Raw genomic sequence first — 229,311 nt, 5'->3', positions numbered from 1 at the left:
TTGCCGCGGCCGACGTGATCCACGAGGGCACCTATTTCACGCCCCGCGTCCAGCACGCCCACCTCGAAACGCATGGTTCGATCGCCTGGATGGAGGAGGGGCGGTTGCATGTGCGCACCAGTTCGCAGTCGCCGTCGGTCGCGAAACTCAAACTCTCCCATCTGTTCAACCTCCGCCCCGACGAACTGAGGGTGTTCTGCAAGAGGGTCGGCGGTGGGTTCGGCGGCAAGCAGGAAGTGATCTCCGAAGACCTGGTCGCCCTGGCGGCGCTGGACACCGCCCGACCCGTCTGCTGGGAGTACACCCGGGAAGAGGCGTTCACCACGGCCTCACCGCGTCACCCGATGAAGGTCACCGTGAAACTCGGCGCGAAGGCCGACGGCACGCTGACCGCGCTCCAATTCCGGAACGTCTCCAATACCGGAGCATACGGAAACCACGGCGGCGAGACGCTGTTCGCCGGCGGCGCCGCCGTGATGCAATACCGCTGCCCTAACAAGAGATTCGACGGCTACTCGGTGTACACGAACACCGTGCCCAGCGGTGCGCTGCGCGGGTACGGTATGACCCAGCCGTCGTTCGCGGTCGAGTCCGCGATGACCGAGTTGGCGCTGGCGCTCGGTATGGATCCGCTGGAGTTGCGCCGCCGCAACGTGATTGTGCCCGGCGATGCACTGGTGGCGGTCGGTGAGCACCCCGAAGATGTGACTTTCACCGAGGACGGGCTGACCGCCTGCATCGACCTGGTGGACGACGCGTTGCGCCGCATGCCTCCCGAGCCGAACCTCGAACCGGATTGGCTGGTCGGCACCGGCACCGCGAGCTCCATCCACGAGACCGCCCCGCCGACCGACCATGTTTCCAACGCGTGGGCCACCCTGCGCGACGATGCCGTCTACGAGATCGCGGTGGGAACAGTTGAATTCGGTGAGGGCACCTCGACGGCGCATGTGCAGATCGCGGCGAGCGTGCTCGGCACCACGACGTCTCGAATCCACCTCGTGCAGGCCGACACCGACAGCACGGGTTTCGACACCGGCGCGTTCGCGAGCGCGGGCCTGTTCGTCTCGGGCAACGCCGTCCAGAAGGCGACGACTGCTCTCCGGGACAGCATTCTGCACTTCGCCGCCGGACACGTCGGCGTCGATGTCGGTGCATGCGTGATGGACGACGACGGGGTGCTGTGTGCCGACACCAGATTGACCCTGGCCGAGGTATTGGTGGCCGCCCGTGAGCGCGGTAGGCGGTTCACCGTGGCGCGCAAGGCCTATGGCTCGCCGCGCAGCGTGACGTCCAATGCGCACGGCTTCCGCATCGCCGTCCACCGGATCACCGGCGAAGTCCGCATTCTCTACAGCGTGCACGCCGCCGATCCCGGCGTCGTGATCAATCCGCAGCAGGTCCGCGGACAGATCGAAGGTGGGGTCGCACAGGCCATCGGCTTCGCGCTCACCGAGAACTTCCGTGTCGACGGCAACGGAGTGATGGTCAATCCCAACCTGCGCAACTATCGCATCCCCACCTACGCCGATGTGCCACGCACCGAAGTCCTTCTCGTCGAGACCCAGGACTCGGTGGGACCCATGAAGGCGAAGGGCATCGCCGAGTCGAACGTCAACCCAGTGGCACCGGCGCTGGCCAACGCACTGCACGACGCCACGGGCGTCCGGTATCGCGAGCTGCCGTTCACCCCCGAGCGTATCTATCGACGTCTGATCGAGCAGCGCCTCTCTCCCGCAACCTGATTGGCAGGACATGGACACGACAGGCGCCACCGACACCACCGCGACGGTGATCATCAGTCAGCGCATTCGGCCCGGTCACGAGCAGGCGTTCGAGGCGTGGCAGCTCAACATGAACCGCGAAGCCGGCAAGTACCCCGGCTTCATCGCCGCCGAGATCAACCAGCCCACCGGGGTCCAAAGCGATTGGGTGATCGTCTATCGCTTCGACTCGGTCGCGCATGTCCAGACGTGGCTCAACAGCGCCACCCGTCAGGAGATGCTACTCAAGGCCGAGCCGTACTTCGAAGGGCCGGGCACCCAGCAGGTCATCGGCGGCGGTGGCCGAAAGTCGGATCCACTGGTGACCGTGATGGTGACGCACCGGGTCGATCCGGCCGACGTCGACGAGTTCCTCGCCTGGCAGGAGCGACTTCGGCTGGCGGAGAGCAACTTTCCAGGGTTCCGCGGAACCGAGCTGTTCCGTCCGGTGGAGGGCGTGCAGGAGGAGTGGACCGCGCTGTATCGCTACAGCACCGCCGACGACCTCGATCGCTGGCTGGTTTCGGACGAACGCAAGCAGCTGCTCGCCCAGGGAGCAAAGTTCAAGGACTACCAATCCAGAACGGTCGACAACTCCTTCGGCAACTGGTTCGCCTTCGACGACACGGGCGCCGAAGCCCCACCCCCGTCGAACTTCAAGACCGCCGTCGCGGTGTGGGTCGGCGTCTACCCCACCGTGGTGCTGATTGCCTTGGCGCTGTGGCCGCTGAAGTTGCACCTGTGGCTGAACCTGCTGATCGGAAACCTGTTGTCCAGCTTGGCACTCAGTTACTTCGTGATGCCGTACTTCGTCAACAAGCTACTCAAGAACTGGCTGCGGCCGCCACCCGATGTCTCCGTCACCAAGACCAACTGGCGTGGGTTCGCCACCGTCTTCGTCGTCATGACGATCTTCAGTGCGATCTTCTACCTCGTCACGATCTCGTTCTTGCACATGCCCTAACGGCCGCCGAGCGGCGTCGGTCCCGTCGGCATCTTCGGCAGCGTGGTGAGTAGCTTCGGTGCCAACGTCGTCGCATCCGGGGCTGGACGCTGCAGGGTGTACTTGCGGACCTCCTGGCCACCGGCAGAAGTTCCCGCCACGACGACATCAGCTCCGTAGACGGTGCTGCTCGTCGCAACGGTCGCCCCGCCGGGGAACGGTGCGAACGACGCGATCTCGGTGTACTCGATGTTCTCCTCATGGTGATTGGGGCTGTCGAGGTACATGCCGGGCTGCCCGTCGAGCTTTGAGCCCGTTGACCACACCCGCACGGTGCCCGGCCCGGCGAGTTGGCTGGTGATGATGCTCATGGCGCCGCCCTCGCCGCCGGCCACCCATCCGGTCGACAGCGCGACCCCGTCCCTGTAGTCCTCGTCGTAGGCGAGGAAATTCGACGTCATCCTGGGCTCATTGGGCTTGGCGGCGTGCTCGGTCGCCGTGCCGTTGGCCTGCGCCCGCGCGGTCGGTGTGTAGAGGTCCCACCGGAACGACTTGACGAGCGGCGCATCACCGGGACCCGGTGCGGTCACGATGCTCTCACGACCCGAACCGAATTCGACCATTCCGGTGGCCAGCGTGACCCCGGACTGCGATCCGGGATAGGGCGTGAACGCGGAGAACACGTCGGGCTCTTTGCCCGACTCGGACGGCAGCTCCGAGGAGTACACCTTCACCTGCGATTCTGTCCCCGCACCGGTGCCGACGATGATGTTGTCGGCCAACGAGTTTCCGTCGATGTCCGCCCCGGCAACGGTCACACCGCCGGTGAAGCCGGAGTCGAACGGGACGAACCGGGTGATCTCGGTCTTGAACAGGCCCAGGTCGGTGTCGTTGCCGTCGTACGCGACGACCTCCGGCGTGGCCCCCTTACCGGTTCCGACGAGCAGATCGAGAATCATGTCGCCGTTCACGTCGGCCATCGCCACCGACGGCGTGCCCTCGAAATCCGGGAACGGGACGACGGTCTGCAGCACCTTGTCGCCGCTGCCATCCCGGACCTGGACCGAGGCCGGCTTACCGTCTGAGCCGGGATTCGCCACGGCGTACGTCGACACCTCGGGGATGACGTTGATGGTGGCCATCAGTCCGTTGTCCTCGTGGTTGAGGCGGTGGCAGTGGATCACGTACGTGCCCGCGAACTCCGAGAACTCCTGGCGCAGGGTCAGGCTCGCGGGCGTGCTCACGACGTGCATGTCGTTGAATATCGGTGCGGGCACGTTGACATTGTCGAGCCCCCAGGGTTGTACACCGGTCTTGCCCCGGTGGGGATCGTCAATGGCCATCACTTGAAAGTCGTTGACGTGGATGTGCATTGGATGCGCATCGTTGTTCTGATTGATGATCGTCCACTCCTCAACGGAGTTGAGCCGCGGCTGGATCAGCGAGACATTCGGGAACCCGGCGGGTTCGAACTGGTAGATGACGGCCTTGGGATCGTTGTTGCTGGCGATGTTGCCACCGATGGTGTCGGTGATCGTCATGGTCCGTTTGACGGCAGGGGTCATCACCGACGTGTCCACGAACGACGTGTAGGCGTCGAGGTTCTGCCCTGGTTCGAACGCGGTGGTCTGTCCTTCTCCGCTGGTGTCGGGCGTGGCACGGATCAGGGTCTGCGTCGGGAACACGAAGAAACCGTCGGCGAACGCCATGTACTTGGGATCGACCGTGAGAGTGCCCAGCACCGCGGGTGTGTTCTTGGTCCCGTTGTTGGTATAGAGCACACCGGGATTCACGAGCGGCTTGGCATCGGGATCCGGCGGGAACTCCAGGACCAGATCCCCCTTCTTGGGCATCGTGACCGCGATCGCATACCGTGACCCGGGCGGCACGCTGAGCGTCGTTCCATCCCCGTAGACCGGGCGGCCGACCTGCGTATAGGGGTTACCGTCCTGCCCGACTATCGAGAACTTCGGATGCTCTCCGGTGGCGGTCTCGGTCAATCGCAGAGTCATATAGGCGATGTCGCTGATATTGGCCACCGCCCAGATTTCCGTCTGGCCCGGCTTGATCTTCAGTTCCGGCTGGAACTGGCCGTTCACCGTGAACTGCACATCGCGCTGATTGTCAGGCAGACCCGGGTTCTCGGCGACCTTCGTCGTCGGACTGTCGAAGCTCATCAGATTCGAGGGGATGAACTGAGTTTGACCGCGATTGTTACGCGGCGACAGCGGCCCGGCCCACCACGGCGTCAGATATTGGGCGCCGACGGTGGTTTCGGCGATGTTCACCGGCGCCAGGCTCGGCTGATAGGTACCGTCGGCGAGTTGCGACCCCTCGGGCGGCTTGAGCGTGCTCGCCCACTGCGGCCAGCTGTAGTTGTTGAGCTGGTGGCCATTGCCCTTGCGATCGAACACGTAGTTGTACTGAATCGCCATGTTGCGGATGGGAATATCGTTCTGAGTGACCAGCGGCAGATTGCCGTCGGGGCGGCCGATCTCCAGCAGGCCCGCCAAGCCGGCATACGTCTGCTGCGCCGTCATCGTGTGCCGGTGGCTGTGATACCAGTACAACCCGTTGGGCATGTTCTTGGGCACGTCGTAGGTGAAGGTGTTGCCCATGCCGGCCGGGATGGACAGCAGGACGTTGTCGGCGTTGCCCGACGGGCTGATGTGCAAGCCGTGGGTGTGCAGATTCAGCGGCGACTCGGTGAGCGCGGGCGGGTATATCGGCACCTCACCGCCCTTGGGGGTCATGGCGGGGTCGTAGAAGTCCGGGATCGTCAGATTCTGAAGATCGTTGTCGTAGTGGACGATCAGCTTCTCGCCGGGTTCCACCCGCAGCGTGGGCGCGGGATAGACGTTGTCGCCCTTCGTCGATCCGTCCGAGCTCGTACCTTTGACAAGGTCGTAGGAGAAGATCAGGAAACTGGTGACCGGGTCCTTTACCGTGTCGAGGTTGACGGTGCCCTGGTGCGCCGACAGTCGCACCTCGAGTACGCCGTCCTTGCTCGAGAGTCGCACGGGCTCCCTGAACGGGGCGGGCCTGCCGTCGGGCCCGGCGTTCACTCCGGCCTGCGGGGCGGGCGCTTCTTTGTCACGCGAGCATGCCGTCATCGCCGCGATCAACGTGACGATCAACATCAGGGTGGTCACTACTACGCGTGAACCGGGGCGCCGCATTCGCAGATGCTATCGGCAAACTTGCTGGATATCGGGCCATCGCGTCATACGAACAGTTCCGGGCGTCAATGATTGCTACGTTGCGTATCGAATGATGCGACGGAAGGGGGAGCATTGTCGGGCAGTTGGGGATCGGTGCTGATCGAGCTCATCCCGCTCGCGCTGGTCGTGGCACTCTCGCCGTTGTCGGTCATCCCGGCGGTGCTGGTGCTGCACACGCCCCGGCCACGGCCGACGAGCCTGGCATTCCTGGTCGGCTGGCTGATCGGCCTGGCGGCGTTGACGAGCGTCTTCCTCGCGGTATCGGGCCTCATCGGCGGACTCGGTGGCAAGCCGCCCGGCTGGGCGTCCTGGTTACGCATCGTGGTGGGTGCAGCGCTGATCGTGTTCGGCATCTACCGATGGCTCAACCGCAAAAAGTCGGAACACACCCCGAAGTGGATGCAGAGCCTGTCGAAACTCACACCCGCTCGCGCCGGTGCCACGGGGTTCGTGCTCACCATCCTCAACCCTAAGGTGCTGTTCATCTGTGCCGCAGCGGGTTTGGCGATCGGCACTGCCGGACTCGGGTCGTCACAGATCTGGCTCGCCGAGCTGTGGTACGTCCTGGTCGCCGCTTCGACTGTGGCGCTGCCGATCCTGGCCTACGCCGTGTCCGGGGACCGGCTCGACGCCCCGCTGGTGAGGCTCAAAGACTGGATGGAGGCCCAGCATGCCGTCCTCGTCGCGATAATCCTGGTCGTAATCGGTCTCATGGTGCTGTACAAGGGAATTCACGCCCTGGCCCTTTGAGGTTCAGGGTAGCCCGAGCTCCCTGGCGTCCGCTGTCAGATAGCGTGTCACCGTGGGTGCGAGCAGCCCCACCAACTCATCGCCCGACAACGTCGCGAGCGGCGCCACCTTCATGACGTAGCGCAGCACCGCCGCCCCGACGAGCTGGCTCGCGGCGAGCGTTGCCCGCAGGCGGGCCTGTTCATCCCCACCCAGCACGCCGGACACCGCTGTCAGAACGTAGTTCTGCATGAAGCTGCGGAAGGCCTCATGCGCGTCGGGGTTCGAGGTGGCCGACTGCAGCATCACCACCATGGTCGGACCCGACTCGGGGGCCTCCCAGATGCGCAGGTAGGTCCGCACCATCCGGGTGCCGATATCTGGTTCGTCGTCCGCAGTTCCCCTGAGAGCGGCGACCAATAGGTCGGGGTCGAGGAGCAGTCGCAGCGCCTCTCTGAACAGGTCGGCCTTCGAGCCGAACAGGTACAGCACCATCGACGGATCCACCTTGGCGTCGTCCGCGATCGACCGCAGCGTGGTCTTCTCGTAACCCTCTGCCGCGAACCGCGCCTTGGCCGCAGCCAGAACGGCCTCCCGCGACACCGGATCTCCCTGGCGTCGCCCCCGCCGCTTCGTCGTTTTCGCTGGTGAAGGCATCTATCGACACTATCATTTCACTGACTGTTGAAATGATGCCCGGCGCGCGATACGCTCGCCGGGAAATAATTCAACGACGAATGAAAAGAGGTCGGCTGATGGTGACGGAAACCGCGCCCCGGCACACTCGCGCGATACCCGCGCCCGAACCCCCCGCGGCGATCCGGGCAACCGGCATCGTCGCGGTGCTCACTGTCGCGCTCGCCCTCCTCGCGATCGCGTTCGCGCTGCCCGCCGCGCGCACCGCGCCGCGCGACGTGCCCATCGGCGTGGCCGGCCCGCAGGCGGCGAGCGGACAAGTCGCCGCAACCCTGGAGGAGCAGGCACCGGGTGCCTTCGCCATCACCTACTACCCCGGCGAGGCCGCACTTCGCGAAGCGATCCGCCAGCGCGATGTCTACGGCGGCATCTCATTCGGCCCCGACGGGCAAAGCATGTTGATCGCGACTGGCGGAAGTCCGATGATCGCGCAGATGCTGACCCAGATCGGCAACGGCATCGCCCAGCACGCTGGGGTGCCGATCGCCACCGAGGACCTGGCACCGCCGACCGCGGATGATCCGCGCGGCGTCGGGCTCGCCGCCTCCGCGCTGCCGATCACACTGGCCGGACTGCTACCGGCGATCGCATTGATGTTCGCGCTCAAGCATGAGGTGTGGACCCGGTTCATCGCGACGGTGGTGTTCGCCGGGGCGGCAGGCGTGTCGGTGGCCGCACTGCTGAAGTACGTGTTTGGTTCGATCGACGCGAACTTCTGGGGTGTGGCCGGTGGTTTGACGCTGGGAGTGCTGGCCATGGCCTTGTTCGTCCTCGGGCTCGGATCACTGTTCGGTCGGGCCGGGCTGATCGGCGGGGCGGTGGTGGCGATGCTGCTGGGCAATCCGCTATCGGGCCTCAACAGCGCACCGGAGATGCTGCCCAGCGGCTGGGGTCAACTGGGGCAATGGCTGCCGCAGGGTGCGAACGCCACATTGCTGCGGTCGACGGCGTTCTTCGGCGGAGCCGGCGGAACGCTGCCGGTCGTGGTGCTGATCTGCTGGTCGCTGCTCGGTCTGGCACTGATCGTCGCGGCGGCGCTTACTATCGAACGACGTGGGACTCGACGATCGTGACGCGCTGCGCATACTGCGCGACACCGTCGACCCCGCGTTCGGCTCCGACGAACTGATCCGTCGCTTCTACACCCGCTGGTTCGCCATCGACATGTCGGTCCGCGACCTGTTCCCCCCGGACATGACGGCTCAGCGAAAAGCCTTTGCCAAGGCGTTGACCTGGCTGTTCGGCGAACTCGTCGACCAGCGGGCCCAGGAGCCGGTGGCCTTTCTGGCGCAGCTGGGCCGTGACCATCGCAAATATGGTGTGACACAACGGCATTACGACAGCCTGCAGGACGCGCTGCTGACGACGCTTCGCACCCAGCTGATCGAAGAGTGGGACGACAGGCTCGCCGAGGCCACCCACGACGCGGTCGCACTGCTCGTCGGGGTGATGCGAGGGGCCGCGGACGCCGAGAAGGGTCCGCCCTTCTGCGACGGAACGGTGATCGAACTGATCCGCGCCACCCGGGACGTCTCGGTGATCCGGTTGCAACTGGACCGTCCGCTCTATTACCACCCCGGCCAGTACGTCACCGTCCAGGTCCCGCAGTGGCCGCGGCGGTGGCGCTACCTGAGTCCGTCCATCCCCGCCGACCGCGGCGGGGGCATCGAGTTCCACGTCCGTTCCGTGCCCGGCGGCATGGTGAGCCCGGCGATCGTCGCCGAGACGAGGCCGGGCGACCGGTGGCGGGTGTCGAACCCGCACGGCGGAATGCACATCGACCGCGACGGCGGCGACGTGTTGATGGTCGCGGGCGGCACCGGTCTGGCGCCGCTGCGGACGCTGATCATGGATCTCACCCGCAAGGCCGTCAACCCGCGTGTGCATCTGTTCTTCGGCGCCCGCTATCCGTGCGAGCTCTACGACCTGCAGACACTGTGGCAGGTCGCCTCGCACAACCCCTGGCTGTCCGTGACGCCGGTATCGGAGTACAACACCGATCCGCCGTGGGCGGCCGACTTCCCCGACGTGCAGCCACCGCGCGGCCTGCACGTCCGCCAGACCGGGACGCTGCCGGCGGTCGTCACGCGGTACGGCAGTTGGGGCGACCGGCAGATCCTGATCTGTGGAAGCCCAGAGATGGTCGAGGCCACCAAGGCCGCGTTACTCGCCAAAGGCGCTCCAGCCGAACGTATCCAGCACGATCCACTCGCGTGAGACGGGTACCCGTTGCCGCATGTGAAACCACTGCGACATTTGGCTCCGATTTTCGCAGTGACTTCACACTCGTCGCGACTGATTAGAGAGGTGGCATGCGTGGGAGGATCTCATCCATGGCCGACCTCGAGCCCGTCACGCTTCGCGATCCATCCTCATCGATGACAGCCACCTTCGTGCCGACCGCGGGCATGATCGGGACGTCGCTCGCCGACGGCGATGACGAGTTCCTCGGCCAGCGCCGCGGACTGGACGCCTACGTGACCGCAGGTAAGACGATGGGCATCCCGATCCTGTATCCGTGGGCGAATCGGTTGAGCGCCAGCGACTATCAGAGCAACGGTGCCGTCGTCTCCCTGACTCCCGGTCAGGGCGGCGTCCGCGCCGACGAACACGGTCTGCCCATCCACGGCGTACTCGCCGCCTATCCGGGCTGGCAGGTCACCGCGCAGTCGGAGAACACGCTGACCGCAACCGTCGATTTCGGGGCGATGCCGGAGTTGCTCGCGGCGTTCCCCTTTCCTCACGTGCTCACGCAACGCGTCGCGTTGGCCGGCCGCAGGCTCACGATCGAGACCACCGTGACGCCGACGGCGTCGGCCGCGGTCCCACTGTGCTTCGGGTACCACCCGTACTTCACGATTCCCGGGGTGCCGCGCGACGAATGGCAGCTCACGACACCGACAATGCGGCATCTGCCGGTGGACGGGCGCGGCATTCCGACCGGAGCGCACGACGATTGGGAGGGCGGCACCAGGTCCTTGCAGTCCGTGACGTACGACGACGGCTTCGACGAGGTACCCGAGGGTGCGGTGTTCTCACTGGCCGGTGGCGACCGTCGTGTCGACGTCGTGTTCGAGACCGGTTACCCGGCGGCACAATTGTTCGCCCCCGGTACGGACGGTTTCATCGCCATCGAGCCGATGGCCGCACCGACCGACGCGCTGCGCCGCGGCGACTACCGCAGTGCGATGCCCGAAAAGCCTTCCACGGCTCGCTTTTCGATCACGGTGACCTAGCGTTTGTTATTCGGCCGTACGTCGCCGCCGAGCGGCTCCGGGCTGCCAGACCACCAGGGCCGTGCTCTTGGACCTGGGTTGGGAACGCAGCTGCTCGATCTCGCGCGCCATCTCCTGCAGGCGGCTCTGCAGCGCCTCGACCTGATTGGTCAACTCGATGATCCGCTTGATACCCGCGAGGTTGACGCCCTCGTCCTGCGACAGCCGCTGCACCTCACGGAGCAGATCGACGTCGTGCTGCGAGTAGCGCCTACCACCACCGGACGTCCGCTGCGGGCTGACCAGCCCGAGCCGGTCGTACGTGCGCAGTGTCTGCGCGTGCATACCGGCCAACTCCGCAGCGACCGAAATCAGAAAGGTCCGCGCTTCGTCATTGGCTCGCTTGGGCATCATGCACCGGCCCAGTTCGCTCTCGGGTCGAAACCGCTGGCCCGTTCGGCTTTCGCGTAGGCCTCCAACGCTTCGGCGGCCTCACCCTCGACGTCCGGCGGCACCGCCACCTTGACGGTGACGAGCAGATCGCCATGTCCGCCGGATCGTTTTGGCACGCCTCGGCCACGGACCCGCAGGATCCGGCCGTCGGAGGTACCCTTCGGCACCCTCACGCCGACCTTGCCTTCCAGCGTAGGCACCGAAAGCGTTGTCCCGAGGGCCAACTCGTGGAAGCTGACCGGCACGCTCACCGTGAGGTCGTCGCCGTTGCGGCCGAAGACCTTGTCCGGCTTGACGTGCACGGTCACATACAGGTCGCCTGACGGTGCGCCACGCAGCCCGGCTTCACCCTGGCCTGCCAGCCTGATGCGCTGGCCGTCCTCGACACCCGGCGGGATCCGCACGTTGATCGTGCGTGTCCTCGTGGTCACGCCGGTGCCCTTACATTCGTCGCACGGGTGCTCGATGATCGAACCGCTGCCGCGGCATTCAGTGCACGGCTCGGAGAACCCGAACGCGCCCTGGTTGCGGTTGATGACACCGGATCCATTGCAGTTGGGGCACACCTTCGGGCTGGTGCCCGGCCGTGCGCCACTGCCGTGGCAGTTCGTGCACGGTGCGGGGCTGGTGAGCCGCAACGGCATCATCACGCCCTTGGTGGCCTCCAGAAAGGACAACTCGGTCTCTGTCTCGAGGTCGTTGCCGCGCCGTGGCCGACTGGCCCTCGGCTGTTGCGCTCCACGCCCGAACAATCCGCCGAACAGATCGCCGATGTTGGCTCCGCCGGTCTGGCCGGCCGCATCGAACAGATCGTTCAGATTGAACTCGCCGCCGTCGGAACTGAAACCGCCGAAATTCCCGCCACCTCCGCCGCCGAAACGACCACGACCGAACCCGCCGTTCGCGAAAAGCCTTCGCGTTTCGTCGTATTCCTTGCGCTTGGCCGGATCCGAGAGCACTTCCTTGGCCTCCGACACGGCTTTGTACCGGTCTTCGGCCGCCTGGTTTCCTGGGTTGCGGTCGGGATGGTTCTCCGCGAGCAGCTTTCGGGCCGCCCGCTTGATCTCCTGCTCGCTGGCATCGGAGGCGACGCCGAGCTCCTTGTAGAAGTCCTTTTCGACCCATTCACGCTGGGCCATACCGCGTCACCTCCTTACGGTGTCTAGTTGTCGTCTGATTGTGGGGCCTCTGGCGAGACGGGGTTGGGGTTATCGGCATCGGGCACGGTGTCGACGACGCCCACCAGGGCGTGTCGCACGACCAAGTCGCCGACCTTGTATCCACGACGCATGACGGTTCCCACCACGGGGTGGGTACCGTCGCCCTCGTGCTGCACGGCCTCGTGCAGGGCGGGGTCGAAATCGTCGCCTTCGTCACCGAAACCCGATAGGCCAAGTCCCTCAAGGGCGGTCGCGAGTTTGTCGGCGACCGACTTCAGCGGACCGGACTCCAGGTCCCCGTGGCTGCGAGCGCGGTCGAGATCGTCGAGTACGGGCAGCAGTTGGGTGATCACTGACGCCTTGGCCCGGTCTGCGGTGAGCTGCTGGTCGCGGAGGGCGCGCTTGCGATAGTTGGCGAAGTCGGCCTGCACCCGTTGCAGATCACTGAGCAGTTCGGCGGCTTTACCGGCCTCCTCGGGGCTCTCGCCCTCGAACTCCCCCGGCGCCGGCCCACTGGGGGCCGGGCCGGCGGATTGTTCACGGATTTCGCCGGTGTCAGGATCGATGCGCCGCTTGTCGGTGACTGTCACCGGCTCGTGCGAATCGTTCTGGCTCACTTGCGCTCCTGGTCATCCTCATCGACGACCTCGGCGTCCACGACGTTGTCGTCGGCCGGTCCGGCCGCCGACTCACCGCCGCCGGGACCCGCGGCCTGCTCGGCCTGGGTGGCCTCGTAGAGCGCCTGACCCAGTCCCTGGGCCTCGACACCGAGCTTTTCCATCGCCGCCTTGATGGCTGCGATGTCGCTGCCCTCGAGCGTCGACTTGGCTTCGGCGACCGCGGAATCGACCTTGTCCAGCGTCTCCGCAGGGATCTTCGATCCGCCTTCGGCTTCGCGCTGTTCCTTGACGATCTTCTCCGTCTGGTAGACCAGCGACTCCGCCTGGTTGCGGACGTCGGCCTCCTCGCGACGCTTACGGTCCTCCTCGGCGTGCGCCTCGGCGTCCTTGATCATCTGGTCGATCTCGTCCTTGGAAAGGCCGGAGCCCTCCTGGATTCGGATCGTGTTCTCCTTGCCGGTGCCCTTGTCCTTGGCGGTCACGTGCACGATGCCGTTGGCGTCGATGTCGAACGTGACCTCGATCTGGGGCACACCGCGCGGGGCCGGCGGGATGCCGGTCAGCTCGAAGCTGCCGAGCAGCTTGTTGTGCGCGGCGATCTCGCGTTCGCCCTGGAAGACCTGGATCTGCACCGACGGCTGATTGTCGTCGGCCGTGGTGAAGGTCTCCGAGCGCTTGGTCGGGATGGTGGTGTTGCGCTCGATCAGCTTGGTCATCACGCCACCCTTGGTTTCGATACCGAGGGACAGCGGCGTGACGTCAAGCAGCAGAACGTCTTTCACCTCACCCTTGAGCACGCCGGCCTGCAGCGCGGCGCCAACGGCGACAACCTCGTCCGGGTTGACACCCTTGTTGGGCTCCTTGCCGCCGGTCATTTCCTTGACCAGCTCGGACACCGCGGGCATACGGGTGGAGCCGCCGACCAGAACCACGTGGTCGATGTCGGCCACCGAGATGCTGGCGTCGGCGATCACCGACTGGAACGGCTTGCGGGTGCGATCCAGCAGATCCTGTGTGATCCGCTGGAATTCGGCGCGGGTCAGCTGCTCGTCGAGGAACAGCGGGTTCTTGTCCGCGTCGACGGTGATGTAGGGCAGGTTGATCGACGTGCCCTGCGAACTCGAGAGCTCGATCTTGGCCTTTTCGGCCGCCTCACGCAGCCGCTGCATCGCCATCTTGTCCTTGGTCAGGTCGATGCCCGAGGTGCCCTTGAACTTGTCGACGAGCCATTCGACGATGCGGTCGTCCCAGTCGTCGCCGCCCAGGTGGTTGTCACCGGAGGTGGCGCGGACCTCGACCACACCCTCGCCGATCTCCAGCAGCGACACGTCGAACGTGCCACCACCGAGGTCGAAGACCAGGATGGTCTGTTCCTTCTCGCCCTTGTCCAGCCCGTAGGCCAGCGCCGCGGCGGTCGGCTCGTTGACGATGCGCAGCACGTTGAGACCGGCGATCTGGCCGGATTCCTTGGTGGCCTGGCGCTGGGCGTCGTTGAAGTACGCGGGCACGGTGATCACCGCATCGGTGATGTCCTCGCCCAGGTAAGCCTCGGCGTCGCGCTTGAGCTTCATCAGCACCCGAGCGCTGATCTCCTGGGGGGTGTACTTTTTGCCGTCGATCTCGACGTTCCAGTCGCTGCCCATTTCACGCTTGACCGAACGGATCGTCCGGTCGACGTTGGTCACCGCCTGGTTCTTGGCGGGCTGACCGACCAGCACCTCGCCGTTACGCGCGAACGCGACGACGGACGGCGTGGTGCGGGAACCCTCGGAGTTGGCGACGACGACGGGGTCGCCACCCTCCAGTACCGCGACGACCGAGTTCGTGGTCCCGAGGTCGATTCCGACCGCACGAGCCATGGTTGTTCCTCCTGAATTAGTCCAACTTTGGGGTCTGAGTGCACCGCACTCAAGACTGCTCGGGTCAACCCTATCCTGTCAACCCAGACTTGAGTCAAGCACGCTCAACTGTCGATGGGTCCAACGGGAGGATGTCCGAGTTTGTTCCCGCGTCTTTCGAGAGGCGTGGCGGGCGGCGACGGTGGCGACGGCTGATAGGGCCTTTTGCCCTGTCCGTCGAGGACTTTCACCGAGCGGAAAGTGGCCCACGCCGCTACCCCGTCGACGTCGACGCGAGGACAGTTCCCGGTGTGGAGCAGACACGTGTGGTTGACGCGCGCTGGCGATCGCTGCGCGAGCCCGTCCTGGTGGTGGTGACCGTCTGCGCGTTGGCCGTCGGCGGCATCCTCTGGCTGATCGGTCTGCGTGAGGCGGCCGACGTCTGCTGGATCGTCGGGACGGCGATCGCACTGGTACCTGCTGTGTGGTGGGTGATCTCGACGTTGCGTCACGGACGCCTCGGCGTCGACGTCATCGCGGTGCTGGCGCTGGTCGGCACTCTGCTCGTCGGCGAGTATCTGGCCGGCGCCCTGATCGCGGTGATGCTCGCCGGTGGGCGCGCTCTCGAAGCCGCCGCGGAGCGCCGGGCCACTCATGACCTGCGCGCGTTGCTCGAGCATGCGCCGCGATTCGCTCGCCGACGGTTCGGCTCGGAGGTCCGGGTCGTCCCCATCGCCGACGTCGTGGTCGACGACCTGTTGATCGTCGGCCCGGGCGAGACCGTGCCGGTCGACGGACGCGTCGCCGACGCGTTGGCCGTGTTGGACGAATCCGTACTGACCGGTGAGTCCGAGCAGGTGGAGCGGCGTGCCGGTGAGCCGGTCCGCAGCGGCGTGGTGAACGCCGGCGGTCCATTCGAGCTTCGTGCCACCGCCGTCGCCAAAGACAGCACCTACGCCGGCATCGTGCGGCTGGCGGAAGCCGCGGGTGCGGAGACTGCGCCGATCGTCCGGCTGGCCGACCGCTACGCGGCCTGGTTCCTGCCGTTGACGCTCGTCATCGCCGGTGGGGCCTGGCTCGCGACCGGATCAGCGGTGCGAGCGGTCGCCGTCTTGGTGGTGGCCACGCCCTGCCCGCTGCTACTCGCGGCACCGGTGGCGATCGTGTCCGGCCTGTCGCGTGCGTCACGCCACGGTGTGGTGATCCGCAGCGGCGGCGCGCTGGAGTCTCTGGGAAGTGCGACGACCTTGGTGATGGACAAGACCGGGACGCTGACGATGGGCCGCCCCATGGTTGTGGGTGTGCTCACCGCGCCGGGCCGAGACGCCGCAGAGATCCTTCAGTGGGCGGCGTCCGTGGACCAGATGTCGCCGCACGTGCTCGCCGAGGCGATCGTCACCGAAGCGCTGGCCCGTGGCCTGCAACCGTCACTGCCCACTGAAGTCGGCGAGCAGGCCGGCCGCGGTGTCACCGGCACCGTCGACGGTCACCACGTTGAAGTCGGGAAGCTGTCCGGCCAAGCCGGCGACGCAGATTGGGCACGGGCCGCGGTGAACCGGGCGAGCCTGGATTCGGCGGCGATCGCTTGGGTGTGCGTCGATGGCGAACTGGCAGGTGCCGTCTTGTTACGAGACCCGTTGCGTCGGAACGCCCCTCGCACGGTTCGCCGGCTGCGAGCGGCTGGCCTCAACCGCCTGGTGATGCTGACCGGCGACCGCGCCGAACCCGCCCGCGAAGTCGCCACGGTGCTGGGACTCGACGAGGTCTACGCCCAGCAGACCCCGCAAGACAAGGTGGCCGCGGTCCGAGAGGAGAAACAGCGGGCCGGCACCGTGATGGTGGGCGACGGCGTCAACGACGCGCCCGCGCTCGCGGCGGCCACGGTGGGCGTCGCGATGGGAGCGCGCGGCGCGACCGCGTCCTCGGAAGCCGCCGACATCGTGTTGACGACGGATCGCCTGGACCGCCTCGCCGATGCGATGGACATTGCCAGGTGGTCACGGCGAATCGCCGTGCAGAGCGCGGTGGTCGGCATGGCACTGTCGTTGGCGGCCATGGTGATCGCCGCCCTGGGCTGGTTACCTCCCGCCGCCGGCGCGCTGCTGCAGGAGGGCATCGATGTGGCCGTCATCCTCAACGCGCTTCGCGCCCTGCGCGGCAACCCCGACGTCGAGGTGGATCTGCCCGCCGAAACGGAGAACATGTTGCGGCGCTTCGCAACCGAGCACGACGAACTGCGCGACACCGTCGATCTACTTCGCGACGCGGCCGACCGCTTGGTCACCGGCGCTGACCGGGGCGCACTGGAGTCGGTGATCCGCGCGAACACCTTTCTCGAGGAGCGGATCCTGCCGCACGAGCAGGCCGAGGAGTCCGGGCTGTACCCGGCGCTGGCCCGTCCGCTCGGAAGCGGTGAAGCGACGGCCACCATGAGCAGGACGCACGCCGAAATCCGCCGCTTGTCCGACCGCATCGCGGCACACGTCGAACTCGCCCGAGCCAGCAACGGCATCCAACCCGACCAAGTCGATGACCTACTCGCGTGTCTGTACGGGCTGCACGCGGTGCTGCGATTGCACTTCCTACAAGAGGAGGAGAACTACTTCACCCTCGCCGACGACGCCGCGGCGACCGGCCTTGACCCCGGTGATGGCTGACGGAGGCACACCCCAGGGTCCTTCACCGCGCCCGCGAACCCCGGGGAGAGGCCAACCGGAGGGGCAGTGCGTACGTTGTGCAGGTTCAGGGCATCCTGCGCGGCAGCCTCGCTCTCAGCGACCCGGAGTAGCGGACCATCGAATCCTCGCGCCGGGCTGTAGTCAAACCTGGGTGTCGTCCTAGGGTTAGGCATGACTGCAGCCCGGCGCGAGCGCGCCGCCCTGGTGGCGACCATGAGCGAGATCGGGCCTGACGCGCCCACCCTGTGCGAGGGATGGACCACCCGCGATCTCGCGGCGCACCTCGTGGTCCGGGAGCGCAGACTCGACGCCGCGCCCGGTATCGCGATCCCGTTCCTCGCCGGCTACACCGACAAGGTTCAGCGCAAAACCGCATCGTCCACCGGCTGGGACGAGTTGGTGGACAAGGTCTCGTCGGGCCCGCCACTACTGTCTCCGTTCAAGCTTCTCGATTCGGTGGCCAACATGGATGAGATGTTCATCCATCACGAAGACGTCCGCAGGGCCCAACCCGGTTGGGAGCCAAGGTCTCTCGATGCCGAGACCATCGCGGCGCTCCGGCGCCCCGTCGGCATGATGGCCAGGCTGACCATGGGGAAAGTGCCCGCCCGGGTCACTCTGAAGACGGCCGAAGGCGAAACAGTCGCCGTCGTCGGCAGCGGTCCCGGCTTGACTGTCACCGGAGACATCGGCGAGCTCACGCTGTTCGTCGCCGGTCGCGATGAAGCCCGGCTCACCTTCTCCGATGCCCAAGCCGCTCAAGCCGTGCGCGCCGCACGACGAGGCCTGTGAAAGGCGGCGTCGCCGCCGGGCTTCTGCTGTCCGCGGCCGTGCTGGCCGGTTGCTCCACAACCGTCGAGGGCAATCCCGTCGCGTCCAGTGCCTCACCGACCGAACCGAGCTTTCCGACATCCAGGCCGACGCGAACGCCGTCGCCGAGCAGCACACCGCCGTCCACACCACCGTCCACGCCTCCGCCGACGGGGCTGCCCGGCGCGACGACACTGCCACCCGATGAGTCCGGTTACGTGTTCATCGAAACCAAATCCGGTCTGACGCGCTGCCAGATCTCCGAGGCCGAGGTCGGCTGCGAATCGCAGTTCACCAACTCCGTCGAAGTGAACGGCATGCCCGCCAACGGGGTGAACGTCACCGCCGACGGCAGCATGCGGTGGGTCGTCGGCAACCTCGGCGCCATCCCGGCCGTCACCCTGGATTACCAGACCTACCGTGCGCTCGGCTGGACGATCGCCGCGACCGCAGACGGCACCCGGTTCACCAACGACGCCACCGGTCATGGCATGTTCGTCAACACCTCGGGCGTCGAGGTCTTCTGAACCGCCTATGGTGGTGCGCGTGGATTCACCACTGGACTTCCGGGTCTTCGTCGAACCTCAACAGGGCGCCACCTACAGCGACCAACTGGCGGTCGCCCGCACGGCCGAAGCCGCCGGCTACTCGGCGTTCTTCCGCTCCGACCACTTCACCGCCATGAGCGGTGACGGCCTACCGGGACCCACGGATTCCTGGGTCACGTTGGGCGGCATCGCCCGCGAGACCACCTCGATACGGCTCGGCACCTTGGTCACCTCGGCCACCTTCCGCTATCCGGGCCCCCTGGCGATCGCTGTCGCGCAGGTCGACGAAATGAGCGGCGGCCGTGTGGAGTTAGGCATCGGCGCAGGCTGGTTCGAAGCCGAGCACAAGGCCTACGCCATTCCGTTCCCTCCGCTGGGCGAACGCTTCGACCGGCTGACCGAACAGCTGAACATCATCACGGGCCTCTGGACGACCCCGAGCGGCGAGACGTTCGATTACGCCGGCGCCCACTACGCCGTCGCGGAATCTCCCGCCCTACCCAAGCCGGTCCAGTCGCCGCATCCACCGATCATCATCGGTGGTGCCGGCGCCAAGCGGACACCGGCGCTCGCCGCGCAGTTCGCCGCCGAGTTCAACATCCCGTTCGCCCCGCTCAAAACGGCTCAGACTCAATTCGAGCGGGTCGCCTCGGCGGTGGCCGACGCCGGACGCGCAGCCGAGTCGATGACGTACTCCGCGGCCTTCGTGATCTGCGCGGGTCGAAATGAGCAAGAGATCTCCCGGCGGGCCGCCGCGATCGGTCGCGCGGTCGACGAACTGCGCAGCAACTCTCCACTGGTGGGGACCCCCACCGAGATCGCCGACAAGCTCGGCGCCTACCTGAAGATCGGCATGCAGCGAATTTACCTGCAGGTTCTCGATATGTCAGATCTCGACCACGTGGACTTCTTCGCCGCAGAGGTAATCCCGCAGCTCCGCTGAACACGCGCTCACCTGCATGTCGCCACTACTATCAGCGCCGTGGCCCGCCGGGAGATCGACGACGACGAGGGGCAGCCCTGGCACAATCGCACCTCCACTCTCCTCGGGGCCAGCCTTCTCGCGATCCTGGTGATCGGCATATTGATCGTCGCGGCGACCGCCGTGGCCCGACAGTTCGGCGAAACCGAGGAAGCCCCTCTCGACTTCGTCACGCCGTCGTTCTCGGCAACGGCGTCACTGTCAACGGACACGACCACTACTCAGACGATTACCAGCACGAGTCCGCCGGAGACCACCGACATCGACGGCCCTTCGACATCTCCATCCTCATCGTCAGAGACGACGTCGAGCAGCGAGAGTTCGACCAGACGGCCTACGACCCGCAACGATGACGACGAGGACGAAGGCCCCACCACCCGAACGACACGGCGTACGCCACGCACCAACATCACGCGTACGTTCAATCCTTATCCCTGAGCGCCTACTATCGGTCCCCGTGGCGCGATACGGATCTCCTGACGACCAGAACCATCCGGACGACGACCCGACCGTTTACGCCGACTACGGCGGCGGTGGATATGACGAGCCGCCTGGCCCGCCGCCCGGTGACGAGGTCCCGTGGTTCCGTAAGCCGGGCGCGCTCGTCGGGTTCGGGGCTCTCGGCGCGGTGATCGTCGCGTTGATCGTGTTCGGCCTGGCCAAGCTCATCACCGGTGGTGACGCACCGTCCGAGCAGACGACGTTGACTCCGCTCACCACCACCTCTCGGTCGGTCACGCCGACGACCACGCCGGCGCCCGAGACCGTGACGGAGACGTACACGCCGACGACGACCACCGAGTCGCCGACGACCACCACGACACCGCCGACCACGACCACCACGACGCCGAGCGTCAGCACCAGCATCAGCATCAGCACGGAAACCAGCACGGTCACCGAAACGGTGACCCCGGCTCCCTAGCGGCCCCTGGCGGCGTACTCGGCGACCAGTGCCTCGGCGCTACGCACGGCGGCCCGGCAGGCGCGCGTCGTGAACGGATCGTTGAGCGGGTGTTCGGCGCGACGGCGCCAGCGCTGGGCGGCGGCGAACGCGGAGCGGGGCCCGTCGTAGGGGGCATCGGGTTGCAGGCCGAGTCTGCTGGCGGCGTCGGTGCCGGAACCGCCGATGATGCGCCGCAGCGACGCCATCTCGTCCTCATTCAATGTGGTTGGCCGCGAACGTAATTGACTGAGCAGTCGCAACTCTTCGAACGCGTGGGTGTCGGCCAGCAGCGGGTCGATGTCGGCGATGATGGCGCGGCTCGCGTAGATCGGGTTGTTCTCCACGAAGCGCCGCAGCGACAGCAGCGCGGTGTGCGCCTTGAGCAGATCCGACCGCTGCGCGAACTGCTGGTCGATCACGTCGCGCAGGGCGATCAGCCCGCTGCGCTCGAGCAGTTCGTCGGCCAGGGCCACCGAATCGGTGACGCCGGCACGCAGCACGGCGATCGAGATCCTGATCCCGAACATGCCGAACCGGTCGAGCAGCGCGGCCCGGGTGGCGGCGTCGACCGGCAACGAACTGTCCTCGCGCACGAATCGGTCCACCGACAGCATCGCCTTGGTCAGCTCTACTGCGTCGACCCCGGCCAGCTTCTCCAACGCGACGAACTCGCTCTGCCGCAGGGTTCGCGCGGTGAGCGCCAGCAGCCCCGACACCGGCACCACCGCCTGGCAGATACCGGTCTTGTCCATCTCGCTGGTGAACCGGGCCGCCACGTCCTTGGCGGACAACATCGCGTCGATCCGGCCGGCACCGATCTCGTCGGCGCGCGACGCGACACCGATGACTCCGAGCGCCCCCGCCGATCCCCCGACCAGCTCGCCGATCTGCATGAGCAGCGCGATGTCGGCGGCGTTGAGGGTGCGCAGCAGGAACACCACGGCGTCGATGCGTGGAACGCCGTCGTCGGGGACCAGCAGGCGCAACGTGCGCTGGGAGACGTCCTTGGACAGCGAAGACGTGCCGGGGGTGTCGATGATCGTGGTGTCGATCAGTTCGGATGCGGGCCACTCGACGTCCAGGTCGACCACGTCCTCGGGATCGAGGGTGGCGAAGTCGAAGGTGAGACCACCCTCGACGGCGTCGCGGCCGATCGGGACGTTTGAGCGCCGTCCACCCCGATGGTTGGCGGTGACCTTCGGTGTCGGACCGTGCCGGAACCAGGTGACGATGCGGGTGGCCTCGGTGGCGTCGGTGGGTGCAATGTCCTCGCCCACAAGCGCATTCACCAGGGTCGACTTGCCCGCCTTGAGCGTTCCCGCCAGTGCGATGCGGATGGGCTGGTTGAGCCGGCGGCCGATGCGGTCCAGTTCGTTGTGCACGTCGGGACGCTGCGCGTAGGCGGGATCGGAGCGGTAGGCCTGGATGGTTCCGCCCAGGATCGCGCGCACCTGGTCACTCGTGCTCATCGACAGACCAGCTTAAAGCCTGTCAGCTGGGCGCCGACTGAGCCTCCGACAGCAGCTTCTCCGCGTGGTCGGTCACCTGCTTGAGGATGTTGAGCTGGCGCTCGAGTTCCTTCACGCGCGTGTTGCGTTCGTTCTCCTCGAGTTTGGCCGCGGCGATCGTCGCCTGCAGCGATTCATTCAGCGATCGCGTCGTCTGGTTGGCGATACCACGGTAATGATCCCGCAGTTGGCGCTGGACACCCTTGAGCCGATCCCGCGACTCCTTGTTGACGACGAAAGAAACGTCGTCGATGAACCGGCGCGTGCTCAGCTTCGCCTCGTTGCGCACCCGCATCATGCGGTTGTCCATGTTCTCGCGGTACGCGCTGCGGCCCATCAGCAGACCGGCACCGAGGGACAGCGGATTGAACATGCCCAGACCTGCGAACGACGTCAACATGCCGAACATCAGGACACCGCCGTACGAGCCCTGCATACCGATCCCGACCTTGCGTGCCTTGCCGACCGGTTTGGCTTCGAGATTGGCCAGCGACTTGATCTCGCCGAGGCTGGCGCCCATCTCGCGCGCATCGATCTGCGGCATCTTGACGGCCTCCAGGCCGGCCTCGGTGAAGGTGCGGGCCACCTCTTCGGCCAACACCGTTGCACGCTGGTACGCCCAGACGAAGTTGTCTCCGACCGCGGTGGCTATCGCGTTCTCCAGCTCGGTCCCGATCTCGGCCCAGTGCTGCGTCGGGTCGCAGTTGTCGATCTCCTTCTCGATGTGCTGGCCGATGATCCGGAAGCGGCCGCGCAGATCGTGATCGATATCGGCTGTGAGATCGGCGATTCCGTCGTTGAGCACCTGCTGCCACAGCGCTGTCTGCTGCAGCGCCTCCTGTGCTTCCTCCTTGCGCCGCTCCAGATCCTCGGTGAGCCGGGCCCGCACATCCGCATCGTTGTGCGACGCCAGCTCGGTGCTGACCTTGAGCGTCAGATGTTCAGCAGCCGACCGTATCTCGGCAACCACCTGGTCCCGGATGTGATCCCGCTGCCGCGACAGCACCTGCTCGGTGAGGAACTTCACGATGGCCGGAAAGTTCGACTCCGCGTTGAGTTCCTTGTCGTTGAGCTGGATGGCGTGACTACGCAACAGCGACGACGCCGGAATCATCGGTATCGACAGGCCCGCCCGGTCGAGATGGGCCTTGTTCGCCTCGACGATCGCGCGCCAGTGGGGATACAGGTCGGTCTTGGTGGCAATGATCGTCGAGACCGGGCAGATACCGAAAGCCTGCCGCATGAAGGTCATTTCGGGTTCGGTGAACTCCTGGCTGGTGTCACTGCACATCAACACCGCGTCGGCGTCGGGCAACAACCCCAACGTCGCCGACAGGTGCGGCTGGCCGTGCCCACCGACGCCGGGCGTGTCCACGAACGCCAATCCGTTCTTCAACAGCGGGCCCGTCGCGGTGACCTCGACCCGCAACACCTCGCGGCCGCCGGCCTGCGGGGCGCGGCGCAGATCGGTCTTGATGTCGGCCATTTCGATCTCGATGGCTTCCGGCTCCGCACCGTCGGGGCGTGCGACGATCAGCCGGGCCGAGGTGTTCTCGGCGTAGGACACCACCGTCGGCAGCACGGTGCTCTCGTCGTCGCCGACCCGCGCGACCGGAGCGTTGAGTAGCGAGTTGAGCAGCAGGCTCTTGCCCTGTTTGAGCTGTCCGGCCACGACCACCCGGATCTGCGGATCGGTGATCCGCGCCTTGGCCCTGGCCAGGCGTTCGACCAAGTCGCCGCGCTCGTTGACGTCGGCGATCCTGCTGGTGTGGTCGATCAACTCGACGATGACCTTGGTATTGCGGGGGTCACTCGGTTGCGTCATGAAGTCCTTCTGGTGCCCGGAGACGGCTCAGCACTAACGGTAGATGCGCGAACTGGCGGGGATCGGCTTTCGATCCCCGCCAGTGGCGTTGGTGCTCGACGTCAGAACAGACCGGCGTCGACCGAGTTGTCCACATCGACGCTGGTGTCGATGCTGCTGTTGACCTGACCCGAGTTGTCCACCGAGCTGTCGACCGAGTTGTCCTGGCCGGAGTTGTCGACCGAGCTGTCGACCGAGTTGTCCTGACCTGAGTTGTCGACCGAGTCGTCGACCGTGGTCTGGTTTCCGCCGACAGTGGTCGTGTCGTTGTCGACGATCACGATGCCGCCGCCGGAGCCACCGGCCCCGCCGGACGCGCTGCCGCCGTCGTTGCCGATGCCGATCAGGCCACCGCCACCGTCGCCGCCGGCCGCGCCGCCGCCGCTGCCACCACTCATGTCGTTGTCGTTGATGACGGGTCCCTCGTTGTCGGAGATGATGTCGCCGCCGGCGGTCTGGTCGCCGCTGTCGTCGATGTCGTTGTCCTCACCGATGTTGACGTTGGAATCGTCGATGTCGCCGGTGCTGACGTTCTCGTTGTCGTCACCGACCACATTGCCGTCACCGTCGACATGGGTCGCGTCGATATCGCCCGCGGTGCCGGTGTTGACCACACCACCATTGGTGGCGGTGTTGCTGGTCTTGTCACCCAAGGTGATGTCACCGAATTCCAGGTCGAAGTTGCCGACGCCCTGCTGCGAGTCCTGACCCGTCGTGTTGGACATGTTGGTCTCGGGGCTCATGAAACTGGTGTCGTTGTTCGACAGCAGGTCGGTCTGGCGCTGCGGGGCGAAGGCGATGCCGTGGGTCTGGGCAACGGCCTGCTGCAGCCCGAATACGGGATCGCCGCCGCCGTGCAGGACTGCAGCGGGTGCGACCGTCGCGGCAACCGCCTGCACCTGAGCGGCGGTCACGTTGGACACGTTGGCCGCGGCCATCGAGCGGGCCGGGTCCGCGATGAATTCCTGGGCCCGGATCGGATCACGGAAGAGGTCCAGGAGCCAGTCGATTACGTTCGTCATTTCTGTCGTCCTTCGGTCGTGTTGTCGGAAGCTGGTCACCGGGCTGTCCGGCGAACTGATGACCACGTTAGGGACCAGCCGACTCCCCTGAAACGGGGTCGAAACCCCTGCCTGCGGCGAGGCACCTCGGGATGGGTCATCGACCCACGTTAGGGGATTAGGGGGTTGTTAGGGGGTCGTGATCGCAGCGGGCGGAAAACAAAACTGCGCGGCCGGTTGCGGCCGCGCAGTCGTGGTGGTGAGGGGTTAGAAGATGTCGTATCCCGACGGGTCGGAATCCATGTCGGCGACCTCGATCACGGTATCGCTGAGATGGCCGTCGGCCGGCAGGTCGAACACCGGCAGGTCGTCGATGATCGGCTGGTCGAATTGCAGTGACCCGTCGTCGGCGCCGACCACCCCGGGGATATTCGAGTCGTGCAGCGCATCCAGTCCGGAGTCCAGCACGTCATCCGAAGAATCGGCATACTCGGTGATGGTCGGGTGCATATCGTCGACCGCCTGAACAGGCACTTGGTCGTCGAACGCGTCGAACGCCGCCGTCGCGGCGCCGCTCGCCCACACGTTGTCGGCCATGTCGACGATGCCCTCGGCCCCCGTGCTGGGCACGGCCGCGCCCAGTGACTCCGTGACAACCGGAATCAGGTTGCTGACGTCGGCAGTGGTCACGTTGGTGAGGTTGGCGTCGAGAATGGCTTGGTCCGGGTTTTCTGCGTAGCGCGTGGCGGCGTCGGGATCTCGCACGAGGGACATCACGAAGTCGAGCAGCGAGTTGGCCATGAAACACCCTCCTTCCCAATACAGATATAGATGACAGACAGATGGCACCAGCCAAATGGCTTGTCACGATGCTATCCACCGCGGACGCCGCAGAGATCGGTGCGAAACCCACCTCTACACCTGGGGCATTAGGGGGCCCGACGTTAGGGGTTTTCGCGGCATAGGGGGATGTGCCGGGTTTCGGGCTGCAGAGCCGCTATCGTGATGGTCGGCCGAAATGCAGAGGAAAAGATGAGCGACTCTCTCGGGTTGTCCATTGGGATGACCAATTTGGTGGCGGCTCGCATGGGCCGTCCCCCGGTGATGCGACGTTCCGTGCTCACGGTGTTCGAGGACCGAGCAGCCGAAGTCGGCGTGCCGTCCGAATACTCAGGGGACCCTTCGGTCCAGCCGTCGGGGATGGTGCTGACGGGATTCGTGGAGCGCGTGGGCGATCCGGTGCCGTTGGTCGCGGCCGACGGTTCGGCCCACCGCGGTGAGCAGGTGCTCGTCGAAGCCCTCGACGCAATGGCACGAACCGTCGGCGGCGGCGCACCCATCGCGATCGCGGTGCCCGCACACTGGGGTGCCGCGACGGTCGGCGCATTGCGCGGCGCGTTGCGCGGCGCCCCGAGCCTGGCTCCCAACGGTGTCGCGCCGGCGCTGGTCCCGGATTCGGTCGCCGCACTTTCGGCGTTGCAGTCGGCGCCGGGTCTGCCGTCCAGCGGCGTCGTGGTGCTGTGCGATTTCGGCGGCAGCGGTACCAGCGTCACGCTGGCCGACGCGGGCGCCAACTACGACACCATCGGTCAGACGGTGCGGTACGCCGACTTCTCCGGCGATCAGATCGATCAGGCGCTGCTGAACCACGTCGTCGCCGGCATCGCGGAGGCGAGCGACGCCGATCCCGCGAACACGGCGGCCGTCGGATCGTTGGCCAAGTTGCGCAACGACTGCAGGCTGGCCAAGGAGCGGTTGTCCGCCGAGACCGCCGCGGCCGTCCACGCCGAACTACCGGGCTTCGCATCCGATGTCCGCGTGACGCGCACCGAGTTGGAACAACTCATCGCCGCGCCGCTGACCGGCTTCCTCAATACCGTTGAAGAAACATTGCAGCGCAACAACATTGCCGCTGCCGATGTCTCGGCCGTTGCGACCGTCGGCGGCGGTGCGAACATCCCGTTGGTGACTCAGCAGCTCTCGACGCGGCTGCGCGCGCCCGTCGTCACAACCCCGCAATCGCAGGTGAACGTGGCCGCAGGCGCTGCGGTGCTGGCCGAAGGTGCTGACGCGGCAACCGGAATGGCCACCGCTGCGGATGCTCCCACGGGGATGGCCCCGACCGCGGGCTGGGTCGCGGGGGCGGCCGGTGCGGGTGCAGCAGGCGCGGCCGCAGCGGGCATGGCCGGCGACGCGACGGATTCCTCGACGTTCCGTGCGCTCGCATGGTCGCAGGACGACATCCCTGCCGGCGACGGCGAGCCCGTGCCGTACACCGGCGACGACTACACCTTCGACCCAGCTGCCACCGGGTCGGCGGCCAGGCCGCCGATGGAGTTCAGTCACGAAGAAGAAGGCTTCACCCCCGAACCGGGACCGCTGCCCTGGTACAAGCGTCCGACGATCCTGTTCGGTGCCGCCGCCGCGGCCGTGCTCTTGGCCATCGGCGGTCTCGCGGTCACGTTGACCGGCACATCCAGCAACACCGGTCCGGTTACCGAGACGGCGACGACCTTCGAAACCGGCCCGTCGCCCGCGGGACCACCCACCTCGCAGACCATCACCGTCACGGGATCCGACGGCCAGCCGAGCACCACCGTTGTGCCGCCTCCCTCGACGACGACCACGACGACCACGACTCCGTCGACGACCTCGACAACGACCACGACGACGACAACGACGACCACCACCACGACGACCACACAGCCGACGACGACGCAGCCGACCACCACCCAACCGACAACTACCCAGCCTCCGACCACCACCGAAGATCCGATCATCACGACAACAGTGGTGGTTCCCGACGTGGTGGTTCCCGACGACGGCACGTGATCCATGCCCAAACCGGCGCCGGAGCACGTCACCGAGATCCCGCCGCCCGCGCGTGACACCATCGCGGCGCTGACGTCAGCGCCGGGCGAACCGGTGAAGCTCCTGGTAGCAGGCGGCATCGGCAGCGGTAAGACGTCGATCCTCGCCGCGGTGCGAAACACATTGCGTACGGCCGGGATTCCGTTACTCACCCGGCCGCCGCGCAGCGGTGACGATCCCGCAGCGGCCATCGTGATCGACGACGCGCATCTGCTCGACGATGTCGAACTCGAACAGCTCGTCGACCGCGTGGCCGATCCCGCTTCGACGGTCGTCGTCGCGACGGAACCCCTCGCGCACCGGCCCGCGCTGCGCGCCTTGGCCACCGCGATCGAACGCGAGAACCCCGTCGTGACGATAGGCGCATTGAGTCCACCTGACGTGACGCGTGCCGCGGCCGAAATCCTCGGCGCCACACCGACACCCGAGTTCATCCGTGCGCTCATGGTGTCCACGGCCGGGCTGCCGTTCCTGTTGGGGCCGGCGATCACCGCCGCCTCCTCCCGCGAGGGCGAGGCGCCGACGTCGGCAATCGCGCAGGCGGCGAGCTTCGCGCTGATCGAACGGTTACGCCGACTCGACGAGCCGGTGCTGGACACCCTGCTGGTGACCTCGCTGAGTCCCGGCCTGGGCCCAGACGACGTCGCGGCGACGCTGCGCATCGGAGCCCAGGACGCCCAACGACTTGTCGACCGTGCCCGCGCGACCGGATTGATCGAGCCGTCGCACAGTCACACCTTCCTGCGTTCCGCGCACCACTGCATCGCACAGATCATCGGTACCGCGCGCCACCACGACACCGAGATCGCATTGCTCGTCTCTCAGATCGAATCATCCACGCTGTCAGCCGATCTCGCGTTGCGGCTGGCCGAACACGGGCTTCGCGACGATCGGCTGGCGAGCGCACTGGCCAAGCTCGCGGCCGAAAGTCATGGCCAACCCGCAAGGGCGGCAAGACTTTATCGCGCGGCATCCGACGCAGGGGCGACGAAGCTCAACGCGAGATTGGCGGACGCGCTCGCCCTGACGGGCGACTGTGCCACCGCGGGCCGGATAGCCGACGAGCTGCTCGGGTCCGACGACGCGGCTGAACGCGCGGCCGCGGTCCGCATCGCGGCCAGCATCGCTGCGCACGATGGCAGCTCCGCGCAGGCCGCCGACATCTTCCGCTGGCTCGGACCCTATCCGGACGCGTTCGTCGGCTCGGCGGGCGCCATCGTGTCACTTGCGGTTGGGGATCTGCCCGCAGCGCGGATGGCGCTCAGCGCCGAGAGCGCGGGCCCGCCGACGTCGACCTCGCGCGCCGCCCGCAGCCTCGCCGAGGGGCTCCTGATGTCCCTCGATGCTCCTTACCCGTCGGCGGTCGCACGGCTGGGCCAGTCGATCACCGCCGATCAGTCGCCGACGGGCGTCGCCCCCGACACCCCCGCTGCGCTGGTGACGCTCGCCGCCCTGCACGGCGGCGACCCCGTACGGGCCCGCAGCGTGATCGGCCGTGCCGTGCGGACATCACTGGACGAAAGCCCCGAGAACACCACGTTCGCCGCACGCAGACACCGGCTGTTGTTGGGCTGGGTGCGGATGCTCGACGGCCAGTTACAGGCCGCGACGGCCGACGTCGCCGCCGTTGCCGCAGACGCTGATGCGCTGCACCGCCGCGACGCGCTGTGGGCGTCGGCGCTGCAGACGGCGATCGCGCGCCGTAGCGGCGACAGCGGCGCGGTACAGAAGCATTGGTATGCGGCGGCCGAAGTGCTCGCCGAGTACTCGATGGACCTGTTCTCCCTGCTGCCGTTGGGTGAGCTATGGGTGGCCGCGGCCCGGCTGCGTCAGATCGACCGGCTGCAGCACACCCTCGACGAGGCGTTCGCCCTGCTGGATTCGCTCGGCAACCCGCTGTTGTGGTCGGTGCCGTTGCGCTGGGCCGGTGTGCACGCGGGGATCCTCACCAATTCACCGGAGGCGGTGGCGCCGCACGGTCAGGCGTTGACCGCCGCCGCCGCACACAGCCCGTTCGCCAAGGCATTGGCCACCGCGGGCCGCACGTGGCTGCGGGTGCTCGCCAACCACGTGGACACCGACGACGTCGGCGCGGCGGCGCGCGGGCTGTCACAGTTCGGGCTCACCTGGGATGCCACCCGGTTGGCGGGGCAGGCCGCGTTGCACACGCCCGACGGCCGCGTCTCGGGTGCGATGCTGCAGCTGGCTCGCGACCTGAAACAGACCACCGCACTGGATGCGACGCAGAGCCTCGACACGTCGGCAGCCGTGGACAGCCACCCCGGTCCCACCCGCCCGGCCGCGACGAAACTGTCGGACCGCGAGCGCGAAGTCGCCGAACTCCTATTGCTCGGCATGCCGTACCGAGACATCGGCACCCAGCTGTTCATCTCAGCGAAGACCGTCGAGCATCACGTCGCGCGAATCCGGCGACGGCTGGGCGCCGAATCGCGTTCGGAGATGTTGTCGATGTTGCGTGCGATGGTCGCACCGCAGGGCTGAGACCTGTGATTCCTGCCACCAGTGTCAGCGGCAGCGCCGGCGGAACCGGCAGCCCCGATAACCATCCGGTGAGTGTGGCGAACCGTAGTTAGGTCAGCCTGCGTAGACCTGAATCCAGCTGTGGTGTAACTATGAGCAGGCATGCAGCGAAAGTTACTGGCGGGTAACATCAGATAAGTTACCCTTGAGTAACTTAAGGACGGGAGGCGCGCGGTGGAAACGCAGATGCTGATCAGGATCATCTCCGTGGTCCTGATGCTCGCCCTCGTCGGTGCCTTCGCATTCAAGCGCGTGCTCTTCCTGACGAACCTCATCCGGTCCGGCGCGAAGACCAGCGTCGAGAACAACCGCAAGGACAACCTCAAAAAGCGCATCACCACGCAGTTCGAGGAGGTCTTCGGGCAAACCCGACTGCTGCGCTGGTCGATCCCCGGCATCGCCCACTTCTTCACCATGTGGGGCTTCTTCATCCTCGGATCGGTCTACGTCGAGGCGTTCGGTCAGGTCGTCGACCACGACTTCCACATCCCGTTCGTCGGCCGCTGGGACGCTCTCGGCTTCCTACAGGACTTCTTCGCCGTCGCCGTGCTGCTCGGCATCATCACGTTCGCGATCATCCGTATCGTCCGCGAGCCCAAGAAGCACGGGCGCGACTCGCGTTTCTACGGTTCGCACACCGGCGGCGCCTGGCTGATCCTGTTCATGATCTTCAACGTCATCTGGACCTACGCGCTGGTCCGTGGCGCCGGCGCCAACACCGGAGCCCTGCCCTACGGAAATGGCGCATTCTTCTCACAGTTCATGGGCTGGATCCTGCATCCGCTCGGCGAATCCGCCAATGAATGGATCGAGACGCTGGCGCTGATCGGGCACATCGCCGTCATGCTGGTCTTTCTGCTGATCGTCCTGCACTCCAAGCACCTCCACATCGGCCTGGCGCCGGTCAACGTCACGTTCAAGCGGATGCCCAACGGACTGGGTCCGCTGCTGCCGGTCGAGTACGACGGCGAGCGGGTCGACTTCGAGGATCCCGCCGAGGACGCCATCCTGGGGCGCGGCAAGATCGAGGACTTCACGTGGAAGGCCTACCTCGACATGACCACGTGCACCGAGTGTGGACGCTGTCAGTCGCAGTGCCCCGCGTGGAACACCGGCAAGCCGCTGTCCCCCAAGCTCGTGATCATGAACCTTCGCGATCACCTGTTCGCGAAGGCGCCGTACATCCTCGGTGACAAGGAGTCGCCGCTGGAGAACACCTCCGAGGGTGGCGTCGGTGAGGACCTCGGCGGCGAGAAACACGACGAAGAGCACCACGTTCCGGAATCGGGCTTCGAACGAATCATGGGTTCGGGTCCCGAGCAGGCCACCCGGCCACTGGTCGGCACCCTCGAACAGGGCGGCGTGATCGACCCCGACGTGTTGTGGTCGTGCACCACGTGCGGCGCCTGCGTCGAGCAGTGCCCGGTCGACATCGAGCACATCGACCACATCGTCGATATGCGCCGGTACCAGGTGATGATGGAGTCTGAGTTCCCCGGCGAACTCGGTGTGCTGTTCAAAAACCTTGAGAACAAAGGCAATCCGTGGGGCCAGAACTCGAAGGACCGCACCAACTGGATCGACGAGGTCGACTTCGACGTGCCGGTCTACGGCAAGGACGTCGAGTCCTTCGAGGGCTACGAGTACTTGTTCTGGGTGGGTTGCGCGGGCGCATACGAGGATCGCGCGAAGAAGACCACCAAGGCGGTCGCCGAACTGCTCGCGACCGCGGGCGTGAAGTACCTGGTGCTCGGCGAGGGCGAGACGTGCAACGGCGACTCGGCCCGGCGCTCGGGTAACGAGTTCCTGTTCCAGCAGCTGGCCGCGCAGAACGTCGAGACGCTCAACGAGCTCTTCGAGGGTGTCGAGCGGGTGGACCGCAAGGTCGTCGTGACATGCCCGCACTGCTTCAACACGCTGGGCCGCGAGTATCCGCAAGTGGGCGGCAATTACACCGTGCTGCACCACACCCAGCTGCTGAACCGGCTGATCCGCGACAAGAAGCTGGTACCGGTGAAGCCCGCCGACGGCGGGGTCGATGTCACCTACCACGACCCCTGCTACCTCGGCAGGCACAACAAGGTCTACGAGGCGCCACGCGAGCTCATCGGGGCGTCCGGGGCCAAGCTCACCGAGATGCCGCGGCACGCCGACCGCGGCCTGTGCTGCGGCGCGGGCGGTGCCCGGATGTGGATGGAAGAGCACATCGGCAAGCGCGTCAACGTGGAACGCACCGAAGAGGCGATGGACACCGCGTCCACGATCGCGACCGGTTGCCCGTTCTGCCGCGTGATGATCACCGACGGTGTGGACGATGTCGCCGCGACCAGGGATGTCCCCAAGGCCGAAGTCAAGGACGTGGCACAGCTGCTGCTGGAGTCCCTGGACACGAGCACAGTGACGCTGCCCGAAAAGGGCACCGCCGCCAAGCAAGCCGAAGAGCGCGCAAGCCGCGCGGAAGCGGCCGCGCCGGCCGTCGAGGAAAAGACCGAGGCCGACGAGGAAGCGGCCAAACCCGAGGCCAAGGCGTCCACCGCGACTGCGGACTCCAAGCCCGTCACGGGACTCGGTATCGCCGGGGGCGCCAAGCGTCCCGGTGCCAAGAAGGCCGCCGCCCCCGCCGACGACAAGCCCGCCGACGACAAGCCCGCCGCGTCAGCACCGGTCAAGGGCCTCGGCATCGCCGGCGGTGCCAAGCGTCCCGGCGCCAAAAAGGCCACCGCGACCCCCCCTGCGGAAGCCCCCGCGGCCGAAGCCGAGGCCGAAGCGCCTGCCGCCGAGCCCGAGGTCAAGGGCCTGGGCATCGCCGCCGGAGCGCGGCGACCGGGAGCCAAGAAAGCCGCGGCCCCCGCAAATGCTGAGGCGGCGCCGGAGGCCGAAGCCGAGGCACCTGCCACGCCCGAACCCGAGGTCAAGGGCCTGGGCATCGCCGCCGGTGCGCGCCGCCCCGGTGCGAAGAAGGCAGCACCCGCGGCTCCTGCGAAACCTGCTGCGCCACAGCCGGAACCAGAGGCCAACGGCGAATCCAGCCCTGCGCCCGAGCCTTCCGCGGACGACAACGGCGGCGCGCCTGCCGCCCCGGTGAAGGGTCTGGGTATTGCGAAGGGCGCGCGCCCGCCCGGCAAGCGCTGACCAGCGTTTTTCGATATTCGCTGGACGGCAATGAGAGCATTGTGGACGTGACCACGCACCACGTGCCGTTTCATGCCGCCGGGCAGCATCCGCGGCCGCGCACGTTCACGCAGTCATCCAAGCTGCAGGACGTGCTGTACGAGATCCGTGGCCCCGTGCACGAACACGCGTCACGGCTGGAGGCCGAGGGTCACCGCATCCTCAAACTGAACATCGGCAACCCGGCCCCGTTCGGCTTCGAGGCGCCCGACGTGATCATGCGCGACATGATCCAGGCGCTGCCGTATGCGCAGGGGTACTCCGACTCGAAGGGCATCCAGGCGGCCCGCCGCGCGGTGTTCACCCGCTACGAATTGGTGGAGGGATTCCCCCGATTCGACGTCGACGACGTCTACCTCGGCAACGGGGTCTCCGAACTGATCACGATGACGCTGCAGGCGCTGCTGGACAACGGCGACCAGGTGCTCATCCCCGCACCGGACTATCCCCTGTGGACCGCGTCGACCTCGCTGGCCGGTGGCACGCCGGTGCACTACCTGTGCGACGAGACCCAGGGCTGGCAGCCCGACATCGCCGATCTCGAGGCGAAGATCACCGACCGCACCAAAGCGCTCGTCGTGATCAACCCGAACAACCCCACCGGTGCGGTGTACGGCACCGAGATCCTCGAGCAGATGGTCGAATTGGCGCGCAAGCATCAACTGCTGCTGCTCGCCGACGAGATCTACGACAAGATCCTCTACGACGATGCCGAGCACATCAGCCTCGCGACGCTGGCGCCGGATCTGCTGACGCTGACGTTCAACGGTTTGTCCAAGGCCTACCGAGTTGCCGGTTATCGCTCCGGCTGGCTGGTGATCACCGGGCCCAAAGAACACGCGAGCAGCTTCCTGGAGGGCATCAGCCTGCTGGCCAATATGCGGCTGTGCCCGAATGTGCCCGCGCAGTATGCGATTCAGGTCGCGCTGGGCGGACATCAAAGCATCGAGGATCTGGTACTGCCCGGCGGGCGGCTACTGGAGCAGCGCGACATCGCGTGGACGAAGCTCAACGAGATCCCCGGGGTTTCGTGCGTGAAACCTCAAGGCGCGCTGTACGCCTTCCCGCGGTTGGATCCAGAGGTGTACGACATCGTCGACGACGAGCAACTGGTCCTCGATCTGCTGCTGCAGGAGAAGATTCTGGTCACCCAGGGCACCGGCTTCAACTGGCCGACACCCGACCATCTGCGCATCGTGACACTGCCCTGGGCCCGCGATCTGGCCAACGCCATCGAGCGGCTGGGCAACTTCCTCGTCAGTTACCGCCAGTAACAACCTCTACCCTGTTGCGGGTGACGCACTCCCACGCCCATTCGCATTCCCTGAGCGGACCTTCGCCGCTGGGGCCGCTGGCCGCCAAGGTCGTCGTCGCACTGCTGATCGCGATCGGCGTCGTGACGCTGGCCGGGGCCGCCTGGCTCTGGCCGAGCCAGCAGAAGGTCGACATCCCGCTGCCGTTCCAGAACGCCGCGGGCGGCGCCGTCACCACCGAGGCGGGCCATGTGGTGTCCAGCACCGAGGCCACCTGCGGCTACCAGGCGGTGGGTGGCGTGCTGACGGCCCCGCCGCCGCCGGCCGAAGGCGAGGGCGCCCGATGCGTGCGGGCGTTCATCGCGATCGACTCGGGACCGAACGCGGGCGCCAACACCCTGCTGGAGTTCGGAGGCGGGGCCGGCCAGCCACAGCTCGCGGTCGGCGACCAGATTCGGATCACCCGCCAGGTCGACCCGACCGGCGCCACGACCTACTCGTTCTACGACTACGAGCGGTCATGGCCGTTGCTGGGGCTGGCCGTCGCGTTCGCGGTGGTGGTCGTCGCGGTCGCCCGCTGGCGCGGACTACGCGCGCTGATCGGCATCGTCGTGGCGTTCCTGGTGCTGGTCGCATTCATGCTGCCCGCCCTGCGCGACGGGGCCGCCGCCATCCCCGTCGCGTTGGTGGCGTCGTCGGCGATCCTCTACGCGGTCATCTACCTGGCGCACGGCGTCAGCCTTCGCACCAGCGCGGCACTGCTCGGCACCCTGGCGTCGCTGTTGTTGGCCGCCGTATTATCCTGGGCCGCAATCGAGTTGACTCATCTGACCGGGCTCTCCGAAGAGGAGAACAACGCGGTCGCGACGTACCTGGGCAACGTGTCGATCACCGGGCTGTTGCTGGCCGGCTTCATCGTCGGCTCGCTCGGCGTGCTCAACGACGTCACCGTCACACAGGCGTCGACGGCGTTCGAGTTGGCCGCGCTGGGGGGCACTTCACGCCGGGCGGTGTTCGTCGGCGCCATGCGGGTGGGACGTGACCACATCGCCAGCACCGTCTACACGCTGGTGCTGGCCTACGCGGGTAGCGCGCTGCCGCTGCTGCTGTTGTTCAGCGTCGCGAACCGCTCGTTGGGTGACGTGCTGACCAGCGAGAGCGTGGCCATCGAGATCGCACGGTCCGCAGTAGGTGGCATCGCCCTGGCACTCTCGGTGCCGCTGACGACGGCGATCGCCGCGGTACTCGCGACTCCTAGCGCTCCAGCAGCCCCAGCAGGTACCGGCCATAGCCGGACTTGAGCAGAGTTCTTGCGCGCGTGGCCAACTGCTCGTCGTCGATGAAGCCGACCTGCCAGGCGACTTCCTCGGGGACGCTGATCTTCAATCCCTGCCTGCGCTCGATGGTGCGCACGTAGTCGCTCGCATCGAGCAGTGAGTCGAAGGTCCCGGTGTCCAGCCACGCGGTACCTCGGGCGAGCACCTCGACCGAGAGCCGACCCTGGTTGAGGTACGTCTGGTTGATGTCGGTGATCTCGTATTCGCCTCGCGCCGAAGGCTTCAGCCCGCGCGCGATCTCGATGACGTCGTTGTCGTAGAAGTACAGCCCCGGCACCGCGTAATGCGACTTCGGCGTCTCGGGCTTCTCCTCCAGCGAAAGCGCGAGGCCGTCGTCGCTGAACTCCACCACGCCGTACGCGGACGGGTTGGCAACCCAGTACGCGAACACCGCACCGCCGCTGATTTCCTGGAATCGTCCGAGGCTGGTGCCCAGGCGCGGTCCGTAGAAGATGTTGTCCCCCAGCACCAGTGCCACCGAACCGTTTCCGATGTGGTCGGCGCAAATGATGAACGCCTGCGCCAGGCCGTCGGGTTTCTCCTGTACGGCGTAGGTGAGGTTGATGCCGAATTGTGAACCGTCCCCCAGCAATCGGTGAAACGCTGGGGCGTCATCGGCGGTGGTGATGATCTGGATATCGCGGATCCCCGCCATCATCAAGGTGGACAGCGGGTAGTAGATCATCGGCTTGTCGTACACCGGCACCAGCTGCTTGCTCACGCCCATCGTGATCGGGTACAGCCGCGTCCCCGACCCCCCGGCCAGAATGATCCCCCGCATCAGCCCGCCAGATCCCCTTCGCTCAGCTCGGTGGCGGCCAGCGCCGACGCAAGATCGTCGTGCCGGAACACCGACGTGACGTGGTCGTGCACGACACGGAACGCGGCCGCCTTCCCGTCTTCCTCCTCGGCGACGACGACACCATCGCGGACGTACATCCGGCCGGGGACGGCCGCCGAGGTCGCCAGGGAACTCGCCCACTCGCGCAGCGCGGCGTGTCCCTGTCCCGCGCCGCTCGCGTCGCCGAACTCGATGTCGTCGCTGGAAACCTGGATGAGGGTGTCGAGGTCCTGCTCGTTGAGCGCGTCATGCCAAGCGAGTACGGTCGCGATCTCCGAAGTGGTCATGGTCGTGAAAATACGCCAATCAGAACGGCGTGCGTTGCAGCCATGCGTCCCACACCGCCTCGTCCCCGAAAACCTCGATGTCGAGCTCTGATACCTGGCCTCGCCGCACGAGCGCCAGCAGCAGGTCCCTGACGGGTCCGCGCAGCGCGACGTCCCCCTTGCCGTGGTCGTGGGTCCAGGTCAGACCGTGCTCGTCGTTGGAGATGGTCCACTCCCCCGTCGGCCCGAGGTCTGCGTCGGTGGCGTGTAGATGCAATGTCCGCCCACGGTCGAGGGCCGGTTTGAGCCGTTGCGACTGCAGCATCATCAGCTCGATCCACTCACTGATGGCATCGGCCGCGATGTCCGGTGGCATCGCGTAGTCGGCGCCAAGCGAGAGTGCCGCGTCGGCCCGATGCACGCCCACTTCGTGCAGGAGCCTGCGTATCCACCAGCCGGCCGGACGAATGCCCGCTGCTGTCCAGACGCGGGCGTCGGAGCCGACCTGGTCGATCGCCATGATGACCTGCTGCGGTCCGCCGTTGAGCCACTCGATTGCCGCGTCAGGATCGTCAGGCGGCTTGCCGTTGCGCACGTCCGAAGGAGCGACGGGTTCGGTGCGACGTTCGGCGATGATTTGCGCCGCCCACCGGGTTCCGCGCCCGACGTGTCGGAACAGCTGTTTGAGTGTCCAGTCGGGACAGGTCGGGACGGGCGTCGATGGGTCTGCCGAGCGAATCAGTTCGCCGAATGCTTGGGTCTGATCGAGCAGGGCGGCTCGGAAGTCCACGTCACGAACTTACAACGGTGCGCGCCTCACCAAGCGAGATCGGGAGCGACGACCATCCGCGCAGCACGCGCGTCTGCCGACGGCTGCCCTCACCGGCCAGCCGCGCATCCGGGAACCGCTCGAAGAAGGTCCTCAGCCCGACCTCACCTTCGGCGCGCGCCAGCGCGGCGCCGAGGCAGAAGTGCCGCCCGCCGGAGAACGACAGGTGCTTCCCCGCGTTGTCACGTTCGATGTCGAACCGATGCGGATCGTCGAAGACGTTGGGATCTCGGTTGGCGCCGGCGAGGTACAGGATCACGCCTTCGTTGCGCTTGACCAGGTTGCCCTCGACCTCGATGTCCCTCATCGCGATCCGGGCACTGAGTTGCACCGGCGAATCCAGCCGCAACACCTCCTCGACCGCTGTCGGCCACAGCTCGGGACGCTCGGCCAACGTGTCGAGATGCTCCGGAGTGTCCACCAGCATCCGAATTCCGTTGCCCAGCAGGTTGACCGTCGTCTCGAACCCTGCCGCGAGCACCAGCCCCGCGGTCGCGAGCAACTCCTGATGGGTCAGCGGGCCGCCCTCGGCGTCGTGGGACGCCACGATGATCTGGCTCATCAGGTCGTCGCCGGGGTTGCGGCTCAGCTCGTGCAGATGATTGGACAGCCAGTCGTTGAAGCCCCTGATACCGCGGTAGACCGTCTTGTACTGCGTCCACGTCAGACCGATGTCGAGGCTCGGCGCACCGAGTTCACCGAACTCGAGGATGCGGGGCCTGGCGTCTTCGGGCACCCCGAGGATGTCGCCGATGACCGTGACGGGAAGTTGCGAGCAGTACCGATCGACGATGTCGACGGTGCCCGCGTCGGTGAGGTCGTCCAGTAGGGCGTTCGCCGACTCCTGAACGCGGTCGCGCAACGCCGCAACCGCGCGGGCGGTGAAGACGGACGACACGAGCTTGCGGTAGCGCGTGTGCTGCGGCGGCTCCACCGACAGCATCGACGGCGGCTGAATCGGATGCAGCAGATCGGATCTCGTGCGATCGGCGACCCACTGCATCGGTTTGGGCAGATTCGACCCCAGGGCGAAGACGTGGAAGTCGTCGGAGCGCAGTAGGTCGTTGACGACCTTGTGGTCGACGGTCATGTAGAGCCCGCGACACCGAACGAGCGGGCCACGCGCGCGCAGCTCCTCGATGAATCCGATCGGGTTCGACCGCACCGTGGGATCGGCGAGCAGCCGCCCGCGCGGATCGCCCCGACGAGCGACGACCGTGGCGAAGCCCCGGATCAGGCCGTGTACGGAGAGCCAGTGAATCCACTGCTTGATCGTGGTCTGAGCCATGAGCCTCCGCTCCGTCGACCGCCCACACGGTTTACCGAATTGTGGTTCGGTTATGGAACCGGAGCCTACCGAATTATCATTCGGTATGGCAAGGAAGCGGATACCCGCCGAAGAGCGCCGGGCCCGCATCCTCGACGCGGCCGTCGAGGTCTTCGCCGAGCACGGGTATACCGCCGCCAAGATGTCGGACATCGCCGCGCGGGCAGGCGTCGTTCCGTCCGTGCTCTACGACCACTTCGGCTCCAAGCGCGACCTGCACGTGACGCTCCTGCTGGCGCACGCCGAGCAGCTGCGGGAGCGGTCGCTGCGTCGCCTTGAAGGCGCGACGGTCGAAGAGCTGGTGCGCGCCAGCATCGCGAACTACTTCGCGTTCGTCGAGGAGGATCCGTTCATCTGGCGCGTCTTCCATCAGGACGTACCTGCCGACCCCGAGATCGCCGAAGTGCGGCAGGAGTTGGCCGACCGCGGCACCGCCGGTATCGCCGATCTGATCCGATTCGGAGCGGGCGATTCAAAACCGGTGAAGGGCATCACCGTTGACGAGGCGGCGTGGATCCTGGCCAGGGCCACCCAGGCGGCATGTCACGGAGTCGCCAGCTGGTGGTACGACAATCGCGATGTGCCGCGCGAGCGGGTCGTCGAACTCGTGTTCATGCTGTTGTGGCAGGGCTTCGACGGAATGCTCAAACAAGCGACGGCGGACTGACCGCGCGCGGGCTCTTACCCAGGCAGTACACGTGCCAGCCCGCGGCCGACCACCGCTCGGCATCGAGGCAATTGCGCCCGTCCACAACGACTTTGGCGCGTACGGTATCGGCCAACTCGGCGGGATCCAGTTCGACGAACTCGCGCCACTCGGTCAACACCAACACGGCGTCGGCGCGTTCACAGGCCTCCACCACCGACGTTGAGTAGTTCAGTGTCGGAAACAGACGCTGCGAGTTCTCGATCGCCTTGGGGTCGTACACGTTGACGGTGGCGCCGTTGAGTTGCAACATGCCCGCCACGTTGAGTGCCGGCGAGTCGCGCACGTCATCGGACTCGGGCTTGAACGCCGCGCCGAGCACCGCGACGTTCGCGCCGAGTAGTGAACCACCGCAAGCGGTTGTGGCCAGCTCCACCATCCTGGTGCGACGGCGCATGTTGATGCTGTCCACCTCCCGAAGGAACGTCAGCGCGTGATTGGCACCGAGCTCCCCGGCGCGGGCCATGAACGCGCGGATGTCCTTGGGGAGGCAGCCGCCGCCGAATCCGAGACCCGCGTTGAGGAATCGCCGCCCGATCCGGGAGTCGTGACCCAGCGCGTCGGCCAGCATCGTGACGTCGGCATCGACCGCCTCACACACCTCCGAGATCGCATTGATGAAGGAGATCTTCGTGGCGAGGAACGCGTTTGCCGACACCTTGACGAGCTCCGCGGTCTGCAGGTCGGTGACCAGGAACGGCACGTCCCCATCCAGCAGCGGCGCATACAGTTCACGGACGGCGGGTTCGGCGGTCACCGAATTCTTCGGCACGCCAAGGACAATCCGGTCGGGATGCAGCGTGTCGTGCACGGCGAAGCCTTCACGGAGGAATTCAGGATTCCACGCCACCTCGACGTCGATGCCCGCCGGCGCCAATGCCCGCGCCCGTTCGGCGAGTTCGGCGGCGGTGCCCACCGGGACCGTGGACTTACCGACGATGACCGCTGATCGAGCCAGGCGCGGCACTAGCGTGTCGATGACGGCGTGCACATGCCGCAGATCCGCGCCGTATTCGCCCTTCTTCTGCGGAGTTCCGACGCCGAGGAAGTGGACATCGGCGAATTCAGCGGCAGCGTCGTAGTCGGTGGTGAAGCGGAGTCGACCCGCAGCGATGTTGGCGGCCAACATGTTTCGCAGGCCGGGTTCGTAGAACGGAATGTCGCCGGAGGCGAGCTTGGCGATCTTCCCGGGGTCGATGTCGACACCGATCACGTCGTGCCCGATTTCGGCCATACCGGCGGCGTGTGTCGCTCCGAGATAGCCCGTGCCGAATACTGCGCATCGCATACCACCTCTTTAGGCAGCCCCGATGAGCTAACTGCTACGCGACACTTAGCAGCACACCAACGGTAGGTTACGAGTGAACGCGGCCTGCCTCTAGCTGCAGAAGATCAGGAAGCAGTTGTTTCCGCCACCACCGCCACCACCGCCGCCACGGCCGGACGAACCCGATCCCGGGTATCCCGATCCCGGGTATTGAGAACCACCGCGCGAATTGGAGCCGTTATCCGAGCCGTTCCGCGACGGCGACTGCGGGTACTGCTGCTGCGGGTACTGCTGCTGCGGAGCCTGGGGGATCTGCGGAATGTCGGGCAGCTGCGGGCTCTCTGGCTCGTCGTTGTCCCACGGCGGGCTCCATGGCGGAGTCCACGGCTTCGGCTGTACATACGTCGGGCGCCACGGTGGCGTCCACGGCCGGTAGTACGGCGGCGGGTTGTAGACCGGCGGCGGCGTGTAGACCGGCGGCGGCGCCGGCACGGGAACCGGAGCCGCGGGCGCCGGGGGCGGTGCCGCGGGCGCCGTGGGTGGTGCCGCGGGTGCCGGCGCCTCGACGTACACGGTCCGCGGAGGTGCCTGCGGTACCTGCTGCGCCACGGGCACCGGAGGCTTGATGGTTTGCGCCGCGGGCGGCGGCGGGGGCGCCTCGACCGGCTTCGCCGCCGGAGGGGGCGCGGGAGCCGGTGCGGCGGGTACGACCGTGGTCGGAACCAGCGCGTTCTGACCGGGGTTCGGCCGCTGGTCGGCCGTCGGACGGATGCTCACCGCCAAGGAAATGACCAGCGCCACAACGCCGACGACGAAGATGGACGTCAGCGCACTGCCGACCAGCAGGAACGGCTTGCGCTCGGGCTCGGCCAGCTGCATGTCGGTCCGGGGGTCATAGTCATCAAGGGCCGCCCCATCGGAGCCGACCGCCCGCAGCTGCGTCTCCGCATTGGCAAGGCCGGCGAGGACCGAGCCTGCGGTGGTGCCATCGGGGTCCAGCGAGTAGGCCAGGCCGACGGTGGACGACTCCATGGCCGGAGCGTTGGCGGCGGCCAGGGCCGCACCGCGAGCGAGGGCGAGTTCGGGTTCGTCCGGTGCGCTGACCGGGAGGCTGACCAGGTGCCGGAGGTGTTCCTTGACCGAGGACACGTCGACGCCGGAGCCGACGACGAACATGCCCTGCGGTGGCGAATCCTGCGCGTCGACGGCGGCGGCCATCTCGGACAGCACTCCCATCGCGTCCTCGCTGTGCAGACTGCTGCTCAGCACCTTCACGACCGAGCCGTCGTCGGTCTGGACGACCGACAGCGTGGCGCTGTCACGGTCGATGAACAGCAGTGCGGTGGTCGCGTATCCGACCGCGCGGCCAGCGGCCTGCGCCAGTGACGCCGCGGCGTGGCTCGCGGATACCAGCATCACGTCGTCCAGGCCCTTGGCGGCCAGCGCATCGCGCAATGCCGCGCCCTCGCTGTGGTCGCTCCAGGTGACGCCGATCGCCTTGAGGTGGTGGCCGCCGGTTGCCGCGCTCTCCTGGGTGCCCAGCACCGCCTCGACAACCTGATCGGCTGCCGAGTTAGCCGAGCCTTCCTCAGAGGCGACGTCGAACGAGTCGTGGTCGACGGTTACCCCGTCGCCCTTTTCCCCTTCGACCAGCACCATGCGGACCGTCGTAGGTGTCGTCGACACACCCAGTACGATGTCCACTTACTCCTCCAAATAAGTTTGCTATCCGTCAAGTTCTCTGATTGGCCCCGCATTCCGCACGAGCCGACCACTAGTACTTCATCGACTTGATCTGCAGGTGCGTTACATGCCAAAACGCATTTGCTGACAGCGATCGAGTCGTGGCCGGATCCATGGCAGCTCCGGCGCCCCGACGACGCCGGTACCACGACCCTACTCGGGTCGACGGCAGGATGCGCTAGGGCGTTCAATCGGTAAGAAAGATGTCTTGGGAACCGTCAGTCCGCACTGTCGTCCGCGGTCTCGGTGCGCTGTCCCAAACTGCCAGGACCGCTGGGTGTCGGCCGGCGCCCCGGCTGGTGGCCGTGCACGCCCTCGGCGTACGCGGTCTCGGCGTGCTGGGTGAAGTCGACGCCCGTCGTCTCGTCCTCGGGGCTGACGCGGAATCCGAGGACGCGATCGATGATCTTGGCCAGCGCGTACGAGACGGTGAATGCATAGAGGGTCACCACCAGGGCGGCGAGGGCCTGCTTGCCCAGCTGGGCGATTCCGCCGCCGTAGAACAGGCCCTCGGGGCCGGCGGTCATCACCTCCGCGGCCAGGAATCCGATCAGCAGCACACCGACGAGTCCGCCGACGTAGTGCACGCCGACGACGTCGAGCGAATCGTCGTAGCCCAACCGGAACTTCAGGCCGACCGCATACGAGCAGATGATGCCCGCGGCCAGACCCACGACGATGGCACCGAGCGTGTTGACCGTCCCGCACGACGGTGTGATCGCGACCAGGCCGGCGACCACACCCGAGGCGGCGCCGAAGGTCGTCGGCTTACCGTCGCGGAACCGCTCGACCGTGATCCAGCCGAGCATGCCGAGGCAGCCCGCGACCAAGGTGTTCAGGAAGACCGCCGCCGCGGTGCCGTTGGCCGCCAGTGCCGAGCCGGCGTTGAACCCGAACCAGCCGAACCACAGCAGGCCCGCACCGAGCAGGACGAAGGGCAGGTTGTGCGGGCGCATCGCGTCCTTTTTGAAACCGATGCGGGGTCCGAGTACCAGTGCCAGCGCCAAAGCCGAAGCACCGGAGACGATTTCGACGACCAGGCCGCCGGCGTAGTCGAGTACACCGAGGTTGAAGAGCCAGCCGTCGGGACCCCAGACCCAGTGCGCCACCACGGCGTACACGGCGACGGTCCACAGCGGGACGAAGACCACCCACGCCGAGAACCGGGCACGGTCGGCGATGGCGCCGCTGACGAGGGCTGCGGTGACGATCGCGAAGGTGAGTTGGAAAGTGGCGAAAAGGAGTTCGGGCACCGACCCACGGACGGTCGTCGGATCGATACCGAGCATGCCGAAGTGCGAGAGGTTTCCGATCAGCCCACCGCCCGCGTCCTCGGAGAACGCGACCGTGTAGCCGAGCAGCAGCCAGGCGACGGTGCATGCCGGGATAGAGATGAAGCACATCATGATCATGTTGAGCACGCCGGTGGTGCGGACCATGCCGCCGTAGAAAATGGCCAGACCCGGGGTCATCAGCAGGACCATCGCGGTGGCGGCCAGCAGCCATGCGGTGGCGGCGGGATCGATCTCGGACACGTCAGCTCCTTCGGCGAAGTTCGGAAAGAGCATTTCGGCCCGACGTTTCAGCCGCGCGGCAAAAGTGTTTCCGGAATGTTTCGTGTTTCGCCGCAGTTACCGAAAGCTCACCGGCTCCGTCGTGCCCGTTGACGCTGCGGCCATGGCGCGAAAAAGGCCTCACGGGCCGCCATCAGCGCAGAGTCAACGGCCTCAGGTGGACTTGATGAAGTTCTGATAGGAGCGCGACGGGGTCGGGCCGCGCTGCCCCTGATACTTGGAGCCGGCCTGCGAGCTGCCGTAGGGGTGCTCGGCGGGGCTGGTCAGCCGCAGCAGGCAGAGCTGGCCGATCTTCATGCCGGTCCACAAGGTGATCGGTAGGTTGGCGACGTTGGACAGTTCCAGCGTGATGTGGCCGGTGAAGCCGGGGTCGATGAACCCGGCCGTCGAGTGGGTCAGCAGCCCGAGGCGACCGAGCGAGGATTTGCCTTCCAGGCGGCCGGCGAGATCGTTGGGCAGGGAGCAGCGCTCGAGCGTCGAGCCGAGGACGAACTCGCCGGGATGCAGTACGAACGGCTCGCCCTCCTTCGGTTCGACCAGGGTGGTGAGATCGTCCTGGCGGATCGCCGGGTCGATGTGGGTGTAGCGGGTGTTGTTGAACACCCGGAACAGGTTGTCCAGCCGGACGTCGACGCTCGACGGCTGAATCAGGCTTTCCTCGAAGGGGTCGATGCCCAAGCGTCCGGTGGCGATTTCGGCCCTGATGTCGCGATCGGAGAGCAGCACGCGACGAGCGTAGCCGCTCGAGTGTTAGCCTTCGTGATCACTGGCGCAGGGATTGGCCGAGCCAGACAAGCCGATGTAGTTCAATGGCAGAACATCAGCTTCCCAAGCTGAATACGCGGGTTCGATTCCCGTCATCGGCTCCACCGCGACGTATCACGACATAGGAATAGCTCTGAACCTGTTTCTGGGGTTCAGGGCTTTTTCTTTGGGCCATGTTCTGGTTCGTCTCCATGAACCGCGGCGAATTGCACACGTCGGGTGAGTCACGCCTGGGCGGCTGACATCGGTTCGACGGTGTTCAAGCCCCCACAGCGGCCAATCGGCTTATGATCGAAAGACAGTTTGATCAGACAATTGATCATGAAGACAAGCCTTCTTCGCGCGAATTGTCATGGCGATCGATCTGCCGCATGAGCATCGGAGGATGCAATGAGCGCAACACCCACACTGAAGAAGGCGCTGAACCAGCGGCAGCTGACGATGATCGCCATCGGCGGCGTCATCGGAGCCGGCCTGTTCGTGGGCTCCGGCGTCGTCATCGGCGGCACCGGGCCAGGCGCCTTCATCGCCTACGCCCTTGCCGGCGTGCTGATCATCATGGTCATGCGGATGCTGGCCGAGATGGCCGTGGCCAACCCGTCAACCGGCTCCTTCGCCGACTACGCCCGAGCCGCGATGGGCAACTGGGCCGGGTTCTCGGTCGGGTGGCTGTACTGGTACTTCTGGGTCATCGTCGTCGGCTTCGAGGCCATCGCGGGCGCGAAGATCATCCAGTACTGGATCGACATTCCGCTGTGGTTCTGCTCTCTGGTCCTGATGATCTTGATGACGGCCACCAATCTGTTCTCCGTCTCGTCGTTCGGTGAGTTCGAGTTCTGGTTCGCCGGCATCAAGGTGGCCGCGATCGTGGCGTTCATCGCTCTCGGCGGGCTCTTCGTGTTCGGCTTGTGGCCAAACAAGGGGATGGACTTCTCCAACCTGTGGTCCCACGGCGGATTCTTCCCGCTGGGTGTCACGGCCGTCACCGTCGGGGTGGTCACCGTGATCTTCTCGATGGTCGGCGCGGAGATCGCGACGATCGCCGCGGCAGAGTCGTCGGATCCGGAGCGGGCAGTGTCCAAGGCCGCCAACTCGGTGATCACGCGTATCGCAGTGTTCTTCGTCGGCTCGACCTTCCTGCTCGCCGTCATCCTTCCGTGGAACGACGAAGAGGCGGGCGCGTCGCCCTTCGTCGCCGCGTTCACCGAGATGGGGATTCCCTACGCCGACCACATCATGAACGCGGTGGTCCTCACGGCGGTGCTGAGCTGTTTGAACTCGGGCATGTACACCGCGTCTCGCATGTTGTTCGTTCTCGCCGCGCGCCGGGAGGCACCCGCGCAACTGGTGAAGGTGACTCGCCGCGGGGTTCCGGCCATCGCGATTCTCGCGTCCTCGGTGATCGGCTTCCTGTGCGTCATCGCCGCTGCCATCTCGCCGGACACCATCTTCGCGTTTCTGCTGAACTCCAGCGGCGCAGTCATCCTGTTCGTCTACCTGCTCATCGCGATTTCCCAGATCGTGCTGCGCCGGCGCGCAGACGAGTCGCAGCTTCGGGTCAAGATGTGGCTGTTCCCGGTGCTGTCGATCCTCACCGCCTGCGCGATCCTGGCGATCCTGATTCAGATGGGAATGCAGGGCGGCACCAACAGGGAGGCGTTGACACTCAGCCTGCTGTCATGGGCCGTCGTGATCGCGCTGTTCTTGACGAACCGGTGGTACATGAATCGCCGTCCAGCCGTCGAGGAAGTCGCCCCGACGGAGCGCCCTCATCGCGTGCTGGTGATGGCCAACCAGACAGTCGGATCGCGGGAGTTGCTCGACGAGCTTCGCCGAATCGGCGCGGACAGGACTGCCAAGTACCACGTCATCGTTCCGGCCAGCCCGATCGAGACAGGAACCGCAGCCACCCACGGACCGCTCGACGTCGAGGAAGCGACCAGGGTCGTTGCGCAGCAGCGACTGGACGACACGCTGGCCGTCCTGCGCTCCGAGAACCTCGATGCCGACGGTGAATTGGGTGACTATCGGCCGCTGCGTGCCCTGGCCGGCGCCGTAGACTCATTCCGGCCGGATCAAATCGTCATATCGACACTGCCGCCCGAGGACTCCGTCTGGAATCGGTTCGACGTCGTGGACCGCGCGCGTGACGCATACAGCGTCCCGGTGACCCACGTGGTCGCCACCCGGACCGAGAAAGCCGAGCCGGTGGCATGACCATCATCGCCGGCTTCAGCTCGAGCCGTCAGGGCACCGCCCCCCTTAACCTGGCAGCGCAGCTGTCTCGCTGGACCGGCGACAAGGTGGTGGCCGCAGCGATCGTGGAACGGCCCTGGCCGGCCAAGGAAGATCCCGTCGAGCACGAGTACCTGCGCCATGTCACTGCGGAGGCAGCGCGATCACTCGAGAGAGTGGTCGCGCAGCTGCCCAGCGACTTGGACATCCCCACCGTGGTCCACCAATCAACCTCTATTCCAACAGGTTTGCTCGACCTTGTGACCGCTCATGACGCCAGGATGGTCGTCGTCGGCTCATCGTCTTCGGGGTTACTCGGTCGGGTAGCGCTCGGCAGCGTCACCGAACGGCTGGTTCATACCGCCGCTGTGCCGGTCGCGATCGCTCCGCGCGGCTACCCCCTGGGGCCCGAGCCGATACGACGACTCACCGTCGCATACGGAGGCGAAGCCGACATCCACGGCCTCATCCCGGCGGCTGCCGAACTGACCACCCTTTGGCCGGTCCAATTGCGGATCGTCTCGTTCACCGTCCGGCCGGTGGCGGTGTTCAGCGGCAAGATCGAGCGTTCGGCCGAAGACCTGGTCGTCGAACAGTGGGCGCGCCGGACGATGGACGATATTGTCAAGCAGCTCAACGAGGTTCGCAATCGAATCTCGGTTCCCGACGTGGATGTCGTGGTCGGTAGCGGCCACGATTGGCGAGAGGCCGTCGAGAACGTCCCCTGGCAAGCCGGCGACATGCTCCTGCTCGGATCCGGCGCAGCCGGACAGGCAGCTCAAGTCTTTCTCGGTTCGGCCGCCTCGAAGATCCTGCGCCATGCTCCCGTCCCCGTGATGATCATCCCGCGACACCAAACGTCGGCATAGGTCGCGCGCCAGGTTCCGCGCTGGTTTGAAACACGGCGTCGATTCCCGTCATCGGCTCCACATGTATTTGGCCGACCCGGCGGCGAGCCAGAGTCGCACCAAGCAGCGTCGGTTCTCGACCTCGGTTGCGTCGGTGAAGGCATTGCGGTTGTGGAGCACGGTGTTGTTGTCGGCGAAGAAGACGTCGCCGGGCTCCATCGTGAAATCGATCGCGTTCGCCGGATCGTTCAGGATCACATCGAATGCATCAAGCGCCTCACGCTGCAGCGCGGTGAGCGGAGTGCCCGAAAGATGGTGTCCCAGTTCGATGTGCAAGCGGTTGTAGCGGACGGCCACACCTTCTTCGGTGTCGGTGAACACCGGTCCGCGCGACACCGGGTCCTCGCCCTCCGCGGTGTCCTTCGACCGGTCGAAGAGGAACTCTTCGTAGAGCACCTCCACCAGATCCGGCCGGGTGGACAGCAGGATGTTGTAGGCGGTGTGACCGCTGACCATCAGCGATTCACCTCCGGACAGGGCCTTCCGCAGACACATCAGCGCGAGGATGTCGGGACGGCTGCCGACGAAGGCAGCCGCCGAGTCGGTGTGGTAGATCATCCCGAGATTTGTCTTCGAGCCGCGCGCCTCCATCAGCGTCGCGCCGGTGTCCTGAACCAGGTACACGCGATCGCCGGCCCGGTTCTGCGGCAGCGGCCGGCCCAAGTAGGTGCCGAGGCCCCAGTAAAGCATCGACGCTTCCTCGTCGGTCCATCCGCCTGACGGCAGCCCGCGCAGCAGGACGAAGCCGGCGACGGAGTGCACGTGCTTGCTGATGACCTGGGCCAACTCAGCCAGCCCGGGGTGAACGAAGTCGGCGGGCTCGACGGTGTCGATCCGCTTGCCGCGTCGCCGCAGCTCAGAAACGATGTGCAGGCAAGCTTCGGCCTGGTGCGGCTCGACCGTGACCGCGTAGGACTCGTCGTCGAACGTCGCGCGATCCCACACCGTGGACCCGATCATCGGCCTGCGGGTACGGATTCCTTCTCTTTTCGCCAGCGTGTGCATCTGCGGTCTCCTTTCGTGTATCGCCGGGATGCGTGACACGAGATTGGCGGCCAATTCTTTGAAGTTTCTTGGAGCCGTGCACACCGTCGCTTTTAGGAATCACCAAGAACGTCGTAAGAACCTGAGCCCGTGAACACCATCGAGCTCGTCGCAGCGGCCCTGGTCTGCGGAATCTTGGCCTGGACCCTGTCGCGCCACGCGCCGCAGGCGGTGCCGGCGTCGACCCTGGCGGTGCAGGGTGTGCTCGGGGTGGCCACCGGACTTCTGGTTCGCGACGTGTCGTTCTCCTCGCTCGATGCTGCGGAGTGGGTGGCGCTCCTGGGCGTGGCCGTCGGGACACTGGCCATCTGTATCGCCGGCGGCGCGCTGCTGAGCATGCACCGCGGTATCAGCCCGCTGACGGGTGCGCTCTCGCTCGTCGCAGGCGGTTCGTCCGGCGTGGTGTCCATCGCCCGCGAGTTGGGCGCCGACGATCGTGTCGTCGCTGCGGTGCAGTATCTACGCGTCGCTCTCATCACCGCGGCCATGCCTTTTGTCGTCGCGGTCATCTACGGCGGATCCGGTTCCGACGCATCGCATTCCGATGCCGTGGACATCCTGCCGATGTTCTTCAGCCTGCCGCTGATCGCGGTGCTCGTGGTCGTCGGCGCGGCGGCCGGCCGCGCGGTGCGCCTGCCCGGTGCCGGGCTGCTCGGCCCGATGGCGATCACCATTGCGCTGGAATTCAGCGGATTGATCAGCGGTCTTGACGTTCCTGTGATGCTGGTCCAGGCTGCGGCGCTGCTCTTCGTGTGGCAGACCGTGCTGGAGTTCGACCGTGAATCACTTCGCGCGATCCGCCGGATCCTGCCCACTGCACTGGTATTGATCGCGGTCCTCAACCTGATCGTGGCCGGCTTCGGCATGGTGCTGGCCGACGTCGCCGGACTCAGCCAACTCGACGGCTATCTGGCGACCAGCCCCGGCGGCATCTACGCGGTGCTCGGCTACACCATCGGATCCGACTGCGACGTGGAGTTCGTCATGGCGTCCCAGGTGATCCGTGTGGTGCTGATGCTGTTCGCCGCACCCCTGGTCGCACGAATGTTCTTGCGGTTCGCACCTCAGATCTCGATTCGGCCTCATGCTGGGCACAACCGGGAATCACACGCCGCCCTAGCCACGTGCGGGCAGACAGGGCCGTTAAATTCCTGATCACTATGACGAAGGTTCTCCGCACAGTAGCTGCCGCTCTCGCGGCGATTGCGGGCGTCGCATTCGCCGGCGCGGCGGCTGCCGACCCACCGCTACTCAATGGCACCTACGGCTCATCGGACGGTGACCCTTACAACGTGTGGACCTTCGTGACGGGTTGCGCCCCTGCCGGTTGCACCGGGACGGTCACCAGCAACCAGGGCTGGTCCACTCCGGCCACGCTCAGCGGTGGCCGCTGGAACTTCACCGTCTCGAAGCCAGGCGGTTTGACCTGCGCTGACGGGCACTATGAACCGGCAGTGGTATCGATGTCGGTCGACCCGACCACGCTGGCCGGTGTGCTGTCGTCGGACTCCAATTACGGCTGCGCAGGCGGCGTGGTGACGCAGAGCCCGTTCCAGCTGCAAAAGGTCGGCTGAGCCCCGCCTGCTAACTGAAATGGGTTGCGGGACGGGCCAATTCGATACCATCGACCGTGATGTCGACCCTTTCGTTGTAGAACGCGACCATGTTCGCGATCGACGCCACAGCGGGCAGCGGCGTCTCGTAGGACCATGCCAGGTCGGCCACAAGGGTGTCCGCGACGCGCACCGACCAGTATCTCGAGGTGACGCCTTTGTACGGACACAGGGTCTGCGTGCTCGACGGTTCGAGGTATCCGAACTCCACAGCGGTACGGTCGATGTAGTACCGGGTCGGTAACCCGGTCTCGAAAAGCAAGACCGGGCAGTGGGTCTCGGCCAGAATCGCCCCGTTCATTGCGACCTGCACGTGACGATGCGACCGCAGCGCATCCACCCGCACGTACGGATTCCGTGGATGGCCGTAGATCGGCTCGTCCTCCTCGAACCAATTCAAAGTGTCCCACCGAAACCGGACCAGTCCGGCGAAGTCGCCGTCGTCGAACACCCGCATACCCGGAAGACCTTCGCGCAGAACGTCGGCGCGGACATCGGAAAGCGGCACGAAATACTGCGGGTAGTACGGCACCTCCCACACATAACGCGCCGAAGTCGTGTCAAAGACCGGCTCGGCACCGCGGAACCCGCGGACGCGCCGTGGTGCCGGTTCGATGCGACCACGAGCCGCAGCCATCTGCGGGTAATCCTGACGTGATGGCGTGCTCATGCTCCCAGACTAGGCGCGCGTCGCGCCGCGAACTCTTGCCTACGCAAAAATCGCAGGTGAGCAGTGTATCCGGACATGTTTCCGCAACACGCTATTGTCTTGATTTCCCCGGCTTTTCAGACACCGCTCCGGTACATTTAGCACCGCTTTTCCGTCCTAATGGCCTTACAAGGAAGACGACGATGACACAACCACCGCCTGGCAACTACCCGCCCCCGCAACCGCAGGGCGCGCAGCCAAGCACTCATCTGGTGTTCGCCATTCTGACGACACTGTTCTGCTGCCTCCCGTTCGGCGTCGTGTCGATCGTCAAGGCGAGCCAGGTCAACGGACTCTGGGCATCGGGCCGGTACGCCGAGGCTCAGGCGGCCTCCGACTCGGCGAAGAAGTGGGCGATGTGGAGCCTTATCGCCGGCATCGTCGTGTTCGTCATCTACGGCATCCTCATCGCCGTCGGTGTGGTCAACATGGACTTCGACACATCGACGACGACCGAATACTGATCTCAACGCCACTTCGGCACAGCGTGCCGGTCCGCCTCGGCGGCCCACTCCTGGTGGGCGCCTTGGCGGCTGGCGCGTGTGCGGTGGTCTGGATCGGAGATCCGACCACGCCCGGCGGTTTTCTTCCCGTGTGTCCGACGAAAGCCCTTCTGGGCATTGACTGCCCGGGCTGCGGCACACTTCGGATGATCTACTCGCTTCTGCACGGAGACTTCCTGTCTGCGGTGCGGTTCAACGCCCTCGCCGTCGTCGCGGTGGGCTTGCTGATCGTCGCCTACCTCGTGTGGACTTACGGTCGGGTCGTCGGCCGCAAGATCGCCGGCTGGCAGCACCACCGCTGGGCCGCCACGGTGACGATGGTTGTCGTCACCATCTGGTTCGTGGTGCGCAACCTACCTTTTGAGCCGTTCACCGCATTGCGCGTGTGACCGCCGAAAACTACTGACGCAGTGCATGATCGACGCTCGCAGCGCTAGCGTCATGCTAGGGGTTGCGCACGCAGTCGTAGGTCAAGGGGACATCCGGTCCGAGTTCGACGACCTCGAACGCCTCTGGTGTGATCGCGCTGAACGTATCCGAGGCGATGCCCAAGTCCGCCCACTTGGCGGCGCTGGTCTTGTCGTCGGAGAACGTGAGGGGCACCTGGCCGCCGTCGGCCAGCAGCATCCCGTGCGTCTTCAGAGCCTTGATCACGACCTTCTGAGGATCGGTGTAACCCGACTCGTCGAAGTCGGCCTTCAGTCGCAACCTCACACCAAAGGGTGGTGCGTTGGGGTCTGTGCTTTCGGGACCACCGGCGTGGCTCGCCGGATGCACGTAGACGCCCGCCCTGATCCGGTCGTTGGGCAAGATGAACCGGATCGCGTGATCGATTGAGCCCGAGGCGACTTGGTCGGCGGTGGGTGTCATCGCGGCGATCGGGAAGCCGCCCGCATCCGCGCTTGTGCACTGGTCGCCGCGCAGATTGTCCGGGTACTCCTTGGTCAGGTCCCAGATGAAGAAGCCGCGGGCCTTGAGCGCGTCTCCGTCTTTCGTCGACTGATAGGTCTCGTACAGTTTCTGGCCCTCCCGGTCGACGACCAGCAGCTGGCAGTCACCCTGACCCTCGGTGTTTCCGGAGTCGTCGCACTGCAGATCCGGGGATCCGCCAATGTTGGCGTTCTCCGGGACGGGCATCTCGTCGGGCACCGGGTCGCAGGCCGGACCGCCGAAGCAGTAGTCCTCGGTGCCGACCACCTGCATGCGGGGCGTGCTGCCGTCGGCGAAGAAGACCGCATTCGAGAAGTCGATCTGCAGCCTGTTCTGAGTGCCCCAACCGCCCGCCGCGGTCAACGCACCGATGATCGCGTCACTGCGTTCGGATTTTGGTGCGCCGGACACGTCGAGAGTCCATGGCTGAGTGCCGCTGAACATCGCACCGCCCGGCGCAGGTGGCTGTTCGGACGGCTGCCCCGAAGACGGTGACGGCCCCGACGGCGACGGTGGCGACGACGCCGTGTTGCTCGACGGCGAGTCGGAGCCGCCAGTGAACATGATCACCGCGACGACGGCCACGATCACGACGAGAAGTGCCGCGGCCGACGCCAGCAGGATGTTCCTGCGCCGTCCCGATGACGGATCACCAGGCGCTGGCGGGGTGGGCGTGGACGGGGACGGGACCGGCGTGCGGTACTGCGTCGCGGCGGCGAATGTCTCCGGAGGCGGTTGATGCACTCGCTCGGTAGGTTCTGCCGGCCGGGCCGCCATCGTCGCGGCGGGCGGGTTGATCTGCTCGGTCGGCGGGACAGGCGCGGCCGCCATCGTGCGGTCTTGGTGCACGGCGACCGTGCGATCCTGCTCCCCGCCGATGGCGGCGCGGGCGGCGGTTGCCAGATCCTTGGTCGAGGCGTACCGCTGTCCGGGTTCCTTGGCCATGCCGGTGTTGATGACCCGGTCCATCGCCGGAGGGATCTGCGGTAGCACCGCCGACGGCTTCGGTGGTGGTTGCAGCATGTGTGCGGTGACAATCTGCTCGAGAGTCTTTCCCGGAAAGGGAGATTGGCCGGTCAGCGCTTCATAGAGCACGCAGGTCAGTGCGTACACGTCGGCGCGCGCGTCTGCCGAACCGGTCGAGAATCGCTCGGGCGCCATGTAGGCCCAGGTGCCGACCGCGGCGTTGGTGTCGGTGAGTCCCGCTTCGCCCTCTGCCCGCGCGATGCCGAAGTCGATCAGGTAAGCGAAGTCGTCCTCGGTGACGAGGATGTTCGACGGTTTGACGTCGCGGTGCACCAACCCGATTCGGTGTGCGGCGAAGAGTGCGAGCGCGATCTGCTCGACGATCCTGATGGCGCGCTGCGGCGCCAGCGGACCGGCCGCGAGTAGCGTCCCGAGATCCTCCCCCTCGATGAGCCGCATGTCCACGAACAGGCGTCCGTCGATCTCGCCGAAGTCGTGGATCGGCACCACGTGAGGATTGTTGAGCCCCGCCGCTGCCCGAGCCTCCCGACGAAACCGTTCCTGGAACGTCTGATCGCTGGCCAGATGCGCGGGCAGGACCTTCACCGCGACCACGCGGTCGGTCACCGTGTCGTAGGCGCGCCAGACGTCACCCATGCCGCCCCGGCCGAGTAGCTCGACCAACGTGTAGCGTCCGAACGGCGTGCCCTCCAAATCGACCTCCCGCGATCGCAGTTTGCTGAAACGATAAGCCGCAACGGCCACCTTAAGCGCGGAAAGCAGTGGCCACATCCGCAACGGAGGAACGCTCGGGCAATATGTCAGTCGTGTCGGGACTGTTGGAGAACAAGGTCGTCATCGTCGCCGGACTCGGCGGCATCGGAAATGGCTTGGCGCGTCGGTACGCCGACGAGGGCGCGCGCCTCGTCATCGGCGATCTCGATCCGGAGACGGTGTCGCGCGCCGTCGCCGATCTCGACCCGGACCGGGTGCGCGCCGCCCCGCTCGACGGAGCCGACGAAGAGTCGGTCATCGCCATCATCAAGCTGGCGGTGGACACGTTCGGACGACTCGACGGCATCCACGTCAACTTCACCAACGCAGCCGACGCCTACCTACCCGGCGGCGTCGTCGATTTGCCGCTCGAAGCCTTCGACGAGGTGATGCGGGTCAACACAAGGGGTTTCGTGATCTGCGCCAAGCACGCGATCCCTCCGATGATCGAGTGTGGCGGCGGATCAATAGTGTTCACCGCGTCGATCGAAGCGTACAACGGCGGGGGCACGCGGGTTTCCTACGCGATGAGCAAGGCGGCCGAGCTTGCGCTGATGCGTCACATCGCCCGGAAGTACGGTCCGAAGGGGATTCGTGCCAATGCCATTGCGCCAGGCCTGATCTGGCACTACAAGTTCGATGAGCAGTGGATGCCGGAAGGCGTCGTGGAGCAGACGCGGGCCCGTCAGATGATCAAGTCGCGCTTCGGCAATCCGGACGACGTCGCCGCTCTGGGCGCTCTGCTGCTCTCCGACGACGGTAGCTTCATCACCGCTCAGACGATCAGTGTCGACGGCGGAGTGACATTTCGACCCTGATCAAGCCGGCTCAGTCAATCCGGCTCAGCGGTAATAGTTCTCGGTGCCGGTGGGATAGCCACCACCGGTGGTGGTGATGTGAACGTGGTCGTAATGGCCGTAGCCGCCACCTCGTTGCGCACCGTTGGGGGTGTAGTAGACCCCGCGCCAGATGGCGTCCTGCATGCCGAACCTGGACGCGTTGCGCAACACGTAGTCGACGATCTCATTGCCGAGCGCGATGCCCTCCGCTGTGCTGGCGTTCGGGATCATCACGTCGAGGGCGAGACCGTTCGGATGCCATCTCAGTGCATCCGGGCGAGTTCCGCCGATGCTTTGGATCTCGGGGAAGGCCGCGGTGATCGCGCGCGACGCCAGGATCGTCTTCACCTGTAGGCCGCGCTCCGGCGCGAGTCCGACCGGCAGGGTCCGGTCAACGGTGCGATACCGCGACGCCGCGATGACGGTGTCAGGAGCGGAGCTCAAGCTGACCTGGCCGACGATGGGCGCAGGGAACGAGTTCATCGGAGCGGCGGCCACGATCTCGACGTCCCACGGGGCGACCTCGTCGACCGGTGCGCTCTTGACTACATCCTTGCTGGGTTGCATGTCGGCACCGACCGCGAAGAACACGGCGGCGGGGCCGAGTACAGATGCCAGCACAACAGGTGACTTGCGCCGCTTTTTGGCTAATGAGTGCCGCCCCACGCAGAGCACAATAACCGCAATCGGGACATAACACAGCAAGGGTCCGACCTGCAACGATGTTTTCGCTGGTCACCGGCCTGAGATAATTTTGTTATCTCTCCGTTATCGGCGTCCAAGGGCCGGTTTTGCGTTTGATGCGTGGAGAATCGATTCGTGGCAGAGCCGACCATTCAGTTTCGCCGTCTCGCCGAGCAGGTGGCCGACGAGCTTCGGCGCCGCATTCTGCGCGGTGAGCTGGCCGACGGCAGCATCCTGCCCAAGGAGGATGAGCTGCTCCTGCAGTTCCCGGTGAGCAAGCCGTCGCTGCGCGAGGCGATGCGCATTCTCGAGGCCGAAGGGCTGTTGCGTGTGCGGCGCGGAAAGCTCGGCGGAGCCGTCGTACGGCGACCCAATGCCGCCAACGTCGCGTACACCGTCGGCCTGGTGCTCGGATCCCAGGAGGTGGGCCTGTCCGACGTCGGAAACGCCCTCCTGCAGGTCGAGCCGGCGTGCGCGGGGCTGTGCGCCCAGCGCGCCGACCGCGGCACTGCCGTGGTCCCACAGCTGCGACGGGTGCACGCCGAAGCAGTCGAGGCCGTGGAGGACCTGCGGCTCGTGACATCGGCGAGCCGGCGGTTCCACGAGTCCCTCGTCGCGCTGTGCGGCAACCAGACCATGATCATCCTGGCCGGGGCGCTGGAAATGCTGTGGTCGGCGCACGAAACGAGATGGTCGAGCCGGGTGGCGGACGGCAGCATCGTGCCCATCGACGAACGACTGGCCGTGCTGGAGGACCACCGACAGGTGATCGACGCGATCGACGCCGGGGACGCGCGTCGGGCCTCTGACCTGGCGGCGGCCCATCTCCTCGACGCGCAGCACTATCCGGGATCGTCGGGGGTCGTCGACCCTTCGATGCTGCGCGGCTGGGCGACGGCACCGCAGGAAACCGACCGTTGACCACCGGGCTTATTTTCATATGATTTGGCGATGAGCGTCGACGGGGCCGCGGTGACCAGCGCCGAGGCGGCGCAGTACCGGGCCGCGGGCTGGTGGACGGACGTCACGCTGTCCGACTGCGTGCGCCACAACGCCGCGTCCGCACCGGACAAACCCGCCTACATCGACTTCACCCTGGATTCGGGGGGCCCTCAGCTCAGCTGGGCCGAGTTCGACCACGCCGCCACCAATCTGGCGCACGGGTTACGCGGCCTGGGTGTCGCGCCGGGTGACCGCGTCGGCCTATGGCACAAGGACAGCGCCGCGATCCACGTCGCGCTGGTGGCCGTCGAGCGGTGCGGCGCCGCCGTCGTCGGTCTCGGCTCCCGCGTCGGTGTGCGCGAGGCCGAGCACATTCTTCGCGTCACGCAACCCACCCTGCTGATCGCCGACGCCGAGCGGCACGGTCTAGCCATCGAGGCCGCTGGTTCCTCGATGCGCGTCGTGGCGCTCGGCTCCGAACTCGAGATCGACACTCGGCAGTGTCCGCAGCCGGCGCTGCCGCAGGCCGGTGCGGATGACGTCTTTCTGATCAACTCCACATCGGGCACCACCGGAATGCCGAAGTGCGTGGTGCACACCCAGAACCGTTGGCATTACTTTCATCTCAAGGCGGTTGCCAACGGCGCCCTCACCGCCGACGATGTATTCCTCCCGATCATCCCCACGCCCTACGGCTTTGGGATCTGGACCTCGCACACGACGCCCATCCACCTGGGCGCCACCACCGTCCGCATCGAGCGCTTCGATCCGGCTTCGACGTGCGCGGCGATCGAACGGCACCGCGCATCGGTGTTGTGCTGTGTCAGTACGCAACTGGCGATGATCCTCGCCGACGCGGCATCGCGGGACCACGACCTGAGCAGTCTGCGCGTCGTCTTCACCGGCGGCGAGCCGCTGCCGTACACGCAAGCGGCGCGGTTCGAGGAACTGACCGGGGTGACGATCTTGCAGTTCTACGGCTCCAACGAGACCGGCATGTTGAGTGCCACGACGCTCTCGGATTCGCTGGATCACCGACTGCGCACCGCGGGCCGCATCGTGCCGGAGATGAATGTGCGCCTTTTCGACGGCCACCGCGACGTCACCGAATCCGGACGCGGACAGCCGGCGTGCCGAGGTCCTGCACTGTCCCTGGGCTATCTCGGTGGCACCGACCACGACCAGTTGTTCACCCAGGACGGCTGGATGCGGATGGGTGACATCTGCGAACTCGACGCCGGCGGCTATCTCACCCTCACCGGGAGAACATCGGACTTCATCCTCCGCGGCGGCAAGAACATCAGCGCGGTTCAGGTGGAGGAGGCCGTCGCGACACATCCCGCCGTTGCCGTCGCCGCGGCCGTCGCGATGCCCGACCCGGTCTTCGGTGAACGAGTCTGCGTATACGTCGAACTCGGGCAAGCGGGCGCGCTGGATCTACCTACCCTGGTCGAACACCTTCTGGCGCAGGGTGTCTCGAAGGAACTGCTACCCGAGCGGCTCGAAATACTCGACGAGTTGCCCCGATCGTCCGGTGGCAAGGTCGCCAAAGGTCAACTTCGCGAACGGATCCGGGAGAGATCATGACTACAGAGGAAATTCGCCGCGGTGGCGTCGACGTCTGGTCGCCGTCGAAAACACCACCCATCGGTACCGACCTCACCGACGAACAGCTGATGGCCGTCGCGTTCCGGCACCTGGCCGACATCGGCTTCGCCGAGAACATGGCCGGGCACATCACCTGGCAACCCGACGACCAACACGACATGTTCGTCAACCCCTGGGGGCTGTGGTGGCAGGAGTTGACCGCGTCCGACATCTGCGTGGTCGACGAGGACGCTCACGTCGTGCGCGGACGCTGGGACGTCACACCCGCCATCCACCTGCACACCGAACTGCACCGCATCCGTCCCGACGCCCGTGTGATCATCCACAACCATCCGTACTACGTCAGCCTGATCGCGGCACTGGGGATCCTGCCCGAGCTCGTACATCAGACCGGTGCCCTGTTCCTCGACGACATGTATCTCGTCGAGAACTACGACGGCGAGATCGACGCCCCCTGGCGGGCAAGTGAACTGGCGCAGCAGGTCGGCCCGGCCAACCTGATCGTGCTCGCCAATCACGGTGTCATCGCCGCCGGACGCAATCTGGCCGAGGCGGTTTATCGCGCAGTATCCATTGAACGGGTCTGCCGACTGGCCTATGACGTGATGCTCACCGGGCGGACGCCATCGAAGATGAGCCGCGGCGACATGGTCGGCATGCGGCAGTCGCTGATCGAACGCGCCGCCGACGTCTACTGGGCGGGCGCCGCCCGGATGACGATCAAGGCCGACCCCGACGTTCTGAACTGACAGCCCAACCGATGACAGGAATCGAGGATCGCCCATGACTTCCATCGACGACATGGCGGCCAATCTCAACTTCACCACGGCCAAGACGGGCGCCGACCGCACCGTCACGTTTCTGCCCGAACCCGAACGGGCAGAACGCCGTTACACTGTGATCTCCGTCGACGACCACATCGTCGAACCGCCCGACACCTTCGAGGGCCGGGTGCCGCGCAAGTTCGCCGACCGCGCCCCACGGATCGTCGACACCGACGACGGCGGTCAGACCTGGATGTACGACGGCAACTCACTGCCGAACGTGGGCTTCAACGCGGTGGTCGGGCGGCCGGTGTCCGAGTACGGGTTCGAGCCTGCCCGGTTCGACGAAATGCGCCGCGGCGCATGGGATATCCATGCTCGGGTCAAAGACATGGATCTCAACGGCGTGTACGCGTCGTTGAACTTTCCCTCGTTCCTGCCCGGTTTCGCGGGCCAGCGACTTCAGCAGGTCACCAATGACCGCGACCTCGCGATGGCGTCGGTGCGGGCATGGAACGACTGGCACATCGAGGCATGGGCGGGCGCCTATCCCGACCGGATCATCCCGTGTCAGTTGCCGTGGCTACTCGATCCCGAGGTCGGCGCGAAGATGATCTACGAGAATGCCGAGCGCGGGTATCACGCGGTGTCGTTCAGCGAGAACCCGGCGATGCTCGGACTCCCGACGATCCACTCGGGTTACTGGGAGCCGCTGATGGCGGCGTGCGCAGACACTCAGACGGTGGTGAACCTGCACATCGGGTCGTCGGGCACGTCTCCGTCGACCACCGCCGACGCACCGCCCGATGTACAGGGGGTGTTGTTCTTCGCGTATGCGATCTCGGCGGCGGTCGACTGGCTGTACTCCGGCATGTGCACTCGGTACCCCGATCTGAAGATCTGCCTTTCCGAAGGCGGCATCGGATGGGTGGCGGGCCTGCTCGACCGGCTCGACCACATGCTGAGCTATCACGAGATGTACGGGACGTGGAAGGCGCTCGGCGAGACACTGACGCCCGCGGAGGTCTTCAAGCGCAACTTCTGGTTCTGCGCCGTCGAGGATCAGTCGTCGTTCGTCCAGTACGAGCGGATCGGCGAGGACAACATCCTGCTCGAGGCGGACTACCCGCACTGCGACTCCACGTGGCCGCACACCCAACAGACGATTCACGAACAGATCAGCGGATTACCCGACGCGATCATCAGAAAAGTGACGTGGGAAAACGCCGCCCGACTCTATCAACATCCGGTTCCCGACGCGGTGCAGAACGACCCCAACGCGTTTTGAAGGTTGCGGGGCGATCGAGTTAACCGACCCCTTGCACTAATAATCCATTCACACACCGGGGGTGCCGCCCCCGCTGCGGTAGCTGAACTTGGGGCTTGCTGCGCGATGGCGGGCAGCCGACGCCGTGTCGCTTGATACACCTCCGAGATCGCTCTTCGGTAGTGCGTGAGCGCACGGTATCGCTCCAAGACACCGGGTTTCGGCCATACTCGACGCCCACGAAAATCGGCCGTCGCGTCATCGAAGTGGCAGAAGCTGCACAGCCATCGCTGCGTACCGGGTTGCGTCTGTGTCACGAGTTTCAATCAATTGGGCCAAGTACGCATACAACTTCTGGCCGGAATCCAAACCGGCGATACCGTGGTGATTTCGCCTGAGCGAGTTTGCCGGATATGCACAAATAACGGCACCGACGTGAGATATTTGCGTCGGGTCGGGATGCATCAATCGAGGGAATAGTAATGGGTGCGTCTGCACATGTGGGCCGCGTCGGCGGACTGGCCGTAGCTCTGGGAGTCGGCGTAGCCGTCGCAACCGGACAGGGGGTGGCGTCGGCAGACACCGAATCGAGTCCTTCGACATCGGAGTCAACGGCGTCGGCAGGAGCGAATTCCGCCTCGGGTAAAAAGTCTCCCGACTCGAGAAAGCCGTTCGCTTCGACACGAAAGCCGTCCGCTTCGACGCGCAAGCCGTCCGAGTCCAAGAAGCCGTCGGAGTCGAGGGGGGCGTCCGAATCAACGAAGCCGCCTGACTCGAACAAGCCTGCCGAGTCGAGGGGAACGTCGACCGCTGGCGACGGCAACTCGACAGGCGCCAACGACCTTGACGAATCCGACACCACTCGGGACGAGTCGACCGAACCGTTGACTGAACAGCGAGACAATGCGACGCGCTCGGATGACTCATCCGAACCTGAGCCCCCTCCCCGGCTTCGCCAAAGGACAACCGGCAAGCGAGCCACCCCCACCACCAGTCGCGTAACGACGAGGTCGGATCAGGTCACCAATCACACGGTCGCGGTGACCACCGCACCAGTCACAGAACGCACAGTGAACATCGCGAGCGCGCGCGCTCCCGAGGCCGAAACGGCTACCGGAGAGGTGCAGTTGACTTCGACGACGGTCAACGTGCCCGAACCACGCACCCAGAAGCTCACTGCGACGGTGTCGGCGGAGCCCATCGCGTCTCCACAACGCGTAATGCAACGCGCGCTGGTGAGTCTGTTCTCCAGCCTCGGCATCGGCCCCTCGGCCTCGAACCTGCCGACAGGGCCCGTGCGGTCGCCGATCGCGATGGCACTGCTCGCTTTTGGCGCGCGTCGCGAATACACGCAGCAGATCAGGGCACTCGCCAAGACTTTGCCCACCCAGCCGGTGGCGGCGTTGACGACGAGCGAACTGGCCGCCGCGGCGGCGACGCCGACATACCCCGGTACCACCAGGACGCCTGTGACCCTGAGTACCAACACGAGTTTCATCGAGTTCGTGACCGGCGAATATCAGCCCGGTCCAGGCCGGTACAACCTGAACTACACGATCTCCCGCTTTGGGATCGGCGGCACCGACCTCGGCATCATGTGGGACAACGGCATCAAGGACAACCCTGCGACCGCAGTCGACGAACACCAGGTCCTGATCGCCTTTGGTGACACCTTCAGCAGCGCCAGTCCGGTCCGCACCGGAGTGTGGCGATTCAACACGTTGTTCCGTAGCCCCGACGACGTACTGACCAATGGCTTGTACGTGCCCAACGGCGTACCGTACGACGTCTTCAGCGGCTCACCCATGGAGAGACCCAACTGGTCGGATCCGATTCTGCCCAGCCCGGGCCAGCCAGTTCACCCGCCTTATGCCATCGGGCCGGAGGTGACGATAATCCCGACCGCGGGAATCTCCACGCCCTACCCAAACACCTACGGCGCACGTCAGTACATGAGTTTCATGTCCATCCGATCCTGGGACAGTCCGGGCAGGTGGACGACGAACTACTCAGGCGTGGCCTTCTCCGACGACAATGGACAGACATGGCGCATCGCGCCGACGAGCATCCGGACAGCGGCCGTGGGGCGGGCCACGGAGCGGTTTGTGCCCGGCAACCAGAATTTCCAGCAGGGCGCGTTCCTCAAGCCGCCTGCTGGCTCACCGGAGGCCGAACAGGGCTGGGTCTACTCGTACGGGACGCCGTCGGGACGGGTGGGCACCGTGTATCTGTCGCGCGTTCAGCAGGACCAGATACTCGACGCGTCGAAATACGAATATTGGAATGGGACGAGCTGGACTGCTAGCGATCCGGCGGCGGCGAAGCCGGTGTTGCCCGGTAAGACGACTGGATGGTTCATCAAGAGGACGACGTATCCCACCGTCAGCGAGATGTCGGTGCAGTACAACCCGTACTTGCAAAAGTACGTGATGCTGTACGGCGATTCCGGCAACAACATGGTGATGCGCACCGCGACCTCCCCTGAGGGAACGTGGTCGGCGCCTACGACGCTTGTACCGGCGTGGAAGGTGCGCAGCCTGTATGCGCCGTACATCCACCCGTGGTCGGGCACGGAGAACGTACCCGCATCGGAACAGCAATACCTCTACTGGAACATGTCGACATACAACGACTATCAGGTGAGATTCATGCGCACCGATCTGAGCAAGATCAAGGTGTAAAACTTGGCGGTCCGGCCACCCCATTCCATTGCAGCGGTACCCTCGGAAGCGACTTACAGCCAGATCGGGGGTGGCCATGGACCTCGTGCTCGGCGTTTCGATGACATCGGCGGCCGTGCGCTGGGTGCTCGCCGAGGGCACGACAGGCGAAGGCGCGACGATCAGCCGCGGCGCGTTCGACCTGGACGACGCCGTTGATCCGGATGATCTGCTGGACGTGCTGCTGGTCGATGAGGCCGACAATCGGATGCACGCCATCGGCGTCACCTGGACCAACGAAGCAGAGGACGCGGCATCCGGGGTGCTGGAAGCGCTGCGGGCCAGGGGCCGCGAGAACGTCATCGCGGTTTCGGAACTCGAGGCGGGCGACGTTCTGGCCGCCGGAATCGCAGGCATCACCGAGTACGACGACGTCGCTGTCTGCATCGTCGAACCCGATGCGGCGGTCGTCGCGATCGTCGACAAAGGCGGCGTGACCGTCGACCGTCTCGGCCGGCCGTCGGACGGTTCCGATGTGGTGGAGCTGCCGAGTTCGGTGATGACGATGCTGGAGCTCGACGACTGGCATCCCGATGCGATTTTCGTAGTGGGCTCGGCCGACGACCTCGACCTCATCAAGTCGACGCTCGAGGACGTCACCGACGCACCGGTCTTCTCGGCGACCGAGGCCGATCTCGCGCTGGCTCGAGGTGCCGCGCTGGCATCCGCCCGCGCCGTGAACGGCCTGGAGACCGTCGGTTCGCACGCGCCGCCGCGCGTCCGCGCTTTGACCGCGGTACTCGTCGCGGCCGCCGTCACGTTCGTCGTATCGCTGTCCGTCGCGCTCGGACTGAGCCTCACGCCGTCGGCGCCCGAACAACCGACCGCCGCCAACCCCGAGCCCACGGCCGAGGTGCCGCCGCCACCGGGCACCCAACCCGCGAACAAAGTCTCCAAGCTCACCGCATCTCTACAAGCGGCCCGCCCCGTGGTGGCACAGACCATCGTGGTGGCCGCCCCGCCGGCTCCGGAATTCGTGCCGCCGGCCGCGCCCGCATACGAGCCCCCGCCCGCGCAGGCGCCCATTCCGACCTATGCGCCGCCGCCGGTGTATGTACCGCCGGTGGCTCCGCAGCCGCGGTTGCGCGATCGGATCATCGAACGCATTCCGATCATCAACCGGTTCCACGAACCGCAATATCAGTACCCGACGCGCTAGCTCCTAGGGCGCTGGCGGCTGAAACGGGTTGTTCGGCACCTGAATTGGAATCGGCACCGGTACAAACGGCACCGTTATGTGGGTTGTCGTCATCGCGGGTGTCGTGGTGGTGGTCGTCGTAGTCGGCGACGTCGTCGTGGTGGTGGTCGTCGTGGTGGTGGTTGTCGTTGTTGTGGTGGTCGTCGTGGTCGTGGGCGGCGTTGTCGTCGTCGGCGGTGTGGTGGTCACATACGTAGTGACCGTCTCCTGCGTGGGCGGCGGAGCCTCGGGGGCGACGGTCACGGTTTCCGGTGGCGGCGGCGCTAGGCTGGCCGGTTGCTCGGCGGTCGCCGGCGGCGGCGGTTCGGCGTTCGTAGGTTTCGGCGGGCTGGCGGTGCTGGGCGGTTCGGTCTTGCTGCTGGTGTCGGTCACGCTCGTCAACGCGATCGCCACGCCACCGACGGCGATCAACGCGACCGCGGCTGCCAGTCCGATCACCAACTGTGGCAACCGCTGCCACGTGCGCGGTTTGTCGATCGGGCCGGTCGATGGCACGTACTGCACGGGTTGGCGCATCGAGAGGGCGTCCGCGTCGTACGGGCTCTCGTACCGGTTTTCGCCGGTGTACGGGACGGGTTCGTCGCCGATGTCGTCATCCTGCGACCACGCCAAAGCATTCGCGGTTTCCGTTGAGGGTGCGTCCATGCTGGAAGCGGCGGGAGCCAAACCCGTTGGTGCGTCTCCGATCACCGCGGCCATACCGGTCTGGGCCTCGGCCGCGGAGCCGTAGGCCGCGAACAGGGCCGCTCCCACTGCCGCGTCGAGAGCGGGCTGCGGAGTCGTGATCACCTGGGTGTCCGTGAGCTGCGAAAGGCGTTGTGCAATAAGAGGAATGCTCGCACCGCCACCCACCGTGACGACGGCGGCGATGTTGGGCCAGCCAATGCCGTTGCGTTCCAACGTATTTTCCAGCTCAGCCAGCAGGCTGTCGAGCGGGACCGCGATCAGCGACTCCAACTCATCGCGGGTCAACCTGATTGTCGAGCTGTAATTGGGAAGTTCGGCCACGATCTCCGTCGTTGCATCCGTCGACAACCGTTCCTTGGCGCTGCGGCATTCCTCCCGCAGTCGACTCAGGGAGCCCACCGCGGCCGTGGCCGCCGGATCGATACCGCCATTCTCCGCAATGCCGTTGACGATCTGGCTCAGTAGCGCCTGATCGATCTGGTCGCCTGCGAAATCGGTGTACCTGGTGGTCTCGTCGATCGGCTCGAATGATGCAGCCGCGTCCGCCAACGTGATGCTCGTTCCGCCGCCCCCGAAGTCGAGCAGCGCAATGACGCCCTGCGCCGGCAGTCCCGGATTGGTCTGCAGCGCCGTCAGGGCCGTGATCGCATCGGACACCAGTCGCGCGGGCATGCCGTTCGGCGACAGGTTGGGATCGGCGCGCAGCGCGTTGCGCAGACTGCGCAGCGTGGCCATCCCCCAGTGGGCAGGTACGGCGACCGCCACGTCGGACGACGGTTGCCCGCCGGTCGCGCGGACCATGTTGCCCAGCGCCTGGACCAACAGTTGTTCGGCCCGATGCGTCGAACCGTCCGGAGCGACCAACGGCACCGGGTCGCCTACCCGTTCGACGAATCCGTCCAGCACGGAGCCATCGCCGAGGGTCACCGCGGCACGGTGTGTCACAGGTTGATTGCCGACTCGCACCGCGACCAAGTTCGTCGTCCCGATCGACAACCCCAACGGGTCGCTCATAACGGACCACACCCTAGCGTCCCCACCTGCTGATATCCGTTAGACACTCCGTACCAACGGCGTTCCACCGACACGGTTTTGGTGCGCAGTGTTGGCCGGTGTGCTGCAATGTCGGCCATGGGTGACATCGACGACATCAAGCAAGTCAAATACCGGTACCTTCGCGCGCTCGACACCAAGCACTGGGACGAGTTCGCCGATACGCTCACCGAGGACGTGGTCGGCCGGTACGGCGAATCGATCGGCGAGGAGCACCACTTCACCAATCGCGACGAGTTGGTCACGTTCATGCGCAACTCACTCGGGCCGGAGATCATCACCGAGCACCGCGTCACCCATCCGGAGATCGTCGTGGACGGCGACGAGGCAACGGCCACGTGGTACCTGCAGGACCGAGTGATCGCACCGGATTTCAATTTCATGTTGATCGGTGCGGGGTTCTATCACGACAAGTACCGGCGCACCGGCGACGGCTGGCGCATCAGCGAAACCGGATACGACCGGACCTACGATGCCTCGATGTCGACGGAGAATCTCAACTTCAAGGTGAAAGCCGGTCGGGCAATCAACCTTTGAGCTTCACTGCGAGATGGCGATCAGCGCACCCGGCTTGAGCCACCGCATGATTTCCACCAGTTTGGCGTCATCGATCGCGATGCAACCCGCGGTCGGGCCCCCGTCGGTGGCGTGAAGGAAGAAAGCGCTGCCGTTGCTGGGGACGCGTTCGTTGTTGACGCCCATCACCACGGCGTGGACGTACTGCGGGATCGCGAGGTTTTCGGTTGGGGGATCCGTGCTGAACGGGCACTGTGCCTTCTCGCATACCTGCATGGTGTTGTAAGTCGGGCTGTTCACATCGCCGTCCCACCAGTGATTCGGGCCGACCTGGACGTATTGCAGGCCGCCGCCGGGGTTGGGCGCGGTCCCGAAGGCGTAGTCGAGGGTGAAGAAACCCATCGGCGTCTTCATCTCGCCCTCGCGAGTCGTTGACGCCATACCCCTGCTTCCGACGAACGCAGGGATGCCGGCCGCGACGGGCTGCCAGCCTGCCGCCGTGCGCTGGTAGACGTCCATTTTGGCTGACGAACCGCCCACTCCGACAACGGAAATCACTTGGGTGGCGTCGCCGACGTAGTGCGCGAACCACGGCGAGGTCTGAGCGTGGCTGGTTGCGCCGGCGAGTGGCAGCAGCGCCACGCAGAGCAGTATCAGCAGCCGACGCATCCGCTCATGCTAGGTGCTGACGGGGTCACCTTCGAGGAGGCCACGCAGCCAAGCTGTCCATTTCGACTGTTCGGCCGCCGCCACGTCCGTGGCGTCGGGTCCGTACAGATAGATGCTGGCCATGGCACGGCCCTCGTCCCCGACCGTGCATGCGCCGACGACCGCGATTCCCTGCGACGGTTGGTCGATCCGCATCATCACCTCACGCGAGTTCCCGTCCTGGTGGATGCGCTCGATACGGCCCGCCAACCGGGGTGTGTCGCCGGATATTTCGACGCGATCGCCGACATCTGCGGCCCCGAGGTTCAGCGCGGTGGTCATTTTCGACCACGCCTGCTTTTCGCCGCCGTGGTGTGTGGCCGACGCCCGAATCGTCGCAGCCTGCGCGCCAGCGAAGTTCGCGAGATAGATCTTGAGGATCTCGAAGAAGCCGGGCCATCCCGATTCGAAGCTCTCGATCTCATCGTCCCAGTCGTCCTGGTCGGTGACCATGGTGTGCACCATGCGGACGACGCACTGGTCGCCGGACCGAGCTGTGATGGTCACCTCGGTCGCAACCGGAGGGGCGTCGCCGCTCCATCCGTATTCCTCGTATTCGAGGCGCACCGGGGGATCCCAGGTCGTGACCTTGCCCGACGAGACGTCCGCGCCACAGTTCTCGTCGCCGAAATCGAAGCTGATGGCGCCGCCGACACGCTCCTCGATCTGTGTCGTCGTGAACCACGCACTCATGCCGGGTCCGGTTGCGATGGCCTGCCACACCTGTTCGGGCGTGCCGGGTACGAGGAACTCCATCTCGACCCATCGGCGTCCGGAATCGTCTCTCTTCAAAGGCATTACGCATCCTCCTTCGGCTTCGGATAGGCCGCGACCACCAAGCGGTAGCTGCGTCCATCGGAATCTGATTCGTCGTGATATCGGGCCGCCAGTGACGTCACCGCGTCGGATAGATCCTTGGTGAAGGCGGCCCGCTCGGCGGGAGAGCGGAACCGGATCACCGCGTCGATCGATAGTGTCGGGAGCCGCTTGTTGCTGGTGCGCGCCGTACGCCAGAGATCGCCGACCTCGCGCACGACACGCGCCGACAGCGCGATCAGGTAGCTCGCCGACAGCCGGTCGTCGGAGCGGCCCGGGTCGGAGGCGACCGGCCCGAGCGCGCCGGGCGACACCACGTAGGAGGCCGCCGTCGCGACGAGCAGACGTTCTCTGAGCCCGCCCCACCGGCGTTCGCCCGCTTCGGTGACCAGCTGATGGTCTTCGAGCGCACGCAGGTGGTAGTTGACCTTCTGCCGGGCCATGCCCATGCGCGACGCGAGCGTGGCGGCCGATGCCGGTTCGGTCAGGGCGGCGAGCAGTCTGCCCCTGATCGGATCGAGTGCGCTGACGGCCGCGGCGGGGTCGGCGATCACCTCGACGTCGAGCATGGAGCCATCGTTCCCCTTGACAAAATAATTTGTCAATAGCGTGGATAGATTAGCGGCATGGAACTCCTCCCCATTCGTCGTCATCGAGGCATCCGCCAAATCGGAGAGGGCCTCGGGACGCTGGACCGCGAGGTGTTCGAAGCCATCGCCGAGTCGCCCAGTCCCCTGCTCGATTCGCTGATGCCGCGGCTGACCCGCGCCGCGGACCATTCGAAGCTATGGTTCGCGATCGCGGCTGGACTGACCGCGACACGGCACCGAGCCTCGCGGCGTGGCGCGGCGCGTGGCGTCATCACTCTCGGTGTAACCAGCCTGGTGACCAACCAGGTCGCCAAGCGGATCTGGAAGCGGCCCCGCCCTAGTCGCCTGCTGGTACCGCTGGCCAGACAGAGCAGGCGGGTCCCGACATCGAATTCGCTGCCGTCGGGCCACTCCGCGAGCGCGGCCGCGTTCGCCGTCGGTGTGGGCCTCGAGAACCCGCCGGTCGGACTCGGACTCGCCCTGCTGGCAGGGCTGGTGGGCCTGTCCAGGGTGGCGACCGGCGCGCACTATCCGGGCGACGTGTTCGCCGGCTTCGGCATCGGTGCCGCCATCGCAGTAGTCGGCGCGCGGATCGTGCCACCGACCGTGCCTACGAAGATTCCGACCGCGGATCCGCTCCGACTGGAAACGCCCGCTCGCCCGGAGGGTGAGGGGGTCGTGCTGGTGATCAATCCCGCGTCGGGCAGCGGCACTGGTGCACGAGTGGTGGCGGAGGTGCGAGAAGCCCTGCCGGCAGCTGAGATCGTCGAGTTGGACGAGGGGGACAACCTTGAGGTCGTATTGCGCGCCGCGGCCGACCGGGCCGAGGTACTCGCCGTCGGAGGCGGCGACGGAACGGTGTCGTGTGGCGCAGGCGTCGCGATTGAGTCCGGGCTACCGCTGGCGGTCTTCCCCGGCGGAACGTTCAATCACTTCGCAAAGGACATCGAATGCGACACGGTGGCCAAGACGGCCGAGGCGATCCGGCGGGGCAGCGTCGCCTATGTCGACGTGGTGTGCCTCAACGAGAAACACATGGTGGTCAACACTGCGAGCATCGGTGCCTATCCGCAGTTCGTCCAAACACGAGAAAAGCTCGAGCACAAGATCGGCAAACCGCTCGCAGGTATCTACGCCATGTTCCACACGCTATGGCGAGATGAGCCCGTTCGAATCCGCTACGACAACAAGAACCTGCAGACTTCGCTGTTCTTCCTTGGCAATTCGACATACCTGCCGTCCGGGTTCGCGCCGTCGCGCCGAACCCGGATGGACGACGGTTTGATGGACGTCCGCATTCTCGAGACCGGTCGCAAGTTCAGCAGGCTACGCATTCTCGTATCACTGGCGCTGGGCCGATTGGTGCGCAGCCCGCTCTATCATGAAATGCGAGTGCCCGAATTCGACTTCAATGCCGTAGACGGCTCAACGATTCTGGCTCATGACGGCGAAGTCAGCACCGAATGCACCGATGCCAGCTTCAAGGTTCGATACCGAGTTCTTCCCGTGTTTCGACCGCTGCCGTGACGCTCACCCAGGGTGGAAGTAACGCCAGACAGACGGCGAAATAGGCGTAGCCCAAGGCCCATCCGCCGATGATGTCGGAGGGGTGGTGCACGTTGAGCACGACGCGACCGATGCCGATCGTGACGACGATCATGGCGCCCAGTGCAACGAGCCACCAGCGCAGCGGTGGCCGCACGAAGGGCCAGGCGACCGCCAAGAGCACCAGCACGCCGACCATGACGCCGACTGCGTGGCCGGATGGGAACGACAATGAATATGCGAAGACCAGCGCTGTCGGCGGTCGTGGGCGGTCGGCGAGGTGTTTCGTGAGCTCGATGATGGGTCCCGACAGCCCCGCGGTGAGCATGACGAAACCCACGAGCCGCCAATTGCGGCGCCACAGCGCGACGATGACCACGACAAGGCCGGCTAATCGAAACGCATTGGGGCTCAGCACGGTACAGAACACATCCCATGCCGTCACCCAGGCCGGATGCATGGAGCCGTAGCGGTAGGCGGGGTCTAGAGCCGCCGAGTCCATGGCCGTCAACCAGGCCCATCCCGAGGTGAAGCCGACCCACATCAGTGCGTATACCGCGACGCCGGCCACGGCGCTCACCAGGAGCCCACGCGTCCTGGAAGTCATATAGATAGCTGTACCACGCTTTCGGAGTCCGGCCTGCTCGTGGAGGTCACGGACGCTGGCGTTCGACGTCCCGCCGAAGTTCGTCTACAGCGCGCTCGGGATACCCCGCGGCTGAGCTACGGTGCCTTTATGGCGGTGTTTCTGCGCAAGCTGTTGCGCATCGGCGGGTTGCCCGCTGAACTGCGGGCCGAAGTAGAGGCCGAGGGGGTCATCTATGTCGCCGAGTACGTCCCGGTGACCCGAAGATTCAGTGGCAAGATCCCCGGCAAGCGCGCTCATGGCAATGTGGCGAGCTACGTCGGTTCCTTGGTGCTCACCAATCGGCGGGTCCTCGGCACGCTGTCTACGGTGCCGAAGCTGGCGGGCCGCACCATCGATCAGCCCTGGAGCGCACCACAATCGGGGACGGTGACCGCCGACATCACCGAGGCGGGTCTGCATCTCGAGGTCAACATCGCCGCGGTGGACCCTCGGTGCGAAGGTGAGCTCTCGCTCCAGTACAAGTCGCCGATACCGCCCGAGATCCTGACGCGCATACCCCGCCGGTCGCTGGCCTTCGACGTCCCACCCGAATACGTCTTCCGCGCAGTCGGAGTGCCCTACCACCCCTAGAAGGGGCGCGGGTGTTTGCACTCAAAATGGTGCTGGGTCGTGGTCGCTTTGCGGTGGTGGCCGGGTGGGGAAATAGCATTCGCCACAATCGTTTCCGTCATTCTCTTGCTGTTGATTGCGGGTGCGCTCTTCGGCTTCGGTGTGGATGAGGGTTTGGTTGTGTCGGCGTTCGTTGTTGATGGCTTGGGTGCGGTTCTGTGCGCGGGTGGTGGTGCGTCGGGGCATGGCCAGCCCGCGCGCGGCCGGCTCGGTGGTGCCGGTGGTGGGCGCGCTGGAGCGATCAACCCGGACGGGGGCGGTGGGTCGGCACAGGGTGGGGAACAGCAGTCGGCTGCCGGGATAGGTGGTGTAGGTCTGGCCCTGTGGGCACGTCCAGATGACGGTGCCGTCGGGGAGTTGTTCGTCGTGCCAGCCCCAGAACGTTTTGAGTAAGTGGTGTTGTCGGCAGAGAACTTTGAGGTTGGAGGCCTGGGTCGGGCCGTGGGGGTAGGCGATGGTGTGGTCGATATCGCAACGGTGGGCGGGCTCGTCGCAGCCCGGGAACCGGCACGTCATATCCCGGCACCGGATGAACGTCGCGAGGACCGCGGAGGGGAGATACCGCGGCTCGGGAGGGGCGTCACCGGGATGGCGGATCGGCACCACCTTGGCCGAACCGGCCACCTTGGCCGCCAACAGGGGTGCGGGCAGCATCCCGCCACCCAGCAGCACCGCCGGCGGGGTGGCGGCGATGACCTCGGGTTCGGGTGGGCGGGGGGCCAGCAATTCGCGCCAGGTCATCTGCTGCCAGGGCTTGCGATCCGGATCCACCGGTTCTTCGCCGTCCAACTGCACCGGGGTGTCATCGGTCAGGGACTCCTCGTGGGCGATGACATGGACAACCACCGCGCTGGCCTGGACGGTGGCGGCCTCGCAGTCGGGGTTCCCGCATTGGCAGGCCAGCCGGTCGGCGCGGTGAGCCAACGCCCCCAGCGCGGCGGCGCGGCGCTGATCGTGGGTGCGGGGATCGCGGTCGCACACCGTGCGCGCCATGGCGTCCAACCGCTGGTCCAGCGCTTCGCCGTCGGTGATGATGAGCCGGCCCTCGACCCACACCGTGCCCGACCCGTCGTCGGGGTCGTGGATATCGACATGGCAGTGGCGGGCGGAGTATTCGGTGCGCCGCACCGCCGCCGGGTCGTAGCGATCCACCCAGTAGTCGATCTGGGTCTCGGTCTTGTGCGCCGACAGCGATCCCCAGTCTTCGACCCGGGCGGCGATCTCGGTGTCGACTTTGGCCATCGCGTCGGGATCGCTGATCAGCCGGGTGCGGGCCACGATCGCCGACACCAGCCGGTAGTTGATCGCCCCGGCGGCGAACACCTCACCCACCCGCGGGAGCCGTTCGCGCAACCCGATGGCGATCAGCAGTTGATGCGAGGCCACCCCCAGCGACACGTGCTGGGCGGCGGCCACCGACGCCGCGACCGCACCCCAGTTGTCCAGACACCACTGCTCACGCTCATCAGACCCATCGGCGGCCCACATCCGCTCCAGTTCGTCGGCGGTGGCCAACAGCCGACGCGCGCAGGCGGCGTTCTCCACCCGCGCCCACGCCCCGACCGCCGCACCACCTCGGCTGCAATGGGCCTCGGCCACCAATCGATCGAACATAAGTTCGACACTACCTGCGGCACCGGCGCGAAACCGCAGCTCAAACCAACTTGTGGATGAAACCGCCATTGGGGATAACTACACACCCGACATCACGTTCGGAGCGACGCGATCCCCACATCAAGTGCTGCTTCGAGGTAGCTCAGGTCGCCGGTGGCCAGCATGATGCCGACGCCACCTTGGATTCCCGCGAGCAGCGCGGCCGCGAAACGCTCCGCAGACACGTCGTCGGCCACCTTCTCGGCGTCCTGCATGTGCCGCACTCCCGCTGCGATCTCGTCATGCCACTGCCGCATCAGCGCCGACGTGACCGCCTGCGCACCGGGCGTCGTTCGCCCGATCTCGGACATCAAAACGGACAGTGGGCAGTTTTGGCCCTGCCGCCGGTACCGCTCGACGACAGCGTCGCGCCATCGTTGCCAGGCCGCCCACGACGTCAACTCCCCGAGATAGGGCTGCTGGTCGTCGAGTACCTGCTGCGCCTCCTGCGTGGCGACGGCGAGCAGCAGCTGCTCCTTGCCGTCCGGGAAGTAATGAAACAGTTGACTTTTCGAGGTCTCGGTCCGCGCCATGATGTCTTCGAGGGTCGCCACCGCGACGCCGTACTCACGGATTTCGGCCGCGGCGCCGTCAATGATCCGCTGCCGCGTCGCACGTCCTTTCGCCGTCAGTTTCTGGACTTGTGGGTCCATTTTGAGAAGCGAACCATGTGGACTCATGGTTCAAAACAGTACGCGGCTTGTGGGCCGCACAGCCCTGGTCACGGGTTCCACCGGCGGCCTCGGCGTCGCCATCGCCAAAGCCTTCGCCGACGAGGGCGCGTTCGTAATCGTCAGTGGCCGTGACAAGCAACGCGGCGACGCCGTGGTCGCCGACATCCGCAACAAGGGCGGCCGGGCCGACTTCGTCGCCGCCGACATCGGCGCGGGTGAAGCGGAGGTGCGTCGTCTCGCGGATGAGGCCACCGCCGCGGCCGGCGGCCCGCTCGACATCCTCGTCAACAACGCGGCCACGCTCCTGATGCCGAAACCCACCGCCGACATCGACGAACGGGAGCTACAGGATGCCTTCGCCGTGAACGTGTTCGCACCGTTCCTCTTGACGGGGCTGCTCGCCCCTGCCATGGCCGAGCGCGGCCACGGCGCGGTGGTCAACATCGGATCCAACACGGGCCTGCGGGGCAGTGCGGGTTCTGCCGTGTACTCCGGAAACAAGGCCATCCTGCACTCGTTCACCAAGTCGTGGGCCGACGAGTACGGACCCTCTGGTGTGCGCGTGAACGCAGTCGCACCCGGCCCCATCTCGACCGAACGGGCGGCGCAGTTCGCCGAACACGTGCAACCGATGCTCGCCCGCATCCCGTCCCGCCGGATGACCGCACCCGAAGAAGTCGCCGCCGCGGTGACCTTCCTGGCCGGTGACGAGGCCGCCAACATCCACGGAGCCATCCTCAGCGTCGACGGGGGCTGGTCGGCGGTTTAACACATGGCCTAGATTTTGTTGCATGACTGCATACGATTCCGCTGCTGACATCGGCCTGTTGATCCTGCGAGTCGTCCTCGGTCTCACCATGGCCGCGCACGGGTACAACAAGTTCTTCGGCAAGGGCGGACTGAAGGGCACCGCCGGCTGGTTCGACAGCATGGGCATGAAGCCGGGCATGTTCCACGCGCGCATCGCCGCGACCACCGAGATGGCCGCAGGCATCGGCCTGGCCGTCGGTCTGCTCACGCCGATCCCCGCTGCCGGCTTCGTGGCACTGATGCTGGTGGCCGCATGGACCGTGCACCGGCCTAACGGCTTCTTCATCGTCAAGGAGGGCTGGGAGTACAACCTGGTCCTGGCGGCGTCGGCGGTCGGCATCGCCACGATCGGGGCGGGGAAGTACAGCCTCGACTATGCGCTGTTCCGTACGTCGGCGCTCTACGACTTCCTGCACGGCTGGTGGGGCTTGGTCATCGCGCTCGGCCTCGGCTTGGCCGGCGGCATCGGGCAGCTGGCCATCTTCTATCGGCCACCGGCCAAAGCCGACGCCTAAAGCCCCAGCGGTCGGCGAGGAGCTGCATCTGCGATCCGGCGAACTGTTTCCGCGCGGCTAGAACACGTTCTAGTCTTTCGGCCATGGGATTTCTCAAGCCCGACATGCCTGTCGTCGACTTTGCCGAGTGGAGCAAGGGTTCACGCTCCGAGAAGATCCGGCCGATGGCCGAGCACTGGGCCGAGGTCGGCTTCGGCACACCTGTCGTGATGCACCTGTTCTACGTTGTCAAAATCCTGCTCTACATCCTCGGCGGCTGGCTGTTCGCGCTCGCCACCGCAGGTGTGGACGGCTTCACCAACGTCGCGCAGTGGTGGACCGAACCGATCGTGTTCCAGAAGGTCGTGCTGTACACCATGCTGTTCGAGGTCATCGGCCTCGGCTGCGGGTTCGGCCCGCTGAACAACCGGTTCTTCCCGCCACTGGGATCGATCCTGTACTGGTTGCGGCCCAACACCATTCGGCTGCCACCGTGGCCGAACCGGATACCTTTCACCAAGGGCGACGCCCGAACCCCCCTCGACGTCGTGCTCTACGGCGCACTGCTGGTGGTGCTGCTCATCGCGCTGTTCTCCGACGGCACCGGACCGGTTCCGGCGCTCGGCACCACGGTCGGCGTGCTGCCGATGTGGCAGATCTGGACCATTCTCGGGCTGCTGGCCCTGGCGGGTCTGCGTGACAAGGTGATCTTCCTGGCCGCCCGCGGCGAGGTGTACGGCTCCTTCGTCGTCGCGTTCCTGTTCGTGGGCTACGGGGTCGACATGATCATCGCCGCCAAGCTGGTCTGCGTGGCGATCTGGATGGGGGCGGCCACATCGAAACTGAACAAGCACTTCCCATTCGTGATCTCGACGATGATGTCGAACAATCCGCTGATCCGGACACGTTGGCTCAAGCGCAAGTTCTTCGAGCGGTTCCCCGACGATCTGCGTCCCGGTCCGGTATCGCGGTTCATCGCCCACTTCAGCACCGCGATCGAGATGCTGGTTCCGTTGGTGCTGCTGTTCTCCCACGGCGGGTGGCCGACGTACATCGCCGCGTTCGTCATGCTGTGCTTCCACTTCGGCATCCTGTCAGCGATCCCGATGGGTGTTCCGCTGGAGTGGAACGTCTTCATGATGTTCTGTGTCATAACGCTTTTCGTCGGCCACGCCGAGGTCGGCCTGTCCGACATGACCACGCCGCTGCCGGCGGTCCTGTTCCTGCTGCTGGCAACCATCGTGGTGCTCGGCAACCTGTTCCCGCGCAAGATCTCGTTCCTGCCGGGCATGCGGTACTACGCCGGGAACTGGGACACCACGTGGTGGTGCATCAAGCCGTCGGCCAGCGAGAAGATCGAGCACGGGCTCGTCGCCATCGCCAGCATGCCGGCCTCGCAGCTCGAGAAGGTCTACGGCAGCCCGGAACAGGCGATGATCTACCTGTACAAGGGATATGCGTTCCGCGGCTTCAACTCTCACGGCAAGGCGTTGCTGACGCTGGTGCACCATGCGCTGGCCGGCCGCAACCAGGACGAGTACGTGATCACCGAAGGCGAGCGGCTCTGCAGCACCGCGGTGGGATGGAATTTCGGCGACGGGCATATGCACAACGAGCAGCTGATCGCCGCGATGCAGAAGCGGTGCAACTTCGAACCCGGTGAGGTACGCGTCATCATCCTCGACGCGCAACCGTTTCACCGGCAGCGTCAGGAGTACCGGTTGGTCGACGCGGCGACGGGGGAGTTCGAGCGTGGCTACGTCAATGTGTCCGACATGGTCATGGGACAGCCGTGGAGCGACGACATCCCCGTCCACGTGACGTGGTCGGCGACGGACTCTAGCCCATCACATCCCTGACCTTGACGTCCTCGAGCCCCTCCAGCATCAGGCCGCGCGCCACGTCGAGGTGCTTGCGCCAGTGGGCCTCTGCCGCGGCGCCGTCGCCCGAGCGCAGCAGCTGCATCAAGCGGCGGTAGGAGCGCATGAGCTTGTCGTAGTCCGCCTTGGAGACTGGTCGGCCCTCTTTGAAGACGAACGCGGTGTGCCGCACGGTGATCTCGTGCAGCATGCCCGAGATGATCGCCAGCGTCGCGTTGCCCGACAGCTGCACCATGCGCAGGTGGAAATCGGCAGTCGTCTCCGCGAGCCGGTCCGAACGCCAATCGGTCGGCAGATGCTCGTCGAGCATTCGGTCGAGCTCATCGAACACGTCGGTGGTACCCGACTCGGCGAGTAGCCGCGCGGCCATCGGTTCGATACCCGACTGCGCCGTCATCAGATCGGCGATCGTGGCGCCCGAAAGCTCGAGCAGCAGACCTGCGGGGCGCGCGACGATCTCGGGGCCGGGTACGCGAACGCGGGCGCCGGTGCGCGAGCCGCGACGAACCTCGACGAGGCGTTCGGATTCCAGCACGCGTACCGCTTCGCGCAGCGTCGGCCTGCTGACCCCGAAATGGGCCATCAGCTCGGCCTCGTTGGGCAGGAAGTCGCCGTCTTTGAGCTGACCGTCGACCACCATGCGCCGCAACGTGCCTGCGACGAGCTCGGCGGTCTTCGGCGACCGAACCGCCGTACCCCCGCCGACGCCGTCCGGCCCGATCATCGGCGCCAGCGGTCCACTACGAGCCACTCCAACTCCCACAAATAGCTGCTGGCCAATGTGCCAGCTATACAACTCAGTAAACCATGTGGAACATTGGGGACCGCGCAGTTCGCGCCAGAACCGCAGCTCGGGTCAGCCTACCAACCAGTAGGTTGACCTAGTAAACTTTGTTCCTCTACCTTCGGGGACTACACGAATTTCAAAGGAGATAGGTCATGGCTGAAGCCGTCATCGTCGAGGCTGTCCGGTCGCCAGTCGGCAAGCGCAACGGCGGGTTGTCCGGTGTTCATGCCGGTGAGCTGTCCGCGCAGGTCCTCAACGGTCTCGCCGAGCGCGCGGGCATCGACCCCGGCATCGTCGACGACGTCATCTGGGGCTGCGTCATGCAGGCCGGCGAGCAGGCGCTCGACATCGCGCGTACCGCCGTGCTGGCCGCCGGCTGGCCCGAGAGCGTGCCCGGCGTGACCGTCGACCGCCAGTGCGGGTCGAGCCAGCAGTCCATCCACTTCGCCGCAGCCGGTGTGGTCGCCGGCCACTACGACGTCGTCGTCGCCGGCGGTGTGGAGTCGATGTCGCGTACCCCGATGGGCGCCTCGCTTGCCAACGGCGGGCATCCCTACCCCGAGGCGTTCCGCAACCGTTACACCCAGACTCCGAACCAGGGCATCGGCGCCGAGATGATCGCCTCGCAGTGGGGCTTCGACCGCACCGCAGTCGACCAGTACTCGCTGGACTCCCATGAGAAGGCCGCCGCCGCACAGGATGCCGGCGCCTTCGACGACCAGATCGTCGGCATCAAGGACCAAGACGGCAATGCGGTGCTCAAGGACGAAGGCATCCGTCGTGGCACCACCATCGAGAAGATGGCGGGCCTGAAACCGGCCTTCAAAGAGGATGGCGTGATCCACGCGGGTAACTCCAGCCAGATCTCGGACGGCTCGGCGGCCATCCTGTTCATGTCGGCCGAGAAGGCGAAGTCTCTGGGGCTCAGGCCACTTGCGAAGGTGCACACCGCCACGCTGGCCGGTGCCGACCCGGTGATCATGCTGACCGCACCGATTCCGGCCACGCAGAAGGCGCTGAAGCGCTCGGGCCTGCGGCTCGAGGACATCGGCGTGTTCGAGGTCAACGAGGCGTTCGCCCCGGTGCCCCTGGCGTGGCTCAAGGACATCGGCGCCGACGAGAAGAAGCTGAACCCCAACGGCGGTGCCATCGCACTTGGCCACCCCCTCGGCGGCTCCGGCGCACGCATCATGACCACGATGCTGTACCACATGCGGGACAAGGGAATTCAGTACGGCCTGCAGACCATGTGTGAGGGTGGCGGCCAGGCCAACGCCACCATCATCGAGCTGTTGTGACCGCTGAGGTGACCGCTCCCGCCGCTCTCACCGAGCGGCGGGGCAACGTCCTCGTCATCACGATCAACCGGCCCGAGGCGCGCAACGCCGTCAACGGCGCGGTGAGCATCGCGGTCGGAGACGCCCTACAGGCGGCGCAGGACGACCCCGACGTCCGCGCCGTCGTCATCACCGGTGCAGGCGAATCATTCTGCGCTGGAGCGGATCTCAAGGCAATCTCGCGCCGCGAGAACCTGTTCCATCCCGACCGCAGCGAGTGGGGCTTTGCGGGCTACGTCCACCATTACATCGACAAGCCGACCATCGCTGCCGTCAATGGCACCGCGCTCGGCGGCGGAACCGAGCTCGCGCTCGCCAGTGACCTCGTCGTCGCGGAAGAGCGCGCCAAGTTCGGCTTGCCCGAAGTCAAGCGAGGGCTGATCGCCGCCGCGGGTGGTGTGTTCCGCATCGTCGATCATCTGCCGCGCAAGGTCGCGATGGAGCTGATCTTCACCGGCGAGCCGATGAGCTCGACCGATGCGTTGAAGTGGGGCCTCGTCAACCAGGTCGTGCCCGACGGCACCGCCGTCGACGCGGCAATCGCTCTGGCCGAACGGATTACGTGCAACGCACCACTGGCGGTGTGGGCAAGTAAGCGGGTGGCCATGGGCGTCGACGACGGCGTCATCACCGGCGACGAGTCCGGCTGGAGCAGAACCATGCGTGAGATCGGAACGCTCATCCGTTCCGAGGACGCCAAGGAAGGACCGCTGGCCTTCGCGGAGAAGCGCCAGCCGGTTTGGAAAGCCAAGTAAGCCAAGTAGGAGAGATCAAGTGAAACGCACTATCTACGACGCCGAGCACGAAGCGTTCCGCGACACCGTCCGGGGTTACATCGAAAGTGAACTGGTCCCCAACGCCGAGAAGTGGGAAGAGGATCGCATCGTCGATCGGTCGGCGTACGTGGCCGCCGGTAAGCACGGGCTCATCGGATTCAACATGCCCGAGGAGTTCGGCGGCGGAGGCTCAGATGACTTCCGCTTCAACGCGATCATCGACGAGGAGATCGCCAAGGCCGGCGTGCCCGCGCCCGCGCTGAGCCTGCACAACGACGTCGTCGGGCCGTATTTCAAGGACCTGACCAACGACGAGCAGAAGCAGCGTTGGCTGCCCGGGATCACGAGCGGCGAGACAATCATCGCCGTCGCGATGACCGAACCCGGTGCGGGCAGCGACCTGGCGGGCATCCGCACGTCGGCGGTGCGCGACGGTGACGACTGGATCGTCAACGGCTCCAAGACCTTCATCTCATCGGGCATCAACAGCGACCTCGTCGTCGTCGTCGCCCGCACCGATCCCGAGGCCGGACACAAGGGCTTCTCGCTGCTTGTCGTCGAGCGCGGGATGGAAGGTTTCACGCGCGGCCGCAAGCTGGACAAGATGGGCCTGCACGCGCAGGACACGTCCGAGCTGCACTTCGAGAACGTCCGCGTTCCCGGCGCCAACCTGCTCGGCAAGGAGGGTCGCGGCTTCTACCACCTGATGACCAACCTGCCCTCGGAGCGGCTCTCGATCGCGATCACCGCCGTCGCGGGCGCCCGCGAAACCTGGCGGCAGACACTGCAATACGCCAAGGACCGCAAGGCGTTCGGCCAGCCGATCGGCAGTTTCCAGCACAACCGGTTCCTGCTCGCCGAGATGGACACCGAACTCGAGGTCACGGAGAACTACATCGACCGGTGCCTGCAAGGTGTCGTCGACGGTGAGCTGACCGCCGTCGAGGCGGCCAAGGCGAAGTGGTGGGCCACCGAGGTCGCCAAGAAGATCGTCGACCAGTGCGTGCAGCTGCACGGCGGCTACGGCTACATGCTGGAGTACCGCGTCGCGCGCGACTACGTCGACGGACGCATCCAGACGATCTTCGGTGGCACGACCGAGATCATGAAGGAGATCATCGGCCGCGACCTCGGGCTCTAGCCGATCGGCGCGTCCGCCGCAGGCATCGGCTCGGTGGTCGGCGCCTCTGCCGCGGGAACCTCAGCGGCCCCGGCCGTCGGTGGTGCCGTCGGGCTGGTCGTCGTCGTGGTGGTGGACGTGCCCGACGTGCTCGTCGGCGTGACCGCGTCCGGCGGCAGCTTTGGATCGAGCACCGTGTCGATCAGATAGATCCGCGCGTTCTTGGCGAAGATCGCACCGCAGAGAACCTTGGCGGTGTCGTTGACCTTGATGTCGCCGCCGTCGCCCTCGACCTTGATCTCGGCGCCCTGCTGGGTCGGCCGCTGGCCCTTGACGTCCTCGTTGCCGAGCAGGCCGAGGAAGTCGTGGTAGTACACCAGGTCGCTCAGCGCAGCCGGATCGGCCTTGAGCGCATCGAGCTGAGCCGGAGGCAGCTTGGCGAACGCCTCGTTGGTCGGCGCGAAGACGACGTACGGGCCGTTCTCCAGAACCGGGACGATGTTGACCGCGGGGTTGAAACCGCCCGAGATCGCAGAGTAGAAGGTGCTGACATCCGGGATGCTCTGCAGCGCGGTGCCCACCGGAACGTTCGCCAGATCCTTGTAGCTGGGCACCGACGTCTTGAAGGCATCGCAGCCCGAACCCTGGGGATCGGGGATCTCGAGGGTCGGGGCCGGCTCGGTGGACGGCTGGGCGTATGCGGTCACAGCCATCGGCACCGAGACGGCGATCGCGGCGATTCCGGCGACGGCGCCAATGGCCTTGCTGGTGCGGGTCTTCACGTAAGTGCTCCTCAGGTGTTCTAGTGCATCGCATGTTAAAACGCCCAATGCGGCATCACCAAAGCGAAGACCCCGCAAAACCCACGTCGCAGGTGCTCTGACCTGCGAGTTGCGGATCTTGCCACACAACGCCGCCGCGACGAGGCACAGGCCCCCGGCGAGGTGGAACGCGGCTGCGCGGCGCCTAGCAGCCGTCGGGCAACACCGTCGCCACCATGCAGGCGAGATCGTCGGCTGCTTGCGCGAAGTTGTCGACGCCGCAGCTGGCATGCACCAGCGCGCCGACCAGACCGAATTCGAGCGTCTGCGTCACCTCGGGCCACGCGCCAGAGCGCAGCATGGTGCGCACCCGCCGGTGATATTCGGCATGGATGCGCTCCCGGACGGAACGCACGGACGGGTCGCTGCACACCAGCGCGCTGGAGCACGCGGCAGCCAGACCGGGCTCGTCCGCCAACAACATCACCAAGTGTGAGAACTGCGCCACGATGCGTTCCTTGGCATCCCGTTCGACGTCGACATCCAGCGGAACGGCGCGCAGCCGGCGGAGGTAGATCTCAGCGACGATCGCGTCCTTCGACCAGAATTGCTCCCGCAGCGAGCCGATGGAAATGCCTGCGCGCCTACTGATCGCCTGCATGGTGAGGTCGGAATACGGCACCTCGCGGAGCAATTCGACGGTCGCGCCGATCACGTTGTCGGTTTCCTCGTCGTCGCGGTCGCGATCGTCGTATGACCGCAGGTGCACGACGCCGGCCATGAGTCAGTGTCCCGCGCTCCGACAGAGGCGCTCGGAGACTTCCCACAGCCGCAGTGCGTGCGCGGCGTCCGTCGCATACGGCGCTGGGCCTTCCTGGTCGTCCTGAATCCGGCAGTCCGCCAGGTACACCGATCCGACGTCGGCGAGATCGCTGCTCACCGCGGCCCACACCTGGGTGGCCGCGCCCTGCTCGGGCAGGATGAAGTCGCGGCGGACGTCGACCTTCGGCTGGCCGGGATCCCACCGGACGAACCCCGTCAGGGCGGTGAAGTCGTCGCGGGACATGTGCCGCGCGAGTGACGTCGCCACCACCCCCGGATGCACCGCGTACGCCCTGATGGCCCGGTCGCGCAGGCGCCGGTCCAGCTCGACCGCGTGCAGGATGTTGGCGGTCTTCGAAGCGCCGTAAGCCGCGAACTTGTCGTACTCGCGGTACTGCCAATTCGGGTCGTCGAGGTCGACGTCGGCCAGCCGGTGCCCGTCCGACGACAGGTTCACGATGCGCGCACCCGCGGCCGCTCCGAGCTGCGGCTCGAGAAGGTGCGTGAGTTTGAAATGGCCGAGATGGTTGGTGCCGAACTGCATTTCGAAACCATCGGTCGTTCGGCCGAACGGGGTGAACATGACTCCCGCGTTGTTCATCAGCACGTGAATCGCGGGCGCCATGGCACCGATGGCTTCGGCAGCCGCCCGGACCGCGGCCAGGGAGGTGAGGTCCAGTTCCACCGTCGACGTCTTGGCATTCCGAACCTCGGCACGAACCCATGCCTCGGCGTCGGCGAGCGCGGCCCGATTGCGCGCGGCGAGGATGATGTGCGCGCCGGTCGTGGCGAGTGCGCGCGCCGACTCCCTGCCCAGTCCGGCCGATGCACCGGTGATCACGCAGACCTTCCCGGTCAGGTCGACGCCGTCGACGACCCCCAGTGCTGACGGCGCTGATGTCACCCCGTCAATATGTCACGCCCCGTGACTTACGATGTCGCGCATGCCTGAGCCGCTGATCGTGCCCATCCGGGGGCGTGCGCCCTCGCTGCACGCCGAGAGCTGGGTCGCGCCCAATGCGAGCCTGATCGGTCAGGTGACGCTCGGTGCCCGTGCCAGTGTCTGGTACGGCGCGACACTTCGGGCCGAGGCCGAACCGATCGAGGTCGGCGCGGGCACCAACATCCAGGACGGCGTCACGATCCACGTCGACCCCGGCTTTCCAGTCCGCATCGGCGCCAACGTCAGCGTCGGGCACAACGCCGTATTGCACGGCTGCGAGGTCGAAGACGGCTGTCTCATCGGGATGGGAGCGGTCATACTCAACGGCGCCAAGATCGGCGCGGGCTCGCTGATCGCCGCCAGCGCGTTGGTGCCGCAGGGCTTCGTCGTACCGCCGCGGTCGTTGGTGGCCGGAGTGCCCGGCAAGACGCGGCGCGATCTCAGCGACGCCGAAGTGGCGCACAACCGGCACAATGCTCAGGTGTATCAGGCACTCATCGAGCTGCACCGTGACGCGAACAACAGCTGAGCGCGAGCAGGTTGCGTTCCCGCGCACTCCGGGTACAGCCGTACGGTGAGCAAATTGCGAATCCTGGTTACCGGCGCCACCGGCTATGTCGGATCGCGGCTCGTCACCGCCCTGCTGGACGCGGGCCACGACGTCGTCGCCGCCACCCGAAGCCCGGCGCGGCTGGCCAAGTTCGGCTGGCACGACCGGGTCACCGAGGTGGCGCTGGACGCCCACAACCAGGAGTCGGCGCGGCACGCGTTCGCCGCCGCCGGACCCGTGGACGTCGTGTATTACCTTGTGCACGGCATCGGGCAGCCGGGCTTTCGCGAGGCGGATAACCGTGCGGCGGCCAATGTGGCGAACGAGGCCAAGGACGCCGGCGTTCGCCGGATCGTGTACCTGGGCGGGTTCGTTCCCGACGACGACGATCTCTCCGAGCATCTGAGCAGCCGGGCCGAAGTAGCCGAGGCGCTCCGCGTGGATGGCGGACCGGAGGTGGTCTGGCTGGGCGCGGCGATGATCATCGGGTCGGGCTCGACGTCGTTCGAGATGTTGCGCTATGTCACCGACCGGTTCCTCCTGATGCCGATGCCGGGGTGGTCGGTCAATCCGATCGACCCGATCTCGATACAGGATGTCCTTTACTACCTGGTCGCCGCCGCGGACGAGAAGGTTCCTGCCGGGGCGTACGACATCCACGGTCCGGAGACGTCCTCCTACGCTGACCTGCTCCGCACGTGCGCACGCATCTCCGGCAAATGGCGGGCCGAACTGCCGGTCAACGGCGTGGATATCGGGCTGGTGTCGTTGGTGACATCGGCGGTGCTGCCGGTGCCAGGCGGCCTGGCCTCGGATCTTGTGGAGTCGCTCGATCATCCGATGATGGCCTCCGAGAACGGCCTTCGTGACTTGGTGCCCGACCCGCCCGATGGCCTCGTTGGGATTGACGAGGCCATCACCAGGGCTCTCGAGAGCCGCAAACCGCAACCCGTCGACGCACTCGCCGACCCGCACCATCTCGCCGACACGGACCCGGTCTGGGCGGGCGGTGACACCTTCCGCATTCGGCAACTGGCCAGCCACATCACGCCGTCGTTTGCGCGACCGGCGCTGGGCCTGATCGGCGTCGTGCCGGGACCCCTCGCCGCGGCTGTGCGCACCGGACTGGACACCGCCATCGGCCTTGTCCCGAAGGTGAAGTCGGCGTGACCCAATCACCCGAAACTCGGCCGCGATGGTTGGCCGAGGTCAGGGACATCGTCGGTACCTGCCCGGTACCGCACCACGAGCCACCTAGCCTGATTCGCCGCAGACGCGTCATCGTCGCGATCGTGTTGGTCATCGGCGCTGTGCTGCTTGGCTATTCACTGACCCGACCGCCCGGAGACGCCTCGTTCTACTGGCTGACGCTGGCGCTGGCCGCGGTGTGGGCGCTCGGCGCGTTGTTGTCGGGCCCGCTGCACCTTGGCTGCATTCGGTTCCGTGGCCGCAACCAGCGCCCTTGGATCACCGGCACCGCGGTGGGCCTATTGCTCGGAGCCGTGTTCATCGCGGGCGGATTGATCGCCCGCGAGATTCCTCCCGTGCGCGAATACATCACCCAGGTGCTGGAATTCGCCAACTATGGACCACTGCTGTTGGTCACGTTCATCACCGTCATCAACGGAGTGGCCGAGGAGATGTTCTTCCGCGGCGCTCTCTACACCGCGCTCGGACGGTTCCATGCGGTGCTGGTGTCGACGGTGTTGTATGTGATCGCGACGGGCGTCGCGACCGGTAACCCGATGCTGGGTTTTGCGGCGATCGTGCTCGGCACCGTGTGCGCATTCGAGCGCAGAATCACCGGGGGAGTGCTCGCACCGATGCTGACCCACTTCTTCTGGGGACTGGTCATGGTGCTGGCACTGCCGCCCCTTTTCGGCGTCTAGCGCAATGGGTGCGCCAGCTCGTCCTGACGCATCTTGGCCGCAACCAACGCAATGGCCGCCAATATCACCGGAGCGATGCCGGCCACTAGGAAAATCGTCTGCATCGTAACGACTTTCGACAGCGGGCCGACGATCGCAAACGATACCGGCATGAACGCCAGCGAGACGAAGAAGTCCAGGCTCGACACCCGGCCCAGCATCTCGGTGGGTACCCGGCGCTGCAGCAGGGTCCCCCAGATGACCATTCCCGCACCGTCGGTGACACCGACGACGAACGTCGCGACTGCCATCAATGCGAACGACGACGTGAAGCCGACGACCACCAATGGGATGGAGCCGAGGCCCCACATCGCCATCATTACCGTCAGGTAGCGACGGGGCAGTCGGCCCCAGGACACCGCAAGCGCGCCAAGGGCGCTGCCCATTCCGAAGAACGCCAGGATGAAGCCGTACATGCGCGCGCCGTCGTCGAACCGGTCGTTGGCGATGAAGGGCAGCAGCACCTCGATGGGTCCGAGTACGACGAGCACGAACATGCTCGCGAACAGCAGCGTCCACAGCAGCCACGGCGTGTGGAGCATGAACACGAGGCCGTCCCGCAGATCGCGCAACACGTGCGCGCGTTCGACATTGGGATCCTGTAGCGGCGTCGACGCCGCCGGCCTCGTCGCGATCAGCAGGAGGAGGCCGGTAGCGAAGAGTGCGGCGACCACGACAGAACCCACCGCTGGGAAGGTCGCACCGATCAACATGCCTGCGACGGCCGGACCGACCGCGCGCTGGAACACCGGGCGCACCACGCCTTCGACACCGTTGGCGGCCAACAGTTGTTCGGCGGGCAGGATCCTCGGCAGGATCGCGCTGTATGCCGGGAAGAAGAACGCGGCGGCGGTCCCCATTGCGGTGGCCGCGAGGGCCAGATGCCAGACCTGCAGCGCGCCAAGCAGTCCCAGGGCTGCGACCGTTGATGCCGCCACGACGTTCACCGTCTCGACGCCGATGATGATCTTGCGCTGGTTCATCCGGTCCGCGGTGATACCGCCGACCAGAACGAACGCGACGAAAGCGGCGCCGAAGCACGTCATCACGATCGACAACGACACCGGGTTGTTGTCGAGCTCGATGACCTGTAGGGCAAGCACGACGGCGAACATGCCATCGGCGAAGATCGATAGCGTCACTGCCGCGATGAGCAGGCGGTACTCGCGGATCTGAAACGGTGCGAGCACGCGCCATCCACCGGCGTCGCGCACCGGCTGAATCTCGAATTGCGTACTCACCAACCGATGGTCGCCGATCAGAGGTGACCGAGTCCACCGATTTTTCTGTGCTAGGAGTCGGTGAAATTCGCCTGCCGGCGCTGCTGGAACGCCTTGGTGCCCTCGCGGAAGTCGCCCGAGTCGAGCAGTGACAGCTGGCCGACCTTCTCGCGTTCGAGCGCCGCCTCGAGTTCGGTGAGCGTCGCGGAGTTGATGGCGTCTTTGGTCAACCGCAGCGCCACCCGCGGTCCGCTGGCCAGCGCCGCGATGACCTTGTCGACCTCGGCGTCGAACTCCTCGACCGGATGTACCGCCGTGACCAACCCGAATTCGTAGGCCTCGGACGCCGGAATGCGCTCGGCCAGCAGAGCCATCCGCATGGCGCGAATACGACCGACGGCCGCGGCGATCAACGCCGAAGCGCCGCCGTCGGGCATCAGGCCGATCTTGGTGAAGGCCAGCATGAAAAACGCCTTCTCCGAGGCCAATACGACATCGCAGGCCAGGGCCAGAGACACGCCGACGCCCGCCGCGGGCCCCTGGACGACGGCGACCACCGGCTGCGGGAGGTTCACAATCGACCGGACTGCGCTGTTGGCGGCGTCGAGCACATCGGCGGGCGTGCCGGTGGCATCGGGATTGGCGTGGTCCTCTTCGCTGATGCCCGCACCGGACGAGAAGCCGCGCCCTGCCCCGCCGATTCGCACCACGCGGACACGGGCATCACCCGCCGCTCGCTGCAGAGTGTCGGCGATGGTGGCGAGCATCGGTTTGGTCAGCGAGTTCAGGCTTGCCGGCCGGTTCATGGTCAGCGACAGCACACCGTCGACCAGGTCGACGGACAGGTCGTCGATACCGCTGTAGGTCTGCGCGCTCGAGTCGACGGTTGTCATGGCTGCACCCTAGGACCGAAGCACTTGGTTATACAAGTAAGCTATGTCGGCGTCGACAGGGTTAGTCGGACGAAGGGCGGTAATTGGGCATGGCTGGACCACTTCAGGGATTGCGTGTCGTCGAACTGGCCAGCATCGGCCCAGGTCCGCACGCTGCGATGATCCTCGGCGACCTCGGCGCCGACGTCGTGCGCATCGATCGGCCGGGAAAGCTGGGCGGCATTCCGAGTTCCCGACGTGAGACCGCACTGCGCAATCGCCGATCGGTGACCGCTGATCTGAAGTCCGACGAGGGTCGCGAACTGGTGCTGAAATTGGTCGCCAAGGCCGACGTGCTGATCGAGGGACTGCGCCCCGGCGTCACCGAACGGTTGGGCTTGGGCCCCGAGGATTGTGCGAAGGTCAACGAGCGCTTGGTCTATGGCCGCATGACGGGGTGGGGCCAGACCGGACCGCGGCGGCTGCAGGCCGGCCACGACATCAACTACATCTCCCTCAACGGGGTGTTGCACTCGATCGGGCGTGCCGGTGAGCGGCCCGTGCCGCCGCTGAACTTGACAGGTGATTTCGGCGGCGGGTCGATGTTCCTGCTGGTCGGGATCCTCTCGGCGCTGTGGGAGCGCCAGACGTCCGGCAAGGGTCAGGTGGTCGACGCGGCGATGGTCGACGGGTCCAGCGTTCTGGCGCAAATGATCTGGGGCTTTCGTCAGGACGGCATGTGGTCGGACGAGCGTGGCGTGAACATGCTCGACGGCGGCGCCCCTTACTACGACACCTACACGTGCGCCGACGGCAGGCACATCGCGATCGGTGCGATCGAGCCGCAGTTCTACGCCGAGATGATCAAGGGTCTGGGCCTGGACGGCACCGATCTGCCCGCCCAGAACGACATGGCCCGCTGGCCCGAACTCCGCGCGGCGATCGCCGATGCCGTCGCCGCCAAAGATCGCGACCATTGGGCGAAGGTGTTCGCCGAAAGCGACGCGTGCGTCACGCCGGTGTTGTCCTTCGGCGAGGTCGAGTCCGAACCGCACATCACCGAGCGCGACACGTTCTACCGCGACGATTCGGCCGAGGGCGGTTACCTGCAGCCGATGCCCGCGCCGCGGTTCTCGCGCAGCGTGCCGCCCACCCCGACGCCGCCGGGTCCGGCTGGCGCCGACACCGAAGCCGTACTCCGAGACTGGGTTTGACGCCGGGTCTTTCCAACAGAGAGGGAACAGAGTAAGTGGAGATCAAAGACGCCGTAGCCGTCGTCACCGGGGGAGCTTCCGGGCTAGGCCTGGCGACCACCAAACGGCTGCTCGACAGGGGCGCATCCGTCGTGGTGATCGATCTGCGGGGCGAAGACGCCGTCGCAGCGCTCGGTGACCGCGCCAAGTTCGTCGAGACCAACGTCACCGACGAGGCCGCGGTCAGCAAGGCGCTCGATGTCGCCGAGTCGATGGGCCCGGTGCGCATCAACGTCAACTGCGCCGGCATCGGCAACGCGGCCAAGACGCTGAGCAAGGACGGCCCGTTCCCGCTGGATGCCTTCAAGAAGGTCGTCGAGGTCAACCTGATCGGCACCTTTAATGTGCTGCGGCTGTCAGCAGAGCGCATCGCCAAGCAAGAGCCGCTCGGGGAGGAGCGCGGAGTCATCATCAACACCGCGTCCGTCGCGGCCTTCGAGGGCCAGATCGGCCAGGCGGCGTACTCCGCGTCCAAGGGTGGCGTCGTCGGAATGACCCTGCCGATCGCCCGCGATCTGTCCCGTGAGCTGATCCGCGTGTGCACCATCGCGCCCGGACTGTTCAAGACCCCGCTGCTGGGCTCGCTGCCCGAGGAGGCGCAGCAGTCGCTGGGCAAGCAGGTGCCGCATCCGGCCCGGCTCGGCGATCCGGACGAGTACGGCGCACTGGCGGTGCACATCATCGAGAACCCGATGCTGAACGGCGAAGTGATTCGTCTGGACGGTGCGATCAGGATGGCTCCCCGATGAGCATCACCACGAAGTTCACCGAGACCTTCGGTATCGAGCATCCCGTCGTTCAGGGCGGTATGCAGTGGGTCGGCCGCGCCGAACTCGTTGCAGCAGTGGCGAATGCGGGTGCGCTCGGGTTCATCACCGCGCTGACGCAGCCGACGCCCGCCGATTTGGCGAAGGAGATCGCGAAGTGCCGCGATCTGACGGACAAGCCATTCGGGGTGAACCTGACGATCCTGCCGACCATCAACCCGCCGCCGTACGACGAGTACCGGCAGGTGATCGTCGACTCCGGCATCAAGATCGTCGAGACCGCGGGCTCCAACCCCGCACCGCACCTGCCGATGTTTCACGACAACGGGATCAAGGTGCTGCACAAGTGCACCTCGGTGCGGCACGCGGTCAAGGCCCAGAGCCTCGGTGTGGACGGCATCAGCATCGACGGATTCGAATGCGCGGGTCATCCCGGTGAGGACGACATCCCAGGACTGGTGCTGATCCCTGCCGCGGCGGTCAAGATCGACATCCCGATGATCGCCTCGGGCGGGTTCGCCGACGGTCGTGGGCTGGTGGCCGCGCTCGCGCTGGGGGCCGACGGCATCAACATGGGCAGCCGCTTCATGTGCACCGTCGAGTCGGCCATTCACCAGAACGTCAAGGAAGCGATCGTGGCGGGCAGCGAGCTCGACACCGAGATGATCTTCCGGCCGCTGCGCAACACCGCCCGCGTCGCGAGCAACGCGGTCTCGCGCGAGGTCGTCGAGATCCTCAACCGCGGCGGCCAGTTCGAGGACGTCAAGGACCTGGTCGCGGGATCGCGCGGGGTCAAGGTCTACGAGGTCGGTGACCTGGATGCCGGCATCTGGTCGGTGGGCACCGCGATGGGTCTGATCAACGACATCCCGACGTGCGGCGAGCTGGTGGCGCGGATCGTCGAGGAAGCCGAAGAGATCATCACCGGCAGACTGGCCGGCATGGTCGAGGCGGACCGAGAAGAGAACGTCGCGTAGGACGGGATTTTCAGAACACAGGAATCAGCGATATGGGCCCGCACTGGGGCAAACCGTCGCGGAAGAACGCGCGCCCTCAGGGCGCGCGTTTTTTCACACCGCGGTGGGCAGGGTGTGCTCGTCGTCGAGCTGCTCCGAGGTATCGCCCTCTACCAGGAAATCCCCGTGGTAAAGCGCCTCGAAGTCAACCTTGATGACATCAGCACTGGTGTCGTCGATCCACATGTACTGAACAGTAACCATCGCTATTAAGGAATCTTTGAGTCACGATTCGGAAAACGGTGGCAATTCTTACCGCCGGGTAGGGTCCGTCACTACCCGTCGGTAAGTTTCACCTGGTCGGGGCCTCGAAGTGGATTGGGTTCGTCCCGTTGAGCAAAACCCAGGTGAAAAGAGCCGCCGCGATGGCCACGATCAGGAGGCCGATCGCAATCCTGGCCGACCACACGGTCCTGCCGAACAGTCGCGCGTCGACCGAGTACGCGCCCGCCCCCGCGAACAGCAGCGATGTGCCGGCGAGCGCGATCAGAAACGGTGCGTTGAACGGGTCGGTCCAGACCTCGGCGGCCGAGACGTTCACCGCCCACGCGTCGATCATCGCCGCGGTGACAGCGCATGCCGCCAGCGGCGTCAGCGCGCCGAGGAGCAGTCCGATCCCGCCCAGTAATTCAGTCGCCGTCACCATCAGCGCGGCGAAAGTCGACGGCGTCCACCCGCCCGCCTCCATGAAGCCCGTGGTGGCCTCGAACCTGAACACCTTCAGCAGGCCGGCGTGCAGCATGGCCGCGCCGATCCCGATACGCAGGATCAACAGGCCGATATCGGTCAAATGCGTGGTGCTCGAGGTGGTCGGTTCGGCGGTCGAGGTTGTCATACAGCGATAGACCGGCGGCGGCCACGGATCTCATCGCGGAGTCATTGAACGTGGTATCGGTCCGCGTCGTACCTAAGGGAAGAGACACCTTGCAGCGGTAACTTATCATTGGTAAGTTATCGACGGTATCCAACTAGCAGGAGGTCGGGCCGTGCTTCAACGCATCGCAGGGTTGGCGATCAGGGCACCACGGCGCATCGTGGCGATTGCGGCGCTCGTCATGCTGGCGTGTGGGATTTTCGGCATTCCCGTCGCCAAGAGCCTGTCCGCCGGAGGCTTTCAGGACCCCACCTCGGAGTCGGCGCAGGCGACCCAGCTGCTGGTCGACAAGTTCGGCCAGGGCGACATGGAACTCGTCATCAGCCTCACCGACGACAGCGCCAGTGCCCAGAGTCCGGCGGCGCGCGCGGTGGCCGCGGACATCGTCACGCAGCTGCAGGAATCCCCGAGCGTTGCGCAAGTGACATCCGCCTGGACCGCACCGCCGTCGGCCGTGCCGGCGCTCGTCAGCAAGGACGGTAAGACGGGTCTGATCGTCGCCGGCATCACCGGAGGCGAGAGCGGCGCGCAGAAACACGCCAAGGACCTCACCGACAGGCTGGTCCACGACCGCGACGGCGTGACGGTGCGCGCCGGCGGTGTGGCGATGACCTACGTCCAGATCAACGCGCAGAGCGAAAAAGACCTTCTCATGATGGAGGCCATTGCGATTCCGCTGAGCTTCATCGTGCTCGTGTGGGTGTTCGGGGGGCTACTGGCCGCGGCGCTGCCCCTGGCCGTCGGCGGGTTCGCGATCCTCGGATCGATGGCCGTGCTCCGTGCCACCACCTATGTCACCGATGTGTCCATCTTCGCGATGAACCTCACCATCGCCATGGGTTTGGCGCTCGCCATCGACTACACACTGCTCATCATCAGCCGGTACCGCGACGAGCTGGCCGACGGTGCGGATCGGGACCGGGCGCTGGTCCGCACGATGACGACCGCCGGTCGCACGGTGCTGTTCTCGGCGCTGACCGTCGCGCTGTCGATGGTCGCGATGGTGCTGTTCCCGATGTACTTCCTCAAGTCGTTCGCCTATGCGGGGATCGCCGTGGTGACCTTCGCGGCGGTGGCAGCGATCGTGGTGGCACCCGCGGCGATAGTCCTGCTCGGGGACCGGCTCGACGCATTGGACACCCGTCGGCTGTTCCGCCGGCTCCTCGGCAGGCCCGATCCGGTGCGCAAGCCCGTCGAACAGATGTTCTGGTACCGCAGCACGAAATTCGTTATGCGCCGGTCGATTCCGGTCGCTTTCATCATCGTCACCGTGCTGCTCTTGCTCGGCGCACCCTTCCTGGGGATCAAGTGGGGCTTCCCCGACGATCGCGTGTTGCCGCAATCTGCCTCGGCGCGCGAGGTCGGTGATGAGTTGCGAAATGACTTCGCGGTGGACTCGTCGACCAATGTCACCGTCGTGATACCCGACGCCGCGGGGGCGACCCCGGCCGAACTCGATCGGTATGCGAGCGCACTGTCGCAGGTGGTCGACGTGTCGTCGGTGTCCGCACCCGGTGGTTCGTTCGTCGATGGCCGGCTGACCGGACCGCCGGCGGCGGCGACCGGCATGAAGGACGGCAGCGCGTTCTTCACCATCGGCAGTACGGCGCCACTGTTCTCCGACGCCTCCGAAGCTCAGCTCGACGCGGTGCACGCCGTCGGTACACCGAACGGAAAACCGGTGCTCGTCACCGGTCTTGCCCAGATCAACCACGACAGCTCACAGGCGATCACGTCGAGGCTGCCCCTGGTTCTCGGTGTCATCGCGGCCATCACCTTCGTGTTGCTGTTCCTGCTCACCGGCAGCGTGGTTCTTCCGCTGAAGGCATTGGTGCTCAACGTGTTGTCGCTGACCGCCGCGTTCGGCGCGTTGGTGTGGATCTTCCAGGACGGCCACTTGGGCGCGCTGGGCACCACGGCCACCGGGACTCTGGTCGCGAACATGCCGGTGTTGTTGTTCTGCCTCGCGTTCGGGTTGTCGATGGACTACGAGGTGTTCCTGATATCGCGGATCCGCGAATACTGGCTGAGGTCCGGTAGGACCCGCGCGGACAGCGACGAAAGCGTCGCACTGGGCCTGGCCAAGACCGGCCGCGTGGTCACCGCGGCCGCGTTGCTGATGTCGATCTCGTTCGCCGCGCTGATCGCCGCGCAGGTGTCGTTCATGAAGATGATGGGTGTCGGGATGACACTGGCGATCATCGCCGATGCCACACTGGTGCGTATGGCGCTGGTGCCCGCATTCATGCACATGCTCGGACGATGGAACTGGTGGGCGCCTAAGCCCCTGGCCAAGTTGCACGAACGGATCGGCATCAGCGAGTCCGCAGACGATCCGGCGCCGGCGCGGGAAGCGCCACCCACGGCCGTGCCCGCGCGATGAAACGGCGACGCGCGCCACGCGGATCAGGTGAGCAACTTCGCGACGAGATTCTCGACGCGACCACCGATCTGCTACTGGAAACCGGGCACGCCAAAGAGGTGTCCATCCGGTCGGTGGCCAAGCGCGTCGGAGTGACACCGCCCTCGATCTATCTGCACTTCACCGACAAGGACGCACTGCTGGACGCGGTGTGCGCGCGGTATTTCGAGAAGCTCGACGAGGAGATGCAGGCGGCCGCCGCCGGTGAGGCCGCGGCGATCGACGCGCTGCGCGCGCAAGGGCTGGCGTATGTGCGCTTCGCGGTGAAAACCCCTGAGCTGTACCGGATTGCCACCATGGGCGAGGGGCGGCCGGGCAGCGACGTGGACACGATGCTGAACAACTCGGCGTTCGTGCACATCTGCAACACGGTCGAGGCCTTGATGGCCGAGGGTATCCTGCCCGAAAACGATGCGACCATCGTCGCGCTGGAACTGTGGACGACCGCGCACGGGGTGGCGGCGATGCTGATCTCGCGGCCGTACCTGCCGTGGGGTGAGACCGAGGCGTTCGCCGACCGGGTACTCAGAGCCGTCGTCGTCGGAGAGATCGTGTCGGGTGCGATCGGGCCGACGACCGCGCCGCAGGAGACCATGGCCAAGTTGAAGGGACTGCTGGATGCAGAACACCATCGATAACCCGTTCTTCGCCCGCTTGTGGAAGGTGATGTCCACCCACGAGACCGATGCGATCCGGCGGCTGCGGCGGGAGAACCTCGCCGGCCTGTCGGGCCGCGTGCTGGAGGTGGGTGCGGGCACGGGGACGAACTTCGAGTTCTATCCCGACACCGTGACCGAGGTGGTCGCCGTTGAGCCTGAACGTACGCTTGCCGAGGTGGCGCAGCAGGCGGCCGCCACGGCCCCGGTACCGGTCACGGTCAGCACCGACACGGTGGAGCAGTACATGGCAGCCGGTGGTGAGCAATTCGATGGAGTGGTGTGCTCGCTGGTGCTGTGCTCGGTCGATGACCCCGAAAGTGTTCTGCGACAGCTGTATTCGCTGTTGAAGCCGGGTGGTGAGCTGCGGTACCTCGAGCACATCGCCGGTAGCGGCGCGCAGGCCGGTCTGCAAAAGTTCGCCGATGCCACGATCTGGCCGCGGCTCTTCGGCAACTGTCATACGCATCGGCACACCGAGGAGAGCATCACCGGCGCCGGGTTCACGGTGTCGAGGGCGCGCCGTGAATGGACGATGCCGAGGTGGGTGCCGTTGCCGGTCGCGGAGTTCGCGATCGGCCGCGCGGTGAGAGCGGCCTAGCCGAGCAGCGCGGGCAGTCGCTGCAGCAGGCTCGGCAGCGCGCCCGCTGCGGTCTCTCGCAGCGACACCGTCGCAGCCGGCGACAATGGTGTGGGCTCGGGGTTGACCTCGATGACCACTTTGCCGTTGGCCAGAGCCATCTCCGGCAGCCCCGCGGCGGGATAGACGATCGACGAGGTGCCGACCACGATCACGATGTCGGCCCCCGCAACGGCCTCGACCGAGCGTTGCCACTCGACGTCAGGCAACGCTTCCCCGAACCACACCACGTTGGGCCGGATCATGCCGCCGCACACGCACCGCGGCGGGTCGACGGTCTCGGCCGGTTCGGGCATCGGGGGCAACTCGCCGGTGTACGTCGATCGACAGCGATCACAACGGAATTCGAACAGGCTGCCGTGCAGGTGGTAGACGTTCTTGCTGCCCGCCCGCTCGTGCAGATTGTCGACGTTCTGGGTGACGACGTGCACTTCGGCGTAGTCCTGCCAGGCCGCCACGGCCCGGTGGCCGTCGTTCGGGTCGACCGAGCCCATCATGTAGTGCCGCCACAGGTACCACGCCCACACCCGCTCGGGGTTGGCCTGCCAGCCCTCTGAGCTTGAAATTTCGTAGGGATCCACCTTGGCCCACAGCCCGGTCTCGGCATCGCGGAACGTCGGCACTCCGCTTTCGGCCGAGATGCCCGCACCGCTGAGGACCGTCACTTGCACATGACCAAACTAGCGGCTTAGGCGATACTGAGCACGTGACCAAGTTGGGGGATTGGGTTTGCATCGACCATCGCGCTCCGAGCCCCCTGTTTGACCAGCTCAGAACGCAGATCATCGAAGGCGTGCGCGACGGCAGGTTGCCGCCGGGCACCCGATTGCCGACGGTGCGCGAACTGGCCGGTCAACTCGGCCTGGCCGTCAACACGGTGGCCCGCGCCTATCGCGAGCTGGAGTCGGCCGGCGTTCTCGAAACCCGGGGCCGCTTCGGCACATTCGTCGCGCGCGTCGACCCCGCCGACACCGCGATGGCCACCGCCGCCCACACCTACGTGACGGCGGCCAAGGCGCTGGGAATCGACAAGGCGGATGCGCTGCGCTACATCGAAATCGCGTTCGGCTAGCCGAATTCCAGCAGGGTGTTCACCGGGCGGACAGAGTCGAACAGGCGCACCCGCTGAACCGTCGACACGATGGCGTTGAAGGCTCTACCGCGGCCCTGCGGCATCGGCAAATCGTGGACCGCGCGAATGCCGGGCACCTCGTTGACCAGGTTTGCCAGCTGCGACGGCGTCATGCTGAACGGCATCGGCGGCACCCGATAGCGCAGCGTGGGTCGCAGCATGCCGCGGGTGATGCCCTTGGCGAACCACGCGGGTGCCAGGTCGAACATCATTCGGCCGCCGCCGAAGCGCTGCGCACACGCGGCGATCAAGCCGAGGGCTTCGTCGGGCTGCAGGTACATCAGCAGGCCCTCGGCGGTGATGAACACGCCGTCGTCGACGGGGACCTCGTCCATCCAGCTGAAGTCAAGGGCCGACTGCGCGCACATCGTGATGCGCTCCGACGGCGGGAGCAGCTTGCGGCGCAACTCGATCATTGGAGGAAGATCGACAGTGAGCCAACGGAATTCGTCCCCCACCCCGGCCGTGTTGAGACGAAAGAAGCTGGTTTGCAGGCCCTCGGCCAGCGCCACCACGGTGGCCCTGGGGTGATCGGCGAGGTAGCGACGCGTCTCGGTGTCGAAGGCCAGCGCCCGCACCGCCATGTCCTGCCGGCGGCTCAGCCCGAACTTGGCCCACTCGAAATCGATGGAATCCACCAGCCGGATCGCCATCGGGTCGTCGATGATCGAATCCGGTCTGCGCGCCTCGTTCGCGCGGACCTGCAATGTCATCAGCGCCGTCTCGGACACACCGGACAGAACGGCGCCGTCGGCCTTCGCGGTCGTTTCGGAAGTCACACGCCCGAATGTACCTATCGCAGCACTTTCTCGACTGTGCGCAGGTTGCGAGTGGTGGTCGACGACTTGTAGCGCTTCTTGCCCATCGTCTTGCCGATTGTGGTGTCCAGCGTGCCCTTGCTGGGAACCTGCCAGTAGATGACCCCCTCGCCGCGCGCGATCTTCTCGTCGGGACCCGCGTCGTCGCCGAGGGCCGCGAGTTCGTCGAGGACGTGGGAGTCGGTGACGAACGTGACGTAGGAGTGGTAGCCGTCGACCTCACGCTCGAACGGGAACTTCTCGGAGATCTGTTGCACGGTTTTCAGGTCGTAGGCCAGCACCCACGCGTCGTAGCCGAACGCGTCGCGCAGCGCCTTCTCGGCCTTCTTTCTGACCGCGGCCACCCCGGAACGGCTGTCCAGCAACACGTTTCCACTCGCAAGGATGGTCTTCACATTGGTGAATCCGGCGTCCTCGAATGCCTTGGCCACCTCGGCCATCTTGAGGTTCACGCCGCCGACGTTCACCCCGCGGAGAAATCCGGCATATCTGGTCATAGGCCGAGATTAGAACTGCAGCAGCGTGTAGCTCGGGCGATTGCGCCGGTAAAAGCCGAAGCGATCCAGGAATGGCCAGGCCGCCAGCTTCCACAGGAGGCCCCGCCCCGTGGGCTGTGCTCTGTCATGCGCGGCGCGCACACCCGGAATGCGGCCGGCCAGAGCGAGCGCCTCGTCTGGGGACAGGGAGAACGGCATCGGCGGGGTGGTGTAGCGGTCGGACAGCTTGAGCCCTTTGAGTGTGCGCCGGGAAAGCCAGTCCGGGATCGAGTCGAACATCATCTGACCGCCGGGGAACCGGGCCGCGCAGGCGCGGATCAGGCCGAGCGCGTCGTCCGGCTCGAGATACATCAGCAGCCCCTCGGCGGTGATGAACACCCCGTGCGAGTCGTCGACGCGGTCCATCCAGCTCAGGTCCAGCGCCGACTGGGCCAGCCCCACGATCCGCTCGTCGGTGGGCAGCAGCTTCTCCCGAAGCGCCATGACGGGCGGAAGATCCACTGAGTACCAGGTCAATTGGTCGGCAACGCCTGCGCGTTGCAGCCGCCAGAAGCTGGTCTGCAGACCTTCGGCGAGCGCCACCACCGACGCTTTCGGATGTGTGCGCAGATAGTCGCTCGCGGCGGCGTCGAAGGCGACCGCGCGTAACCCATGCGACTGGTTGGGTTTGCCGAACTTGCGGAAGTCATAGGAGATCGCGTCGAACAGCGTGACCGCCCACGGGTCGCGGATCACCCCGTCGGAGCGCTTGGCCTCGGTGCCGCGGTTGTGCAGGGTCCACAGTGTGGTGGCCGAGACGCCGTCGAGAACTTCTCCACTGACCGTCATGATCTGCTTCATGCTAGATATGTCGCAATCCACGCAGGGATTCCGACGTAGGCTCGCACAATGGGACGTCACGTTCTCGACGACAAGCTGTTGGCGTTGATCGGTGGGAACTCGCTGGGTGTCCTGGCCACGATCAAACGCGACGGCCGTCCGCAGTTGTCGAACGTGTCCTACCACTTCGACCCGCGCAGTCTGACGATCCAGGTGTCGATCACCGAACCGCGCGCCAAAACCCGCAACCTGCGGCGCGACCCGCGGGCCTCGATCCATGTCAGCTCCGACGACGGGTGGTCCTATGCCGTCGCCGAGGGCGACGCGACCCTCACCCCGCCCGCCGCCTCACCGCAGGACGACACCGTCGAGGCGCTGATTGCGTTGTACCGCAATATCGCCGGTGAGCATCCCGACTGGGACGACTACCGGAGGGCGATGGTCGACGACAGGCGAGTCGTCATGACGCTGCCGATCTCGCACATCTACGGCATGCCGCCCGGCAAGCGATAAAGCACGCGACTGCGCGGCAGCCGGGCAGTAGGCTGCGGTCATGCCTGATGCGCCGGAAGACGAGACGAAACGCAAATTCCGGGAAGCGCTGGAGCGGAAAAAGGCCAAGTCAGCCGGTGGTTCCGACCACAAAGACAAGGGCGCGAAGCAACCGCGGGCCCATGGTCCCCTCGAGAGTCGCCGCGAGTTCCGGCGTAAGAGCGGCTAGCTCACGACTTCGACGCTGGCCCGTCGGGACTCGCGGGCTTCCCGGGCCAGGATCGCGGCCAGGCAGACGCCGGCCAGGATGGCGACGGCGACGGCGAAGCTCACCCCGGCGGTGCGCAGTCCCCAGGCCTGAGCGGCCAGGCCTTCGCCGACCACCGGCAATGAGATGGCCACGTACGCGACGACGAAATAGGTGGAGCTCACCTCGGCCCGGCGCGCCGCCGGTGTGCGTTCGACGACGGCCGCCAGCCCACGGCTGAACGTCAAACCGTGTCCGACGCCTGCCACGAGGCCGGCCGCGACCAGTCCTGCCAGCGAGGACATATAGAGCGCGACAACGACAATCGCCATCGCTGCGACCAGCACTGCGCAACCGATCGCGACCGCGCGCTGCGGCGCGATGCCCCTGGCGCCGATTTGCGCGACCGCCGACGCGGCGAAGATCGACGCCGCGACGAGGCCGGCCAGCGCGTCGTTGTCGATGCCGACGACGTCGGCCACGAAGGACGGTGCGACGGCCATGAAGAGGCCGGTGACCGAGAATCCCGCGAAAGCGGCAAGTCCGGCGATGACGAACACCGAGCGCACCTCCGTTGGAACGGAGAGCCGCTGGAAACCGATGCTTCCCACCCGCTGAGAAGTCTCGGGGACGACCAGCACCGCGATGCCCCCGAGCATTGCGAGCGCCATGTGCAGGATGAAGCTCAGCTGCAACGGGTGCGGTGCGTATTGCACCAGCACGCCGGCGACCACTGGTCCGGCGCCGAGACCGCCGACATTGGCGATCGTCGCGACGGCGGCGGCCCTGGTGTGCCAGTTCGGCGGGGCGGCTTCGATGACGGCGGCGGTCGCCGTCCCCGTGAAGACACCTGCCGACAAACCGGACAGCACCCGGCCGATCAAGAGCATCGACACGTTGTCCGCGCAGAGGAACACCGCCGCGCTGGCAAGTGCGAAGACCACTCCCGCCAGCAGCACGGGCCGTCTGCCGATGACATCGGACCAGCGGCCGAACACCGGGAGCGCGAAAAGCACACCGCCCGCGTAGGTCGCGTACACCACCGTGGTCGTCAGCACCGAGAAGTTCATCTGCTCGGCGTAGAGCGAGTACATCGGCGTCGGCAGCGTCGTGCCGACCATGATCGCGGCGAACGCGTACGCCAGCAGCGGGAAGGCGAAGCGTTGCGGGCTCACGCGTGAAGTCAACCCCCATCGCGGGTGAAGTAATCCCGCGCGTCAGCGATTTCGGTGCGCCTACGACCGCTCAGCGAGCGTAGGCGCACCGAAATCGCGGCCGATCAGTGGGCGACGGCCTTCTCGGCGCCGACGCCGGTCAGGCAGCGCACCTCGAACTCCGCGTTGATCTCCGGGTCGCCGCGATCCGGCGAACTCAAGGTGCCGACAATGCCGAGGATGAACGCCAGCGGAATCGACACGATGCCGGGGTTGGCCAACGGGAAGTAGGCGAAGTCGACGTTCGGCAGCATCGCGGTCTTCGCACCGGACACCGCGGGCGAGAAGATGATCAGCACGATCGTCGAGATGAGACCGCCGTACATGCTCCACAGCGCGCCGCGGGTGTTGAACCGCGGCCAGTACAGCGAGTAGATGATCGTCGGCAGGTTGGCCGCCGCGGCCACCGCGAACGCCAGCGCCACCAGGAACGCGATGTTCTGCTCCGCGGCCAGGATGCCGAGGCCGATCGACAGAATGCCGATCACCACCACAGTGATGCGCGAGACCCGAACCTGCTCGCTCTCGCTCACCTCATGGCTCTTCATCACGCTGGCGTAGATGTCGTGTGCGAATGACGTTGCGGCCGTGATGGTCAGGCCCGCGACCACCGCGAGGATCGTCGCGAAGGCGACGGCCGAGATGATGCCGAGCAGGACCACGCCACCGAGTTCGAACGCCAGCAACGGCGCTGCGGAATTCTGCCCGCCGGGTGCCTCGCGAATCGCATCGGGTCCGACGAGAGCCGCGGCGCCGTAGCCGAGCGCGAGGGTGAACAGGTAGAACGCGCCGATCAGCACGATCGCCCACACCACCGAGCGACGCGCCTCCTTGGCGGTGGGGACGGTGTAGAAGCGCATCAGCACGTGGGGGAGGCCCGCGGTGCCGAGCACGAGCGCCAGCGCCAGCGAGATGAAGTTGATCTGCGAGGTCAGCGAGGCACCGTATTGGGCGCCGGGCGCCAGGACGTCACGGCTTGCGACGGCGGCGTCAGACGAGCCCGAGACCGCGGTCTGCGCCGCGCCGAGCATCTCAGAGAAGTTCAGGCCGAACTTGGCCAGCACCCAGACCGTCATCATCGCGGCGCCGCCGATCAGCAGGACCGCCTTGATGATCTGCACCCAGGTCGTGCCCTTCATGCCACCGATCAGCACGTAGGCGATCATCAGCAGACCCACGACGGCAATGACCAGCGCCTGACCGATGTCGCTGGTGATGTTGAGCAGCAGGGCGACCAGACCGCCCGCACCCGCCATCTGCGCAAGCAGGTAGAACAGGCACACGGCCAACGTGGTCGTTGCGGCTGCCATTCGGACCGGGCGCTGCTTGAGCCGGAAGCTCAGCACGTCGGCCATCGTGAATTTGCCTGCGTTGCGCAGCAACTCGGCGACCAACAGCAGCGCCACCAGCCATGCCACCAGGAAGCCGATGGAGTAGAGGAAGCCGTCGTAGCCGTAGACGGCGATGGCTCCCGCGATTCCGAGAAAGCTGGCTGCGGACAGGTAGTCCCCGGAGATTGCGATGCCGTTTTGCGGCCCGGTGAAAGACCTTCCCGCGGTGAAGAATTCGGCGGCAGTGGCGTTCTTCTTGCTCGCGCGGATGACGATGAAGAGCGTGATCGCTACGAAGAGACCGAAGATGCCGATATTTGCAATCGGGCTGCCGACGGTCGTGCCCTCGGCGGCGAGGATGGTCAGGGTGTCGTGGTTCATGCCACACCGCCCTCGAGCTCGTCGCGGATCGCCTTGGCGCGCGGGTCGAGTTCCCGGTTGGCGAACCGCACATAGATTGCGGTGATGATGAAGGTCGACACGAATTGGCCGAGCCCGACGATGATGCCGACGTTGATATTGCCCCACACCTTGATAGCCATGAAGTCATTGGCGAAAGCGCCGAGGATGACGTATGCGGTGTACCAGAGCAGGAAAAGCGCGCTCATCGGGAACACGAAGCGGCGCAATCGGCTTCGCAGTTCCTGAAATTCCGGGCTGGCCTGAACGGCCAGATACTCCTCGCCGCTTACGGCGGTGTCTGTGGTCGGCATCGTGTGCTCCTGAACGTCGAATGTGAACCGGCTCAACTGGAGAAACTAGATGAGATGCAGGTCACATACCCAGTGCATACGGCGTTGACACGGTGAAACCCGTAGGTGGTGCGGTAAGCGGTCGATCGGCGACGACGAACGGCGATGTCAGCCGCGGGGCACGCGCTCCACGCCCATGCCCAGCCGTTCCGGCAGGTGCATGCGGGCGAAGATCTGCGCGACGTCAGCTGGCGCCGAGGCCCGGGTCAGGCGGCTGACCAGGATCATCGTGGCGAACGCCAGCGGAACGGTGACCGCGGCGGGGTATCCGATCATCACCGCGGGCCAGCCGCCGAGAACGTCGTCGTCGATCCCACCCGCCACCGCCACCGTGACCGCGGTGCCCGACAACACGCCGCCGACCACCAGACCGCACGCGGCACCCCACGCGGTCAGGCCCCGCCACCAGATGCCGAGCACCAGCAGCGGACACAGCGTCGACGCGGCGACGGCGAACGCCAAGCCGACGCTGCGGGACAACTCCAGCTCACCGGTGGTGGCCAGTGACAGCGGAATCGGGATCAGCCCGCCCACCACCGCGGCCACCCGGAAGTCCCGCACCCGGCCGCGCATCACGTCGGTGGCCAACGCGCCCGCGATGCTGACCAGCAGACCCGACGACGTCGCAAGGAACGCCGCGATGGCACCGGCGGCGACGAGTGCGGCAAGCAACTGCCCCGCCGCCCCGCCGATCGCGGTCGACGGCGCGAGAAGGACCGCGGCATCGGCGTTCCCGGTGATCAGGATCCGCGGAACGTAGAGGCGTGAGAACACGCCGAGCAGCGTCGGAAACAGATAGAACAGCGACAGCAGAGCGATGACCGCCAGCGCTGTACGCCGGGCCGCGCGACCGTCGGGGTTGGTGTAGAACCGCACGAGCACATGCGGTAAACCCATGGTGCCCAAAAACGTTGCGACGATGATCGACAGCACCTGATAGAGCGGATGGTCACCGCCGAGCCCGCCGCCGGAGGCGATCCACTCGGCGCCGCTGCTGGGTGTGCCTGCCACCACAGGCGTCGCCGCGCCCGCGGCAAGAATCAGCGTGGTGCCCGCGTCAAGGGTGTGGTCGCCGGGCGCCGGGATCGGCTGGGCGTCAACGGGTGTGCCGTCGAGCATGCCCGTCACCGTGATGTCTGCCGGATCGGGGACTCGAACCACCACATCGGTTTCGATCGCGACCGTGGTGTCCGCGGTGACCGTCGGGGGCATCGGGCCGCCGAGATCGCCGCGGTCGGCCACGAACAGGCCGAGCAGCGCGAGCGCGGGTATCGCGATCGCGGTCAGTTTCAACCAGTATTGGAACGCCTGGACAAACGTGATCGACCGCATACCGCCGGCCACCACGTTCGAGATGACGATGGCGCCGACCACCAATGGGCCCACCCAAACCGGTAGACCCAGAAGGGCTTTCAGCGCGAGGCCGGCACCTTGGTACTGCGGCACCAGGTAGTAGATGCACACCACCACGACGACGATCATGGCGACCTTGCGCAGCCTCGCCGAGCCCAGTCGGAACTCGGCGAAGTCGGGCACCGTATAGGCGCCGGTGCGACGTAGCGGCGCGGCGACGAACAGCAGCAGGCCGAGATATCCCGCGGTGAAGCCGACGGGATACCACAGCGCGTCGGCGCCGTATTTGGCGATCAGCCCGGCGACGCCGAGGAACGATGCGGCCGAAAGGTATTCGCCCGAGATCGCGGCAGCGTTCCATTGCGGGCCGACGGTGCGTGAGGCGACCAGGAAGTCGGATGTGGTGCGGGAGAACCGCACTCCGTAGATGCCGATGGCGACGGTCGCGATGACCGCCACGAGCAGGGCGGCCGCCGTCAACGGCGAGCCGGTCATGGTTCGCTGTCGACGACGCCGACGAAGTCGCGCTCGGCCTGTTCGGCCAGGCGCACGTAGAGCCGTCCGACGCCGTAGAAGAAGGGATACACCAGGACCGCGAGCACGAGCCAGTTGAGCCGAATTCCGGCGACGCTGATGGCCGCGAGATCCGGAAACGCCGCATTGAGCAATGGAATTGCGACGACGGCACACACGACGACGGCGGCCAGGCGCAGCGCCAGCCCGAGCTGGGCGCGAACCAGGCCACGCACCAACGCGTCGCCGACCTGCGTCTGTTCCTGCACCTCGACACGGGTGCGCACCATGCGGGCACCGCGCCGCTGCGACAGCACGACGCGTTCGCGTTGTGGCCGTTCCCCGCTAGTCATCGGGTTTCAGGTTCCGCATCGGGTCGCGGACGACGCGGTCGCGCAGTTCGCGGGCCTGTCGCCGGCTGACGGGCAGCTCGACCGGCGGCGAGGCACCGTTGGCGCGCAGGCGCACCAGCACGCCGCCGTCGTTGTTGCGCAGCCCGGTGACCAGCCGCAGCGCCACCAGATAGGACCGGTGCACCCGATGGAAACCCTTGTCGCGCCAACGACTTTCCAGGGTGCTCAGCGGAATGCGGACCAGGTGGGACCCCGATGCCGAGTGCAGCCGGGCGTAGTCGCCCTCGGCCTCCACCCAACCGATGGTGTCCCGTGGGACCAGGTGCGTGACGCCGCCCAGTTCGGCGGGAATCACGTCGTCGTCAGGCTGATCGGTGGGTTCGGTGACCCGCGCTGTCAGCACGCGTCGCACCGCCTCGTCGAGGCGGTCCTGGCGGATCGGCTTGAGCAGGTAGTCCAGCGCGCCGACATCGAATGCCGCGACGGCCTTGTCGTCGTGGGCCGTGACGAACACGATCGCCGGCCGGTGCGAGAAATTGGCGAGCACACCGGCGAGCTCGATGCCGGACAGTCCGGGCATGTTGATGTCGAGGAAGATCGCGTCGACGTTGCAGCGGTTGAGTTCACGCAGAGCCGACGTGGCGTCGCCGGCGCGCAGCACTCTGCCGATGTCGCCGTGCTGGTCGAGGAGATAGGCGAGCTCGTCGAGAGCGGGCGCCTCGTCGTCGACCGCGAGCACCGTAAGGAGTTTGTTCATACGCGCACGCCCGCGCGGAATTTGGGTACTCGCATCACGACCTTTGTGCCTGCGCCGACTGCTGTTTCGACCACCAGACCGTAGTCGTTACCGAAGGCCGCGCGCAGGCGGTGATCGACATTGGTCAGCCCCACGTGTGCCGAGTCCTTCTTCTCGTCGGCCAGGGCCCCGTCGTTGGTCAGGACGTCGCCGTGTCCGGTGCGCAACGTGTCGGGGTCCATCCCGACGCCGTTGTCCTCGATCGTGATGACACAGTCCGATCCTTCATCGCGGGCGATGATCTCGATCTCGCCACCACCCTGTCCGGCGAGGCCGTGCCGGACCGCGTTCTCGACCAGCGGCTGCAGCGCGAGAAACGGTACGACGACGTTGAGCACCTCCGGTGCGACCTGAAGCCTGACCTTGAGCGCATCGCCGAATCGCGCACGCTCCAGCGTGAGATAGCGGTCGATGTTGCGCAGCTCGTCGGCGAGCGTCGTGTACTGCCCCGCGGCCCGGAACGAATAGCGGGTGAAATCCGCGAACTCGAGGATGAGCTCGCGGGCGCGGTCGGGGTCGGTGCGCACGAACGACGCGATCGTGTTCAGCGCGTTGTAGATGAAGTGGGGGCTGATCTGCGCGCGCAGGGCGAGCACCTCGGCGCGGTCGAGCCGGGCGCGGGAGGCGTCGAGTTCGGCGAGCTCGATCTGGCTCGTCGCGTACCGGGCGACCTCACCGACGGCACCGAGCAGGCCGGGCGCGGGGGCGCGGGCGGTCACGACGACGAGGGCGCCGAGTGCGTCGCCACCCTCGGCGAGCATCGGCTGCGCGACGACCGTCGACGTCCGCGCGTGGGTGAGCATCCGTCGTCCACCGGCGATCGACTCGTGGGCCGCGCGCTCGCACGCGTCGAAGACATCGGGCGTCCACAGTGCGTCGTCGGCGGGATCCTGCGCGAGCAGTCGTCCCTCGGCGGAGTAGATCGCCACACCCTCGGTGCCGGTGAGCCCGCGCAGAAACGGGGCGGCGGTGTCGGCGGATTCGGTGTCCAGGCCCTGGCGCAGGGCCCGGGCGGCCAGTGACGCGGTGTGCAGGGCCGCATGGACGGCGCGCTCGGTGGGGGTCGCGACGACCCGGCGCGTGCGCACCGTGATGACCGCGGCGCCCACCGCGGCCACGAGCAGCACCGCCGCCAGGATTATTGCGAGCTCGCCGGTCATCTCACCTCATCGGATAGAGGTCAATTTAAACTGGCGAGGTGGCAAAACTGCAGCTGGTTCAAGATCCCGCGGCCGACGAACTGTTGGAATCCAATCCATTCGCGTTGCTGACCGGTATGACACTGGATCAGCAAGTGACGGTACCATTGCGACTATGACGAAGCAGCTAAGGGCACTCGTCGGTGCCCGTGTGTCGGTGGTTCAGGGACCGCAGAAGGTCTCGCACCTGGCTCAGATCGAGACCGCCACCAATTGGGCAATAGCCAAGGGCTACAAGATCGTTGACACGTTCGAGGATCTCGGCGTCTCAGCCGAGAAGCGACCGGATGAACGGCCAGACCTCGGGCCGTGGCTGACCGACGAGGGAGCGGCCAAGTGGGACGTGATCGTCTGGTCGAAGATGGACCGCGCTTTCAGGTCCACCCGTCACTGTGTGGACTTCGCCCGCTGGGCCGAGGAACGGCACAAGGTTGTGGCGTTCGCTGACGACGGGCTGACGCTCGACTATCGGCCCAAGAAACCGGGAGCTGTCAAGGGAATTGACGAGATGATGGCCGAGCTATTCGTCTACCTCGGTTCGTTTTTCGCTCAGCTCGAACTCAACCGGTTCAAGTCCAGGGCTCAGGACGCCCATCGTGCGATCAGGCAGATGGACCGGTGGGCGTCGGGAGTGCCTCCGCTCGGGTTCAAGGTGGTCGACCATCCGAGCGGTAAGGGCAAGGGTCTCGACACCGACGAGACCGGCAAGGCTCTGCTTCATTCGATGGCCCGCCGTCTGTTGGACGGTTGGTCGTTCATCCGCATCGCGGCGTGGCTCAACGAGCCGTATGCAGATCCTCGTTGTGGCCGAAAGCATGTCCAGGGTTGCGAGTGCCGAGACAGCGCGGCTCTGACGAACATGGACCGGACGCGGGTTGCGAGCGGTAAGCCTCCGAAGGCTCGACCGTGGTCGGTCAATTCGGTGATCGATGGCCTGACCTCTCCGAGGTCGCAGGGTCTCAAGATGACCGGGCGAGGTAGGCACGCCATGACTGTCCTCGACGCCGAGGGGGAGCCGATCCGGCTCGGCCCGCCGACGTTTGATGACGCGACGTGGAGGCAGATCCAGGACGCTGCCCAGCTCCGAAAGCTCGGGCAGCGGACGCCGAGCAAGACAGCGAATCCGGTTCTAGGCGTGGCCGTCTGCGGTTGCACCGGCTGTCCCGCGTGCGGAGTGACCGAGGGCATCTGCGGAGCCTCACTGGCTCAGCAGTTCACCAAGCGCACGCTCGCCTCTGGTGAGGACAAGGTCTACCGGTCGTACCGGTGCGGTCGTACTCCGCTCAACTGCAACGGGGTGACTTCCAGAGCCGAGGACGTGGATTTTCAACTGGCGCATGAGTTCACCTACCACCGAGGTGACGAACCGACCACCCGACGGGTGTTCGTGCCCGGTGAGGACCACAGCACCGAGCTGGAGCAGGTCAACGCGACCATCGACCGGCTCAGGATGGAGTCCGACGCCGGCCTTTTGACCACACCGGAGGACGAACGGCAGTGGCTGGAGCGGATGAAGGCTCAAGTAGCCAAGCGCGACCAGCTCGCCGCGATGCCGAGCCGAGCGGCGGGGTGGGAAAGTGAGGAGACCGGCCAGACGAAGCGTGAGGCGTGGCTGGCTGGCGATGAGGCGGAACGGCGGCAGCTTCTCCTAGATGCCGGGGTGCGGTACGTGCTCTGCCGCAAGACAGAGCGCAGCTACTTCGACAGGTCGGACTACGGCCTCCAGAGCCACATGGGCTGAACTGCCAGACACCCCCGCCGAGTGCGGGGGTGTTCTTGCTGCGGAGCCCTACGCTGAGGTGATGGGCGAGAAGCTGAACAAGTTCCTGGAGCTGGACATCCCCGAAGAGCTGTACCTGGCCCGGAACATCCAGACGATGATGGCCCGCGCCGCCGTTGCCGACGCTCCACCCGAGGAGGCCGCTATGGCGGTCCTCTCCATTGCGGTAGGCAACCTGATGGAGCTGGAGCAGCGCGTGGTGACGCTTGAGAAGCAGGCCGGGGTAACGCCGCCGAAACCACGCGACATGATGTGAGTCAGGCGGCTCGGAGCCCTAGCCCGACTTTCCCCGTGACCTTCCAGGTGTCACGCACCTCAGACGCGGTCTGTGTGCTCTCGTGAGCGTCCAGAATCGACTGGAGGTGTCCTACGTTGGGCACAACCGTTTGGTTGGCTACAGCGGCGTAGAGCGCCTCGATGGCGGCGTCGTACAGCTCCTCGGCCTCGATGAGGCCATCGGCTGAGTACACCTCCAGCTCGACCGCTGGGCGGGAGTGCTTGCGGGGGAGGTTCGGGTTGCGGGTGCCTCCCTGGCGGCGGACGTAGATCAGCGGGTAGGTCCGGTGATCGACATCGGGGAGGACCGATACCACCGAGACACCGGGCAGGGCAGCCCGGAGGATCGGCAGGACGACGGCCTGGGGCCGGATCACTTCCGCACCATCACGTAATCGACGTGAGCGGTTCGGCGGCTGCCGTTGTAGATCCGGGCGTCCCCCTCGATGGCGTACCGCTTGCCGTTCCACTCCACGGCGCTCTGTGCGCCGAGCAGATCGGGGTAGCCGACGAGCCGAAGGCGGTACTTCGACGTGGTGCCTTCTCCGTTCTCGGTGGACGAGAGCGGCTGCACGACAGCACGGGTGAGTACTCCGACCGTGCCGGGTTTTGTCACTGTGTTGCCGTCTGAGTCGGTGACGACGGCCTCCGCGAAGACGGTCACCTGATCGGTGCCACGGTGAAGGAGGCTCACAGCGCGGCCCCTCGGATGCCCGGAGAGATCTGAAACATCCGGCTCGGCTTGATCCCGAGCCGTTCCCACTCCTCGGCGGTCACGCGGAGGCTGTTGTCGGCAGCCTCTCGCGAGAGCTGGTAGCCGTAGGTGCCGTCCTGCTCGCTGTAGAGGCCCTCCGGGTTGCGGATGACCCGCAACACGGCCTCGGCCTCGATGTCGACCACGTCGGCCTCGTCCAGGTCTCCAGCCTCGATCTGTGCGGCTAGGTCCGGGATCCTGCGGAGGATCTTCCGCTCGACCTGAGCCAGCCGGCGCTCGACTAGCGCGGTTTCTTCGGTGGTCAGCGACTTGCCGTAAATCGCTTGTACGTCAGCGGCTTTCGCGTAGGTGGTCACATGACACCTCGGCGGTTGCGACGGGTGATCTTCGGGCGTCCCAGCGGCGGCGGGATGAACGTCATCGGCGCTGGCACTCCGAACGCCTTGCACAGCATGCTGCTGCCTCCGGTCAATCCGGGCCGTGGCCCGTTACGTCTAGGCATGTAGTTCTCCTGGGTGTCTCTCAGCGGGCCTCCTGGCCCGTGCTTTCAAGGCAGCCTTGCGGGCTGCCGATTCCTTGGCTGTCTTCTGCTTGTGGCAGGTGCTGCAAACGGATTGGAGGTTTGACAGCGCGTGATCGTTTCCTCGGCGGCGGTGGTCAACGTCGGTTGCCTTCTCGGTGCAACCGCGCCAACGGAGCTGGCACCTGTAGCCGTCCCGGCTCAGAGCCTTACGGCGTCTGGAGTCCCAATCAGCCGGGAGACCGGTTCGACGGTCGGAGGTTAGCCAGTTGTGGTCTGGCCGGGGCTCGGCGGTGCGGTTCTTGACGCACGACGAGCACTTGCCGATCCGGTGCCGGTGAGGCTCCAGCTCGGCCCCGCACGACTTACACCTCGGGGCCACGTCGCGTCAGTTTGGTTGGCGGTGCGGCTAGTGCTTTGCGGTGCTCCATACGGGCCAGCTCGTCGTCGTGGGTCCAGGTGTGCTCGGTGGGCTCTGGCGGTTCGTACGGCGGCTCGGGGTGCTCGTCGGCCTGTACGGCTCGGGGCTTTGTTGGGCCTCCCCAGCTCGCCATAGTGGCTACACACTCGCCTGACGGCTGCGCCAGTCGACGGCGGAACATTTCGACCACGTAGTCACCGACAGACGCTTTCGGAGCGGCTGTCCGTTTGACGCGCTTGGTCTTACGGGCTGCCTTGCTCACTCTTCGGCCTCTTGGAAGTTCATTCGTGCCAGGAGCTGAGCCAGGAGCCCGCGTTGGACGCGGGCCTCTGCGATGAACGGGCTGATGACTGGTTGTCCCATGCTGCCCTTGACGGTCAGCGGGGCCTCGGCGGCTGCCTCGTCTAGCTCTGCGATCTGATCAGCCGTCTTTGCGGCTTGAAACAGCAGTTCTCGGCGGTCTGGGTCGTGTTCGATGTCGAATTCTGACGTGATTTCGCGCCACAATTTGCGTCCGGGTTTACCCAAACCCGCAGGTGTACGCATTTTTTCTCTCTTCTTACTGACGTTGAAAAACAGGGGTTTAAATCTCATCGGATGGCTGAGGCGCATAACCCCACGGTCGAAGGGGGTGGGGAGGGGAATCCCCCTGGGGTGCAGGCAGTCGGACGTGGACGTGGTTGCTGATCGGTGCCGCTGGGTAATCTTGAACATGCCCGAAAGCAGTTGGGGACTCGCGGAAGCACTAGGTCGACTCGCTGTGCGAGATGCAAGCCCAGGAAGGTAGCGAAGCGACCCTAAGCGCCATCGTGGCGGCAGCAACAGACATGGTTCCCGGTGCCCGATGGGCAGGCATCTCCCTGATCCAGAAAGGTCAGATTGTGCATGCAGTGCCGACCGACCCGATTGTGGCCAAACTGGACGAGCTGCAATCTGAACTCGGTGCCGGGCCGTGCATCACGGCGCTGCGAAAACATCACACAGTCCGCATAGACGACATGTCCACCGAAACCCGATGGCCGCAGTTCTGTCGTCAAGCAGCCGAGTTGGGCGTCCACAGTCTTCTGTCGTTTCAGCTTTTCGTTCGCTCCCAAAACCTGGGTGCCTTGAACTTGTACGCCGCCGAGACGCACGTCTTCTCGGACGAATCAACGGAAATCGGCACGATCTTGGCCCAGCACGCTGCAGTCGCCATAATCGGCGTAGCCAATTTGAATCAGTTCAAGTCTGCAGTGGCGTCACGGGACATCATCGGCCAAGCAAAGGGCATCCTGATGGAGCGACTAAACACGGACGCCGACCAGGCTTTCGCACTCCTGCTAGGGGTCTCGCAAGACACCAACACCAAATTGGTCGAGGTAGCTCGCTTCGTCGTTGCAGACCGTGGCGACACGTCGCTTAGGCCGCCGAAGGACTTGCCGGCTCGCCCCGGCTGTCGACACCTGAGGGCGGCCCTGCCGGACACAGATTCTGAACCGGCAAGGCCTAGACGAACGCGATAGTCGACTATCTCGGCCCCCTGCGGAATTGGGTGCCCGTAATGTTCGGGGACAAACCGCTTTGCGGGTATCGATCAGGTCTCGGAGACCCGGTCAGCGCGACCAGCGGCCCCGGACTTGTGGGTCCGGGGCCCTGGGATTGAACTAGGCGGCGTCGTAGCCTCGGATCACGGCAGCGGGATGAAGGAAACCGATCCCTACTCGGGTGATCGCGCGAACGTCGAGCGCGTCGTTGTAGAAGCCGGAGTCCTTCGACCTGGTGACCTCAGCGTCCTTGCGGAGCACGGTCACCACGCGGTCCATCGGGATGCCCCAGAAGAACGTCGAGGCGTCCACGCCGGGGTGCGTCAGGACCGGCAGGCCCAGGATCGACAGCTCGCCCTTGGCGTCGAACTCGATCAGCGATTCGTTCGAGCCGCTGGCCTTCTTGATCTGCGCGACGGTCTCGGCGGTGGCCGGATCCATCAGCCAGTGCGTCAGCTTCGCGCCGACAGACTTAGCCGCGAAGACGGCCTTGACGAACGGATCGGTGTTGGCGATGGCTGCGCCGGTATCGACTGCCGTCGAGGCGATGGACAGCAGACCCTTGGGGCCGTTGGTCGTGGTGTTGCCCACGAACGCGGTGTCCACGGCGTGGCTGATCTGGTTGACCAGACCGCGCACGGCCAGCTCTGCGACCTCGGGGCTGGAGTCATCCGCCAGCTCGTTCGACAGACGGGTGATGCCACCGACCTTGCTCGGGGTGACCGTCACACCTTCGGTGTTGCCGTCCGTCGCGGTGATCGAGCCCAGCTCGGTCAGCCAGTTCACAGCCGGATCCTCGTCCCAGATCGGGAAGGTGATCGAGACCTTGTCGGTCTTGACGACGGTCGAGACGTGCAGAGCGACCGACTCCGACTCCAGAGCGGTGTTCAGCAGCTTGCCGAAGTCGCTCGGGGTGAAGGCGTCATTGGTATTCGAGTGCTGCGTTGCCATGTTTTCTCCTTGAAAACAGTTGAGGCCCAGCGCGTTTTACGCTGGACCTCGGATTGATGGATGGTCAAAGGAGACAGCTACAAGCTGAATCCCGGTGCCACACAGTGGCTTCTGCGCTCAGGAGCCCGCCACAGACGGGCATCCCCGAGCTAGTCCTTGAGAAGGGCTCCCCACGACGGTTCGCGCTTGGTCTGCGGCCTGCCTCCGGTTCCCTGCGACGGGTCATAACCGGGGGTGAACTTCCGCAGACCCGGACGCTCCGCGAGGATCGCGGCCACATCAGCGGCCACCTTCTCCACGTCCACGTCCCCGTCCTCGGTGAGGTAATCGGCAAGCTCGTTGCCGCTCAGGCTGAACACGTCAGCCGGATGGCTCAGGCCATCGGCTGCCAGACGCTCGACCTCGGCTCGCTGCATCCGCTCGACCCGCTGCGCCAAGGCGTCACGCTCGGAACGGGCCTCGTTGCGCTCGACGCGGTACCGAGCCTCGCGGTTTCCCTTCTGGCCACCAGAGCCGTTCTCAGGCTCCCCGGACCCATCGCCCTCGGCGAGGTCCGTTCGTTCGTCAGCGGCGCTCTCAGCGCCCTGGAGAGGTGTCTGGACATCTGTCTCGGTCATGCGGAAAGCTCCTCGGTGCGGTTCTCAGGCTTGCGGGGATCTCGGTGGAGCCCCTCGGGCGGTTCTGGGCGGGTGTAGCGACCGGTGAAGAAAACCCTTCGGGCCTCGATGCCGGGGCGCTGGGAGATACCGGGGTACGACGGCTCGAGCTTCTCGAGGTGCTCTAGGTCTTCGAACCAAGGCACGTTGCCGTTGGTCCGGACGGCGGCGAAGTAGTTCTTCGTACTCTCGATGTGCCGCAGGAACGCTTGTTCCTTATCGTGCTCGGTCATTCGCTGCGGCCTGCCGCCACGGCGGCGGCGTCGAAGCTGTCAATCCACGCGGTCACCTGAGCCCCGTCGAACGGGTTGCGACCGGTGCCGAACTCCACGGCGGCCTGCGAGCCGGCCTCCCAGGTCTTCGGCGGTGCGCCTCCCTCGGCTGCCGCCAGAACGGCTCGCTCCAGTTGGTCGTGCATGTTGTGCTCTCTCCTCATCGGGTGGATGTCAAGGCGCGGCGGTTGCCGAGCCCAGATACGACGAAGCCCCCGGTGTTGGCCGGGGGCCTCGGTCTTGCGCGGTTGGGTTGATCAGTCCCACGGGGAGACCGGTGGGCCTCCTGCGGTTGCGGGTTGCAGCCGTGCAGACCGCTCCTCGCGGTCTCGCGACTCAGCCACCCACGCGGGTGGCTCAGCCCACGGGTCCGCGTTGCGAGACCCGGTTGCGGTTGGCGATTGCAGACCGGCAGGTCTGTGTTCGGCTGCCTCGTCGTCGGAGGCAGCCTCACGGGAGGGGCCGTCCTGGCCCCGACCATCGGCAACCCCTTCGGTTGCCTCTGATCCGTCAACCGCGAGAGACCGGCCCTCGGAGCCGGTCTCGTCCTGATCAGTCCTTGCACTACTCCAGTCGTGCACTTCTGGTGCACTCCTGATTTCACTACTATGTGGCTCATTTCCTGAGCCAGTAGGTGGCTCATCTGGTGAGCCAGTTGGTGGCGCACTTCCTGAGCCAGTGCTTGGAAGGTGGCTCATTTCCTGAGCCACCCCGGAGAGCTTCGAGACCTCGTCCGGGGTGAACGGGCGGTTAGTCATCTGCAGGTGCCACACCTCCGCGTTCGCGGTGATGCGCTCGCGTACGAACCAACCGCGCTCTTGGAGTGCCTCCAGAGCCTTCGCCACGGTGTTGCGGCTCATGCCGAGCGCCTCTGCAACGTCGCGGGCCGACTGCTGGTACCTCTCGTCGTGCGACCAGATGTACATGGCCACCGAGCGAGCTGGAGCTGACAGCTCGGTGTCTCGGGCGAGCGTCATGGGGAGCGATGCGAACAACCGTCCTCCTTCGGGGCCGTGGGAGCCGAGCTTGCCGTGGTGTCTGACCGGGTTGCGATTAGCCATTGCGAGCGGCCAGCTCGGCGCGGAGAGCGTTGCGCTCCTGGCGGAGCTGCTTCGCCTCACTCTGGAGCTTCTTGATCTTCTGCTGCCAGAAGGGCGGCAGGTCGGTGATCGTCTCCAGACGGCGCAGCTTCGCGCGGTCCCGGCGCAGGTGCTTGATGTGCTCCTGCCAGTGCTCGGGCAGCTCGGTGAGCGGTGGGTGCGGGTGGTGTTCCATGGTGTGTTCCTTCCAATGGGTTCTCGCCCCCTGGGCGATGTGGGGCCTGCCTCCTGGGCAGGTCTGTTGAGCTCTCAGCGGTCGCTGGAGCGGTTTTGTCCCCCGTGGTCGGGGGAAGGTTGGGGCTATGCCGCCAGGGCGGCTTCAATCGCCTTCAGGCGACGGCGTGCGTCTCGGCACTGGGCCGTGTACTCGCGCTGACGGCGACGGCGGCACTGGACGCAGTGGCCGTGCTTGAACTCGATGTGACCCGGCAGGGTGCATCGGGGCATGTTGGTGTTCCTGTTCGTGGTCGCCACTGACGACCGTTGACGGGCAGCTCGCCACTGACGAGCCGATCTATCGGTTTGGTGCTGAGAAAAAGGCCCCGGCCATCAGGCCGAGGCGGAAGCTGAGCCCCCGGAGCGGAGACAGGACTGGCAGCAGCCCGTGAACTCCGGGGGTAGGGACGCGGCTCAAAGGCCAACGTCCAGCCGACGTAACCCACATCGGCAAGTTCGTGACGGTCGGGAGGTGAGAGCCATGACCGACCGTCAGCCGGTGCTGAGAAAGGGGGTTCAGCACCGTTCGCCGTGCAGTAGCACGGCTGAGCCAGCCTTGCGGCTGGCGTCTCGCGTACGAGGCGCTCCCGGTTCGCGGGGTCGCTCTCAAGCACGCAGAGTCTGGGGGGGGGGCTCGTTGCCCCCATCAAGCTCTGGTAGGTGAGTATTGGTGAGTTTTTCGCACCGCGCTCGAGGCGTCCGGGGGCTGTTACCCCTCCACAATGGAGGAAGGTGTAATTCGCACCCCTCCACCCAATGGATACGTGTAATTCGAAGCCTCTCACAATATGAGTACGTGACACCTTCGAAATATGAGTACGCGTCCTTTGCAGCCACCGGGCTGCCTAGGTGGCGCGGATCACGACGAGCCGGGGCCTTCAGCCCCTCACAATATGAGTACGCGTTACCGCGCACCCCTCCACTGGTGAGGAAGGTGAGTATTGCGAGGTCAGACGGTGGATCTGTGATCGATGTCACGGGGAGGGCGCGGCCAAACCCGGCGCTACCCCTCGCAATATGAGTACCTGTATGCCGCAGGCAATTCCGGCGTTTTGTGGCAAGCGTCACCAAACGCCTTCTGACACCCTGGGGTCATGACTCCGCTATGGGTGCCTCTGGTCGTGGCCGCGCTCGGCTTCGTCTCGACGCTGGCCGGCGTCGTAGTGACTCAGATCCTCGCCAACCGGCGAGAGCAAGCGGCCTGGGATCGGGAGGTGCAGCGGGAGCAGGCCCGCTGGACTCGGGAGGACGAGCGGCTGACGTTCGAGCAACGTCGGACTGCTTACGTCGAGTTCTACGAGGCCCTTCGGAGGATGACCCTCCGGGCCTACGACCACGGCATGGGACTCAGCCCTGGAGGCTTTGAGCTTCCCGAAGGATGGCAGACCGAAGCAGCCGACGCGTGTCGACGCCTGGAGGTCTACGCGTCCCCGGAGGTCTCGAAGGCGGCGATTGACGCCTACAGCGCGACGTGGCGCTGGGGCCACGCTGCGCGGCACGGCCAGGACAACGAGACGTTCTACGACAACCAGGAGGTAGTCGACCAGGCGCAGATCGAACTCCTGCAAGCGATCCGGGCCGATCTCCATGTGACCGGGACACCGCAGAAGTACTTCTGACAGCAGAAAGCCGGGGCATTGAAAGCCCCGGCCTTCCTGGTGGACCGATCTCAGATCGAAGGTGTCACCGACGTTCAGTCGGGAGGATGATCCGAAACAGCATGTCCCCGCACAGCGGGTCGATGCAGCCGTTCCCGTACTCGCAACTGACCTCGAGGAGGGGTTCGAGCCACCATCCCCAGACCAGTTCGTTGACGGCGTCCCGGAGGTCGGACAGATCCCGTTCCCGGTGCAGCCCGTGGAGCACGTCGTTCAGCGACCAGAGTCGACCGGGGCGCTGGGCCAGGAACTCGGCAATGAGTCGGTCGGTGTCGATGGTCTCGGGGTGCCGGTCTACCGCCGTCAGCCACGCGGCCACGTCCACGGTTACATTCTCTTCCATCTGCTACTGCCTCCTGTGTGCCTCGAAAGGATGGACAGCCCCGTGACGAGACTCTGGCTCGCCCAAGAGCAAGAGGCCGACGAACTCCTGTCGGAAAGCCCCTTCGCCCTACTGGTCGGGATGACTCTCGACCAACAGATCCCCCTCGAAGTCGCCTTCAGGGGGCCGAAGAAGATTGCCGACCGCATGGCTGCGGATGGTTACAATCGTGTTGGCACCTCTCAGCAGTATCCGATGGAGCATGCGTTCGCGGGCCCGAAGAAGATCGCCGACCGCATCGGTGGGTTCGATGTCAGGGAGATCGCCGATTACGACCCCGACGAGTTCGCCGCGCTGTGTTCGAAAACCCCTGCGATACATCGCTTTCCGGGATCCATGGCGAAGAAGATCCAGGCCATCGCGCAGCTCATCGTCACCGACTATGGCGGAGATACGGCGGGGCTGTGGACGTCCGGCGATCCGGACGGGGCCGAGGTGCTTCGTCGCATCAAGGCGCTGCCCGGGTTCGGCGAGCAGAAGGCCAAGATCTTCCTCGCCCTGCTCGGCAAGCAATACGGCGTGACGCCGCAGGGGTGGCGCAAGGCCGCCGGAGATTACGGGAAGGCCGGCTCGTTCCTGTCGGTGGCCGACGTGGTCGATCCCGGCTCGCTGGAAAGGGTGCGGAACTACAAGAAGCAGGCCAAGGCAGCCGCGAAGGCCGCCAAAGGCTAGCTCGGCTCGCGGTGGGGTTGCAGGTCGAGTTCGGCCAGGCTGCGCAGGATCCCTGCGACGACACGACCGGTCGACGTGCCGGTGTCCAGACCCTCACGCAACGCCCGCAGTCGCAGTCCGCGATCGGTCAGGTCGGCGATGGTTCGGGTGACCTCGGTGGTGGAGCGGCCGAGGCGGTCGAGCGCGACGACGATCACCGTGTCACCGGAGCGGGCGTAGCTCAGCATCGCGTACAGCCCGGCGCGGGCCCGGTCGGCGGTTTCGGACAGCCTGTCGGTGAACACCCGCCTGGGGTCGACGCCCTCGTCGCTGAGCGCGACGAGCTGAGCCTCGAGGTTCTGCCCGACGGCGCTCGCGGCTGCGTAACCCAAAATGCAGGTCATGCAATCAAGATCCCACGGCACTCACCCGTGGGGAAGAGGCGCGGCGCCTTCGAGGCTGGCTAACTGCCGAACTGTTATCGAATGTCGACCTAGCGGCCGAAACCGCGCGCTAAGCGCGAAACGGCTCACCGTCGAAGCGCTCGCGGGTCGCGATCTCGGCAACCGGCTTGCGGGTGAGCTTGCGCACCTGCTTCACCGGTTTGCCGATCGGCAGCAGCGCGGCGATCGCGTAGTCCTCGGGGATACCGAGCAGGTCCTTGGCTCGGGGTTCCTCGGCCACGGTCACGGTCGCCAGCACGCCGCCATAGCCCTCATCACGCGCGGCGAGCAGAATGTTCCACACGAACGGATACACCGACGCACCCGCGATCAGCCCGATCCGGTCGAGGTGCTGGTCGAACGCCGCGCACACGTTCAGGTCCACGCACACCACCAGGACGGCTCCGCAGTAGACGAACGGAAGATAAGGGCCCGCCTCGGTCGCGGCGACTTCCTCCGCGGTGACCTTCATGGGCTTCACCGGATTCCACGGGAACTCACCGTTCTTGACCTGAGCCGTATAGCGGCGCGCACCCGTCACGCTGAGGTCGGCCAGCGCCTTCCGGGTCTCGCGATCGCGGATCACGATGACATGGGTGCCTTGGCGGTTGCCGCCGGTGGGGGCGAACCGGGCGTTGTCGAGGATGCGCTCGAGCACCTCGTCGGGCACGGGGTCGTCGGTGAATCGACGGACCGCACCGGTTGTTCGCATGACGTCGGAAAGCTCCATGCCCAACATCATCGGCTGTGGGAAGCTCTACGTATGAAGACACACCTGAATTGCCCGTGCGGCGAGGCGATCCGCGGTGAGAACGAGGACGATCTCGTCGAGAAGGCTCAGGCTCACCTGTCAGAGGTGCACCCCGGCCGCGATTACGACCGAGATGCCATCCTCTTCATGGCTTACTGAGCCGCCCGCGTCAGGGAACGACCGTCGAACCGATGGTCGGCATGAACTGGCATTGCTTCTCGGTCGTGGTGACCTGACCGAAGATCGTCGAGATGATGCTGCCCGAACCGGTGTCGGCGATCGCCGTCAGCGTGGTCGGCCCCTGGGGGTTGATGTCTGACCGTGGCACCAGTGTGGCCCCGCCGGACTTGCCGGTCGTCAGGTTCACCCAGGTGACGTTCAGCGGCAGCTTCTGCTCCGCAGCCGGACCCGGGGTGCCGATCGCGGTGAACACGTAGGCCGTCTGGCCCGGTCCCGGTCCCGGCGTCGGGATCTTCGCGGGACCCGCCACCGAAATCGCTGTGGCGAGCACGTTTCCACCATCCTTGAGGCATCCGTTGCTGATCGACGGATACAGGAAGTCCTGCGTCGTCGGTGCGTCCGGACCGAACTCGGGGCCGCCGGGCGCTGCGGCGGGTGCGGCGGCAGCGGGATCCGGGCCTGGCGCAGGTGCCGGCGCGGGGACCGGAACTGCGACCTCCGGTGCGGGCCCGGGCGCCGGCGCCGCGGCTTCGGGCGCGGGCAGTGCCGCGGCCGCCTCAGGGGCGGGCAGTTCCTCCGGCGCGGGACCGACGGCATGGGCGGGGTTGACCCCCGCTGGCAGGTGCGCCACCGTGCCCGGCGCCGCACCGGGGGCTGGGGTATGGGCGACGAACTGGTTGACCGCCGACGCGACGTTGCGTGAGTCGGGCGGTGCGGCGGCGTCGCCGGCGAACACCGCGGCGGCGGCCATCAACGTCGAGGCCGCGCTGGTCGGATCCGCGGCGGCCTGCTGAATGATCGGTCCGAGACTCTGCACCGCAGGGAGACCAGGGGCCTGCAGCGCGTCGATGGGTTGTGCCGGGGCGGGTGCCGGCTCTGCGCCGGCCACACCGGTCACGCCGCCGAACAGCAGCGTGACCGATGAGCCGAGCGCAACGGCAGCGGTGGCGAACATCGTCCTTGTTGACATGACTCCCCCTGAGAGTGGTTGTGGTGGTCTTCTCGGTCGACGTCGCCGCTGCCGTCAGGGCAGTGCCGACAACGGCAGCATCAGCGGTGCGGCACCGGCGGCGGGAAGCGCCGCGGGAGCGGCGGCCGCAGGAGCAGCCAGCGCGGGTGCGGCGGCCGCGGCGGGTGCGGCGGCCGTCGACGCTGCCGGCAGGAGACCGGCCAACGGCGTTCCGGCGGGCAACAGCGATGCCAGACCGGTCAGCGGTGCCGCGGCGTCCGTCAGCAGGTTGGTCGGATTGGTCGCAGGCGCAGCCGCTGTGGCGACCGGCGCTGCGGTGGGCAGTGCCGGAGCCTGCGGCAGGGTGACCGACGCGGTTGCGGTCTGCGGCGCCGCGGCGGGTGCGGCCGGGGTGGCAGCCGTGGTCAGCATCGACGTGAAACCCTGCATGAGTTGCGTCGCTGCGGCCGGATTGGATGCGAGCTGCTGGATGAACGGCAGGCCCGGGACGCCGGGGGTCGGCGCAGGTGCTGCGGGCTGGGCGGAAGCGGTTCCGCTCAAGGCCACTGCAGCCGTGACGGCTCCCGCGGCCGCGATCATCGTGGTCGCGAAGAGTTTTCTGGTGCTGTGCATGGTTCTCCCATTCAGGTTGGTCGGCACGCCTCGACCCGAAGCTACGGAGTTACTGGTGTTACTCAAGTGACACGTGTGGCATTTATGCAACCGTTACGGATGCGACGGCTAACGGTTACCGGTCGATAGAGTCGTACGGATAGACACGCCGACCACCGCCTCGACCGCGTCGCGATTGCCTGCCCGACTGGCCGCCGCGGCGCCGATTCTGTTGGTGATCAGCATCGTCGTGCGCCTGGCGTGGACGTACCTGGTGCCCAACGGGGCCAACTTCGTCGATCTGCACGTGTATGTCGGCGGCGCGGGCATGCTCGATCATCCGGGCACGCTCTACGACTACGTCTACGCCGACCAGACGCCGGACTTCCCGCTGCCGTTCACGTATCCGCCGTTCGCAGCCATCGTGTTCTACCCGCTGCACCTGCTGCCGTTCGGACTCGTCGCATTCGCCTGGCAACTCGGTCTTTTCGCGGCGCTGTACGGGGTCGTGCGGATCAGCCAGCGGCTGCTGGGGTGCGCGAACCAGCGAACGGCGATGGTGTGGACGGCCGTCGGCATCTGGATCGAACCCCTTCGCAGCACGTTCGACTACGGACAGATCAACGTGCTGTTGGTGCTCGCGGTGCTGTATGCGGTGTACACCTCGCGATGGTGGGTGTCGGGACTACTGGTCGGCCTCGCGGCCGGGGTGAAGCTGACACCCGCGGTGGCGGGCTTGTACTTCCTCGGCGCCCGCCGGTGGGCCGTCGTCGTGTTCTCGGCGGTCGTGTTTTTCGCCACGGTGGCGATTTCGTGGCTGATCATCGGCGGCGAAACCCGTTACTACTTCACCGAATTGCTGGGTGACGCGTCCCGGGTGGGACCAATCGGAACGTCGTTCAACCAGTCATGGCGCGGCGGGATATCCCGGATATTCGGACACGACGCGGGCTACGGGCCGCTGGTGCTGGCCGGCATCGCGGGGACGGCCGTACTGGCGGTGCTGGCATGGCGCGCGATCGGCGGGGCGTCGGACCGACTCGGGGCCATCGTCGTCGTACAGCTGTTCGGCCTCCTGCTGTCGCCGATCTCGTGGACGCACCACTGGGTGTGGCTCATCCCGTTGATGATCTGGCTGCTGCACGGGCCATTGCGGGACCGGCTCGGCGCGAAGGTGCTGGGGTGGGGTTGGCTGGTGCTGACCCTGATCGGGGTGCCGTGGCTGCTGAGCTTCGCGCAGCCGACGATCTGGGTCATCTCCCGGCCGTGGTACCTGGCCTGGGCGGGGCTGATCTACATCGTCGCCACGCTGGTAACGCTGGCGTGGATCGCCGCTACTGGCCGACGATCGCGTTGATCTCCTTCGCCATCTCGACGTCCTTGTCGGTGATGCCACCCTCGGAGTGCGTCACCAACGCGAAAGTGACTGTCCGCCAACGAATATCGATGTCGGGATGGTGATCTTTCTCCTCGGCCTTCTCGCCGACGCGCCGCACCGCGTCGATACCGTCCAGGAAGGCTCCGAATTTGATCGACCGGCGCAGGGCGCCGTCGGCGCGCTCCCAGCCGTCGAGATCGGGCAGTGCGGCGTCCACTTGGTCGTCCGTCAATACAGCCATGCTTGTTAGGTATACCGTCAGCCGCGATGTCAAACCAGATCGTCGTCGCAGGTGCTCTGATCGCGGCTAACGCACTGCTGGTCGCACAGCGTGACAGGCCGCCGGCCCTGGCCGGCCTGTGGGAACTGCCCGGCGGCAAGGTGGCCGCGGGTGAGACGGACGAGGCCGCGCTCGTCCGTGAGCTCAAGGAGGAACTCGGCGTCGACGTGACTGTCGGCGCCCGCCTCGGAGTCGACGTCGCGCTCACGCCGTCGACTGCGCTGCGCGCCTACCGGGTCACCCAGATCGGCGGCACCTTGCATCCCAACGACCACCGCGCGCTGCGCTGGATCACCGTCGACGAACTCGAGGACCTGGCCTGGGTGCCCGCCGACCGTACCTGGCTTGCCGAACTGCGCGCTGCGCTGACGGGTTGATCCGCAACTCGTCGCCTCTGGAGCGGGCTCAATCCAGGATGGCGCGCATGGGCAGCGCTGTCGGTCCGGACAGCGACGGGGTGGTCGTCCACTTCACCGGTCCCGCCAACTCCAGGCCGGCGAGGCGGTCGAAGATCCCGTTGAGGGCGACGACGACTTCGAGGCGAGCCAGGTGCGCACCCATGCAGAAATGCGAACCATGGCCGAAGCCGGTGTGGCCGAGAGATTTTCGTTCGACGTCGAAACGGTCGGGATCGGCGAACCGGCGCGGGTCGCGGTTCGCGCCCGCATAGAACAGCACCACCCGCGAGCGGGCAGGAATGACGGTGTCGGCGACTCGGTACGGCGCCAGCGTCGTGCGCGTCACCCACTGCACCGGTGAGCCCCAGCGCAGCGTCTCCTCGACCGCGGCCGGGATCAGGTCGCGGTTATCCCGCAGTCGCGCATACAGATCCGGATCGCTCGCCAGCTGGATGAGCAGGATGCCGAGCAGGTTGGTGGTCGTTTCGTTCCCCGCAATTAGCACGATCAACGCAGCGCTGAGCGCTTCCAGCGGTGTGATCTCATGCGCGGCAAGCGCCTTGCTGAGGCCGCCGAGTACGTCGTCGTGCTCCTCGCGACGGCGCCTGTGCAGTTCGTCGACGATGAGTTCCCGTAGTGACAGGATGCCCGGCAGCGCATGGCCGATCGTCGTCGTGACTTCGGCGAGCGAGCGTGCGCCGAACAGCGCGGTCACGCCATTGGACCACACCCGGAAATCGCGCCAGCGGGAGCGATCGACACCCAGCAGCAGCGCGATGGCGGACACGGGCAGCGGCACTGTCAGGGCGGGCACCATATCGACGACCGCGCCGCTCGCCAGGGCATCGACGCTGGGATCGACGAACTGCGCCAGCGATCCCTCGAGCCGGCGCATTGCCGACGGCGTGAAATACGGCGCGGCCACGCGGCGCAGCCGGGCATGGTCGGGTTCGTCGGTGGTGATGACGCTGGGTATCACCGTGGACCGCAGCAGGACTCCCGAACTCGACGACAGCACGTCGTGCGCCCGGGCCGCAGCGGTGACGTCCTCGTGGCGGGCCAACATCCACACATTGAGCTTCTCGTTGACGTGCACCGGTTGTGCACGCAGTCGCGCCAGCGCGGGGAACGGATCCCTGATCGTCTCGGTGGCAGTGGGATCGAAGGTGGTCCTCGGCACGTGTTTCGCGACAGAACCCACCCGAGCGAGCCGCAGGTCCCGGACCGCACCCTGGCCCACCATCAGTCCGAAGTCACGCATCGTCGACCCGACCACCGCTGCTCGCATGCGGCAAGAATGCGCGCCCACGGCCCGCAGCGACATGATCGCGAAGGCCAATCAGGTGGTCGATTCGGCCAACCACATGGCCCTAGTGGCCGTGCGTGACACGATTGAGGCGATGACCGCGACCAGGAGTTCCGCTGGAATCCGCTACGCGTTCGCCGTAGCGCGCGACGCCGACGTGCCGTTCGAACGGGTGCTGGCCGGTACGCACTGGACTGAGAACGGCGTCGTGGCCGCCGCCTACCGCATGGATCAGGACGACGAGTTCGTCATGACCGCCAACCTGGTCCGCGAACTCGGCGACCCGCTGGCGGCTGGGATCAGCGTCGGATCGCAGTTCACCGTCGGCGATCTGGGCATCTGGGGTTACGCACTGTTGTCCAGTGCCAACGCGGGGGAGGCGCTGGCCCTCGCGCTGGCCTACGCGACGCTGTCCCCGACGGTGTTCAACCCCCAGTCGGTACAGGTCGGCGACGTCACGATCGTGGTGTTGCGCTACGAACACCTGCCCGTGGACGTCCGCGAATACTATGCGGCGCGCGATCTTTCGGCGTTGCCGTTGCTGCTGCGGATGTCCGGGCTCGCGGCGGCTCCGCTGACCGTGGAGGTTCCGTTCGACGGCGAGCAAGGTGAGCGACTGCGCGCCGCATTGCATCCGTTCGACGTGGAAACCGCTGCGACCCAATACCGTTTCCGCATACCCACCACGGCGCTGGCGCTACGGTTGCCGACCGCGGACCCGATTACCCGCGCCGCGTGCGCACGGGAATGTGAACGCCTGGTACACACCCTGGAGGTGGCACCCACTCTGTCGGCCACCGTGCGGTCCCGCTTCGCGCGGAGTCCGGAGGCGATGCCCTCCGTCGAGGAGCTGGCCGCCGAACTGCACATGAGCACTCGCACCCTCCGTCGTCAGCTCGACCACGAACACACGTCGTACCGGGAGCTGCGCAACGATGTCGCCCACACTTTGGCCGTCGAATTGCTCAGTGTCGTAGGGCTATCGGTCAACGAGGTGGCGCGGAGGCTGGGCTACAGCGACACCACCGCGTTCTCACACGCGTTCCGGCGCTGGACGGGCAAGCCGGCCAGTGATTTCCGGTCCAGCGCTCAGTACCGCAGCGAGTCGCTGAGCACCCGCACCCGCGCATTCGGGTGAGTCACCGCATGCAGCGGGTGTAGCAGCAACGGGTGGCGGCAATGCGGGCAGGACGCCTGTGGCTCCCTCGTCGACGCTGTGGTCAGGTGATGGCACGCGGAGCAGTGCACCACGTGAAACCGGCCCATCCAGTTGAGTAAGCCGAGGTAGATCGCCAGCGTCGCGGCCGAAGCCACCACGAAGATCAGCGCAATGGTTGCAACCTGATAGACCGTCACATCGGTACCTCCAAACCGCACGTGAACACGCCTGACGGATGATTTCCAAAGTACTCCGGAGGATCAGTTCTTGCGGGCGCGCCGATAGATCTTTTCGAGCTCCTTACCGCGGACGCCCACCCTTTCGGCCTTATGCACTTTGTGCAGCACGAGCGGGCATTTCTTGCATCGGGGTTTACTGCGGCAACACTTCTTCTTCGGTTTGATGTCGAGCAGCTTGCTGGCCTTCAAGTGACCTGTCTCTCTCGTTTTCGCGATTGAGCACCCGCACTGCGACACTTACCGGCGTGGATTTCCGGAATGTCGCCATTGTCGCGCACGTCGATCATGGGAAGACGACCCTGGTCGATGCGATGCTGCGGCAATCCGGCGCCCTGACCCACCGCGGTGATGATGCCATCGAGCGATTGATGGACTCCGGGGACCTGGAGAAGGAAAAGGGCATCACCATCCTGGCGAAGAACACCGCCGTCCACCGTCGCCACCCCGACGGCAGCATGACCGTCATCAACGTCATAGACACTCCCGGACACGCCGATTTCGGTGGTGAGGTCGAACGCGGGCTGTCCATGGTCGACGGGGTGCTGCTGCTGGTCGACGCGTCCGAGGGCCCCCTGCCGCAGACCCGGTTCGTGTTGCGCAAGGCGCTGGCCGCGCATCTGCCGGTGATCCTGGTGGTCAACAAGACCGACCGGCCCGACGCCCGCATCGCCGAAGTGGTCTCCGACAGCCACGATCTGCTGCTCGACGTCGCGTCCGATCTCGACGAGGAGGCCCAGAAGGCCGCCGAGGACGCGCTCGGTCTGCCCACGCTCTACGCGTCCGGCCGGGCCGGGATCGCCAGCACCGTCGAACCCGCCAACGGTGAGAACCCCGAGGGCGAGAACCTCGACCCGCTGTTCGACGTGCTTCTCGAACACATCCCGCCGCCCAAGGGCGACCCGGAGGCCCCATTGCAGGCCCTGGTGACCAACCTCGACGCGTCGGCGTTCCTCGGTCGCCTCGCGCTCATCCGCATCTACAAGGGCCGGCTTCGCAAGGGTCAGCAGGTCGCCTGGATGCGTGAGGTCGACGGTCATCCGGTGATCACGAACGCGAAGATCACCGAGCTGCTGGTGACCGAGGGTGTGGAACGTACCTCCACCGACGAGGCCATCGCGGGTGACATCGTGGCCGTTGCGGGCATCCCGGAGATCATGATCGGCGACACGCTGGCCGACACCGAGCACGCGCACGCGCTGCCGCGCATCACCGTCGACGAGCCCGCGATCTCGGTGACCATCGGCACCAACACCTCACCGCTGGCGGGCAAAGTCTCCGGGCACAAGCTCACCGCGCGCATGGTCAAGTCACGCCTGGACACCGAACTCGTCGGCAACGTGTCGATCAAGGTCGTCGACATCGACCGGCCCGACGCGTGGGAGGTGCAGGGCCGAGGTGAACTCGCACTGGCCGTGCTCGTCGAGCAGATGCGCCGCGAAGGCTTCGAGCTGACCGTGGGCAAGCCGCAGGTGGTCACCCGCACCATCGACGGCAAGCTGCACGAGCCCTTCGAGGCGATGACCATCGACTGTCCCGACGAGTTCGTCGGTGCCATCACCCAGCTGATGGCCGGCCGCAAGGGCCGCATGGAGGAGATGACCAATCACGCCGCAGGCTGGGTGCGAATGGACTTCATCGTGCCCAGCCGCGGTCTGATCGGCTTCCGCACCGACTTCCTGACGTTGACCCGGGGTACCGGCATCGCGAACGCCGTATTCGACGGTTACCGCCCGTGGGCGGGTGAGATCCGCGCCCGCCACACCGGATCGCTGGTGTCGGACCGGACCGGCTCGATCACCCCGTTCGCGATGATTCAGCTTGCCGACCGAGGCCAATTCTTCGTCGAACCGGGCCAGGACACCTACGAGGGTCAGGTGGTCGGAATCAACCCGCGCGCCGAGGACCTCGACGTGAACGTGACCCGCGAGAAGAAGCTGACCAATATGCGGTCATCGACGGCCGATGTCATGGAGACGCTGGCCCGTCCGCTCGAGCTGACCCTCGAACAGGCGATGGAGTTCTGCGCCGAGGACGAGTGCGTCGAGGTCACGCCCGAGGTGGTCCGGGTCCGCAAGGTCGAGTTGGACGCCACGCTGCGGGCTCGCGCGAAGTCCCGCGCCAAAGCCCGGGGCTAGCGCTGGCCGAAACGGCCGAGCGGCTGCCGATACCCTGAACACCGTGCCGAGGCCAGTACGCGTCATAGTCGCGATATCCGCGCTGATGACACTCCTGTCCGGCTGCACCGTGAGCCCGCCGCCGGCACCGCAGAGCACCGACACCACAGAGACGACGGCTCCACCTCCGCCGAAGGCGTCGCAGATCATCATGGCCATCGACTGGATCGGTCCGGGCTTCAATCCGCACCTGCTGGCCGACCAGTCACCGGTGAACGCCGCGATCAGTTCTCTCGTGCTGCCCAGCTCGTTTCGGCCGGTGCCCGATCCCAACACCCCGACCGGCTCGCGATGGGAACTCGACACCACGCTGCTGGAGTCGGCGGAAGTCACCAGTCGGGATCCGTTCATCGTCACCTACAAGATCCGGCCCGAGGCGTCATGGACCGACAACGCCCCGATCGGCGCCGACGACTTCTGGTACCTGTGGCAGCAGATGGTGAGCCAACCCGGGGTGGTCGACCCCGCAGGCTATGACCTCATCACCGGCGTGCAGTCGATCGAGGGTGGCAAGACCGCGGTAGTCACCTTCTCGCAGCCCTATCCGGCCTGGCGCGAGTTGTTCAACAACATCCTGCCCGCCCACATCGTCAAGGACATCCCCGGCGGATTCGCCGCGGGCCTGGTTCGCACGCTGCCCGTCACCGGCGGTCAGTTCCGGGTCGAGAACATCGACCCCCAGCGCGACGAGATCCTGCTGGCGCGCAATGACCGCTTCTGGAGCGCGCCCGCCAAACCCGACCTGATCCTGTTGAGGCGCGGCGGAGACGCGGCCGCCCTGGCCGATTCGATCCGCAACGGAGACACACAGGTGGCCCAGGTCCACGGCGGTGCAGCGACCTTCGCGCAACTCTCGGCGATTCCGGACGTCCGGACGGCGCGGATCGTCACGCCGCGCGTCATGCAGTTGACGCTGCGCGCGCAACAGCCCGCACTCGCGGATTCCCAAGTGCGCAAGGCGATTTTCGGGTTGCTGGACGTCGACCTGCTCGCCGCGGTGGGGGCCGGTGACGACAACACGGTGACGCTGGCGCAGGCGCAGGTGCGATCGCCGTCCGATCCCGGCTACGTGCCGACCGCGCCGCCCGCGATCTCGAAAGAGGATGCGCTCGCACTGCTCGTCGACGCCGGCTACGTGGTGGAGCCAGTGGAATCGCCGACGCCCGGTACACCCGGTCCGGACAACGACCGCGGCCGCATCATCAAGGACGGGGAGCCGCTGTCGTTGGTGCTCGGTGTCGCCGCCAACGATCCGACCTCGGTCGCGGTCGCCAACACCGCCGCCGACCAACTGCGCAACGTGGGCATCGAAGCATCCGTATCGGCGCTCGATCCGGTAGCGCTCTACGGCGACGCGCTGACGAACAACCGCGTCGACGCCGTCGTCGGCTGGCATCAAGCCGGCGGTGACCTCGCCACCTCGCTGGCATCGCGGTACGGCTGCCGCGCGCTCGAGGCCACCGCGATTGCGACGACCGAGCCGGAAACGTCCGCCCCGCAGACATCAACCCCAGAGACCCCGGAGACCACCTCGACCACAACCGCGACCGCGCCGACGTCCGCGCGGCCGGCCCCGTCCGCAACGCCGACGACCACGCTCGCCAGTCCCGCGCCGCAAACCGGCGAATTGGTCCAGGCGCCAAGCAATATCACCGGTATCTGTGATCGCAGCCTGCAGCCCAAGATCGACGCCGCACTCGACGGCAGCGAGCCCATCGACGCCGTGATCACCGCCGTCGAACCGCGACTGTGGAACATGTCGACGGTGCTGCCGATTCTGCAGGACACCACGATCGTCGCGGCCGGGCCGAGCGTTGAGAACGTCAAGTTGTCCGGTGCTGTGCCCGTCGGCATCGTCGGCGACGCCGGCACATGGGTGAAAACCCGTCAGTGAGAAGGTGATTCGTCCTCCCGGCGCTCGCGCATCAAGCGCAGGCCGTGTGCGGCATACGCCGCGATCGCGAACACGAAGAGGAACCAGTACGGTGGGTGCGCCAGTTCCCACACGAACAACGCCGCAAAGAGGGGTGACCGCTGGGTGATTGCCAAGACCCCGGCCGCACACGTCAGCGCCAACGCCGACACGTGGATGTGGGTTCCCGCCAGCTGATTGAGTGCAAGGGCGACAACCGATCCGGTGGCCGCGCCGGTGGCCAAAGCGGGTGTGAGCAGTCCGCCGACGGCTCCGGCGCGCAGAAACCCTGCTGTCAGAAGCGGTTTCAACAACAGGATCACGCAGGCGGCCCCGAGGGTCATACTGCTGTCGACCGCCACCGTCAAAATGCTCCGCCCGTTGCCGGGAAGTTCCGGGTACCAGATCGAGCAGATGCCGGTCACCAGGCCGGCCGCCGCGATCGCGGGAATCAGTATCCAGGACGTGAATTGCACCTTGGGCCGCGCGAAGTCCATCATCCGGTTGAACGCCAGACCGATGGCTCCTGCCAGCGGTGCGACGGCCAGCGCGAGGAATGCGAACAGATAGGACGTCGACGCGTCCGGCCAATCCAGCGGGTGCTCGAGATGGGTGACGGGCGCGGCGACCGCAACCGCGAGGCTCGACGTGATCAAAGCCGTGCCCAGCACCCGCGGATGCCAGCTGCCCAGCAGAATCTGCGCGGCGAACAAGGCTCCGCCCAGCGGCACGCTGTAGACCGCACCCAGTCCGGCCCCGGCCGCGCAGGCGAGCAGAATCTCACGGTCGCGCGGCGTGAGCGACAGCCGGGTGGTGCCGAAATCGCCCAATGCGGCGGACAGTTGACGGGGTGCGCCTTCGCGACCCAGCGATGCGCCCGCGCCGACGAGTAGCACCTGAAGGAACGCGTCGATGGACATGGCGACCCGAGGGATGGGCCGGTGCGCCTTGATGGTTCCGGCCAGCGGCGGAACGGTGGTCCTTCGTCGTAGCATCCACCACCCGAAGCCGGCGAGCGCACCGCCGATCATCGGTCCGACCGCTCGCCGCACCGGACTACTACCGCCGACACCGGACAGCAGCGTGCCGAAGGAGTAGTGGTACGTCAGATGTTCGATCGCGTGCAGCAGCAGCGTTGTCGCCGCGCCCGCCAAGCCGGCGAGCAGCCCGACGATGATGATCGCGCATACGAATTCGACTGTGCGGCGCGACACCAGGTGAATCTAGCCGCCAATCATCGTGCAAGCTGTGCCAATGGAGAGTCCGCGGCTGCTGTTCGTCCACGCGCATCCCGACGACGAGACGTTGACGACGGGCGCGACGATCGCGCATTACGTCGCCCGCGGAGCGCGGGTGCGGGTGGTCACGTGCACCTTGGGCGAGGAGGGCGAGGTGATCGGCGACCAGTGGGCGCACCTGGCCGTCGACAAGGCCGACCAACTCGGCGGGTTCCGCATCGGTGAGCTGACGGCGGCGCTGCAGGCGCTCGGTGTCGACGAGCCCGTTTTTCTCGGCGGCGCGGGCCGCTGGCGAGACTCGGGGATGGAAGGTACGCCGGCTCGACATCATCGACGGTTCATCGACGCCGACCCCGCGGAGGCGGTGGGTGCGCTGGTCGCGATCATTCGTGAGCTGCGCCCGCACGTCGTCGTCACCTACGACCCGAACGGCGGCTACGGGCATCCCGACCACATCCGCACCCACGAGGTGACGATGGCGGCGGTCGCGGCGTCGGCCGGCCCCGAATATCCGGGTGAGCCGTGGACCGTGCCGAAGGTGTATTGGACCGTGCTGTCGACGACAGCGATCGCCGAGGGTCTGAACGCGCTCCAAGATGTGCCCGACGCGTGGATCCGGGTATCCATCGACGACGTGTCGTTCGGTCATCCTGACGAGGCGATCGACGCCATCATCGACGTCCCGGATCAGCTGCCTGTCAAGGTGGCGGCCCTGCGGGCGCACGCCACCCAGGTCACCGTCGCGCCCAACGACCGCTCGCTGGCGCTGTCGAACAACATCGCGCTGCCGGTCGGCGCCGTCGAGCACTACATCCTGGTGTCGGGCGAGGCGGGCGCCCGCGACCATCGCGGCTGGGAAACCGATCTGCTTGCGGGTCTGAACCTCGAATAGCGAGGGCTCAACGGGGTAAGCTCCCGACAACTGGTGCGCGTGGAAGGGACGACAATGGACCCCGATCTGGATCCGAACCTGCAGCACTGGCAGGACCGGCTCGACAACTTTCAGTGGGTCATCGGTTCGATCGCCAGCGTGATCGACAGCATCCCGACCTGACATCGCCCGCTCCCAGCGCTGACTATCGGCGCGTCGCCGTTCTGACGCTGCTCGCCATCGACGGCGTCCTCTGCGCGATCCTCGCGTCGTTCTTTCTTCCGTCCTACATCGGCACGTGGCCGTTTCCGATCAGCGCGCTGATCGGTGGCCTGATGAATGCCGCACTGGTGTGGGCTGCGCTGCATTGGACCTCGTCGCCGAGGACGGCGGCGGTGCCGCTGTTCACCTGGCTGCTCACGGTTGCGCTGCTATCGCTGGGCGGACCCGGCGACGACATCGTCTATGGCGGCGCCGGGGTCATGGCCTACGGGACCCTGCTGCTGATCGCACTCGGCACGCTGCCCCCCGCAGCGGTGCTGTGGCGCTACGTCAACGCCTGAGTGCTACTGCGGGCCGCTGGTATCCCCGGCGGCCTGGTCGCCCGCGCCGGGGTCGCCCTGACCGTCAGCGTTTGGTGACGGCTTCTTCGGTGACAGTGACTGCGCCAGCTTCGCGAGCTTTTCGTTCAGCTTGCCGCCACGTGGGCCCGTCTCGGTCTTGTCGGTCGAGGGGGTGGCGACGACCGACGAGCGGACCTGACCCTGCGCGCGGACCGTTCCGTGCTCGTCGGTGAGCTCGCCAGCGGTCAGAGCCGGGTTGGTCTGCCCGGGGACGCCGCCCTCCTCAAGCTGCTCCTCACCGCCCTTGACACCGCCCTTGACGCGTTCGCCCGTGAATCGATCGACAAGTTCGCCGACGAGTTCGCGGACAGTCTTGGCCGGGGGGCCTTCCTCTGGAGTGACCGCGTTTACGACACCCTCGATTTGTTCGCCGGCGGTCTCGTCCAGCCCGGTTTCGGTGCCCTGCGCCGACTCGTCGATCGACGTGAGCTCCATCGTCTTTTCCTGCGCGGGCCGCATCAGCGTGGTGAGCGTGTCGAGGGCGAGGAACGGGCCCTGCACCGGCGGCCGCGGCGGATAGCAACAGAACGGCGGCAACGGTATGAATGTATTCAACGCGTCGAGTCCCAGCCAGACGAATGCCAAACCGACGTCGATGCCGAAGTCCACGAGGTTCTCGACAAGATTGCCGTCGCCGCGAAGAAAGTCGGTGAAATTGAAGACGGCGCTCGCGACGATGCTCTCGCCGAAGAAGTAGCCGTCCATGATCAGACCCGAAAGGAAGCCGACGTAGGGGACCCACGCCAGCGCATACGTGGCGACCTCGAACCCGTACTGCACCCAAGGCTCGACGGCGAGGTACAGACTGTCGATGCTGTTGGCGAGGTTCGGCGCGATGGGGACGGCCAGCACTGACGGCACGCCGGGCAGTGCGGTCGGCACCACCGACGGCAGCAACCTCGAAGACCTGAGCAGCGCGGGGATGTGGGGCGGTTGCTGCCCCGGTTGTAGCGGCTGGACGGCCGCAGCCAGCCGAACCGCCGCGGGCGGTGCGGCCGCCGGTGCCGACGCGGGTGTGGGATGCACCGGAGCCATCACTGCTGCGCTGACTGCCAGCATGCTCACCCCGGCCGCCAGTGCCGAGCGTGCAGAGCGTTTCATGTTGTCCTTCCGGAAAGCCCGACCCGGATAACGTACGCCAATGTTTGCTCACGCGTAAATAGACCGCACCTTTTGCTTTGCTGACCTCGACTGCAGGGCGGCGGCGCGCCGACTGCGTCAATAGGCGGACTAATGTGACCGATATGTCAGGCGCCCATGTTTCAGAATGTGAGACGCGCGGATGATCTTCGACGGACGCGGGGTTACACGGGAGTGGCTCTGAACCCCGATCATGGCGCCGATCTGCCCAGCCCGGTGATTCCACCGAAGTCAGGCACACCCAGCCCCGCAGGCCTGCGGCGCGTACTGCGACGAGCCCGCGACGGTGTGGCACTCAATGTCGAGGAAGCCGCGATAGCGATGACGGCGCGCGGCGATGACCTGGCGGATCTGTGCGCCAGTGCGGCCCGTGTGCGTGATGCGGGCCTGGAGGCCGCCGGCCGGCGCGGCCCGACCGGACGGCTGCCGGTGAGTTACTCGCGCAAGGTGTTCATCCCCGTCACTCATCTGTGCCGCGACACCTGCCACTACTGCACGTTCGTCACGGTTCCCGGCAAGCTGCGGGCACAGGGCCTCGGCATGTACATGGAGCCCGACGAGATCCTCGAGGTCGCCCGTCGCGGTGCCGAATTGGGTTGCAAGGAAGCGCTGTTCACGCTCGGTGACCGGCCTGAGGCGCGTTGGGACGAGGCGCGGCAGTGGCTCGACGAGCGCGGCTATGACTCGACGCTGGACTACGTCCGCGCGATGGCCATCCGGGTGCTGGAGGAAACCGGGCTGCTGCCGCACCTGAACCCCGGCGTGATGAGCTGGTCGGAGTTGAGCCGGCTCAAGCCGGTGGCGCCGTCGATGGGCATGATGCTGGAGACCACATCGCAGCGGTTGTTCGAGACCAAGGGACTGGCCCACTACGGCAGCCCGGACAAGGACCCGGAGGTCAGGCTGCGCACGCTGGCCGACGCGGGCCGTCTGTCGATTCCGTTCACGACGGGGCTGCTGGTCGGGATCGGGGAGACACTTGCCGAGCGGGCTGACACGATCCATGCGATCCGGCGATCGCACAAGGAGTTCGGACACGTTCAGGAAGTGATCGTGCAGAACTTTCGGGCCAAGGACCACACCGCGATGGCGGCCACGCCGGATGCCGGCTTCGAGGACTTCGTGGCGGCGGTGGCGGTGACGCGCCTGGTGATGGGACCCAAGGTGCGAATTCAGGCGCCGCCGAACCTGGTGTCGCGCCAGGAATGCCTGGCGCTGATCGGTGCCGGAGTCGACGACTGGGGCGGGGTGTCGCCGTTGACCCCCGACCACGTCAACCCCGAGCGGCCGTGGCCCGCACTCGACGAGCTGTCCGCGGTCACGGCCGAGGCCGGTTACGACCTGGTGCAGCGTTTGACCGCACAGCCGCAATACGTGCAGGCCGGTGCCGCGTGGATCGACCCGCGGGTACGTGGGCACGTCGACGCACTGGCCGATCCCGATACCGGTCTGGCCTTGGACGTCATCCCCACCGGGCGGCCCTGGCAGGAGCCCGATGAGGCATGGGAGTCCTTGGGCCGCACCGACCTTCACTCGGCCATCGACCACTCCGGCCGCCTCACCGAGACTCGCAGCGATCTGGGAAGTGCGTTCGGCGACTGGGAGTCGATCCGCGAGAAGGTGCACGAACTGGCCGCGCAGGCTCCTGAACGCATCGACACCGACGTGCTTTCGGCGCTGCGCTCCGCCGAGCGCGATCCGGCCGCACTCTCCGACGACGAATACCTGGCGCTCGCCACGGCAGACGGCCCTGCGCTGGATGCTGTTGCCGCACTGGCGGACTCACTCCGACGCGATGTCGTCGGCGACGATGTGACCTTCGTGGTGAACCGCAACATCAACTTCACCAACATCTGCTACACCGGCTGCCGGTTCTGCGCGTTCGCCCAGCGCAAGGGTGACGCGGACGCGTTCTCGCTTTCGGTCGACGAGGTCGCCGACCGCGCATGGGAGGCGTACGTCGCGGGTGCGACCGAGGTGTGCATGCAGGGCGGCATCGATCCGGAGTTGCCCGTCACGGGCTACGCCGATCTGGTGCGTGCGGTCAAGGCGCGCGTGCCGTCGATGCATGTGCATGCGTTCTCGCCGATGGAGATCGCCAACGGAGTCACAAAGAGCGGCACCAGCATTCGGGACTGGCTCACCGAGCTTCGTGAGGCAGGACTGGGTTCGATCCCGGGCACCGCGGCCGAGATTCTCGACGACGAGGTCCGCTGGGTGTTGACCAAGGGCAAGCTGCCTACGTCGATGTGGATCGAGGTCGTCAGCACCGCACACGAAGTCGGGTTGCGGTCGAGTTCGACGATGATGTACGGCCACGTCGATTCGCCCCGACATTGGGTCGGCCACCTTCGCGTGTTGCGTGAGATCCAGGACCGCACCGGGGGATTCACCGAATTCGTACCGCTGCCGTTTGTGCATCAGAGCTCACCGTTGTACCTCGCGGGTGGCGCACGGCCCGGTCCGACGCACCGCGACAACCGCGCCGTGCATGCGCTGGCGCGAATCATGCTGCACGGCCGAATCGACAACATCCAGACCAGCTGGGTGAAGCTAGGGACCGAGCGCACGCAGGTGATGCTCAACGGCGGTGCGAACGATCTGGGCGGCACGCTGATGGAGGAGACCATCTCGCGGATGGCCGGGTCGGAGTTCGGCTCGGCCAAGAGCGTCGAAGAACTCGTCGCCATCGCCGAGGGTATCGGCAGGCCGGCGCGGCAACGCTCCACGACGTACGCGCCATTGGCTGCCTAGCCTTACCTAACAAGAAGTGCCTGAAACGCACTGCGGCGCCTGACTTTACGTAAACTGAAGGCAAAAAGAACGCTCCTGCGACTGCAACGCGTATACCTTGAGGGTCGCAATCCTCAACCGTTGGAGCGGCCATGGACACGATCTCCGGAATCCCCGCGCACGCCCTGTTGGTTCACGGCATCGTGGTACTCGCCCCCTTGACCGCCTTGCTCGTGATCCTGTGTGCGCTCTGGCCCGCGGCACGTCGCCGATTGGTGTGGCTGGTCGTGGCGTTCGCCGTGGTGACGACAGTGCTCACACCGTTGACCACATCAGCGGGTGAGTGGCTTCTGGAGCACGGGGGCCCGCCGCGGCCGATTCTGCAGGAGCATGCTGAGCGGGGAGAGTGGATGATCTACTTCTCGGTCGCCATGCTGATCGTGGCGGGGGCGCTGGCGGCGCTGCATTGGATGGAAGGCCGGTCGGACAAACCGCGGAAGGCCGCGGCGGCGATGTTGGCCGTCGTGGCCCTACTGGTGGGCGTGTCGTCGATCATCACCGTCGTTCGGATCGGTGACTCCGGCGCGCAGGCCGTCTGGGGCGATCGAGGCTGACCTGCCGTATTCGCCCCTCAGTGCCGCCCCGGAATAGAAACGGACTGAGGTCCGTTTATTCCCTGGGAAGGCGCCGGGGAGGCCGGCGCTCCGTAGAGGAAGAGATTCACGAATGACCACTGCCACCGGCGCCACCGGAACCGCCCAGCTCGCCACGGGTACCTGGGCCATCGACCCTGTGCACTCGACCATCGGATTCTCCGTACGTCACCTGATGGTGAGCAAGGTCCGGGGCACCTTCGACACCTTCAGCGGCGCGATCGTCGTCGCCGAGGACGGCACGCCGTCGGTGACCGGCGAGATCGCCGTCGACTCCATCAACACCCGCAACGAACAGCGCGACGCGCACGTGCGGTCCGCCGACTTCTTCGACGCCGAGCAGTATCCGACCGCCACCTTCACCTCGACCGGCGTCCGGTCCAACGGAGACGACTACCTCGTCGATGGCGACTTCACCCTCAAGGGTGTGACCAAGCCGGTCACCCTGGAACTGGAGTTCAATGGCGTCAACCCCGGCATGGGCCACGGCGAGGTCGCCGGCTTCGAGGCATCGGTGGTGTTGAACCGCAAGGACTTCGGCATCGACATCGACATGCCGCTGGAAACCGGTGGCACCGTCGTCGGTGACAAGATCACCGTCACGCTGGAGATCGAGGCAGTTCGTCAGGCATAACGCCCGCCGCACAACGAACTAGCGCGCCTGCAGGACGACATCCTGCAGACGCGCTAGCTGCGTTTGTCTACATGTCCAAGCAGCTGCTCCCCCCGTCGCTGGCCGGGATGTCGATGTTCTTTGCCGAGAACTCGGCAACCACACCGTTATTGGTGACTGCGAGCGAATCCACGCGGAGGTTGTACTTGTTGTCGGTGAGCTCGCTCGTCATCTCATCCAGCTTCTCCTGCAGGTCTTCCTGAGGGAGGTCAAGATCTCCGCCGAGTGTGAAGCCGTCGGGCTGGATCTCCAGTTTGATTCCGCCGTCGGCGGTCGTCTGCGGCTTGACAGCGATCCTGCTGTCGAACATCCCCTCCAAGGTGACGATCCCCGTCGAAGGATCGGTTTCGACGTTCGTCACCACTTCGTCAGTCGAGATCCAGTCCGACAGGAAGCTCAGGAAGCTGCCCTCGAGGTACTCGTCGATGGCCTCTTTGAGGGCGGTGTTGGCAGATTCCCGAATTCCTTCCGACGTCCAGTCGATGGTCGCGTTGATCGCGCCGATGGTGCCTCGGTCGTTCGCGCCGCCGTTGAGGTCGAGATCATCGACCGCGATGTCCGCGGTGACCCCGTCAACGCCGCGGATGGGTCCGTCGGTGGCGATCGTGAACCCGGAGTACTTGTCGTCGAAGTACTGCATGAGAACCGGCGGCGAGGTCTCGAACGTCACATCGACGGAGTCCTCGGACCCCTCGATGAAGCATGCGGCGGCCGATTTGATTTTGTCGACCGCGACGGTGCGTGCGTAGAATTCGGCGCCGAGCACTCCCGCGGCGGCGGTCGCGAGAACGATCACGAGGATGAGGACGATCGCGAGCGGGCCACGGCCGCGCTTGCGTTTCGCGGGCGGCTGGGCCGGGGGAGCCGGCGGTTGAACCGGGGGAGTCGGCGGCTGGAACTGTGGAGCCGGCCGCTGGAACTGCGGAGCCGGCCGCTGAAACTGCGGAGCCGGCGGCTGAAACTGCGGAGCCGGCGGCTGGAACTGCGGAGCCGGCCGCATGGGATAGCCCTGAGTGGGCGCGGAATGGAACTGCGCTCCGCGCGTCGGGCCGAGCGTGTTGGCGGCGTAGTTGGGGTAGGTCATGTCCTGGTCCTTCTGAGTCAGTCGCGACGACGAGGCGGTCGTGGTGATTGACGAAAGACTGAGCGAGTGCGCTTGGAGAATTCTTAACGGCGCAGCGATGGTCGGCGTCAGAGCCGGGCCGCCAGCTCGGTCCCCTGTTTGATGGCCCGCTTGGCGTCGAGTTCGGCGGCCTCGGCCGCACCGCCGATGACGTGCGGACGGATGCCCCTGGAGCGCAGCGCGTCCTCGAGATCGCGCACCGGCTCCTGGCCGGCGCAGATCACCACGTTGTCGACGTCGAGCACTCTCGGGTTCGTCCGATCGGAGCCGAAGCTGATGTGCAGGCCGTCGTCGTCGATGCGTTCGTAGTTCACACCGGACAGCTGCTGTACGCCCTTGGCCTTGAGCGCGGCCCTGTGCACCCAGCCCGACGTCTTGCCCAGTCCCTTGCCCTGCGGGCCTTTCGTTCGCTGCAGCAGGTACACCTCGCGGGCGGCAGGCGCGGGGATCGGTGTCGTCAGCGCACCGCGGGTCTCTTGCGGATCGGCCGCACCCCATTCGGCCTTCCACTCTTTGAGAATGATCGACGGCGACCTGTATTCGTCTGCGGGCCCCGCCGGCGCGGTGACGAGAAACTCGCTGACATCGAACCCGATTCCGCCGGCGCCGACGACGGCCACGCTCTTGCCGACCGGCCTGCCGGTGATGGCCTCGGCGTAAGACAGCACCATGGGGTGGTCGATGCCGGGGATGTCGGGCATCCGCGGCGAAACCCCGGTCGCCAGCACCACCTCGTCGAAGCCGGCCAGTTCGTCAGCGCTCGCCCGTGTCCGTAGCCGGACGTCGACGCCGTGCTTGTCGAGCATGCGGGTGTAGTAGCGCAGCGTCTCGCTGAACTCTTCCTTGCCGGGAATCCTTCTCGCCAAGTCGAATTGGCCACCGACGGCGTTTCCCGCCTCGAACAGCGTCACCCGGTGGCCGCGCTGCGCCGCGCTGACGGCGGTGGCCAGTCCCGCGGGCCCGGCGCCGACAACCGCGACGCGCTTGGCGCGTCGCGTCGGGCTCAGCACCAGCGTCGTCTCGTGACCGGCCCGGGGGTTCAGCAGGCACGAGACCGTCTTGTGCACGAACGCGTGGTCCAGGCAGGCCTGGTTGCACGCGATGCAGGTGTTGATCTCGTCGGCGGCATCGGCCTGCGCCTTGCGCACCCAGTCCGGATCCGACAGCAGCGGACGCGCCATCGAGATCAACTGGACATGTCCCTCGGTGAGAATCTGCTCGGCCGCCTGGGGCATGTTGATTCGGTTCGACGCCACCACCGGAATGCCGACGTGCTCGGCAACCGCGTTGCTGATGTCGACGAACGCGCTGTTGGGGACTGAGGTGACGATCGTCGGCACCCGCGCCTCGTGCCAGCCGATGCCGGTGTTGATGATCGTCGCGCCCGCTGCCTCGACTTCAGTTGCCAGCGCGACGATTTCGTCCCAGCTCTGACCGTCCTCGACATAGTCGGCCATCGACATCCGGTAGCAGATGATGAAGTCTTCGCCGACGGCCGCGCGGGTCCGGCGGACGATCTCGACGGGGAAGCCTCGGCGGTTTTCCGGTGTTCCGCCCCATTTGTCCTTGCGCTTGTTGGTGCGCGGCGCCAGGAACTGGTTGAGCAGATAACCCTCGCTGCCCATGATCTCCACACCGTCGTACCCGGCGTCGCGGGCCAGCAGCGCACATCTCACGAAGTCGTCGATCGTGCCCTCGACGTCGCGCAGGGCGCGCGGTCTGAATGGGTTGATCGACGCCTTGATCGACGACGCGCTGACCGAAAACGGGTGGTAGGCATAGCGTCCCGCATGCAGGATCTGGAGCAGGATCTTGCCGCCCTCGTCGTGTACTGCTGAGGTGATCCTGCGGTGCCTGCGGGCGTCCGACGACGTGAGCAGCTGCGCGGCGAACGGCAGCAGCCAGCCGGTGCGGTTCGGCGCGTAGCCACCGGTGATGATCAGCCCGACGCCGCCACGGGCGCGTTCGGCGAAATACGCGGCCAGCCGGTCGGTGTCGCGTGCGCGATCCTCGAGGCCGGTGTGCATCGACCCCATGACGACGCGATTGCGCAGGGTGGTGAAGCCGAGATCCAACGGCGACAACAGGATCGGATACGTCACCGGTCCGCCCCCGAGGACCTCTCGAGGGCCGCGGCCACTTCGTCGAGCCAGTCGATGGCGCTCTCCTCGGCCCGGATCCCGCCGCGTAGCACGAGGTGCTGGTGCAGGGCGGCGCCGCTCAACGCGCTGGGGTCGGGGAACTGCTGTTTCTCGAAACCCCGATAGATGTCGAGCAGCTCGGCACGCTCGGTACGCAACGACGCGACCTGGGTGCGCAGCGCGTCGATGTCCCCGTGTTCGGCGCCGCGCACCTTGACGGCCAGATCGCGGGTTCGGTTGTCGGCCACCGTGCTGCCGCGTCCGGACAACGGTTCGGCGATCCACCGGGCGAGTTCGCCGCGGCCCGCCTCGGACACCGTGTACACCTTCTTGTCCGGTCTGCTTTGTTGGGAGACGGGAGTGACGAGCACCCAGCCGTCGTTCTCCATCGTCCGCAGGGTGCGGTAGATCTGCTGGTGGGTCGCCGCCCAGAAGTACCCGATGGACCGGTCGAACCGGCGCGCAAGTTCGTATCCGGAACCGGATTGCTCGCATAGCGCGACGAGGATTGCGTGGGGCAGGGCCACCTGGGCAGCCTAGGTCGGCGGTCTATTGATATGCAACTTGTTGCATTGCGCTCAGGCACCCAACGGCACCCGCATCCGAGGCAATGCTGAGCACCCGATCAGCGGGTTGACATGATGGGGTGTGGTGACTGGTCTAGCTGTATCTGCGACGTCTAGTATCAGTAACCACGCGCAACCCATAACCGGGCGGCGCGTGAAGTTAGGGCACACTGAGACGACCGTCCAGGTATGGATTCCGCATACTTGCTCAGAACTCATGGGCCTTGACCCAGGATGGCAGCCCCATTGGACAGGAGATCGAGGAGCAACCTGTGACGTACACGATTGCCGAACCCTGCGTTGACTTGAAAGACAAGGCATGTATCGAGGAGTGCCCTGTCGACTGCATCTATGAGGGCGCACGCATGCTGTACATCCACCCGGACGAGTGCGTGGACTGCGGTGCCTGCGAACCTGTCTGCCCGGTGGAGGCCATCTATTACGAGGACGATGTGCCGGACCAGTGGTCCAGCTACACGCAGATCAACGCCGACTTCTTCGCTGAGCTCGGATCCCCGGGTGGTGCGTCCAAGGTGGGGCAGACCGACAACGACCCCCAGGCGGTCAAGGATCTGCCGCCACAGGAAAAAGACTGATAACGGCTCGCTTGCAGCGCGTATCGGCGTCTCTGCCGGTGTTCCCCTGGGACACCCTGGCCGACGCCACCGCGCTGGCCCGGTCACACCCTGACGGCATCGTCGACCTCTCGGTCGGCACACCCGTCGATGACGTCGCCCCGGTGATCCGTGATGCACTGGCCGCGGCCAGTTCGGCCCCTGGCTACCCGACGACCGCAGGCACGCCCGCGTTGCGGGCGTCGGCGGTGGCGGCGCTGCACCGCCGATACGGCATCACCGGGCTCGCCGAGCATGCCGTGCTGCCGGTGATCGGCACCAAGGAGCTCATCGCGTGGCTGCCGACGTTGCTCGGCCTGTCACCTGACGATCTGGTCGTGGTGCCGGAGTTGGCGTATCCGACCTATGAGGTCGGTGCGCGGCTGGCCGGAACGCCGTTCGTGCGCGCGGATTCACTGACGCAGCTGGGTCCGCAGTCGCCCGCACTGGTGTACCTGAACTCGCCGAGCAACCCCACGGGCAAGGTGCTGGGCGTCGACCACCTCCGTAAGGTCGTCGGCTGGGCCCGGGAGCGCGGCGTCCTCGTCGCCTCCGACGAGTGCTACCTAGGACTGGGCTGGGAGGACCAGCCGCTCTCGCTACTGCATCCCGACGTCTGCGACGGTGACCACACCGGGCTGTTGGCGATCCATTCGCTGTCGAAGACGTCGTCGCTGGCGGGGTACCGGGCCGGTTTCGTCGCCGGCGACCCGTCGGTGGTGGCCGAGCTGCTGGCCGTGCGTAAGCACGCGGGCATGATGATGCCGACGCCGGTGCAGGCCGCGATGGGTGCCGCACTCGACGACGACGAACACGAACGGAAGCAGCGCGCGCGTTACGAGCGGCGCAGGACCGTACTCATGCCCGCGCTGCAGGGGGCCGGCCTGACGGTCGACAATTCGGAAGCGGGACTGTACATCTGGGCCACGCGCGGCGAGCGGTGCCGCGACACCGTCGCCTGGCTGGCCCAGCGAGGCATCCTGGTGGCGCCCGGGGAATTCTACGGGCCCGGGGGAGCGCAGCATGTCCGGGTCGCGTTGACCGCTTCCGATGAGCGCATAGCCGCTGCGGTACAACGACTTACGGGCTAGGGATCAGTCCAGCAGACCCATCGACATCGCGGTCGTCACCGCCGCCGTGCGGTCGGAAACGCCGAGCTTGTTGAACGTCCGCAGCAGATGGGTCTTCACCGTGGCTTCGCTGATGTGCAGTGCACGCCCGATCTCGGCGTTGGTCTTACCAGTCGCCACCAGCCCGAGAACCTCGACCTCGCGGATCGACAACGCCGCCGAAACAGGTTGGCGCACAAAGCGGACAAGCCGATCGGCAACCGTCGGCGCCAAAACCGTCTTACCTCGCGCTGCGTCGCGAACGGCCTCGGCGAGTTCGGACCGCGTCGCATCCTTCAGCAGATAGCCCGCCGCACCCGCTTCGACCGCGCGCAGGATGTCGGTGTCGGACTCGTAAGTGGTGACGACGACGATGCGTGTCCCCGGCAGCGCCGCGAGGATTCGCTCGGTGGCCGTGACGCCGTCGACGTCCGGCATCCGCAAATCCATGAGAATGACGTCAGGTCGCAGGGATTCGGCCATGACAACCGCCTCCGCGCCCGACCCCGCCTCGCCCACGACGGCGAGGTCGGCCTCGGCGTCGATCATGCCGCGCAAACCCTCCCGGACCACCGGATGGTCGTCGACGAGCAGCACCTTCGTGACGGCGGCCGTCATGTCGGCACCTCGACTGTCAGCGTCGTCCCGCCGCCGGAACCGGTGGACACGGTCATCGCACCTCCCACCTGCGCCACCCGGGCTCGCATTCCGCGCAGCCCGAAGCCCTCGGGGTGCCCGCTGTCCATACCAATGCCGTTGTCTGTCACGGTAAGCCGGACCCCTGAAGCCGATGGTGCCAGATCGACGGTGACCGCGCTGGCCTGCGCGTGTTTGCGAATGTTCGCGAACGCCTCCTGCGTGGCACGCAGCAGCACCACATCGGCGGCCATGCTCTGGGTGGGCAGATCGTCGGCGATGCGGGCCGTGACCGCGGCGTCGGTCTCGGCGGCGAGCCGATCGCACTGTCGCGCGATGGCGGCGGGCAGCGTTTCCTCCAGCGGACTCGGCGTCAGTTCGGCCACCATCGCCCGCGCTTCGGCGAGGTTCTCCCGTGCAGTGGCGCCGATCAATTCGACGTGCCGCTTTGCCGCGGCGGTATCGGTTTCCAGCTCGGGTTCGACGGCCTGGGCGAGCATGACGATGCTGGTGAAGCCCTGAGCCAGCGTGTCGTGGATCTCGCGGGCCAGTCGTTCCCGTTCCGCCGCAGTGCCCGCCGCACGCGACAACCGGGCGCTCTCGGCGCGAGTGGCCGCCAGCTCGGATACCAGGGCGGCCAGCTGTCTACGTTGCCGCATCGAGGTGATGATCACAGTGCCGATCACCGGCGCGATGACCACCCCGATGAGGGTAAACGCAATAGCGATACCGAGATTCGGCGAAGCAATCCCTTCCCTGACTATGACCAGGGTCAGCGGGATCAGGTTGATGGCCGTGGTGATCACCAACGCGGCGCGCAGCGTCAGTGTCGCGAACACAATCGGGTAGATCGTCGGTACCGCCGCCACCGCGACCGGAGAGGCCCACAGCGCGAGGGTCCACAGAGCGACCACAACTCCAACAAATAAGACTGCAGCCCAGCTATTTTCAGGAAGAACAAAGATCTTGCGACCAAATGTCACCACACAGAGCACCATGCCTGCGATCGCGGCGACGGCGACGGGTATGTCACCCGGAAAGCGATGATCGAGCACGACCACCGCGAACATGGCCGCCGCGCAGACGCCGACGACATAGACCATCCACAGCCAATGCCATTCGGCGCCCCGCGGGGCGTCCACGCTCATGCCGCGATTTTCCCCTAGCTTCGCTGTGGGCCCTATCCCTGGGTCGGTGCCCAGTTGCCGTGAAATCCGTGCGGTACGCGGGCCGGAAGGTGCACCGTTGCGACCGTTTCCAGCGTCTGCGCGTCGACGATCACAAGCTCACTGCGGTCGGTGGTCGGGTCGTACACGAACCCCATGACGACCCCGTCGTCCTCGGCAGCGCCTGCGCTGGATGGGACGAAGACGAACTCGCCGGGTTCACGACCTGCTCCGAAAGACACCGACTGGGTGCGTTTGGTTTGCAGATCGTGCTTCAGGATCGAGTCCGCTTCAGTGATCCCGGCGGAGCCTCCGGCATATCCGACCGCGTACCCGAACCTGTGCGGGCGACCGACGCGCCGCTCGTCGACCCTCGGGAACTCCTGAACGGTGTCATCGAGGCGTTCTTCCCGGACTCTGCCTGCGGCCAGATCGACGGTCCACCGGTCCAGAGTCTGCGTGCCGGGTACCAAGCTGGTGCCGGTCGTGAAGACCGACGAGTGCCGCACGATGTCGAGCACGATGCTGTCGCCTTCGGGAGAGGACACGTCGTAGGCGTTCAGCGGGTGGAAGACGTAGCACGGCTGCACTTCGAACCAACGGATGTCAGAAGCGGTGCCTTCACGAGGCATCACCCCGACGCGGGCCTGCCGTTCGGGGGCCCAGCGATAGGGCATGCCGCCCGATGGCGCCCCGCCACCCTGGTCGGATTTGCGCATGGCCCTTCGCAGCATGAAGTCCGGCAGCGCGTGGCGCTCCACGACGTGGGCCAGCAGACCCGTGGCAGCCTTCGCCGTCGCAGTCTGTGCTCGGCCGCTCAGGTCCAGCGCGACCGGCAGGTCATAGAGCACGACATATTTTTCGGTGAGCGAGAAGTCGTGCATCATCGTCTGCGCCTTCAAGCGGATGTCGACCGTGCGACGCACCTTCCCGTCGACACCTGTCACGGTGTACCTCACGATGTTGCCGCGCACCGGGCTGTATGAGACGGCGTGTAGCTCACCGGTCACCGGGTCCCGCTTGGGGTGGGCGGAGTATCCGCCGAACAGCGTGCCGCAGAAGTCGGAGGGGCCGACGGTCTCCAGCTCGTCGGTCAGCTCGTACGGACGTCCACCGGCCTCGACGATGGCCAGGGTCCTGCCGCCTTGTTCGAGGATGTTGGTATTCGCCGCGAAGTCGAAGCCGCCTGCGGTCGGACCTCCGCGCCAGGTCTCGCCCAGCCGGCGCGCCACGGCCGCAGAGCGCACCCACCGGTTGCGATACCACTGCGCCTCGCCGTCGCGCAGACGTAGTCCGTGCGCCATGCCGTCGCCGAGGAACCAGTGGTAGCGGGCGGGATCCGGATCGCCGAGAGGGTTGGGTCCGATGCGGAGATAGCGACCGTCGAGATACTCCGGGATGCTTCCGGTGACCTCTAGGTCGAGTGCGGTGATTTCCTCCTTGACCGGCGCGTAGTTGCCGTTCAGATAGGGATTTTCCGTGCTGCGGGTCCGGGCTGCGGTCGTCATGCACTGATCGTGCTCCGTTGGCGAGCGGCGCGCGACAACCTTGGGGCTGATTGCTGTGTCCGTCGACCGGTGGACAGTGATGACGTTTGCGTGACTAATCGATGCAGTAACGATGCAATTCGGCGGGAAAACGGGTATCGATGTTCGTAGGTTGGGCTCGCCGGCCCTGGGTAAGTTGAAACGCACACGGCGCGGAAGGAGTGGCGCGTGTCAGCGATCGGCTCACGCATGCTTGACGAAGTGGTGGCACAGGCGGCCAACGGGTTGCAGCCGGCTGCCGACCTGGGCGGCGAGCGCTGGCGCGGTGCGTTGCGCCGTGCTGTGCGGGGAATCGTCGCCGAGTTCGTCGACACCCGATGCGCACCCGAGCTTCAGGCTGCCGGGATCGACATCGCGGCCGACGTGTTGCGCGACTTCCTCGACGGTGGCAAGTGCGTGCGGTCGACGTTCATGTACGTGGGTTGGTTGTGCGGCGCCGACCACGATCCTGCGGCGCTACGAGCAGCCGCCGGCCTCGAGCTGCTGCACGCGTTCGCCCTCTTACAGGACGATGTCATGGATAGCTCCACCATGCGCCGTGGCCGAGTCGCCGGCCACGTCGCCTTCGCGCAGTGGCATCGGCGGCGGCCGCTGCGCGGATCGCCGGATCGTTTCGGAGAATCCGCCGCGGTGCTGCTTGGGGATCTGTGTCTGGTCTGGGCGGCCCAGATGATGCGGGAGAGTCGCGTTCCGACCGCGGCCCTCGAGCGGGTCTGGCCTCGCTACGACGCGATGCGCACCGAGCTCGCGATAGGGCAATTCGCCGACCTGATCAACGACTCGAGCAGGTTCCCAACCCTGGACCGCGTGCTGTCCGTGTCGCGCCGCAAGTCCGGCAACTACACCGTGCGGCGACCACTTGAAATGGGCGCGGCCATGGCGGGCTGTGACGAACCGGTGATGGCGATGCTCGGCGGCTACGGTGACGCCATTGGTGAGGCCTTCCAGATGCGTGACGACTTACTCGGCATCTTCGGATCGCCTTCGATCACGGGAAAGCCCAGCGGCAGCGACCTTTTGGAGGGCAAGGCGACAACCGTCGTAGCGGCCGCCTACCACCTGGCGGACAGGGTGTTGCGCAGGCAACTGCGCGGCCTGATGCGCGCGGACGCCCTCGACATCGACGACATCAACCGCTGGCGTGAACTCATCGTCGCCACGGGGGCCGTCGATTGGATCGAGAAACTGATCGACTCGCGGCTCACGCATGCCCTGACGCTCGTCGACGGTGCCGACGTGCGACCAGAGGTCCGAGTGGCCTTGGCGGACATGGCCACGGCGTGCACTGCACGGACGGCGTGATCGTGAAGACCATTGGAGGCAACGCCCAACGGGTGGTCGTGGTCGGTGCGGGCCTTGCGGGGTTATCGGCGGCTCTGCATCTCGCAGGGCGTGGCCGGGAGGTCACCGTGATCGAACGGGCGCCGCATCCCGGGGGACGGGTGGGGCGCCTCGACATCGACGGATACCGCCTCGATACGGGTCCAACCGTGCTGACGATGCCTGACCTCATCGACGACGCATTCGCAGCCGTCGGAGAATCGCTGTCCGATCGCCTCGAGCTCATGCGGGTCGATCCCGCCTACCACGCGTCGTTCGCCGACGGCAGCTCATTGAACGTGCACAGCGACCGAGAGGCGATGGCCGCCGAGATCGAGCGGTTCGCGGGCCGTGGACAAGCCGACGGCTACTTGCAGCTACGTGACTGGCTGACCCGGCTCTATGACGTCGAATTCGACGGTTTCATCGCGGCGAACTTCGACTCACCGCTGTCTCTGCTCACCCCTGCGCTGGCGCGGTTGACGGCCATCGGCGGCTTTCGTCGGTGGGATCGCATGGTACGCAAGTTCATCAGCGACGAACGGCTGCAGCGGGTGTTCACCTTTCAAGCGCTGTACGCCGGCGTTCCGCCGCAGCGGGCATTGGCCGTATACGCCGTCATCGCCTACATGGACACCATCTCCGGCGTCTTCTTCCCGCGCGGCGGCATGCGCGCGCTGCCTGATGCGCTGGCCGCGGCCGCCGCGGGTGCAGGTGTCCAATTCCGCTACAGCGCCGCAGTTTCCGCACTGGAGCGCAGCGGATCAGAGGTGACGGCCGTGCGCACCAGCACCGGTGAGCGTGTCCCGGCGGACGCGGTCGTGCTGACCACGGAGCTACCGGAGACCTATCGCCTCCTCGGCCGTGAACCCCGCAGGCTGCTTCGGCTTCGGCCCGCACCGTCTGCCGTCGTCGCGCACGTCGGTTGCCAGGCGGTCGATCCCGATGTCGGGCACCACACCATTCTGTTCGGCCAGGCCTGGCAGCAGACATTCCGGGACATCATCGACGACGGACAGGTGATGACCGACCCCTCGTTGCTCGTCACTCGGCCCTCGGCGGGTGACGCCGGGCTGGCGCCCGCCGGTCGCGATGTGCTGTACATCCTGGCTCCTGCGCCGAATACCGCTGTGGGCAATGTTGATTGGGCCGCAACGGGTCCGGCATACACCGACAGCATCTTGCGGGCCGTCCAGAACCGGATGCCGTCGCTCGGCCGCGACGCCGAACTACTGCACGTCGTCGACCCTGCGGCCTGGGCGCGCCAGGGCATGCTTGCGGGCACGCCGTTCGCGCTGGCCCACACCTTCGGGCAGACCGGTCCGTTCCGGCCGGCGAACACCGTGCGCGGTATCGACAACGCCGTCCTCGCCGGATCCTCGACAGTGCCGGGGGTAGGTGTGCCCACAGCGTTGATGTCGGGCCGCCTGGCCGCCGACAGAATCACCGGCGCCGTGACCAAGCGACGCCAACTACGGGTGGTGCAACCATGATCAGCTCAGAACTCCATGCCGCCGGTGTCCACGACCCCGTATTGCGGGACGCCTACCGACGCTGCCGCACCTTGAACTCGCAGCACGGGCGAACGTTCTTCCTTGCCACGAGGTTGCTCACGCCGCAGCAGCGTCCCGCCGTGCACGCGCTCTACGGATTCGCTCGGCGCGCCGACGACATCCTGGACGACTTCGACGCGTCGGTCTCCAGCTCGGAGCGTGCGAATGAATTGCAGCGGTTGGCGACACGGTTGTTCAACCGTATGACGGCCGGCGCCACCGATGATGGTGACCTGTCGTTGGCGGCGGTGGTCGACACCGCGCGCAGATATGACATTCCGTGGGAACACTTCGACGACTTCTTGTCCTCGATGCGAATGGACCTGTCGACCACCGACTACCCCGATCGCGCCGCACTCGACCGATACATGTATGGCTCCGCCGAAGTGATCGGTCTCCAAATGCTGCCCGTCCTGGGTACCGTGTGCGAATCCACCGAGGCTGCACCGTACGCCGCAGCACTTGGAAAAGCGTTCCAGCTCACCAACTTCCTGCGCGATGTCGATGAAGACCTGCAGCGCGGGCGGATCTATCTACCCGCCGACGAACTGGCCGTCCACCAGGTGGACCGCGACGTTCTGAACTGGTGTCACGACCATCGCCGTACCGACCCGCGAGTGCGGCGCGCTCTGGAGGAACAGCACGCGGAGACCAGGCGCATCTACCGATTCGCCGAGCAGGGCATTGCCCTGCTTCACCCTCGGTCGAGACCATGCATTTCGGCTGCGCTCACTTTGTACTCTGAAATCCTCGACCGCATCGAAGAACTCGACTTCGCGGTATTCGATCAACGCGCCACCGTCGGCACGGCCCGCCGACTCCAGGTCGCTGGTCGCGGATTCGTCGAAGCGTGGGTCGCCCGAATCCGCCATTCAGGGACGTGACGATGGACCGTTGGCAGTACCTGCTCGTGCTCGCGGCGTGCCTGGTGATCACCGCACCCCTGGAGTTCCTCGGGCCCGGTGTGTATCGCTACGCCAAACGCACCGCCCTCGCGGTTCTTCCGGTCGCTGCGGTGTTCATATTCTGGGATCTGATCGCGATCACAGCGGACGTGTGGACGTACAACCCGCAGTACGTGACGGGCCTGGAACTCCCGGGGCAGATGCCCATCGAGGAACTGTTGTTCTTCGTGGTGATACCGCTGTGCGGGTTGCTGACCTACAACGCGGTCGACGGCCTGCTCGGACGAGTCCGTGCCCTGCGGGAGAACAAGGCAAGGCAGGCGCAGTGACCGGCATCGGCTATACCGTGCCCGCCGTGGTCGCGGTGATCGTCGTCATCGTGCTCGAATTGGCGATACTGCGAACGGGACTGTTCCGCCGTGCGGCGTACTGGATCTCGATGGCGATCGTGCTGGGCTTCCAGATCCCCGTCGACGGTTGGCTCACCAAGCTCAGCGCTCCGATCGTCATCTACGACGAACAGCACACCAGTGGACTGCGGTTTCCGCTCGACATCCCGGTCGAAGACTTTCTGTTCGGCTGGGCGATGGTGACCGCGGTGCTGTTGCTATGGGAGCGTCAACGGCTTCGTGAACAGACAAAGGAGACGTTGTGAGTCTGTCCTCCAACGAGATTCCCGGTGCGTTCGACGTCGGGGCACCTGCCTACGACAAGCTCGTTGGCGCCAACCCCGGCTACCACGATCACCTGCGACTCTCGGCGCAGCGTATGCGGATCGTTGGCGAGGGCCGTGGTTTACGCCTGTTGGACGCCGGATGCGGCACCGGGGCGTCGACCGCGGCACTGCTGGCCGTCGCGCCCAAAGCCGAGATCGTCGCGGTCGACGCGTCGGAGGGGATGCTGGCACAGGCGCGGGCGAAGGCGTGGCCGACGTCGGTCAGCTTCGTGCAGTCTCGGATCGAGGATCTCGCCGACGCCGGCGTCGTCGGACCGTTCGACGGCATCCTGGCGGCCTACCTGATCCGCAACGTAACCGACCGGGACGGCCAGCTACGCAGGTTTCGTGAACTTCTGCGACCGGGCGGAACGCTTGCGGTGCACGAATACTCGGTCCGCGATTCCAGGCTCGCCACGGCGGTGTGGAACGCGGTGTGTACCGCGATCATCATTCCCAGCGGTCGCTTGCGCAGTGGAGATGCCTCGCTCTACACCTACCTCCGGCGCAGTGTGAACACCTTCGACGGCGTGGGAGCCTTCCGACACAGGATGGCCGCGAACGGCTTCGAGTCCGTCCGCAGCGAGACGATGCCCGGTTGGCAGCGCAACATCGTGCACACATTCCTGGGGCAGGCGCCACGATGAGCGATCCGCGCGCTCAGACTCATCCCGCGCCGTCTGGCGTGGCGAACGCATCTGAACTGGCAGAGCGCCCTCGCGTCGTCGTGGTCGGCGCAGGCATCGCGGGCCTTGCTGCCGCCACGGGATTGGCTGAGCGCGGCGTCGCGGTGGACCTCATCGAGCGCCAGTCCTACCTGGGCGGCCGAGTCGGCGGATGGACCGAGCGACTTTCCGATGATTCTGAGGTCGCGATGAATCGCGGCTTTCACGCGTTCTTCCGGCAGTACTACAACCTGCGAAACCTCCTGCGGCGCATAGACCCTGCGCTCGCGATGCTCACGCCGGTGGATGACTACCCACTCATCGATGCAGAAGGCCGCACCGACACCTTTCGGGGTTTGCCGTTGACGCCGCCGCTCAACGCGATGATGTTCGCCCTGCGCAGTCCCACGTTCCGGCTACGAGATCTCGTCCGACTCGACGCGCGGGCGGCCGCGCCGCTGGCGGCGGTGTCGGTGCCGGACATCTATGACCGCCTCGACCACCTAGATGCTGACTCCTTCCTGCGCGACATCAACTTTCCCGTAGCGGCGCGGCATCTGGCGTTCGAGGTCTTCTCCAGAAGCTTCTTCGCGGAGCCGACCGACCTGTCGGCAGCCGAACTGGCAGCGATGTTCCACATCTACTTCCTCGGCTCCCGTGAGGGGCTGATCTTCGACGTGGCCGATGCCAACTTCGATGCGGCGCTGTGGAACCCGCTGGGCGCCTACCTCGAGTCGCTTGGTGTTCGCGTCCACCGTGAGACGTCGGTGAGCGAGGTGCGACACGGGCAGGGTTGGATGGTCGGTCTCGACGGCGGAGCGAAACTAGACGCCGACGGTGTCGTTCTGGCCACCGATATCGCCGGCCTGCAACGGATCGTCGAGAACTCGGCTGGCATCGGTGACGACGACTGGCGCAAGAGCGTGGCGAAACTCGGCAAAGCGCCGCCGTTCATCGTGCATCGGTTGTGGCTGGACAAGAAGGTGAATTCCGACCGGGCGCCGTTCATCGGAACAGGCGGCAGGCCACCACTGGACAACGTCAGCGTGCTGGAGCGATACGAACGCGAGGCGGCGGACTGGTCGCGCAAGCACGGGGGGTCGGTGGTGGAACTGCACTCGTACGCGGTGAAGACGCCTGACGATACTCTGCGTGACCGGCTGCTGGGTCGCCTCCACGAGCTGTATCCCGAGACCCGCAGTGCTCAGGTCGTCGCCGAAAAGGTGCTCTGGCACAACGACTGCCCGCGCTTTGCGCCTGGCGACTTCGCCGACCGGCCGGTCGTGAGATCGCCAGATGACGGACTGGTGCTTGCCGGTGACGGTATCCGCATCGATCTGCCTGTCGCGCTGATGGAACGCGCCGCGACGACGGGATGGTCGGCGGCGAACCAACTTCTCGATCGCTTCGGCATTCGAGGTCACTCACTGCAGACGGTTCCGAATTACGGGCGGATGGCGCTCTTGAGTCGAGTCGCCGAACGTGGAGGGCCCAGGACAGGATGAGCAGAATCGCGAGACTTCGGTCGCGGCTTTCCAAGACGGTCCCTTTCGACCTGCTGCCCGCGCTGTCTTGGCCCGCACAGCGGCCGACCTACCGTGACGCCGTACCGGCGGTGATCGACGCGGCCTTGCGACGTTCGCAACAGCGGCCGAGCGGTAACTGGTATGTCCTCGGCGCCAGCGACGCCATCAAGAACCGGCCATACGGCACGTCGGTGGCGGGACAGGAGCTGGTCGCCTGGCGTGGCGCGGACGGTGCTCTGAAGGTGGGACCCGGCGCGTGCCCCCATCTGGGAGCCGACCTCGCGACCGGGACCGTCGACTGCGGTGCGCTGATATGCCCATGGCATGGGCTGCGACTGGAGGGCGGACGCGAGTTCGGTTGGCGGCCATATCCTTGCCACGACGACGGAGTGTTGGCGTGGGTGCGGCTCGACAGCATCGGAGGAGAAACACCGACCGAATTGCCCGTGGTGCCGGCACGCCCCGACGGCGAGCAGATGCACGCTGTGACAAGACTCGTCGGAACGTGCGAGCCGAGCGACATCATCGCCAACCGGATGGATCCGTGGCACGGGTCGTGGTTTCACCCGTATTCGTTCAGCCGTCTGGAGGTGCTGTCGGCTCCGCCCGCTGACGATGACCTTCCCGAGGAGATAGACCGCTTCCTCGTCGCAGTCACCTTTCGCATCGGCAGACTGGGGGTGCCGGTCGTCGCCGAATTCACCAGCCCGGAGCCGCGGACCATCGTGATGCGCATCGTCGACGGCGAGGGAACGGGCAGCGTCGTGGAAACCCATGCCACACCGGTGGGTTCGGACCGCGACGGATCACCGCGCACCGCGGTGGTCGAGGCCGTCATCGCTCATTCGGACCGATCGGGCTTCGCCTATGCGACGCGCGCAGCGCCGTTGATCAAGCCGGTCATGCGGCACGCGGCAGCGCGGCTGTGGCGTGACGACCTGGCGTACGCCGAACGAATCTTCAAGCTGCGCAGCCCTTGATCAGACGACACCGGACGCGTCGAGCAACGGGATCTGTTCGGCAGCCCACGGACTGATGGCCCAGGGCAGTTGGGCGGCCGACCGCAAATCCGGCCACGAGACCCACGTGTAGTCCATCACCTCGTCCGGCGACGGATGCAAATCACCCACGGCCGCAGCGCAGTACACCGGACAGACCTCGTTCTCGACGGTCCCGTCGGCCGCGACGGCGCGATAGCGGTAGTCGGGTAGCGCGCACACCACGCGTTCGATCGTCAGCCCGAGTTCCTGGCGGGCGCGCCGGTGGACCGCATCTCCGATCGGCTCGTCGGGTGCCGGATGGCCGCAGAACGAATTCGTCCACACCCCAGGCCATGTCCGCTTGCTGAGGGCGCGCCGCGTCATCAACACGCGTCCGTCGGCGTCGAAGACGTAGCACGAGAAACCGAGGTGCAACGGGGTACTTGCGTGGTGCACGGAGGCTTTCGCGGCAGTGCCGACCGCGGCACCGCGGTCGTCGACGAGCACCACGAATTCCTCGGAACCAAGCGCAGTGTCACTCATTGCTCGTATATACCCCTCTTACGGCAAACGATACGTGATCATGTGTCGGCGGTGGCGCGCAGTCCGAGCGAGAAGAGCAACCGGACATCGGGGTCGTCCAGCGTGGTGGACAGCAACGTCTCGATGCGCCGAACCCGGTACCGCACTGTGTTGGGGTGCACGTGTAGGTGCTTGGCGACGGCGGCCACGTCGCCGAACCCGTCGAGGTACGCCCGCAGCGTCTCGGCCAGCATCGGATCCTCGGCGCGCAGGAGTCGCACCCGGGGGTCGACGAGCCGCGATCGTCCGGCGACGTGCGACACGATCTCGTCGAGGAGCACGGTGGTGTGCGCCTCGTCCAGCGAGGTGATCTGTCCGATCGCGCCGGGATGGCGATCGGCGCTGTCGAAGACGCGGTCGATCTCGACGCGGGCGGCCGCCGCGCCTGCCAGTCCGCCGAGCGGGGCCGCGACGACGGCACGAAGCGTGAGGCCGAGTTCGCGACGCATCGCGGCTACGACGCCACGCACCCAGGACATCACCGACGACGGTGTACCGATCTTGGGTAGCAGCACGTACACCCGGCCACCGGTCGAGACCGTCTGGGCGTCGGCACGAAAAGCGCTGGCGCTCAACGCGATGACACCGGTCGGCGCCGACGGGCCGCCCTGGAAGCCGACGAGCGCCGCCCGGCCGTCGACGGCGATTCCCAGCTCGCGCGCTATCGCTGCGAGGTCGACATCGTCGCCGGCGAGCCCGAGCAGTTCTTGGACCTGCACCGCATGGGTCGACGGCGTCGCTGCCAGTCGCGTCATGATCCGCGCCGCCAGCACCGCACCGCCGCGCAGAATCTCCTCGGCGTCGTCGGCCAGCGGCGCGGAGCCCTGTTGTAGCCAGATCGTGCCTGCGAAGGCCGGCGGGCGACGGGCATCGGTACTGGGCAGGTGAATGCCGACCGCCAGCCGCGGGCGCAGACCCAACTCGGGGCGCTCGGCGACGCTCACGACATCGCCGCCCGCACGCAGCGCGTCGAAGATGCCCCACTGCGCGATCCATTCCAGGTGTTCGGGCGGACCGGCGCGGCCCAGGATCGTCAGGCGGCGCAACTCGTCCGCGTCGTCACTGGACGCCGAGTAGGCGAGCACGTGTGATTGTTCGTCCTCGATGCTGACCATGCCGCGGGTGCCGTCGGCGATCGATTGCGCGAGCCCGAACAGGTCGGTGCCCGAGTCGCGGTCGTCCCGGTCGCCGTGATGTTCGAAGGCATGGGTGACGAGGCGGTAGAGCGACTCCCACCGGGCTCGAGGGTCGACGGCCACGACCGCGGTACCGAGTGCGACGGCCCGCCTTACCGCGGTGTCGGTGGGTTGCTTGACGAAGATGGCCGTCGGCACCGTTCCCGAACCCGCGAACTGCTGCTCGAGCCACCGCACGGCCTCGGCGTCGGCGACGCCGAGCAGAAAGAAGAGATCGGCGGAACCGGCACCGACCGCCAGGCCCAACCGGACGTCGTCGGCGTCGACGAGCGCCACCGAACCGACCGGCATGTCCAGGCCGCGGGGGGCTTCGACCAGCGTCACCATCGTGCGGTCCAAGGCCAGCAGCAGCTTGCCGAGCCCGAGGCCGGAAGACGGTGCGGTCATCGCGCCCCTCCTTTGTCTGATCCAACTATAAGTCCACGAGCTCTTTGTCCGATCAGCCATCGGTTGAAAACGGTGCGAACGGGGATCCTTACTGGATGGACGCCATTAGCGACGTGCCCGCCCCGGCCAACGAGCCGGTTCTCGACTACGCCCCGGGTTCAGGGGAGCGCTCCCGGCTCACCGAAGCCCTTTCGACGCTTGCCGCAGATCCGATCGACCTGCCCCATGTGATCGGCGGCGCCCACCGCATGGGTGGCGGGGAACGCGCCGACGTGGTGCAGCCCCACCGTCACAGCGCACGGCTGGGTACCTTCACCAACGCCGTGCACGCCGAGGCGACCGCCGCCATCGACGCCGCGATTGCCGCCAAGCCCGGCTGGGAAGCCACGCCGTTCGACGAGCGCGCCGCGGTATTCCTGCGCGCCGCCGATCTGCTCGCCGGACCGTGGCGCGAGAAGTTGTGCGCGGCGACCATGCTGGGGCAGTCCAAGACCGCGTACCAGGCCGAGATCGACGCCGCATGTGAACTGATCGACTTCTGGCGATTCAACGTCGGATTCGCCCGCGAGATCTACGCCGAACAGCCGATCAGCGCGCGTGGCGTGTGGAACCGGACCGACTACCGCCCGCTCGAGGGATTCGTCTACGCCATCACCCCGTTCAACTTCACCGCGATCGCGGGCAATCTGCCCAGCGCGCCCGCACTGATGGGCAACACCGTGGTGTGGAAGCCGTCGCCTACGCAGACCTTCGCCGCATACCTGACCATGCAGTTGCTCGAGGCGGCCGGCCTGCCGCCTGGCGTCATCAACCTGCTGGCGGGTGACGGCATCGCGGTTTCCGAAGTGGCACTTGCTGATCCGCGGCTGGCCGGCATCCACTTCACGGGGTCGACGGCGACGTTCCAGCATCTGTGGCGTGAGGTCGGCACCCACATCGACCGCTACCACACCTATCCGCGGTTGGTGGGGGAGACCGGCGGCAAGGATTTCGTGTTGGCGCATTCCTCCGCTCAGCCCGACGTGTTGCGCACCGCGTTGATCCGTGGCGCGTTCGACTACCAGGGCCAGAAGTGCTCGGCGGCGTCACGGGCGTTCATCCCCCGATCGGTATGGCAACAGATGGGTGACGACTTCCTCTCCGCCACCGAAGCATTGACATACGGCGACGTCACCGACTTGACCAATTTCGGTGGTGCCCTCATCGACGAGCGGGCATTCGCGAAGAACGTCACCGCGATCGAGCGTGCCAAGAGCGCCGCGAATGTCACCGTCGCCGTCGGCGGTGAATACAACGACAGCGAAGGCTATTTCGTCAAGCCGACGGTCCTGCTGTCCGATGATCCGACCGACGAATCGTTTTCGACCGAGTACTTCGGTCCCATCCTCTCGGTGCACGTGTATCCGGACGGCGACTACGAACGTGTCATCGACGTCGTCGACAGCGGTGCGCGCTACGCGCTGACCGGAGCGGTGATCGCCGATGACCGTGCGGCGGTGCTGACGGCGCAGCGACGGTTGCGTCATGCGGCGGGCAACTTCTACGTCAACGACAAGCCGACCGGTGCGGTCGTCGGGCAGCAGCCGTTCGGTGGCTCACGGGCATCGGGCACCAATGACAAGGCCGGCTCGGCGCTGAATCTGTTGCGCTGGACGTCGGCGCGGTCGATCAAGGAGACGTTCGCCCCCGCGACGAACCACACCTATCCCCACATGGAGGCGTGACGTGGGTGTCTTCGAGCGGGTCGCGCGCCCGGCGATCATGGCCGTCAGCCGGTCGGACGGATTGCGCCGCACAGCCGAGCGCCTGCCCGTCACTCGGCAGGTCGTGCACCGCTTCGTGCCCGGTGAGACGGTGGCGGATGCGCTGGACTCCGTTGCGCAGTTGCGGAATTCGGACCGCCTGGTGTCGATCGACTATCTCGGCGAGGACGTCACCGACGCCGACGCGGCGAATACCACCGTCGACGCCTACCTTGCGTTGCTCGATGCGTTGGACCGTCGCGACGAGCCCGCGGCGGCGGTGCGTCCGCTCGAGGTGTCACTGAAGCTGTCGGCGCTGGGGCAGGCGCTGCCCCGCGACGGCGAGAAGATCGCGCTCGAGAACGCCCACACCATCTGCGAGCGGGCGCAGCGTGCCGGTGCGTGGGTGACCGTGGACGCCGAGGACCACTCGACGACGGACTCGACGCTTTCCATCGTCCGCGACCTGCGCACCGAATTCGATTGGCTGGGCACGGTTTTGCAGGCGTACCTGCGACGCACCGAGACCGATTGCAGGGAGTTCGCCGCCTCCGGCGCGCGCATTCGGCTGTGCAAGGGCGCCTACGACGAGCCCGCATCGGTGGCGTACCGCGATCGTGACGACGTCACCGCGTCCTATCTTGCGTGCCTGCGAGTGCTGATGGCTGGCGACGGCTATCCGATGGTCGCCTCACACGATCCTGCGATCATCGAGGCGGTTCCTGCGCTGACGCTCGAGTTCAACAGGGGCGTCGATGATTTCGAATATCAGATGCTGTACGGAATCCGCGATGCCGAGCAGCACAGGCTGGCCGCCCAGCGCAATCACGTCCGGGTCTACGTGCCGTTCGGCACGCAATGGTACGGCTACTTCGTGCGGCGACTGGCCGAGCGGCCCGCCAACCTGACCTTCTTCCTGCGTGCCCTGGCCGAACGCCGTCACTGAGCGGGAAACGCCGCGACGTTCATGATGACGCTGCCGCCGCACGGTCCACCGTCGATATCGGTGCGCCAGACCCCGCGTAGCGATCCGTCGGCTTGCGGGGTGTAGTACGCGACCGAATGCGCGGGGTTCCACTGCTTCGGCACACCTTCGCCCAGATAACAATCCCACTGCCAGTCGTAGACGTGCACCCACCGGGTGCCGTCCCACGTGTAGCGGGGTGGCAACGGCAGCGTCGGATTCGCGGGCTTGGGGCCGCCGACGACGGTCGACACGCAGGCGCCCGTCGAACAGTCGGTGGAAAACAGGTAGACATCGCTGAAGTCGGGCTCGTGCTGGCGGGCGGCCATGCTCGTGCCGGTCTTGGTGGCCGCGTACCGCAACAGCGAGAACTTGCCGTTCCAGATCTGGCCCGTGGCATGCGCGTGCGGGGCGGTCACCAGGCTGCCGAGGACGACGGCGACGAGCACCGCGGTGAGTGTTCGCCTGGACACGGTCGTGACGGTATCCGTGCACGCCCGACGGACGTCGACGGCGCGCCGCGCTAGTCGGTCAAGCAGAACGAGTGGTGCTCGTGGGTGACGACCCAGCGGCCCTCGCGCTTGCGCAGCCCTATCGTCAGCCTCAGCCGGTTGTCGGGGTTGGCCTCGAATTCCTCGGGCTTGCCGCATCGCAGCAGGGCCCACGCGAACGCGACATCCTCGCCCGCTGTCACGTCGAGTTCTTCGATGTCGAATGACGCGCCCTGACGTTGAAACTCGAAGAACGGCGGCCAGGAATCCCGGTACGCGTCCATCCCGCGCACACCCCGGTACGGCGGTGGGACATCGAACATCACGATGTCCGAATCGTGTTCTGCCAGCACAGAATCAAGATCGCCCGCATGGACCGCCGCGGCCCAATCGGTGATCAGTTTGCGGATGGTCGCCTCATCGCTCATACCGGGTAGACCAGCGGGCGCTTCAGAACTCATCGAGCAGCCGGCGGTTGCGACAACAGCAAAAGCGCATACGCCGCGATGGACTGGGCGTCGGTGATGTCACCGTCGCGCATCATCCGCTCCACCTCGGTGCGGGCGAACCATGCGCTGCGCATGTCCTGTTCCTCGTGTTCGCGGGCGTGTTCGCCTTCGGTGATACCCGTCGCATGAAACACCAGGCCACGCTGGCTGCTCATCCCCGGCGCGACGTCAAGCTGACCGATGATCGTCATCGCCTCTGCACGCAGCCCGGTCTCCTCACGCAGTTCCCGCGCGGCAAGCTCGAACGGCTCGGGATCGGTGTTGTCCTGCACGGTGCCCTGGGGGAACTCCCAGCGCCGCAAGCCCAACGGGTAGCGATACTGCTCGACCAGGTGGAGCCGATCGCCGGCCTGCGCGATCACCAGCGCGTACGTCGGTTTGTCGACGACCGCGTATATGCCGTCGCTGCCGTCGGGCCGACGGATATCGTCTTCGCGCAGCGAGAACCAGTTGTTCCGGTAGATCTGCCGCGAAGCAACTGTCTCGATGGAATCCACGCGCCCAGTATCCTCACGAACGTGCTGCTGTCCTCCTTGAACCCCGCGACAGTGGCGGCAGGCGCCGACATCGGCGACGCCGTGCGCATCGACGGAGCGGTGCTTAGCCGTAGCGACCTGGTCGGCGCCGCGACCTCGGTCGCCGAGCGCGTGGCCGGTGCACACCGTGTCGCCGTGCTCGCGACCCCGACCGCCACGACCGTGCTGGCGGTGACGGGCTGCCTGATCGCCGGGGTGCCCGTAGTCCCGGTGCCCGCCGATGTCGGCGCCGCGGAACGCACACACATCCTCACCGACTCCGGAGCGCAGGCGTGGCTGGGGGAGAGGCCGTCGGACACCGGCGGGCTGCAACACGTTCCCGTGCGATTGCACGCACGCTCGTGGCACCGCTACGCAGAACCGCACCCCGATGCGACGGCGCTGATCATCTACACCTCGGGCACCACGGGCCCGCCCAAAGGTGTGGTCCTGAGCCGGCGCGCCGTCGCCGCGGACATCGACGCGCTGGCGCAGGCCTGGCAGTGGACGCCTGAGGACACGTTGGTGCATGGACTGCCGCTCTACCATGTGCACGGGTTGGTGCTCGGTCTGCTCGGTTCGCTGCGCATCGGAAATCGGTTCGTGCACACCGGAAAACCGAAACCCGACCTCTACGCCGCCGCGGGCGGGTCGCTGTACTTCGCCGTTCCGACCGTATGGTCGCGGATTGCTGAGGACTCCGCGGCGGCGTCGGCACTCACGTCCGCTCGCCTGCTGGTTTCCGGCAGCGCACCGCTGCCGGTGCCCGTGTTCGAGCGGCTCGCCGAACTGACGGGGCAACGACCCATAGAACGCTACGGGTCCACCGAGTCGTTGATCACCATCAGCACGCGCGCCGACGGCGAGCGCCGGCCCGGGTGGGTGGGCCTGCCGCTGACGGGAATCGAAACGCGGCTGCTCGAAGAGTCCGGTGCTGCGGTGGCGCGTGACGGTGAAACCATTGGACGGCTTCATCTTCGGGGTGCCACATTGTTCGACGGTTACCTCAATCGTCCCGACGCGACCGCCGAGGTGTTGGACGCCGACGGCTGGTATCACACTGGCGACGTTGCGGTCGTCGACGCTGACGGTATGCACCGCATCGTCGGCCGCGAGTCGGTCGACCTGATCAAGACCGGCGGCTTTCGGGTGGGTGCCGGTGAGATCGAGACCACGCTGCTCGGGCACGCCGGCGTGTCGGAAGCCGCGGTGGTGGGTGTCCCGGACGACGATCTCGGCCAGCGAATCGTCGCGTTCGTCGTCGGCGATGCGGATCCGCAGGCGCTCGTCGACTTTGTCGCCCAGGAGCTTTCGGTGCACAAGCGACCGCGGGAGGTGCGGGTGGTCGAGAGCCTCCCGCGCAACGCCATGGGGAAGGTGTTGAAGAAGGAGTTGGCGCAGTGGGCCTGAGGTTTGACGAGATCTGTATCGATGCCCGCGACGCCACCGCTCTGGGTCGCTGGTGGTCACAGGTGCTGGACTGGCCACACGACGTCGACGAGGACGGCGACGTCGTGCTGCACGCACCTCCCGGTGCCGGAGTGAACTGGATTTTCATCGCGGTTCCCGACGAGAAGGTGGTCAAGAACCGCATTCACCTCGACTTCCGTCCCGACGATCAGCAGGCTGAGGTGGATCGGGTGCTGGCCCTCGGTGCGCGACGGGTCGACGTGGGGCAGCGTGGCGACGAGAGCTGGGTAGTGCTGGCCGACCCGGAGGGCAACGAATTCTGCATCCTCGCTGCCTCAGACGATTGACCGTGCGGGCGCTCCGCGTGTCCGCGGCAGTGGGCGCGCTGCTGCTGGCCACGTGTGCGACGGCGCACGCGCAACCGCCGCCACCGCCGGCGCCCGGCGACACCGGCGGATCGCTCGACATCGGAGCGGGAGCGATCGACACCTTCGGCGGCTGGCTGCCCGACGGAGTCACGCTGAGCCCCTTCGACGTGGCCAACCCCGTCGTCGGATTACTGGACCCCGCACTGTTGTCCGCGGTTCAGGACGCTGCGCGCAAAGCCGCGACCGAAAACGTCGATATCCGGATCAATTCGGGTTGGCGCACAAGGGGATTCCAGCAGCGCTTGTTCGACGACGGGGTGCGCACCTACGGGAGCATCGACGCGGCGCGGCAGTTCGTCGCGTCGCCGGACACGTCCAAGCACGTCGAGGGCAAGGCCGTCGACATCGCCCCGGTGGAAGCCGACAAGTGGTTGATCGCCAACGGCAGGCAGTTCGGCCTGTGCCAGATCTATGCCAACGAGATCTGGCATTTCGAACTGGCAATCGATGACCAGGGCCGGTGCCCGCCGCTGAAACCGAACGCGACGGGCTGAGGAGCCTGACACGATCAGTTGGCGTGTAGGGCCTCGTTCAGCGTGATGCCGGTGCCATCCCGCTTGACCACCTCGACGGCTCCGGTCACCGAATTGCGCCGGAACAGCAGATTGTTGGCACCCGAGAGCTCGCGCGCCTTGACCGTCTGACCGTCGGCGGTCTGCACTTTGGTGCCGGCCGTCACGTACAGGCCGGCCTCGACCACGCAGTCGTCGCCGAGCGAGATACCCAACCCGGCATTCGCCCCGAGCAGGCAGCGCTTGCCGACCGAGATCACCTCGGTGCCGCCACCGGACAACGTCCCCATGATGGACGCGCCACCGCCGACATCGGAGCCGTCGTCGACGACCACGCCCGCCGAGATACGGCCCTCCACCATCGAATTGCCCAGTGTCCCCGCGTTGTAGTTGACGAAGCCCTCGTGCATCACCGTGGTGCCGGAGGCCAGATGCGCGCCGAGGCGCACCCGGTCGGCGTCGGCCACCCGCACGCCCGTCGGCAACACGTAGTCCACCATCCGGGGGAACTTGTCGACGCCGTACACCGTCACCGGGCTGCGCCGGCGCAGTCGCGCCCGGACGATCTCGAATCCCTCGACCGCGCATGGCCCGTGGTTGGTCCACACCACGTTGGTCAGCACGCCGAAGAAGCCGTCGGCGTTCAGTCCGCGCGGCGCCACCAGCCGGTGGGACAACAGGTGCAGGCGGAGATATGCGTCGTAGGCGTCGGTGGCCTTGTCGTCCAGGGACGAAATGATGGTGCGCACGGCGACGACCTCAACGCCGCGGTCCTCGTCGGGTCCGGTCAGTACGCCCAGTTCCTCGGGGATCTCGGCGACGGACAGCCGGGTCGTGCCCGCGGGGCCGTCAGCACCCAGTTCCGGCGCCGGAAACCACGTGTCGAGGACGGTTCCGTCGGCCGCGAGTGTCGCCAGGCCTATACCTGCAGCAGAAGTCACGCCGCTCAGACTAACGTCAGGCAGGTGGCCCTTGATCTGCACGGCGACCCGATCGCCCTGACCGCGGCGCTGGTGGACATTCCCAGCGAATCGCGTAGCGAGCGACGCATCGCCGACGAGATTGAGGCCGCCCTGCGGGAGCAGACGACCGGATTCGAGGTCGTGCGCAACGCCGACGCGGTGCTCGCGCGCACCAACCTGGGCCGGCCGTCGCGCGTGCTGCTCGCCGGCCACATCGACACCGTTCCCGCCGCCGACAACCTGCCCAGCCGGATGGCCGACGGCGAACTGCACGGCTGTGGCACGTCGGACATGAAATCCGGGGACGCCGTCTTCCTGCACCTCGCCGCCACGGTCACGGAGCCCCAGCACGACATCACGCTCGTGATGTACGACTGCGAAGAGATCGAGGCGGCAGCCAACGGTCTCGGCCGCATCGAACGCGAGCTGCCCGAGTGGTTGCAGGCCGACGTGGCGATCCTCGGCGAGCCCTCCGGCGGGTACATCGAGGCCGGCTGCCAGGGCACGCTGCGCGTCGTGGTGCGGGCCCCGGGCACACGCGCGCACTCGGCGCGATCCTGGTTGGGCGACAACGCAATCCACAAGCTCGGTGCTGTCCTGGACCGGCTGTCGTCCTATCAGGCGCGCAACGTCGACATCGACGGCTGCACGTATCGCGAGGGTTTGTCGGCGGTGCGCATCGACGGCGGGATCGCGGGCAACGTCATCCCCGACGCCGCTTCGGTGACGGTCAACTTCCGGTTCGCCCCCGACCGCAGCGTCGCCCAGGCCACCGCGCATGTGCACGAGGTGTTCGACGGGCTCGACGTCGAAATCGAGCTGACCGACTCGGCCAGCGGAGCGCTTCCGGGTCTGACGGCGCCCGCCGCCGCGGCGCTGGTGGATGCCGCCGGGGGACAGGTGCGGGCGAAGTACGGCTGGACCGACGTCGCGCGGTTCGCGGCGCTCGGCGTCCCCGCCGTCAATTACGGGCCCGGTGATCCGAACCTTGCCCACCGGGTCGACGAGCGCGTCGACACCGCAGCCATCACCGCGGCCACCGACATGCTGCGGAGATATTTAACCGGTTGACACCGATCCGTACGCTGGAAGCATGCGGTGAGACAACGACTCCGGTGTCCGACGCCGGCTGAGCCGGCAATCCCATTGCAGTCGTTTCCGTCATGAGAGATCTCTCGCATGTCTTCCATCACTTGTTCGGCCTTGTCATTCGCGTTCTCCGACGGCACACCGCTGTTCACGGACCTGTCGTTCACCGTCGGCGAGGGCCGCACCGGCCTGGTCGCCCCCAACGGCGCGGGTAAGAGCACGCTGCTGCAGTTGATCGTCGGCGATCGCAAACCCACCGGCGGTTCGATCAGCGTCGATGGCTCCGTCGCCTATCTGCCGCAGACGCTGGCGTTCACGACGGAGCGGACCGTCGCCGAAGTGCTCGGCATCGCGCACGTCATCGACGCGCTCAACGCGTTGGCCGGCGGTGACGCCGGTGACGACGTGTTCGCCGCCATCGGTGACGACTGGGATGTCGAGGAACGCAGCCGCTTCCAGCTCGACCGACTCGGCCTTGGCCACCTCGACCTCGACCGGCGGCTGGGCTCGCTGTCCGGCGGCGAGGTCGTCTCCCTCGGGCTGGCCGCGCAACTGCTCTCACAACCCGACGTCCTGCTGCTCGACGAACCGACCAACAACCTCGACGTCGACGCCCGGCACAAGCTGTACGACGCGCTCGACGACTTCACCGGATGTCTGCTGCTGGTCAGCCACGACCGCGTGCTGCTCGACCGGATGGACCGCATCGCCGAGCTGCATCGCGGCGAAATGCTGTTCTACGGCGGCAATTTCACGATGTACGAAGAAGCGGTGAACGAGGCGCAGCGGGTGGTCGAGGGCAACATTCGCAACGCCGAACAGCACCTCAAGCGCGAGAAGCGCGAAATGCAGCAGTCGCGCGAGCGCGCGGCGAAACGGTCATCCACGGCCGCACGCAACATCAAGGATGCCGGGCTGCCGAAGATCATCGCGGGCGCGAAGAAGCGCAGCGCGCAGGAGTCGGCGGGCCGGATCGACGGGGTCAACGCGGCGCGGGTCGCCGACGCCAAGAACCGTCTCGACGAGGCGGAACGCGCACTGCGCGACGACGACGTGCTGGTGCTGGAACTCCCCGAGACGAACGTGCCTGCTGGCCGGACGGTCGTGCGGGCCGAAGGCCTGATCGCGCAACGCGGCGGCCGGGTGCTGTTCACCGATGCGGATCTGACCGTTCGCGGTCCTGAACGCATCGCGCTCACCGGGCCCAACGGCGCGGGTAAGTCGACGCTGCTGCGCATCATCGGCGGGGAGGCGGCGCCCGACGCCGGAACCGTCGCCCGTGCCGACGGCCGGGTGGCGTATCTGTCTCAGCGACTCGACCTGCTCAGCCCCGACGCCACCGTCGCGCAAAGCCTCGCCGTATCCGCGCCCAGCCTGTCCGAGACCCGGCGGATGCATCTGCTGGCCCGGTTCCTGTTTCGCGGTAGCCGCATCCACCTGCCGGTCTCGGCGCTCTCGGGCGGCGAACGGCTGCGCGCGACGCTGGCATGCGTGCTCTACGCCGAACCGGCGCCGCAGCTGCTGCTGCTCGACGAGCCGACCAACAATCTCGACCTGGTCAGCGTCGGACAGCTGGAGTCGGCGCTGAACGCCTACCAGGGGGCGTTCGTGGTGGTCAGCCACGACGAGCGGTTCCTGGCGGAGATCGGTGTCCAGCGCACCCTGCGGCTATCGGGCGGACGGTTGCATTCGGACTAGTCCGCGCTGATCGCCGATCTCGGCGGACAGAATTTGCGGACCGGCAGCTACCGCGGGCACGGTAAATTTGGTCCCTATGGCGATCGAGCCCGATACCAGCCCGTACGGGGGCCAGACAGTGACCGGCCCGGGCTGGCCGAACGTCGACGAGGAGATGCTGGCGGCGACGGCCGCCAAGTTCGAGGCGCTCGCCGCGAAAATCAGCGGCACAGTGGTTCCTCAGCAGCAGGGACAGCTGATGAAGCTCACCGATGTGTGGGAGGGCACGGGATCGATGGCCGCCGCGGGCGAGGCGACCACGATCATCGGCGGTCACGAAGCCAATGCCGCGCACGCCACCGCGATCGCGGTCAAGCTGCGCGCCATGGAGGCGTCGGTCGTGAAGACGAAACTGCTGGCCAACACCATCGCGCAGGAGACCCAGGCCGAAGCCGAAGCGATCGCCGCGATGCCCCTCCCCAACGCCGCCGAGCTGGCCCGCAGCCGGGTCATGATGGGCCTTTCGCAGAACATGGCCAACGTGACCACCAATACGAGCGAGCTTGCCAACACCCTCGGCGTACCGCCCAGCCTCCCACTGCCCGGCACCCCGACGGTGCCCGGCGCGAAGGAGGCCCAGGACTCAGGCGAGGAAGCCGCCAAGCAAGCCGGTGGAGGCTCTGACCAGGCGATGCAGATGCTCAGCCAGCTGGGGTCGATGGCGGGTCAGCTCCCGCAGATGCTGATGCAGATGCCCCAGCAGATGATGCAGCCGTTGCAGCAGCTGACCCAACCGTTGCAGCAGCTGACGTCGATGTTCGGGCAGGGCGGCAAATCGGATTCGATGGGCGCGGCCGGACTGCCGTTCTCGGCTTTCTCGAATCACCCGCTGGCGGGCGGCGGCGGCGCGGGCGGCGGTTCCGGCATGGTGCGCGCGGCATCGCTGCCCGGCTCGGGCGGTGTGCCGTCGCAGACGCCGTTGATGGCGAACCTCGTGGGCAATGCCAAGCCGGTCTCCACCGCCCCGCCCGAGGGCGCGCTGGCAGGCGCCGGTGCGCTCGGTGGGGTGGCGCCGATGGCCGCGGGCGCCGGGATGGGCGGTATGGGCCCGATGATGGGCGGTATGCGCGGCGAGAGCGGCGGCACGTCGCCGGGCCTGGCTGTACCCGCGCCGCTCGACCATGATCTGGACGAGGACGACGTAGACGATGACTGGTGATAGGGGAGGACTGTGTCGCTTGGCCCACTGAAGAAGCCCGAGGGCATCAGCTGGAACGCGGCTTCGGTCGAATTGCCTGAGATACCAATGCTTCCGCCGGGTCCGGACGCGATGAGTGCGACGATCTCCGCCGTGCTGCCCACGCTGGCCGCCCAGTTGACGGCCAATGTCGCGGCGTTGCAGGCGAAGGAGCACACGTACTCCGGAAAGGTGGGCGACGCACAGGTGGCGTACTCGGCTTCCGACGAGTCCGGATCGCAGTCCGTCGGTCAGGTTGTCGGCATGCTGGGCAAGCTCGGCGAGCAAGCGGGCCAGTTGGCTGGTGCGCCGTCGCAGGCCGCCCAGGGCGGGTCCGGCATGTTCGGATCGCTGATCGAGCAGGTGATGAAGGCTGCCCAGGGCGGAGGAGGTGGCGAGGCTGGTCAGCCTCCTCCCGGCGCCGCGCCGGTCGGTGCCGTGCCTGCCGGGGGTGCTCCGCCGCCGGGTGCGCCGGGTCAGCCTTCCGGGCAGCCGGGCCGTGACCCGCTGGAAGATCGGGTGGAACGCCTCGAGGAGCGCGCCGCACGGGAAGATCGGCCGCAGGAGCAGCCGGTGCAGTCCGCACCGCAACAAGAGCAGCGCGAGCCGCTGCAGCGTGCTGACGACAGCAATTTGGCGTCCGGACCTGAAAACAGCAGGTCTGGTGCGGGTCCGGCCCCCGTCGCGCCACCGGAGTCACCGCGTCACGCCGCCGAAGACGATCTGGGCCGCAGGCTCTAGCGTGGTGCGGGCAGCGCGCTTAACGGGTTGATTACTAGCATCAGGTGCGTGCGATCAACCCGCTAGGCGTGGGACGCGCTGAGTTTCAGTGCTCGGCCGCTTGTGCGGCGGCGTCGGCGGCCGCGCGGTGCATCCCGATGGCCGTCAAGCGCTGTGCCGCGTCGCTGAGGCCCGCCGCGTCGCGGCCGACCAGTGCGCGTGCGTAGGTGAGCGCCAATTGGCCGAGCGCGCAGTCGCATTCAACGCTGGCCCGCGCGATAGCGTCGGCTGCGCGAAGGTCGCCGCGCCGGCCCGCATCGAACTGTGCCCGCAGCACGACCGCCGTCTGTCCGCCACGCTCGGCGCTGCGCGCCGCGTCGCGTGCCGCCGTCACGGCGCCGTGCTTGTCGCCCCGCGCCGACATCGTCCACGCGCGTGCCAGCGCGAGTTCCGGTGCGAACAGCATCGACTTCAATCCGTGCCGAGACTCCGCGCGCGACAACGCCTTTCCCGCCTCGACCGTCGAGCCCTGCTGGCCGAGCGCCTGCGCCAACAGCATCCAGGCCAGCGGGCCCCACGAATAACCCGTCGGCGCCAAGGCCGCCGCAGCCCTGCGCAACAGCCGAACTGCCGTCTCGAGTTCGCCCTTCGCGATCAACACGTCGGCCACCAGCACCTCGCCGATGGCGCGCCCGGGCTGTTGCAGCTGCGCGAAGTCGGTGAGCTGCTGCCCGAGGTCCTGTGCGCTGTCCAGGTCGCCCGCCATCAACAGCGCCGTCGTCTGGCCGAAGCCACTGGTGAACCGCAGCAGTCCCGGATGCCCAGCGGCGATGGCCCTTTCGGCGAATGCGTCGACGTCGGAGAACCGTCCCATGCGGGCCGAACTCAACGCCGCGGCGGCCGATGCCCACCCGATCGCGGTGTCGTCGGCCGCCGGTGACTTCAGGACCTCGTCCGCGATCTGCAGTGCCCTGGCCGGACCGCCTGCGTTCATCGCGAACGTCGCCGACAACGCATCCAGGGTGGTTCGGGCGGCGGGCGAGGACACCTTGTTTCGTGTCGACTGCAGAAACGCGGTTGCCCGCTCCGGCTGGGACAGCATCCAGAATTGGTTGGCGGCCAGCGGCAAGGCCCACGCCATCAACTCGTCTTCGGAAAGGGTCGACGGATCCACTTGCGCCAGAACGGAATCAGCGTCGCGGCCGCGACCCTGCCACGCCAGGGCGTAGGCGAGTGTCAGCCGGGCGGGCAGGGACGCCGCACGTTGCAGCGCCGCCCGTCCGAGCCGCTCGGACAGCTCGAGGTCGCCGAGGCGGAGCGCTTCCTGGGCGGCCTTGACCAATTCGGCGGTCGGCTGCGGCCGGTCGGCGTCCAAGGCGAGCACGGCCAGCCGCAGCAGGTCGACCACGTCTCGAGGGGGTGCCGCGCCCAGGCGCTCGACGAGTTCTGTGCGCAGTCGGCGCAGGTCCGGTCCACCCAGTGCGTCGCGCACGGCGTCGACGAACAGCGGATGGGCTGGTCGCACCCGATCGTCGTCGACAACGATCGCGCCTGCGGCCTCCGCCTCGGCGACGGCTTCGCGGCTCACCAACCCGGAGATTTGAGCGAGGGGGAGCGGATCGTCGACGGCGAGGTACTCCAGGACCCGGTGAGCGGTGGGGGGTAGCGCGGCGACGAATTGCTCGACCAGCGTGGCTACTCTGCTGTCGTCATGGCCGGCGGGTTGCAGCTCGATTCGGTCGAGCAGGCCGTCCTCCCAGAGCGCCGACACCTCCTTGGCCACAGGTCCGTTGGGCGCAACCGTCACGATGAGCTTGACTGCGCCACTCACGGCCAGCTGATGGACCAGAGCCGCCGACAACTTGTCCAGCAGGTGGGCGTCGTCCACCACCAACAGTCGGCCGTCGCCGAGCGACTCACGAGCGTTCCGCAACACCTCCGCGGTCTTGCCGGTGTCCGGTACCTCGATGAGGTGGCTGAATGCGGCGAACGGAATTGTGGCGGTCGGCGCCGTCGCAATCACCCAATCCACCCGGTCGAACCCGCTCCCCAGACGCGCGGCCGCGGCGCGGGCCAGCGTGGTCTTGCCTACTCCGGCGGGGCCGATGATCACCGTTCCGGCGCGAGTTCCCCAGCTGGCTTCGAGCGTTTCCAATGCCGGTTCAAGCGGCACGGTCACCCACTCCACTGGCACGGCGAGAGTCTATGGCTACGTTTTAGCGTATGTCCGGCGAACTCGACCGCGAATGGGCGGTCTGCGTCTACTGCGCGTCGGGACCGACGCATCCTGAACTGCTGACACTGGCCGAGCAGGTCGGGTCCGCGATCGCGCAGCGTGGCTGGACGCTGGTATCCGGCGGCGGGAACGTGTCTGCGATGGGCGCGTTGGCGGCCGCCGCCAGGGCCCGCGGCGGTCACACCGTCGGCGTGATCCCCAAGGCGCTCGTGCATCGCGAGGTCGCCGACGTCGACGCCGACGAACTCGTCGTCACCGACACGATGCGCGAGCGCAAGCAGATGATGGAGGACCGCGCGGACGCGTTCATAGCTCTGCCAGGTGGCATCGGCACGTTGGAGGAGTTCTTCGAGGCTTGGACCGCCGGCTACCTGGGTATGCACGACAAACCGGTGGTGATGCTCGACCCGTTCGGGCACTACACCGGTTTGCTCACCTGGCTGCACGGGCTGATCGACACGGGCTACGTCACCCACCGGGCGCTGGACCGGTTGGTGGTCGTCGACGACGTCGAGGCCGCTCTTGCCGCCTGCCAACCGCGTGGGTGATCGTCGACACCCACGCCGATAGGGTGTGTTCGGTAACCGAACACCGGAGGGGACTCACCGCATGGCCGACCAGAAATCCGGCGTCCGGAGCAGCGTCGGTCTGCTCGACATCGCAAGCCAAGTGCCAGGTCTGATCATGGACATGCCGACGATCCTGCGCGGTGTCATCACTGGCTTCGGGGCACGGCCGACCGGCAAGACATCGATCGGCAAGGTGTTCCAGGAGCGTGCCGAGCAGCACGCCGACCGGCTGTTCCTCAAGTTTGATGACCGCGAGATCACCTACCGCGAGGCCAACGAGACGGTGAATCGCTACGCCGCGGTGCTTGCCGCCCGCGGTGTCGGCCACGGTGACGTCGTCGGCATCATGCTGCGCAATTCGCCGGATCCGGTGCTGCTGATGCTGGCGACGGTCAAGTGCGGCGCCATCTCCGGGATGCTGAACTACAACCAGCGCGGCGACGTGCTCGCGCACAGCCTCGGCCTGTTGGGTGCCAAGGTCGTCATCGCCGACCCCGACATCGTCGACCCCATCAAGGAGAGTGGCGCGGAGACCGACGGGCTCGTGACGCTCGACGAGTTCCAGCGGCTGGCCGCGACTGCGCCGACCACGAATCCGGCGTCGGCTTCCGCGGTGCTGGCCAAGGACAAGGCGTTCTACATCTTCACTTCGGGCACCACCGGCATGCCCAAGGCCAGCGTGATGACCCACTACCGCTGGCTGCGCGCGCTCGCCGGGTTCGGCGGCATGGGCATGCGGCTGAATGCGAGCGACACTCTGTACTGCTGCCTGCCGCTGTACCACAACAACGCGCTGACGGTCGCGTTGTCGGCGGTGCTGAACTCGGGTGCGACGCTGGCGCTCGGCAAGTCGTTCTCGGCGTCGAAGTTCTGGGACGACGTGATCCGCTATGACTCGACGGCTTTCGTCTACATCGGTGAGATCTGCGCCTACCTCCTCAACCAGGCTGAGAAGGACACGGACCGCAAGCACAGGGTCCGGGTGATTGGTGGTAACGGCTTGCGGCCCGCGATCTGGGACGACTTCACCGAGCGCTTCGGCATCGACCGGGTCTGCGAGTTCTATGCGGCCAGCGAGGGAAACACAGCGTTCGTCAACTTCTTCAACCTCGACAAGACCACCGGCATCTGCCCCACACCGGTGGCATTCGTCGAATACGACGCCGACACCGGCGAGCCGACGCGCGACGACAAGGGCCGCGTCAAGAAGGTGCGCAACGGCGAACCCGGCCTGCTGCTGTCGAAGGTCAGCAACTTCCAGCCTTTTGACGGTTACACCGACCAAAAGGAATCCGAAAAGAAGCTCGTCCGCGACGCGTTCAAGGAAGGCGACGTCTGGTTCAACACCGGTGACCTGATGCGGTCGCAGGGCTTTGGCCACGCGGCGTTCACAGACCGTCTCGGCGACACGTTCCGGTGGAAGGGCGAGAACGTCGCGACCACCGAGGTCGAGGCGGCCGTGTCGACCGACCCCCAAGTCGAGGAAGCCACGGTATTCGGCGTCGAGGTCGAAGGGGCTGGCGGCCGGGCCGGAATGGCGGCGATCCAGCTCAAGGAAGGCGAAGAGTTCGACGGCAAGGCGTTGGCCAAGGCCGTCTACGACAAGCTTCCGGGATATGCCGTGCCGCTGTTCGTGCGAGTGGTCAAGGAACTCGCACATACGTCGACGTTCAAGAGCCAGAAGGTGGACCTGCGCAAGGAGGGCTACGGCGGCAGCACCGGCGAGGGCGACGAGGACGACGTGAAGATCGAGGACCCGATCTACGTGCTGTCCGGTCGCGAGGAGGGCTACGTCGAGTTCTACGACGAGTACCCCGACGAGGTCGCGGCGGGCAAGAAACCCAAGAACTAGCGATTCCGATAGTGCAGCAGTAGCGCCCCGGTCTCGGTGGCCTGCGCGTCGACCAACTCGAGGCGGCGCAGTTCCTGCTGACCGTCGAACATCCGATACCCGCGCCCGGCGAACGTTGGTGCGACGAGCAGCCGGTAGTCGTCGATCAGTCCGGCGTCGTGCAGCGACTTGGCCAACCCGACGCTTGCGTGGATGCCGATGTCCCCGCCATCACCCTCCTTGAGGTCGCGCACATACGTTTCGGCGGGGGCGCCGACGACGACCGTGTTGGACCATTCGGGCTCGAGCGGTCGGGAGGTGAACACGTGCTTCGTGGTGGCGTTGATGAAGCTCCGGAACGGCTCCTCGCCTTCATTGGGCCAGTGCCCCGACCAGTAGTCGTACGTGCCGCGGCCCAGCAGCACGGCGTCCTGGCGGCCGATCACCCCGGCGATGTTGTCGAATACGGCCTGATCAACGTCGAAGACCCAATCGCCGGGCTCCTCGGCGACGCCGTCGAGCGACCACATGTGAAACAGGACGACGCGGCGCATCGCTACTCCTCTTCTCGGATTCACCAATGTTCGCCTGGATGGACTCCAGCTCGGCCCAAACCTCATCGACTGAATCGCTGAACCCCGGGAAACGTAGCCTGGAGGGCGTGCAGTCGACGTTTCTCGGTCGCCCGGTAGCCGGTGACCGCGCGCTGATCATGGCGATCGTCAACCGCACGCCGGATTCTTTCTACGATCGCGGCGCCACTTTCACCGACGAGGCCGCCAAGACGGCCGCCCACCGCGTGATCTCCGACGGCGCCGACATCGTCGACGTGGGCGGCGTCAAGGCGGGGCCGGGCAGCTCGGTCGACGTCGACGAGGAGATCGCCCGCGTCGTCCCCTTCATCGAATGGCTCCGCGACACCTATCCCGACCAGCTGATCAGCGTCGACACCTGGCGTGCGGTGGTGGCCAAGCAGGCCTGCGCGGCCGGTGCGGACCTGATCAACGACACCTGGGGCGGTCATGACCCAGCGCTGGCTGAGGTCGCCGCGGAGTTCGGCGCCGGCTTGGTCTGTTCGCACACCGGCGGTGCAGTGCCGCGCACCCGCCCGTTCCGCGTCAATTACGGCATCTCCGAACGCGGCGTCGTCGACGATGTCATCGAAGAGGTGACCGCCGCGGCCGAGCGTGCGGTCGCTTCCGGGGTCGCGCGGGACGCCATCTTGATCGATCCGACCCACGATTTCGGCAAGAACACTTATCACGGTCTTAGTTTGTTGCGCCACGTAAAAGACCTTGTAAATACTGGATGGCCGGTCCTGATGGCGCTGAGCAACAAAGATTTCGTCGGGGAAACTCTGGGTGTGGACCTGACTGAACGCCTGGAAGGCACGTTGGCTGCGACCGCACTGGCCGCCGCCGATGGCGCCGCCATGTTCCGAGTGCATGAGGTGAGTTCCACTCGACGCGTACTGGAAATGGTCGCGTCGATCCACGGAACGCGTCCACCGACGCGCACAGTGAGGGGACTGGCATGACTGTGCTAATTGAACAGCCAACGGAGCTGGCCGCCACCGATATCGCGGCACACCCTTGGCTGGCCGACAACAGCTGGAGCCGGCCCATGTGGACGATCGAAGAACTCGTGGCCGCGAAGGGATCCCGCACCATCTCGGTGGTGCTGCCCGCCCTCAACGAGGAAGAGACGGTCGCAAGCGTCGTCGAGACCATCACGCCGCTGCTCGGCGGCCTGGTCGACGAGCTCATCGTGCTCGATTCCGGATCGACGGACGACACCGAGATCCGCGCGCTGGCCGCCGGCGCCAGGGTGATCAGCCGCGAGGTGGCCTTGCCGGAGGTCGCACCGCAGCCCGGTAAAGGCGAGGTGCTGTGGCGCTCGCTGGCCGTCACGACCGGCGACATCGTCGTCTTCGTCGACTCCGACCTGATCGACCCCGACCCCATGTTCGTGCCCAAGCTCCTGGGTCCGCTGCTCACGGCTGAGGGTGTGCATCTGGTCAAGGGGTTCTACCGGCGGCCGCTCAAGGTCAGCGGCAGCGAGGACGCCAACGGCGGCGGGCGTGTCACCGAGCTCGTGGCCAGGCCGCTGCTCGCCGCGCTGCGCCCCGAACTGACCTGCTTGCTGCAGCCGCTGGGCGGCGAGTATGCGGGCACCCGTGAGCTGCTGACCTCGGTGCCGTTCGCACCCGGCTACGGCGTGGAGATCGGCCTGCTGGTCGATACGTACGACCGCCTTGGTCTGAATGCGATAGCGCAAGTGAACCTCGGCGTCCGGGAGCACCGCAACCGGCCGCTGACCGAGCTTGCCGCGATGAGCCGACAGGTCATCGCGACCCTGTTGTCGCGGTGCGGAGTGCCGGATTCCGGCGTCGGCCTGACCCAGTTCTTCGCCGACGGCGACGGTTTCACACCGCGCACCTCAGAGGTGTCGCTCGTCGACCGGCCGCCGATGCAGACCCTGCGGCCAGGCTTGTAGGAGCGCGCCGGCGCGCGGGGGGTGCGGTGCCTGTCGCTGCCTGTCGGAGGCATCGGGCAGTATCGAGGACGTGACGCTGGTTCTGCTGTATCTGGTCGTGCTGGTTCTGATCGCCATCGTGCTGTTCGCACTGGGCAGTGTGCTCTTCGGACGTGGCGAGTCGTTGCCGCCGTTGCCGCGCGATACGACTGCCACGGTATTGCCGGCCTCCGGCGTCACCTGCGCCGACGTCGAGGCGGTCAAGTTCAGCCAGACCCTGCGCGGTTACAAGACCAGTGAGGTGGACTGGGTGCTCGACCGATTGGGCCAGGAGCTCGACCTGGTGCGCGGGCAGTTGGCCGCCGTCCGTGCGGCTCACGGGATCGAAGACGACGACGGGGACCCGCGCCACATCGAGGGCGGAGCGCACGCGCTGCCGTCGTCGGAGGCCGAGGGCGAATCGTGACCGCGGACGATCGTGTCCGGTGTGCGTGGATCGACGAATCGCGCTTGTCGCCAGACGATTTCGTCCTTTACCGGGATTACCACGACACCGAGTGGGGCCGGCCGCTGCGCGACTCGACTGCACTGTTCGAGCGCGTGACGCTGGAGGCGTTCCAGAGCGGCCTGTCGTGGCTGATCATCCTGCGCAAGCGGGAGAACTTCCGTCGAGCGTTTCACCAGTTCGACGTCGAGCGCGTCGCAGGCTACCGCGACCGCGACATCGCCAGGTTGATGGAGGACGCCGGCATCGTGCGTAACCGCGCGAAGATCGAGGCGACCATCGCCAATGCCCGCGCGGTCGCTGATCTGGATGTGGACTTCGGCGAGTTGCTGTGGTCTTTCGCGCCGCCACAGAGGCCACGCCCGGCCGCCATGTCCGACGTCCCGGCGGTCACCCCGGAGTCGACCGCGATGGCCAAGGAACTGAAGCGGCGAGGCTTTCGGTTCGTCGGGCCGACGACGGCCTACGCCCTGATGCAGGCGACCGGAATGGTCGACGATCACACGGCAGACTGCTGGGTGCCAGCGACATTCCAGTGACCTGTCGAGGGGGCGTCGAGGTGGCCATCGCCGGGTCTTTGCACACGCGAAGCCGCGGATAGGGAACAATAGAGGGGATTCGTTAGGCCCACCGTGCGGGCTGGCTCATGTGGAGGGAGCACTCGATGGCGGCGATGAAGCCCCGGACCGGAGACGGTCCACTGGAAGCAACCAAGGAGGGGCGAGGCATCGTGATGCGGGTACCGCTGGAGGGCGGCGGACGTTTGGTCGTCGAACTGACCCCCGATGAGGCGGCAGCCCTTGGCGACGAGCTCAAGGGCGTCACCAGTTAGTCAGCGCGTGCCCGTGAGCCTGCGCGCCTAGGAAGCCACCTTCCGATAGATCTCGAGGGTCTGCTCGGCGATGTGCGCCCACGAGAACTCGTCAATGCAGCGCTGCCTGCCCGCCTGACCGTATTGCGCGGCGCGTTGCGGGTCGGCCACCACCGTGTTGACCGCGTCGGCCAGCCGCGACTCATAGCCCGTCGGGTCGTCCTTGTCATAGTGGACCAGGGCGCCGGTGTGGCCGTCGGCCACCACCTCGGGGATACCGCCGACGTCGGACGCCACCACCGCCGTTGCGCAGGCCATTGCCTCCAAGTTGACGATGCCGAGCGGTTCGTATACCGATGGGCAGGCGAAAACGGTTGCGGCGGAAAGAATTTCGCGAATCTTCGAGATCGGCAACATCTCGCGCACCCAGAAGACGCCCGTGCGGCTGCGCGCCAGATCCTGTACGGCCGCGGTGACCTCCGCGGCGATTTCAGGGGTGTCGGGTGCGCCCGCGCAGAGCACCAGCTGGATATCGGGGGCGAATCTGTGTGCCGCCGCGATCAAATGCGGGACGCCCTTTTGGCGGGTGATGCGCCCGACGAACGCGACGATCGGCCGGGTCATGTCGACGCCGAGTTCGGCGAGCACCGACTCGCCCGGTTCGGGCGGGGCCGGGTACCACACCTCGGTGTCGATCCCGTTGCGCACCACGTGCACCCGGTTCGGGTCCAGCGCCGGATAGGTGCTCAGCACGTCGTCGCGCATGCCCGAGCTGACGGCGATCACCGCGTCGGCTGCTTCCACCGCGGTCTTCTCCACCCAGGACGACACCCGGTATCCACCGCCGAGCTGTTCTGCCTTCCACGGCCGCATCGGCTCCAGCGAGTGTGCGGTCAGCACATGTGGAACGCCGTACAGCAGCGCGGCCAGGTGGCCCGCCATCCCGGTGTACCAGGTGTGGGAATGCACCACGTTGGCCTGACCCGAGGTGTTGACCATGCTGAGGTCCGCCGACAACGTGGACAGGGCGGGGTTGGCGCCCAGCAACGTGGGATCGGGTTGCGCGACGATCGCGCCTTCGCGCGGCGCGCCCATGCAGTGCACGTCGACCTCGCATAGGTGACGCAGCTGGGCGACGAGCTCGGTGACGTGAACGCCTGCCCCGCCATAGACCTCGGGTGGATACTCCCGAGTCATCATCGCCACCCGCATGCAGATGACGGTACCGAAAAAGAGGGCCGTATCTCAGGGCCGCATCCTTGTTTTCGAATGCGATTAGGTGTCAATAACCTTGACAGACAGCTGCGAATGCCTAGCCCCGGTCGGCGGGGGCGGATAGGTTTGGATCATGCGGGAACTGCCACACGTGCTGGGTATCGTCCTGGCTGGCGGCGAAGGCAAGCGGCTGTACCCATTGACCGCCGATCGGGCCAAGCCCGCGGTCCCCTTCGGCGGTGCGTACCGGCTGATCGACTTCGTGTTGTCGAATCTCGTCAACGCACGATATTTGAAGATCTGCGTTCTGACGCAATACAAATCGCATTCGCTGGACCGTCACATCTCGCAGAACTGGAGGCTTTCGGGGCTTGCCGGCGAGTACATCACCCCGGTGCCCGCGCAGCAGCGCCTCGGTCCGCGGTGGTACACCGGTTCCGCGGACGCCATCCTGCAGTCGCTGAACCTCGTCTACGACGAGGACCCCGACTACGTCGTCGTGTTCGGTGCCGACCACATCTACCGGATGGATCCGGAGCAGATGCTGCACTTCCACATCGAGAGCGGCGCGGGTGTCACCGTCGCGGGGATCCGGGTGCCGCGCTCGGAAGCGAGTGCGTTCGGTGTCATTGACTCCGACGAGTCGGGACGCATCCGCGCGTTCATCGAAAAGCCCTCCGATCCGCCGGGCACGCCCGACGATCCCGAGCAGACGTTCGCGTCGATGGGCAACTACATCTTCAGCACCAAGGTGCTCGTAGACGCGATAAAGGCCGACGCCGACGAGGACCACTCCGATCACGACATGGGCGGCGACATCATCCCGCGACTCGTGAACGACGGCATGGCCGCGGTGTACGACTTCAATGACAACGAGGTCCCCGGTTCCACCGAGCGCGATCACGGTTACTGGCGGGACGTCGGAACCCTCGATGCGTTCTACGACGCTCACATGGACCTGGTTTCGGTGCATCCGGTGTTCAACCTGTACAACCGGCGTTGGCCGATCCTCGGCGAGTCGGCGAATCTGGCGCCGGCGAAGTTCGTCAACGGCGGCTCAGCTCAGGAGTCGGTGGTAGGCGCGGGCAGCATCATTTCGGCGGCGTCGGTGCGCAACTCGGTGCTGTCGTCCAACGTCGTCGTTGACGACGGTGCGATCGTGGAGGGCAGCGTGATCATGCCGGGCACCCGAATCGGTCGCGGGGCCGTGGTGCGCCACGCGATCTTGGACAAGAACGTCGTCGTGGGGCCGGGCGAGATGGTGGGCGTTGATTTGGAGAGAGACCGCGAACGCTTCGCCATCAGCTCCGGCGGTGTCGTCGCCGTCGGAAAGGGCGTCTGGATCTAGGCGGGTTTCCGGCGTCGTCTGCGCACGAGGTGCCAGACCGCCCAGGCCAGCACGACGACGGCCACCAGCACCAGCACCGGGACCAGGATCGCCACGAAGACCAGCCCGACGCTGATGCCGTCCTCGACCGTGCTCAGCACCGGTGCGGCAACGCCTGCCGTGGCCACGTTGGCGGCCGGCCGCACCGCGGACTTCGTCAACGACACCACCAGCGCGACAACGACACCGATAGCGACGGGGATCCACTGACCCGATTGTGCGAAGGCGCCCGGGTCGGCGACGGCGTTGGTTTGCGCCGCGGTGCCCGACCCGAACACGATGCCGCCGGCCGTCGGGCGGACGAAGGTTTGGATCGCGTCGTTGATGCTGTCCAGCGCGGGAACCTTGTCGGCGACGATCTCGACGATCAGCAGCACGGCGACGATGGCCATCACCCAGCCGTTCTCGAGCCAAGTCCACCCGTGGGGCAGGGTGACGAGGTCGGTGAACCGCGATAGCAGTCCGAGCGCCAGTAGCGGGATGTACGCGTTCAGTCCCGCGGCGGTGGCCAACCCGAATCCGGTCAGCAGCTCCATTTACGCATTATGCGATGGCGTGACCCGTCGTGTCGGCGCCTCGGAGTAGGGTCGAAAGTATGTTCGAATCGCACGCGGTCGCCGACCCTCTCGCCTATGAGGCGTCGCTGGTCGACCGTATCGCGGAGCTCGAACGCGGCAAGGCCGCCGCGGCTGCCGAACAGGCCAGGGTCACCGCCGAACTCGACGTGGCCCGCCGCGCTCGCGAGGCAGCCGATGGCGTGCCCGCCACGAAACGTGGGCGCGGCCTCGCCGCCGAGATCGCGCTCGCCCGTCACGATTCCCCGAACCGGGGCGGCCGGCACCTCGGCTTCGCCAGGGCGCTCGTCCACGAGATGCCGCACACCCTCTCGGCGTTGGAAGCCGGTGCGCTCTCCGAATGGCGCGCGACCCTGATCGTGCGCGAGTCGGCGTGCCTTTCGCTCGAGGACCGCCGAACCCTGGATGCCAGAATGTGCGCCGACCAGTCTGCGTTGGAGGGCCTCGGCGACAAGCGGATTGAGGCTGACGCCAAGGCCATCGCTTACGAACTCGATCCGCAGGTTGTCGTGGACAAGGCGGTCCGCGCTCAATCCGAGCGCACCGTTACCGTCCGGCCGGCCCCCGACGCGATGACCTACGTGACCGCTCTACTCCCCATGGCGCAGGGTGTGTCTGTCTACGCCGCCCTGAAGCGCGAGGCCGACACCACTTTCGACGGCCGCAGTCGTGGCCAGATCATGGCCGACACCCTTGTCGAGCGCGTCACCGGTCAACCCGCTGACGTCCCGGTCCCCATCGCGGTCAACCTTGTTCTGACCGATGAGACGCTGTTCGGCGGTGGCACCACACCGGCACGAGTTCCCGGGTACGGTCCGGTGCCCGCCGCAATCGCGTGCCGTCTGGCGGGCGACGCGATCACCGACGAGCGGTCCAAAGCCACCCTGCGCCGGCTTTATCGCCATCCCGATTCGGGAGCATTGGTCGCGATGGAGTCCCGATCGCGGCTGTTTCCGAAGGGTCTCGCGCAATTCATCGCATTGAGGGACGACACCTGCCGTACGCCGTATTGCGACGCGCCGATACGACATACCGACCACGCCACACCGCACGCGCGCAGTGGTTCCACCACTGCCGTAAACGGTCTCGGCGAGTGTGAGGCCTGCAATTACGCGAAGGAAGCACCGGGCTGGACAGTCCATACCTTCGACGCCGATGGCCAGCGTCACAAGGCGGTGTACGTCACGCCCACTGGCTCGCACCACGAATCACATGCACCGCCAATGCTCAACGACGTCGTCGTATTCAAGCCCAGCGCCATCGAGGTGCTGATCGCCGATCACCTCGCCGGGTTGACCGCCGCCTGACCTCGTCACCAGAGGGTGGAGGCTCCCTTTACTCACAGGGCATCGCGACGGCGATAGATGGCGCCGGCGGCGAATGTCAGGGCCGCGGCCACGACGATCATCACGGCCAGGGCCAGAACCGGGTAGTCCGACGGCGCGGTGGTCTGGCCGACGGGGGAAAGGTCGAGCAGCCAGCTCGGCAGGCGCAGGAGCGCACCGAGGTACAGCGATACGACGACGAACGTGACTGCGAGCCAGCCGATCCAGCCCCTTCTGATCGCGACCCCGACCGCCGCGATACCCGCCATCACGGCCATCGCCGGCACGTAGGCCAGGCCCGCCAACGTCAGCCGCACGATCGTGCCCGGTTCCCCGAGCGTGATACCTGCACCCAGACCGTTGCCCAGGCCGGCGAAGAACATCAGAACGGCGGAGCCGACGAGTGCCGAGGCGACGGCGGTGAGCAGCCAGCGCCACCGTGACACCGCGCCGGCCAGCACAGCTTCGCCGAGGCCCTTCTCTTCGTCGCCGTACACCCGCAGCACCGACGAGACGACGTACGCGGTGGCCGCGGCGGCGAGGAACTGCGTCATCGTGGTGTACACGCTGTCGGTGCCCTGCGCCACCAGCACGCGTTGAATGAGTTCGTTCTCCTTGGCGGCGTCCAGCAGCGATTTTGTCATCGAGCCAAAGGCCAAGCCGCCCAGGAAGAGCCCGACCGCCCAGCCGATGGTCTGGCCGCGTTGCAGCGTCAGATGCAGACCGAGCACGGTTCTGATGGCGTGCGCGTTGGGACGCTCGCCGGTGGACGGGATGGTGCCGTCGTCGTACTGCCGTCTGCTCTCCAGGCCGGCCGCCAGCGCGATCAGCCCGAGCGTCAGGACGACGAGGAGGGCGAACGGCCACCAGCGCACGTCGACGAATGCCCGCATCTGCTGCGCCCATGCGATCGGCGAGAACCAGCTCAGCGCGCTGCCGGAGTTCTCGATGACGTCGCCGATCCCGCGGACGAAGACGGCCAGCGCAAGTATGGCCATCGCGGCGCCGGCGGCGGTGCGCGATTGCCGCCACAGCTGGGCGGTGACGGCGGCCACCGCGCCGAAAACCATGGCCACCCCTGTGATGCCGAGGCACATCGCGGCGGTATCGACCAGCCCGAAACCGGTGGAGGCCATAGCCAGCGTCATCGTCACCGTCAGCGCGGCGTTCACACCACCGACCATCATCAAAGCGGCGGTCGTTCGTGCATAGCGTCCGACAACCGAGGACAGCACCAGTTCCGCTGCGCCGCTTTCTTCCTCGGCGCGGGTGTGCCGAATCACGGTCAGAATGGCCAGGATCGACGTCGCGACGATCATGGTGAGCATGAGCTCGTTGGCCATCATCGCGCCGAGGTCGGTTTCGTTGCCGCCGAACATGGGCCCGCCCATGATGATCGCCGCCGGCGTCTTCATCAGGTTTACCCGGGCCTGCCGTTGCGCCTCGTCCGGATAAGCCAGCCTGATCGCGTTGGGGGCGTACACCATCATCAGCGTCACGGCAGCCAGCCAGATCGAAAGGCGAATTCGGTCGCGGCGCAGAGCCAGCCGGAGCAGGCTCAGCGTGCCCGTCCACAATCCGGCGTTGCGTTGAGCTGTGTGCGGTGCGAGGGCGGTGCTCATCGCGAGGCCCCCTGGTACTCACGCAGGAACAGGTCTTCGAGCGATGCCGGTGTCACGGTCAGGTCGAGGATGCCCAGGTCGGTGAGTTCACCCATGGCGCGGTCGAGTTCGTTGCGGTCAACGGAGAACGTGTAGTGGCCATCGTTGATCGCGAAGTCGTGAACGAACGGACTGCGTTGCAGCGCTTGCCCATCGGTGCGGGTGCGCACCGTAACCGTTGTCCGCATCAGGTGCCGCAGCTCGTCGAGCGAGCCCGACTTCACGGTGCGGCCGGAGCGAATGATCGTCACGGTGTCGCACAGCTTCTCGACCTCGGCGAGGATATGGCTGGACAGCAGCACCGCCGCACCGTGTCCGGTCACTTCCTCGACGCACTGCTGAAACGCCTTCTCCATCAACGGGTCCAGTCCAGAAGTCGGCTCGTCGAGAATGTAGAGCTCGGCGTTGGTGGAGAACGCGGCGACAATCGCCACCTTCTGCCGGTTGCCCTTCGAGTAGGTGCGCGCCTTCTTGTGCGGGTCGAGTTCGAAGCGCTCGATCAGCTGGTCGCGTCTGCGGGTGTCGACGCCGTTGCCGCGTAGGCGGGCCAGGAAGTCGATGGCTTGCAGGCCGGTCAGGTTGGGCCACAGTGTCACGTCACCCGGGACGTAGGCGATTCGGCGGTGCAGGTCGACGGCATCGTGCCACGGGTCGCCGCCGAGCAGCCGTACTGTTCCGCCGTCGGCGCGCAGCAGGCCGAGCAGCACGCGGATCGTGGTGGACTTGCCCGCTCCGTTGGGGCCGAGGAATCCCGCGATGTCGCCGTGCGCAACAGTCAGGTCGAGACCGTCGAGTGCTTGGGTTCGTCCGAAAGACTTTGACAGTCCCCGAATTTCGACCGCGAGTTCGGATCGCGCGCCAGCATTAGTCCGCTGTAGGGACGGTGCCGTCATTTCCATCTCCTTCTCCAGATGTGAACGGGATGCCTTTTTCGTGTTGTGCCAGGAACGCGTCGTACATCGTCGAGTCGGCCATCAGGCCGTTGGTGAACATCTCCAGCGCGGGCAGCATCATGTCTTCGCCGTAATCGCGCAGCACGGCCCGAAGGTCGGTGGGGTCGTCATGCATTTGTAGGTAGAGCAGGAAACCGCCGCCGTTGATAATGCTGAGGTATCTCGCCCTGGCCTTCGGGTCGCGGCTCGGCTTGAGAATGCCTGCCTGAACGCCCTCCTCGATATACTGCTCGGCGTTGTCGATCATGCGCTGCCAGAACGACTTTGCGAGGTCGCTACCCGACTGCATGCTGCGCACCAGATACGCCATCATCGGGGCGTACTCCTCGATTTCGGCGACCTGTGCGAGCCAGTCGGCCGGGTCGGTGGTGCGCATGGACTCGGTCTTGGACTCGCGCACCATCTCGGTGATGTGGTCGTCGCACGCCTTGCGCAGGCCGTCCTTGGAGCCGAAATGGTGGATCACCAGCGCGGCGGACACGCCTGCGGCCTCGGCGATGGTCCGGAGCCCGACGTTGAAGCCGTCTCTGCCCCACTGGTCGATCGCGGCATCGCGAATCCGGGCGATGGCCGTCCGATCGTCAGGGGCTGAACGCATGTTTAGTACGCTAAACGCGCGTTCAGCCCGCGGTCAAGGGGTCAGCCCGTCAAGAGTCCGTAAAGATCGCGCCATCGTCCGCCTGACGTGGCGAAGTGGCCTCTAGTCGCGGGCAGCGGCGAGCAAGCCGTCGCCCAACGGGATCAGCACCGGCGTGAGCCGCTCGTCCTCCGCGATGAGCCGCGCGGCCTCGCGTACCGCGGCCACCTCGGCGTCGTTGGCATGAGCGTCGCCGGCCCGCCCGCCCAGCGCGGCGCGATGCACCACGATGGCGCCGCCGGAGCGCAGCAGTCGCACGCCTTCCGTCACGAATTGCGGCTGATCGGCCGGATCGGCATCGATGAACACGAGGTCGTAGGACTCGTCGGCGAGTCGGGTGAGCACTTCCTGCGCCCGGCCGCTGATCAACCTGCTGCGGCCGGGGCCGACACCGGCCTCGGTGAACGCCTGCTTCGCGATGCGCTGATGTTCGGGCTCGACGTCGATGGTGGTGAGCACGCCGTCCTCGCGCATGCCCGACAGCAGCCACAACCCGCTCACCCCGGCCCCGGTACCCACCTCGACGACCGCCTTGGCTCCGGTCATCTTGGCGAACACGCACAGCAGCGCCCCGACGGCGGGCGTGACCGCGCCGGCGCCCAGTTCGACCGCGCGTTCACGGGCGGCCGCGACGATCGCGTCCTCCGAGATCGACTGCTCGGCATGCTTGACGATCGACTCGGCGCGATTCTGCGGCCCGCCGCCTATCACGTCGTCGATGCCAGCCATGCCCGCAGCGTAGAACCTCCTCCGGAGGGCACGCCCGCGACACGCCCGTCCCCGAACTGCGGATTTCCGTCGAAATGGCCTGGTTCTCGCAGGTCGAAAATGGGTAGAAGATCTTTCTCAGGAAATGTTCAGTGTGCTCATATGCCAAACACACCAGGGTCGGAGACGGTATGTCCCATGGATGACGGCGGGCGTTGGGATACCGGGAATAAGCGCGGGGAGTTTCACGTTGCCGCCATCGTCGGGCCGTCGATAAATGACGACGGCTGTCAACAGGAGGATCTGACGAAGAATTCGAACGCCCCAACTGCGCCGGCCGCGCCATCGTCGATGGCTCATCTCGAGCAGTACACCGACGGGGAATGGGTTGAGCCTTCCGACGAACTGACCGGAACCGCCGTGTTCGACGCCACGGGTGACCACACCACGATGCCGTCCTGGGACGAGCTCGTGCGCCAGCATGCTGATCGCGTCTACCGACTGGCCTACCGCCTGTCCGGCAACCAGCACGACGCCGAGGACCTCACGCAGGAGACGTTCATCCGCGTCTTCCGCTCGGTGCAGAACTATCAGCCGGGCACGTTCGAGGGCTGGCTCCACCGCATCACCACGAACCTGTTCCTGGACATGGTTCGCAGGCGCGGCCGCATCCGCATGGAGGCGCTGCCCGAGGACTACGACCGGGTGCCCGCCGACGATCCGAACCCCGAGCAGATCTACCACGACTCGCGACTGGGTCCCGACCTGCAGGCCGCGCTGGACTCGCTGCCGCCGGAGTTTCGTGCCGCCGTGGTCCTGTGCGACGTCGAGGGCTTGTCTTACGAGGAGATCGGCGCGACGTTAGGCGTCAAGCTCGGCACCGTCCGCAGCCGCATTCACCGCGGCAGGCAGGCGCTGCGCGACCATTTGGCCCGCCACGGTGACGGGGATTCGACCCACTACCGGGACACGGCCAAGTCAGCCTGAGTGTTCGCAGGTGTTTGGCGCCGCGCGCCGCGCTACATTCGAATCAGTAACGTTGACGCGACGCGAGTACGCCGAGAGGAGCTGGGCGATGGTCGACCCGGGGCACATGTTCCGCCGTGCGTTCTCCTGGCTGCCTACCCAGCTGGCATCTCAGAGCGAAGCGCCCGTGGGGCCTCGGCAGTTCGGATCCACTGAGCATCTGTCGACGGAGGCCATCGCGGCGTTCGTCGACAACGAACTCCGACTCACTCCTCATCTGCGCGCGGCCAGTCATCTTTCGCTGTGTCCGCAGTGCGCCGCAGAGGTCGACGCACAGCGTCAGGCACGCAGTGCGCTGCGGGAATCTCATCCGATAGCCATCCCGAGCTCGTTGCTGGGCCAGCTGTCGCAGATTCCGCTGTGCAGCGGCAACGCCCCCGATCCGACCGCGGCGACACAGGACTCGCAGTTAGCTGAAGGCGCCCAGCAAGGCCGCCGTAAGCGCCGGTAGGGTGGATATCAAAATCGATCAACGGCGTGCGCCGGCCATTGCTGGTGCTCGGATAGAGGTGATGAACGGGTGAGCAATCTGGACGAGACCGGACGCGAACGTCTCGAGCCGCGGCCGGTGTCGCGGCCGCCTGTCGACCCGGCGTCACGGCGTGCGTTCGGCAGGCCCGACGGCGTCAGCGGATCTTTTCAGGGTGCGGAGAAATACCGCGATCAAGGCGCCTACACGCCGAAGGACCAGCCGCCCGATCCCGTGCTGGCCGAGGCGTTCGGCCGGCCCTACGCCGGCGGCGATTCGCTGCAGCGTCACCCCGCCGATGCCGGTGCGCTGGACGCCGAGCGCGAAGGCCCGGGGACCGACCAACCCGATGATCCGTGGCGCAATCCAGGTGCCCCGGTGGAGCTGGGCACTCCGGCGATGACGCAGCCGCCCCGCGCAGCGTCCAACGTCAGCACCGGCAAGCTAGGCGTGCGCGACGTCCTGTTCGGCGGCAAGGTCTCCTACGTCGCGCTCGCGGTGCTCGGCATCGTCGCGCTCGTGATCGGGTTCGCCGGCGGCTGGGTCGGCCGTACGACGGCCGAGGTGGTCCAGGCGTTCACCACCTCCAAGGTGACGCTCGAGACCAGCGACGTCGGCGACGCGCCGGAGGGCCGGTTCGCCAAAGTTGCTGGGGCGATTGCCGATTCAGTGGTCACGATCGAGACCAAGAGCGACGAGGAGGGCTCGCAGGGCTCCGGTGTCGTGGTCGACGGCCGCGGCTACATCGTCACCAACAACCATGTGATCTCCGAGGCCGCGGTCAACGCGAGCAAGTACAAGATGACCGTGGTCTTCAACGACGGCAAGGAAGTGCCCGCCAACCTCGTCGGCCGTGATCCGAAGACCGACCTCGCCGTGCTCAAGGTCGACAACGTGGACAACCTGACGGTCGCCAAGCTGGGCGACTCCGACAAGCTCTATGTCGGCGAAGAGGTGATCGCCGCCGGAGCCCCGCTGGGTCTGCGCAGCACCGTCACGGCGGGCATCATCAGCGCGCTGCACCGCCCGGTGCCGCTGTCTGGTGACGGTTCGGACACCGACACCGTCATCGACGGGGTGCAGACCGACGCGTCGATCAACCACGGCAACTCCGGTGGCCCGCTCATCGACATGAACGGTGACGTCATCGGTATCAACACGGCGGGCAAATCGTTGTCGGACAGCGCCAGTGGCCTGGGCTTCGCGATTCCGGTGAACGAGGTCAAGACGGTCATAGAGTCGCTGATCCGCGACGGGAAGATCGCGCATCCGACACTGGGTCTGACCGCCCGCTCGGTGAGCAACGACCTCGCGTCGGGCGCCCAGGTCGCCAACGTGAAGGCAGGCAGCCCGGCCGAGAAGGCGGGCATCCTGGAAAACGACGTTGTCGTCAAGGTGGGTGACCGAACCGTCGCTGACGCAGACGAATTCGTCGTCGCTGTGCGCCAACTCAAGATCGGGCAGGACGCGCCCATCGAGGTCATGCGTGACGGCAGGCCCGTCGTCCTGACCGTCAACCCCGGCCCCGACAACAGCACCTAGAGATGTTCGCGAACGTCGGCTGGGGCGAGATGCTCGTCCTGGTGATCGCCGGTTTGGTGATCCTGGGCCCCGAACGGCTCCCCGGTGCGATCCGGTGGACGTCGAGCACGCTGCGGCAGGCCCGCGACTACATCAGCGGCGCCACCAGCCAGCTGCGCGACGATCTTGGTCCGGAGTTCGACGACCTTCGGGAGCCGTTGAGTCAGCTGAACAAGCTGCGGGGGATGACGCCGCGTGCCGCGCTCACGAAACATCTTCTCGACGGCGATGATTCGATCTTCACGGGCAAGGTGGACACCCCCGCGGCCAACGCGGAGAAGCCCGTGAGTGACGGTGCGCCGAAGCCGGTGTCACCGCAGGAGCCACCGCAACCCGAGACGCCCGAAGTCCCGGCGAAAACCCCCTACGACAGCGACGCGACCTAACGGCCGGCCGGGTCCAGGCCCAGCGACATGCCCGCGAGTCCCCGCTTGCGGCTCGACAGCGCATCGGCGATGTTGCGCAACTCCTTGCCCGCCACCGAATCCGGTGCCGAGAGCACCAGCGGTACCCCGTCGTGGCCTGCGGCGACCAGTGCGGGATCCAGCGGGACCTGGCCCAGCAGCGGCACGTCGGCGCCCACCGCACGGGTCAGGCTCTCGGCGACCTGCTTGCCGCCGCCCTCGCCGAAGATCTGCATCGTCGTGCCGTCAGGGAGCAGCAGACCGGACATGTTCTCGACCACGCCGACGATGCGCTGACGGGTCTGCAGTGCGATGGCGCCTGCGCGCTCGGCCACCTCGGCGGCCGCCAGCTGAGGTGTCGTCACCACCAAGATCTCCGCTCCGGGGATCAGCTGGGCCACCGAGATGGCGATGTCTCCGGTGCCCGGCGGCAGGTCGAGCAGCAGGACGTCCAGATCGCCCCAGTACACGTCGGCGAGAAACTGCTGTAGTGCGCGGTGCAGCATCGGTCCGCGCCACACCACCGGGGTGTTGCCCTGGGTGAACATCGAGATCGAGATGACGCGGACGTCATGCGCGACGGGCGGCACGATCATCGACTCGACCTGGGTCGGTCGGTCGGTCGTGCCCATCATCCGCGGCACCGAATGCCCGTAGATGTCGGCGTCCAGCACGCCCACCGACAGCCCGCGCGCGGCCATCGCCGCGGCCAGGTTGACGGTGACGCTGGACTTGCCGACGCCGCCCTTACCCGACGCCACGGCGTATACCCGGGTGAGCGAACCGGGCTGGGCGAAGGGGATGACGGGCTCGCGGGAATCGCCGCGTAGCTGCTTGCGCAACTCGGTGCGCTGCTCGTCGCTCATCACGTCGAGGGTCACCTTCGCGTGACCCGTGCCCGGGACATCGGCGACGGCTTGGCTCACGAGTTGGGAGATCTCGTTCTTCTTCGGGCACGCCGAAGTGGTGAGGTAAATCTCGACGTGCACCCCGCCGTCGGGCTCGATGGTGACGTTTTTCACCATGCCGAGCTCGGTGATCGGCCGCCGCAGTTCCGGATCGATTACCTTCGCCAGCCCCGAACGGACCGCGGACTCCAGGTCAGGAGAAGTAGTGGACATCGCTGTCGAGTCTAGGCCGACCCGACGGGCGTGCTAACCAGCCGGTGCGGGCGCAGGACCGGGCAGCGGTCCCGGTGGTGCGCCCTGCGGCGCGACGGGAGCCGGCGCAGGACCAGGCGGCGGTGCCAGCGGACCCGGGGCGGGTCCGGCCGGGACGGGTCCCGGGGCAGGCGCCAGCGGGCCGGGCGGCGGTGCCATTCCCGGCGGCACCATCTGCTGTGCGACGGGCGGCCCGCCCAGCGCAGCCTGCAGCGGTGCGGGCTGGTCCTTGATGCAGAACACCGCACACTCCGGCGTCGGCGTCGGAGGCGGCTGCATCCATGGCGGCACCCACGGCGCAGGTTGCTGCGATGTCGCCGGGGTTGCCAACGGGCCGGGTGCGGGACCGGGCAGCGGGCCCAGCCGCTGACCGGGCACGAAGCCGGGGAGCTGGCTGGCGACGTCGCTGCGCGCCAGCACCGGCATCAGTGCCAGCGGATCGTTGGAGGGCAGACCCAAGGCGTTGAGCGGCAATCCCGGACCAAGGCCTTCGTATTCATTGAGGTGCGTGGCGGCGCCGTCGTCGTCGCTCAGTACGGGGACCGACCCGGTGATGGGCGGCAGGTCGACCGGCACGACGCCGGTGGCGTACGCAGCGGCCCAGCCCAGCACGTTGCGGGCGTAGGCCACCGAGTTGTTGTAGCGCAGAATCGCCGACATCACGTGGGCCTGATCGCGCAGGTTCATGTCACCGCTGCACAGATAGCGCGCGGCGGCCAGGGTCGAGTCGAACAGGTTCTGCACCTCGGCCTTGCCGTCCCCGTCGCCGTCGGACGCGTAGCGCGACCAGGTACCGGGAAGGAACTGCATCGGACCCATCGCGCGCGCATAGGTGACGCGCTCGGCGGACCGGTTCTGCACGATGATCTCGTTGCCGGGCAGCGTCCCGTCCAGAGCGGGCCCGTAGATGGGCCGCACGGCCGTACCGCGGGCGTCGGTGGCGCCGCCATAGGCGTGCATCGACTCGATACGCCCGATGCCCGCCAAGAGGTTCCAGCTGACGCCACAGCCGGGATCCGCCACGGCCATCATCCGCTCGGCGTTACGGTATGCCGCCAGGGCCATGGCCGGAATGCGAAGTGTGCCAGGAGCATTCACCACAGCTGCGGGCTGAGGCGACGAAGACGCCGAGGCGGCGATGTGGAATTCGGTCGGTGTCTTGGTGACAGCGATCACCGTCGGGCCCGCGCGGTCGACCGAGGACGACTCGACAGAGGCCAGCGGGGTGACCGCGGGGTCGCGGACCGGTGAGCTCGGTTGTACGGAAGCCCCCACGGCGCCGACCAGAATGATCGGCGCGATGACTGCGAATCCCGAGGCGACGCGGGCACGGGCAGGGGTGAGCGCGCCGCGAACACTGGACGGCTTGACGGCAGCGCTGAAGTTGACGGCTCGCATGCGAGAAACACCATCGCCAGCACTGTGCGCGACTCGCTTTGCCCCCCGTCGCGCTGCCTCGAGGGCGGCCCCTGCCCCTATGTGCACTCAACCGTCCTTGGTCTGTTGTGGTTGTGAACCAAGTCACCATACCTAGTCGATATCTCGCGCGTTACAGCAATGGCGTTACGTGATTCAGCTCTGCTTTTTCGAGCGCCGCTCATTCTGCGCTGTTTTGCCGCCGCCGTCGCGATTATCGGATCCCGCCGGCGGGGCCAGCCGGTTCAGTAGCTCGTGAATTTCCTCGAGCTCGCGCCGCAGGTAGTCGCGGGTGGCGACTTCGCCGACCGCCAACCGCAATGCGGCCAGCTCACGGGCCAGATACTCGGTGTCCGCCTTGGTCTGTTCGGCCCGCCGACGGTCTTCCTCGAGCGACACCCGATCCCGGTTTTCCTGCCGATTCTGAGCCAGCAGAATCAACGGCGCCGCATACGCCGCCTGGGTGGAGAACGCGAGATTGAGCAAGATGAACGGATACGGATCCCACCGCAACTTCACGGCAAACAGATTCAGGATGATCCAAACGATCACCATGATGGTCTGCCAGGCCAGGTAGCGGCCCGTGCCCAGAAAGCGGGCGATCGACTCCGAGAACTTGCCGACCGCCTCGGCGTCGACGTTGAGCGTGAACCGTCGGCGGGAGACCCGCGGGGTGTCCAGGCGCTGGCGCGCCGTCAGGTCGCTCATCACGCGCCCTCGTTGGCGGCGAACAGCTCGGGCTCTTCGCGTTCACGCCAGTCGTGCGGCAGGAGATGGTCGAGCACGTCGTCGACCGAGACCGCGCCGAGCAGGTGGTTCTCCTCGTCGACCACCGGTCCGCACACGAGGTTGTACGCGGCGAAGTACCGGGTTACCGCCGACAACGAATCCTCTGGTGCCAAGTTCGGAAGGTCGGTGTCCACGATCCCGCTGACCAGCTCCGCGGGCGGTTCTCGCAGGAGCCGCTGTAGGTGGACACAGCCCAGGTAGTGACCGGTAGGGGTGGCCGTTGGCGCGCGGGTCACGAAGACCAGCGACGCGAGCGCCGGGGTCAGGTCGGGGTCGCGGACCCGGGCCAGTGCCTCGGCGACGGTGGTGTCCGGTGCGAGCACCACCGGTTCCGAGGTCATCAGGCCGCCTGCGGTGTCGGGTGAGTGCGCCAGCAGCCGGCGTACGTCCTCGGAGTCCTCGGGGTCCATTCGGCGCAGGAACTGTTCGGCGTCCGTCGGCGTCATGGTGCCCAGCAGGTCGGCGGCGTCGTCGGGGTCCATGGCCTCGAGCACGTCGGCGGCCCGTTCGGGGGGCAGCTTCCTGAGCACGTTGACCTGCTCGTCCTCGGGCAGCTCCTGCAATACGTCGGCCAGTCGCTCGTCGTCGAGCGCGTTGACCACCTCGTGGCGACGCTTGTCAGGCAGTTCGCGGATCGCTTCGGCCACCTCGACGGCGCGCTGACCGACGAACTGCTCCAGCAGCTGCGCGACCCCCTGGTCGGGCATCGCCAGTCCCGACGGTGTCAGCCCCTGCACGTGCTGCCAGTCGATGATCTGCACATTGCCGCGGCGGCCGAGGCGTCGCGCGGGCCGCACCGCCACCTTGGTCACCATCCAGTCGCGCGTGCGGGTGGGTTCGATGCCGAGATCGACCACGTACACGTCGAGCCCCTTCAACTGCTCCTGGTCGGGATCGTCGACTCTGACCTGGGTTTCGATCACCTGGCCGAGCACGAGCACCTCACCGGGGCGCTGGGTGAACTTGCGCAGCGAGACGCTGCCGGTCGCCAGCGTCACAGCGCCGGGATCGATGGATGTCACCCGCAGAATCGGCACGAAAATTCTTCGACGCGTTAGCAATTCGACGACCAGGCCGAGCACCCTCGGCTGTTGGCGCACGATGCTGATGCTGATCACCACATCGCGGACGCGGCCAAGGGACTCCCCGTCGGGTCCCAGCACCACCATCCCCACAAGCCGGGCCGCATAGACCCTGTTCACCGCCGCCATGCCTAGAAGGGTAAAGAGTGTGGTTGTGGAAAACCGCTATCGACCCCGCCGAACGATACTTTCGGTTCCAGGCAGCAGCTCGAAGATGATCGAGAAGGCAAAGTCTCTGCCCGCCGATGAGGTCTTCCTCGATCTCGAAGACGCGGTCGCGCCCCACGCCAAAGCCGAGGCGCGCGCCGCGGTGGCGGCCGCGTTGGCCGAGCCCGGTTGGGGCGGGCAGTTGCGCGGCGTTCGGGTGAACGACTGGACCACGCCGTGGACGCATGCCGACGTCATCGACGTGGTGTCGGCCGCGGGTGCGTCGCTGGACATAGTGGTGTTGCCGAAAGTCTCCGATGTATCGCACATCCACGCGCTCGACCTGCTGCTTGGTCAACTCGAGGCGACGCACGGATTCCCCTTGGGCCGCATCGGTATTGAAGCTCAGATCGAGAACGCCGAAGGTTTGACGAACATCGATGCGATCGCGGCGGCCCCACGGGTGCAGGCGCTGGTCCTCGGGCCCGCGGACATGGCCGCCAGCCTGAACATGCGCACGCTCGAGGTCGGCGAACAGCCCGAAGGCTACGACGTCGGTGACGCCCACCATCACGTGCTGATGCGAATTCTCGTCGCGGCCCGCACGCGCGGCATCCTGGCGATCGACGGCCCGTATCTGAAGGTGCGCGACGTCGACGGTTTCCGCCGGGTCGCGGGCCGGTCCGCTGCGCTGGGCTACGACGGCAAATGGGTGCTGCACCCCGATCAGATCGCTGCGGGCAACGAGATCTTCAGCCCACGCCAAGAGGCCTACGACCACGCCGAGTTGATTCTCGAGGCCTACGAATGGCACACGTCGCGGGCCGGCGGTGCGCGCGGCGCGGTGATGCTTGGCGACGAGATGATCGACGAAGCGAGCCGCAAGATGGCGTTGGTGATCGCCGGCAAGGGGCGCGCGGCGGGGATGGAGCGCAAAGGCGAGCGGTTCAGCCCGCCGGCCTAGCGCGTCAGGGCCCTAACGGATGGAGCTGATCCCGAGCGCTATGTAGAGCAGCAGGACGACCAGCAGGCCTGCGGTGAACAGGCCACCGATGATCGTGCCAGCCAGCGCCATGCCCCACCCCGCCTGTCCAGAGCGTTTGGTCTCGCGCATCGCGAGCACACCCAGCACGAGACCGACGATGGCCAGCGGGGCGCAGCACACCCAGCCTGCGATGGACGTGACGAGCGATGCGATCGCCTTGTCGTTGGTGCCAGGCGGCTTCAGCGGCCGGTACGGGTCATAAACGGGGTAATAAGCTGCCACGCCTGGATATCCGGGCGGTGGCGGGTAGACCGGCGGAGGCAGCCCAGGTGCGGACGGATAGTCGACCGGCGAGTGTTCCGGGTCGCTGGCGTTCATCTGTCCCCGGGCGTCCGTCGATCAACTAGCCATGACGCCGATGGTCCAGAGCACGTTGATGAGCAGCGAGAGCACCCCGACCGCGATACCTGCGACCGCGAGTCCGTGGCCCTTTTCCCCGCTCTGTTTGATCTGGTTCATCGCGACGATGCCGAGCACGATGCCGACGATCGAACCGATGCCGCAGCAGAATCCGACGATCGACGCCACCAGCGCGCCGATGGCCATCGCGTTGGTCTTCTCCGACTGCGCGCCGTACGCGGGATAGCTCGGAGCCGCGGGATAGCCCGGAGGTGGACCAAAGCCCGCAGGCGGGCCATAGCCCGGTGGCGGGCCGTAGCCGGGAGGTGGTGGCGGTGGCCCGAAGCCGGGAGCCGGTGGTCCGAAGCCGGGAGGCGGCGTGCCGTACGGCGGGGGCGGCGGATACCCGGGGGCAGCCGGATCGCCGAACTCGCCGTAGGACGGAGGCGGCGGATAACTCGGATACTCCGGTGCCGACTGGGGCGTGGGGTCGTAGGCCGGCGGGGGCGTGTACCCCGGCTGCTCGAACGGCCTCTGCTCGTAGACCTGGGTCGGTTGCTCGGGCGGTCTCTGCTCGTAGACCTGGGTCGGCTGCTCGGGCTGTTCTCCGGACGGCTCCTGGCTCTGCTCGATCGGCGGCGCCTCGTAGCTCGTCGACGCCGGCTCGGATGCCCCGTCGCCGGAGCCGGATGATGCCGTTTGGCCAGCGTCGTCGCCCGGATTTGTCATGCTGTTCAACCTAGCGCAAATACGCGGCACCTTTGCGGGGCGGAAGACGTTGTCTTGGTGAGATCGCCAGCCGGATCCCGCGGCAACAGCAGGCCCGCGACAAAGGAGAATGATTCAGCGATGACCAGCCCGTTCCAGCCTGGACAGCCGGCCGGCACAACGCCGGGCACGCCGACGACCCGACGCGGTCCCGCGGCCCTGCCCACACCTCCGAAAGGCTGGCCGATCGGGTCGTATCCGACCTACGCCGAGGCGCAGAGCGCCGTCGACTACCTGTCAGACCAGCAGTTTCCGGTCCAGCAGGTGACGATCGTCGGTGTCGACCTGATGCAGGTGGAACGCGTCACGGGCAGGCTGAGTTGGCCCAAGGTGCTCGGCGGCGGTGTGCTCACCGGCGCGTGGCTGGGTCTGTTCATCGGACTGATCCTGGGGTTCTTCAGCCCGAGCCCGTGGGGCGCGCTGATCACCGGCCTCATAGCCGGGGTGTTCTTCGGCCTCATCACCTCCGCGATTCCGTATGCGATGGCGCGTGGCACAAGAGATTTCAGTTCGACGATGCAACTCGTCGCGGGACGATACGACGTCCTGTGCGATCCCCAGAGCGCCGAGCACGGCCGGGATCTCCTGGCACGCTTGAAGATCTAGTCGGGGACGCGCGGGCGTTAGCTGGCACTTTGCCCAGGCGCGCAATTGCGTAACGGTGTGCGACGCGCGCGCGGCAAGTGTTGCAAATCACGCGTAACTGGCAATACGGTTTCCGCGCAGGAGTGTTGCTCGGAGCCGCCCCGGCGGCGACCTCGGACGCGGACGGGAGGCAGCGGTGCGCCCACGGCGGCTTGGTGCTGCGGCATTGGCCGCGCTGACGACGGCGTCGATCGTTTCGGCATGCGGATCAGGCGGCGGCGGAATCGTCGTCAACTACTACACACCGGCAAGCGAGATGGCCACGTTCACCGCGGTCGCCAAGCGGTGCAACGAGGAGCTCGCCGGCCGCTTCACGATTCAGCAGATCAGCCTTCCGAAAGAAGCGGACGCCCAGCGGTTGCAGTTGGCGCGGCGGCTGACGGGCAACGACAAGACCCTCGATGTGATGGCCCTCGACGTCGTGTGGACGGCCGAGTTCGCCGAGGCGGGTTGGGCATTGCCGCTGTCGGAGGATCCATCGGGTAAGGCCGAACAAGATGCGACCACCGACACGTTGCCGGGTCCGCTGGAAACCGCCAAGTGGCAGGACAAGCTCTACGCAGCGCCGATCACCACGAACACCCAATTGCTCTGGTACCGAGCGGACTTGATGAACGAGCCGCCTGCGACGTGGGATGCCATGGTGGCCGAGGCGACCCGTCTGCACGCCGAGGGTAAGCCGAGTTGGATCGCATTGCAGGCCAAGCAGTACGAGGGCCTGGTGGTGTGGTTCAACACGCTGCTGGAAAGTTCTGGCGGTCAAGTGCTTTCCGACGACGGCAAGACCGTCACGTTGACCGACACAGACGAGCATCGCGCCGCGACGGTCAAGGCGCTGGAGATCATGAAAGCGGTTGCCACCGCGCCGGGTGCGGATCCGTCGATCACCCAGACCGACGAGGGCACCGCGCGTTTGGCGCTGGAACAGGGCAAAGCCGCGCTCGAAGTGAACTGGCCGTTCGTGCTGCCGTCGATGCTGGAGAACGCCGTCAAAGGTGGTGTTTCGTTCCTGCCGCTGAACGAGGATCCCGCTCTGGCGGGCAGCATCAACGACGTCGGCACCTTCTCGCCGAGCGACGCACAGTTCGAGGCGGCCTACGAAGCCAGCAAGAAGGTGTTCGGTTTCGCCAACTACCCGGGTGTGACCGACGAGCCGGCCAAGGTGACGCTCGGCGGTCTGAACCTCGCCGTAGCCAAGACGACGCAGCATCGGGCGGAGGCTTTCGAGGCGATCCGGTGCATGCGCAGTGCGCAGAATCAGCGCTACACGTCGGTCGAGGGCGGTCTGCCCGCGGTGCGCGCGTCGCTGTACGACGATCCGACGTTCCAGAAGAAGTACCCGCAGTACGAGATCATCCGTGAACAGCTGACCAACGCGGCGGTGCGGCCGGCGACGCCGGTCTATCAGGCTGTCTCCACCCGCATCTCGGCGACGCTGGCCCCGATCACGGATATCGACCCCGAGCGGATGGCCGACGAGTTGACCGTTCAGGTGCAGAAGGCGATCGACGGCAAGGGGCTGATTCCGTGACCGCCACCGCAGAGCCGGTCAAGGTCGGTACCGACGACACGAAATCTGAACGGCGACTGGCATTCACGCTCATCGCGCCCGCTGTCATCCTGATGCTTGCGGTCACCGCTTACCCGATCGGTTACGCGGTGTGGCTCAGCCTGCAGCGCTACAACCTCGCTCAGCCCGACGATGTCGAGTTCGTCGGCCTGGAGAACTACATCACAGTGCTGACCGACAGGTACTGGTGGACGGCGTTCGCCGTGACGCTGGCGATCACCGTCGTGTCCGTGGCGATCGAGTTCGTCCTCGGCATGGCGCTGGCGCTGGTCATGCACCGGACGATCTTCGGCAAAGGCGTTGTGCGCACAGCGATCCTGATTCCATACGGCATCGTCACAGTCGCGGCGTCCTATAGCTGGTACTACGCGTGGACGCCTGGCACCGGATATCTGGCCAATCTGCTGCCGGAGGGCAGCGCTCCACTCACCGAGCAGCTGCCGTCCCTGGCCATCGTGGTCCTCGCCGAGGTGTGGAAGACGACGCCGTTCATGGCGCTGCTGTTGCTCGCCGGTTTGGCGCTCGTGCCACAGGATCTGCTCAACGCCGCCCAGGTCGACGGTGCGGGGGCATGGAAGCGGCTGGTCAAGGTGATCCTGCCGCTGATCAAACCCGCGATCCTCGTGGCGCTGCTGTTCCGCACGCTGGACGCGTTTCGTATCTTCGACAACATCTACGTGCTCACCGGCGGCGCCAACGACACCGGTTCGGTGTCAATCCTGGGCTACGACAATCTGTTCAAGGCGTTCAATCTCGGGCTGGGATCGGCGATCAGCGTGCTGATATTCCTGTCGGTGGCGGTCATCGCTTTCATCTACATCAAGCTCTTTGGGGCGGCGGCGCCCGGATCCGACGAGGAGAGGCGCTGATGGCCGAACGGGCTGGCGCGGGCCGTGCGACCGGATGGACGATTGTCAACATCATCGTCGTCGCCTATGCGTTGTTGCCGGTGCTGTGGATCCTCAGCCTTTCGCTCAAGCCGACGTCAAGCGTCAAGGACGGCAAGCTGATTCCGACGCAGATCACCTTCGACAACTACAAGGGAATCTTCACCGGCGATGCGTTCAGCTCGGCGCTGATCAACTCGATCGGCATCGGCCTGATCACCACCCTCATCGCGGTCTTGATCGGCGGAATGGCGGCGTACGCCGTGGCGCGACTGGCGTTTCCGGGTAAGCGACTGCTGGTCGGCGTCGCGCTGCTGATCGCGATGTTCCCCCAGATCTCGCTGGTGACACCGCTGTTCAACATCGAACGCAGGCTGGGATTGTTCGACACCTGGCCGGGTCTGATCATCCCGTACATCACCTTCGCGCTTCCGCTGGCGATCTACACCCTCTCGGCGTTCTTCAAGGAGATCCCCTGGGATCTGGAGAAGGCGGCCAAGATGGACGGCGCCACGCCGGCGCAGGCGTTCCGTAAGGTGATCGCCCCGCTGGCCGCGCCCGGCATCGTCACCGCGGCGATCCTGGTCTTCATCTTCGCGTGGAACGACCTGCTGCTGGCGCTTTCACTGACGGCCACTCAGCGTGCGATCACCGCGCCGGTCGCGATCGCCAACTTCACGGGCAGTTCGCAGTTCGAGGAACCGACCGGGTCGATCGCGGCGGGCGCGATGGTCATCACCATCCCGATCATTATCTTTGTTCTCATCTTCCAGCGACGGATCGTTGCCGGCCTCACGTCCGGCGCGGTGAAGGGGTAACTCCATGGCCGAAATCGTGTTGGACCGGGTGACCAAGAGTTACGCAGGCGGCGCCACGGCCGTGAAGGACCTCTCGATGACCATCGCCGACGGCGAGTTCATCATCCTCGTCGGACCCTCCGGCTGCGGAAAGTCGACCACGCTCAACATGATCGCCGGTCTCGAGGAGATCTCCTCCGGAGAGCTGAGGATCGGCGGCGAACGGGTCAACGAGAAGGCGCCCAAGGACCGCGACATCGCGATGGTGTTCCAGTCGTATGCGCTCTACCCGCACATGACTGTGCGCCAGAACATCGCGTTCCCGCTGACCCTGGCCAAGATGAACAAGGCTGAGATCACACAGAAGGTCGAGGAGGCCGCGAAAGTCCTTGATCTGACCCAGTTTCTGGACCGTAAGCCAGCCCAGCTGTCCGGCGGCCAACGCCAGCGGGTGGCCATGGGACGCGCGATCGTGCGCAACCCCAAGGCGTTCCTGATGGACGAGCCGCTGTCGAACCTCGACGCCAAGCTGCGCGTGCAGATGCGTTCGGAGATCGCCCGCCTGCAGGACAAGCTGGGCACCACCACCGTCTACGTCACCCATGACCAGACCGAGGCGATGACGCTGGGGGACCGCGTGGTGGTCCTGCTCGCCGGGGAAGCACAGCAGATCGGCACGCCGGAGGAGCTGTACAACCGGCCGGCCAACCTATTCGTCGCGGGCTTCATCGGATCGCCTGCGATGAACTTCTTCCCGGCCACCTTGACCGACGTCGGCGTGCGTCTGCCCTTCGGCGAGGTCACGCTGACCCAGGAAGTCCACGACCTGATCGCCAGGCACCAAACCCCCAACAACGTGATCGTCGGCATCCGGCCAGAACACCTCGAGGACGCCGCGGTGATGGACGGCTACGCGCGGATCAGGGCCCTGACGTTCGACGTGACGGTGGACTTCGTCGAATCGCTCGGCGCGGACAAATATCTGCATTTCCAGAGCGAGGGCGAGGGTGCGCAGGCCGCCCAGCTGGCAGAGTTGGCCAGTGAGTCGGGAGCCGCCGAAAACGAGTTCGTGGCACGGGTTTCCACCGAATCCCAGGCCAAGCAGGGCGACACGGTCCAGCTGGCGTTCGATACGTCGAAGCTGACGATCTTCGACGCCGACACCGGCATGAACCTCACGCTTCCCGACGCGACGCCCGCGCCGGCCGAGTGATCGACGTCCCGGCCGCGGTTCGCGCACACCTGCGCGAGCACTTCGTCCGGACTGGCATCACCGCTGAGCCCGTCGAGGCCAGTGTCACGTTCCTTGGCACCGAACGGATCGATGTGCTGCGCTTCGGTCCCGATGGTGGCGGTGTCAGTCACTATGTGTCGGTTGGTTGTTCGCGTCACCCGATGTTCGATCCCACGGAGCTGGTGACCGACGCACTGCACGGTCCCCGCGCCGAGGCCGTCGTCGCGCTGCGAGGTCCGACGCCCAAGGGTCTCGCACGCTCGTTGGCGATCCTGGCCGCGGCACCCGCCGTCGAAGGCCTGATTCTGGAACCGGACGCGCTGATCGACCTGGAGACGCCGCTCTGGGAGGGTGCACCGTTCTCCGCTTTTCTGTTGGGACGCAGCGACATCGAAGACGTCGCACTGACCGACCCGCTGCCGCCGGTGACGGTGCTGAGCGCCACACCCATCACGGCCACCGAGGCGGCGTGGGTGCGACTCAAAGGTGCCGAAGCCATGCGCGAGGCGTGGACGCAGGACGGCGTCGACGTCTTGAACCCTGGGCGGCGAGCCGCGCAACCGAGTTAGAGCCAGTGGTTGCGCCTGAACGCCCGGAACAGCAGGGAGCAGATGATGACCATCACCAACAGCACTGCCGGATAACCCCAGGCCTGTCTGAGTTCTGGCATGTAGTCGAAGTTCATGCCGTAGATGCCCGCGATCGCCGTTGGCACAGCGGCGATGGCGACATACGCGGAGATCTTGCGCATGTCGGTGTTCTGTTGCATCGCCACCTTGCCCGCCGCGGCCTGCACTAGCGAGCTGAGCACCTCGTCGTAACTGGTGATCCGGTCGGACGCCTGAATGTTGTGATCGAGTATGTCGCGCATGTACCGGCGGACCTCGATCGAGATCAGGTCGTTGTGGTCGGTGCCGATTCGCTGCAATGCGAATGTCAACGGCGCGACGGCGCGGCGTAGCTCTACGACCTCCCGCTTGAGCAGATAGATGCACTCGATATTGGTCTTGGCCGTCGGCGAGAAGATGTCCTCTTCCATCGCGTCGATGTCCGTCTCGATCAGGTCCGTGACGTCGAGATAGCTGTCCACGACGTGATCGGCGATGGCATGCATGACCGCATACGGGCCCAGCTTGAGGCTGTCGGGTGATGCGTCGAACTTCTTGCGAACCCCGGCCAAACCGCTGTGGTCACCATGGCGCACGGTGACCACGAAATCCTGGCCGACGAAGATCATGATCTCGCCGGTCTCCACGATCTCGCGGGCCAGGGCTACGGAGACATGCTCGACGTAGTTGACGGTCTTGAGGACCAGGAACAAGGTGTTGTCGTAGCGCTCCAGCTTCGGTCGCTGGTGGGCGTGCACGGCATCTTCGACGGCCAGCGGGTGCAGGCCGAACACGTCGGCGACGGCCTGCATCTGACGATCGTCGGGTGCGTGCAGGCCGACCCAGACAAACGCGTCCTTCCCGGCGGCCTCGAGGTCGTGCACCTTGCTCAGCGCCGCCGCGTGGGTGTACTTGCCGGGCAACCGGGTGCCCTCGCAGTAGACGGCGCAATCCACCATGGCCCGCGCGACGGGAACATGAATCGAGGCGGCATCCGGTTGGCCGGGCCTGGGCCGCACGTTCGGCCGCAGCGACGGAGGCAGTTGGCGAAACGATGGCATCGGGTCACCTCCCCGGGTCGATACGCGCAGCGCTGGCCTTACAAGACTTGGTGAATGCTACGCGGCATACCTCAAACGGACCCTGCTAGTTTCGTCCCCGAAAGCAACCGCTTAACACATCCGTCCAAGGAGCACCTGACGTGAGCACATCTCCCCTCAAGGTCGCGGTGACCGGTGCCGCCGGCCAGATCGGCTACAGCCTGCTGTTTCGTCTGGCCAGCGGTTCATTGCTCGGCCCGGACCGTCCGATCGAGCTGAGACTCCTGGAGATCGAACCAGCGCTCAAGGCGCTCGAGGGCGTCGTGATGGAGCTCGACGACTGCGCGTTCCCGCTGCTGGCCGGCGTCGAGATCGGTGCCGACGCCAGCAAGATCTTCAACGGGGTGAACCTGGCACTGCTCGTCGGCGCCCGTCCCCGCGGCCCGGGCATGGAGCGCGGAGATCTGCTCGAGGCCAACGGTGCGATCTTCACCGCCCAGGGCAAGGCGCTCAACGAGGTGGCCGCCGACGACGTCCGCATCGGCGTGACAGGTAACCCGGCGAACACCAACGCGCTGATCGCGATGAGCAATGCCCCCGACATCCCGAACGAGCGGTTCTCCGCACTGACCCGCCTCGACCACAACCGGGCGATCTCGCAGCTGGCCCAGAAGACGGGCGCCAAGGTCACCGACATCAAGAAGATGACGATCTGGGGTAATCACTCGGCCACCCAATACCCGGACCTGTTCCACGCCGAGGTGGGCGGCAAGAACGCCGCCGAGGTCGTCAACGACCAGAACTGGATCGAGAACGACTTCATCCCGACCGTCGCCAAACGCGGCGCGGCGATCATCGACGCCCGCGGCGCGTCGTCGGCGGCCTCGGCGGCATCGGCGACCACCGACGCCGCACGCGACTGGCTGCTCGGCAGCCCCGAGGGCGACTGGGTGTCGATGGCGGTCTTGTCCGACGGCAGCTACGGCGTTCCCGAGGGGCTGATTTCGTCGTTCCCCGTCACGACCAAGGACGGCAACTGGTCCATCGTTCAGGGTCTGGAGATCGACGAGTTCTCCAGGGCGCGTATCGACAAGTCGACCGCTGAGCTGGCCGACGAGCGCAAAGCCGTCACTGACCTGGGGCTTATCTGAGATAAAGTCGATTAGGTTACCTACCGGTTCGTCAGTAACCTGAGCGCCGTGTCCCAAGCGGTGGAAAACCTGACTGACAACAGAGCCCCGATCGTCCTGCACGACGACGAGATCTTCGCCGCCCATGTGGGCGGAAAGCTGTCGGTAGCGCTGAACGCGCCGCTCGACTCCCAGCGGGCGCTGTCGGTTGCCTACACGCCCGGCGTTGCGCAGGTCAGCCGTGCGATCGCGACCGACCACACCCTGGCGGCGCGCTACACGTGGGCCAATCGCATGGTCGCGGTGGTCAGCGACGGCAGCGCGGTCCTCGGCCTCGGCGATATCGGGCCTGCGGCGGCACTTCCGGTGATGGAGGGCAAGAGCGCGCTGTTCAAGCAGTTCGCCGACCTCGATTCGATCCCGATCGTGCTCGACACCAAGGATCCCGACGAGATCGTCGAGACCCTGGTGCGGTTGCGGCCGTCGTTCGGTGCAGTCAACCTCGAAGACATCTCCGCGCCGCGCTGCTTCGAGATCGAACGCCGTGTCATCGACGCGCTGGACTGCCCCGTGATGCACGACGACCAGCACGGCACCGCGATCGTCGTGCTGGCGGCGCTCATCGGTGCCGCGCAGGTACTCGACCGCGACATCACCGGATTGCGGGTGGTCGTCTCCGGTGCCGGTGCCGCAGGAGTGGCATGCGCAAAGATCCTGCTGGCCAGGGGCATTCGCGATATCACGTTGCTGGACTCGCAAGGCATCTTGCACAAGGACCGCGGCAATCTCAACGCGTACAAAGCCGAGATCGCCGAGGAGACGAATCCAAACGGCCTCTCGGGTGGCATGGCCGAGGCGCTGAACGGTGCCGACGTGTTCCTCGGCTTGTCGGCCGGTGTCGTGCCTCCGGAGATCGTCGCGACGATGGCCCCGGATGCAATCGTGTTCGCGCTGTCCAATCCCGACCCGGAGATCCACCCCGACGACGCGAAGCAGTACGCGGCGGTGGTGGCCACCGGACGCAGCGACTTCCCGAATCAGATCAACAACGTGCTCGCGTTCCCCGGGGTCTTCCGCGGCGCGCTGGACGCCGGCGCTCGGCGTATCACCGAGCAGATGAAGGTGGCGGCAGCCGAGGCGATCTTCGCGGTGGTAGGTGACGATCTCGCCCCCGACTACATCGTGCCCAGCGTCTTGGATCCGCGGGTCGCCCCCGCCGTGGCCCAGGCGGTTGCCGCGGCGTCGCAGGCCTAGGTCTTCTCGGTGCGCCGGCTCGCCTGCGCGCTCGCTGCGCTCGTCGCGGTGAGCGCCGCCGGTTGCGGCGCCGGCGAACAGACACCGTCGCTGACGGTCGGTTCGGCGCCGGATCCCGAGTCGGCGCTGATCGCCCACATCTACGCCGAGGCGTTGCGGTTCTACGGCAGCCCCGCCCACGTCGAGACGTCATCGGATCCACTGTCGAAACTGGACTCGGGGGAGGCGCGCGTCGTTCCCGGCTTCACCGGCCGCGTGCTGCACAGGTTCTTCCCCGATTCGACGGCTCGGTCGGCGACCCAGGTGTACCGCGAGATGGTGTCCGCGTTGCCTGAAGGCATCGCCGCGGGGGACTACACGACGTCGGCCGAGGACAAACCCGCGCTGGCCGTCACCGAGGCGACCGCAGAAGCATGGGGCGGGCGGGACCTGACGGCGGCGACGCGGAACTGCGGCAAGCTGAAGGTCGGCAGGGTCAGGGACGAATCCCGCGCGCCAGGACCCGACGTCATCGGCACGTGCAAGCTGTCCAAGGGTCGCGAATATCCCGACGCCGCAGCGCTGTTCGAGGCGGTTCGGGCGGGCAAGATCAATGCCGCGTGGACGTCGACGGCGGCACCCGACATCCCGGCCGAGTTGCTCATGCTGTCCGACCGCACATCGTTGATACGCGCCGAGAACCTGGTGCCGCTCTACCGGCGCAACGAGCTCAACGAGTCGCAGGTGCTGGCGCTCAACGAGGTTGCGGGCGTACTGGACACCGCCGCGCTGGCCGATATGCGCGCTCAGGTCGAGGACGGCACCGAACCGGGTCTGGTCGCTGGCGCGTTTCTCGCCGAACACCCATTGGGCGACTGACCTTTTCGGTCAGTGCGCGTTGGGTACGAGCCGCGATACAACCGTAGAGAACAGCCGCTGGTAGCCCGATCCGGTGATCCGCACGATCACGTCGAGGATCTTCGCGTCGGGACCGACGAGCACCCGCGCGCGGTTCTTCCGTACCGCCTCGAGGATGATCTGTGCCGCCTTCTCGGGGGTCGTGATCGTCAGCTTCTTGTCGAAAGTCTTTGTCAGGCCGTCTTTGTCGACGCCCTCGGCTGCGGTTGAGTTGCGCATGATCGCGGTCTTGATGCCGCCGGGGTGCACGGTGGTCACCTTCACCGGGTGGCCTGCGGCGATCATCTCCTGACGCAACGCCTCGGTGAAGCCGCGGACCGCGAACTTCGCCGAGTTGTACGCCGCCTGCCCGGGAACCGAGAAGATGCCGAACAGGCTCGAAACGTTCACGACGTGTCCGTCGCCGGACGCGATCAGATGCGGCAGAAAGACCTTGGTCCCGTTGACCACTCCCCAGTAGTCGACGTCCATCACCCGCTCGATGTCCTTGAACGGGGTGATCTCGACATCGCCGACGTACGCGATGCCCGCGTTGTTGTAGATCTGGTTGACCTTGCCGAAGTGCTCGACCACCGAGTCCGCGTACAGCTCGAAGGCCTCACGCTCGGTGACGTCGAGCCGGTCGGCCTTCACGTTGGCGCCGATGGCTTTCAGCCGCTCCTCGGTGACCGCGAGGCCCTCGGTGTCGACGTCGCTGATCGCCACGCTGGCGCCCGAGCGTCCGAGTTCGATCGCCAAGGCCTGCCCGATGCCCGATCCGGCGCCCGTCACGACGGCGACTTTTCCAGCGAAGCCCTGCATGCCACTCCTCAGTGTCCGTTGACTCGGATCGAGGGTAGTCGTTACCGCTGGTTCTGCTTAAAGGGGCCCACTAGCAGGTTGATCCCACGCGCCAGGTGCACGCGATCAACCCGTTAGTGAGTATGCACAGCGGCGAGTCGCGGCAGGTTGGCCATTAGCTCGTTCGCGGCCACGCTTACCTATCGTGAGGCGTTGGCATCTTGGACATGTCGAGCGTCTGCTCTGGCTACAGGACGGGATCATTTCGCGTCGCCAAGTTCTGGACGCAGGCGGAACCGACGCCGACATCGCCAGAATGCTGCGCCGTCGCGAGTTAACCGATGTCCACCGTGGCGTCTACGTGAGCCACAGCGGCCCACTCACCCTTGAACAGCGGCACTGGGCCGCGGTACTGGCGTTTTGGCCGGCCGCTCTGGCTCATGCCTCGGCGCTGCCCGATCCACCGACGACGGTTTGCACGTGGCCGTTGGCCTGGGGCGTAATCTGCGGCCATTGCCACGAATCGGGCTGCACAGGACGCCCGACTTCGAGCAACGGGCCGAACTGAACCGCAGCCCGCCGGCAATTCGCCTGGAGCACGCGCTGATCGACGTGGTCAGCGGGGAGCTCCACGATAAGGATCTCGCGGCTGCGTTCGCGGTACAGGCGCGGGTGTGTGCGAGCCGACGGACCACGCCGCAGCGGATACTGCGGGTACTGGCGACTCGCCAACGGGTGTCGGGCCGGCGCACGTTTGAGGCAATGCTCGCCGATCTGCGTGACGGCGCATGTTCGGTATTGGAGCGCGGCTATTTGCTGAGGGTCGAGCGGGCGCACGGGCTGCCCAGAGGCGAGCGTCAAACTCGGGATCGCGATGCGCTGCGTGATCTCGCAGAGTTGAGCCGATCAGGCCTGGTCACAACGCGAGTGACTCATGGACTCGTCTTCGACGATGCATGCCGCACGGCAGTTTTGATCGGTGGCCTGCTCCGCCGCCGGGGCTGGACCGGGCGGATGAGAACCTGCCCTGTTTGCCGGCCCGCGCTCGCGCTGACGGGTTGATCCCGCGCACCAGGTGCACGCGATCAACCCGTTAAACCCTACTGCGCGAACGCCTCGTCGAGGATCTCCTGCTGCTCGACGGCATGCACCTTCGACGAGCCCGACGACGGTGCCGACATCGCACGCCGCGAGATCCGCGTGATGCCCGTCAACCGGTCCGCGCAGACCTCGGGCAGCGTCAGCCCGAACGTCGGCCACGCACCCTGGTTGGCCGGCTCCTCCTGCACCCAGAAGTACTCCTCGGCATTCGGATACAGGTCGAGCGTCTGGCTCAGCCGGCGCTTCGGCAGCGGGGCGAGCTGTTCGATGCGCACGATCGCCACGTCGTCGCGCTCCTCCTTGTTCTTGCGCGCCACCAGCTCGTAGTAGATCTTGCCGCTGGTCAACAGGATTCGCTTGACCTTGTCACGGTCACCGGTGCCCTCGGTGTAGGTGGGTTCCTCGATCACCGAGCGGAACTTCATCTCGGTGAACTCGCGAAGGTCGCTGACAGCGGCCTTGTTTCGCAGCATCGACTTCGGCGTGAACACGATCAGCGGGCGGTGGATCCCGTCCAGGCCGTGTCTGCGCAGCAGGTGGAAATAGTTCGCAGGCGTCGACGGCATCGCGATCGTCATCGAGCCCTCCGCCCACAGCAGCAGGAAGCGCTCGATGCGGCCCGACGTGTGGTCCGGGCCCTGGCCCTCGTGACCGTGCGGCAGCAACAGCACCACATCGGAGAGCTGACCCCACTTGGCCTCACCGGAGCTGATGAACTCGTCGATGATCGACTGTGCACCGTTGACGAAGTCACCGAACTGGGCCTCCCACAACACAAGTGCATCGGGGTTGCCGACCGAGTAGCCGTATTCGAAGCCCACGGCGGCGAACTCGGACAGCGCCGAGTCGTACACCATGAATTTGCCGCCCGTCGGCGAGCCGTCAGAGTTCGAGGTGAGCAGCTGTAGCGGCGTGAACTCCTGACCGGTGCTGCGGTCGATGATCACCGAGTGACGCTGGGTGAACGTGCCGCGCCGGGTGTCCTGACCCGACAGTCGGATCGTCTTGCCTTCGGCGAGGAAGGATCCCAGTGCGAGCAGCTCGGCGAACGCCCAGTCGACCTTGCCCTCGTAGGCCATCTCGCGGCGCTTCTCCAGCACCGGCTTGACGCGCGGGTGCACGTTGAAGCCTTCCGGGAAGGCGAGATGGGCGTCGCCGATCCGGGCCAGCAGTGACTTGTCGACGGCGGTGTTCATGCCGGCGGGCACCATCTGGTCGGCCTCCACCGACGCGCTGGGCGCGATCTCGTGCTTCTCGAGTTCACGAACCTCGTTGAACACCCGCTCCAGCTGACCCTGGTAATCGCGCAGCGCGTCCTCGGCTTCCTTCATCGAGATGTCGCCGCGGCCGATCAGCGCCTCGGTGTAGGTCTTTCGCGATCCGCGCTTGGTGTCGATGACGTCGTACATGTACGGCTGCGTCATCGACGGGTCGTCACCTTCGTTGTGCCCGCGCCTGCGGTAGCACAACATGTCGATGACGACGTCCTTCTTGAACTGCTGTCGAAAGTCCATCGCCAGCCGTGCCACCCAGACGCAGGCCTCCGGGTCGTCGCCGTTGACGTGGAAGATCGGCGCGCCGATCATCTTTGCGACGTCGGTGCAGTACTCCGACGAACGCGAGTCACCCGGGTGAGTGGTGAACCCGATCTGGTTGTTGACGATGATGTGGATGGTGCCGCCCGTGCGGTAACCCCGCAGCAGCGCCAGGTTCAGCGTCTCGGCGACCACGCCCTGTCCGGCGAACGCGGCGTCGCCGTGCAGCATCATCGGCACGATCGAGAATTTCTTGGAACCGTCAACTTCCTCCCCGACGTCCAGCAGGTCCTGCTTGGCGCGCACCAGTCCCTCGAGCACCGGGTCGACGGCCTCGAGGTGGCTCGGGTTGGCCACCAGCGACACCGCGATGTCGTTGTCGCCGAACATCTGGATGTAGTTGCCGGTGGCTCCGAGGTGATACTTCACATCGCCGGAGCCGTGGGCCTGAGACGGGTTCAAATTGCCCTCGAACTCGCTGAAGATCTGCGAGTAGGGCTTGCCGACGATGTTGGCCAGCACGTTGAGCCTGCCGCGGTGCGGCATACCGATCACGACCTCGTCGAGGCCGTGCTCGGCGGCCTGGTCGATCGCCGCGTCCATCATCGGGATGACGGTTTCGGCGCCTTCGAGTGAGAACCGCTTCTGGCCAACGTATTTCGTCTGCAGGAAGGTCTCGAACGCCTCCGCGGCATTCATTCTCGACAGAATGTACTTCTGCTCGGCGACGGTCGGCTTCTCGTGCTTGACCTCGATGCGTTCCTGCAGCCACTTCTGCTGATCGGGCTCCAGGATGTGGGTGTATTCGACGCCGACGTGACGGCAGTAGGCATCGCGCAGCAACCCGAGGACATCGCGCAGCTTCTTGTGGTCGGCGCCGCCGAATCCGTTGACCTTGAACTCGCGGTCCAGGTCCCACAACGTCAGGCCGTGGGTGTTCACATCGAGATCGGGGTGGCTGCGGAACCGCGTCTGGTCCAAACGCAGCGGATCGATGTCCGCCATCAGGTGGCCGCGGTTGCGGTATGCCGCGATGAGCTCGATGACGCGACCGTTCTTGTCCTCGATCGAATCGGGGTTGTCGGTGCGCCAGCGCACCGGCTCGTACGGGATACCGAGCTCGCGGAAGATCTCGTCGAAGAACTCATCGCTCAGCAGCAGTTCGTGCACCGTGCGCAGGAAGTCGCCGGACTCCGCACCCTGGATGATGCGGTGGTCGTAGGTCGAGGTGAAGGTGACCAGCTTGCCGACACCGAGCTCGGAGATGCGTTCTTCGCTGGCGCCCTGGAACTCGGCCGGGTATTCCATCGCGCCGACGCCGATGATGGCGCCCTGCCCACGCATCAACCGGGGCACGGAGTGCACGGTGCCGATGGTTCCGGGATTGGTCAGCGAAATCGTCACGCCGCCAAAGTCTTCGGCGGTCAGCTTGCCCTCGCGTGCGCGCCGCACGATGTCCTCGTAGGCGGCGAGGAACTGGCCGAACCGCATGTTCTCGGAGTTCTTGATGCCTGCGACGACGAGCTGACGGTTGCCGTCCTTGCCCTGGAGGTCGATCGCGAGACCGAGGTTGACGTGTTCGGGGGTTACCGCGTTCGGCTTACCGTCGATCTCGGCGAAGTGACGGTTCATGTTCGGGAACTTCTTCACTGCCTGCACCAGCGCGTAGCCGATGAGGTGGGTGAAAGAGACCTTGCCGCCGCGGGTGCGCTTGAGGTGGTTGTTGATGACGATCCGGTTGTCGATCATCAGCTTGGCCGGGATGGCACGCACGCTCGTCGCGGTCGGCACCTCCAGCGACGCCGACATGTTCTTCACGACGGCGGCCGCGGCGCCGCGCAGCACCTGGGAGTCGGAGCCCTCCGCAGGCGCCGGGGCCGGCTTCGGCTTGGGCGCCGGCTCGCTCTTGGCCTCTGTCTTCGGCGCGGCGCTCTTCTCTTTCGGTTTGGCTTCGGCTTCCGATTTCGATTCGGCCTTGCTCTCGGCCGGCTTGGGTGGGGGTGCAGGCGCGGGCTCGGGCGGGGCGACGGGCGCAGCCGTCCGCTGGCCGTTGCTGGTCTGACTGTCGGTGGTCGGTTCGGGTGAGTAGTCGACCAGAAATTCATGCCAACTGGGATCTACCGAAGAGGGGTCCTCGCGAAACTTGCGATACATCTCCTCGACCAACCACTCGTTCTGTCCGAATGGTGATGGTGAGCTCACGGCAGCTACTCGCCTCGATTCCTTCGCCTCACGCAAGCGCACTCGGCGCTCGCCGATTTTTCTCCTCTAGTCAGCGGGTACCCGCTGTCTGCCGTCTAAAGGCTATCGCTCTCACAACAACCAGACCATGACAACGCTCTTATGGTCGTTGTGGTCAGACGCGTGCCGGGTGACGGCTAGTTTCGCGGTGCGGGCAGGACGTGAATCGCTGCCGGCCAGCGAGGAGGCGGATCGCCGAACGCGTTGCGCGCGTTCGACACGATGCGCTTGCCCATCATCCGGTTGCCGACACCACCGACGACGGCCCCGATGCCGACCGGCAGCAACTTACCGAATGCGATCGCTCCGCGCTTGAGCGTGTAGCGCTTGATGAAGTACTTCAGCAGCCTCGAGTTCAGCTGTGAGACCGCGGGCAGCGGCAATGTCGCCGCCCCGTCGGCAAGCCAGGACCCGCTCGTGCGGCCGGGGCCGAGCAGATCGGCCACCGCGCGCTTGCTGTCCTCGCCGACCAGCACCGCCAAGACCAAAGCCCGTCGGCGCTCCCGATGATCGGCTGGGATGCCGTACACCTCGGCGACGGCCAGTACATAGAGCGACGTCGCCTCGAGGAAAACGACCGTCTCGCCCGCGACAGCCGACATGGCCGCCAGCGTGCCGATCCCGGGGAAGGCGGCCGCCGAGCCGACGGCGGCGCCGCTGGCCATCACTGCGGCAAGGTAGTGCTTCTCGAGGCGGGTCACGATCTGGGCGGGTGTCGCATGGGGGCTCTGCTGGCGCAGCCGGTCGACGTAGGCCTTGACCGCGGGCGCCTGCACGCGTGCGCTGCGTTCGATGATCGTCGAGAGGACCTTCGCCGCGGCACCCGGATTCTCGTCGACGCCATCTCTGGTCGCCGGCAGCTGCTTCTTGGCGCTTGACCTGGCACTCATGTGCGGCCTCCCTGTGCGAACGGCTGGCCTTTCAGGCTAGCCCCATATGAACGCGCGAACGGGCGCGGCGGGTGCCCGAACGTGATCGCGCTCACTGTTTGTGAAGTGGGGAAGAAAATATTGGGAAGCGACGCTAACCATTTTCATGGCAACATCACCCGCTGTGGACGCGACGGCTGTGGAATCGACGACCTCCGGGGATTCCTCGCCGGAGGCGAAGTCGCCGAGCCGCACCAAGATGGTTTTGATCCTGGGACTGTTGGTTGCCCTTGGCCCGCTGACCATCGACATGTACCTTCCGGCGTTGCCGAAGATCGGCGACGACCTCGGGGTGTCGTCGTCGGTGGCGCAGCTGACGCTCACCGGAACCCTTGCGGGCCTCGCCCTCGGACAGCTGATCGTCGGTCCGCTGTCGGACTCGCTCGGTCGTCGCCGACCGCTGATGGCCGGCATCGCCCTGCACATGCTGGCGTCGCTGGTGTGCCTCTTCGCGCCGAACATCGCCGTCCTGGGCGTGGCGCGCGGGCTGCAGGGTGTGGGTGCCGCCGCGGCGATGGTCGTGGCGTTCGCCGCGATCGGGGATTTGTTCGAAGAGTCGGTCGCCGCCACTGTCTTTTCCCGAGTGATGCTCGTGCTCGGCGCTGCTCCGGTGCTCGCCCCCTCGCTGGGTGCGGTCGTGCTGTTGAAGGCGTCTTGGCATTGGGTGTTCGCGGTGCTGGTGGTCATGGCCGGGGCGCTGTTGTTGCTGGCCGCCCTGGCGTTGCCGGAAACCCTGCCGGCGTCGCATCGACGTCCGCTGAAGGTGCGCAGCATCGCGGCCACCTACGTCGAGGTTCTGCGCGACGTCCGCTTCGTCGTGCTGGTCCTCGTCGCCGCGCTCGGCATGTCCGGGCTGTTCGCCTACATCGCGGGTGCGGCCTTCGTGCTGCAGGGCCGGTACGGGTTGGACCAGCAGGCCTTCGCGCTGGTGTTCGCCGCAGGTGCCGTCGCGCTGATCGGTGCCACCCAGTTCAACGTGGTGCTGCTGCGCCGGTTCACACCGCAAACCATCGCGCTGTGGGCGCTGGCCGCAGCATCCGTGGTGGGCGTTGTGTTCGTGGGTCTTTCGGCTGCCCACGTCGGTGGACTGTTCGGATTCGTCATTCCGGTGTGGGCGATCCTCGGCGCGATGGGTCTAGTGATTCCGAACGCTCCCGCCGTCGCACTGACCCGGCATCCCGAGGCCGCGGGTACCGCGGCGGCGGCGCTCGGCGCGGCGCAGTTCGGGCTGGGTGCGGCGATCGCCCCGCTCGTCGGGGTGCTCGGCAACGACGAGTTCGCCCTCGCGTTGGTGATGACGGTCGGTATGGTGATCGCGTTGTTCGCATTGGCCCTTACGCTGCGCGTCGGGGCTCGGGCGGTGGGCACGCCGGCGCCCGTATCCAAGGACAATGAGCGGGACGGTGTCATCGGCGACGCCGTCCCAGAGCCGGCCTGAGGTCTGTAATGGCGCGACCCTGATTTGTCGGGGTCGGCCACCATCCGTAGCGTCGGCCGAATCCTTGAGTAAGTCGATGTGATGTACGAGACCCTGACCTCCCGGAACGACGAACGCGGCCCCGGAATGCGCGGCACCGCCGCCGCGAACCCGTGGCACGCGTTGTGGGCGATGTTGGTCGGCTTCTTCATGATCCTCGTGGACGCGACAATCGTGTCGGTCGCCAACCCGTCCATCATGGCCGCCCTCGGCGCCAGCTATGACTCGGTCATCTGGGTGACGAGCGCCTACCTCCTCGCCTACGCGGTTCCGCTGCTCGTGGCGGGCCGACTCGGCGACCGGTTCGGACCGAAGAACCTCTACGTGGTCGGGCTGACGGTCTTCACCCTGGCGTCGCTGTGGTGCGGGCTGGCCGACAGCATCAACACTCTGATCATCGCGCGGGTCATGCAGGGTTTCGGGGCGGCTCTGCTCACACCGCAAACGCTGTCGACGATCACCCGCATCTTCCCGGCCGACCGGCGCGGTGTCGCGATGAGCCTGTGGGGCGCGACGGCGGGCGTCGCGACGTTGGTCGGTCCGCTCGCCGGTGGTCTGCTGCTCGACGTCCTGGGCTGGCAGTGGATCTTTTTCGTCAACGTGCCGGTCGGTGTCCTCGGGGTCGCCCTGGCCGTGCGCCTGATTCCGCAATTGGACACCCAGGTGAAGCGGCTCGATCTGCTGGGCATGGCGCTGTCCGGCATCGGCATGTTCATGATCGTGTTCGCCCTGCAGGAAGGGCAGTCGCACAGCTGGGCGCCGTGGGTGTGGGGCACGATTGCGGGCGGCATCGGCTTCATGGCCGCGTTCGTGTTCTGGCAGTACGTCAACCCCACCGATCCACTGGTTCCGCTCCGCATCTTCGCCGACCGTGACTTCTCGCTGTCCAACATCGGTGTGGCCACCATCGGTTTCGTTGTGACGGCGATGATCGTGCCGGTCATGTTCTACGCCCAGGAGGTGTGCGGCCTCTCGCCGACGCGTTCGGCACTGGTGGTGGCGCCGATGGCCATCGCGAGCGGTGTGCTCGCACCGTTGGTCGGCAGAATCATCGACAGGTCCCATCCACGCCCGGTGATCGGCTTCGGCTTCTCGCTGGTGGCGATCGCGATGACGTGGCTGTCCATCGAAATGACGTCCGCCACTCCGATCTGGCGAATCGTGCTGCCTTTGACGGTCACCGGCGTGGGCATGGCGTTCATTTGGTCGCCGCTCGCAGCAACGGCCACGCGCAATCTGCCGCCGCATCTGGCCGGGGCGGGGTCGGGCGTCTACAACACCACCCGTCAGGTGGGGTCGGTGCTGGGCAGCGCGGGTGTGGCGGCCTTCATGGCGTGGCGGATCAGCGACGAGGTGGGAGTGACGGGCGCGGAGTCGCCCGCGGGCGACAGCGTGAACCTGTTGCCGGCATTCCTTCAGGAACCGTTCGCGGCCGCGATGTCGCAGACGCTGTTGTTGCCGGCGTTCTTCGCGTTGTTCGGGGTGGGCGCGGCGCTGTTCTTCCTAGGGTTCGGTAGTCCGCGGTCGGTGGAGTTCGACGATCCGCCTGCCGACCGCGACATCGGCGACGCCCCGGGATGGAGCGACGACCAGGGGTTCGCCGTCGACCACGACGACTACGTCGAGTACACGGTGTCGTGGGATGACGTGGAACCGGTCAGGACACGTCGGCCTACCGCCGAGTCCGATCCCGAACCGGCCACCGAGCCGATGGCTTCCCGCCCGCAGCACGTACTGCATGCGCCCGCGGACCTCTGGCACGACGAGCCCGTCGAGTCCTGGCGCCACGTGACCGACGAATACCCCGCCGGGGTCGAGGACATGCCGCCGGCAGCGCAGGACATCCTGGACTTCTTGCGCGGCGCGGATACGCCCCCGCCGAAGGTCGAGCCGGTCGGATTCGCACACAACGGTTTCCACGTCGACGATGAAAAGCACGTCCAGCCGGTGCCGCGGCCGCCGCTCGCCGACCCGGCCGGCCGCCATGCGCGTCGCCTCAACGAGCGCGAACCGTCGCGACACCGGGCGCGCGACGAAGAACCGGAGCCGCGGACGTTCTGGTTCGAGTCCAATGGCAGGCATGCCCGGCAGGATCGCGATGACACGCCCCGCCACGGTAGACATTCCACCCCCTGGCCGGACTAGCCGAAGAGCACCGCGGGGTTCAGGTAGCCGGTCGGATCGAACGCGGCTTTAACCGCCCGCATCGCCGCGATGTCGGCCGCCGTGCGTGACATCGACACATAGTCGCGTTTGCGGGTGCCGACGCCGTGCTCAGAGCTGACGTTGCCGCCCAGATCTGCGATCAGCCCCATCATCGCCGAATACAGATCGTGCTCGCGCTCGGGCTCCAGCACGCACCGCACGAGGTTGAGATGGAGATTCCCTTCGCCGATGTGGCCGAACAGCACCGGGATGGTTTCCGGTGAATGTTCGGCGACCAGATCGACGGCCTGGTTCGCGAATGCCGGAATCGCTGAAAGGGGCAGCGAGACATCGAATTTGAGCGGAGGTCCGTATACGCCGAGCACCTCGGCGACGGACTCGCGCACCTGCCAGAGCCGCTGCTGCGCGACCCCGTCCACACCGACCGCGGGTTCGCCGGCCAGCTGCGCCTCCTCCAGCGCCCCGGCGAGACGCTCGGTCTGGTCGTCCCCCGCAAGCGGGTGGTGCCCCCAGTCGCCCGCCAATTCGATCAGCAGCAGCCAGGCGCCCTCGACGGGCGCGGACACCCCGGCGTGTTCGGCGGTCAGCGCGCTCGCGCGGGCATCGATCAACTCCAGCGCCGCGATACCGTCCATCTCTCGGAACACCCGGCCCGCCTCGATGAGCGCCTCCAAGTCTGCGAACCCGCAGACCGCGGTCACCCGGCTGCGCGGGGCGGGATGCAGCCTCAGGTCCAGGCTGGTGATGACACCGAGCGTGCCCTCGGCGCCGATGAACAGCGACGCCAGGTCGTAGCCGGTGTTGTCCATGCGGACCTGACTGTGCCGGCGCACCACCGTACCGTCGGGCAACGCCACGTCCAGGCCGACGACCTGTTCACCCATGTTGCCGTAGCGCACCGTGCGCAGCCCACCGGCATTCGTCGACGCCATACCCCCGACGGTCGCCGAGTCGCGCGCGGCCAGATCCACACCGAACACCAGCCCCGCCGCCGTCGCCGCGCGCTGCACCTCGGCCAGCGTGACGCCGGCTCCCACGCGGATCCGTCTTTCCGCGACGTCGACCTCGCCGATGTCGCGCAGCCGTTCCGTCGACAGCAATACGTCGTCGTGCTCGGGCACCGTGCCGGCCACCAGTGAGGTGCGTCCACCTTGGACGGTGACATACACCCCCGCGTCGCGGCAGGCACGCAGCACGTCCGCGACTTCGTCGGCCGACCCCGGCCGGACGAGCAGCGCGGCGTGCCCGCGGTAACGCCCGGTGTGGTCGACGCTGCGGCCGTCGAGCACATCGGGGTCGGTGCTGACGTAGCCGGGGCCGACGATGTCCGCCAGCCGCTCGGTCAAGTTCATGCCGTGGGTCTATCACACGTGCGCAGCGACAGGAACGCGCCCAGTTCGACGAGGCGATCCGGTGTGCCGGGCAGGTACTCGGTCAGCAGCGGCGACTGCACGATGACACTGAGATACTTGGCTCGGCTCACGGCGACGTTGAGCCGATTCCGGTTGAGCAGGAACGCGATTCCGCGTGGCACATCGTCGGCCGACGATGCGGTCATCGACACGAACACCACCGGCGCCTGCCTGCCCTGGAACTTGTCGACGGTGCCGACCTCGACGTCGGTCAGCCCCGCGTCATCGAGGCGCCGCCGTAACGTCACGACCTGCGAGTTGTACGGCGTCACAACCATCACGTGCTGCTGAGTCAGGGGAACCGTGCCGCTTTCGTCGGTCCAAGCGGTGCCGAGCAGGCCGCGGATCTCGGCGACGATCGCGTCGGCTTCCTCGGGGCTGTCGGTGGAGTTGCCGTCGTGTTCGACGCTGAGCACACGCACCCCGGGCGCCTGCCCCTCGAGGCTGCGCGCCGCGGTCACCGCGTCGTGCGACTGCAGCCTGCCGTCGTAAGACAGACGTGAGACCGCCGCGCACACTGTAGGGTGCATGCGATAGGACTGATCGAGGAAGAAGCCCAATTCGGTTGGCAGCGTGTGTCTTCCGTCGATGAGCCAGCCCAACGCCGATGTGTCGACTGGTTCGGGATGGGTGCCCTGACTGACCTGGGGCAGCTGCTGCGGATCGCCGAGTAGCAACAGGTTACGCGCCGCCGACGCGACGGCGATGGTGTTGGCGAGGCTGTACTGGCCGGCCTCCTCGACGACGAGCAGGTCGAGCGAGAGCCGCGGTACGCGTCCGGAATTCGCGAAATCCCATGCCGTGCCACCGATTACACAACCCTGCGGGTCGGCTATGAACGCGGCGTAGTCCTTCTCCTCGACCTGTTGCCACGGCATGCCGGCGCTCTTCTTCTTGCCCACGCGGTCGGGGTCGACACCCGCCTCGATCACGCCACCGAGCAGATTCTCGACCACCGCGTGTGACTGGGCCACCACACCGACGCGCCACGCATTGTCGTTTACCAGTCGCGCGATCACCTTCGCAGACGTGAAAGTCTTGCCGGTGCCCGGCGGCCCGTGCACCGCCAGGTAGGACGAATCGAGATCCCTCAGCGCTGAGGCGATGTCGTCGGCGATCACGCCGCTGCGGGGGAGTTCGCCGCCGCGGACGGTTCGGGGCGGACGGCGCAGCAGGATGTCGGTCACGGCGTCGCACGGCAGGCTGGGGAGTCCAGCGGCCACGTCGGCCGCTGTCGCGTCGATCGACTCCTGCAGCGGCCTGGTGTTGATCGGCGGTCCCGGCGTCAGCGCGAACGGCACCTGGTTGAACATGTCGCCGTCCTTGGGTGGTCTTTCACAGACCACGACTTCGGTGGGTACCTCGGGGTCGTCGTACCCGATGACGGTGACACTCCCGAAGCCGCGTCGGTCGGGATCGTCGGCGAGGCCTGCGGGCGCGGGCGGGTCGTACAGCGCGTACATGTTGTTGGTCAGTCCGCCATTGGCGAGGCTGCCGATCAGTCGCACATGTCGCTGGGGCTTGCGCGCTTTCGGCGGTTGGTGCCAGTCGTTGTCGATGACGGCCTTGTCGGCGATGAAAACGTCGCTGTTGTCCGCCCACTCGTCGACGGGGTTGTTGACGCGGTCGAAGTGGCTCCACCAGAACGGCTTTTCCTCGCGACGGTGAAAACCTCTGGCGGAAGCAATCATCGCGACAGCGGTCTGTTCGGCGGTCCGCGCTTCGACGCCGTCGCCCGCGAATTTCATCAGCTTGCGTTCGAGGTCATCACCGAGTTCGATCACGTCGTCGTCGCGCACGGGCTGCGGTCCGCGCGGCGGGACACCGGATTCGATGGCGCGGGCCATCATCCAGTCACGCAGGCGGCGCGTCGAGCGGCAGTCGTAGACGTTGTAGTCCTCGATCTCCTTGAGCACGACGGCCGCTTCGTCGGATCTTCCCTCGTCGCGTAGTGCGCAGTAACGCGCGTACTGCGTGATGGAATCTGCGGCGGTGGTCACCTGGCCGTCGCGCAATTCGTTGCCCATGTAGAGGGGTTCGAGGGATTTGATGCTGTAGTTCTCGGTACCGACTCGAATGCTCTTGCGCACCAACGGATACAGGTCCACGAGTATGCCGTTGCGCAGTAGGTCGTCAACGTCATTCTCGCCGACGCCGTAGCGACCGGCCAGCCGAAGTAGCGTGCTCTTCTCGTATGCCGCGTAGTGGTAGATGTGCATGCCCGGGTGGCGCTTCAGCCGTTTGCGCACCATGGCCAGGAAATCGACAAGTGCCTTGCGCTCACTCGCGCGGTCGTGCGCCCAGAACGGGTGGAACTCGTCGTTGACGGTGAGGACGCCCCACAGGTACTCCAAACCCCATTCGTGGCCGTCGACGGTCCACAGCGGGTCGCCCTCGAAGTCGAAGAACAGATCACCTTTGTTCGCGTCGGGCAGCACCATCAACGGCTGCGCGTCGACGACCTCGTAAGGCGGCTTGCCGTCCACCTTTGGAGTCGTCTGCAGCCGGGCTTGGGAGGCCAGTGTCGTCACGGTGCGCGCCGACAGTTCGGGCACCGGTCCGGCGTGCCGGGCGAGGTCGGCGACGGTGAGAATGCCCGCGTCGATGAGCCGGGCCCGCTGGCTCACCCGCATTCCTGCGACGAGCAGCAGGTCGTCGTGGGCGCGCACCTGGATCTCGCATTCCGGACAGCGGAAACATGCGCGCACGTGCTCGTCCTCCCACGTGACCGCGGCCCCGCCGGCCAGGTGATCGTCGAGCAGCCGCTGCAGGCTGGTGCGCCTGCTCAAATACACCGGGAGCAGTTCGTCGACGCGGTATCTCGCCGTCGCGCCGTCACCGAGCACCAACTCGACCTCGGACGCCACCGGCACGCCTGCCTGGGCGAGGGTGTCGGCGTAGGCGGCGAGCTGCAACAGGGCCTCGACCTTGACCGAACGCGCGAGCTTGGTGTCGCGCAGCCGATACGCGTCGCCGTCGAGCACCAGGAAGTCCGCGAAACCGGCGAAGCGGCCGTCGAACATCGCGGCCTGATAGATCACGGGCGCGCGGCGCTGCACGGCGCGCATGGTCGCCTCCGCCGCTGCGGTCAGTCCGTCGACGGTGTAGTCGGGCCTGCCGATGACCGCGACGTTCTCCTCAGTCAGTGCGCGAAGCTCGTCGAGGTGCCGTTGTTCGTGCTCGCCACCGAGCTGGGCGGTGCGGGCGAGCAATTCGTCTTCCATCGAGACGGCCGGGCCCCGGCCGAGTTTGGCGTCGAATGCGCGCAGCAGCGCGTACTCGCAGCGGGCGGCCGCCGCGAGATCGGATGCGCTGTAGATGACTCGGGCCTGCGTTCCTTGGCCAACAACGAACACGCTGTCACTGTAGGTGAGCGCGGCGACACCTCACCTCAGGCGCGAACGTGGGTTACCGGCACACGAAATGCCGCCCGAGCGTGACGCAAGACCGCACTCGTCCATCCACATCCGCGTACTCATCCACAGCTCGGTCCGCACCAGCGTCTCGACGGCCACTCGGTGTGGGACCTCGCGCCGACGGTGGGCGCATGAATCAGGAACCCATGCCGTTCATCGGCACTGAAGCTGTAGCCGCCGGCACGGTGACGAGGCGGACGCTGGTCAGCCGCCACCGGATGGTCTATCGCAATGTCTATCTGGACAAGAGGGTGGAACTCGATCCCCAGCGACGCGCCGTCGCAGCGTGGCTGTGGTCGCAGCGCAACGCGACCGTCGCCGGACTATCCGCCGCGGCGCTGCACGGGACAAAGTGGATTGACGCAGCGCTACCGGCGGAGCTGGTCCGGCAGGACACCTGCGATGTCGACGGCATCCTCATTCATCGCGCGCGGCTGGCCGATGAAGAGAGTTGCGTCGTGCAGGGGATACCGATGACGACGCCGGCGCGCACAGGATTCGATATCGGCCGACGAGACTCGCTGCAAACGGCGATCATCCGCCTGGATGCGCTGGCGAATGCGACAGACCTCAAACCGCACGAGGTCGTAGGCGTTGCGGCCGACCATCACGGTGCCCGCGGAGTTGTGCAGTTGCGGCGTGTAGTGGAACTGATGGACGGGGGCGCTGAGTCTCCGCAGGAAACCAGGACGCGGCTGCTCCTCATCGCTGCTCGTTTCCCCAAACCGAGAACTCAGATCGTCGTCGTCGACGATTACGGCGCGTTTGTGGGCCGGATGGACATGGGGTGGGACGAATGGAAGGTCGGTGTCGAATACGACGGTCCTCAACATTGGGACGACCCTGAACAGCATGCGCGTGACATCGATCGGCTCGCCGACTTGGCCGCACGGGGCTGGGTGATCATCCGGGTGAGTCGAGATCTCCTGCGCTATCGCCCGCATGTGTTCCTGGCGCGTGTACGGGACGCGATGCGCGCGGTGGGATGGCCAAATTGCGACGACATCCGACTTGACGCCCGCATCTCGTGGCTCGATCCGGCCAATCGAGTGTGGGCTTAACGCACGCTTCGCACGCAAAACATGTGCGGGTAATCCACGTTCGGCGGGAAATTAGCCCGTGTTGCCGATCAGCTCGACACCGTTGCCGTTCCAGCGGAACCGCACCACGCTGTCCAGCCCGGAGACTCCGTTGGAGTAACGCAGCGCGACGGTGTCTCCGGTGGTCACGGCGTTGTCGATGCCGTTGAAGCCATAGGTATCCGGAACGCCGGTGGGGATGAACTGCCCGAGGTGGAACATCATGGCGCGGGTGTTGGGGTTCTCGGCGTTGGTGTTGGCCCTGACGATCACCGCAGACAACTGCGCGCACTGGTTGTAGTTGCCGGCCAACGGGACCGGATACCAGCCCTGGTTGCTTCGCGGATCCCGCGGCAACTCCGACACCGCGCTGGCGATCTCGGGTGCGGCCAGGTTGACGTCACACGGATCGGCTTCGGCGGCCGGAGCCGCTGCAGGCGCCGACGGCGCGGGTGGACCCGCCGGGGGCGGCGTGCTCACGGGAGGCGGCCCGGGGGTTTTGGACGCGGTGGAGTCGCTGGACCCGCACCCGGCCACTGCGGATGCCACTGCGACCGTCACCAAACAAATTTTGACCGCCGACTTCACGTTGCGCACCGTACCGAAACCCGCCTCGGCGATCGGGCAGGCCGCGCGGCGGGTCGGGCACGTTGCGGGCACTAGACTCATCGACTGATGACGTCCCCCGACCCGGACGAGAACCGGGCAGATCTGACCTTCGAGGACCTGCAGATGCACCCATCGGTGCTGCAGGCCGTCCACGAGGTCGGCTATGAGTCACCGTCGGCCATCCAGGCCGCGACGATCCCGGCGATGCTGAGAGGTTCCGACGTCGTCGGCCTGGCACAGACGGGCACCGGCAAGACCGCGGCGTTCGCCATCCCGATCCTGTCGAAGATCGACACCGACAGCCGCACCACCCAGGCGCTGGTGCTGGCGCCCACTCGCGAACTCGCACTGCAGGTAGCCGAGGCGTTCAGCCGGTATGGCGCCCACCTGCGGGTCAACGTCCTGCCGGTGTACGGCGGATCCTCGTACGGGCCCCAACTCGCCGGGCTGAAGCGCGGTGCGCAGATCGTGGTCGGCACCCCGGGCCGGGTGATCGACCACCTGGAGAAGGGCACGCTCGACCTCACCCACCTCGACTATCTGGTGCTCGACGAGGCCGACGAGATGTTGCAGATGGGCTTCGCCGAGGACGTCGAGCGCATCCTTGCCGACACCCCCGAGTACAAGCAGGTCGCGTTGTTCTCGGCGACGATGCCGCCCGCGATCAAGAAGATCACGTCGAAGTACCTGCACGACCCGGTCGAAGTGACGGTCAAGTCCAAGACGCAGACCGCCGAGAACATCACTCAGCGGTATGTGCAGGTGTCGCACCAACGCAAGATGGACGCGCTGACCCGCCTGCTCGAGGTCGAGCAGGGCGACGCGATGATCGTGTTCGTCCGCACCAAGCAGGCCACCGAGGAAGTCGCCGAAAAGCTTCGTGCGCGTGGGTTTTCCGCCGCCGCGATCAACGGCGATATTCCGCAGGCGGTCCGTGAGCGCACCATCAACTCGCTCAAGGACGGCAGCCTCGACATCCTCGTGGCCACCGACGTGGCGGCGCGCGGCCTGGACGTCGAACGCATTTCGCACGTGCTCAACTACGACATCCCGCACGACCCGGAGTCCTATGTGCACCGCATCGGACGCACCGGTCGGGCGGGCCGATCGGGTACCGCGTTGTTGTTCGTCACACCACGCGAACGTCATCTGCTCAAGTCCATTGAGCGGGTCACCAGGCAGAAGCTCGTCGAGATCGAGCTGCCCTCGGTGGACGACGTCAACGAGAAGCGCGTCGCCAAGTTCCTCGACTCGATCACCGAGGCTCTCAATGCGCCCGGAATCGATATGTTTCGCCAGCTGATCGAGGGCTACGAGCGCGACAACGATGTGCCCCTTGCCGATATCGCCGCGGCCTTGGCGCTGCAGAGTCGTGACGGCGAAGAGTTCCTCATGACCGAGCCGCCACCGGAGAAGCGTCGCGAACGACCCGACCGCGGACCGCGCGAGGGCGGTCCGCGTAAGCCACGCGAGCGGCGGGGCGACTTCGCCACCTATCGCATCGCGGTCGGCAAGCGCCACAAGGTGATGCCGGGTGCGATCGTCGGCGCCATCGCGAACGAGGGTGGCTTGCACCGCAGCGACTTCGGGCACATCTCGATCCGGCCCGACCACTCTTTGGTGGAGCTGCCGGCCAAGCTGTCCCGCGAAACCATGAAAGCCCTCGAGCACACCCGTATTCAGGGCATTTTGATCAACCTGCAACCTGATCGTCCGCCACGAAAAGGCGGGAAAACCGGCCACAAGTCCAAATGACTCTGTCGAACAGCGTCGCTCAAGGCGGACTGGAATCGGTTGGCAAGGCCGAGCGGGTCGCATCGCTCACCGGCGTCCGGGCGGTGGCGGCGCTGCTCGTCATGCTCACCCACGCCGCGTACACCACCGGCAAGTACACCCACGGCTACCTGGGTCTGGTGTGGTCGCGTGCGGAGATCGGCGTGCCGGTGTTCTTCGTGCTGTCGGGTTTTCTGCTCTTCAGCCCGTGGGTGAAGGCTGCCGCGACCGGTGATTCGCCGCCCTCGGTGCGCCGCTACGCCTGGCATCGGGTGCGACGCATCATGCCGGCATACGTCGTCACGGTGCTCGCTGCATATCTGCTGTACCACTTCCGCACGGCAGGGCCCAACCCCGGCCACACCTGGGAAGGATTATTTCGCAACCTCACGCTGACCCAGATCTACACCGACAACTACCTGTATTCGTTTCTGCACCAAGGGCTTACGCAGATGTGGAGCCTGGCGGTCGAGGTGGCGTTCTACATCGCCCTGCCGGCGCTGGCCTACCTACTGCTCGTGGTGTTGTGCCGCAGGCAATGGCGGCCGGGTCTGCTGTTGACGGGTCTTTTCGCGTTGGCGTTGCTCACCCCGGCGTGGCTGATCCTGGTGCACACCACCGACTTCCTGCCCGATGCCGCGCGGTTGTGGTTGCCGACATACCTGGTGTGGTTCCTCGGCGGCATGCTTCTCGCGGCCCTGCAGCCGCTCGGGGTGAGGGCATATGGGCTGGCATGCATTCCGCTGGCGTTGGTCTGCTACTCCATCGTGTCCACGCCGATTGGCGGTGAGCCGACGACGTCACCGGCGGAACTGCGTGAGGCGTTGGTGAAAGCGGGCTTCTACGCGGTGATCGCCACGCTCATGGTGGCGCCGCTGGCGCTGGGGGACCGTGGCCTCTACGCGAGGTTCCTGTCGTCGCGGCCCATGGTCTTCCTCGGCGAGATCTCCTACGAGATCTTCCTGATCCACCTGCTCACGATGGAGCTGGTGATGGTCGAGATCGTGCGGTATCCGATCTACACCGGCTCGATGTGGTGGCTGTTCATCGTCACGTTCGGGGTGACGGTGCCGCTGGCCTGGCTGTTGCACCGCGTCACCCGCGTGCGCACCCCCTGATCGTTTTATTAGGGTAGCCTAACTTGCATGTCCGATACGAAGTTGTCGCGCGGATTTTCCGGCGCGGTGCTCAAGCTCCTCGGAGCCGGCGACCACACCCTGGCCGTGACGAAGCGGCACGAGCTCAGCCCCCACTACATACGGCTGAGCTTCGATGCCGGCGGTCTGCTGGCAGACCGATCGCTGCACCCGACAATGTGGATACGGATGTGGTTCGCCCACGGGGACAAGCTGCACCAACGCGGCTACACGCTGGTCGACCCCGACCCGGCGGCGGGCACCGTGAACATCGAGTTCGCGTTGCACGACGGCATAGCCGCCAATTGGGCGCGCAATGCGAAGCCGGGCGACACCGTCGACGTGACGGTCCTCGGCAGCAACTTCGGACTACCTGAACCACGGCCTGCGGGCTATGTCATCGTCGGCGACACCGCCTCGCTGCCTGCGATCAACTCGCTGCTCGACGCGATCGGCGACACTCCGGCGTGGGTGTTCCTCGAAGCCGGTCACGACAGCGACAAAGATCTGCCCGTGGGTGGACGCAACGTCGACGTCGAGTGGGTGGACCGCAAGAACAAGGGTGAGGCACTGATCCAGCGCATCAGCTCGTCGGCGTTCGATGCTGCCGACCACTTCGCGTGGGTGGCGTGCGACAACCGCACCACCCGTGCCGTCGCCAAGGTGCTGCGCGAGGATTACGGCATTCCTCGCAACTCCGTCAAGGCGCAGGCGTATTGGGTCGCCTGACAAAACGGTGAACACTTCGAGCCTCGGTCGAGAACTCCGGCGTCGACGGACCCGGCCGCATAGTGTGGCCGGGTCGGACTAAACAGTGGGTCCGAACCGTCGAGAGGATGTTCATGCCCGGTTCGTCAGTGCACGACAGTGGCCACTCCGACGCAGGGGCACCCCCTGTGCGGCGCGACATCCTTCCCATCCCGGATGTAACGCATGTCGGCTTGACGACGTACGACGCGAAAGATCCGGACACCAGCTACCCGCCGATCAAGGATGTGCGTCCACCCGCGACGGCTCCCAACGTGGTCGTGATCCTGATCGACGACGTCGGATTCGGCGCGAGCAGCGCGTTCGGCGGCCCCTGCCAGACACCCAATTTCGAAAAGTTGGCAGCGGGTGGGTTGAAATACAACCGATTCCACACCACGGCGTTGTGTTCACCCACGCGTCAGGCCTTGCTCACCGGCCGCAACCATCATTCGGTGGGTATGGGAAACATCACTGAAACTGCCACTGCAGCACCGGGTTACACCTCGGTACTCCCGAATACCAAGGCGCCGCTGGCGTTGACCTTGAAACTCAACGGCTATTCGACAGCGCAGTTCGGCAAGTGCCACGAGGTCCCCGTGTGGCAGACCAGCCCCGCGGGCCCGTTCACCGCGTGGCCGACGGGCGGCGGCGGATTCGAGTATTTCTACGGCTTCATCGGCGGCGAGAACAATCAGTGGGATCCTGCGCTGTACGAGGGCACCACCCCAGTCGAGCCACCGAAAACCCCGGCGGAGGGCTACCACCTCACTGAGGATTTGGCTGACAAGGCGATCACCTGGGTCCGGCAGCAGAAGGCGCTCTTGCCCGACAAGCCCTTCTTCATGTATTTCGCGCCGGGTGCCACCCACGCGCCGCACCACGTCCCGAAGGAGTGGATCGAGAAGTACAAGGGCAAGTTCGCTCACGGCTGGGATAGGCAGCGCGAGATCACATTCGAACGCCAGAAGGAACTCGGTGTCATTCCGCCAGACGCCGTCCTAACGCCGCGCGACGCGGAGATCCCGGCCTGGGCGGACATGGACCCGGCGCTGCGGCCGGCGCTCGAGCGCCAGATGGAGGTGTACGCCGCCTTCATGGAGCACACCGACCACCACGTCGGCCGACTGCTCGATGTGTTGGAGCCACTGATGGACGACACTCTCGTCTACCTCATCGTCGGCGACAATGGCGCCTCGGCGGAGGGCACGCTGCAGGGTGCATTCAACGAGATGGCGAACTTCAACGGGATGGCTGACATCGAGACGCCCGAATTCCTGATGTCGAAGATCGATGAGTTCGGCGGTGAGGGCTCTTATGGCCACTACGCGGTGGGCTGGGCATGGGCCATGGACTCGCCCTATCAGTGGACAAAACAGGTGGCGTCGCACTGGGGCGGCACCCGGAACGGCACGATTGTGCACTGGCCCAAGGGAATAAAGGAAAAGGGGGGTCACCGCAACCAGTTCAGCCACGTCATCGATTTCGCACCCACTGTTCTGGAGGCGGCAGGCATCCCGGCACCGATGATGGTCAACGGCGTGATGCAGAGCCCCTACGAGGGGACAAGCATGCTGTACAGCTTCAACGACGCCGATGCGCCCGAGCGGCACGAGACGCAATACTTCGAGATGTTCTGCAACCGCGGTATCTATCACAAGGGATGGAGCGCGGTCACCAAGCACCGCACACCATGGGCGATGGGCGGCGCGGTGATGCCTGCCTTCGACGACGATGTCTGGGAACTCTACGACGGAAACAGCGACTGGACCCAAGCCAACGATCTGTCCAAAGAGAACCCAG

221 protein-coding genes, 1 tRNA gene and 1 pseudogene (2 of these 223 running past the window's edge) are annotated in these 229,311 nt (G+C 66.3%); 121 read left to right on the top strand and 102 right to left on the bottom strand.

All coding sequences use genetic code 11. From position 1 onward, the window contains the following. Positions 1-1,745: the 3' portion of a molybdopterin-dependent oxidoreductase gene (locus BST47_RS04735; protein WP_083124054.1), read on the top strand. Its footprint begins 973 nt before the window's first position; 1,745 of the gene's 2,718 nt are visible here — the last part of the coding sequence; its start codon lies beyond the left edge, outside the window; the stop codon is at positions 1,743-1,745. Positions 1,746-1,755: 10 nt separating this feature from the next. After that, the gene (locus BST47_RS04730; protein WP_083124053.1) at positions 1,756-2,727 is read left to right on the top strand and encodes an antibiotic biosynthesis monooxygenase; all 972 of its coding nucleotides are present in this window, start codon (positions 1,756-1,758) and stop codon (positions 2,725-2,727) included. Here BST47_RS04730 and BST47_RS04725 read toward each other — a convergent pair. Then, on the bottom strand, positions 2,724-5,885 hold the full coding sequence (locus BST47_RS04725; RefSeq protein WP_083124052.1) for a multicopper oxidase family protein: 3,162 nt from the start codon (positions 5,883-5,885) through the stop codon (positions 2,724-2,726). The two genes, BST47_RS04730 and BST47_RS04725, sit on opposite strands and share 4 nt — an antisense overlap. Positions 5,886-5,999: 114 nt before the next feature. Between BST47_RS04725 and BST47_RS04720 the strand changes: the two genes are divergently transcribed. Then, complete coding sequence (locus BST47_RS04720) at positions 6,000-6,677, top strand: GAP family protein (RefSeq protein ID WP_083124051.1); 678 nt, start codon at positions 6,000-6,002, stop codon at positions 6,675-6,677. Between the two features lie 3 nt (positions 6,678-6,680). Here the strand turns inward: BST47_RS04720 and BST47_RS04715 are convergent, their stop codons facing one another. Further along, positions 6,681-7,313, bottom strand: a complete 633-nt coding sequence (locus BST47_RS04715; protein WP_207568528.1) for a TetR/AcrR family transcriptional regulator — start codon at positions 7,311-7,313, stop codon at positions 6,681-6,683. Positions 7,314-7,411: 98 nt separating this feature from the next. Here BST47_RS04715 and BST47_RS04710 point away from each other — a divergent pair, with 98 nt between their 5' ends. The 3 genes from BST47_RS04710 (at position 7,412) to BST47_RS04700 (ending at position 10,588) form a co-directional block, all read left to right on the top strand. After that, positions 7,412-8,425: a hypothetical protein gene (locus tag BST47_RS04710; RefSeq protein ID WP_083124049.1), complete on the top strand. Its 1,014-nt coding sequence runs from the start codon at positions 7,412-7,414 to the stop codon at positions 8,423-8,425. Beyond that, positions 8,406-9,569, top strand: a complete 1,164-nt coding sequence (locus BST47_RS04705) for an FAD-binding oxidoreductase (protein ID WP_083124048.1) — start codon at positions 8,406-8,408, stop codon at positions 9,567-9,569. Before BST47_RS04710 ends, BST47_RS04705 begins: the two co-directional genes overlap by 20 nt. Positions 9,570-9,685: 116 nt before the next feature. Next, positions 9,686-10,588 carry an aldose 1-epimerase gene (locus tag BST47_RS04700; RefSeq protein ID WP_083124047.1) on the top strand — a complete coding sequence of 301 codons (903 nt, stop codon included), beginning with the start codon at positions 9,686-9,688 and terminating at the stop codon, positions 10,586-10,588. Positions 10,589-10,594: 6 nt separating this feature from the next. Here BST47_RS04700 and BST47_RS04695 read toward each other — a convergent pair whose 3' ends face one another. From BST47_RS04695 to dnaK, 4 genes are read right to left on the bottom strand one after another with little or no spacing between them, the layout of a single operon-like run. Continuing rightward, positions 10,595-10,978, bottom strand: coding sequence for a heat shock protein transcriptional repressor HspR (locus BST47_RS04695; protein ID WP_207568527.1), 384 nt, complete (start codon positions 10,976-10,978; stop codon positions 10,595-10,597). Then, positions 10,978-12,159: a molecular chaperone DnaJ gene (gene dnaJ / locus BST47_RS04690; RefSeq protein WP_083124045.1), complete on the bottom strand. Its 1,182-nt coding sequence runs from the start codon at positions 12,157-12,159 to the stop codon at positions 10,978-10,980. Before dnaJ ends, BST47_RS04695 begins: the two co-directional genes overlap by 1 nt. Before the next feature lie 23 nt (positions 12,160-12,182). Beyond that, on the bottom strand, positions 12,183-12,797 hold the full coding sequence (grpE, locus tag BST47_RS04685) for a nucleotide exchange factor GrpE (protein WP_083124044.1): 615 nt from the start codon (positions 12,795-12,797) through the stop codon (positions 12,183-12,185). Beyond that, positions 12,794-14,659, bottom strand: a complete 1,866-nt coding sequence (gene dnaK / locus BST47_RS04680; protein WP_083124043.1) for a molecular chaperone DnaK — start codon at positions 14,657-14,659, stop codon at positions 12,794-12,796. Before dnaK ends, grpE begins: the two co-directional genes overlap by 4 nt. Before the next feature lie 290 nt (positions 14,660-14,949). On the opposite strand from dnaK, the gene BST47_RS04675 reads away from it, so the two are divergent. The 6 genes from BST47_RS04675 to BST47_RS04650 all read left to right on the top strand — a co-directional run bounded on the left by BST47_RS04675 (position 14,950) and on the right by BST47_RS04650 (position 20,578). Continuing rightward, positions 14,950-17,295, top strand: coding sequence for a heavy metal translocating P-type ATPase (locus tag BST47_RS04675; RefSeq protein ID WP_234809569.1), 2,346 nt, complete (start codon positions 14,950-14,952; stop codon positions 17,293-17,295). Between the two features lie 192 nt (positions 17,296-17,487). After that, a complete protein-coding gene (locus tag BST47_RS04670) occupies positions 17,488-18,108 on the top strand; it encodes a TIGR03085 family metal-binding protein (RefSeq protein ID WP_083124041.1) in 621 nt (206 codons plus the stop codon). Beyond that, positions 18,105-18,653, top strand: a complete 549-nt coding sequence (locus BST47_RS04665; RefSeq protein ID WP_083124040.1) for a hypothetical protein — start codon at positions 18,105-18,107, stop codon at positions 18,651-18,653. Before BST47_RS04670 ends, BST47_RS04665 begins: the two co-directional genes overlap by 4 nt. A 7-nt stretch (positions 18,654-18,660) precedes the next feature. Beyond that, on the top strand, positions 18,661-19,617 hold the full coding sequence (locus tag BST47_RS04660; protein ID WP_083124039.1) for an LLM class F420-dependent oxidoreductase: 957 nt from the start codon (positions 18,661-18,663) through the stop codon (positions 19,615-19,617). 39 nt (positions 19,618-19,656) lie between these two features. Beyond that, entirely contained in the window at positions 19,657-20,094 is a 438-nt protein-coding gene (locus BST47_RS04655; RefSeq protein ID WP_083124038.1) for a hypothetical protein, read from the top strand. A 19-nt stretch (positions 20,095-20,113) separates the two neighbouring features. After that, the gene (locus BST47_RS04650; protein WP_083124037.1) at positions 20,114-20,578 is read left to right on the top strand and encodes a hypothetical protein; all 465 of its coding nucleotides are present in this window, start codon (positions 20,114-20,116) and stop codon (positions 20,576-20,578) included. On the opposite strand, the gene BST47_RS04645 is transcribed toward BST47_RS04650, so the two are convergent. The 4 genes from BST47_RS04645 to BST47_RS04630 all read right to left on the bottom strand — a co-directional run bounded on the left by BST47_RS04645 (position 20,575) and on the right by BST47_RS04630 (position 25,773). Then, positions 20,575-22,068, bottom strand: a complete 1,494-nt coding sequence (locus tag BST47_RS04645) for a dynamin family protein (RefSeq protein WP_083124036.1) — start codon at positions 22,066-22,068, stop codon at positions 20,575-20,577. The genes BST47_RS04650 and BST47_RS04645 overlap by 4 nt on opposite strands. A 22-nt stretch (positions 22,069-22,090) precedes the next feature. Beyond that, positions 22,091-23,932, bottom strand: a complete 1,842-nt coding sequence (locus tag BST47_RS04640) for a dynamin family protein (protein WP_083124035.1) — start codon at positions 23,930-23,932, stop codon at positions 22,091-22,093. Between the two features lie 101 nt (positions 23,933-24,033). Further along, a complete protein-coding gene (locus BST47_RS04635) occupies positions 24,034-24,993 on the bottom strand; it encodes an IniB N-terminal domain-containing protein (RefSeq protein WP_083124278.1) in 960 nt (319 codons plus the stop codon). Positions 24,994-25,239: 246 nt separating this feature from the next. Next, a complete protein-coding gene (locus tag BST47_RS04630) occupies positions 25,240-25,773 on the bottom strand; it encodes an Rv0340 family IniB-related protein (protein ID WP_083124034.1) in 534 nt (177 codons plus the stop codon). Positions 25,774-26,004: 231 nt separating this feature from the next. Here BST47_RS04630 and BST47_RS04625 point away from each other — a divergent pair, with 231 nt between their 5' ends. The 5 genes from BST47_RS04625 to BST47_RS04605 all read left to right on the top strand — a co-directional run bounded on the left by BST47_RS04625 (position 26,005) and on the right by BST47_RS04605 (position 36,109). After that, positions 26,005-27,804 carry an Hsp70 family protein gene (locus tag BST47_RS04625; RefSeq protein ID WP_083124277.1) on the top strand — a complete coding sequence of 600 codons (1,800 nt, stop codon included), beginning with the start codon at positions 26,005-26,007 and terminating at the stop codon, positions 27,802-27,804. A gap of 3 nt (positions 27,805-27,807) precedes the next feature. Then, positions 27,808-30,345, top strand: a complete 2,538-nt coding sequence (iniR, locus tag BST47_RS04620) for an isoniazid response ATPase/transcriptional regulator IniR (protein WP_083124033.1) — start codon at positions 27,808-27,810, stop codon at positions 30,343-30,345. A gap of 213 nt (positions 30,346-30,558) precedes the next feature. After that, positions 30,559-33,516 (top strand): (Fe-S)-binding protein, encoded by a 2,958-nt coding sequence (locus tag BST47_RS04615; protein WP_083124032.1) that lies wholly within the window; start codon positions 30,559-30,561, stop codon positions 33,514-33,516. A gap of 38 nt (positions 33,517-33,554) precedes the next feature. Then, positions 33,555-34,829 carry a pyridoxal phosphate-dependent aminotransferase gene (locus BST47_RS04610; protein WP_083124031.1) on the top strand — a complete coding sequence of 425 codons (1,275 nt, stop codon included), beginning with the start codon at positions 33,555-33,557 and terminating at the stop codon, positions 34,827-34,829. A gap of 20 nt (positions 34,830-34,849) precedes the next feature. Continuing rightward, positions 34,850-36,109 (top strand): YibE/F family protein, encoded by a 1,260-nt coding sequence (locus BST47_RS04605; protein WP_107528850.1) that lies wholly within the window; start codon positions 34,850-34,852, stop codon positions 36,107-36,109. On the opposite strand, the gene rfbA is transcribed toward BST47_RS04605, so the two are convergent. From rfbA to BST47_RS04585, 4 genes are read right to left on the bottom strand one after another with little or no spacing between them, the layout of a single operon-like run. After that, positions 36,063-36,926: a glucose-1-phosphate thymidylyltransferase RfbA gene (gene rfbA / locus BST47_RS04600; RefSeq protein ID WP_083124029.1), complete on the bottom strand. Its 864-nt coding sequence runs from the start codon at positions 36,924-36,926 to the stop codon at positions 36,063-36,065. The two genes, BST47_RS04605 and rfbA, sit on opposite strands and share 47 nt — an antisense overlap. Next, positions 36,926-37,273, bottom strand: coding sequence for a nuclear transport factor 2 family protein (locus BST47_RS04595; protein ID WP_083124028.1), 348 nt, complete (start codon positions 37,271-37,273; stop codon positions 36,926-36,928). Before BST47_RS04595 ends, rfbA begins: the two co-directional genes overlap by 1 nt. A 19-nt stretch (positions 37,274-37,292) precedes the next feature. Then, the gene (locus BST47_RS04590; protein ID WP_083124027.1) at positions 37,293-38,042 is read right to left on the bottom strand and encodes a maleylpyruvate isomerase family mycothiol-dependent enzyme; all 750 of its coding nucleotides are present in this window, start codon (positions 38,040-38,042) and stop codon (positions 37,293-37,295) included. A 1-nt stretch (position 38,043) separates the two neighbouring features. Beyond that, positions 38,044-39,369 carry a cytochrome P450 gene (locus BST47_RS04585; protein ID WP_083124026.1) on the bottom strand — a complete coding sequence of 442 codons (1,326 nt, stop codon included), beginning with the start codon at positions 39,367-39,369 and terminating at the stop codon, positions 38,044-38,046. Between the two features lie 85 nt (positions 39,370-39,454). Here BST47_RS04585 and BST47_RS04580 point away from each other — a divergent pair, with 85 nt between their 5' ends. After that, entirely contained in the window at positions 39,455-40,075 is a 621-nt protein-coding gene (locus tag BST47_RS04580) for a TetR/AcrR family transcriptional regulator (RefSeq protein ID WP_083124276.1), read from the top strand. Here the strand turns inward: BST47_RS04580 and BST47_RS04575 are convergent. From BST47_RS04575 to dcd, 4 genes are all read right to left on the bottom strand, one after another. Beyond that, a complete protein-coding gene (locus BST47_RS04575; RefSeq protein WP_083124025.1) occupies positions 40,053-41,402 on the bottom strand; it encodes a UDP-glucose dehydrogenase family protein in 1,350 nt (449 codons plus the stop codon). The two genes, BST47_RS04580 and BST47_RS04575, sit on opposite strands and share 23 nt — an antisense overlap. Positions 41,403-41,492: 90 nt before the next feature. Beyond that, positions 41,493-43,085 (bottom strand): DUF7159 family protein, encoded by a 1,593-nt coding sequence (locus tag BST47_RS04570; RefSeq protein ID WP_083124024.1) that lies wholly within the window; start codon positions 43,083-43,085, stop codon positions 41,493-41,495. Positions 43,086-43,342: 257 nt separating this feature from the next. Beyond that, positions 43,343-44,659: an ammonium transporter gene (locus BST47_RS04565; RefSeq protein ID WP_107528865.1), complete on the bottom strand. Its 1,317-nt coding sequence runs from the start codon at positions 44,657-44,659 to the stop codon at positions 43,343-43,345. Positions 44,660-44,851: 192 nt separating this feature from the next. After that, complete coding sequence (gene dcd / locus BST47_RS04560) at positions 44,852-45,424, bottom strand: dCTP deaminase (protein WP_083124022.1); 573 nt, start codon at positions 45,422-45,424, stop codon at positions 44,852-44,854. A 69-nt stretch (positions 45,425-45,493) separates the two neighbouring features. Between dcd and BST47_RS04555 the strand changes: the two genes are divergently transcribed. From BST47_RS04555 to BST47_RS04545, 3 genes are all read left to right on the top strand, one after another. After that, positions 45,494-45,567, top strand: a tRNA-Gly gene (locus BST47_RS04555). 286 nt (positions 45,568-45,853) lie between these two features. Next, positions 45,854-47,680, top strand: coding sequence for an amino acid permease (locus BST47_RS04550; RefSeq protein ID WP_083124021.1), 1,827 nt, complete (start codon positions 45,854-45,856; stop codon positions 47,678-47,680). Next, positions 47,677-48,567 (top strand): universal stress protein, encoded by an 891-nt coding sequence (locus tag BST47_RS04545; protein WP_083124020.1) that lies wholly within the window; start codon positions 47,677-47,679, stop codon positions 48,565-48,567. Before BST47_RS04550 ends, BST47_RS04545 begins: the two co-directional genes overlap by 4 nt. A 48-nt stretch (positions 48,568-48,615) precedes the next feature. On the opposite strand, the gene BST47_RS04540 is transcribed toward BST47_RS04545, so the two are convergent. Beyond that, positions 48,616-49,611: a TauD/TfdA family dioxygenase gene (locus BST47_RS04540; RefSeq protein ID WP_083124019.1), complete on the bottom strand. Its 996-nt coding sequence runs from the start codon at positions 49,609-49,611 to the stop codon at positions 48,616-48,618. Between the two features lie 129 nt (positions 49,612-49,740). On the opposite strand from BST47_RS04540, the gene BST47_RS04535 reads away from it, so the two are divergent. After that, positions 49,741-50,805 (top strand): AbrB family protein, encoded by a 1,065-nt coding sequence (locus BST47_RS04535; RefSeq protein WP_083124018.1) that lies wholly within the window; start codon positions 49,741-49,743, stop codon positions 50,803-50,805. A gap of 5 nt (positions 50,806-50,810) precedes the next feature. Beyond that, positions 50,811-51,224, top strand: coding sequence for a hypothetical protein (locus tag BST47_RS04530; protein WP_083124017.1), 414 nt, complete (start codon positions 50,811-50,813; stop codon positions 51,222-51,224). 10 nt (positions 51,225-51,234) lie between these two features. Here BST47_RS04530 and BST47_RS04525 read toward each other — a convergent pair whose 3' ends face one another. Further along, positions 51,235-51,933: a DUF427 domain-containing protein gene (locus tag BST47_RS04525; RefSeq protein ID WP_083124016.1), complete on the bottom strand. Its 699-nt coding sequence runs from the start codon at positions 51,931-51,933 to the stop codon at positions 51,235-51,237. A gap of 182 nt (positions 51,934-52,115) precedes the next feature. Here BST47_RS04525 and BST47_RS04520 point away from each other — a divergent pair, with 182 nt between their 5' ends. Both BST47_RS04520 and BST47_RS04515 read left to right on the top strand, forming a co-directional pair. Beyond that, positions 52,116-52,436 (top strand): CD225/dispanin family protein, encoded by a 321-nt coding sequence (locus BST47_RS04520; RefSeq protein ID WP_083124015.1) that lies wholly within the window; start codon positions 52,116-52,118, stop codon positions 52,434-52,436. A 23-nt stretch (positions 52,437-52,459) separates the two neighbouring features. Then, positions 52,460-52,864, top strand: coding sequence for a DUF2752 domain-containing protein (locus BST47_RS04515; RefSeq protein ID WP_207568526.1), 405 nt, complete (start codon positions 52,460-52,462; stop codon positions 52,862-52,864). Positions 52,865-52,919: 55 nt separating this feature from the next. Here BST47_RS04515 and BST47_RS04510 read toward each other — a convergent pair whose 3' ends face one another. Beyond that, positions 52,920-55,085 carry a serine/threonine-protein kinase gene (locus BST47_RS04510; RefSeq protein WP_083124274.1) on the bottom strand — a complete coding sequence of 722 codons (2,166 nt, stop codon included), beginning with the start codon at positions 55,083-55,085 and terminating at the stop codon, positions 52,920-52,922. Between the two features lie 104 nt (positions 55,086-55,189). Between BST47_RS04510 and BST47_RS04505 the strand changes: the two genes are divergently transcribed. Then, positions 55,190-55,963 (top strand): SDR family NAD(P)-dependent oxidoreductase, encoded by a 774-nt coding sequence (locus tag BST47_RS04505; protein ID WP_083124014.1) that lies wholly within the window; start codon positions 55,190-55,192, stop codon positions 55,961-55,963. A gap of 24 nt (positions 55,964-55,987) precedes the next feature. On the opposite strand, the gene BST47_RS04500 is transcribed toward BST47_RS04505, so the two are convergent. Beyond that, positions 55,988-56,650 (bottom strand): VldE C-terminal domain-containing protein, encoded by a 663-nt coding sequence (locus tag BST47_RS04500; RefSeq protein ID WP_107528864.1) that lies wholly within the window; start codon positions 56,648-56,650, stop codon positions 55,988-55,990. A gap of 153 nt (positions 56,651-56,803) precedes the next feature. Here BST47_RS04500 and BST47_RS04495 point away from each other — a divergent pair, with 153 nt between their 5' ends. The 6 genes from BST47_RS04495 (at position 56,804) to BST47_RS04470 (ending at position 65,128) form a co-directional block, all read left to right on the top strand. After that, on the top strand, positions 56,804-57,589 hold the full coding sequence (locus tag BST47_RS04495; protein ID WP_083124272.1) for a FadR/GntR family transcriptional regulator: 786 nt from the start codon (positions 56,804-56,806) through the stop codon (positions 57,587-57,589). A 30-nt stretch (positions 57,590-57,619) separates the two neighbouring features. After that, the gene (locus tag BST47_RS04490) at positions 57,620-59,197 is read left to right on the top strand and encodes a class I adenylate-forming enzyme family protein (protein ID WP_083124013.1); all 1,578 of its coding nucleotides are present in this window, start codon (positions 57,620-57,622) and stop codon (positions 59,195-59,197) included. Beyond that, the gene (locus BST47_RS04485) at positions 59,194-59,967 is read left to right on the top strand and encodes a class II aldolase/adducin family protein (RefSeq protein ID WP_083124012.1); all 774 of its coding nucleotides are present in this window, start codon (positions 59,194-59,196) and stop codon (positions 59,965-59,967) included. Before BST47_RS04490 ends, BST47_RS04485 begins: the two co-directional genes overlap by 4 nt. A gap of 34 nt (positions 59,968-60,001) precedes the next feature. Beyond that, positions 60,002-61,270, top strand: a complete 1,269-nt coding sequence (locus BST47_RS04480; RefSeq protein WP_083124011.1) for an amidohydrolase family protein — start codon at positions 60,002-60,004, stop codon at positions 61,268-61,270. Between the two features lie 1,019 nt (positions 61,271-62,289). Continuing rightward, positions 62,290-63,930 carry a glycoside hydrolase family 183 protein gene (locus BST47_RS04475; RefSeq protein WP_234809568.1) on the top strand — a complete coding sequence of 547 codons (1,641 nt, stop codon included), beginning with the start codon at positions 62,290-62,292 and terminating at the stop codon, positions 63,928-63,930. Positions 63,931-64,006: 76 nt separating this feature from the next. Continuing rightward, positions 64,007-65,128, top strand: a complete 1,122-nt coding sequence (locus BST47_RS04470; RefSeq protein WP_083124009.1) for a DUF7159 family protein — start codon at positions 64,007-64,009, stop codon at positions 65,126-65,128. Between the two features lie 3 nt (positions 65,129-65,131). On the opposite strand, the gene BST47_RS04465 is transcribed toward BST47_RS04470, so the two are convergent. After that, entirely contained in the window at positions 65,132-66,868 is a 1,737-nt protein-coding gene (locus BST47_RS04465; protein ID WP_083124008.1) for an Hsp70 family protein, read from the bottom strand. A 117-nt stretch (positions 66,869-66,985) separates the two neighbouring features. Between BST47_RS04465 and BST47_RS04460 the strand changes: the two genes are divergently transcribed. Further along, positions 66,986-67,444: a nuclear transport factor 2 family protein gene (locus tag BST47_RS04460; protein WP_165799738.1), complete on the top strand. Its 459-nt coding sequence runs from the start codon at positions 66,986-66,988 to the stop codon at positions 67,442-67,444. 3 nt (positions 67,445-67,447) lie between these two features. Here the strand turns inward: BST47_RS04460 and BST47_RS04455 are convergent, their stop codons facing one another. The 3 genes from BST47_RS04455 to BST47_RS04445 are packed head-to-tail and all read right to left on the bottom strand — an operon-like array spanning position 67,448 to position 69,516. Further along, positions 67,448-68,092 (bottom strand): L,D-transpeptidase family protein, encoded by a 645-nt coding sequence (locus BST47_RS04455; protein ID WP_083124006.1) that lies wholly within the window; start codon positions 68,090-68,092, stop codon positions 67,448-67,450. 9 nt (positions 68,093-68,101) lie between these two features. Beyond that, positions 68,102-68,929 carry an SRPBCC family protein gene (locus BST47_RS04450; protein WP_207568525.1) on the bottom strand — a complete coding sequence of 276 codons (828 nt, stop codon included), beginning with the start codon at positions 68,927-68,929 and terminating at the stop codon, positions 68,102-68,104. After that, positions 68,929-69,516 carry an ArsR/SmtB family transcription factor gene (locus tag BST47_RS04445; protein WP_083124004.1) on the bottom strand — a complete coding sequence of 196 codons (588 nt, stop codon included), beginning with the start codon at positions 69,514-69,516 and terminating at the stop codon, positions 68,929-68,931. The genes BST47_RS04450 and BST47_RS04445 overlap by 1 nt, the downstream gene beginning before the upstream one ends. 57 nt (positions 69,517-69,573) lie before the next feature. Here BST47_RS04445 and BST47_RS04440 point away from each other — a divergent pair, with 57 nt between their 5' ends. Next, positions 69,574-71,064 (top strand): bifunctional phosphatase PAP2/diacylglycerol kinase family protein, encoded by a 1,491-nt coding sequence (locus BST47_RS04440; protein ID WP_083124003.1) that lies wholly within the window; start codon positions 69,574-69,576, stop codon positions 71,062-71,064. Here BST47_RS04440 and BST47_RS04435 read toward each other — a convergent pair. Beyond that, entirely contained in the window at positions 71,018-71,689 is a 672-nt protein-coding gene (locus tag BST47_RS04435) for a phosphatase PAP2 family protein (protein WP_083124002.1), read from the bottom strand. The genes BST47_RS04440 and BST47_RS04435 overlap by 47 nt on opposite strands. 129 nt (positions 71,690-71,818) lie before the next feature. Here BST47_RS04435 and BST47_RS04430 point away from each other — a divergent pair, with 129 nt between their 5' ends. Beyond that, entirely contained in the window at positions 71,819-72,301 is a 483-nt protein-coding gene (locus tag BST47_RS04430) for a hypothetical protein (RefSeq protein WP_083124001.1), read from the top strand. A 21-nt stretch (positions 72,302-72,322) separates the two neighbouring features. Here the strand turns inward: BST47_RS04430 and BST47_RS04425 are convergent, their stop codons facing one another. Both BST47_RS04425 and BST47_RS04420 read right to left on the bottom strand, forming a co-directional pair. Continuing rightward, positions 72,323-73,954 carry an HNH endonuclease signature motif containing protein gene (locus BST47_RS04425; protein ID WP_083124000.1) on the bottom strand — a complete coding sequence of 544 codons (1,632 nt, stop codon included), beginning with the start codon at positions 73,952-73,954 and terminating at the stop codon, positions 72,323-72,325. Positions 73,955-74,046: 92 nt separating this feature from the next. Further along, positions 74,047-74,646, bottom strand: a complete 600-nt coding sequence (locus BST47_RS04420; RefSeq protein WP_083123999.1) for a TetR/AcrR family transcriptional regulator — start codon at positions 74,644-74,646, stop codon at positions 74,047-74,049. Between the two features lie 25 nt (positions 74,647-74,671). Here BST47_RS04420 and BST47_RS04415 point away from each other — a divergent pair, with 25 nt between their 5' ends. The 3 genes from BST47_RS04415 (at position 74,672) to BST47_RS04405 (ending at position 77,830) form a co-directional block, all read left to right on the top strand. Continuing rightward, the gene (locus BST47_RS04415) at positions 74,672-75,436 is read left to right on the top strand and encodes an SDR family NAD(P)-dependent oxidoreductase (RefSeq protein ID WP_083123998.1); all 765 of its coding nucleotides are present in this window, start codon (positions 74,672-74,674) and stop codon (positions 75,434-75,436) included. 22 nt (positions 75,437-75,458) lie between these two features. Continuing rightward, positions 75,459-75,992, top strand: coding sequence for a DoxX family protein (locus BST47_RS04410; protein ID WP_083123997.1), 534 nt, complete (start codon positions 75,459-75,461; stop codon positions 75,990-75,992). A gap of 83 nt (positions 75,993-76,075) precedes the next feature. Next, positions 76,076-77,830, top strand: a complete 1,755-nt coding sequence (locus BST47_RS04405; protein WP_083123996.1) for a DUF3556 domain-containing protein — start codon at positions 76,076-76,078, stop codon at positions 77,828-77,830. Here the strand turns inward: BST47_RS04405 and BST47_RS04400 are convergent. Then, positions 77,811-78,602 carry a FadR/GntR family transcriptional regulator gene (locus BST47_RS04400; RefSeq protein WP_083123995.1) on the bottom strand — a complete coding sequence of 264 codons (792 nt, stop codon included), beginning with the start codon at positions 78,600-78,602 and terminating at the stop codon, positions 77,811-77,813. The genes BST47_RS04405 and BST47_RS04400 overlap by 20 nt on opposite strands. A gap of 188 nt (positions 78,603-78,790) precedes the next feature. Between BST47_RS04400 and BST47_RS04395 the strand changes: the two genes are divergently transcribed. From BST47_RS04395 to BST47_RS04385, 3 genes are read left to right on the top strand one after another with little or no spacing between them, the layout of a single operon-like run. After that, positions 78,791-79,936 (top strand): thiolase family protein, encoded by a 1,146-nt coding sequence (locus tag BST47_RS04395; protein ID WP_083123994.1) that lies wholly within the window; start codon positions 78,791-78,793, stop codon positions 79,934-79,936. Next, positions 79,933-80,730: a crotonase/enoyl-CoA hydratase family protein gene (locus tag BST47_RS04390; protein WP_083123993.1), complete on the top strand. Its 798-nt coding sequence runs from the start codon at positions 79,933-79,935 to the stop codon at positions 80,728-80,730. Before BST47_RS04395 ends, BST47_RS04390 begins: the two co-directional genes overlap by 4 nt. A 19-nt stretch (positions 80,731-80,749) precedes the next feature. After that, positions 80,750-81,892, top strand: coding sequence for an acyl-CoA dehydrogenase family protein (locus BST47_RS04385; RefSeq protein WP_083123992.1), 1,143 nt, complete (start codon positions 80,750-80,752; stop codon positions 81,890-81,892). Here BST47_RS04385 and BST47_RS04380 read toward each other — a convergent pair. From BST47_RS04380 to BST47_RS04370, 3 genes are all read right to left on the bottom strand, one after another. Then, the gene (locus tag BST47_RS04380; RefSeq protein ID WP_083123991.1) at positions 81,889-82,653 is read right to left on the bottom strand and encodes a fasciclin domain-containing protein; all 765 of its coding nucleotides are present in this window, start codon (positions 82,651-82,653) and stop codon (positions 81,889-81,891) included. The genes BST47_RS04385 and BST47_RS04380 overlap by 4 nt on opposite strands. Before the next feature lie 184 nt (positions 82,654-82,837). Beyond that, positions 82,838-83,413, bottom strand: coding sequence for a TetR/AcrR family transcriptional regulator (locus tag BST47_RS04375; protein ID WP_083123990.1), 576 nt, complete (start codon positions 83,411-83,413; stop codon positions 82,838-82,840). 3 nt (positions 83,414-83,416) lie between these two features. Beyond that, positions 83,417-84,358, bottom strand: coding sequence for an SDR family NAD(P)-dependent oxidoreductase (locus tag BST47_RS04370; protein ID WP_207568524.1), 942 nt, complete (start codon positions 84,356-84,358; stop codon positions 83,417-83,419). 31 nt (positions 84,359-84,389) lie between these two features. Between BST47_RS04370 and BST47_RS04365 the strand changes: the two genes are divergently transcribed. The 3 genes from BST47_RS04365 to BST47_RS04355 are packed head-to-tail and all read left to right on the top strand — an operon-like array spanning position 84,390 to position 86,836. Next, complete coding sequence (locus BST47_RS04365) at positions 84,390-84,926, top strand: gamma carbonic anhydrase family protein (RefSeq protein ID WP_207568523.1); 537 nt, start codon at positions 84,390-84,392, stop codon at positions 84,924-84,926. 45 nt (positions 84,927-84,971) lie between these two features. Then, positions 84,972-86,117, top strand: a complete 1,146-nt coding sequence (locus tag BST47_RS04360) for an NAD(P)H-binding protein (RefSeq protein ID WP_083123988.1) — start codon at positions 84,972-84,974, stop codon at positions 86,115-86,117. Then, a complete protein-coding gene (locus BST47_RS04355) occupies positions 86,114-86,836 on the top strand; it encodes a CPBP family intramembrane glutamic endopeptidase (protein ID WP_083123987.1) in 723 nt (240 codons plus the stop codon). Before BST47_RS04360 ends, BST47_RS04355 begins: the two co-directional genes overlap by 4 nt. Here BST47_RS04355 and tet(V) read toward each other — a convergent pair. Together tet(V) and BST47_RS04345 are read right to left on the bottom strand one after the other, a co-directional pair. Beyond that, positions 86,833-88,098 (bottom strand): tetracycline efflux MFS transporter Tet(V), encoded by a 1,266-nt coding sequence (gene tet(V) / locus BST47_RS04350; protein WP_207568541.1) that lies wholly within the window; start codon positions 88,096-88,098, stop codon positions 86,833-86,835. The two genes, BST47_RS04355 and tet(V), sit on opposite strands and share 4 nt — an antisense overlap. Before the next feature lie 68 nt (positions 88,099-88,166). Further along, complete coding sequence (locus BST47_RS04345) at positions 88,167-88,988, bottom strand: enoyl-CoA hydratase (protein ID WP_083123985.1); 822 nt, start codon at positions 88,986-88,988, stop codon at positions 88,167-88,169. Positions 88,989-89,077: 89 nt separating this feature from the next. Here BST47_RS04345 and BST47_RS04340 point away from each other — a divergent pair, with 89 nt between their 5' ends. From BST47_RS04340 to BST47_RS04330, 3 genes are read left to right on the top strand one after another with little or no spacing between them, the layout of a single operon-like run. Further along, positions 89,078-90,181, top strand: coding sequence for a CaiB/BaiF CoA transferase family protein (locus tag BST47_RS04340; RefSeq protein ID WP_083123984.1), 1,104 nt, complete (start codon positions 89,078-89,080; stop codon positions 90,179-90,181). Positions 90,182-90,216: 35 nt separating this feature from the next. After that, positions 90,217-90,969 (top strand): 3-hydroxyacyl-CoA dehydrogenase, encoded by a 753-nt coding sequence (locus BST47_RS04335; RefSeq protein WP_083123983.1) that lies wholly within the window; start codon positions 90,217-90,219, stop codon positions 90,967-90,969. After that, positions 90,966-91,964 carry an NAD(P)H-dependent flavin oxidoreductase gene (locus tag BST47_RS04330; RefSeq protein ID WP_083123982.1) on the top strand — a complete coding sequence of 333 codons (999 nt, stop codon included), beginning with the start codon at positions 90,966-90,968 and terminating at the stop codon, positions 91,962-91,964. Before BST47_RS04335 ends, BST47_RS04330 begins: the two co-directional genes overlap by 4 nt. A gap of 93 nt (positions 91,965-92,057) precedes the next feature. On the opposite strand, the gene BST47_RS30185 is transcribed toward BST47_RS04330, so the two are convergent. Further along, on the bottom strand, positions 92,058-92,207 hold the full coding sequence (locus BST47_RS30185) for a hypothetical protein (protein ID WP_163724406.1): 150 nt from the start codon (positions 92,205-92,207) through the stop codon (positions 92,058-92,060). An 88-nt stretch (positions 92,208-92,295) separates the two neighbouring features. Next, positions 92,296-92,838 carry a DoxX family protein gene (locus tag BST47_RS04325; RefSeq protein ID WP_083123981.1) on the bottom strand — a complete coding sequence of 181 codons (543 nt, stop codon included), beginning with the start codon at positions 92,836-92,838 and terminating at the stop codon, positions 92,296-92,298. A 151-nt stretch (positions 92,839-92,989) separates the two neighbouring features. Between BST47_RS04325 and BST47_RS04320 the strand changes: the two genes are divergently transcribed. The 3 genes from BST47_RS04320 to BST47_RS04310 are packed head-to-tail and all read left to right on the top strand — an operon-like array spanning position 92,990 to position 96,556. After that, positions 92,990-95,260, top strand: a complete 2,271-nt coding sequence (locus tag BST47_RS04320; RefSeq protein WP_083123980.1) for an MMPL family transporter — start codon at positions 92,990-92,992, stop codon at positions 95,258-95,260. Then, positions 95,257-95,937, top strand: coding sequence for a TetR/AcrR family transcriptional regulator (locus BST47_RS04315; protein WP_083123979.1), 681 nt, complete (start codon positions 95,257-95,259; stop codon positions 95,935-95,937). The genes BST47_RS04320 and BST47_RS04315 overlap by 4 nt, the downstream gene beginning before the upstream one ends. Next, positions 95,918-96,556 (top strand): class I SAM-dependent methyltransferase, encoded by a 639-nt coding sequence (locus BST47_RS04310; RefSeq protein ID WP_083123978.1) that lies wholly within the window; start codon positions 95,918-95,920, stop codon positions 96,554-96,556. The genes BST47_RS04315 and BST47_RS04310 overlap by 20 nt, the downstream gene beginning before the upstream one ends. Here BST47_RS04310 and BST47_RS04305 read toward each other — a convergent pair. Beyond that, positions 96,553-97,266, bottom strand: a complete 714-nt coding sequence (locus BST47_RS04305; RefSeq protein ID WP_083123977.1) for an NAD-dependent deacylase — start codon at positions 97,264-97,266, stop codon at positions 96,553-96,555. The genes BST47_RS04310 and BST47_RS04305 overlap by 4 nt on opposite strands. Positions 97,267-97,301: 35 nt before the next feature. On the opposite strand from BST47_RS04305, the gene BST47_RS04300 reads away from it, so the two are divergent. After that, entirely contained in the window at positions 97,302-97,667 is a 366-nt protein-coding gene (locus tag BST47_RS04300; protein ID WP_083123976.1) for an Rv1152 family transcriptional regulator, read from the top strand. Here the strand turns inward: BST47_RS04300 and BST47_RS04295 are convergent. The 3 genes from BST47_RS04295 to BST47_RS04285 all read right to left on the bottom strand — a co-directional run bounded on the left by BST47_RS04295 (position 97,664) and on the right by BST47_RS04285 (position 99,870). After that, positions 97,664-98,440: a class I SAM-dependent methyltransferase gene (locus BST47_RS04295; protein WP_420094020.1), complete on the bottom strand. Its 777-nt coding sequence runs from the start codon at positions 98,438-98,440 to the stop codon at positions 97,664-97,666. The two genes, BST47_RS04300 and BST47_RS04295, sit on opposite strands and share 4 nt — an antisense overlap. Positions 98,441-98,520: 80 nt before the next feature. Beyond that, positions 98,521-99,042, bottom strand: coding sequence for a DUF1697 domain-containing protein (locus tag BST47_RS04290; RefSeq protein WP_083123974.1), 522 nt, complete (start codon positions 99,040-99,042; stop codon positions 98,521-98,523). Between the two features lie 9 nt (positions 99,043-99,051). Then, complete coding sequence (locus BST47_RS04285) at positions 99,052-99,870, bottom strand: class I SAM-dependent methyltransferase (RefSeq protein ID WP_234809567.1); 819 nt, start codon at positions 99,868-99,870, stop codon at positions 99,052-99,054. Positions 99,871-99,930: 60 nt separating this feature from the next. Here BST47_RS04285 and BST47_RS04280 point away from each other — a divergent pair, with 60 nt between their 5' ends. Continuing rightward, positions 99,931-100,374, top strand: a complete 444-nt coding sequence (locus BST47_RS04280) for a PPOX class F420-dependent oxidoreductase (protein WP_083123972.1) — start codon at positions 99,931-99,933, stop codon at positions 100,372-100,374. Between the two features lie 40 nt (positions 100,375-100,414). Beyond that, a complete protein-coding gene (locus tag BST47_RS30605) occupies positions 100,415-100,582 on the top strand; it encodes a DUF5302 domain-containing protein (protein WP_163689660.1) in 168 nt (55 codons plus the stop codon). Here the strand turns inward: BST47_RS30605 and BST47_RS04275 are convergent. From BST47_RS04275 to BST47_RS04245, 7 genes are all read right to left on the bottom strand, one after another. Further along, positions 100,579-101,775 (bottom strand): MFS transporter, encoded by a 1,197-nt coding sequence (locus tag BST47_RS04275; RefSeq protein WP_272937627.1) that lies wholly within the window; start codon positions 101,773-101,775, stop codon positions 100,579-100,581. The two genes, BST47_RS30605 and BST47_RS04275, sit on opposite strands and share 4 nt — an antisense overlap. A gap of 104 nt (positions 101,776-101,879) precedes the next feature. After that, a complete protein-coding gene (locus BST47_RS04270) occupies positions 101,880-103,526 on the bottom strand; it encodes a monocarboxylic acid transporter (RefSeq protein ID WP_107528849.1) in 1,647 nt (548 codons plus the stop codon). After that, positions 103,523-103,858, bottom strand: coding sequence for a DUF485 domain-containing protein (locus BST47_RS04265; RefSeq protein WP_083123971.1), 336 nt, complete (start codon positions 103,856-103,858; stop codon positions 103,523-103,525). The genes BST47_RS04270 and BST47_RS04265 overlap by 4 nt, the downstream gene beginning before the upstream one ends. Before the next feature lie 147 nt (positions 103,859-104,005). Further along, positions 104,006-105,745, bottom strand: a complete 1,740-nt coding sequence (locus BST47_RS04260) for a sodium/solute symporter (RefSeq protein WP_083123970.1) — start codon at positions 105,743-105,745, stop codon at positions 104,006-104,008. Beyond that, complete coding sequence (locus tag BST47_RS04255; protein ID WP_083123969.1) at positions 105,742-106,116, bottom strand: hypothetical protein; 375 nt, start codon at positions 106,114-106,116, stop codon at positions 105,742-105,744. The genes BST47_RS04260 and BST47_RS04255 overlap by 4 nt, the downstream gene beginning before the upstream one ends. Further along, positions 106,109-106,873, bottom strand: a complete 765-nt coding sequence (locus tag BST47_RS04250) for a LytR/AlgR family response regulator transcription factor (RefSeq protein WP_083123968.1) — start codon at positions 106,871-106,873, stop codon at positions 106,109-106,111. Before BST47_RS04250 ends, BST47_RS04255 begins: the two co-directional genes overlap by 8 nt. Next, the gene (locus tag BST47_RS04245) at positions 106,870-108,072 is read right to left on the bottom strand and encodes a sensor histidine kinase (protein ID WP_083123967.1); all 1,203 of its coding nucleotides are present in this window, start codon (positions 108,070-108,072) and stop codon (positions 106,870-106,872) included. The genes BST47_RS04250 and BST47_RS04245 overlap by 4 nt, the downstream gene beginning before the upstream one ends. A gap of 38 nt (positions 108,073-108,110) precedes the next feature. On the opposite strand from BST47_RS04245, the pseudogene BST47_RS30990 reads away from it, so the two are divergent. The 3 genes and pseudogenes from BST47_RS30990 to BST47_RS04235 all read left to right on the top strand — a co-directional run. Then, positions 108,111-108,206 (top strand): annotated as a pseudogene (locus BST47_RS30990) (HhH-GPD-type base excision DNA repair protein); the annotation flags it as partial. A 20-nt stretch (positions 108,207-108,226) separates the two neighbouring features. Then, positions 108,227-109,852 (top strand): recombinase family protein, encoded by a 1,626-nt coding sequence (locus BST47_RS04240; protein WP_083123966.1) that lies wholly within the window; start codon positions 108,227-108,229, stop codon positions 109,850-109,852. A gap of 61 nt (positions 109,853-109,913) precedes the next feature. After that, positions 109,914-110,147, top strand: coding sequence for a hypothetical protein (locus tag BST47_RS04235; protein WP_133056202.1), 234 nt, complete (start codon positions 109,914-109,916; stop codon positions 110,145-110,147). Between the two features lies 1 nt (position 110,148). Here BST47_RS04235 and BST47_RS04230 read toward each other — a convergent pair whose 3' ends face one another. The 3 genes from BST47_RS04230 to BST47_RS04220 are packed head-to-tail and all read right to left on the bottom strand — an operon-like array spanning position 110,149 to position 111,238. Next, positions 110,149-110,544, bottom strand: coding sequence for a phage tail termination protein (locus BST47_RS04230; protein ID WP_083123964.1), 396 nt, complete (start codon positions 110,542-110,544; stop codon positions 110,149-110,151). After that, complete coding sequence (locus BST47_RS04225; protein ID WP_083123963.1) at positions 110,541-110,861, bottom strand: hypothetical protein; 321 nt, start codon at positions 110,859-110,861, stop codon at positions 110,541-110,543. Before BST47_RS04225 ends, BST47_RS04230 begins: the two co-directional genes overlap by 4 nt. Then, on the bottom strand, positions 110,858-111,238 hold the full coding sequence (locus BST47_RS04220) for a Gp19/Gp15/Gp42 family protein (protein ID WP_083123962.1): 381 nt from the start codon (positions 111,236-111,238) through the stop codon (positions 110,858-110,860). Before BST47_RS04220 ends, BST47_RS04225 begins: the two co-directional genes overlap by 4 nt. Between BST47_RS04220 and BST47_RS30600 the strand changes: the two genes are divergently transcribed. Then, a complete protein-coding gene (locus BST47_RS30600) occupies positions 111,239-111,388 on the top strand; it encodes a hypothetical protein (RefSeq protein ID WP_165799737.1) in 150 nt (49 codons plus the stop codon). Here BST47_RS30600 and BST47_RS31570 read toward each other — a convergent pair. The 3 genes from BST47_RS31570 to BST47_RS04210 form a co-directional block, all read right to left on the bottom strand. Then, the gene (locus BST47_RS31570) at positions 111,377-111,784 is read right to left on the bottom strand and encodes an HNH endonuclease (protein ID WP_207568522.1); all 408 of its coding nucleotides are present in this window, start codon (positions 111,782-111,784) and stop codon (positions 111,377-111,379) included. The genes BST47_RS30600 and BST47_RS31570 overlap by 12 nt on opposite strands. Next, entirely contained in the window at positions 111,768-111,956 is a 189-nt protein-coding gene (locus BST47_RS30595) for a hypothetical protein (RefSeq protein ID WP_165799736.1), read from the bottom strand. Before BST47_RS30595 ends, BST47_RS31570 begins: the two co-directional genes overlap by 17 nt. Positions 111,957-112,081: 125 nt before the next feature. Continuing rightward, entirely contained in the window at positions 112,082-112,435 is a 354-nt protein-coding gene (locus BST47_RS04210) for a hypothetical protein (protein ID WP_234809566.1), read from the bottom strand. A 155-nt stretch (positions 112,436-112,590) separates the two neighbouring features. Between BST47_RS04210 and BST47_RS04205 the strand changes: the two genes are divergently transcribed. Then, positions 112,591-113,325, top strand: coding sequence for a GAF and ANTAR domain-containing protein (locus tag BST47_RS04205; protein WP_083123960.1), 735 nt, complete (start codon positions 112,591-112,593; stop codon positions 113,323-113,325). A gap of 141 nt (positions 113,326-113,466) precedes the next feature. Here the strand turns inward: BST47_RS04205 and BST47_RS04200 are convergent, their stop codons facing one another. From BST47_RS04200 to BST47_RS04180, 5 genes are all read right to left on the bottom strand, one after another. After that, positions 113,467-114,297, bottom strand: coding sequence for a phage major capsid protein (locus tag BST47_RS04200; RefSeq protein ID WP_083123959.1), 831 nt, complete (start codon positions 114,295-114,297; stop codon positions 113,467-113,469). A 149-nt stretch (positions 114,298-114,446) separates the two neighbouring features. Then, positions 114,447-114,914 (bottom strand): hypothetical protein, encoded by a 468-nt coding sequence (locus tag BST47_RS04195; protein ID WP_083123958.1) that lies wholly within the window; start codon positions 114,912-114,914, stop codon positions 114,447-114,449. Further along, positions 114,911-115,186, bottom strand: coding sequence for a hypothetical protein (locus tag BST47_RS04190; RefSeq protein ID WP_083123957.1), 276 nt, complete (start codon positions 115,184-115,186; stop codon positions 114,911-114,913). Before BST47_RS04190 ends, BST47_RS04195 begins: the two co-directional genes overlap by 4 nt. Further along, on the bottom strand, positions 115,183-115,371 hold the full coding sequence (locus tag BST47_RS04185) for a hypothetical protein (protein ID WP_083123956.1): 189 nt from the start codon (positions 115,369-115,371) through the stop codon (positions 115,183-115,185). Before BST47_RS04185 ends, BST47_RS04190 begins: the two co-directional genes overlap by 4 nt. Positions 115,372-116,278: 907 nt before the next feature. Then, positions 116,279-116,500, bottom strand: a complete 222-nt coding sequence (locus tag BST47_RS04180; protein ID WP_083123955.1) for a hypothetical protein — start codon at positions 116,498-116,500, stop codon at positions 116,279-116,281. A gap of 1,135 nt (positions 116,501-117,635) precedes the next feature. Here BST47_RS04180 and BST47_RS04175 point away from each other — a divergent pair. Beyond that, positions 117,636-118,160, top strand: a complete 525-nt coding sequence (locus BST47_RS04175; RefSeq protein WP_083123954.1) for a hypothetical protein — start codon at positions 117,636-117,638, stop codon at positions 118,158-118,160. A gap of 64 nt (positions 118,161-118,224) precedes the next feature. Here BST47_RS04175 and BST47_RS04170 read toward each other — a convergent pair whose 3' ends face one another. Beyond that, positions 118,225-118,542, bottom strand: a complete 318-nt coding sequence (locus BST47_RS04170) for a hypothetical protein (protein WP_083123953.1) — start codon at positions 118,540-118,542, stop codon at positions 118,225-118,227. A 42-nt stretch (positions 118,543-118,584) separates the two neighbouring features. Between BST47_RS04170 and BST47_RS04165 the strand changes: the two genes are divergently transcribed. Continuing rightward, positions 118,585-119,253 (top strand): HhH-GPD-type base excision DNA repair protein, encoded by a 669-nt coding sequence (locus tag BST47_RS04165; protein ID WP_420094018.1) that lies wholly within the window; start codon positions 118,585-118,587, stop codon positions 119,251-119,253. Here the strand turns inward: BST47_RS04165 and BST47_RS04160 are convergent. After that, positions 119,250-119,636 carry a recombinase family protein gene (locus BST47_RS04160; RefSeq protein WP_083123952.1) on the bottom strand — a complete coding sequence of 129 codons (387 nt, stop codon included), beginning with the start codon at positions 119,634-119,636 and terminating at the stop codon, positions 119,250-119,252. The two genes, BST47_RS04165 and BST47_RS04160, sit on opposite strands and share 4 nt — an antisense overlap. Before the next feature lie 109 nt (positions 119,637-119,745). Beyond that, positions 119,746-120,405, bottom strand: coding sequence for a nitroreductase family protein (locus BST47_RS04155; RefSeq protein ID WP_083124266.1), 660 nt, complete (start codon positions 120,403-120,405; stop codon positions 119,746-119,748). A gap of 33 nt (positions 120,406-120,438) precedes the next feature. On the opposite strand from BST47_RS04155, the gene BST47_RS04150 reads away from it, so the two are divergent. Continuing rightward, positions 120,439-120,585, top strand: coding sequence for a DUF1059 domain-containing protein (locus BST47_RS04150; RefSeq protein WP_083123951.1), 147 nt, complete (start codon positions 120,439-120,441; stop codon positions 120,583-120,585). A gap of 10 nt (positions 120,586-120,595) precedes the next feature. On the opposite strand, the gene BST47_RS04145 is transcribed toward BST47_RS04150, so the two are convergent. Both BST47_RS04145 and BST47_RS04140 read right to left on the bottom strand, forming a co-directional pair. Then, the gene (locus BST47_RS04145; RefSeq protein ID WP_083123950.1) at positions 120,596-121,576 is read right to left on the bottom strand and encodes an Rv1157c family protein; all 981 of its coding nucleotides are present in this window, start codon (positions 121,574-121,576) and stop codon (positions 120,596-120,598) included. Positions 121,577-121,630: 54 nt separating this feature from the next. Beyond that, complete coding sequence (locus tag BST47_RS04140; protein WP_083123949.1) at positions 121,631-122,188, bottom strand: hypothetical protein; 558 nt, start codon at positions 122,186-122,188, stop codon at positions 121,631-121,633. A gap of 175 nt (positions 122,189-122,363) precedes the next feature. Between BST47_RS04140 and BST47_RS04135 the strand changes: the two genes are divergently transcribed. After that, the gene (locus BST47_RS04135; RefSeq protein WP_420094017.1) at positions 122,364-123,524 is read left to right on the top strand and encodes a mannosyltransferase; all 1,161 of its coding nucleotides are present in this window, start codon (positions 122,364-122,366) and stop codon (positions 123,522-123,524) included. Here BST47_RS04135 and BST47_RS04130 read toward each other — a convergent pair. Next, positions 123,502-123,786: a 4a-hydroxytetrahydrobiopterin dehydratase gene (locus BST47_RS04130; RefSeq protein WP_083123947.1), complete on the bottom strand. Its 285-nt coding sequence runs from the start codon at positions 123,784-123,786 to the stop codon at positions 123,502-123,504. The two genes, BST47_RS04135 and BST47_RS04130, sit on opposite strands and share 23 nt — an antisense overlap. Positions 123,787-123,812: 26 nt before the next feature. Between BST47_RS04130 and BST47_RS04125 the strand changes: the two genes are divergently transcribed. Beyond that, positions 123,813-124,202: a (deoxy)nucleoside triphosphate pyrophosphohydrolase gene (locus tag BST47_RS04125; protein WP_083123946.1), complete on the top strand. Its 390-nt coding sequence runs from the start codon at positions 123,813-123,815 to the stop codon at positions 124,200-124,202. A 28-nt stretch (positions 124,203-124,230) separates the two neighbouring features. Here BST47_RS04125 and BST47_RS04120 read toward each other — a convergent pair whose 3' ends face one another. After that, positions 124,231-125,511, bottom strand: a complete 1,281-nt coding sequence (locus BST47_RS04120; protein WP_234809565.1) for a cytochrome P450 — start codon at positions 125,509-125,511, stop codon at positions 124,231-124,233. On the opposite strand from BST47_RS04120, the gene BST47_RS04115 reads away from it, so the two are divergent. After that, on the top strand, positions 125,510-126,667 hold the full coding sequence (locus BST47_RS04115; protein WP_234809564.1) for an AraC family transcriptional regulator: 1,158 nt from the start codon (positions 125,510-125,512) through the stop codon (positions 126,665-126,667). The genes BST47_RS04120 and BST47_RS04115 overlap by 2 nt on opposite strands. Here the strand turns inward: BST47_RS04115 and BST47_RS04110 are convergent. Beyond that, positions 126,619-126,885 (bottom strand): hypothetical protein, encoded by a 267-nt coding sequence (locus BST47_RS04110; RefSeq protein WP_083124264.1) that lies wholly within the window; start codon positions 126,883-126,885, stop codon positions 126,619-126,621. The two genes, BST47_RS04115 and BST47_RS04110, sit on opposite strands and share 49 nt — an antisense overlap. 287 nt (positions 126,886-127,172) lie before the next feature. Between BST47_RS04110 and typA the strand changes: the two genes are divergently transcribed. Then, a complete protein-coding gene (gene typA / locus BST47_RS04105; RefSeq protein ID WP_083123945.1) occupies positions 127,173-129,062 on the top strand; it encodes a translational GTPase TypA in 1,890 nt (629 codons plus the stop codon). An 85-nt stretch (positions 129,063-129,147) separates the two neighbouring features. After that, complete coding sequence (locus BST47_RS04100) at positions 129,148-130,995, top strand: ABC transporter family substrate-binding protein (RefSeq protein ID WP_083123944.1); 1,848 nt, start codon at positions 129,148-129,150, stop codon at positions 130,993-130,995. Here BST47_RS04100 and BST47_RS04095 read toward each other — a convergent pair. After that, entirely contained in the window at positions 130,989-132,227 is a 1,239-nt protein-coding gene (locus BST47_RS04095) for a chloride channel protein (protein WP_083123943.1), read from the bottom strand. The two genes, BST47_RS04100 and BST47_RS04095, sit on opposite strands and share 7 nt — an antisense overlap. Positions 132,228-132,267: 40 nt before the next feature. Between BST47_RS04095 and mshB the strand changes: the two genes are divergently transcribed. Together mshB and BST47_RS04085 are read left to right on the top strand one after the other, a co-directional pair. Then, positions 132,268-133,143: an N-acetyl-1-D-myo-inositol-2-amino-2-deoxy-alpha-D-glucopyranoside deacetylase gene (gene mshB / locus BST47_RS04090; protein ID WP_083123942.1), complete on the top strand. Its 876-nt coding sequence runs from the start codon at positions 132,268-132,270 to the stop codon at positions 133,141-133,143. 113 nt (positions 133,144-133,256) lie between these two features. Next, positions 133,257-133,685: a hypothetical protein gene (locus BST47_RS04085; protein WP_083123941.1), complete on the top strand. Its 429-nt coding sequence runs from the start codon at positions 133,257-133,259 to the stop codon at positions 133,683-133,685. Between the two features lie 3 nt (positions 133,686-133,688). Here the strand turns inward: BST47_RS04085 and BST47_RS04080 are convergent, their stop codons facing one another. After that, positions 133,689-134,846 (bottom strand): hypothetical protein, encoded by a 1,158-nt coding sequence (locus BST47_RS04080; RefSeq protein ID WP_133056201.1) that lies wholly within the window; start codon positions 134,844-134,846, stop codon positions 133,689-133,691. A 213-nt stretch (positions 134,847-135,059) separates the two neighbouring features. On the opposite strand from BST47_RS04080, the gene BST47_RS04070 reads away from it, so the two are divergent. The 3 genes from BST47_RS04070 to BST47_RS04060 all read left to right on the top strand — a co-directional run bounded on the left by BST47_RS04070 (position 135,060) and on the right by BST47_RS04060 (position 138,905). Next, entirely contained in the window at positions 135,060-137,639 is a 2,580-nt protein-coding gene (locus BST47_RS04070; protein ID WP_083123938.1) for a bifunctional FO biosynthesis protein CofGH, read from the top strand. A gap of 131 nt (positions 137,640-137,770) precedes the next feature. After that, entirely contained in the window at positions 137,771-138,232 is a 462-nt protein-coding gene (locus tag BST47_RS04065; protein ID WP_083123937.1) for a DUF2231 domain-containing protein, read from the top strand. A gap of 112 nt (positions 138,233-138,344) precedes the next feature. Then, positions 138,345-138,905 carry a YceI family protein gene (locus BST47_RS04060; RefSeq protein WP_083123936.1) on the top strand — a complete coding sequence of 187 codons (561 nt, stop codon included), beginning with the start codon at positions 138,345-138,347 and terminating at the stop codon, positions 138,903-138,905. Positions 138,906-138,972: 67 nt separating this feature from the next. Here the strand turns inward: BST47_RS04060 and BST47_RS04055 are convergent, their stop codons facing one another. The 3 genes from BST47_RS04055 to BST47_RS04045 all read right to left on the bottom strand — a co-directional run bounded on the left by BST47_RS04055 (position 138,973) and on the right by BST47_RS04045 (position 142,735). Continuing rightward, positions 138,973-140,028 carry an LmeA family phospholipid-binding protein gene (locus tag BST47_RS04055; protein ID WP_083123935.1) on the bottom strand — a complete coding sequence of 352 codons (1,056 nt, stop codon included), beginning with the start codon at positions 140,026-140,028 and terminating at the stop codon, positions 138,973-138,975. Between the two features lie 107 nt (positions 140,029-140,135). Continuing rightward, positions 140,136-142,169: an NADPH-dependent 2,4-dienoyl-CoA reductase gene (locus BST47_RS04050; RefSeq protein ID WP_083123934.1), complete on the bottom strand. Its 2,034-nt coding sequence runs from the start codon at positions 142,167-142,169 to the stop codon at positions 140,136-140,138. Further along, complete coding sequence (locus BST47_RS04045; protein WP_083123933.1) at positions 142,166-142,735, bottom strand: PadR family transcriptional regulator; 570 nt, start codon at positions 142,733-142,735, stop codon at positions 142,166-142,168. Before BST47_RS04045 ends, BST47_RS04050 begins: the two co-directional genes overlap by 4 nt. 311 nt (positions 142,736-143,046) lie before the next feature. Here BST47_RS04045 and fdxA point away from each other — a divergent pair, with 311 nt between their 5' ends. Together fdxA and dapC are read left to right on the top strand one after the other, a co-directional pair. Further along, positions 143,047-143,370, top strand: a complete 324-nt coding sequence (fdxA, locus tag BST47_RS04040) for a ferredoxin (protein ID WP_083123932.1) — start codon at positions 143,047-143,049, stop codon at positions 143,368-143,370. An 11-nt stretch (positions 143,371-143,381) separates the two neighbouring features. Further along, positions 143,382-144,479 carry a succinyldiaminopimelate transaminase gene (dapC, locus tag BST47_RS04035; RefSeq protein WP_234809563.1) on the top strand — a complete coding sequence of 366 codons (1,098 nt, stop codon included), beginning with the start codon at positions 143,382-143,384 and terminating at the stop codon, positions 144,477-144,479. Between the two features lie 3 nt (positions 144,480-144,482). On the opposite strand, the gene BST47_RS04030 is transcribed toward dapC, so the two are convergent. From BST47_RS04030 to BST47_RS04020, 3 genes are read right to left on the bottom strand one after another with little or no spacing between them, the layout of a single operon-like run. After that, a complete protein-coding gene (locus tag BST47_RS04030) occupies positions 144,483-145,115 on the bottom strand; it encodes a response regulator (protein WP_083123930.1) in 633 nt (210 codons plus the stop codon). Then, positions 145,112-146,281, bottom strand: a complete 1,170-nt coding sequence (locus BST47_RS04025; protein WP_083123929.1) for a sensor histidine kinase — start codon at positions 146,279-146,281, stop codon at positions 145,112-145,114. Before BST47_RS04025 ends, BST47_RS04030 begins: the two co-directional genes overlap by 4 nt. Before the next feature lie 32 nt (positions 146,282-146,313). Beyond that, positions 146,314-147,807, bottom strand: coding sequence for a carotenoid oxygenase family protein (locus tag BST47_RS04020; RefSeq protein ID WP_083123928.1), 1,494 nt, complete (start codon positions 147,805-147,807; stop codon positions 146,314-146,316). A 228-nt stretch (positions 147,808-148,035) separates the two neighbouring features. Between BST47_RS04020 and BST47_RS04015 the strand changes: the two genes are divergently transcribed. Genes BST47_RS04015 through BST47_RS03980 form a run of 8 tightly spaced genes read left to right on the top strand, consistent with a single transcriptional unit; the run spans position 148,036 to position 155,510 of the window. Next, positions 148,036-149,148 carry a polyprenyl synthetase family protein gene (locus tag BST47_RS04015; RefSeq protein ID WP_083124262.1) on the top strand — a complete coding sequence of 371 codons (1,113 nt, stop codon included), beginning with the start codon at positions 148,036-148,038 and terminating at the stop codon, positions 149,146-149,148. Between the two features lie 2 nt (positions 149,149-149,150). Beyond that, entirely contained in the window at positions 149,151-150,659 is a 1,509-nt protein-coding gene (crtI, locus tag BST47_RS04010) for a phytoene desaturase family protein (RefSeq protein ID WP_083124261.1), read from the top strand. Beyond that, positions 150,656-151,603: a phytoene/squalene synthase family protein gene (locus BST47_RS04005; RefSeq protein WP_083123927.1), complete on the top strand. Its 948-nt coding sequence runs from the start codon at positions 150,656-150,658 to the stop codon at positions 151,601-151,603. The genes crtI and BST47_RS04005 overlap by 4 nt, the downstream gene beginning before the upstream one ends. A gap of 2 nt (positions 151,604-151,605) precedes the next feature. Further along, positions 151,606-151,953 (top strand): lycopene cyclase domain-containing protein, encoded by a 348-nt coding sequence (locus BST47_RS04000; RefSeq protein ID WP_083124260.1) that lies wholly within the window; start codon positions 151,606-151,608, stop codon positions 151,951-151,953. Next, a complete protein-coding gene (locus BST47_RS03995) occupies positions 151,950-152,279 on the top strand; it encodes a lycopene cyclase domain-containing protein (protein ID WP_083123926.1) in 330 nt (109 codons plus the stop codon). Before BST47_RS04000 ends, BST47_RS03995 begins: the two co-directional genes overlap by 4 nt. After that, complete coding sequence (locus tag BST47_RS03990; protein WP_083123925.1) at positions 152,276-152,986, top strand: class I SAM-dependent methyltransferase; 711 nt, start codon at positions 152,276-152,278, stop codon at positions 152,984-152,986. The genes BST47_RS03995 and BST47_RS03990 overlap by 4 nt, the downstream gene beginning before the upstream one ends. Continuing rightward, positions 152,983-154,509: an FAD-dependent oxidoreductase gene (locus tag BST47_RS03985; protein WP_083123924.1), complete on the top strand. Its 1,527-nt coding sequence runs from the start codon at positions 152,983-152,985 to the stop codon at positions 154,507-154,509. The genes BST47_RS03990 and BST47_RS03985 overlap by 4 nt, the downstream gene beginning before the upstream one ends. Continuing rightward, complete coding sequence (locus tag BST47_RS03980) at positions 154,506-155,510, top strand: DUF5914 domain-containing protein (protein WP_083123923.1); 1,005 nt, start codon at positions 154,506-154,508, stop codon at positions 155,508-155,510. The genes BST47_RS03985 and BST47_RS03980 overlap by 4 nt, the downstream gene beginning before the upstream one ends. On the opposite strand, the gene idi is transcribed toward BST47_RS03980, so the two are convergent. Both idi and BST47_RS03970 read right to left on the bottom strand, forming a co-directional pair. Continuing rightward, complete coding sequence (gene idi / locus BST47_RS03975) at positions 155,511-156,053, bottom strand: isopentenyl-diphosphate Delta-isomerase (protein ID WP_083123922.1); 543 nt, start codon at positions 156,051-156,053, stop codon at positions 155,511-155,513. A gap of 38 nt (positions 156,054-156,091) precedes the next feature. Next, positions 156,092-157,675 carry a PucR family transcriptional regulator gene (locus tag BST47_RS03970; protein ID WP_083123921.1) on the bottom strand — a complete coding sequence of 528 codons (1,584 nt, stop codon included), beginning with the start codon at positions 157,673-157,675 and terminating at the stop codon, positions 156,092-156,094. 95 nt (positions 157,676-157,770) lie between these two features. On the opposite strand from BST47_RS03970, the gene pruA reads away from it, so the two are divergent. Together pruA and BST47_RS03960 are read left to right on the top strand one after the other, a co-directional pair. Further along, the gene (gene pruA / locus BST47_RS03965; RefSeq protein WP_083123920.1) at positions 157,771-159,399 is read left to right on the top strand and encodes an L-glutamate gamma-semialdehyde dehydrogenase; all 1,629 of its coding nucleotides are present in this window, start codon (positions 157,771-157,773) and stop codon (positions 159,397-159,399) included. Position 159,400: 1 nt separating this feature from the next. Beyond that, positions 159,401-160,363 carry a proline dehydrogenase family protein gene (locus BST47_RS03960; protein ID WP_083123919.1) on the top strand — a complete coding sequence of 321 codons (963 nt, stop codon included), beginning with the start codon at positions 159,401-159,403 and terminating at the stop codon, positions 160,361-160,363. Here BST47_RS03960 and BST47_RS03955 read toward each other — a convergent pair. From BST47_RS03955 to BST47_RS03945, 3 genes are read right to left on the bottom strand one after another with little or no spacing between them, the layout of a single operon-like run. After that, entirely contained in the window at positions 160,357-160,854 is a 498-nt protein-coding gene (locus tag BST47_RS03955) for an Rv2253 family sensor-like surface protein (RefSeq protein WP_107528845.1), read from the bottom strand. The genes BST47_RS03960 and BST47_RS03955 overlap by 7 nt on opposite strands. A 50-nt stretch (positions 160,855-160,904) precedes the next feature. Beyond that, a complete protein-coding gene (locus BST47_RS03950) occupies positions 160,905-161,300 on the bottom strand; it encodes a YybH family protein (RefSeq protein WP_083123918.1) in 396 nt (131 codons plus the stop codon). A 29-nt stretch (positions 161,301-161,329) separates the two neighbouring features. Beyond that, positions 161,330-161,878 (bottom strand): NUDIX domain-containing protein, encoded by a 549-nt coding sequence (locus tag BST47_RS03945; protein WP_083123917.1) that lies wholly within the window; start codon positions 161,876-161,878, stop codon positions 161,330-161,332. Positions 161,879-161,899: 21 nt separating this feature from the next. On the opposite strand from BST47_RS03945, the gene BST47_RS03940 reads away from it, so the two are divergent. Genes BST47_RS03940 through BST47_RS03930 form a run of 3 tightly spaced genes read left to right on the top strand, consistent with a single transcriptional unit; the run spans position 161,900 to position 164,228 of the window. Next, positions 161,900-163,306: an acyl-CoA synthetase gene (locus BST47_RS03940; RefSeq protein ID WP_083123916.1), complete on the top strand. Its 1,407-nt coding sequence runs from the start codon at positions 161,900-161,902 to the stop codon at positions 163,304-163,306. Next, positions 163,297-163,653 (top strand): VOC family protein, encoded by a 357-nt coding sequence (locus BST47_RS03935; protein WP_083123915.1) that lies wholly within the window; start codon positions 163,297-163,299, stop codon positions 163,651-163,653. The genes BST47_RS03940 and BST47_RS03935 overlap by 10 nt, the downstream gene beginning before the upstream one ends. After that, positions 163,650-164,228: a M15 family metallopeptidase gene (locus BST47_RS03930; RefSeq protein ID WP_083123914.1), complete on the top strand. Its 579-nt coding sequence runs from the start codon at positions 163,650-163,652 to the stop codon at positions 164,226-164,228. The genes BST47_RS03935 and BST47_RS03930 overlap by 4 nt, the downstream gene beginning before the upstream one ends. Positions 164,229-164,242: 14 nt before the next feature. Here BST47_RS03930 and dapD read toward each other — a convergent pair whose 3' ends face one another. Continuing rightward, positions 164,243-165,187 (bottom strand): 2,3,4,5-tetrahydropyridine-2,6-dicarboxylate N-succinyltransferase, encoded by a 945-nt coding sequence (gene dapD, locus BST47_RS03925; RefSeq protein ID WP_083123913.1) that lies wholly within the window; start codon positions 165,185-165,187, stop codon positions 164,243-164,245. A gap of 24 nt (positions 165,188-165,211) precedes the next feature. Here dapD and dapE point away from each other — a divergent pair, with 24 nt between their 5' ends. The 4 genes from dapE (at position 165,212) to BST47_RS03905 (ending at position 169,952) form a co-directional block, all read left to right on the top strand. Continuing rightward, positions 165,212-166,279, top strand: coding sequence for a succinyl-diaminopimelate desuccinylase (dapE, locus tag BST47_RS03920; RefSeq protein ID WP_083123912.1), 1,068 nt, complete (start codon positions 165,212-165,214; stop codon positions 166,277-166,279). A 108-nt stretch (positions 166,280-166,387) separates the two neighbouring features. Then, a complete protein-coding gene (locus BST47_RS03915; protein ID WP_083123911.1) occupies positions 166,388-167,995 on the top strand; it encodes an ABC-F family ATP-binding cassette domain-containing protein in 1,608 nt (535 codons plus the stop codon). A gap of 76 nt (positions 167,996-168,071) precedes the next feature. Continuing rightward, positions 168,072-169,193, top strand: a complete 1,122-nt coding sequence (locus tag BST47_RS03910; RefSeq protein ID WP_083123910.1) for a hypothetical protein — start codon at positions 168,072-168,074, stop codon at positions 169,191-169,193. A gap of 12 nt (positions 169,194-169,205) precedes the next feature. After that, positions 169,206-169,952: a hypothetical protein gene (locus BST47_RS03905; RefSeq protein WP_083123909.1), complete on the top strand. Its 747-nt coding sequence runs from the start codon at positions 169,206-169,208 to the stop codon at positions 169,950-169,952. 85 nt (positions 169,953-170,037) lie between these two features. Here BST47_RS03905 and BST47_RS03900 read toward each other — a convergent pair whose 3' ends face one another. Then, positions 170,038-172,125 carry an AAA family ATPase gene (locus tag BST47_RS03900; RefSeq protein ID WP_083123908.1) on the bottom strand — a complete coding sequence of 696 codons (2,088 nt, stop codon included), beginning with the start codon at positions 172,123-172,125 and terminating at the stop codon, positions 170,038-170,040. A 29-nt stretch (positions 172,126-172,154) separates the two neighbouring features. Between BST47_RS03900 and BST47_RS03895 the strand changes: the two genes are divergently transcribed. Together BST47_RS03895 and fadD6 are read left to right on the top strand one after the other, a co-directional pair. Further along, positions 172,155-172,715 carry a cytokinin riboside 5'-monophosphate phosphoribohydrolase gene (locus BST47_RS03895; protein ID WP_083123907.1) on the top strand — a complete coding sequence of 187 codons (561 nt, stop codon included), beginning with the start codon at positions 172,155-172,157 and terminating at the stop codon, positions 172,713-172,715. A 61-nt stretch (positions 172,716-172,776) separates the two neighbouring features. After that, the gene (gene fadD6, locus BST47_RS03890; RefSeq protein ID WP_083123906.1) at positions 172,777-174,588 is read left to right on the top strand and encodes a long-chain-acyl-CoA synthetase FadD6; all 1,812 of its coding nucleotides are present in this window, start codon (positions 172,777-172,779) and stop codon (positions 174,586-174,588) included. Here the strand turns inward: fadD6 and BST47_RS03885 are convergent. Further along, a complete protein-coding gene (locus tag BST47_RS03885; RefSeq protein ID WP_083123905.1) occupies positions 174,585-175,121 on the bottom strand; it encodes a dihydrofolate reductase family protein in 537 nt (178 codons plus the stop codon). The genes fadD6 and BST47_RS03885 overlap by 4 nt on opposite strands. Before the next feature lie 107 nt (positions 175,122-175,228). Here BST47_RS03885 and folP point away from each other — a divergent pair, with 107 nt between their 5' ends. From folP to BST47_RS03860, 5 genes are all read left to right on the top strand, one after another. Continuing rightward, on the top strand, positions 175,229-176,104 hold the full coding sequence (folP, locus tag BST47_RS03880; RefSeq protein ID WP_083124258.1) for a dihydropteroate synthase: 876 nt from the start codon (positions 175,229-175,231) through the stop codon (positions 176,102-176,104). Further along, positions 176,101-177,063 (top strand): glucosyl-3-phosphoglycerate synthase, encoded by a 963-nt coding sequence (locus tag BST47_RS03875; protein ID WP_083123904.1) that lies wholly within the window; start codon positions 176,101-176,103, stop codon positions 177,061-177,063. Before folP ends, BST47_RS03875 begins: the two co-directional genes overlap by 4 nt. 70 nt (positions 177,064-177,133) lie before the next feature. Beyond that, the gene (locus BST47_RS03870; RefSeq protein ID WP_083123903.1) at positions 177,134-177,508 is read left to right on the top strand and encodes a DivIVA domain-containing protein; all 375 of its coding nucleotides are present in this window, start codon (positions 177,134-177,136) and stop codon (positions 177,506-177,508) included. Next, positions 177,505-178,086: a DNA-3-methyladenine glycosylase I gene (locus BST47_RS03865; RefSeq protein WP_083123902.1), complete on the top strand. Its 582-nt coding sequence runs from the start codon at positions 177,505-177,507 to the stop codon at positions 178,084-178,086. The genes BST47_RS03870 and BST47_RS03865 overlap by 4 nt, the downstream gene beginning before the upstream one ends. Positions 178,087-178,211: 125 nt before the next feature. Then, entirely contained in the window at positions 178,212-178,379 is a 168-nt protein-coding gene (locus BST47_RS03860) for a DUF3117 domain-containing protein (protein ID WP_003406247.1), read from the top strand. 27 nt (positions 178,380-178,406) lie between these two features. On the opposite strand, the gene glgA is transcribed toward BST47_RS03860, so the two are convergent. After that, positions 178,407-179,570, bottom strand: a complete 1,164-nt coding sequence (glgA, locus tag BST47_RS03855) for a glycogen synthase (RefSeq protein WP_083123901.1) — start codon at positions 179,568-179,570, stop codon at positions 178,407-178,409. Positions 179,571-179,706: 136 nt separating this feature from the next. Between glgA and glgC the strand changes: the two genes are divergently transcribed. After that, positions 179,707-180,921, top strand: a complete 1,215-nt coding sequence (gene glgC, locus BST47_RS03850) for a glucose-1-phosphate adenylyltransferase (RefSeq protein WP_083123900.1) — start codon at positions 179,707-179,709, stop codon at positions 180,919-180,921. On the opposite strand, the gene BST47_RS03845 is transcribed toward glgC, so the two are convergent. After that, entirely contained in the window at positions 180,918-181,496 is a 579-nt protein-coding gene (locus tag BST47_RS03845; protein ID WP_083123899.1) for a DUF4126 domain-containing protein, read from the bottom strand. The genes glgC and BST47_RS03845 overlap by 4 nt on opposite strands. Positions 181,497-181,555: 59 nt before the next feature. Here BST47_RS03845 and BST47_RS03840 point away from each other — a divergent pair, with 59 nt between their 5' ends. Further along, positions 181,556-182,842, top strand: coding sequence for a 13E12 repeat family protein (locus tag BST47_RS03840; RefSeq protein WP_083123898.1), 1,287 nt, complete (start codon positions 181,556-181,558; stop codon positions 182,840-182,842). A gap of 32 nt (positions 182,843-182,874) precedes the next feature. Here the strand turns inward: BST47_RS03840 and BST47_RS03835 are convergent, their stop codons facing one another. The 4 genes from BST47_RS03835 to BST47_RS03820 all read right to left on the bottom strand — a co-directional run bounded on the left by BST47_RS03835 (position 182,875) and on the right by BST47_RS03820 (position 186,840). Then, positions 182,875-184,482 (bottom strand): ABC transporter permease, encoded by a 1,608-nt coding sequence (locus BST47_RS03835; protein ID WP_083123897.1) that lies wholly within the window; start codon positions 184,480-184,482, stop codon positions 182,875-182,877. Then, positions 184,479-185,414 (bottom strand): ABC transporter ATP-binding protein, encoded by a 936-nt coding sequence (locus tag BST47_RS03830; RefSeq protein WP_083123896.1) that lies wholly within the window; start codon positions 185,412-185,414, stop codon positions 184,479-184,481. The genes BST47_RS03835 and BST47_RS03830 overlap by 4 nt, the downstream gene beginning before the upstream one ends. Continuing rightward, on the bottom strand, positions 185,386-186,072 hold the full coding sequence (locus tag BST47_RS03825; RefSeq protein ID WP_083123895.1) for a TetR/AcrR family transcriptional regulator: 687 nt from the start codon (positions 186,070-186,072) through the stop codon (positions 185,386-185,388). Before BST47_RS03825 ends, BST47_RS03830 begins: the two co-directional genes overlap by 29 nt. A gap of 102 nt (positions 186,073-186,174) precedes the next feature. Then, a complete protein-coding gene (locus BST47_RS03820) occupies positions 186,175-186,840 on the bottom strand; it encodes an O-methyltransferase (protein ID WP_083123894.1) in 666 nt (221 codons plus the stop codon). Between the two features lie 177 nt (positions 186,841-187,017). Here BST47_RS03820 and sigE point away from each other — a divergent pair, with 177 nt between their 5' ends. The 4 genes from sigE to tatB all read left to right on the top strand — a co-directional run bounded on the left by sigE (position 187,018) and on the right by tatB (position 190,281). Continuing rightward, positions 187,018-187,806, top strand: coding sequence for an RNA polymerase sigma factor SigE (gene sigE, locus BST47_RS03815; RefSeq protein ID WP_083123893.1), 789 nt, complete (start codon positions 187,018-187,020; stop codon positions 187,804-187,806). An 88-nt stretch (positions 187,807-187,894) separates the two neighbouring features. Beyond that, a complete protein-coding gene (rseA, locus tag BST47_RS03810) occupies positions 187,895-188,296 on the top strand; it encodes an anti-sigma E factor RseA (protein WP_083123892.1) in 402 nt (133 codons plus the stop codon). Between the two features lie 69 nt (positions 188,297-188,365). Beyond that, positions 188,366-189,856 (top strand): serine protease HtrA, encoded by a 1,491-nt coding sequence (gene htrA / locus BST47_RS03805; protein WP_083123891.1) that lies wholly within the window; start codon positions 188,366-188,368, stop codon positions 189,854-189,856. A 2-nt stretch (positions 189,857-189,858) separates the two neighbouring features. Further along, positions 189,859-190,281: a Sec-independent protein translocase protein TatB gene (tatB, locus tag BST47_RS03800; RefSeq protein WP_083123890.1), complete on the top strand. Its 423-nt coding sequence runs from the start codon at positions 189,859-189,861 to the stop codon at positions 190,279-190,281. Here the strand turns inward: tatB and BST47_RS03795 are convergent. The 4 genes from BST47_RS03795 to BST47_RS03780 all read right to left on the bottom strand — a co-directional run bounded on the left by BST47_RS03795 (position 190,278) and on the right by BST47_RS03780 (position 194,875). Next, a complete protein-coding gene (locus BST47_RS03795; RefSeq protein WP_083123889.1) occupies positions 190,278-191,420 on the bottom strand; it encodes an Mrp/NBP35 family ATP-binding protein in 1,143 nt (380 codons plus the stop codon). The two genes, tatB and BST47_RS03795, sit on opposite strands and share 4 nt — an antisense overlap. Before the next feature lie 33 nt (positions 191,421-191,453). Further along, a complete protein-coding gene (locus BST47_RS03790) occupies positions 191,454-192,944 on the bottom strand; it encodes a lytic transglycosylase domain-containing protein (RefSeq protein ID WP_420094016.1) in 1,491 nt (496 codons plus the stop codon). Between the two features lie 87 nt (positions 192,945-193,031). Then, complete coding sequence (locus tag BST47_RS03785) at positions 193,032-193,583, bottom strand: DUF1003 domain-containing protein (protein WP_083123887.1); 552 nt, start codon at positions 193,581-193,583, stop codon at positions 193,032-193,034. Beyond that, entirely contained in the window at positions 193,583-194,875 is a 1,293-nt protein-coding gene (locus BST47_RS03780) for a magnesium transporter MgtE N-terminal domain-containing protein (RefSeq protein ID WP_083123886.1), read from the bottom strand. Before BST47_RS03780 ends, BST47_RS03785 begins: the two co-directional genes overlap by 1 nt. Before the next feature lie 25 nt (positions 194,876-194,900). Here BST47_RS03780 and BST47_RS03775 point away from each other — a divergent pair, with 25 nt between their 5' ends. Further along, entirely contained in the window at positions 194,901-195,857 is a 957-nt protein-coding gene (locus BST47_RS03775; RefSeq protein WP_083123885.1) for an HpcH/HpaI aldolase/citrate lyase family protein, read from the top strand. 12 nt (positions 195,858-195,869) lie between these two features. Here BST47_RS03775 and BST47_RS03770 read toward each other — a convergent pair whose 3' ends face one another. Both BST47_RS03770 and BST47_RS03765 read right to left on the bottom strand, forming a co-directional pair. After that, positions 195,870-196,256 (bottom strand): DUF4190 domain-containing protein, encoded by a 387-nt coding sequence (locus BST47_RS03770; RefSeq protein ID WP_083123884.1) that lies wholly within the window; start codon positions 196,254-196,256, stop codon positions 195,870-195,872. Between the two features lie 21 nt (positions 196,257-196,277). Then, entirely contained in the window at positions 196,278-197,006 is a 729-nt protein-coding gene (locus BST47_RS03765; protein WP_083123883.1) for a DUF4190 domain-containing protein, read from the bottom strand. Between the two features lie 120 nt (positions 197,007-197,126). Here BST47_RS03765 and BST47_RS03760 point away from each other — a divergent pair, with 120 nt between their 5' ends. The 6 genes from BST47_RS03760 (at position 197,127) to BST47_RS03735 (ending at position 202,747) form a co-directional block, all read left to right on the top strand. Further along, complete coding sequence (locus BST47_RS03760; protein WP_083123882.1) at positions 197,127-197,651, top strand: YflT domain-containing protein; 525 nt, start codon at positions 197,127-197,129, stop codon at positions 197,649-197,651. Positions 197,652-197,826: 175 nt separating this feature from the next. Further along, a complete protein-coding gene (locus BST47_RS03755) occupies positions 197,827-199,221 on the top strand; it encodes an ABC transporter substrate-binding protein (RefSeq protein ID WP_083123881.1) in 1,395 nt (464 codons plus the stop codon). Beyond that, positions 199,218-200,129: a carbohydrate ABC transporter permease gene (locus tag BST47_RS03750; RefSeq protein WP_083123880.1), complete on the top strand. Its 912-nt coding sequence runs from the start codon at positions 199,218-199,220 to the stop codon at positions 200,127-200,129. Before BST47_RS03755 ends, BST47_RS03750 begins: the two co-directional genes overlap by 4 nt. Further along, positions 200,129-200,965 (top strand): carbohydrate ABC transporter permease, encoded by an 837-nt coding sequence (locus BST47_RS03745; protein ID WP_083123879.1) that lies wholly within the window; start codon positions 200,129-200,131, stop codon positions 200,963-200,965. Before BST47_RS03750 ends, BST47_RS03745 begins: the two co-directional genes overlap by 1 nt. Positions 200,966-200,969: 4 nt before the next feature. After that, positions 200,970-202,157, top strand: a complete 1,188-nt coding sequence (locus BST47_RS03740) for an ABC transporter ATP-binding protein (protein WP_083123878.1) — start codon at positions 200,970-200,972, stop codon at positions 202,155-202,157. Then, complete coding sequence (locus BST47_RS03735) at positions 202,154-202,747, top strand: suppressor of fused domain protein (RefSeq protein WP_083123877.1); 594 nt, start codon at positions 202,154-202,156, stop codon at positions 202,745-202,747. The genes BST47_RS03740 and BST47_RS03735 overlap by 4 nt, the downstream gene beginning before the upstream one ends. On the opposite strand, the gene corA is transcribed toward BST47_RS03735, so the two are convergent. Next, positions 202,744-203,847, bottom strand: a complete 1,104-nt coding sequence (corA, locus tag BST47_RS03730) for a magnesium/cobalt transporter CorA (RefSeq protein ID WP_083123876.1) — start codon at positions 203,845-203,847, stop codon at positions 202,744-202,746. The genes BST47_RS03735 and corA overlap by 4 nt on opposite strands. 140 nt (positions 203,848-203,987) lie before the next feature. On the opposite strand from corA, the gene BST47_RS03725 reads away from it, so the two are divergent. From BST47_RS03725 to BST47_RS03715, 3 genes are read left to right on the top strand one after another with little or no spacing between them, the layout of a single operon-like run. Next, the gene (locus BST47_RS03725) at positions 203,988-204,977 is read left to right on the top strand and encodes a malate dehydrogenase (RefSeq protein ID WP_083123875.1); all 990 of its coding nucleotides are present in this window, start codon (positions 203,988-203,990) and stop codon (positions 204,975-204,977) included. Positions 204,978-205,025: 48 nt separating this feature from the next. Then, positions 205,026-206,210 (top strand): NAD(P)-dependent malic enzyme, encoded by a 1,185-nt coding sequence (locus BST47_RS03720; RefSeq protein WP_207568521.1) that lies wholly within the window; start codon positions 205,026-205,028, stop codon positions 206,208-206,210. 9 nt (positions 206,211-206,219) lie between these two features. Continuing rightward, positions 206,220-207,068: a glycine betaine ABC transporter substrate-binding protein gene (locus BST47_RS03715; protein WP_083123873.1), complete on the top strand. Its 849-nt coding sequence runs from the start codon at positions 206,220-206,222 to the stop codon at positions 207,066-207,068. A 9-nt stretch (positions 207,069-207,077) separates the two neighbouring features. On the opposite strand, the gene BST47_RS03710 is transcribed toward BST47_RS03715, so the two are convergent. Then, complete coding sequence (locus BST47_RS03710) at positions 207,078-207,908, bottom strand: SDR family NAD(P)-dependent oxidoreductase (protein ID WP_083123872.1); 831 nt, start codon at positions 207,906-207,908, stop codon at positions 207,078-207,080. A 459-nt stretch (positions 207,909-208,367) separates the two neighbouring features. Here BST47_RS03710 and BST47_RS03705 point away from each other — a divergent pair, with 459 nt between their 5' ends. Further along, positions 208,368-208,949: a hypothetical protein gene (locus BST47_RS03705; RefSeq protein ID WP_234809561.1), complete on the top strand. Its 582-nt coding sequence runs from the start codon at positions 208,368-208,370 to the stop codon at positions 208,947-208,949. A 38-nt stretch (positions 208,950-208,987) separates the two neighbouring features. Here the strand turns inward: BST47_RS03705 and BST47_RS03700 are convergent, their stop codons facing one another. Both BST47_RS03700 and BST47_RS03695 read right to left on the bottom strand, forming a co-directional pair. After that, a complete protein-coding gene (locus BST47_RS03700) occupies positions 208,988-212,677 on the bottom strand; it encodes a multifunctional oxoglutarate decarboxylase/oxoglutarate dehydrogenase thiamine pyrophosphate-binding subunit/dihydrolipoyllysine-residue succinyltransferase subunit (RefSeq protein WP_234809583.1) in 3,690 nt (1,229 codons plus the stop codon). 224 nt (positions 212,678-212,901) lie between these two features. Then, the gene (locus BST47_RS03695; protein ID WP_083123870.1) at positions 212,902-213,654 is read right to left on the bottom strand and encodes a hypothetical protein; all 753 of its coding nucleotides are present in this window, start codon (positions 213,652-213,654) and stop codon (positions 212,902-212,904) included. A gap of 145 nt (positions 213,655-213,799) precedes the next feature. Between BST47_RS03695 and BST47_RS03690 the strand changes: the two genes are divergently transcribed. Together BST47_RS03690 and BST47_RS03685 are read left to right on the top strand one after the other, a co-directional pair. Beyond that, positions 213,800-215,131, top strand: a complete 1,332-nt coding sequence (locus BST47_RS03690; protein ID WP_083123869.1) for a multidrug effflux MFS transporter — start codon at positions 213,800-213,802, stop codon at positions 215,129-215,131. Between the two features lie 81 nt (positions 215,132-215,212). Continuing rightward, positions 215,213-217,315, top strand: a complete 2,103-nt coding sequence (locus tag BST47_RS03685) for a DHA2 family efflux MFS transporter permease subunit (RefSeq protein WP_107528844.1) — start codon at positions 215,213-215,215, stop codon at positions 217,313-217,315. On the opposite strand, the gene BST47_RS03680 is transcribed toward BST47_RS03685, so the two are convergent. Together BST47_RS03680 and BST47_RS03675 are read right to left on the bottom strand one after the other, a co-directional pair. After that, positions 217,312-218,688, bottom strand: coding sequence for an FAD-binding oxidoreductase (locus BST47_RS03680; protein WP_083123868.1), 1,377 nt, complete (start codon positions 218,686-218,688; stop codon positions 217,312-217,314). The two genes, BST47_RS03685 and BST47_RS03680, sit on opposite strands and share 4 nt — an antisense overlap. Beyond that, positions 218,685-222,104 (bottom strand): TM0106 family RecB-like putative nuclease, encoded by a 3,420-nt coding sequence (locus BST47_RS03675; RefSeq protein WP_083123867.1) that lies wholly within the window; start codon positions 222,102-222,104, stop codon positions 218,685-218,687. The genes BST47_RS03680 and BST47_RS03675 overlap by 4 nt, the downstream gene beginning before the upstream one ends. A gap of 191 nt (positions 222,105-222,295) precedes the next feature. On the opposite strand from BST47_RS03675, the gene BST47_RS03670 reads away from it, so the two are divergent. Continuing rightward, positions 222,296-223,225 (top strand): endonuclease domain-containing protein, encoded by a 930-nt coding sequence (locus BST47_RS03670; protein WP_083123866.1) that lies wholly within the window; start codon positions 222,296-222,298, stop codon positions 223,223-223,225. 51 nt (positions 223,226-223,276) lie between these two features. Here BST47_RS03670 and BST47_RS03665 read toward each other — a convergent pair whose 3' ends face one another. Continuing rightward, positions 223,277-223,912 carry an LppP/LprE family lipoprotein gene (locus BST47_RS03665; protein WP_083123865.1) on the bottom strand — a complete coding sequence of 212 codons (636 nt, stop codon included), beginning with the start codon at positions 223,910-223,912 and terminating at the stop codon, positions 223,277-223,279. Positions 223,913-223,918: 6 nt separating this feature from the next. Here BST47_RS03665 and BST47_RS03660 point away from each other — a divergent pair, with 6 nt between their 5' ends. The 4 genes from BST47_RS03660 to BST47_RS03645 form a co-directional block, all read left to right on the top strand. Continuing rightward, on the top strand, positions 223,919-225,607 hold the full coding sequence (locus tag BST47_RS03660; RefSeq protein WP_083123864.1) for a DEAD/DEAH box helicase: 1,689 nt from the start codon (positions 223,919-223,921) through the stop codon (positions 225,605-225,607). Then, complete coding sequence (locus BST47_RS03655; RefSeq protein ID WP_083123863.1) at positions 225,604-226,743, top strand: acyltransferase family protein; 1,140 nt, start codon at positions 225,604-225,606, stop codon at positions 226,741-226,743. The genes BST47_RS03660 and BST47_RS03655 overlap by 4 nt, the downstream gene beginning before the upstream one ends. A 27-nt stretch (positions 226,744-226,770) precedes the next feature. Beyond that, the gene (locus tag BST47_RS03650; protein WP_083123862.1) at positions 226,771-227,490 is read left to right on the top strand and encodes a siderophore-interacting protein; all 720 of its coding nucleotides are present in this window, start codon (positions 226,771-226,773) and stop codon (positions 227,488-227,490) included. A 113-nt stretch (positions 227,491-227,603) separates the two neighbouring features. Beyond that, on the top strand, positions 227,604-229,311 hold the 5' portion of the coding sequence (locus BST47_RS03645) for an arylsulfatase (protein WP_083124256.1). Its footprint extends 698 nt past the window's final position; only the first 1,708 of its 2,406 coding nucleotides appear in the window; the start codon lies at positions 227,604-227,606; the stop codon falls past the right edge of the window.

This window comes from Mycolicibacterium tusciae (assembly GCF_002086795.1).
GTDB classification, from domain to species: domain Bacteria; phylum Actinomycetota; class Actinomycetes; order Mycobacteriales; family Mycobacteriaceae; genus Mycobacterium; species Mycobacterium tusciae.
This window is presented reverse-complemented; position numbering and strand designations above follow the sequence as displayed.

Excerpts from the sequence above, each read along its gene's own strand:
- BST47_RS04730 (WP_083124053.1), top strand. The coding sequence starts at position 1,756 with ATGGACACGACAGGCGCCACCGACACCACCGCGACGGTGATCATCAGT.
- BST47_RS04725 (WP_083124052.1), bottom strand. The coding sequence starts at position 5,885 with ATGCGGCGCCCCGGTTCACGCGTAGTAGTGACCACCCTGATGTTGATC.
- BST47_RS04715 (WP_207568528.1), bottom strand. The coding sequence starts at position 7,313 with ATGCCTTCACCAGCGAAAACGACGAAGCGGCGGGGGCGACGCCAGGGA.
- BST47_RS04710 (WP_083124049.1), top strand. The coding sequence starts at position 7,412 with ATGGTGACGGAAACCGCGCCCCGGCACACTCGCGCGATACCCGCGCCC.
- BST47_RS04700 (WP_083124047.1), top strand. The coding sequence starts at position 9,686 with ATGGCCGACCTCGAGCCCGTCACGCTTCGCGATCCATCCTCATCGATG.
- BST47_RS04695 (WP_207568527.1), bottom strand. The coding sequence starts at position 10,978 with ATGCCCAAGCGAGCCAATGACGAAGCGCGGACCTTTCTGATTTCGGTC.
- dnaJ (WP_083124045.1), bottom strand. The coding sequence starts at position 12,159 with ATGGCCCAGCGTGAATGGGTCGAAAAGGACTTCTACAAGGAGCTCGGC.
- dnaK (WP_083124043.1), bottom strand. The coding sequence starts at position 14,659 with ATGGCTCGTGCGGTCGGAATCGACCTCGGGACCACGAACTCGGTCGTC.
- BST47_RS04670 (WP_083124041.1), top strand. The coding sequence starts at position 17,488 with ATGACTGCAGCCCGGCGCGAGCGCGCCGCCCTGGTGGCGACCATGAGC.
- BST47_RS04660 (WP_083124039.1), top strand. The coding sequence starts at position 18,661 with ATGGTGGTGCGCGTGGATTCACCACTGGACTTCCGGGTCTTCGTCGAA.
- BST47_RS04645 (WP_083124036.1), bottom strand. The coding sequence starts at position 22,068 with ATGAGCACGAGTGACCAGGTGCGCGCGATCCTGGGCGGAACCATCCAG.
- BST47_RS04640 (WP_083124035.1), bottom strand. The coding sequence starts at position 23,932 with ATGACGCAACCGAGTGACCCCCGCAATACCAAGGTCATCGTCGAGTTG.
- BST47_RS04635 (WP_083124278.1), bottom strand. The coding sequence starts at position 24,993 with ATGACGAACGTAATCGACTGGCTCCTGGACCTCTTCCGTGATCCGATC.
- BST47_RS04630 (WP_083124034.1), bottom strand. The coding sequence starts at position 25,773 with ATGGCCAACTCGCTGCTCGACTTCGTGATGTCCCTCGTGCGAGATCCC.
- BST47_RS04625 (WP_083124277.1), top strand. The coding sequence starts at position 26,005 with ATGAGCGACTCTCTCGGGTTGTCCATTGGGATGACCAATTTGGTGGCG.
- iniR (WP_083124033.1), top strand. The coding sequence starts at position 27,808 with ATGCCCAAACCGGCGCCGGAGCACGTCACCGAGATCCCGCCGCCCGCG.
- rfbA (WP_083124029.1), bottom strand. The coding sequence starts at position 36,926 with ATGCGGGGGATCATTCTGGCCGGGGGGTCGGGGACGCGGCTGTACCCG.
- BST47_RS04595 (WP_083124028.1), bottom strand. The coding sequence starts at position 37,273 with ATGACCACTTCGGAGATCGCGACCGTACTCGCTTGGCATGACGCGCTC.
- BST47_RS04585 (WP_083124026.1), bottom strand. The coding sequence starts at position 39,369 with ATGGCTCAGACCACGATCAAGCAGTGGATTCACTGGCTCTCCGTACAC.
- BST47_RS04580 (WP_083124276.1), top strand. The coding sequence starts at position 39,455 with ATGGCAAGGAAGCGGATACCCGCCGAAGAGCGCCGGGCCCGCATCCTC.
- BST47_RS04575 (WP_083124025.1), bottom strand. The coding sequence starts at position 41,402 with ATGCGATGCGCAGTATTCGGCACGGGCTATCTCGGAGCGACACACGCC.
- BST47_RS04550 (WP_083124021.1), top strand. The coding sequence starts at position 45,854 with ATGAGCGCAACACCCACACTGAAGAAGGCGCTGAACCAGCGGCAGCTG.
- BST47_RS04545 (WP_083124020.1), top strand. The coding sequence starts at position 47,677 with ATGACCATCATCGCCGGCTTCAGCTCGAGCCGTCAGGGCACCGCCCCC.
- BST47_RS04540 (WP_083124019.1), bottom strand. The coding sequence starts at position 49,611 with ATGCACACGCTGGCGAAAAGAGAAGGAATCCGTACCCGCAGGCCGATG.
- BST47_RS04530 (WP_083124017.1), top strand. The coding sequence starts at position 50,811 with ATGACGAAGGTTCTCCGCACAGTAGCTGCCGCTCTCGCGGCGATTGCG.
- BST47_RS04525 (WP_083124016.1), bottom strand. The coding sequence starts at position 51,933 with ATGAGCACGCCATCACGTCAGGATTACCCGCAGATGGCTGCGGCTCGT.
- BST47_RS04520 (WP_083124015.1), top strand. The coding sequence starts at position 52,116 with ATGACACAACCACCGCCTGGCAACTACCCGCCCCCGCAACCGCAGGGC.
- BST47_RS04505 (WP_083124014.1), top strand. The coding sequence starts at position 55,190 with ATGTCAGTCGTGTCGGGACTGTTGGAGAACAAGGTCGTCATCGTCGCC.
- BST47_RS04490 (WP_083124013.1), top strand. The coding sequence starts at position 57,620 with ATGAGCGTCGACGGGGCCGCGGTGACCAGCGCCGAGGCGGCGCAGTAC.
- BST47_RS04485 (WP_083124012.1), top strand. The coding sequence starts at position 59,194 with ATGACTACAGAGGAAATTCGCCGCGGTGGCGTCGACGTCTGGTCGCCG.
- BST47_RS04480 (WP_083124011.1), top strand. The coding sequence starts at position 60,002 with ATGACTTCCATCGACGACATGGCGGCCAATCTCAACTTCACCACGGCC.
- BST47_RS04470 (WP_083124009.1), top strand. The coding sequence starts at position 64,007 with ATGGACCTCGTGCTCGGCGTTTCGATGACATCGGCGGCCGTGCGCTGG.
- BST47_RS04465 (WP_083124008.1), bottom strand. The coding sequence starts at position 66,868 with ATGAGCGACCCGTTGGGGTTGTCGATCGGGACGACGAACTTGGTCGCG.
- BST47_RS04460 (WP_165799738.1), top strand. The coding sequence starts at position 66,986 with ATGGGTGACATCGACGACATCAAGCAAGTCAAATACCGGTACCTTCGC.
- BST47_RS04455 (WP_083124006.1), bottom strand. The coding sequence starts at position 68,092 with ATGCGTCGGCTGCTGATACTGCTCTGCGTGGCGCTGCTGCCACTCGCC.
- BST47_RS04450 (WP_207568525.1), bottom strand. The coding sequence starts at position 68,929 with ATGCCTTTGAAGAGAGACGATTCCGGACGCCGATGGGTCGAGATGGAG.
- BST47_RS04445 (WP_083124004.1), bottom strand. The coding sequence starts at position 69,516 with ATGCTCGACGTCGAGGTGATCGCCGACCCCGCCGCGGCCGTCAGCGCA.
- BST47_RS04440 (WP_083124003.1), top strand. The coding sequence starts at position 69,574 with ATGGAACTCCTCCCCATTCGTCGTCATCGAGGCATCCGCCAAATCGGA.
- BST47_RS04435 (WP_083124002.1), bottom strand. The coding sequence starts at position 71,689 with ATGACTTCCAGGACGCGTGGGCTCCTGGTGAGCGCCGTGGCCGGCGTC.
- BST47_RS04430 (WP_083124001.1), top strand. The coding sequence starts at position 71,819 with ATGGCGGTGTTTCTGCGCAAGCTGTTGCGCATCGGCGGGTTGCCCGCT.
- BST47_RS04425 (WP_083124000.1), bottom strand. The coding sequence starts at position 73,954 with ATGTTCGATCGATTGGTGGCCGAGGCCCATTGCAGCCGAGGTGGTGCG.
- BST47_RS04420 (WP_083123999.1), bottom strand. The coding sequence starts at position 74,646 with ATGGACCCACAAGTCCAGAAACTGACGGCGAAAGGACGTGCGACGCGG.
- BST47_RS04415 (WP_083123998.1), top strand. The coding sequence starts at position 74,672 with ATGGTTCAAAACAGTACGCGGCTTGTGGGCCGCACAGCCCTGGTCACG.
- BST47_RS04410 (WP_083123997.1), top strand. The coding sequence starts at position 75,459 with ATGACTGCATACGATTCCGCTGCTGACATCGGCCTGTTGATCCTGCGA.
- BST47_RS04405 (WP_083123996.1), top strand. The coding sequence starts at position 76,076 with ATGGGATTTCTCAAGCCCGACATGCCTGTCGTCGACTTTGCCGAGTGG.
- BST47_RS04395 (WP_083123994.1), top strand. The coding sequence starts at position 78,791 with ATGGCTGAAGCCGTCATCGTCGAGGCTGTCCGGTCGCCAGTCGGCAAG.
- BST47_RS04375 (WP_083123990.1), bottom strand. The coding sequence starts at position 83,413 with ATGGCCGGCGTCGTGCACCTGCGGTCATACGACGATCGCGACCGCGAC.
- BST47_RS04365 (WP_207568523.1), top strand. The coding sequence starts at position 84,390 with ATGTCGCGCATGCCTGAGCCGCTGATCGTGCCCATCCGGGGGCGTGCG.
- BST47_RS04345 (WP_083123985.1), bottom strand. The coding sequence starts at position 88,988 with ATGACAACCGTCGACTCGAGCGCGCAGACCTACAGCGGTATCGACGAC.
- BST47_RS04340 (WP_083123984.1), top strand. The coding sequence starts at position 89,078 with ATGGCTGGACCACTTCAGGGATTGCGTGTCGTCGAACTGGCCAGCATC.
- BST47_RS04330 (WP_083123982.1), top strand. The coding sequence starts at position 90,966 with ATGAGCATCACCACGAAGTTCACCGAGACCTTCGGTATCGAGCATCCC.
- BST47_RS30185 (WP_163724406.1), bottom strand. The coding sequence starts at position 92,207 with ATGGTTACTGTTCAGTACATGTGGATCGACGACACCAGTGCTGATGTC.
- BST47_RS04325 (WP_083123981.1), bottom strand. The coding sequence starts at position 92,838 with ATGACAACCTCGACCGCCGAACCGACCACCTCGAGCACCACGCATTTG.
- BST47_RS04315 (WP_083123979.1), top strand. The coding sequence starts at position 95,257 with ATGAAACGGCGACGCGCGCCACGCGGATCAGGTGAGCAACTTCGCGAC.
- BST47_RS04310 (WP_083123978.1), top strand. The coding sequence starts at position 95,918 with ATGCAGAACACCATCGATAACCCGTTCTTCGCCCGCTTGTGGAAGGTG.
- BST47_RS04295 (WP_420094020.1), bottom strand. The coding sequence starts at position 98,440 with ATGACATTGCAGGTCCGCGCGAACGAGGCGCGCAGACCGGATTCGATC.
- BST47_RS04290 (WP_083123974.1), bottom strand. The coding sequence starts at position 99,042 with ATGACCAGATATGCCGGATTTCTCCGCGGGGTGAACGTCGGCGGCGTG.
- BST47_RS04285 (WP_234809567.1), bottom strand. The coding sequence starts at position 99,870 with ATGACGGTCAGTGGAGAAGTTCTCGACGGCGTCTCGGCCACCACACTG.
- BST47_RS04280 (WP_083123972.1), top strand. The coding sequence starts at position 99,931 with ATGGGACGTCACGTTCTCGACGACAAGCTGTTGGCGTTGATCGGTGGG.
- BST47_RS30605 (WP_163689660.1), top strand. The coding sequence starts at position 100,415 with ATGCCTGATGCGCCGGAAGACGAGACGAAACGCAAATTCCGGGAAGCG.
- BST47_RS04270 (WP_107528849.1), bottom strand. The coding sequence starts at position 103,526 with ATGAACCACGACACCCTGACCATCCTCGCCGCCGAGGGCACGACCGTC.
- BST47_RS04265 (WP_083123971.1), bottom strand. The coding sequence starts at position 103,858 with ATGCCGACCACAGACACCGCCGTAAGCGGCGAGGAGTATCTGGCCGTT.
- BST47_RS04260 (WP_083123970.1), bottom strand. The coding sequence starts at position 105,745 with ATGACCGGCTCGCCGTTGACGGCGGCCGCCCTGCTCGTGGCGGTCATC.
- BST47_RS04255 (WP_083123969.1), bottom strand. The coding sequence starts at position 106,116 with ATGACTAGCGGGGAACGGCCACAACGCGAACGCGTCGTGCTGTCGCAG.
- BST47_RS04250 (WP_083123968.1), bottom strand. The coding sequence starts at position 106,873 with ATGAACAAACTCCTTACGGTGCTCGCGGTCGACGACGAGGCGCCCGCT.
- BST47_RS04245 (WP_083123967.1), bottom strand. The coding sequence starts at position 108,072 with ATGACCGGCGAGCTCGCAATAATCCTGGCGGCGGTGCTGCTCGTGGCC.
- BST47_RS04240 (WP_083123966.1), top strand. The coding sequence starts at position 108,227 with ATGACGAAGCAGCTAAGGGCACTCGTCGGTGCCCGTGTGTCGGTGGTT.
- BST47_RS04235 (WP_133056202.1), top strand. The coding sequence starts at position 109,914 with ATGGGCGAGAAGCTGAACAAGTTCCTGGAGCTGGACATCCCCGAAGAG.
- BST47_RS30600 (WP_165799737.1), top strand. The coding sequence starts at position 111,239 with ATGACACCTCGGCGGTTGCGACGGGTGATCTTCGGGCGTCCCAGCGGC.
- BST47_RS30595 (WP_165799736.1), bottom strand. The coding sequence starts at position 111,956 with ATGGCGAGCTGGGGAGGCCCAACAAAGCCCCGAGCCGTACAGGCCGAC.
- BST47_RS04210 (WP_234809566.1), bottom strand. The coding sequence starts at position 112,435 with ATGCGCCTCAGCCATCCGATGAGATTTAAACCCCTGTTTTTCAACGTC.
- BST47_RS04205 (WP_083123960.1), top strand. The coding sequence starts at position 112,591 with ATGCAAGCCCAGGAAGGTAGCGAAGCGACCCTAAGCGCCATCGTGGCG.
- BST47_RS04200 (WP_083123959.1), bottom strand. The coding sequence starts at position 114,297 with ATGGCAACGCAGCACTCGAATACCAATGACGCCTTCACCCCGAGCGAC.
- BST47_RS04195 (WP_083123958.1), bottom strand. The coding sequence starts at position 114,914 with ATGACCGAGACAGATGTCCAGACACCTCTCCAGGGCGCTGAGAGCGCC.
- BST47_RS04190 (WP_083123957.1), bottom strand. The coding sequence starts at position 115,186 with ATGACCGAGCACGATAAGGAACAAGCGTTCCTGCGGCACATCGAGAGT.
- BST47_RS04185 (WP_083123956.1), bottom strand. The coding sequence starts at position 115,371 with ATGCACGACCAACTGGAGCGAGCCGTTCTGGCGGCAGCCGAGGGAGGC.
- BST47_RS04180 (WP_083123955.1), bottom strand. The coding sequence starts at position 116,500 with ATGGAACACCACCCGCACCCACCGCTCACCGAGCTGCCCGAGCACTGG.
- BST47_RS04175 (WP_083123954.1), top strand. The coding sequence starts at position 117,636 with ATGACTCCGCTATGGGTGCCTCTGGTCGTGGCCGCGCTCGGCTTCGTC.
- BST47_RS04170 (WP_083123953.1), bottom strand. The coding sequence starts at position 118,542 with ATGGAAGAGAATGTAACCGTGGACGTGGCCGCGTGGCTGACGGCGGTA.
- BST47_RS04160 (WP_083123952.1), bottom strand. The coding sequence starts at position 119,636 with ATGACCTGCATTTTGGGTTACGCAGCCGCGAGCGCCGTCGGGCAGAAC.
- BST47_RS04155 (WP_083124266.1), bottom strand. The coding sequence starts at position 120,405 with ATGGAGCTTTCCGACGTCATGCGAACAACCGGTGCGGTCCGTCGATTC.
- BST47_RS04150 (WP_083123951.1), top strand. The coding sequence starts at position 120,439 with ATGAAGACACACCTGAATTGCCCGTGCGGCGAGGCGATCCGCGGTGAG.
- BST47_RS04145 (WP_083123950.1), bottom strand. The coding sequence starts at position 121,576 with ATGTCAACAAGGACGATGTTCGCCACCGCTGCCGTTGCGCTCGGCTCA.
- BST47_RS04140 (WP_083123949.1), bottom strand. The coding sequence starts at position 122,188 with ATGCACAGCACCAGAAAACTCTTCGCGACCACGATGATCGCGGCCGCG.
- BST47_RS04130 (WP_083123947.1), bottom strand. The coding sequence starts at position 123,786 with ATGGCTGTATTGACGGACGACCAAGTGGACGCCGCACTGCCCGATCTC.
- BST47_RS04125 (WP_083123946.1), top strand. The coding sequence starts at position 123,813 with ATGTCAAACCAGATCGTCGTCGCAGGTGCTCTGATCGCGGCTAACGCA.
- BST47_RS04115 (WP_234809564.1), top strand. The coding sequence starts at position 125,510 with ATGCGGCAAGAATGCGCGCCCACGGCCCGCAGCGACATGATCGCGAAG.
- BST47_RS04120 (WP_234809565.1), bottom strand. The coding sequence starts at position 125,511 with ATGCGAGCAGCGGTGGTCGGGTCGACGATGCGTGACTTCGGACTGATG.
- BST47_RS04100 (WP_083123944.1), top strand. The coding sequence starts at position 129,148 with ATGACACTCCTGTCCGGCTGCACCGTGAGCCCGCCGCCGGCACCGCAG.
- mshB (WP_083123942.1), top strand. The coding sequence starts at position 132,268 with ATGGAGAGTCCGCGGCTGCTGTTCGTCCACGCGCATCCCGACGACGAG.
- BST47_RS04080 (WP_133056201.1), bottom strand. The coding sequence starts at position 134,846 with ATGAAACGCTCTGCACGCTCGGCACTGGCGGCCGGGGTGAGCATGCTG.
- BST47_RS04065 (WP_083123937.1), top strand. The coding sequence starts at position 137,771 with ATGGACACGATCTCCGGAATCCCCGCGCACGCCCTGTTGGTTCACGGC.
- BST47_RS04060 (WP_083123936.1), top strand. The coding sequence starts at position 138,345 with ATGACCACTGCCACCGGCGCCACCGGAACCGCCCAGCTCGCCACGGGT.
- BST47_RS04055 (WP_083123935.1), bottom strand. The coding sequence starts at position 140,028 with ATGACCTACCCCAACTACGCCGCCAACACGCTCGGCCCGACGCGCGGA.
- BST47_RS04030 (WP_083123930.1), bottom strand. The coding sequence starts at position 145,115 with ATGACGGCCGCCGTCACGAAGGTGCTGCTCGTCGACGACCATCCGGTG.
- BST47_RS04025 (WP_083123929.1), bottom strand. The coding sequence starts at position 146,281 with ATGAGCGTGGACGCCCCGCGGGGCGCCGAATGGCATTGGCTGTGGATG.
- BST47_RS04020 (WP_083123928.1), bottom strand. The coding sequence starts at position 147,807 with ATGACGACCGCAGCCCGGACCCGCAGCACGGAAAATCCCTATCTGAAC.
- BST47_RS04015 (WP_083124262.1), top strand. The coding sequence starts at position 148,036 with ATGCTTGACGAAGTGGTGGCACAGGCGGCCAACGGGTTGCAGCCGGCT.
- BST47_RS04005 (WP_083123927.1), top strand. The coding sequence starts at position 150,656 with ATGATCAGCTCAGAACTCCATGCCGCCGGTGTCCACGACCCCGTATTG.
- BST47_RS04000 (WP_083124260.1), top strand. The coding sequence starts at position 151,606 with ATGGACCGTTGGCAGTACCTGCTCGTGCTCGCGGCGTGCCTGGTGATC.
- BST47_RS03985 (WP_083123924.1), top strand. The coding sequence starts at position 152,983 with ATGAGCGATCCGCGCGCTCAGACTCATCCCGCGCCGTCTGGCGTGGCG.
- BST47_RS03980 (WP_083123923.1), top strand. The coding sequence starts at position 154,506 with ATGAGCAGAATCGCGAGACTTCGGTCGCGGCTTTCCAAGACGGTCCCT.
- idi (WP_083123922.1), bottom strand. The coding sequence starts at position 156,053 with ATGAGTGACACTGCGCTTGGTTCCGAGGAATTCGTGGTGCTCGTCGAC.
- BST47_RS03970 (WP_083123921.1), bottom strand. The coding sequence starts at position 157,675 with ATGACCGCACCGTCTTCCGGCCTCGGGCTCGGCAAGCTGCTGCTGGCC.
- pruA (WP_083123920.1), top strand. The coding sequence starts at position 157,771 with ATGGACGCCATTAGCGACGTGCCCGCCCCGGCCAACGAGCCGGTTCTC.
- BST47_RS03950 (WP_083123918.1), bottom strand. The coding sequence starts at position 161,300 with ATGAGCGATGAGGCGACCATCCGCAAACTGATCACCGATTGGGCCGCG.
- BST47_RS03915 (WP_083123911.1), top strand. The coding sequence starts at position 166,388 with ATGTCTTCCATCACTTGTTCGGCCTTGTCATTCGCGTTCTCCGACGGC.
- BST47_RS03910 (WP_083123910.1), top strand. The coding sequence starts at position 168,072 with ATGGCGATCGAGCCCGATACCAGCCCGTACGGGGGCCAGACAGTGACC.
- BST47_RS03895 (WP_083123907.1), top strand. The coding sequence starts at position 172,155 with ATGTCCGGCGAACTCGACCGCGAATGGGCGGTCTGCGTCTACTGCGCG.
- fadD6 (WP_083123906.1), top strand. The coding sequence starts at position 172,777 with ATGGCCGACCAGAAATCCGGCGTCCGGAGCAGCGTCGGTCTGCTCGAC.
- BST47_RS03885 (WP_083123905.1), bottom strand. The coding sequence starts at position 175,121 with ATGCGCCGCGTCGTCCTGTTTCACATGTGGTCGCTCGACGGCGTCGCC.
- BST47_RS03875 (WP_083123904.1), top strand. The coding sequence starts at position 176,101 with ATGACTGTGCTAATTGAACAGCCAACGGAGCTGGCCGCCACCGATATC.
- BST47_RS03860 (WP_003406247.1), top strand. The coding sequence starts at position 178,212 with ATGGCGGCGATGAAGCCCCGGACCGGAGACGGTCCACTGGAAGCAACC.
- glgA (WP_083123901.1), bottom strand. The coding sequence starts at position 179,570 with ATGCGGGTGGCGATGATGACTCGGGAGTATCCACCCGAGGTCTATGGC.
- glgC (WP_083123900.1), top strand. The coding sequence starts at position 179,707 with ATGCGGGAACTGCCACACGTGCTGGGTATCGTCCTGGCTGGCGGCGAA.
- BST47_RS03845 (WP_083123899.1), bottom strand. The coding sequence starts at position 181,496 with ATGGAGCTGCTGACCGGATTCGGGTTGGCCACCGCCGCGGGACTGAAC.
- BST47_RS03840 (WP_083123898.1), top strand. The coding sequence starts at position 181,556 with ATGTTCGAATCGCACGCGGTCGCCGACCCTCTCGCCTATGAGGCGTCG.
- BST47_RS03835 (WP_083123897.1), bottom strand. The coding sequence starts at position 184,482 with ATGAGCACCGCCCTCGCACCGCACACAGCTCAACGCAACGCCGGATTG.
- BST47_RS03830 (WP_083123896.1), bottom strand. The coding sequence starts at position 185,414 with ATGACGGCACCGTCCCTACAGCGGACTAATGCTGGCGCGCGATCCGAA.
- BST47_RS03825 (WP_083123895.1), bottom strand. The coding sequence starts at position 186,072 with ATGCGTTCAGCCCCTGACGATCGGACGGCCATCGCCCGGATTCGCGAT.
- BST47_RS03820 (WP_083123894.1), bottom strand. The coding sequence starts at position 186,840 with ATGGCTGGCATCGACGACGTGATAGGCGGCGGGCCGCAGAATCGCGCC.
- sigE (WP_083123893.1), top strand. The coding sequence starts at position 187,018 with ATGGATGACGGCGGGCGTTGGGATACCGGGAATAAGCGCGGGGAGTTT.
- rseA (WP_083123892.1), top strand. The coding sequence starts at position 187,895 with ATGGTCGACCCGGGGCACATGTTCCGCCGTGCGTTCTCCTGGCTGCCT.
- tatB (WP_083123890.1), top strand. The coding sequence starts at position 189,859 with ATGTTCGCGAACGTCGGCTGGGGCGAGATGCTCGTCCTGGTGATCGCC.
- BST47_RS03795 (WP_083123889.1), bottom strand. The coding sequence starts at position 191,420 with ATGTCCACTACTTCTCCTGACCTGGAGTCCGCGGTCCGTTCGGGGCTG.
- BST47_RS03785 (WP_083123887.1), bottom strand. The coding sequence starts at position 193,583 with ATGAGCGACCTGACGGCGCGCCAGCGCCTGGACACCCCGCGGGTCTCC.
- BST47_RS03780 (WP_083123886.1), bottom strand. The coding sequence starts at position 194,875 with ATGGCGGCGGTGAACAGGGTCTATGCGGCCCGGCTTGTGGGGATGGTG.
- BST47_RS03770 (WP_083123884.1), bottom strand. The coding sequence starts at position 196,256 with ATGAACGCCAGCGACCCGGAACACTCGCCGGTCGACTATCCGTCCGCA.
- BST47_RS03765 (WP_083123883.1), bottom strand. The coding sequence starts at position 197,006 with ATGACAAATCCGGGCGACGACGCTGGCCAAACGGCATCATCCGGCTCC.
- BST47_RS03760 (WP_083123882.1), top strand. The coding sequence starts at position 197,127 with ATGACCAGCCCGTTCCAGCCTGGACAGCCGGCCGGCACAACGCCGGGC.
- BST47_RS03745 (WP_083123879.1), top strand. The coding sequence starts at position 200,129 with ATGGCCGAACGGGCTGGCGCGGGCCGTGCGACCGGATGGACGATTGTC.
- BST47_RS03740 (WP_083123878.1), top strand. The coding sequence starts at position 200,970 with ATGGCCGAAATCGTGTTGGACCGGGTGACCAAGAGTTACGCAGGCGGC.
- corA (WP_083123876.1), bottom strand. The coding sequence starts at position 203,847 with ATGCCATCGTTTCGCCAACTGCCTCCGTCGCTGCGGCCGAACGTGCGG.
- BST47_RS03710 (WP_083123872.1), bottom strand. The coding sequence starts at position 207,908 with ATGCAGGGCTTCGCTGGAAAAGTCGCCGTCGTGACGGGCGCCGGATCG.
- BST47_RS03700 (WP_234809583.1), bottom strand. The coding sequence starts at position 212,677 with ATGTATCGCAAGTTTCGCGAGGACCCCTCTTCGGTAGATCCCAGTTGG.
- BST47_RS03695 (WP_083123870.1), bottom strand. The coding sequence starts at position 213,654 with ATGAGTGCCAGGTCAAGCGCCAAGAAGCAGCTGCCGGCGACCAGAGAT.
- BST47_RS03690 (WP_083123869.1), top strand. The coding sequence starts at position 213,800 with ATGGCAACATCACCCGCTGTGGACGCGACGGCTGTGGAATCGACGACC.
- BST47_RS03685 (WP_107528844.1), top strand. The coding sequence starts at position 215,213 with ATGTACGAGACCCTGACCTCCCGGAACGACGAACGCGGCCCCGGAATG.
- BST47_RS03680 (WP_083123868.1), bottom strand. The coding sequence starts at position 218,688 with ATGAACTTGACCGAGCGGCTGGCGGACATCGTCGGCCCCGGCTACGTC.
- BST47_RS03670 (WP_083123866.1), top strand. The coding sequence starts at position 222,296 with ATGAATCAGGAACCCATGCCGTTCATCGGCACTGAAGCTGTAGCCGCC.
- BST47_RS03665 (WP_083123865.1), bottom strand. The coding sequence starts at position 223,912 with ATGAGTCTAGTGCCCGCAACGTGCCCGACCCGCCGCGCGGCCTGCCCG.
- BST47_RS03660 (WP_083123864.1), top strand. The coding sequence starts at position 223,919 with ATGACGTCCCCCGACCCGGACGAGAACCGGGCAGATCTGACCTTCGAG.
- BST47_RS03655 (WP_083123863.1), top strand. The coding sequence starts at position 225,604 with ATGACTCTGTCGAACAGCGTCGCTCAAGGCGGACTGGAATCGGTTGGC.
- BST47_RS03650 (WP_083123862.1), top strand. The coding sequence starts at position 226,771 with ATGTCCGATACGAAGTTGTCGCGCGGATTTTCCGGCGCGGTGCTCAAG.